Here is a 230,686-nt window from a genome sequence, read left to right on the forward strand (position 1 = left end):
GGGTTCAGCAGGTTGTGGTATAGCCGAAGCTATCGTCGCTCAAATGCAAGCAGAAGGCTTACCTGAAGACGAGGCTCGCTCTCGCATTTATATGGTGGACCGCTGGGGTCTACTCCAAGATGGTATGCACAACCTTCTCGATTTCCAAAAGCCATTAGCCCAAAAGTCTGAAAACCTTAAACAGTGGCAGGCAGAAGGACAAGACTACTCCTTGTTAGATGTAGTAGAGAACGCTAAACCGACGGTATTGATCGGTGTTTCAGGAGCGCCAGGCATCTTCAGCCAGCAGGTGATTCAAACCATGCATAAGCATTGCCCTCGCCCAATCGTTTTCCCGCTATCGAACCCAACCAGCCGAGTAGAAGCGGTGCCAAAAGACGTCCTTGATTGGACCGATGGCCAAGCCTTAGTCGCTACTGGCAGCCCATTTGAGCCTGTGCTGGTTAATGGTAAACGCCTTGAGATCGCTCAGTGTAACAACAGCTATATCTTCCCGGGTATCGGCCTTGGGGTACTTTCTGTCTCGGCTTCTCGTATTACCGATGAAATGTTAATGGAATCCAGCCGAGCCCTTGCTGAGTGTTCACCACTGGCTATCAAAGGCCACGGCGCATTGCTACCACCTCTGGAAGAGATTCATTCAGTATCGAAGAAAATCGCTTTTGCTGTTGCAAAACAAGCGATTAAGCAAGGCGTGGCACTAGAGATCACCGATCAAGCAATCAAAGAGTCCATAGACAATCACTTCTGGCAACCGGTTTACCGTCGTTACAAGCGTACTGCCTTCTAGTGAGTAAACTGAGTTGGATTGATATAAAGGACTATTGGCGCGAAACTTCGATTTGGCACTTAGCCCTTAGAGCTTTGAAAATATTGATACTGCTGGGTAGCGGGATCACGCTGTGCGTTATCCTGCTATTAAGCTCAGTAGACTTTTGGATGAGCTATCAAGCCCAAGGCCGAATCCATAAAGAAGTGGAATCAGCACCCTCGAGAGACATCGCCCTGATCTTAGGTACGAGTAAATATATAGGTAGAACCTTAAACCCTTATTACACCTATCGTATTGACGCCGCCATTGAGTTATATAAACAGCAAAAAGTGCGCGGTTTCTTACTCAGTGGCGACAATGCCCATCGCTCATACAATGAGCCTTGGACTATGAAACGAGACCTTTTAAGGGCGGGTATACCTGAAGAGCTTATCTTCCTAGATTATGCGGGATTTAGAACGCTCGACTCTATTGTTCGCGCCAAACAGATCTTCAACCTCAATGACTTCACTATCGTTACCCAAACCTTCCACTGCGACAGGGCTCTGTTCATTGCCAATTACTACAAAGCGGATGCCATCTGCCTAGGGGTTCCCTCCCCTAAACCAAGATCTTGGTTCAATGTCAGGGTTCGGGAAGTCTTTGCCCGCATTAAAGCCATGCTCGATGTCTACATCATGAACACACAACCCAAGTTCTTAGGTCCTCAAGAGCCGATATTGGATATGCTGCCGAAATACGAATACGGGCCAATCATGCCACGCTTCGTTCCCAAACCGACGGCTGAAAGCGAATAGCTATAAGCAATCCGCTGTGGTTAGGTCCTCATTTCGTGCCCTATCCTTGATTTCTCCGCTTTCACACCAATATACCTTTAATCATCATCTTCAATTCGTGGCTTGAATTACTTACAATCGAGGCAGAATTAAAAAGGATCAAACAGTTATGAGTAATGTTAAGCACTGTAAACTACTTATTTTAGGGTCAGGCCCTGCTGGATATACGGCGGCAATCTATGCAGCTCGTGCAAATCTTAATCCAGTTATCGTGACAGGGATGCAACAAGGTGGTCAGCTTACCACCACTACGGAAGTAGAAAACTGGCCAGGAGATGCCAGTGACTTAACCGGTCCAGCTTTGATGGAGCGTATGCAAGCTCACGCTGAAAAGTTCGAAACCGAGATTATCTTCGACCACATCAACAAGGTTGACCTGAGCCAAAAGCCATACCGTTTATTTGGTGACAGCACAGAATTTACCTGTGATGCATTGATCATCGCAACGGGAGCGTCTGCGAAATACATCGGCTTAGACTCTGAAGAAGCCTTTAAGGGTCGCGGCGTATCTGCTTGTGCCACTTGTGATGGCTTCTTCTACCGCAATCAAGAAGTCGCCGTTGTCGGTGGCGGCAATACTGCGGTTGAGGAAGCTTTGTATCTTTCAAATATCGCTTCAAAGGTGCACTTGGTCCATCGCCGCGACTCATTCCGCGCAGAGAAGATCTTGGTAAAACGTCTGATGGACAAGGTTGAGTCAGGCAATATTGTTCTGCACACCGACCGCACTCTCGATGAGGTCGTTGGCGACGATATGGGTGTCACTGGCGTTCGCGTTAAGGATACTAAATCGGATGCAACAGAGCTGATTAATGTCATGGGTGCGTTTATCGCTATCGGTCACCAACCTAATACCGGCATTTTCAAAGAACAGTTGAAGATGAATCACGATTACATAGTGGTGAATTCCGGCCTAGAAGGCAATGCAACACAAACCAGCATACCGGGTGTGTTTGCCGCCGGTGATGTTATGGATAATCAGTATCGTCAAGCTATCACATCAGCAGGTACTGGCTGTATGGCTGCGCTAGATGCTGAGCGTTATCTCGACGAAATTGATGCGTAAACAAAAATAATTGCCTCTCATATTGAAATCTTAGCGTCCACAGAGTACATCTGTGGACCTTTTTCGATATACTCCCCCAAATCAAAATTATTCGCATTTAAATCATATTCATGGATAAGAAAACCCAAGGCGAGTTGAGCCGCTGGCTTAAACAGCAAAGTAAGCTAGCAAAGCGATGGTTGACCCTGACAGTTGTCGCAGGGGTTGCTTCTGCCGTTGTGCTCATCATTCAAGCCTCACTCATCGCTCAAATCCTACATAGCCTCATCATTGAACATGCCGACAAGTATGATTTAGTCCCTCACTTCGTTGGCCTTGGTGCGACAGTGATTCTGCGCAGTGCCCTCGCATGGGGCAGAGAGATTGCAGGATACAGAAGTGGCGAACAGGTTCGCATCTATATTAGAGGCTTAGTGGTCGATAAGATGCGTCGTTTGGGGCCTGGCCACATCAAAGGTAAAACTGCAGGCGCATGGGGTACTATGCTGATCGAGCAGGTAGAAGAGATGCAAGATTTCTTCGCAAAATACCTACCGCAAATGGCACTCTCAGCGCTAGTCCCTTTTATGATCTTGGTGGTGGTATTCCCACTCAACTGGGTCAGCGGGCTGATATTTTTGATCACCGCGCCGCTCATTCCGTTTTTCATGGCACTGGTTGGCAAAAAAGCCGCCGATGCAAACCGTAAAAACTTCAAAGCATTGCAACGCTTGTCTGGTCATTTTTATGACCGCCTGCAAGCGATGACCACGATTCGCTTATTCGACCGTGCAAGAGATGAAAAAGAACAGCTGCACGCTGCGTCAGAGGTGTTTCGCGAGCGCACTATGAGCGTATTGAAGATCGCTTTTCTGTCTTCTGCGGTATTAGAGTTCTTCACTTCAATCTCCATTGCCCTCACCGCGGTTTATTTTGGTTTCACCTTTATTGGTGAGCTTAACTTTGGACACTATGGCACCAGCGTTACCCTATTTACAGGCTTGTTCATCTTGATACTCGCACCAGAGTTCTACCAACCTCTTCGCGATCTTGGCACCTTTTATCACGCCAAGCAGCAAGCGATTGGCGCGGCAGAAAGCATTGTAGATTTCTTGAATATTGAAGAGCCTAAACAAGAGAGCAACAAGCAGGTTATCAATAGTGAGAAAAGCTGCGTGATAACAGCCTCTGATTTAATCGTTACTAGCACAGAAGGCAAGGTATTGGTTGGCCCTGTCAGCTTCACTCTAGAAACGGGCAAGAAAACGGCTTTGGTTGGCCCAAGCGGAGCAGGTAAAACCTCAATAATGAACGCCCTTCTTGGATTTCTTCCTTACCAAGGCAGTCTCACCATTAATGGCACAGAATTATCTGAGGTTGATCTCAACAGCTACCGTTCAATGGTGAGTTGGGTAGGTCAAAACCCATTACTGGTTCATGGCACGATTGCCGAGAACCTTAACCTTGCTGAAAAAACGTTTAGCTCGCAACAGTTACAAGACAAAATCAAACAGGCTCACGCCGATGAATTTATCGATAAGCTGGGTCTAGATCATGCCATTGCGGATCGCTCTGGAGGCCTGTCTGTAGGCCAAGCTCAGCGTATCGCTCTAGCCCGCGCCTTATTACAAGATGGCCAATTCTGGCTACTTGATGAGCCGACCGCTAGCTTGGATGCCCGCAGCGAATCGTTAATCAATGAGAGCCTGCAATCAGCTCTAGTGAGTAAAACCGCGCTTATGGTCACTCACCAATTAAGTAATCTGCAGCAAATGGATCAAATATTAGTGTTGGAAAATGGCGCGCTCACTCAGCAAGGTAGCTACAGTGAACTGCAACATCAAGGTACCTTCAAAGCGATGCTGAATCAGCAGCAAACACTAGGAGGCGGTATCGATGCGTGAGTTACTTCCCTACCTAAAACTGTATAAAAAGCATTGGTTTGGTCTATCCCTAGGGATGATTTTGGGCTTTCTCACCCTATTTGCCTCTATCGGTCTACTAACTTTATCTGGCTGGTTCCTTTCCGCTGCCGCTGTGGCTGGACTCACCATAGCCCGAGAAACCTTCAACTACATGCTTCCTGGAGGTGGTGTTCGTGGCCTTGCAATGGGCCGTACAGCCGGTCGTTGGGGTGAACGTGTGGTGTCACACAACGCAACCTTTAAGCTGCTTACTGATTTGCGTGTTTATTTCTATGAGAAGCTCACCCCACTGATCCCAGGTCGTGTGGGTGGGTTGCGTGATGCCGACCTGCTCAACCGCTTAGTTGCGGATGTATCAGCCATGGATCACGTTTACCTACGTCTTGTGAGCCCAGTAATACTGAGCATTCTAGGTATCACCTGCCTAACGGGTTTCTTGGTGTGGTTTGATAGTGATATCGGTCTAACACTTGGCGCTATATTGATGGCTCTGGTTCTTATCTGGCCTGTACTCTTTTATAAATTGGGTAAAGGTAATGGGCATAGACTGACGCAAAACCGGGCAGACCTTCGTATCCGCGCTCTGGATTGGATTGAAGGCCATAGTGAGCTTCTATTATTTGGCGCCGAAAAACGCTACAGAGAGAAGATCGATCAAGCGCAAATGGCACTGATGAGCAATCAGGCGATCAACGCTCATATTACAGGTCTTGCCAACGCTTTGCTGTTATTGGCAAATGGCATGACGTTACTGCTGATCTTATGGATGTCTGCAGACGGGATTGGCGGATCTGCACCTAGCCCACTTATCGCTCTGGTGGTATTTGCAACTCTAGCCAGTGTTGAGCTGCTAATGCCTATTGCTGGAGCGTTCCAATACCTAGGCCAAACACTGGCATCCGCACGACGACTTAATGAGGTTATTGGTGCAGAGCCTGATGTGCAATTCCCTAGCTATACCCACAACAAAGTCATCGGCAGAGACAGTAAAGTTGCCGTTGAGTTTAGCGATGTTTCATTTGCCTACGAAAGCAATGCTCCCCTTGCTGTAGATAACCTATCACTTAGCGTACCGGCGGGCAGTAAGCTTGCCATTCTAGGTAAAACAGGCAGTGGCAAATCAACGCTGCTTCAATTGCTGACCCGCTACTGGGATGTTCAGCAAGGTGATATCAAGATTGGCGAACAGGCACTGACCGAGCTCTCTGAATCGGAGCTACGCAGTCTTATTTCGGTAGTAAGTCAACGTGTTGATGTGCTAAATGGCACCTTGCGCGACAACCTATTAATTGCAAAACCTGATGCAGACGACAGTGAATTAGCAGGAACCCTATCAAAAGTTGGCCTTGAGTACTTGATGGATGCACCTGGGCTTGATCAATGGCTAGGCGATGGCGGAAGACAACTCTCTGGCGGTGAGAAACGCCGTATCGGTATCGCTCGCGCCGTATTACACGATGCCCCTATCCTTCTACTCGACGAACCTACAGAAGGCCTGGACCGCTCTACTGAATCACAAATCATGTCGCTACTAGAGCAGCACTATCAAGACAAAACTGTGGTCTTTGTAACCCATCGTCTGGTGGGCCTAAGTAAGATGGATAATGTTGTGGTACTTGAGCAAGGTAAGCTAGTAGAACAAGGCGAGCACAGCGAGCTTCTTAAGCAAAATGGGCGTTATTTCCAACTGCATCAAGCAATCTAGAAAATTATACCAATCACAGTAAGTGGTCAGAAATAGCGTAGGAAAAACTCTGGATAACAAGGCAGAACTTTTTGATAAGTCGTTATTCTACAATCAAAAATTCTAACGCCGTTATCGAGTGTTTTAACCAGCTAGGATGAGCAGTTATTTACTACGATTGGTATATCTTTGGACTCACCAACAAAAAGCCCCGTAACGTCAAAACGCCACGGGGCTTTTTATTGATCACTATTTAGTCGTTAAAGCCTTCCAAAACTATCTTTCCGCGTGCTTTTTGAGATTCTAAAAGCGCATGTGCTCGTTTCAGATTTGTCGCGTTGATCGCGCCAAAATGTTCTCCTAGAGTGGTTTTCACCTCTCCCAAGTCGATCATTGTTGCCACCCTTCCTAAGATCTCATGCTGTTTTTGCATGTCGTCGGTTTCAAACATCGAACGGGTATACATAAACTCCCAATGGAGGGACACACTTTTCGGTTTAAGCGCTCGAATGTCAAAAGATGAAGGGTCATCAATCAAACCAAATTGACCTTGCGGTTTAATGACCTTTATTACTTCAGCCATGTGTTGTTCGGTATTATTTAGACTCACCACATAATCGACACAATCATTCATCCCAAGTTGCTCACTCATGGATTGGTTGTGGTCAATAACTTGATCTGCACCCAGCTGTTTCAGCCACTCAACAGAGGCTGGACGAGATGCGGTTGCAATCACCTTCAAGTTAGTGAGCTTTTTCGCGAGCTGCACCATAATTGAACCAACCCCACCCGCAGCGCCAATGATAAGGATGCTTTGATTTGCTTCTGTATCAACTTTGAGGCGATCAAACAACATCTCCCATGCGGTTAAGGTAGTCAAAGGCAACGCTGCAGCCTGAGAAACGCTCACGGAAGTTGGAGCAAGACTGACAATGCGTTCATCCACTAATTGAAACTCAGCATTGGTACCTGAGCGCGTGAGATCTCCTGCATACCAAACAAGATCACCAACGTTAAACAAAGAAACTTGATCGCCTACCTCTTCGACAATACCTACGGCATCCCAACCGATCACTTTGTAGCCGGACTCTGGAGCCACATTAGCGCGTATTTTGGTGTCTACCGGATTGACCGAAATAGCCTGCACCTTAACCAGTAGATCCCTTCCTGCTGCATTGGGTTTATCCAGCATGATGTCCTGTAGTGACTCTTGATTGTCGATAGGTAGGTTTACTTGATATCCAACTGCCTTCATTGTCTGCTCTCCAGATTAATTCCGTTATATACAACCAGTTTAATTGACACGTTTAGTTTGAAAAACTAAGCTTCGCTCAAAACACTTTTTACAAAAAGTTAAAAATGAAATCACTGCATGATATTAAAGTCTTCCTTGAAACCGCTAAGCTCGGTAGCCTTTCCGCCGCTGCTCGAAGTTTAGACCAAACTCCAGCTGCCATTAGTCGCACCATTCAAAGATTAGAGACAGAATTACAGGTTCCCTTGTTTATCAGGTCGACTCGAAAACTAAGACTCTCACCTCAAGGCGAATTGTTCCTTCCTAGATGTCAGCAAGCCATGCTTATCTTTGAGCAAGGTGTCGATGAACTAACAGAGAAAAACCAAGAACTGGCGGGCAATATCAATCTGTCAATGCCCTCCGATACTGGCAGAGGCGTAATCATGCCACTCGTGGATGAATTTATTAACCGTCATCCTAAGGTATCTATTCACGTTCACCTATCGGATAGTTACGCCGATCTCTACGAGCAAAATGTCGATGTTGCCCTTAGAATTGGCGAGCCAGAAGAATCCAACATGATTGCCATCCCTTTGTATAAAGACAACTACAGGATACTTTGTGCCTCCCCTGAATACATCAAATCTCACCCAGAGATTCTGTATCCGGAAGATCTCACTGAGCATAACTGCCTATGCTTCGCTCTAAATCAAAAATTGCACAATCGTTGGCACTTTATTCATAGCAAGTCAGGACAACAGCAGGTAGTCAGAGTCAACGGCAATAGAAAAAGCAGTGATGGGAGCCTAGTTCGTCAATGGGCATTAAAGGGAAATGGTGTCGCCTACAAATCCAGATTGGATGTCTTGGAGGATATTCAGCAGGGTCGTCTTGTCAGCTTGGCCAACGAATGGCGCGGTGAGCATGCGCCTCTGTACATGATATTTACTGACCGAAGCCAATACAGCAATTTAGTGAAAGCATTGAAGCTCTTCTTACAAGAGCGCCTTGCCCAAACCGCGATGGATTTGAGCTTAGAGAACACATCCGGCTAGCACGATGTTTCATCGATTTAGTTGACACTCATGCTTTGACAACCTCCTCAACCTAAAAGCCCAGTGACATCAATCACTGGGCTCTCTACTAAATTTTCATGATACTGTTGTTGATGAGTTTAGAATTGGTAGCTCACACCTAAGCCTGCGCCAAATTTAAACTTCGTCTTGTGGTGAACCTGAAGCTCAGGACTAAACTGAGCCGTGAGGTTCCAGTTTGAGGCAAAACTCCAATCTAGACCAACAGGGAGGCGCATACCAAAATTGTCATTCCACTCATAGTAACCACCAACACCGACATACCAACCTAAAGGCGCACTGCTGGATAAACTTCCTCTAGCAAAATGATAATCAAGAGCCATACCGTCGTTGCCGGCAAATAGGTTGACCGTATTATCAAACTTAAGATTCATACCTAAGCCTTGGTCAATCCCCATACCTAATTTAACGGAAGCATTGGCTGACGAAGCAGCAAATCCCGCACTCAAAATCGTGGCAATAAATGTCAATGAAAGTCTGTTGGTCATATAGAAACCTTATAAAATCGTTTACACAAAACGCTGACAGTCTTTCACTTCTCGATATTCCGCGTATGACGCAGGTAAGTAATTAACTCTCAACAGGGATAACCGCTTTCAACCCAATCTCACAAGTGCTGAATTCGGTCGTTAACCAAGCGAGTTCCCTGTACTTTAAGTCAACGCAGAGGACTTTATAGAAGTCATTTAGTTAAGTAAATTTACGAATTTTTAATCACGAGTTAAGTATTGATTAACCATAGGCTGACAGAGATGATACGAAATGATGATTTCTTCACTATGAACCTGAGAGGTGAACTCAAAGATATAACCATTAATATTCAATAATTTAAATATCAAAGGAGGTGCCTAGTAGCCAAAACTGTTGACTAAATGAGGGGGAATTGAATTGTCCAGGATGAGAGTTGGAGCTGTGTACTCAGTTTCTGTCTGCTGACTCAATGGAAGCGCTTTATGGTAGCCAAACAGGTGTAACTAATTGCCAAAATAATCTGGCTACAAAAAAAAACCCACCTAACACGTTCGCCTAGATATAGGTTCGGTTAGCTGGGGTTTCTTGAAACAAGGGCGCAGTTAGCCTTTGTTTTGTGCTTCAAATTCACGCATGAATTCTACCAAGGCATCAACACCTTCTTCCGACATCGCATTGTAGATCGATGCTCGCATACCACCTACAGCCCTATGACCTTTTAGGGCAACCAAGCCTTTCGCTTCAGCTTGCTCCAAGAAAAGTCCGTCAAGCTCTGGCTTTGCTAGCTGGAAAGGTACATTCATCAATGAACGGTTATCGGGATGAACATTGTTGTTGTAGAAATCAGAGTCATCTATCGCCTTGTAAAGGGCTGAAGCTTTGTTGCGGTTACGTTTTTCCATTTCAGCGATACCGCCGATGGATTTCAGCCACTTAAATACTAAGCCTGAAAGATACCAAGCGTATGTTGGCGGTGTGTTGTACATAGACTCTTTCTCATCGAGCAGCTTGTAGCTCAACGTGCTCGGCAAGATGTCACTGGCTAGACCCAATAAATCATCTCTAACAATCACCAGTGTAATGCCCGCAGGACCGATGTTCTTCTGCGCTCCGGCATAGATAACACCAAACTTGCTCACATCAATCTGGCGAGACAAGATGGTCGATGACATATCCGCAACGATAGGTTTGTCAGTCATCGGTAGGTCATTGATCTCAATGCCATCAATGGTTTCATTTGGACAGTAGTGCACGTATGCGGCGTCATCATCGATAGGCCAAGATGCTGCAGGAGCAATCGCGGCCTTGCCATCACGTTCAGTTTTAGCGTCAACAACCTGAACCTCACAATACTTATTGGCTTCTGCAATAGCACTGTTTGCCCAGTAACCACCATCAACGTAACACGCCTTAGTAGACTGACCGAGAAGGTTCATCGGCACTGCAGAGAACTGAGCACGAGCCCCGCCCTGACAGAACAAGATCTTATAATTGCTTGGCACTTGAAGTAATTCGCGTAGGTCGCGCTCGGCAGCCTCCGCTACTGCAATAAACTCTTTACTGCGATGGCTAATTTCCATCACTGAGCGGCCCATACCGTTCCAGTCAACAAACTCTTTCTGAGCTAATTCCATCACGGCTTTTGGTAGGCCAGCAGGTCCGGCACTAAAGTTATAAATGGCGTCCATTTCGTTTACTTACTCCAAGTGATTCAATCAATGTTTTCAATGACTATACCCCAGCTTAAAACAAGATTTAAGTCTCATTTTGATATAAAAAAGCCATAGTTGGTATAAAGCACCAAACTATGGCTGTTTTTTCTGTAGGTATTTGGTTTTACTGCGCTTGTGGCATGAGCATTGGCAACAATAACGACATTACCGGTACTTCTTTGCCATTAGTGAACAGTATCTTTCCGTCTTTCAACTGCAATGCCATGCTGTAACCATCATCAGTCTGCGATGCGACTTCCATGATTAATAGTTCATCTAGGTTTTCTTGAATGAACGGGTAAGCCATCACCAAATCACTAGAAACAAACGCATTCATATCCCCTTGAAGCAGTTCGATAAGCTGTAGGAAATCTTTCGATGTGTTTGCCTCACCCGAAGGCAGGTTCATATTCCAGTTCGATTCAAAGCGACCTTCGTCCACATCAACGCTGAATTTATTCAAAGACATGAAGAAGCCCTTAGCCAGCAACTCATCCACTTTAGGCAGTGCTTTAGCGGTATCTTGCTCTGTCCAAACTGGGCTATTTTGGTACATTTCAGACAAATCCAAGAACGCAGACTTATCAAAGCCACCAGCAGTAAAGCTTAAGCTTAGGTTTTTAGCCTCACCATCATGGTTTTTAAACTCCTGCAGAGTCAGTTGATAATCCCCTTGCAGAGTTTGTGCTGTTTCGTCTTGACTGGTTTGGAATTGATAGCTCAAACCATCCATTTCAACTAGGTTAACACCCTCATTGTCGTTAACCATAAAGCTATCTAGAGAAAGGGTTTGCTCGCCCATCCAAAGCCCTTGTTCTACTTTACCGTCACCACTGCTTGCTAGACCGTCAAAGCGAATCATCGCGCCGTTTTGATAGTCAAACTCAAGAGAAGGCATAGTCAATTGATATTCAAGCTCGCCCAATACTGTCACAGAGCCTTCGATATCCAGTGCGCCCAACAGTGCTGTCATTGGCTCACTACCGGCAATGTCAAACTGCTGCGCTTTCAGGTTGGTAGAAAACTCAGTATTACCATTGAGTTGAGTCGTTGTGAGAAGCTTAAGCTCAGGCATTTGAGAATAGAAAGTCTCGCCGCTTAGGCTCAACATTCCATGATTAATATTGTGTACGAGCTCATACTGCGTCGGCCAGCCGTAGGCGTTGAGCTGAGCAACAGCTTGTGGGTCAACTACGGTGACTAGTGTCTTGGCGACAGAGCTAAGATAGCCTCTATCGTACTCTTCTAGTTCCACCTTGATGTCTTGGTTGTCAAAATTTTGAATACCGTCCGTCACTATGGTTTGTCCAATGTGACCTACGGCCAAAGGCCAGATACCGATAAGGGCTACTGCTCCGCCTACCGCGGCTATAGATTTTAATTGTCGCATATTCTTATAATTTCTGTGTTTGCACGTCTACTTTCTTTTATACAGATAAAATTGAGATAAATCAGTATTTTCTAGGATATTTTCGCTTTACTAGCATAAGTTTAACTGGCTCTCATTCGAGTGAGTGTAAAATTGTTACAGTGCAATAAAAAGATGGGTTGATTATGACTCAATATTGCGTTCTTTGTATCGAAGACGATCCAAACTCTCTATCAATACTGGAGCTTGCTCTCAAACCCTATGAGCGCAAGTTTAGACCTCTGTTCGCGAAAAACGTTCGTGAAGCGTATGCATGCCTTGAAGAAATGCGTGTTGAACGCCAAGAACTCGCAATGGTTATCGCGACGGAATCGCTGAACACTAGCGCTTCTCAGTTATTGGTTGAGCTTGAACCCCACTACCCAAACTGTCGCAAGATATTGACCTGTGATGCCAATCAATTAGAGAGTGTGATTACGGCAGTCAACGAAGGACGACTCGATCACTGCTTTACCCATCCGCTGCAGCTGGAAAATACTACTCAAATTATAAAGAAGGAGCTCACTGAATTTATCATTAATCAGCCTAAAATAGACTGGTTACCCTTTGGGTCGGTATTGGATAGTCAAAAAATCATCCGAGCCCATATAGATAAGCGTATCCACGCCTATCGCAGTGATTTTATCCGTGATTACCATTCTATAAGTGATGATGAGTTGTCGGAAAAGGTGTGTAACGCTCTAGAAGCCTTCTTTGCTAAAAGCGATGAGTCACGTGCTATTCGTCGATACTCTCCTTCTCACCTACTGACCAAAGAGGGAGAACCAAACCAATTTCTATGGTTTATTACCCAGGGAGAGGTAGCACTGTACAAGCAAGACGAACATGGCAAGCGACGTGAAGTGGTTCGACATGGCAAGGGGGGCATTATTGGCGGCATGTCATTTGTTACCGGAGAAAAGTCTTTTTCTACCGCACTGACCCTGAGCCAAACCCATGTAATCAAACTCAGCAAAACCACCTTTACAGAGGTCATGCATTCAAACAGTGCCCTGCTTCCCTTATTCACCAACTTGCTCTTGCGTCACTTCAATCGTCGATTGCAGCGTAGCATTCACACTAAACTGCGGTTGCAGCACACCTTCGAGTCCCTTGAAGCTGCACAAACCCAGCTGGTTGAAAATGAAAAGATGGTCGTCCTAGGGCAATTGGTGGCCGGTGTCGCCCATGAGCTCAACAACCCTATCGCTGCCATTTTGCGAAGCTCCGATACCTTAATTCACGAAATTAGCCAAGACACTGAAGACTTTGAACAGACCAGCAAGTTCCTCGGCAAGCAAGTGCTTGAGCGAGCATTGCGCTCTAACCCCATCTCGACCGCACAGCTTAGACAAAAATCCAAAGCTATCGTCAATAGAATGCAGACCAAACAGCAAGCTAAGATGGTGGTCAACATGGGTCTTGAAGAACAAGTCGATAGCATCTTAGCCCATCAAGACATCGATAAAATCTTGGCGCAACTCGAGCACTATTACACCGCTGGCACCACTTTGCGGTCGATAAACGTTTGCTCACAACGCATTGCCGACATGGTGAAAAGCCTAAAGAGCTATGCGCGCTCAGATGAAGAATCAACACAAAAAGTCGATATACACGAAGGTATTGAAGATACGTTGGTCATCTTTGAAAACCGATTGAAAAACATCAACGTGGAGCGAGATTACCACTCAATCGCCCCCACATTTTGCCGGCCCATTGCACTGCAACAAGTATGGACGAACCTAATTTCCAACGCCCTAGATGCAATGGATAATAATGGGAAACTGAGTATTCACACTGTATTAGATGCAGACAAACAAGAAATAGAGATCGTATTTCAAGACAATGGGTCTGGCATTGAACCAGAACAGCTCGAGAGCATTTTTGAGCTTAACTTTACCACCAAGAAACAAGGTGACTTTGGCTTAGGCATAGGGTTGTCCGTGTGCCAGCAAATAGTCCACCAGCACCAAGGCAGCATCTCCGTAGCATCAACCATCGGGGAAGGAACGCAGATGATTGTTCGTCTGCCGTTTATACCGCAATCAACGTGAACAATGAGGAAATGGATGAACAAGCTATTAATTTTGTGTGTCGATGATGAGAGAGACGTCTTAGAAAGTGTGGTTCGTGACCTTAAATCGTTTGCAGAGTTCTGCGAGATCGAAGCGGCCGAATCTGTCTCGGAGGCACGTGAAGTCATTGCTGAGTATCAAGTAGAAGGTACCCCTTTAGCGATGATCTTGTGCGATCACATCATGCCAGAAGAAACGGGGGTCGATTTTCTTATTGAGCTGCATCAAAACGTTGCCACCAAAGCCTGTAAAAAGTTACTTCTCACTGGGCAGGCCGACCTCAATGACACCGTTAATGCCGTCAACCACCACTGTCTAGATTTCTATATTGCTAAGCCCTGGAAAAAAGAAGAGCTTATTGACATCGTTACTGAGCACCTAACGCGCTATGTAATAGAGACTGCGGAAGAGCCGATGCAATGGGCTCGTTTCTTAGATACCGTCAAAATATTACAGTCGGTTTCGGAAAAACGCACCCAATTTGGTGAATAAACGTGCGAATGCGCTAGCTTTGTGAAAATTGACAGAAATTTAGCGTATATAACCCTCTGTTTTAGTGGAGGTAATAGTCTGGTTCCATTAATATGGTCAGCATTATAAAAGGCCAATCATTCACATAGTGCATGATGACTATGAGAGTTTACTCTCTTAGAGCCAAGGACTAACAATTTCCACTAAGTAGGTTATCAATAATTATGCGTAAATTAGCCTGTGCTGCACTTGCTGTAGCAGCGACTTTTTCTGGCGCCACCTTTGCAAACAGCCCTGCTGTTATGAGCAACTTTAATTACGACTACTTTGAAGCGCGCATCGGTATGGCTCCTCTGACTTTCGGTGCCGGCTTTAGTAAAGCTATTCACCCTAACGCGCACTTTGTAGCAACCATCGACTCTGAGTTTGAGAGTGATTACAACCTTCGTACCGGCCTGGGGTTCCATGCTCCTGTGACGAACTGGGCTGACATCACTGGCCAAATGTTATTGCGCGTTGTCGATGATAAGAAAACATTCGACAATGACCTAGGCATGGAAGTGAACCTAGGTTGGCGTCAATGGTTAGGTCCACAATTTGAGCTAGGTGGTAACGTAGGTTACGTGACTATCGACAGCAACGACGACTGGATTGGTAGCGTTTATGGTCGTTTCCACGCCACTGAGCTTTTCTCTCTAGGCTTGGAAGGCAAGATCAATGACTTCTACGGTGATCAGTTTATGCTGACCACACGCTTTGTATTCTAAAGCGCTCTAATACAAAAAATGGCTACCCTAGGGTAGCCATTTTTATAGGTATTGTTTTATACCAATCACAGTAAGTAAGAGGTCAGAAATAGCGTAGGAAAAACGCTGGATAACAAGGCAGAACTTTTTGATAAGTAGTTATTCTACAATCAAAAATTCTAACGCCGTTATCGAATGTTTTAACAAGCTAGGATGACCAGTTATTTACTACGATTGGTATTAGTTTCTAGAACTCGTGAGATTTAAACTGATTAGTCAGTGGGTCATATTGATAGCCCACACCGCTTAGCTTGTCTGCCAAGCTGTTTGCGTCAATTTCGTACATACTCGCTAACTCTTCAATGCTATCGCACTCTAAGCGCAGCTTCTCGTTAACGATACTCAGCAGGATATTACTGTCCCAGCGTTTGATGTTACTTAGATCCATGTGTCACCTCTCAGACGAACTGCTCCCAAAAACCTCTCCTACAAGATTAGTTGCAAACCGGCCGTTTGACAGTGATCAATGGCAAAATTTCGTCAAAACAAAGGAAGTAGCAGATAGCTACCACTAATCCCCAATGCACTCGCCACCAAGACTTGATACTGATTGACGGTCGATGAGCGAAATAGATGCCAACTCCACACAAGAATAGCAGTGAGTAATAGCGGGAAGGCAAAACTAATCACCGATATCACAACCTCGCTTTGCTCACTCCAAGCCCAGTGCGCCTGAACCAATACCGAAAGTACGAGCAGCATGGCCGAAGCAATACCCGTAACAGGTAACAGAGTATGAAAAGCTTGAAGGCGGGTTTTCGCTTTGATCATAAGAAGATGACCTAAAGCTGCGCCTAAGAAGATCACCTCACCCATTGCAATACTCAATGAGCCAAGGACAAATCTAGGCTCACTATTCACGATGGATAATATCCAGAATAGGCACGCTGATACAGCAGCCAGTATCAATAGAAATAACGGACCACTGTCTCGCGTTTTACCTGTTTTAGTTTGAACGGAGAAGTACACAACAAGCGCTGCTGGGACAATAAACGCTGGCATAGCGCCGCCGCCAACAAAGAATAAACAGGCAATAATAGGCAGTTGCTTGTGTAAGCGACCTCTTTGTCCCGGGCAAATCTCACCCTTAGTTAAGGCCAGAATCAAAATCGCTAAGGCGCCAATGGCCATAGGCAAGAAGATATGTATCGATAGCTGAGCGTAGGTGTCCATAGTGTCATCAATCAAAAACAATGAGGAGAAGTAGTGTAACCTCCCCTAGCGTGATTACAATCCCGTGCCAACATTAAAATAGAACGCACTGTCTTCTTCACTAAAGCCAAAATCCATTCCCATATGAACGCCATAGCGTCTGGCAATCAGATAGCGAAAGCCCGTGCCGTAAGCCCACTTCATGTCGTCAAACATAGCCGATGCCCCTTCATTAGAACGGCCAACGCCACTGTTGCCCCCAACGCCGCCAAACACAGATACACTCCAGCGTGGAGTAAACTGCCACATGACCTGTGTTTGATAAGAGCTGGTGTAGTTACCTTGATAGCGGTTCACGGGGATACCTCTGAGGGAAATATCAGGATACGCAAGGGGTGGCAAGGTAGTCTCATCCGTTGTCAGTGAGTTGTATTCCACGGCAAACGCCAGAGTCCAATTGTTCGCTATTGGTACATACGCGGTACTTGAGGCTAAAAAGGTCTCGTAGTCATTATCACTGCCGATACCTTCTCTATACCAAAGATATTCTGCAATAAAGTCCCAGCCTTCAGTGGGATAAAAGAAGCTATTTTTTGCGTCGTATTCAAGGTTAAACCCTAAGCCAGAAGAGCGTGTTTCTGCCAGCGTATAACTATCTGAGCCAATTCCTGAATTATTCTTGAGCCTTACCTCACTATCGGCGTAGAACTGCTGTATACCCAAAAACAATTTAGTGTCTGCCACCCTAAACTGCAGTTTTTGCATTCCGCCATAACCTTCCGTTTCAAGCTCAACCCCGACATCTTGCAATGGACCCCCACTATTAGAGAAAGGATAGAACTCCATAATTGCCGTACCAAAGCCGACTCCCCCCATGTAGCGAATAGAGTCCTGTTTCCACACTCGTCTATGACCTAACAGTGCAAACCAAGTTCCATTTTCGGTAGCTGCTCCACCTGCAACAGTGACAGCAGGAGGAATAAGTTGCGCGCCACCATCGATGGACTCCATCGCGAGTTTGCGACGTTTTTCTTTTTGCTCTTCCGTTTCGTGCAAAAACATACCTATCACGCCGAAGCCATAGCCCACCGCAGGTTCGGTTATAATTACTGGGATAGGCAGAAATCCGTAGGCGTTCTCAGCAAGATATTCGCCCATATCAAACATACCGTCGACCGGATCCGTGAAACTGACTGCATGAGCAGTATTGAAAACAGAGCCAGTGAGCGCCAATAGATAAGAGAGTTGACGAATAGGCTTACACATAAAAGGGACTCTTATATATATGAAATTTAAAGACTATTTACTGAGTATATATAAAATTCTGGCTTCTGCTAGCTAACCTTAAAACTAATCGCTATAATGCACCGCTTGCTCAAAAGAGGTCAAAAAATGCACAACACTATTACTCCAATCCACCAATACAAAAAATATTGGGCTGAGTGTTTCGGAACCGCACCATTCTTGCCAACCAGTCGCAAAGAAATGGACGCTCTAGGTTGGGACAGTTGTGACATTATTATCGTCACTGGCGATGCCTATGTGGACCATCCAAGCTTTGGTATGGCTATCATTGGGCGACTTCTAGAAGCTCAAGGCTTTCGTGTTGGTATCATCGCGCAGCCACGATGGAACAACAAAGACGACTTCATGACGCTGGGTAAACCAAACCTATTCTTTGGCATTACCGCTGGTAATATGGACTCAATGATCAACCGCTACACTGCGGATAGAAAATTGCGTCACGATGATGCCTATACCCCGAATAATGAAGGCGGTAAACGCCCTGATCGTGCGACCTTAGTGTATTCTCAGCGCTGTCGTGAAGCCTTCAAAGGCACACCTATTGTTCTTGGTGGTATTGAGGCGAGTCTTCGTCGTATCGCGCACTATGACTACTGGTCAGATAAAGTACGTCGCTCAGTCATCTTCGATGCAAAGGCAGATTTACTTCTTTTTGGAAACGCTGAACGTGCGCTTATCGAGGTGGCACATCGCCTTTCTGACGGTGAAGACATTGCACAAATGACCAACATTCGTGGCACAGCGGTAAACTTAGCGCAGGCGCCAGAGCAGTTTAAGATCATCGATTCATCACGCATAGAAAAACCAGGCAAAGCCTTCGTACCGACTAACCCTTACGAAGTCGAAACCAACTGCAGTGATAAAACCTCAGAGCAAACCGAAGTTAAGGCTGAACCTGTAGTGGTTCGCCCTAGCCGCCATGACTCGGAAACCACCGCCATTCGCATACCTGCGTATGAAAAGCTGCATAACGACAGAATCTTATATGCCCACGCAAGTCGTGTGATGCATCTCGAAACCAACCCTCACTCTGGCCGAGCGCTAATACAGCGTCATGGCGATCGTGAGCTATGGGTAAACCAACCGCCAATTCCTCTGACAACAGCAGAGATGGACTATGTGTTCGGTCTACCGTTTGCGCGTGTACCCCACCCTATGTATGGCAAGGCAAAGATCCCTGCTTACGACATGATCAAAACCTCGGTTAACATCATGCGTGGCTGTTTTGGTGGTTGTTCGTTCTGTTCTATTACAGAGCATGAAGGGCGCATTATTCAAAACCGCTCTCAAGAGTCGATCCTTAACGAACTCGAAGAGATCAGAGACAAGGTGCCTGGATTTACTGGCACTATATCCGATCTTGGTGGCCCAACGGCTAATATGTACCGCCTTGGCTGTAGCATTCCTAAGGCCGAAGCGACGTGTCGTCGTCCATCTTGTGTATTCCCAGGCATTTGTAACAAGCTAAACACAGACCATAAGCATACTATTGATCTCTACCGCGCTGCCCGTAAGGTGCCAGGTGTGAAAAAGGTGATGATAGCTTCTGGTGTGCGTTACGATCTCGCCATTGAGTCTCCAGAATACGTCAAAGAGTTGGTGACTCACCACGTTGGCGGATACCTGAAGATCGCTCCAGAGCACACAGAAAAAGGTCCTCTAGACAAAATGATGAAGCCGGGCATGGGCACCTATGACCGCTTCAAAGAAATGTTTGAGAAGTACAGCAAAGAAGCAGGTAAAAAACAGTATCTGATCCCTTATTTCATCTCTGCCCACCCTGGTACAGAAGATGAGGATATGGTGAACCTTGCGCAATGGCTAAAATCAAACAGCTACGAATGCGATCAGGTTCAGAACTTTTATCCTTCACCTATGTGTAACGCCACAGCAATGTACTACTCAGAGACCAACCCTCTGAAACGCGTTAAATATAAACAGCGTGAAGATGTACCGGTTGCTAAGGGTGAGCGTCAGCGCCGCCTGCACAAAGCATTGCTTCGTTATCACGATCCAGCCAACTGGCCAATGATCCGGGAAGCGCTGATCAGCATGGGCAAAAAACACCTCATTGGTGACAAGCCAAACTGCTTGGTTCCAGAAGAAGATCTCGATAAACAAACGCCAGCACAGCGCCGTAAGTCCGGACGCCACGGCGCACACCGCTTTGCAACCAAGCACACCGACAGCCAGCCAGACATTCGCAAGCCAAATCAAAGAGGCAAAGCGAAGCCAGGACAAAGCCGAAACGGGAATAGTACGCAGGGTAATGCAGGCCAAGGTAACAATGCTAAGGGAAGTAATACCCAAGGCAAGGCCGGTGCAAACAATAAGGGCGGTCAACAAAACCGACCACATGCAGGTAAACCGAAGGCAGGTAAGAAACCTAGCCGTCAGAGGTAAATCCCACCCCTATAGCTGTCAGATTCAAGCTTCAAGACTATAGCTTTCACTCTGATATGACCCCGTGTCTACTTTTACGGGGTCATATCACTGCTGTCAGCTTGAAGCTTGTGGCTGATAGCTTGTACCTACCCCCTAGACTCAAACCTATGTAAGAACGCAGGCAGAATCAGCAGACTAAAGCAGAGTATTGCACTTAGCGCTATAGTCAGCAAAAACCCAATCGAGTACATCCCCTGATGTTCAGCCAAGGTCAATGCGCCAAAGGTGGCGATGGTGGTCAAGCAGCTGATCAAGGTTGCTTTCGGCGTTGATGACGAGAAGAATCGTGTAATCGTCTGCTCGTGCCTAAACCGCTTCACAATATGAATACCATTATCCACACCAAGACCAAAGATCAGCGGTATAACAATGATGTTGGCCATATTCAGCGACTGACCAAACCAATGCGCTAACGCAAGTGTGGTCGTCGTGGTTAGCAGTAACGGAATAAAGATAAACAAGATATCCAGCTTATAACGTACGCTGAATATCAAGATAAGCGTAATGGCAACAATCGATATCGCGATTGCGGTGTAAAACGCCTTCACAATAATCTGCCCCACTTGTTGCTCGGCAACAGCGCGACCGGTCGCTAACGGCGCCACTCGCTGCACTGTCTCAATAAACACATTCACCTGCGCCACATCTCGCATATCACCCGACGGAGTCACTGACACCAGCCATTGCCCATCATCGGCAATATACTTATGGGCAATTTCAGCCGGTAACATATCAACCTTAGGATCGACAATTGCTGAGTCTTGAGACGCTAACGCCTGCATTAAAGGCTGAATCTTGGCCGTTAAATGCTGCTGCAAGGCTTGCTCATCGCTATTCGTTTCTGACGCTTGACTCAAATTCAGTAGTTGCTGGTACTTTTTCGAAAACTCTGACCAGGTCATCATCGTCGGACGTTTCGCTTCAGGAGTCGCCGATTCCTGTAACTCATTCACTCGCTGCGAAAAATCCTGAGGTAAAAATGAGTTGGCACTGATGGTAGCCGCAACCTCTGGGCTATCTTGCAGCTGACTCTCCCAGTCCATTGCTTGCTGGCGATCTTTAGCCACTGCGAATAACTGATAACTAGAGCCAAGCTTATTGTCTTGCAGCCATTGTAGCGCCTCTACTGACTCAGAGTTTTTGTTCTTTAACACTAAGGTAGAGAAATCAAACTGAAACTGCATTGCCCCGTAACCCGTCGCAACCGCGCCAACCAAGGTCATTAAGATGATCTTTCTATGTTGAGCAACAATAAACTCGCTGAGTTTTAATGCCACCTTTGAACGCTTGGCATTGCTTCTCTTCACCTTTGGATAGCCAAAGAACTGAAAGAAAAGAGGGATAACTAGGAAGGTGGCAACAAGCGCTAATATCATGCCTGCTGCTGAAATGACTCCAAGCTCACCAAGTCCGTTATAAGCCGTCGGATAGAAGCTCAAAAAACCGATGGCGGATGATAAGGCACATAGACCTAGTGGTGAGATACAGTGCTGAACAGAGAGCGCTAAACTTTCGCGGTTATCGTGACCCTTTAATCTTTGTTCATATACATGCAAGCTAAGGTGAACGGCAAAATCCACGCCCAAGCCAATAAAAATAACCATAAACACAATGGAGATGGTATTAAACGAGCCCACCAGCAATAGACCAGCTGCAAAGGTCCAAACCAAGCCAACGATTACTGCAAGGTAGCTCGCAACGATAATCCTTAAAGAGCGAATACCCACCGCAAGAATGAGTATTAAACTGATTAGTGATACCGTCCCCGCAAGCGCAACGCTATCGTTCGCATCTTGAATCTCATCATAATCTAACGCCGTTTGCCCGGTCACTCGCACCATCACATCCGCAGGCATACCCACACTGGCAATCACTTCACGAACCGTATTCATGATGAGTTTATTCGGTTCAGTTTCAGAATAATCAGGAACGGCAGTTAAGCTGATCACATAGCCATTGGGTACAGAGACATCTGAAAATAATAGGCTTTGCCAATCAACATCTTTATCTTGCATCGCCTCGAGTAGCGGCTGAATCAAGGTGTTAATTTCTTCGGGAGAGCGCTCGCTTGCAGAGAGTTTCTCATCCAACGCACCAAGATAAGGCTGTAAGCTATTCATTTGAGTGGAGAGCATGACCTCAGGCAACAGCAGTGCAACCTTGTCCCTAAGGGATTGGTATTCGTTGTCACTTAGAAAGCCTATAGCGTATTGCTCAAACCACTGCAAGGTAGAAGGCGCGAACACATCAGCAAACAGCTGACGCTTTTTGAATGCCTGTGCCAATTTCTCGGTTGCTATCTTAGCTTGCTCGCCATCTTTTGAAGATACGGCGATGATGATGTTCCCAGAGTCAGGGAATACCGCCTCTACCGCATCAAGATTGTCACGCCACTCCCCTTTTTGTTCCACTAGGTCACTGAGATCCGCATTCATTGAAAAATGAGTCGACCCATAATAGCCAGCAACCATAGTAACCATCACAAGAAATAGAAGAAGGGTCTTTGGGAAACGAATAATAGTGTCAGTGAAACGTTGCACAGTAGGTGCCTCAACAAAGCGACGGTCGAAAAAAGTAGGCAAATTATTGAACAAGAGTCTGTTATAAGCAATCTATACAGCGAGTTATCGGTAATTCATCGCTCAGACGGTCACATAATCGTCATTTTTCCGCGACACAATAGGCTTTTGATCCAAAGATTGTTCGGTTTAGTCATTGAAAAGCCTCAAACGATATCAATACGAACGCTACGCTGTGCTCTGTCGGTTAGCCTATCCTCGTGTATTCAAACAAACCGCCTTTGGATTCGACCCCAATGGTCAACGCATTATTCGCAATGCCCAAGGCAATATCATGATGCGGGTCCTTTGGAACAAGCAACGTGAAGAAGTGGTACTGGTGATTAAGGGCTCTCACAGTGTCAAAGACTGGCTGCTAAATCTCGGTTTCTGGCACAAGAGCTGCAAAAATTTTGGGCTTGATTACTCCATCCACGCTGGCTTTCACTATCTGCTGTCTCAAGAAAGCCCTCCTTCTCACAGAGATGACCAGCTTGGATTGTCAGTATTTGAGCGTGTTTTGGCCATCATTGAGCCACGTCTTAAACATGGATATCGTCTCGTTATCACAGGTCACTCCTCAGGAGGTGCAATCGGGAGTGTCATTGGGGATTATGTTGAACATCATTACCCAAAAGCGATCAAGCGCATCGTTACCTTTGGTCAGCCTGCGGTGGGTTGCTGGCGCTTTAAAAAGCATTACCGACTCGCACACAAAACCTATCGCGTCTGCTGCGACCTAGACATAGTGACCTTTATGCCCTTAATTCCCCTTGCTTATTGGCATGTGGGAAAACTCCTTTGGCTGTACAACGGGCGCATCTATGAAAATACGCCTACCTTCATTCGCTTAGGGCGCTCTCTAATAAGTTGGCTCATTCGTCCTTTCTCTTATCACTTAATGAGCAAATACATCCGTAACAAGGATTTCTTTGACGAGCATTAGATCGCTCTCACCCACATCTACGTAATAACATTCACTAGGAAAGCAGTGGGTGAGAGCAGAATGAATGATAAAAAACGAGGGTTAATATGGTTTGGCAACGATTGCCGAATCAGCGACAACAATCTCCTCATTAGAGCCCATCATGAGGTAGATGAGTTGATTTTCGTTTATCTACCCTACTCTAAACTTACCAACTCGGAAGATGTTCACCGTCCTTTTGTTAAGTCAGAACACCTCGAGAATTTTGAACTCGAATCATTGAGTAACTTAGCTACATCTCTCGGTAGGCACGGTCACAGACTATATACACCACATGATTTCTCCCACCTGTGCCAGATCATCGATACACTGCAAGTCAACACTCTATATCGAGCGTTTCACCCTGGCATGTACGAACAAGAAGCGGAAAAAGCCATTGCTCAGACATTTCCACAGCTGACTGTTTGCAGTGCCTATACAGGGTCTTTATTTCACCATAGCCAACTTCCATTTACGCCTGAGGCGTACCCTGCAACCTTCACCCAATTTAGAAAGCGCGTAGAACATCTCACTATTGTCAAACCTCTTCAGGAACCTGCAAGGTTACCAGAACCCATTGTTATTGATTGCAATGCCATAGAGCCTATCCTCACGACAGAAGAAGCATATGGCAGCTTTGTTGGCGGTGAGAAGGCTGGACACAATCACCTATCTCAATACTTTTCGTCACAGCTCCCGCACAGTTATAAGCTGGTCAGGAACCAACTAGATGGTTGGGACAACTCGACAAAATTCTCCCCATGGCTGGCTTCAGGCAATCTTTCAGCACGACAAGTTTGGCATAACGTGATTCAATTTGAGCGCGAGCACGGCGCTAATGATTCAAGTTACTGGATTAAATTTGAACTGCTTTGGAGAGAGTTTTTCCATTGGTACAGTGCATGGCATCAAGAGAAGCTGTTTCACTCTGGAGGCATACGCAAAGAGCCTCAGCTTTGGGATGATGATGCGGCGACACTGGAGGCGTGGGTCAATGGCGAGACCGGCTTCGATATCGTTGATGCCTGCATGAGGCAGCTGAAGAACACTGGGTTTATGTCAAATAGAGGCAGGCAGTTGGTCGCCAGCTGTTTGATACACGAGCTTGGTTTGGACTGGAGGCTCGGTGCACTGTATTTCGAACACAACTTAATTGACTATGACGTTGGCTCAAACTGGGGAAATTGGCAGTACATCGCAGGTGTGGGGGCCGATTCCAAACCAGTCAGGCGCTTCGACCTTGATAAGCAAACCCAGATGTATGACCCTTCAAGAGCCTTCATCAATCGTTGGCTAAATAAAGAGTGGCAAAAATGCGGATAATGATTGTGGGTGCAGGCGGCGGTATCGGTTCGGCCCTCCTTGAAAAATGCATGGAGGCCTACCCCTTCGCCACCTTTGAGGCGACATATCTGAGTAATAAGCCTGAGTTCGAGGCTGAACGGGTCTCATGGCATCGCCTTGATGTCACAGACGAAAGGCAGGTTGAAGAGCTGAGCCATCAGTTTTCCCAGATGGACTGGATCGTCAACTGCGTTGGGTTACTTCATTGCCAGCACCACGGTCCTGAAAAAAGCATCAAACATCTCGATGCAGACTTTTTTATTGAAAATTTTCGCCGCAACACCTTACCAACGCTACTTCTTGCCAAGTACTTTCAAGACAAGCTTATCTCTAGCAACCAAACTGACGTCGCAAAATTTGTCACTTTGTCCGCTCGCGTGGGCAGTATAGAAGACAACCGACTGGGTGGGTGGTACAGCTACCGCGCTTCAAAGAGTGCCCTGAATATGGCACTTAAGAACCTGCGCAACGAATGGCAGCGCTGTCATAAGCCTATCGCAGTATTGGCACTGCACCCCGGTACCACAGATACTCAATTGTCCGAACCTTTTCAAAGAAACCTACCTGAGGGTCAACTAATGACCCCAATGCAAACTGCACATTTTCTACTTGAGCAGATAGATGCTTTAGATGCTGAATCTTCAGGGACGTTTAAGGATTATGCGGGAGAGACTATTCCGTGGTAATTCAGGCAACGAGCTTCGGTAACCCCTGATTCGTTCAGTGCCATTCCGGTCGTCTTCTAACAAGGCGTTCTCTACACCGTTTTATAAGAGCAGGGATAATTCCCTTTCGATCATGTCGATTTCAAGTTGCTCTTCTTCGATCTTTCTTTGGTATTTATGTACTTTATCTTCTTCTTGATACGTCATAGCCTCATTAAGTTCAGACTGGTACTCATCGATTTCAATTTTCGATTCTTCAAGTTTTTCGAGTAATTCGTTTTTTAAATCTTCATTTGTACAATAATCACTTACCTGATTGAGAGCGCTATTCAAACCAGCTAGCTTTTCGCTATGTCCATTAAGTTTTGCAGTTTCCATTTTAGCTTCAATGATGCAGGCTTTTTTCTCGCAACCGACTTTGTGTGAGCATTCAGAAGCAGAGGCACTCAAAGAGGAAAGGATAAGAGTGATGGGTAGTAAAATTTTCCAGTAATTGCTATACACGGTCATCGCCTATTTTAGATTGAAAGTATGTTTGAGGCAGGACTGTACAGGGAAGATATGGGACGAACTATATTGTTTCATAGCAATAATTTTACAGATGATATACGGTTCGGCTCACGGTTCGTTAGAGTACAAACTCGATACTTTTCTTCTTCATTTTTTGACTGAAATACCGAAAGTACTTGAATGACTGATCACCCGTTTCTGATAAGTTTTGATAAAAAGGGTTACTGGCAAGAATGGCGGGCTCTACGGTAAAAAGAAACAGACCAAACATAGAGCGCTTAGGGTCTAAATATAAGTCATACAGAAATTGCGCCATTGCTGGGTCGTGAGCAGGAATAATGAGAGATTTTTTAGTCATACGTTCAGCCATATGCTGAAGAACTTGGTGTCTAATCGACAGGCTAATAGATCCCACACTTAAAAGCATATTGGTTCTGTCATCATAAAGGATATGCCCAACCATCAGCCCTTTGCTGTAAAAAACTAAAATCACGATATCATCAGTAGACAAATGATCAGCATTATAAAACCTCATAAAATCCAAAGAGTATAATTTTGAATGGATCGAAAGAATGTCTTCCCATGAGTCATTAAGAATCGTTTTAATTGTATGAATTTCGACATTATCAATGACGTAACGGTATGAGATATCTTGATTGACAGGAATGTCGCTAAGCTTAAATGATGGTGATATGACTTCGATCTCTTTTTCATCGTACTCATATTGTTGAGACAAATAATTAGCGATGCCTAATCGTCGAATTAGGCTAGTTGTTGTGTCGCCTCTTTCCCATTTGCTGATCATCACTTGGTTTACACCATCGAACGCTCGATGAGAATTCGCGAGTAAAGCGGCAAAATCCTCTTGAGAGAGATTACGCGCTTCTCGCAGTCGTTTTAACTCTTTGGGAAAGTTTCGGCGATTCATTTAAGTTGTATATATCCATTTAATGATTAGCACATCAATACCTCATCGTAATATCTAGATGTAACCTGACACATTCAGAGTTGGAGAGGCACACATCACTCATTCGAGCTGTTATTCCTCACCTTATTCCTGCGACACCGCTCCGAGCAATACAACACCTCATCCCAGCAGCGCTCCCATTTCTTGCGCCAAACAAACGGTAAGCCGCAGGTACGGCATACCTTAGAAGGGAGATCTCGCTTGTCGACGCGTTTACTCACAGCTTCTTAATGTAAAGGTCTTTAGAATAAATACGTCCTTCAGCATTGGACTTGGGCACACCGCCTACACTTGGTCGTACCAAACGAGCTTGCATGAAATAGTAGATCGGGGCGATAGGCATATCCATCGCTAGGATAGATTCCGCTTGGTCATACAGTGCACTTCGCTTTGTTTCATCCGTTTCGGTTTGCGCTTTATCCAGCACCGCATCGTATTCTGGGTTCGCATAGAAGGCAAAGTTTCTGTCATTGTCAGAGGTAAATAGGCTTAAGAAGGTCGATGCCTCGTTGTAATCTCCACACCATGACGCCCTTAACACATCAAATTCACCTGCCTTTCTAGAGTCTAGATAAGACTTCCATTCTTGGTTCTCTAAAGCCACATTAACGCCAAGGGTTTTGTTCCACATAGAGGCGATACCCACAGCAATACTCTTGTGACTCTCAGAGGTGTTGTACAACAAATTAAGATTCAATGGATTGTCTTGGTTGTATCCCGCGTCCGCTAACAGTTGTTGTGCCTTTTGATCCCGCTGTTGTTGGGTCATATTTGCATAATCAGGTTGTGAGGCATGAAAGCCCGCCACATCTTTATGCGCAAAGGTATAAGCTGGCAGGTGGCCACTATTGGTTATGCCATTAGTCACTACGTCACGCATAATGCTATATGACAACGCCTGTCTCACCCTAGCATCTTTAAGCGCTTCATGTTGAGTGTTAAACGCGTAATAGTAGGTGCACAATAAGGGGGAGACTTGATACGCGTATGGCAGATCTTTTTCTAGTTTACCGGCCATTTGTGCGGGTACATCCGAGGTAATATCTACCTCTCCGCTGCGATAACGATTGTAAGACGCCATTTGGCTTTCAAAGGGGATATAGGTGACTTTATCTAATCGAGTATCCTTGCTGTCCCAATAATTCAGGTTGCGCTTCAGAGTGATTTTTTCATTCACCACCCACCCATCTAAGACAAACGCCCCATTAGATACCAAATTTCCTGGTCTCGCCCATCCATCTGGGTTTGCCTCTACACTCGCTTTATGAATTGGCATCATAACGGTGTGACCGGTCATCGCTAAGAAGTATGGTACTGGCTTAGATAGGGTGAACTTAAGTGTGTGGTCATCTAGCGCTTCGACACCTAGGGTATCAGGAGATTTTTTGCCCTCAATAATATCTTCAGCATTGAGCATTTCTGTCAGCTTTAGATACCACGCATTCGGTGAGGCTGTATTGGGGTCTACTGCCCTGCGCAGGCTATAGACGAAATCATCTGCTTTGACAGGGTCACCATTAGACCATTTGGCATTTTTGCGTAAATAGAAGGTAAAAACCTGATTATTGTCATTGTCCCATCGCTCTGCTGTACCGGGAATCACGTTGCCATCGGCATCTTGGATGACCAAGCCCTCAAAAAGATCGCGAACTACGTGCATCTCTGGTAACCCTTCCGCTTTTATGGGATTTAGGGTGGCTACCTCTGCATCATTGGCGCGCACTAATTCTTGGCTAGACGCTAGTGTTACGTTTTGAGGCAGTGGATTTGCCAACACTTGAGATGAAAATTGGCTAGCGATGAGTACTGAGGTCGCGAGTACGCTAAGTGAAGGCAGGGTCATGAAATATCCTTATCTGCGAAATAATCTACCGTGACTTCAATTGTTGCATAACTCTTTGAAATTACGATACGAATAATTCTTTTGATATCACACTATTTACACCTGGTGGCCATTTCCCTTTAAAAACAGATCCACACAACTTTCAATGTAGGCTGCGCGCTGCTCGGGGGTTTCACCGCTATCCTCTCCCAAATTTGCCCAATACACGGCTTTACCATGAAACAATAACAACAGTTGCATAGCGCCGTCTTCTGCTGTCCCTTGAAGAGACAACTCACCTGCGTCCACTTTTTTAGACAGATAATCGCTCAACACGCGATTGGTCATTTTGGGGCCGGATTCAAGATAAAGCGCCGCTAGATCTGGATGCAATTCCAGTTGGCTAATGGCATTGCGAAAGGTTTGCTGCACCCCTTTATCCAACAACATATTTTGAAAGCGAACACCGAACTCAAGTAGCACGTCCCGCAGCGGCGCGTCGGTATTAAACGCGTTTTCATCAATACGGTTACTCACACACTTAGACTGTATGCAGGTTTCAAACAACACATCTTTGGTTTTGAAATGGGCATACACCGTTTGCTTTGAGACGTTAGCAGCCTTAGATATGGCATCCATACTCGCCCCATAACCGTGCTCCGCAAATAACTTACCCGCCGCTTGAAGAATTTGATCTCTTTTACGCTCGCTTCTGCTAACCATGCCTTTCCTCAAACATTCAACATTTTTTACAAATATAACCCAATCAAACTAGACAGTCTAGTTTGATTGGGTTTTAATAGAATCATAAACGTTGCATCAAGGATGTCAGTCATGTTGTACACATCAAAATTCAAAGTCGTTGCACTACTGTCTTTATCAGTAGTGATCAGTGGTTGTTTTGATTCAAAGGCTCAACAAGAAGAGTACGTACAAACCGTCTCTGTCCAAACCTATACCCTTCAGCAAAGCGAGCAATATCAAGTAGAGCGCGAGTATGTAGGTACCGTTCAGGCTGGGCAAAAAGCACGCCTTGGATTTGAGTTTGCAGGGAAAGTGTCCAGCATATTGGTCGATGTAGGGGATAAGGTCGACAAAGGCACTCCTCTAATCACCCTTGATACTCAGTTGCTAGAGACCGAGGCTAGGCAGTTAAGAGCACAGCGAAATGAAATACGCGCTCAATTACAACTGGTGGATGCCAACCTCAAGCGACAGCAATCACTCAAATCTAAAGGGTTTAGTGCTGAAGCAGAAATTGATGCGCTCAACAGTCAAAAAGGCGTACTGCAAGCCAATACTGTCAGGCTCGACGCTGTCATTCAGGCAAACAGTCTTAAACAAACCAAATCGACGATTAAGGCGCCCTACTCCGGTACGGTCAGCAGACGCCATGTTTCTCTCGGTGATGTTGTCAACGCGGGTTCACCCACTCTGACTCTGCTATCAGAAAATGACAAAGAAGCCTTCATCGGCATCCCCACCATACAATTGCCGAAAGTCAGCCAGATATCCGACCCGAAGATTCGCATTGGCAAGAATCAATATGACGCCAAATTGATCAACCCTGGGGGCACTGTCGACCTTAATTCTCGCAGTATCGGGCTGCGCTACCTTCTGCCAGACACTGCTCGAGTGTTGGATGGGCAACTAGCTTATCTGACGTATACCGAGAACATCCCTGAAACTGGCTATTGGATTCCTAATACCGCCTTAACCGATGGGATTCGCGGCGTATGGAACGTGTTTGTCCTAACGGAGGACAACGTTATTGAGCGACGCAGTATTCAGGTGTTATTTGCCGACAATGAGCAAGCGTATGTAGCGGGCGCTATCTCTGAGGGTGAGCGCATTGTTGAAAATGGGCTTCACCGCGTCGTACCGGGTCAAGTCGTCTCAGCTAAACAGGGCTAAGGATAGAATATGAAACTTATCAATATCATATCCAACACCCGGTTACTTGTGCTGATCACCGCATTTTTGTTAGTCAGTGGCTTCTCTGCGCTGAATACATTACCAAGAGCGGAAGACCCAATCATCAGCAATCGCTTTGCCAACGTCACCACCACCTTCCCTGGAGCCAGTGCAGAGCGAGTTGAGGCGCTAGTGACCGAAGTGGTTGAGAATAAACTGCGCGAACTCAGTGAAGTAAAGCTGCTTTCGTCTACCTCTCGCCCCGGCGTTTCTATCATTAACATTGAACTTAATGATGACATTATTCAGCCCGATGCCACATGGTCCAAGGCTCGCGACAAACTTTCTGACGTCACCCCTTTTCTTCCTGACGGCACTTTAGCGCCAGAACTTGATAGCGACCATACCTACGCATTTACTCTTATCGCTTCACTTACCTGGCAAGGCGAAGGGGAAAGCGACCTACTGACTTTAGGTCGATATTCAAAAGAACTGGCCTCACGTTTACGCTCTCTCTCTGGTACAGAGTTCGTTGACGAATACGGCATGCCACAAGAAGAGGTACTAGTAAGCCTTGATACCAACAGCGTGGTGGCCATGGGTGGCTCTAGCGCCAGCATCGCCGATAGCCTTGATGGAGCAGATGCAAAGAACTCAGCCGGTGAATTGGTGAATGGTAATTCACGCTTTGGTCTAGAAATCGCCTCTGATCTCGACTCCCTTGAACGCATCCGCCAAGTGCCAATCTCCATTGACGAGCAAGGACACATGGTCCGCCTTGGTGATATCGCTACGGTCGAGCGAACTCAAAAGACCCCTGCCGATGAAATTGCCGTCATAGATGGTGCACCAGGCGTTGTGGTCGCTGCACGCATGCAATCGCACCTTCGCGTGGACAAGTGGACGCCTCGGGCCGAGGCGCTTATTGAACAGTATCAAGCAGAGCTACCGAGCAACATTAAGGTCGATATCCTGTTTAATCAGCAAGGGTATACCGAATCGCGATTATCGGAACTGAGCGATAGCTTGCTTCTCGGTTTTAGCATTATCTTGGTAGTGTTGCTGCTCACACTCGGCTTTAGAGCCGCAATTATGGTGGCAATCGCTCTCCCTCTTACTTCTATGCTCACCTTGGTACTCATGAAGTTTACAGGGATCCCAATCAATCAGATGTCCGTCACAGGGCTGATTGTAGCATTGGGTATCATGGTCGATAACGCCGTAGTGATGGTGGATACCATTCAGAACTACCGACTGCAAGGTAAGGCAAAACTCGAATCAGCAGTTAAAGCGATTGAACATCTTTGGGTGCCATTATTGGGCTCAACCCTAACCACAGTTTTGGCCTTTGCACCTATCTTCTTAATGCCGGGAGCGAGTGGCGAATTCGTTGGCGCTATCGCCATTACGGTATCCTTCTCTCTTGTGGGTTCATACCTTATTTCTCACACTATCATTGCCGGTTTCGCCGCACAGATATTACCCAGCCATACGTCGTCGAATCGCTGGTACCAAACTGGGGTACATTTTCCTGCGCTCACTCGAAGCTTCGCTAAAACCGTGGCATTTGCCATTCGCCGACCGCTAATCGCCATTGCTTTGGTAGTTACCGTTCCCATTGGCGGATACCTGAGCATGTCGCAATTGACAGAGCAGTTCTTCCCGCCTTCAGATAGAGACATGTTTGAGGTACAAGTGTATCTTTCGCCTCAAGCGAGCATCTACGCTACCGAACAGGCGACAAACAAAGTGGACGCCATCATTCGAGAATATGAGGGTGTCGAACAAGTCAATTGGCTACTCGGGGCTAACTTCCCTTCCTTTTATTACAACCTGCAAGCCTCGCAAAGCAAGGCTCCCTACTTTGGCCAGGCGATGGTGAAGATGGACACGTTCCAATCGGCGAACGATGTAATTCCAAAGCTACAACGTCAACTCAGCCAAAGCATACCCAATGCGCAGATATTAGTACGCAAACTAGAGCAAGGCCCTCCTTTCAAGGCGCCTATTGAGCTAAGAATTTACGGTGAAAACCTAGATAGACTAAAAATGATTGGCGAAGATATCAGATTGATACTTGCTAATACCAATCACGTCACCCACACCAGAGAAACGTTACAACCTGGCACGCCAAAGGTTTGGCTCGATGTTGATGAAGACACCGCAAAGCTAAACAACCTAGCCCTAAGTGACTTTGCCAACCTTCTGCAAGCAACCTTAGTGGGCAGAGAAAGTGGCAGCATCATTGAGGCGAGCGAGTCTATCCCAGTACGCGTGCGCGTGGGTGATTCAAATAGAGAGAATATTACTCATTTGAGTAATTTAAGACTGCCTGTTGTTTCGGAGATGTACACCACAGGCATCAGTATCTCGACTATCGCTGAGCTAAAGCTCACGCCAAGCCGTGGCGCAATCCCTAGGCGTGATGGACAACGAGTGAATACCATTGAAGGTTATCTCGAATCTGGAGTCTTGCCACAAACCGTACTCAATGACTTTCAAAAAGCACTAGAGAGTTATTCTTTACCCACTGGCTACCGTATGGAGTTTGGCGGCGAATCAGCAGAGCGTAATGAGTCCGTCAACAGTTTGATTGCCAACCTGTCGATGGTGTTCACCTTGATGATCTTGGTGGTCGTCATTTCCTTTAACTCCTTTAGGTTAAGCGGAATTATCTTCGCTGTTGCCGGCCTTGCAGCAGGTCTTGGGATACTTTCCGTATTCCTCTTCGACTACCCGTTTGGCTTTACCGTTATTATTGCTATGCTCGGCATTGTCGGTTTAGCGATTAACGCCGCCATCGTCATACTCGCGGAGCTAAAAGCAAGCCCTGAAGCCTGCGCAGGTGACAAAGAGGCAATACTGACGGCAGTGATGAGCTGTACCCGGCACATAACATCAACCACCATCACTACCGTGGGAGGTTTCACCCCCCTCATTATTGGCGGCGGAGGCTTCTGGCCCCCATTTGCGGTCGCCATCGCTGGAGGCACAACTCTGACCACGCTTATTTCGTTCTACTTCGTGCCGGCAATGTTTAAGTTGATGGTGAAGAAGCCAAAACAACAGGTCGCGCTTGCGTCGAACGCTTAATGTTATATATCGCTTCAGAAGCCATGCTGTTAACTTACATCATTAGCTGAACCGTCACCCCCGAGGTCTTTATCGGGGCCTCTGACTCTGCATCTTTCAAGATGCCCGATTAAAGCGTTCGAGCATGACACGAGCGAACATCGGTATCACCTAAGCAGGCTATGCGATTAACTTCCATCATTGCCTGAACCGTCACCCCCGAGGTCTTTATCGGGGGTCTCTGACTCTGCATCTTTCAAGATGCCCGATTAAAGCGTTCGAGCATCACTATCGCCTAAGCAGACTATGCGATTAACTTCCATCATTGGCTAAACCGTCACCCCCGAGGTCTTTATCGGGGGTCTCTGACTCTGCACCTTTCAAGATGCCCGATTAAAGCGCTCGGGCATGACACGAGCGAACATCGCTATCACTTAAACAAACAGGCCATGCGATTAACCTGCCTCATTGGCTAAACCGTCACCCCGAGGTCTTTATCGGGGGTCTCTGGCTCTGCATCTTTCAAGATGCCCGATTAAAGCGCTCGGGCATGACGCGAGCGAACATCACTATCACTTAAACAAACAGGCCATTCGATTAACCTGCCTCATTGGCTAAACCGTCACCCCCGAGGTCTTTATCGTGGGTCTCGCTCTATCTACACCCTATTAATAACCTACCGACAAACCCAAATGTTACAAATAAATCTAAATTGTTAACGATGATCACTACAGAAAGCTAAAAAACCACCAATGCAAACGATTATCCACTAGACATTGAGATTTATCCTTTTATGCTATGTGCTGCTTACCTTTAATTACAATTACTCACAAGAGGTCAGCAAACCCAAGAAAAACGTTTAAGCCAGCGTCTTATAACTTATAAAAAACCTGGGAGCGGCTTTCTCATCCCAGTTATATGGATATATTATGCAAAACACATTCATCGCCCGTATGGCCAAGGGTAACCTTGTCCTGCAAATCTTAGTCGGTATCGTTGCCGGCGCCCTTCTAGCCGTTGCTTCTCCTTCTGCCGCCACCAGCGCAGGACTACTAGGTAGTCTGTTTGTTGGTGCTCTAAAGGCCGTTGCTCCTATTTTGGTATTTATCTTGGTGGCAGCCTCTATTGCTAACCAAAAGAAAAACCAACATACCTACATGCGTCCGATCGTCATTCTGTATTTAATCGGTACCTTTTTAGCTGCGATCACCGCTGTTCTACTTAGCTTCGCATTCCCAACGACGCTAACCCTAGTTGAAAGCGCTACAGGTGCGACACCCCCTCAAGGGATTGCAGAGGTTCTACACACGCTTCTATTTAAGATCGTCGACAACCCAGTACATGCTCTAATGGATGCTAACTACATTGGTATTCTTGCTTGGGGTATCGGTCTTGGTCTTGCGCTTCACCACGCTTCTGACACCACTAAAGCGGTTTTTGAAGACCTTAGCCACGGCGTATCACAAATTGTTCGCTTTATTATCCGCCTAGCGCCATTTGGTATCTTCGGTTTGGTTGCTGCAACGTTTGCAACAACAGGCTTTAGTGCACTTCTTGGCTATGCAAACCTACTGTTTGTTTTGCTGAGTGCAATGGCCATCATCGCGCTAGTGGTTAACCCAATCATCGTTTGGGTTAAAACAAAACAAAACCCATACCCATTAGTACTTCAGTGTCTACGTGAGAGTGGTGTTACTGCGTTCTTCACTCGTTCAAGTGCAGCGAATATTCCAGTCAACATGGCATTGTGTGAGAAGCTAAAACTAGACGAAGATACTTACTCTGTATCTATCCCGCTAGGCGCAACCATCAACATGGGCGGCGCGGCAATCACTATCACTGTACTGACGCTTGCAGCAGTGCATACGCTAGGTATTCAAGTAGATATCCTATCGGCTATCCTACTTAGCCTTATCGCGGCAGTTTCTGCATGTGGTGCATCGGGTGTAGCAGGCGGTTCACTACTGCTTATCCCTCTAGCATGTAGCCTATTTGGTATTCCAAACGAGGTGGCAATGCAGGTTGTAGCGGTAGGCTTCATCATCGGCGTAATCCAAGATTCTGCTGAAACAGCCCTAAACAGCTCAACAGACGTAGTATTCACTGCTGCAGTTTGTCGCGCTGAACACGCTAAAGAACAAGCTTAACCAATCACAGCGCCAATGCTGAGTTAACACGTCTTTATTGGATTAAGTAACTGAAAGCCTGATTTTGATACTCTATCGAAGTCAGGCTTTTTACTTTTATAGGTAGTACGTCAATCATAAAAGTAAATGATTGTTAGGAGCGAGGGTGCCCTCTCGAAGCTACCTTAGAAAGAAGGCTATTTTTTAAGTTGTGCTCTAGCAATGAAAAGTGAATCCCTCGGATCGCCCCTTCCAGTTTCCAAAGCAAGTTGATATTCAGGTCTAAGCCGTAGATTTGTTGTAGCTTTTTAAAAGACTCACTGGATCCTGCCTGCTTTAACTCTGCGATATCAATAATGCCTACTCTTGCCAGCATTCTCTCAATACTAAGTTGAAGATTAGGTAAGTCTCTAATTCGGTCATGACAATTACAATTGATCTTATCTTGCTTCGCAATCTCAATAGACCGAAAAAACAGCAATTGAACCCGAGTTCTCTCCTGTGCATGCATATCAGTAATGTTATAATACTGCACCTTGGCACAGCCTATTCGTTTCTGATATTGGTACTGCTCGCATCCCCACTCAACAAGCTCCTCAGTCAGCGTTTGACCTCCTCTTAAGAACGCCTTGTTGTCATCGACCAGTAAAAACATGGCATCATTAACAAAATAACCCGTTCCCCCAAACATAGGACGTGTACAAAGTCCTTCAAAGCGTTCAATATCACCAATTACAGCCTTAATTCCATTTATAGCCACAATACAATTCTCCCTAAGTTCCCTCTCACTACCGTACGTAAATGCACAAATAATGCTTATGCAAACGGTACCTTATAATCTTTGCGGGCAGGCATACGGTTGTCTAGAAACCGCTAGTATTATTACGATGAAGAAAAGTCCTACTTGATGCGAGCTAGATCGCACCCAATATTCACACAAGAAATTGTATTATTTGAAAAAAATCATGGCTAAAGAGAGCAATAGTTATTCGTCTGTTGAATAAGCTTGGTGTAAGCTAGTCCATCTTCGAAGGGATTCATGCAAGGCCAGATAATTCACTTGCATATAAACATTAAGAGCCTCAGCAACATATGTTTTCAGGATTATTATTCATTTTTATACCCCTTATTGTTGGGTATCTGATTTCAGTAAAAAACTCGCGTATTCTCGATAAGATTAATCAGTTCTGCTCGCACACTGTGTTATTCATCTTATTCCTTATGGGTCTGAGTATTGCGGGAATGGATAACCTTGGTGGCAACATCAAGCAGATTCTGACGGTCACCGCATGCTTTTTTGTCAGCATGAGTGTATTCAATTTAATCGCTCTACCCTTCATCGATGCAAAGTTGCCGCTGGCGGTTGATGGAAAGCAAAATAAATTGCCATTGCTACAGATGGCATCAGAGTCACTTAAGTTGGTTGTAGTGGTTGCTCTTGGGGTCATTATCGGTCTGGTTTTTCCTGGCTACTGGTCGTGGGTACATACTGCGAGTGAGTGGACCTTGTTTGTGCTGCTGTTCTTAATTGGTATCCAGCTTAGAAACAGTGGCCTGACTCTTCGTGAAATCATCATCAACAAACACGGACTGATCATCGCAAGCGCGATTGTCATTACATCATGGCTAGGGGGGATTGTTTCTGCCCTGTTGTTAGATTTACCCCTAAGTCAGGGGTTAGCTATGGCGTCTGGCTTTGGTTGGTACTCATTAACTGGCATCCTGATCACCGATAATTACGGGCCTTTGTATGGCAGTGCCTCTCTAATCGTTGAGTTATTAAGAGAGTTAGTAGCGCTAATCTTCATTCCCATGCTAATAAAAACTCGCCCTTGTACTGCCATTGGTTACGCAGGTGCTACTGCTATGGATTTTACCTTACCAGTAATACAACAAACCGGTGGAATTCGCTGTGTACCTGTTGCTATCGTGAGCGGTTTTATCCTTAGTCTGCTTGTTCCTATCTTGATCCTGACCTTTTCGGGATTAGGAATGTAAAGATTAGGCGCTATTGCTCACATTCAATCATTGAACGCTTTGGTAATTGAAATGAGATTTGCTAGATTAGCCACACTACACTCGTAGGGTCTATCAACCTAGGGAATAATAAGATGAACAAAACGCTGGTTTTACTGTTGTCAGCTTTGCCAACTTTTGCATTTGCAGCAAACACGGAATGTCAGATCGAAAAATACGATACCTACATCGATGCCTCTATCAACTGGTATCAAGATCTTGCGACTATGACGAGCCAAGATTCACCAGAACTTAAAGAAGTCAGTGAGTGGTTCCTTGAGGGCCGTAAAAAGCACTTTGAATTAAATCGCACTGCTGTACATACCTTTTTAGAGTCGCAACCGAATAAAGTCTCTACAGAATTAGACGTTGAGTCCTGGTTACAACTCTCCCAGAGTGATATTAAAGAGCTAGCCACACGTGATGATGAACTAGGCAACATCGCTAAACAAAGCTTCGAATATCGTCAAGCGAAGCCACATCCGCAGAACTATGAATTCCGCTCTGCCCTTGCTGATCTGCTTAGTCATCCAAACAAGATTCAAGGCGCTCTCGACTCATACAATCAGTCAATTCAAGACGTTGTCGCTATGGACTGTAAATCTTAGTCATACGTTGACGCTGTTTATAAAAGCAACACATAAAAAATAATGCGAGACTTTGCTTCATTTATTTATTACATTGTCTCGCAATTTCAGCAACACAAACGCATTCAATATGGTTTCACAGGATAAAACAGCGAAAGTTGATTTCGAAAGCTTACTCAGAATATTTACTGTTCCGGAAGGGCCAGAATCTACACTGACTCAAATCGAAGACAGGCTTTCACTAAACCTGAATGAATTCCTAAAAGAACATATCGTTGCTGAGGAAAAGCCCCTTCGAGAAATCGAAAAAGACTTCAACGATTCTCTGTTGCCTGAGTCACCGACTTTCGTCTCAGAGCACACTCAGCACCTGCTAGACACACTAGTGTCTCATTCTGTACATACCTCATCGCCAAGCTTTATTGGTCACATGACCTCAGCACTGCCTTATTTCTTGATGCCACTATCAAAGATCATGATTGCGCTGAATCAAAACTTGGTGAAGATCGAAACCTCCAAAGCCTTTACGCCATTGGAGCGTCAAGTCTTGGGTATGCTACATAGCCTAATTTATGCACAGAGCGATGACTTCTACGCCAAATGGATGCATAGCGCGCAGCACTCTCTAGGTGCATTTTGCTCCGGGGGCACTATAGCGAACATCACCGCTTTGTGGGTGGCAAGAAACAATGCGTTTCCTGCTAACGGGGAGTTCAAAGGCATTGAGCAGCAAGGTATTTTCAAGGCGCTTAAGCATTACGACTATGAAGGGATCGCGATCCTTGTGTCCGAGCGTGGCCATTATTCACTGAAGAAAGCAGCTGACGTCTTGGGTATCGGTAGAGAGAGCCTGATCGCCGTCAAGACTGACGAGAACAACAAGATTTGCCTCGATGATTTAGAGACGAAACTGGTTGAGCTTGAATCAAACCGAATTAAAACCATCGCAGTCGTCGGAATAGCCGGTACCACAGAAACCGGTAACATTGACCCGTTAGAAGAGATCGCAAAGCAATGCCAAAAGCACCAATGCCACTTCCACGTTGATGCAGCATGGGGCGGCGCGACGCTAATGTCGAATAAACACCGTCACCTGCTTGCGGGCATTGAGCTTGCGGATTCTGTCACCATTGATGCACACAAACAGCTCTATATCCCAATGGGTGCGGGAATGGTTTTATTTAAAGACCCTCACGCCATGGCAAGTGTTGAACATCACGCGGCCTACATTCTGCGAAAAGGCTCTAAAGACCTTGGTAGTCACTCTCTAGAAGGCTCTCGCTCGGGTATGGCGATGCTGGTGTACTCAAGCATGCACATTATCAGCCGACCAGGGTATGAGTTGTTAATCAATGAAGGTCTGGACAAGGCTCGATTCTTTGCAGACTTAGTTAGCAAGCAAGACGATTTTGAACTCATTACTGACCCGGAATTGTGTTTACTGACTTATCGATATATTCCTGCGCGCGTTCGCACCGCATTAGAAAAAGCGACGGGCAAGAACAAACACAAACTGAATGAATTATTGAATGGTTTGACGCAATTTATCCAGAAGCGTCAACGTGAGAATGGTTTGTCATTTGTATCGCGTACTACACTCACGCCAAAGCAATGGGACGGCATGACCACTATCGTCTTTAGGGTGGTATTAGCAAACCCATTGACCACTCACGACATACTCAAAAATGTTCTGAATGAACAGCGTGAGATCGCTAAGATGGCGCCTTCGCTAAACAAACAGATAGATGCCCTCGTCAGCACTATCGAATCTGAGTTGTAATTTTTTTACTCACAAATTAATTAGCCGCTAAATATTGCACAATTTGGTCGCTAAATACGGGTAATTTACGCCTTCAAGTTTGAAGTTTGTCATATTCTAACGCATTACTTGTCATTAAATTTCGGTTTTGTTACACCGCTAGAACATAACGGTATATACTGATTTCATTCGTTTTTTCGCGCCCGTCGGCCTCATTATTGAGTTCACGCGTTCAAATTATTCAATAAGCCAACGTCATGAATACTTTAGAAAAAGTACAAAAAAATTTAGAGAACTTCAGTAAGTCTGAAAGAAAGGTTGCTGAAGTAATAATGGCTAACCCCCAAACGGCAATTCACTCTAGTATCGCCACTTTAGCCAAGCTGGCTGATGTCAGTGAGCCAACAGTGAACCGTTTTTGCCGTCGTTTAGACACCAAAGGGTTTCCAGATTTTAAATTACACTTGGCGCAAAGCCTAGCGAATGGCACTCCATACGTTAGCCGAAACGTTGAAGAAACCGATGGCCCTGACGCTTACACGCATAAGATCTTTGAATCAACAATGGCCTGCCTGGATGTAGCAAAAAACAGTTTAGATGCGCAACAAGTAAATCGAGCTGTCGACCTGCTAACTCAAGCAAAACGCATCTCTTTTTATGGCCAAGGCGCCTCTTCTGCCGTAGCCAAAGACGCTCAGAATAAGTTTATTCGCTTTAATATCCCAATTACCTGCTTTGACGATCCGGTTATGCAGCGTATGAGTTGTATCAACAGCACGGATAATGATGTAGTGGTGTTGATTTCGCATACAGGTAGAACCAAAAGCCTAATTGAAATAGCTCATCTCGCTCGTGACAATGGTGCAACGGTTATTGCTATAACCTCAAAGAACTCTCCATTGGATAAAGCAGCATCACTGACCATCACTCTCGATATATCAGAAGATACCGATGTGTATATGCCAATGGCGAGCCGTGTCGTTCAAATGACGATCATCGATGTGTTGGCTACTGGCTTTACATTGCGACGTGGTAGTAGCTTCAGAGACAACCTAAAACGCGTAAAAGAAGCGCTGCGTGAATCTCGCTTTGGCAAAGACGAACAGCTCTAATAATAAAAAACCCGCTAATTAAGCGGGTTTTTTATTATTAGCTTCTAGCAGAATGACTAATCCATTCACTTTGAGCTTACTCAACGAAATGAATTTCCACCTTATGCCCTTCATCCGTATCGATATTCTCATAATACCAACCGTATTGTTGCACTAACCTTTCGGTTAATTCTAGCCCTAGCCCAAACCCAAGATCGCTACTCTCTTCTGCCTTAGAGTCATCTCTATTAACAATAACCAGATTGTTTTGGGTTTGTTGAATCCTCACTTCTCCAGCAAAGGTATGTTGGAATGCATTTCGAATAAGATTAGTGATCACAATTCGCGACAAAGCCACAGGAAGTGTAACCTTGGTTTCATCTGTCGCGATTAACACTTTTACCTCTTTCCCTCGAAGTAGGTACTCAAGATCTGAGCTGATTTCTTCAACTAGGCTACTCAGTAGGACCGCATGTTTTGGAAGAGATTTACCTTGCTGGCGGTTAAGCCACAATAGTGTTTCCGTCAGGTCCGTCATAGTAAAGCCAGCACGTTCGATGCGTTCTAGCACCTGTTGCTGTTTCTCTTGCGCAACCCCCTTCTCAATCATCTTGTTCAACAGTTCGGTATTCGAACGCATTACCGCAATCGGTGTTCTTAATTCATGACTGGCATAACCTAAAAATCGTTGCTCGCGTTCCAAGCTTTCTTGAACGGATGCTAAACTCGACTGAATGATATTTGCCAGCGCATTTAACTCACCATATCGAAAATCTGGTGCGGGCTTAGTTAGGTCTTCCTTGTCTAGCGCCTTGGCCCAGTTTCGCAGTCCTCGAACTGGGGTTGAGACCTTACGAACCAACACCAACAATGCAACTGCCAGTAGCCCTATCGTTACCAGAGCAAACAATAAAATATAGAAAAACCTGGGTACCTTGCGCTTCTCAAAGTGAGCTATTTTTTCTTTATCGTTCAGCTCCATGGAAACGAAACGAGTTTCCCCATTTCTCTCTAGTTTTAAAGCAAAGTATCCCCCCTTGGGCGCTTCGATAAGTGGGATACCCTCAATGTGTTTTTCTAGTATGCCAAACTCCATATCCTCGGCGGTTAAGTGCGCTTGTATCGATGGGGGCAAGTCTTCCCAATGACTGGCAACCGTTAATTCATTGCGCTGCACCGGACGCCCATCGCTCACTTCTATTCCGAATGCCTGTGAGCGCATAAAATTGCCCATCGCCACGTCCATTCCTGAGAAAAAATAGCTAACCGCAACGGCAGACATTGCCAAAATGGCCAAGGTACCCGCAATGAACATAGCGCCAACGACATAGAGCCTTAGGCTGGTTTTGATCTTCACTGAGTTTCCTCTTGCTTAAGCACAAAGCCTTGACCGGAAACCGTATGAATAAGCTTCACCTCACTATTCGCGTCAACGACTTTCCTAAGATTGAACATGTGTACCTTTAGGCTATTACTATCGGGTTGCTCATCGCCCCAGACGCTTTGCATCAGCTTATCGCGAGTGACTAGACTGGGCGAGGCTCGCAATAAAGCAGAAAGGAGCTTAAATCCAATCGGAGAAATCTTTAACACTTGGCCGCCTCGCGTAGCGGTTTGTCCTTTAGTATCCAACTCTAGGTCAGCAACCATAAGCTTGCTAACCTCACCACTGCGGCGGCGAGACAGTACTTGCGCTCGAACAATCAACTCCTCCATAGCGAAGGGCTTAACTAAATAGTCATCCGCACCGTTAGAAAACCCCATGAGTTTATCATCCAAGGTATCACGAGCAGTGAGCATTAAGATTGGTACATCGACCCCCTGCTCTCGAAGTCGCTCACACACCTCAAGCCCATTCATTTTTGGAAGGTTCAAATCAAGGATCACCACATCAAAACGGTTCTCCTTAACCAGGTTGAAACCAGCCAATCCATTAGAGGCATGGTCACAAGCAATGTCTTCTAGCTCTAGGTAATCAATAATGGCGGTAGCCAGATCTAGATCATCCTCTACCAATAGAAATTGCAAGCTGCCTTTATTCATAATCTTCCTTAACTAATCACTGGATTTGGCTGTGGCCCAAGCATGGCCTTTAATTTAGCAATCCCTTGTTTTGCGTCATCTTGTATCAAAAGCATGGATGGCGTCAGAACCAGAGTAATAACTGTAGCAAACAAGATGCCATACCCTAGTGCCGCAGCTGCAGGGATAAGAAACTGAGCCTGCATGGATGTCTCACTCAATAACGGGGCAAGGCCTGCAAATGTAGTGATCGAGGTTAAAAGAACGGCTCTTAGTCGCCCGCTACACGCTTGTTTAATCGCTTCACGTACCGATAAGCCTTCTTCTTCCACCAATTCATTGAAGCGAGATACCAACAGCAGGCTATCATTCACTACAACACCACTTAATGCCAGTATACCATTTAACGATAAGATACTGATTGTTAAGTCATTCCACCAATGCCCTAAGATGGCACCCACAATACCAAATGGGATAGCCACCATGATAATCAGGGGCTGAACATAGGATTTTAACGGGATAGCCAGCAGAGCAAAGATGGCAATCAACGCCAGCACAAACGTACTCTCCATGGACTCCGTTGACTCTTGCTGCTGCTCGGCCTCACCGGCAAAATCTATCTTCAAGGTCGGGTAATCCGCTTTCAGTTGCTTAACTAAGGTCTGCTGAAGGTTACTCACCAACTCGTTAGAAGAAATGACATCTTTATCAACGACCGCTGTAAGATAAACTGCGCGTAAATTATCGATTCGCGTAATTTCTGATTGTTGGTAATCAGAGTACACATTAGCGACTGTCATCAATGGCACAACGGTACCATCTGCTGTGCGCACACTTGACTGCTTAATATCCGCTAAGGTTTGACGTTCCTCTTCTGGATAACGTACACGTACCTTGACTTCATCTTTACCACGCTGAAAGCGTTGCACTATGTCGCCACCAAATGATTGCAACACTTGCTGAGACAAACTTGCCGTATCCATGCCCAACGCACGACCTTGAGAGTTCAACTCAAAACGATACTGTGGCTCACCAAGATCTAGGTTGTCATCAATGCCACTAACGCCTTCTATCTTGGTCAAGGCCTCTTTAAACTCGTTGCCAGCGGCGGTCAAAGTCACCTCATCGCTTGCTTTAATTTCTACTTTGAAGTTATCGACCATCTCTTTCGCAGACAATACCTTGAGTTTTTTAGCACCCTCAAGCTGACCCGCTGTTTCTAACCACATATCCGCAAACTGATTAGAGTCGTAAGGAGCGTCGCCATCGAGCTCTACCGTCACCTTGCCCGACTTATCTTCATCCGCTAGCACTTGAAGGCTCGAAATATAAGATGTCTCGTTACCACTAAGCACCTCATCGACTTGAATGGCTTTTTCTTCAAGAACCAATAGGTTGGTTTGGGTTTGACCAAAGCTCGCATCGTTGTACATGCTGACCTCTGCAGTGACAGTGTCACCCGCAATGTCAGGAAAAAAGGCAACTCGAACGGCGCCTGTCATCGGCATACCAATCACCAGAATAAACAGTGAGATAAAACCCAGCACTACGGCATAACGAAACTTTAAGGCTTGTCGAATAACCGGCTTGTAGATTCGATGGTTGAACCACTCTAAAGAATAATCAGCGCCGCCTTGGATTTTTGCCCACCAGCCCTTTCTCTCACTATCTTGAGTTTTCACATGCGCAAGATGACAAGGCAATATGAGCTTCGACTCCACCAAAGAAAGAAGCAAACAAATCGTCACTACGGTGGCGAACTGGGCATAGATTTGCCCCATTTTGCCATCGATCATCGCTATGGATAAAAAGGCAACTACGGTTGTCAGTACCCCAAAAATAGTCGGTGCTGCGACCTTCTTTGTGCCAAGGATGGTATTGGACACAGTATCGCCATATTTACGCCTGGTGGTATAGATACTCTCTCCCACCACTACGGCATCATCCACCACTATCCCCAGCGCCATGATAAAGCCAAAGGTGGTCATCTCGTTGATGGTGAGGCCAACAAAAGAGTCCGTCATGAAGAACATGGTGCCAAAGAAAACAAATGGCAGGCTCGCTGCAACCCAAAATGCGACGCGTAAATTTAAGAAAAGTGCCAGTACCACAAACACCATTGCAATACCCGTTAGCGCATTGCTTCCTAGCAAAGACAAACGCTCTTTGATCATGGTGCTTTTGTCATACCAGGTATCGATTTCAACGTTATCCGGCAGAATATTACTCGCGCGCCATTGCTCTACCACCTGCTCGGCTTGCTCAACAATATCAACAACATCACTGTTGTCATCCATTACGACCTGTATGCCCATTGAGCTTTGCTCATCGTAGCGCGATAAACTCAGGCTATCTTCTTCAAAGGTATCGGTAACGGTGGCGATATCACCTAGAGTGATTTGGCTTCCGTTAGCAGTGGTTAGGACTGGAATTGCCTTAAAGTCTTGAAGCTCATAGGCTTGTTCAGAGACACTGAGTCGTACCGATTTATCACCATTACGCAAACTCGTCGATATAGCACTCGAGGACTCCTTGTTAATGGCGTCTGATACATCACTCAGCGTTAGTCCATAGGCCTGTAGCTTAGCTTCATTAACCTCAACCGATAACATAGGGTCGAGCTTTGCATTGATCGATAGATCACTGATCGCACTTTGACTAAGAAGGTCGGTTTTTAGGCTTTCCGCCAGGTCCTGCAACGTGGCACGGTCTGCATCACCATAGAGCTGGATCCATAGTGCATGATCTTGTTTGCGAGCCTTATCTATAACCGGGTTATCGGCCTCAGCAGGCAGGTTATTGATGGCATCTACCTTGGTTTTTACATCAGAGAGCAAGGTATCTAGGTCATAGGTACTTTCCTTTTCAATCGAAACATGACTTCCCGTCGCGTCCGATGTCGAGGTAATGCGTTTAATGCCAGAAACCGTTTCTAGGGCTTCTTCTATCTTTATCGCTATGCCCTCTTCTGCCTGAGCAGGATCGCCACTATCGTAGGTGACGGACACAGTTACCACATCGGGTTCAAGGCTTGGGAACGCTTCTTTACGAAGGGAGCTCATAGAAAAAAGACCGACAAGGATCACGCCAACCATCAACAGATTAGCGGCAACAGAGTTTCTGGCAAACCAAGCGATAATGCCATTTTGCTGAGTATTCATAGTCTTGCCCTTAACTGTTTTCTGATGCCGACACTTTCATGCCAACGTTGAATGTACTTAACGGTCTAAGGACAACCTGAGCTTCACTGTCCGTCACAACTGGCGTTACATACACCTTGTCTTGACGTTCAAAGGCCTTATCAGCGGAAGCCTTGTGCAGCAATCCATCGTCATCCACCAGCCATAATTCACCTTGTTGAGAGATAGCCGATGCTGGTAACTCCCAAAGTTGTTCCATCGTTGCGCCATTCAGTCTTGCTTGAACAAAGGTGCCAGAGAACAATGGGTGTTCTTTCTCAAGGGGATTATCCACCGTCACAATCAATGAGCGCTGACGGGTTCCAGAATCAAGGTGTTGATAAGCACGCTCCACCTCACCAGTCCAGCTTTGTAGACCGTTGCTGTCAGTAAGCTCAACACTCCATTGCGTAAAATCTTGGCTTTGTGGCAAATTAGCCCATTGAGCCTCAGATAAAGGGATCTCAACCTCGATACGATCCACACTGTAGAATGTCGCGATCATGCCTCCAGAGGCAAGATAAGTACCGGGTTGTACATCGCGCGTGACCACTAAGGCATCAAATGGGGCCTTGATCTCTGTATCGCTAAGGTCTTTTTGAGCCTTTTCCAATGCTTGCTGAGCGTTGACGAGTTTTGCTTTGGCGCTGGCTAACTGAGGCTCCCTAAGTACCAAAGGAGAGGCTGGCTCACCAGACAACCCCGAGCGTTGCCACTCAGATTTTGCTTGCTCGCCCTGGCGCTCTTCTTCAAGCAATTCCAGCCTTGTATCGGCAACATCAGCCTTAGCCTGAGACAATGCCTGTTGGTAGGCCGTATCATCTAACCTTGCCAATACTGTGCCTTGCTCTATGACCTTGCCGGTCTCAAACTCATCCGCCAACCATTCCACTCGCCCGCTTACTTCACTGGCAAATTGCAACTCGAAGCGTGGTCTTGTTTCCCCATAACCAATCACTTCGGCCTCATAAGCACTTGCTGTAGTGGTTTGAACCGAAACGCTTGGCAGCACAACATTATTCTGCTGAACATGTTGAGTTGAGGCTTCTTTCGCCATGGCCATTTGCATGCCGTTATAGCCCACTACACCAGCAATTGAACCTGCTGCAGCTAGGGTGATAACTAGAGTGATTACGTTCTTTTTCATGCTGAAACTCCCAAGCCTAGAGCCAGGCCTAAATCAATTCGGTTTAATAATCTTTGGTAGGTGGCGTTAACCAGTTGTGCTTCGGTGTCGTAGGCTTGTTGCTGAACAGATAGCAGGTCTAGAATATCCACTAAGCCCTCGCGATATTTCTGCTCGTAACTATCGACACTGCGCTTCGCACTGGTCAATGCCGTAGACAAGTGTTGTTGCTGCAGCGACAAGGCATACTCTTGCCCCGTAGCGTTCTCCACTTCATTGACCGCATTAAGTAGGATCTCTTGATAAGCCCAGTAGCTCTGCTCCATGGTCAATTCAGCCACTTCTGCCTCTGACTTTAACTTTCCACCTTGAAACAGTGGTGCTGATACCTGACCTAAGATTGCCCAAAGTGGATCAGAGAAGAGTGCATCACTAGGGTTGTCAGCCAGATCACTCAGGCTTGCAGAGATACTAAAAGACGGCAGCATCGCCTTATAGGCCGCATCGCTACGATAGGTATCGGCTTCGATGTTGTAGAAGGCCTGTCTTAGGTCAGGTCGACCTGACATATCCTGCATCGACAGGTTGTCTAGGGGGTTAATGACTTCAGGGAAGTCACTTGATACCTCTGGAGCAGCAGTGTCTTTACTCCACTGTCCGGTAAGCAGTAACAAACCCCGTTTACTTTGTTGTAAGTTTTCTTGGTACTGAGCGACGGTAGCTCGAGTCGATGCAGCACTAGTTTTGGCATTATCTAGCTCTTCTAAACTGCCCAATCCAACCTGATAACGGTCTAGCACCAAGGATTCGTTGTTATCCAAGATTTCGAGACGACGTTGCTCTATCTCGAGCAACTGCTGATTAACACTGATCTCAAGCCACGCGCGCATAATACTGGCGGATAAAAGATCGCGCGCGGAATCGAGATTTGCTTGGGTGGCAGCGATGTCTTTTAATGCTGCGCTGTTGCTATCTGCAACCTTTTGCCATAAGTCCAACTCCCAAGAGGCGGTCAAATCGGCATTATATTGCTCTCCATTCGCTTCGCTGTTCTCTCCAGAAAATGAAGCCGTAACCGAAGGCAGTCTATCCGCCCCCGTGACTCCTTGCTCGGCACCGGCGATCTTTAATGCCAATACACTCTGCTGAAGGCTGGGATTATTTTCAAAAGCTACCTTAAGGTATTGCTCTAGTTCTGGAATATTGACTAAATCAGTCAGGTAGTTTGGCTCTGTTTGCTCGGTAATTGTCAGGTTGCGCTCAACGCTCACCTTTTGTATTACCTGCTCTATCGTCGAGCTCTGTGTCTCTGATGCTTGTGAGGCGTAATTGGTATCGCTATGAGATGCACAACCTAGCAAGCCGCTTAGCATTAAAGTAAGAATGGAATATCGAAACATGGTGTTGTCCCCTGCGAAGTTGCGAGCAAGGTAACAAAGTCAGGGTTAAGGAGGGGTTAAGACGGGGGTTAATAGCAGAAAAAATCCAGCTGTAGTGCGGGTTGGGTATAGCAAGTACACGTTGAATGTCGGAGTACAGCCGCAGTAAACACAAAGGCCTAGCTAATCAGCTAAGCCTTTGTACTGTGTAGTGCCGTCATTAACTGGATTGTTATGCCATCTCAGACAGGTCGCCCTGCTCTCTTCGATTTTGCTTATTTTCACAGGTGCAAACCTGATTCAATACTTCGACCAACCTATCATGAGTGAGAGGTAAAGGATTTCCCTTGATTGCCACCGATTTCAACGCATCATCGGCAATGGCATCAAAAGATGCATCACAAATACCGTAATGAGATAATGTAGGCAACTCCAGTTTATCCAACATACTGTTTACCCAGTGAATGCTGTCATCCATGTGTGCATCATCATTCTCTGTGACAAATTGAGCTATCTTGCGATAACGTGTCAACAGGTCATTTCGTCCACTCTGTTTGGCAGCGCGCATGTTTTCGTTCATCACAAACGGAGCAAGCCTAGCGGTAATTACACTGTGTGGTGCTCTAATCTTGCCACCCAGAGCCGAAGCTAAGCCATGTGCGGCTCCCAGTTTTGCGTTGGTAATCGCCATCCCACCTAGCATAGCGGCAAATGAAAGATCTGAACGCGCTCTTGGGTTATCTTGACGGCATCCTGGGATAATAGAACGCGCTAAGCGTCTGAGGCCTTCTTCGCAAATCATATCCGTTAAAGGGTTTGGTTCACCACACACGTACGCCTCCATAAGATGCGTAAATGCATCCATGGCGCCTCGCCCTGAGGTTTGAGGATCAGTGCCGTAGGTTAATGTAGGGTCGACAATGGCGACATTAGGTAGCATCTCCGGACTGCGAAGGCTTACTTTTACCTTATCTTGGCCTGACTTTAGTACGGCATTTTTAGTGACTTCCGCCCCTGTACTGGCCGTTGTTGGAATCGCAATCATAGGCAGAGGCGCAGCTTTAATCGGCACATTTCTTCCGACCACTTCTACATAGTCGTACAAATCCCCATTATTGGTCACCATCGCCGCTAGCGCTTTACCCATATCTATCACACTCCCCCCACCAATCGCCACCACCATATCTGGCTTGAAGCGACGCGCTACAACAGCGGATTCCTCAACCATAGTAATATTGGGTTCGTTACTGACGGAAATATGTTGATAACGCATTGACTGGCTTTTTAGGTAACGGGTAATCATCTGCGAGCGAGAAAGGTCCTTTCCTGTCACTAGCAAAACACTATAGCCAAATTGATTAAGGATTGAGAGCGATGATTGAAGAGCTCCCTCGCCGAATATAATCCTTGATGTAGTCATGAACTGAAACATAGAAACATCCTCTGTTAGTCTCTAGGGTAAACATTAGCATGCACCCTAATGGGTACTAATTTATTGATTTACTTCAATCAAATTTTTCATAAAGACCTACAAACAGTTTACATTACATATCAGATCACACTCCGTTTGATATCTTAGTTTTGCTGAAACCGTTACCGCTTAGTTTTGATAGGTGCTTCCTATCACAGTAACAGGTAATTTATTCTTTATTTCAGTGAAGGGTTGAGGCATAGTTTCAGCATCGGAAAAGGAGAATTTTATGTTTGTAGTTATTTTTGGTCGTCCAGGCTGCCCATTCTGCGTTCGCGCAAAAGACATTGCTGAAGAGCTTAAAGAGAAGCGTGAAGATTTTAACTATCGTTACGTTGATATCCATGCAGAAGGCATTTCAAAAGCAGATCTGGAGAAGACGGTTGGTAAACCTGTAGAAACAGTACCTCAGATCTTTATCGACCAAGACCACGTTGGCGGCTGTACAGAATTTGAAGCTTACGCGAAAGAGAACCTAGAGCTTTACGCTTAAGTCGATTGGCTCAACTCAAGAGCCGGTCTCATAGGCTTTTTAAAAGTCCTGAAAATATGAATTAATCCCCAATAATCAGAAAACAGTTATTGGGGATTTTTTTGTGGACAAACAACAGCCTAACCGCCTGCAATACAAGCAAATTCAGCGCAATAATTGCTCTGGGTGAATTTTGACAGGCAAAAATGGAAAGTTACTTTCCAGCACATGATTCGCGTGCTATTTATTCCAATTAATCTCTATATAACAATAACTTAATCACTAAATATGCATTTTTAATGCATTTTACGGTGATTGATGTGATGCCTTCATCCCTGTATACCTAACTGCGTTCATACTAAAAACGACTATATACAGACACAACTATGACTATTCAAAAAAACATTCTAGGCCATCCGCGCGGCCTATTTCTCCTATTTAGCACTGAGCTATGGGAACGATTCTCTTATTACGCAATGCGTGCCATCCTTGTTCTTTATCTTACAGATACCACACTTAATGGCGGTCTTGGTTGGAGCACCAAGGAAGCGCTAGATCTTTATGGTATCTATACCGGCCTAGTTTATATCACCCCTCTTATAGGTGGCTGGATTGCAGATAACTTCTTAGGACAACGTAAATCCGTTCTTATTGGTGGTGTATTAATGGCCTTGGGCCAATTTTCATTGGCACTACCTAACCATGCCTTTGGACTCGATATCCATACCACATTCTATTTCGGTCTAACCCTACTTATTCTGGGCAACGGTCTGTTTAAGCCAAACATCTCAACGATGGTTGGCGACCTTTATGAAGAAGGTGATAACCGTCGTGATGGTGCATTTACTATCTTCTACATGGGCATCAACCTTGGCGCGCTTATCGCAGGTGTTGTTGCCGGTAGTGTGGCTAACTCTTACGGTTGGAACGCAGGCTTTCTTGTGGCGGGCATCGGTATGGTACTGAGCGTGGTACTTCAGGTAAGCCTTGGCCATTCTTGGTTGGGTAAAATCGGCACTGTTCCTGCAGCTAAACTTGCTCTACAGAAAAACAAAAACAAACAGAAAGCTCCATTGACCAAACAAGAAACTGATCGACTAAAAGTGATCATGGTACTGGGTCTGTTCGTTATCGTATTCTGGGCAGGTTTCGAGCAAGCTGGTGGCCTGATGAACATCTATACCCAACAATACACTGACCGCATGTTAGGTAACTTTGAAGTCCCTGCAGCTTGGTTCCAATCGCTAAACCCGTTCTTCATTATGCTTCTAGCACCACTATTGGCAGCGGTATGGGTTAAGCTTGGTAAGCGTGAACCAAGTTCACCAGTGAAATTTGCTATGGCATTATTCTTCCTGGCAGTAGGCTTCTTGTTCATGGTAGGCGCTGTATTACAACAAGGTGGCGATGAGACCGTTAAGACTTCAATGTTTTGGTTGGTTGGTGCGTTCTTCTTCCACACCTTAGGCGAGCTGTGTATCTCCCCAATCGGTCTCTCTATGGTGACAAAACTTGCTCCGCTTCGCCTAGCATCACTGTTAATGGGCGCATGGTTTGGTTTCAATGCCATTGCCAACTACGTAGCGGGCTTCATTGGTTCTCACGTAGGTGATTACGGCGCTATGTCCATCTTTGGTGGCATTGCAGTAGCAGCAACCGTCTCTGGTATTATTCTACTGTTTATGTCGAATACGCTAGTTAAGTGGATGCACGGTGCCGAAAGCAAGCCGGATACTATCCAAGATAAAGTGCAAGATGCGCAAACTCTTCCTGCTTAATAGATATGTTCTAAGGGTCGCATTTAGCGACCCTTTTTTATCTAAAGACCCAACGGGCGCTGAGCAGATAATTACTCACTAGACCAGCTGCAACACCGCACACGAACGCAATGACATGGGTAATAGGATTTTCTCCAAGGAAAAGCAGTATGCCCTTAAAGACCATCAGATTTGGCAACATTGAGATGCAGGCAGAGAGAAAAAAACGCTTCCATTGACCAAAGCGGTCTGAGGTACTTTTAAAGGTATACAAGCGATTACCAAGCCAAGTTGTGTTAGCAACGACGATAAATGAAAGCACTCTCGATAGCATGGTGGGTAAACCAAACCAGTAAACCAATATCGAAAATACTAAAATATCCACCACAAAACCTGCGGCCCCTACTTTAGCAAAACGCAAAAAGCGTCCGTTTTTCATTCCATACCTTTATATAAATTCGTTTTAATGTGAACAAATCATCTTGGTTTACGCGTCAAATAACACTAAGATGACCGACTTTTGCTGATTCGACTCGCCATATAATGATCGCTAAGCACACCTATGAAACTTGATACTAGTCCAGTTACACAACATATCTTTCGCGACCACTGCTTTTATTTAAAGCGCGATGACCAACTACATCAACATTTTTCTGGCAATAAAGCTAGAAAATTCATGCGGTTGTTACAAGATGATTATGCTGGCATTGATACCCTTATCGGTTACGGTTCCATACAAGCCAACTCTCTCTACTCTTTGGCGGCGCTGTGTAAAATCAGAAAGTGGAAGCTGGAATTCTACGTTCAGCGTATTCCGCAGTGGCTTAAAGACAATCCTCGAGGCAACTACCGAGGTGCTCTCGAACTTGGCGCAAGTATCATAGAATGTGACAGTGCCTTTTCAGAAGGTATTCACCCTGCTGATTACATTCGAGACGTTAGACAACCAGAGGTAAATTGCCTGGTGATCCCCGAAGGTGGGCGCTCTTACCTCTCAGAAGAAGGCATTAAAGGGTTAGCGAGCGAATTACTCACCTGGACTCGCTACCGCCCAAATCAAAAGTTTGCTATCGCCCTTCCCTCTGGCACTGGCACCACAGCGTTCTATCTACACAAACACCTCAAGCAACACGATATCCCTGTACTCACCTGCGCCTGTGTGGGCGGCAGCGAGTATCTTCAGACTCAGTGGCAAGAGCTAGGTGGCAAGCACTTTCCTACCGTCTTGTCTGCGAACTACAAGCATCACTTTGGCAAGCTGTATGAAAGTGAATTTCGAATTTGGCAAAAACTAGAGAAAATCACCAACGTTGAGTTTGACCTTTTGTATGACCCTTACATGTGGAATTGCCTACTACCATGGATGGATGAGAATCCAGACATCAATGTACTGTATGTTCACCAAGGTGGCATTTTAGGCAATGAAACTATGCTGCCTAGATACTTACGCAAGTTCGACGTCCAACCCGCTTAAAGAGTCGTGAGATAGGTCGCATATTCGCAATAATATCGCGACCTATTCACACTAATCCCGCGACCTTTCCTCGCAATTTGTTACATTTAGCGCGTTTATCACTCTTTTGGCGTGGAGCGCACAATGAGAACCTCAATCAAACCAATTTCACTGGCCGTTTTAGGTGGCATGCTAGCAATGGCAGGCCCTGTTATGGCAGACACAATCAAGCTTCGTATTATCGAAACGACCGACATTCATACCAATGTAATGGACTATGACTACTACAAAGATTCTCCATCACAAAAAATCGGTCTAACACGTGCAGCGACTCTAGTAAAAGAAGCGCGCGCCGAAGTAAGCAACAGTGTGTTGGTTGATAATGGTGACCTGATCCAAGGCAGCCCAATGGGCGACTACATGGCTTCAAAAGGCATTAAAATGGGTGAAGTACACCCTGTCTACAAAGCCATGAACCAGCTTGATTACGATGTCGGTAACATCGGCAACCACGAATTCAACTACGGCCTTGAGTTTCTATTCGAAACTATCAACGATGCTGAATTCCCTTACATCAGTGCCAACGTGTTTGACAAAAAAACCGGCGAGCATCTGTTTAAGCCATACATCATCAAAGAGCATACCTTTACTGACGTAGACGGCGAGTCTCACAAGGTAAAAGTGGGCTACATCGGCTTCGTACCACCTCAAATCATGGTATGGGACAAGAAGAACCTAGAAGGTCGTGTTTACGCTGAAGACATCAAAGAAACCGCTGAGAAGATGGTTCCACAGATGAAGAAAGAAGGCGCTGATATCATTGTCGCGATCCCTCACTCTGGTGTATCACAAGACCCGTACAAACAAGGGGCAGAAAACTCCACATACTACCTATCAGAAGTGGAAGGTATTGATGCCATCGCCTTTGGTCACTCTCACGCGGTATTCCCAGGTAAAGGCTTTGATAACATCCAAGGCATCGATAACGAAAAAGGCACAATCAATGGCGTAACCGCTGTAATGCCAGGTCGTTGGGGCAGCCACGTGGGTGTTATGGACCTGACTTTGGCACAAGAAGATGGTAAATGGGTAGTAGCTGACGGCCAATCTGAAGCGCGTCCAATCTTTGATACCGCGAACAACAAGTCTTTGGCAGAACCTGATGCTGGCATTGTTAAAGCACTAGAAGAAGATCATAAAGGCACACGTGAGTTTGTTAACCAACCTATTGGTAAAGCCAACGATGTAATGTACAGCTTCCTTGCACTTGTGCAGGACGATCCCACTATTCAGATCGTTAACCTTGCACAAAAGGATTACGTTGAGCGTTTCATCCAAGGTGACCCAGACCTAGATGGTATCCCTGTACTTGCTGCCGCCGCGCCGTTTAAAGTTGGCGGACGTAAGAATGATCCGGCTAACTTCACCGAGGTGGAATCCGGTCAGCTGACATTCCGTAACGCGGCTGATCTATACCTGTATCCAAATACCCTAGTGGCACTTAAGGTCACCGGTAACGAAGTAAAAGAATGGCTAGAATGTAGTGCTGGTCAGTTCAACCAAATTGATGTGAACAGCACCGAGCCTCAAGGTCTTATCGACTGGGACAACTTCAGAACCTACAACTTTGATGTGATTGATGGTGTTGAGTACCAAATCGATGTGACTCAACCGCCTAAATACGATGCTGGCTGTAAGGTAATCAACCCTGAGTCTGAGCGTATTGTTGGCCTTACCTACCAAGGTAAAGCAATCGATATGAAGCAAGACTTCATCATCGCCACCAACAACTACCGTGCCTACAGCAACAGCTTCCCAGGTACCGGCCCTGACTTCATCGCATTCGACTCACCTGATGAAAACCGCACTATCGTTGCGAACTACATCTCACAAGTAAGTGCAGACAAAGGTGAAGTCACCCCAAGCGCAGACAACAACTGGCGCTTTGCTCCAGTGAAGACCGACACCAAACTGGATGTACGCTTTGAAACCTCACCAAGTGAGAAAGCAGCGCAGTTTATTAAAGACAAGGGTCAATACCCAATGAAGCAAGTCGCGACAGACGAAAGCGGCTTTGCTCTGTATCAGATTGATTTGACCAAGTAACTTACCGCAAAGAAAAACCCCGGACAGCGCAGCTATCCGGGGTTTTATTGTTTCTATAAATCACAATCGACGATCCTCGTCATTACCCCGAACACACGCACCATTGGCCCACACACACTCGTCAAGCCATGCCGCACGGGTAAGGGTACCATTGTCCCCCACACTCGTCATTGCCGAGTGCTCTTATCGGCAATCTCTTACTACGCACACTAACTCCCTTTGGGACAGATTTCGCTGGACCAGATTCCGGCTAAGAGACCGCCGGAATGACGAGGGCGGCGCATGAGGTATATGCATTATGCGGATTTCGAATTACGGATTACGCCTTCCGTCTAAAACATTGCTCGAATGACAACTACTTTAACCAACACACGCGTCATTACCCCCCACACTCGTCATTGCCGAGTGCTCCTATCGGCAATCTTTTGGCTAAACGAACCTAGATTTCACAGAGCCAGATTCCGCTTGGCCAGATTCCGGCTAAAACACTGCCGGAATGACGAGTCTGTATGTACGGCTATTGTTGAACATACATCCTTCATTGCCATCTATTCACATGCCATTGCCATGCACATACGCACCATTGTCCCCCACTCTCGTCATTGCCGAGTGCTCTTATCGGCAATCTCTTACTACGCACACTAACTCCCTTTGAGCTACCCTCCCTAATCGTCATGCCGGAATGACGGTTGTGTCGAACATAGTCAATGGCATACCCGCGTTTACCTCTCCAACACCCTCTCAATCTCAGTCAAACTACTTGGATCATCAATCGTTGATGGCACCACGTACTGCTCGCCATCGGCAATTTGGCGAATCACGCGACGCAAGATTTTACCGGAACGGGTTTTAGGTAACCTATCCACCACCAGCGCTTGGTCAAAGCACGCTACAGCGCCGATCTCTGCTCTAACCTTGCCCACTAACTCAGAAGCAAGGGTGGCGTCTTCCATAGATACACCGTCTTTAAGCACAACTAAGCCCAGCGGTTTCTGACCCTTAAGGTCATCATGGATACCCACAACAGCACATTCCGCTATGGCTGGATGGCCACCAACCACCTCTTCCATCTCACCAGTCGACAATCTGTGTCCAGCGACGTTAATCACATCATCAATACGACCCATGATGAACAGGTAGCCATCTTCATCCATGTAGCCGCCATCACCTGACAGGTAATACCCATCAAAATGACTCAGATACCCAGATTGGAACCTATCGTGATTCCGCCATACCGTTGGCAAGCAACCTGGAGGTAGCGGGCGTTTTAGGGTTACGTAGCCTTGCTGATTAGCGCTCGCTTTATCTCCCGATTCATCCAAAATTTCCACTTGATAACCCGGAACAGGTACGGTTGCCGACCCTGGCTTTACTGGCATCATTTCAATGCCCGTTAAATTGGCGGCGATTGCCCAGCCGGTTTCTGTTTGCCACCAGTGGTCGATAACCGGCTTACTGGTCATCTGCGTCACCCACTCCAGCGTTGGTGGATCTAGCCTTTCACCCGCCATGAAGATAGTATCAAGCTTGCTAAGGTCATATTTTGCTAGCTCAACCCCTTGCGGGTCTTCTTTCTTGATGGCCCTAAATGCCGTTGGAGCCGAGAATATCGCCTGCACCTCATACTCCTCGCACACTCGCCAAAATGCACCGGGATCTGGTGTTCTTACTGGCTTGCCCTCAAATAACAAAGTGGTGCAGCCATGGATTAAGGGCGCATACACAATATACGAGTGACCTACTACCCAGCCCACATCAGATGCGGCCCAAAAAACTCTGTCTTGGTCAATATTGTAGATACTGCTCATCGAATACTTCATCGCAACCGCATGTCCGCCATTATCGCGAACCACACCCTTAGGTTTACCTGTGGTGCCTGAGGTATACAAAATGTATAACGGGTCAGTCGCTTTAACAGGAACACACTCATGAGGCTTTGCAGCAAATACCGCTGTTTGCCAATCAACATCGCGCTCGTGACCAAGCTCTGCCAACGCTTGCGGGCGCTGGAATACCACTACATTTGAAGGCTTCCAGCGACTATCCATGATCGCCTTGTCCACCAAGGGCTTATACTCCAGTACCTTGTTCACTTCGATGCCACACGAAGCGGTCAAAACCACCTTTGGCTCAGCATCCTCGATACGCACGGCTAACTCATTAGGCGCAAACCCGCCGAACACCACAGAATGAATAGCGCCCAATCTGGCACAAGCGAGCATTGCCATCGCAGCCTCAGGGATCATTGGCATGTAAATCACCACGCGATCCCCCTTTTCCACACCAAGATTGCTGAGCATCCCTGCCACTTTCGCAACCTCATCGCGCAGCTCAACATAGGAATAACGCTTTTTGGTGCCCGTGACTGGCGAATCATAAATCAGCGCCGTGTTGTTGGCTCGGCCATTGGCAACGTGGTAATCCAGCGCAAGCCAACAGGTATTCAGCTCGCCGTCAGCAAACCAGCGCTCAATGCCATTTTCATCATCAGATAAGATCTGAGTAGGAAACGTAAACCAATCTATCTGCTGAGCCTGTTCTTTCCAAAACTGCTGAGGATTAGTCGCAGCATTGTTATATTCATCCTGATAGTTCGACATAGCCTGTCTCCAATTAGTTGATGACCAACAGATTCATGAACTCTTGAACTGGGGTTTGCTCTAAGCGGTTGGCATCCTTACATAGCGCAAAGACTTTCTGACAGCTTGCTTCTGGGTAACGTGTACGTAGGTTGCTCAAATACTTCTGTTCTAGAACAGGAATGCCCTCTTCTCTGCGGCGACGGTGACCAATTGGGTATTCAACCTCAACTTTTTGAGTTGAACTTCCATCTTTAAAGAACACCTGAATGGCGTTGGCAATAGAACGCTTCTCAGGATCGAGATACTCATGGGTATATCGAGTATCTTCGACAATACTCATCTTATTACGAAGATCATCGATGCGTTTATCGCCTTTGTGGAAGCCGTCTTCATAATGTTCAGCAATCAGGTCGCCGTGAATCAAGGGGACAGCAATCATGTATTGCAGGCAGTGGTCTCGGTCTGCCGGGTTTGCCAGTTCACCCACCTTAGAGATAATGCGAATCGCCGATTCATGAGTGGTCACCTCAATACGCTCAATCTCATCAAGGCGCTCTTTTACCTCGCTGTGCAAGGTCACCGCGGCCTCTACAGCCGTTTGTGAGTGGAACTCAGCAGGGAAAGAGATCTTAAATAGAACGTTTTCCATCACGTAGCTGTTAAACGGTTGGTTCACCTTAAACTGCTCACCCTTAAACAGAACATCGAAGTAACCCCACCCCGGCGCAGATAACACGGTGGGAATGCCCATCTCACCCTTCATGGTGATCATCGCAAGACGCACTGCACGCGAGGTGGCGTCACCCGCAGCCCAAGACTTACGCGAGCCTGCATTAGGCGCGTGACGATAGGTACGCAATGCTCCGCCATCCGCCCAAGCATGGGACAATGCATCAATCACTTGGTCGCGATTACCGCCCAGCATTTTAGTTACCACTGCCGTTGAAGCAACACGCACCAAAAGGACGTGGTCTAGCCCCACTCGGTTAAAGCTATTCTCTAGCGCCAGAACGCCCTGGATCTCGTGGGCTTTGATCATTGCCGTTAGCACATCGCGCATGGTCAAAGGCGCTTTGCCCTCAGATACCGCTACTTGGCTTAAATAATCCGCCACCGCCAATATTGCACCCAGGTTATCCGATGGATGGCCCCATTCAGCCGCGAGCCATGTATCGTTAAAATCAAGCCAGCGCACAATACAGCCAATATTAAAGGCGGCGGTAATTGGGTCTAGCACATGAGAAGTACCCGGTACGCGCGCACCATTGGCAACCTGCATACCTGGCACCACTGCGCCTAAATGCTTGGTACACTCAGGGAAGCGAAGCGCAAGCAAGCCACAACCAATGGTATCCATTAAGCAGTTTCGCGCAGTATCGTAGGCTTCGCTGGATTCAATTTCAGTGTTCATTACATAGTCGGCAATGGTGACTAACAGTTCATCAGGGGCTTGGCGTTCATTAATATCTACATTGTTGCTCATAATAAATTCCTTTTATTTACGCTTCTCAATAGGTAACCAGTCTTGATGCTCAGGGCCGGTGTAATCTGCACTTGGTCTAATGATTCGGTTATTCTCTCGCTGCTCGTAAACGTGCGCCGCCCAACCCGTCAATCGACTGATCACAAAGATTGGCGTGAATAGCTTGGTAGGAATATCCATAAAGTGATAGGCCGAGGCATGGAAGAAATCGGCATTGCAGAACAAGCCTTTCTCTCGCTTCATGACCGATTCAACGCGCTCTGAAACAGCATAAAGGCGGGTATCACCCACTGATTCAGACAATACCTTTGACCAGTGCTTAATCAGTGCATTTCGTGGGTCTGACTCGCGATAAACCGCATGACCAAAGCCCATGATCTTGTCTTTTGCTTCTAGCATTTTCAGGATCTTCTGTTCTGCTTCTTCAGCACTTTTCCAATCTTGAATCATCTCCATCGCCGCTTCATTTGCCCCGCCATGCAGAGGACCACGCAAAGTACCAATGGCAGCCGTAATACAAGAGTGAATATCTGAAAGGGTTGAAGCGCAGACGCGAGCGGCAAACGTTGAGGCATTGAATTCATGCTCTGCATACAAAATTAACGAGCAGTGCATTACTTGCTTATGAAGCTCTGAGGGGGATGTATCTGTGAGCAATTTTAAGAAGTAACCACCAATACAAGACTCAGACTGATCTTCGGTATCCACTCGCACGCCATCATGGCTAAAGCGATACCAATAACAAATCATGGCCGGAAACAGTGCTAACATTCTTTCTGTAGCTTGCTGTTGCTGTGAGAAATCTTGCTCTTGTTCAAGGTTACCCAATACCGAACAACCGGTTCGCATTACGTCCATTGGGTGCGCCGTTGCCGGAATAAGCTCAAGGGCTTTCTTTAACGCATCCGGCAGACCGCGCTGCGCCACTAAGGCTGTTTTGTACTGATCAAGCTCGGTTTGGTTAGGCAGATGTCCGCGCAATAGTAGATGCGCTACCTCTTCAAATTCCGCATGCTTGGCTAGATCTGAAATATCGTACCCTCGATAGGTAAGCCCCGTACCCGATTTACCCACGGTACATAATGAGGTAACACCGGCCGATTGGCCTCGCAGTCCTGCGCCTCCAATTGGCGCGGTAGTTGTTAATGGCATAATCACTCCTTGTATCCCGTCTGCGCAGTTACTGCTGTTCTATCTATACGCGTTTCAGGCTTTTCATTAATCCGATATCACGATTGGCGAAATAGCTTATCCAGTTTGTCTTCAAAGTCGTGATAATTTAGGTAGTCATACAGCTCCGCTCGTGTCTGCATATCCCCAAGCAGGGCTTCTTGATTGCGTTGTTCTAATAAGTGCATATAGGTCATTTCTGCGGCTTTATTCATAGCGCGGAACGCCGACAATGGATAAAGCACCACGTCCACACCCACCTGTGCTAATTCGTCGCAGTTATACAGCGGCGTTTGGCCAAACTCAGTGATGTTGGCCAAGATAGGCACTGCCTTTCCCGTTGCTGACTGCAGAGCCTTAGAGAAGGCTTGATACTGACCCAGTTCATTCATGGCCTCAGGGAAGATCATGTCTGCCCCCGCTTCAACACAGGCAATGGCACGCTCAATGGCTTTATCCATGCCCTCTACCGCCAATGCATCGGTGCGCGCCATAATCACAAAGTCAGGATCGATTCGCGCATCAACGCAGGCTTTAACCCTATCCACCATCTCTTGCTGAGTAACGATTTCCTTGTTTGGACGATGCCCACAACGCTTCTGTGCCACCTGATCTTCAATGTGCACCGCGCCTGCACCGGCTTTTTCTATGGACTTAATGCAGCGGGCAATATTAAACGCACCACCAAACCCCGTATCTATGTCCACCAGCAAGGGTAAGTCACAGGCATTGGTCACACGCTCCACATCCACCAGCACATCATTAAGGTCGGTAATGCCCAAATCCGGTAAACCGTAAGACGCGTTAGCAATACCGCCACCCGACAGATAAATCGCTTGATGCCCTACCTGCTTTGCCATCAACGCACAATAAGCATTAATGGTGCCGACGATTTGTAATGGGTGGTTGTCCGCCACCGCCTGTCTAAACTTCTTTCCTTGGCTCATTATTTTGTCCTCAATGGATCAATCAATTTCAGATTCGAGTAGACGACGGCTACCTGAGATATGACGACGCATCAGTATCTCAGCCAGTTCCTCATCGCGGTTTCGAATCGCTTCTAAGATAAATTGGTGTTCTAGTAGAGCTTTGTGCGGATCGTTGTGTCTTCTCGGAGACTGATAACGATACATTCGAATTAAGTGATACAGCTCGCCGCACAACAGCTTTATCAAATGCGAGTTACGGCTGGCGTGAATGATCTGATGATGGAAATCGAAATCTCCTTGCTGCAGGGCATAGGACTCTCCATCTCGGTTGGCAAGATGATCGCCGTGGGCTTCAAGCAGCAGCGTTAATCTCTCTAACTCTGGCTCGGTAATGTGCTTGGCTGCCAACCTTGCAGCCATACCTTCTAAAGACTCGCGAACACAATACAGTTCCACCAAGTGCTGTTTAGACACGCTAATGACTCGAGCGCCAACATGCGGGATGCGCTCAATCAGCCCCACCCCCTCTAAACGCATCAAGGCTTCACGCAATGGTCCGCGGCTCACTTCAAAGCGTTTCGCAAGCTCTGGTTCTGAGATCTTACTGCCCTCAGCTAAATCACCACTGACCACGGCTTCGATAAGAAACTCGGTAAGATTCTCGGATTTGGTTGAGTCTTTTACTAACTGGGGAATATTCATTTCCACTTCACATTGTCGACAATCTGTAATTTATGGTTAAAAAATAGGCTCATTAATCACTAAATACAATCAAATTGTTTACAATTTAGACTAAAGGCTAATACGAAGCGCTTAGCAATACGGGTTAGATCACGCTTTTTTGAGAGAAGGAAGAGGTTGTTGAACTGAATGTGGGATTTGACTAAAAAATGGACACAGGCAGACGCATAATACCAATCACACTAAGTAAGTGATCAGAAATAGCGTAGGAAAAATTCTCGATTGAGTTCGCTCTTTTTCCAAAGCCTTGTGTTAATGCCTTTATATTTTGTTGTCCGAGTTACACAGATCGCCAAAGACATCTTCATCACAATGACAAGATGGTTATAAACTGGGGAGCAGCTATCCACCAAACGAATGTACTCATTCTTAGATGAATACTTTTATGAGGATATAATTTGTGTGTTAATTAATTGTTCGAATATTATCACTAGGCATTACAAGTGAATAAATAGATCTATCTAAAAGATGAAGAAATCCATTCAAACTTGCCTTTACTCTCAATATATAGCTTTTGCTGACGCTGATTCTTATATTTGTTAGGCATAATATTGCACACATGCCTATTTTTATATCCATCGGCACTGTAAGGATTTGTTGTATATATCTCCCCTTCTGAACCTTGCCATAGATCGAACCCTGCAAAATCCTTGCGGTGCAGTTTGATTAAGGCATTCTGTGCGAGCTTGACTTCAGATTTACTATTATTAAATCTAGGGACATCGGGTATATACATATTTTTCTTTATCTAAAACTTTCAGGCATAACGACATCATTCCATACAACGTAAATAGCAACTAATGACATAGGTCTCTATCTGTTATGTCGAATTTGCTATATCACTCTTATGGGGCAACAGCAAAGGGATTCAGAGCAAGCCCTAAATCCCTATTTTCATCTCTTAGGTTCAGCTTAAAGGCTTACCACCAAGCCTCAAACATTGCACCTACAGTCAAGGTATCTTCGTCACGAGTGGCCAACGTGCCATCGTCGTTACGTACAGTGTACTCATTGTCTGAGTTACCGTAAGTTGCGTAGAAACGTAGCATTGGACGTGCTGTACCCATATCACCGAACGAGATGTTCTGAGAAATAGTTGTCTTCCAAGACGTGTTCTTAGCGTCGATGTCATCGAAATCAACTACGTTGTAGCCACCCTCTAACCATGTTGAGTGAGTGTTGTTCCACGCGTACGTTGGACGAACAATAACGTTATAGTTCACACGATCGTCGATGTCCTTGCCTTCAAGAGACTGGTATGCCGTCTGGTACTCTAAACCAATTTGGTTAGTTACAGAGTAAGTACCATCCAAACTCACTAGCATTGCTTCTTGATCTTTCGCCAAATCGAACACGCTGTCTTTTGCGTTATCTGAGTAACGAACGACTAGGTTCTGGCCAAACATGCTCAACTGAGTTGCAAGTTGGTATGCCGTGTTAGCTGTATCGCCTGTATCGTTATCTTCAACAGAGTCTGATGAGAAACCGTAGTTAGCGAAGAAGCTAAGATCAGCAGGCCCAAAGTTTATGCTGTGCAATTTAGAGGTAACGGCGTAGCGACCGTTGTCACCCGGGCTGCCGTTGCCATCAGCTTGTGCAACAACCGATAAATCAAAGCCAACATTGCCACCTAGGCCAAGGTTATAGAAACCAGCACCTTGACCATCGTGATTCATCCAGAAGTAGTCATTTAGGCCAATTTGAGGACGCTGGTTGAAGTCGCGACCTGCCCAAAGGTAAAGATCTGGCTGAGCATCAAACAGGTTTGAAACACCGGCATAGAACTTCTTCAGGCCCACGTCATCGCCCCAATGCTCAAGCATTACTGCCACATTCCAGATAGCGCCTTCATCATTCTCAAATATTTTAGCAAACTGGAATTCACCGCCATTGCCTTCGTTGCCTAAGCGACCAGTAGCGTTGCCGTTTAGGGCACCGTCAGAATTCACGTATTTAGCGTCGTCTGTTTCAAACGCCGAGCCGTAGCGAGCGTAACCAGAGAACACAACACCTAGCGGTACGTCTAGTTCTGCTGGCAAAATTGCAGGCTGTTGATCATCAAAGTAATCAAGAGTAACCGCTTTCTCTTCCAGAGCTGATAAGCGTTGTTGTAGTTCTTCAATTTCAGAGTTTGCCAATGCTGGCGCTGCACCTAAAACGGCAGCAACCGATAAAGACAATGGTAAAAACTTAAACTGTTTCATGTATATTCCTCAGACCAAAAATAAAGTTAGAATTATGATTTGTTTTCGTTGGAGGAGATTACAGCCAATTTAAAAACCTGAATATGAATAACAGAAATTCACCTAGCGTTTATCAGAAAATAATAAGCAATGAGTAAGTAATAGTTGAACTCAATTAAGTAACGGCATAAATAAACCGCACAGCATGAACATAAACAACTGATATTAATGTAAAAAATTATTTGTATTTAGATATAAGTTTCCAGTTTTTAACATATAAAACCGGCGTGCGCCGTAATTATTTAAAACACCATGAATTACAGTTATTCTTTTTTGATTAATCTGAAATAACAATCAACACTTGAACCATTAATTCTTAACCTTATTTTAACCAACTACTAGAATATCAATAACGCAATATGGAAAATCGTCAATATTTGCATTTCTTCAAGCATAGATTTCAGCATGTGAATCACACTTTAAAATGATTTATCACAAGTCATTGAACGTCAGTTAAGAGGATACTGATTAACTAAAGCACATAAGAGGTGAATGAAAGAATGTTATGTGTCCTCAGAAGTGTAACACCTATCTAAGTGGTTAATATTCATGTATTTAAAGGTGAACTAAACTAAAGTTCAATTCTTCTAGAGTTAGTGCTTTCTGTTATGAATGCAATCTAGCAGGAGTGATGTTGCCAAACTCATTTATGCCCCTTTCCGTAGTTGCGTCGCTATTCATCTCAATTCATCACTAAATAATGAATTCATCATTTGATGATGAAAAATGATGAAAATTGGTCATGTTTTTCTCAGAACACGCAGATATTCAGAAATAGTTGAAGGACGGGTTAACTCAGAATTGTCCAAACGTTTTACGACACTTGTAATCAGGCTCGCTCGGGGACAATAGCGCCTTAGATTGATTGCTCTAAAACGTTTATGCCCCATTGTGGTTCAGAGTAAATACTCATTCAAATCATGTTAAAGTGAATTTGCACTACAACAAGTAATGCGAAATCTACTCATTTAGGGCTTATACATCTCTTAGTAACCTAAATACCTTGTTTTTCTGATAAGGTATTGATTAGTAATTGAGTCAACCTGTGAAAGACGGCATGATGTGAGAGTGAAAAGCGACTGCTTGCCGTCTAATTAGCGTTATGTGAATTAGGAGTTCAATTTGAGTGAATTAGGTTTTGATACGGTATACAGGTATAGATCTGTATCAGTAGATACTTTAATGGAAATCTCAACTGCATCTTTTTTTGCATCAAAACCTGAGTTTTTTAACGACCCTTTCGACTGTGGCCTCCAATGGTTAGAGAGCAGTGATGAAGAACTCCGTGAGCATTTACTTTACTTAGATAAAGATGTAAATGAAGAACAACTTAATGAACTGCGTGACGTGAGTTTGTCTTTTCAAAAAACAGTTTCAGACGAAATTTCTAATCTGGGTGTGACTTGCTTTACTACTGACCCTTTACAACCATTAATGTGGGCACATTATGCAGACTGCCATAGAGGGCTTTGCATCGGTTATGCTCGTGAGGGTATCCTAGCGAATGAGAAGCATTTTAAATCAGTAAAGTATGATAGGCCGAAAAAAGTTACTTTGAACGCAATACAACTATTTAGAGATAGCTTGGAATCTTTAAGCCAAGCTCTAGACAATATTGTATTTCGAAAACTCCCCGAGTGGTCGTATGAAAACGAATGGCGCCTCATGGTGATGCGTCCAGAAGATCGTGTAATATCGCTAAATTCCACCGTTGAATCTGTTACTTTTGGTCTTAAGTGCCCATTAAAGGATATTAACCAAGTATTAAACATACTCCGTCTGCACTACTTCACCGGCATTACTAAATTCTACAAAGTGGTGATCGACGAAAACGGTGATTTAACTCGTAAGAGTATAGAGATCCCTAAAAAAGAATTCACATAACAAGCAATTTAAGCAGACTGCCAACGCATGGCATTTTCAACTCAGTTTAGCCTTAGTGATTACGGCGGTAAGTTTGAGTATATTTGTTGCGTTGTCAGCTACTTAATCGGGCGTTATACCTATTGGAGATACAGTGGAAAATTTTATTAAAGCGAACTTAATTCGTTCGGACCTAGTCGAGATAGATCGTCAGCTATCCGAGGGCTTCCGTCATGATATGTCTACGATGTTATTGGTCAAACAAGCATTTTTAACGATAACGAACTTGGTAGACTTTGAGCTTACGATTAGACGTCTTTATAAAAAACACCCGCAACTTTCTGCAAAATACAAAAATAATGCTAAAAACTATGACTTCTCAAAGTATTTAAGAAATAAGTTTGTTGGTCATATTAAACCTGAGTTAATTACGAAAGCCATAGAGTGGAAGCCTGAGTTGCGCTATTCACTTAACTCTGTTGACGACCAAAAAATGATGTACGTGTTTAATTTGTTCGTTCTAGAAACAGCAATCAATTCTTATGTCGCACAAGATGGTAAGCATAAAGTTTTCGAAAGCGAGACAGACCTAGTTTACCCACCAGATTTTAAACGATTTCTGATGTATCTAGAGACAACAATACGTTCAGCAATGCAATTTTTAGATGAGCTTTGCGCAGCTCTTGGTGAAGCTATTGAAAAACCAATACCTCAGGAGCAGAAGCTGGAGTATTGGCAAAAAGCTGGTGAAACAAAATTTGATTTTATAAAAAAATAGGTATAACAAACGACTACGGCACGGTTTGCCTTACTCGAAGTAATCTGTAAATACCTAAATTAGCAGATTCACTAACACGGAAATGTCCAGAAACGTTTTACGACACTTGTAATCAGGCTTGTGATCAGGCTCGTTCGGGAACAAAGCACCTCAAACTCTTCTCGCACCTCCTTTAAAGCAAGCATTCAAGTTTACGTTGAACAACTGCGCAGCTTTTCTCAAAAGTGTGACAAAGCCATTGATATAAGGTGATCTGTTTTCCAAAAGGCGTTATATAGCAATAGTTGTGATGAGCCATTAGCCATACTCCTATTCATGAAGGAGGGTTCGTCATGGATATAAAAATTCGCTGTCGGGTATGTGGAAATCAAGATGAATGGTTCATTGGAGAAAGTATTTATATTTGTATATGCGGAAATATTATATTTTTGGCTTAAATTTTTTGATCATTTTGTAATGTAGGGTTGAAATCAAACCACCTCTGTATCGAGGATATTATGAAGGTGTTTGAGTGCATCGGCTCTAGGTTAAAGCAACCGGCTTTGGCATGTTATCGAACAACACGATGTAGTATCCGTCATTTTTGTATGCACCAACTATGTAATGTTCAGGCGGCATATCGTACCAAAGCCCAGTCTCACCATCGGTTGGCGACCACCCCTTTATATGTACAAGCTTGACTCTTTGGAGACCATCGCACTCTTTGATGTCAATAGAGCCTTTGTAAGGCGCGAATTTCTGATCACCATTTTTCAGCAGAGCAGGGATCGTATTTCCTGAAATAAGATTACCGAGCCTGTCAGGCGTAATGCTTGGATAAAGCGTCACGAATCTGTAATTGTGCTTGTATCTGATCGATGACATAAAATATTATTCCGAAATAACTCTGCTACACTGTATGTAAACACAGTGTAGCAGGTAGGGGGGATGGTAAATGCATACAGATACAGCTAACGTCGTAGCGTTCGACTGGGATTGTGTAAAAATGCGGAATGTTGAGTGGCTACATGAGAACGAAAATGTCTATCTAGTGTCTGTATCGAATGACGTTCTCAAGCTACCTGTGATCGAGAACCGTAGGGTTGGTACTGTTGTCCCGTTATTCGGTCAATCGGCCGATTTTTTCATCATTAGTGAACTTTCTCGCATCATTACTGACTGCAAGCTAACAAATAGCCTTCTTCCTGTTTTTCACGTTGTTACACAAGATAAATCGCTCTCATTGGGCGCAAAATATCTATGTAGCAACAACAAAGCCCAATGTCATATTCATACAGATCTGAGGGGACTGGCGCTCCATCTTTAGATGTGTGAAGGAGAATTGACATGCAAGATTTTGAGTATCTTCTTGTTGCTAAAGCAGCATCACTTGATGTGAAAGTTGAAGCAATAAAAGCGGCAATAGCTACGAAGATTGTTGAGAATGCTGAGTTTGATTACGACGATGCGTTTTCAATCATGATGAGTCTGAAAGCGGAGGACTTACAATAACTATGATTTTTCATCACGCAATTTCACGCAAGTTGCGTGATGATTAACTGTAATCATTAACATGTTGGCTTTACTCTATCTGCATGCCACACAGCAGCCCCAAACCCATCGCCTTCCTTGAAAGCTCTATCATTCAGGGTAAACGCTTTAAGCACCTTATCACACCTGTCAAACTCAGAGTCATTAAGCTTTATGTACCTCAGTCGAGCGAGAGTAAAACGAAGTTGAGCGAATGGAATTGGGTCATATGTGTAGCTAGCCTGATTGTAGTAGTAACCCTGTGAATTTCTTACCCCGTCCTCCGCAGTTGCGACTTTTAAATACCTAGCATCAATTTTGAAATTATCACCATGTCGAGTGAATTCTGGAGATTCACTGCTTTTGTGAGAGTGCTTGTATTTATTGTGCTCAAGTCTAGATTCAATTGATTTAGTTATCTCCTTGCTTTCTTTGCTATCGTATATATTCATGGCGTTTTCTCTGGAAATGTGACTGTTTAAGTATAGCGAAACATACGTTTATCATCTTCAAGAATCAGATAGTTACATCAACTAGATTTGATGTGGGACGGGGGCCGTACATAGGAAGAAATTGCAACAACTGCTCAAATGATCTATACACCAAAGAACTATTAAATCTTTGAGAGCCTCATGGTTTCAAACACCCCTCATCGCAAACACGGGTCTAAGAAAGACTTTTGGCTTAAACTTGGCATTGAAGATGCTATAGCTGATGCAGTACACAAAGGCTTCGAACCCAGTGTGTACCAGAACATCATTGAAAGAACACGATTGTCACAAATTGAATTTCATAATGTAACCCTCATACCTCCGAGCACCATTAAGCGCAGGTTGAAAAATAATGAACGCTTCACAACGCAAGAAAGTGATGCCATCTATCGTTTAGCTATGATCATAAAGCTCACTACGGAACTATTTGATGATGAAAATCAAGCTCTTGAGTGGATACGCGAGGGAGTTTACTTCTTGGGTGGGAAAAGACCTCTGGATATGGTCTCAACCTCGGTCGATTTTGAAGTGGTTAAGAGCTTAATTGGGCGAATTGAGCATGGCGATTTCTCATTGTGATACTGTATCGATTAACACAGAAAGTTTGCAGAATTGCCATACAGATAAACAGCCTCTAGCTGTACTAACTTATACCCAATCTGATACTTTACAATGTAACTTTCGACCTTAACTGACACTTGATATCAAGTCTATCTGACTCGTTTCCGTCCAGTAACGTGTTGCATATCACGGTGCGCATAAAAAATTCCAATTCTCATAGCGAAGCATAGAATCGCCTCTTATACTGTTTTTATATACAGTAATCAAAGGTTGCTATGCTCTGTATCAAATCCACTTCTGACTTTGAGATAGAAAGTGTCAAATATCCTAACTTCCCTTTATTAACGTGGGAGACTGATAATCCAGAGTTAGGGATTGAATCTGGAAACCTTTGTGTAGAGGCAATGCAGTTCTTGATCTATGAGTGCTTAAAACGAGGTCGAGTGAATAGCGAGAACACTTGGTGGACGTATGGCAATCATCTAGCTCAGTTCCTGACATTCTGTGAGCAGAACAGTTTGGATTGGCGAGACATTTCCGAAAGCAGTGAAGACGAAATGTTAGTCAGTGCCTATCGTGACCTTTGTGTTGGCGAGTTTGGTATTTCAGTCAATTCAACCAATCAGCATTTAAGGACGATAGTGCGTTTCTACTCCTATGGTGTTGGCAAGTGGTTTAAATCATTGCCTTACTCTCTAGAATCCGTTTCAGTGAATAAAGGACAGCAGTTTTTAGCTCATACCGAAAGAAACGGTGGTAAGAAGTACAGCTCTGATTTGATGATGAAAACCTTTGAGAAGAAAGCTCAGTTTTTATCTGCAATTGAAGTTCAAGAACTGTTGTCTGCGATTGAAAATCCAACCTTGAAGCTCATGGTTCGTTTATGCCTACAGACAGGCATTAGACGTAAAGAGCTGTTGCTGTTCCCATTGCATGCAATACGAAAACCAATTGGAAATCGAGCTTATTACGAGGTTAACATCTCACGAACTAAAGGTGAGAAAGAGCGCAAGGTACACATCCCGACACGATTAATGGAAGACTTGTGGCGTTATGTTAATGAGGCTCGTTTTCAGAAACAACAAGAGTCAGAAGTGGTATCTGATTGCTTGTTTTTAACGTCTGATGGTCAAGAGTGGACTTCTCAAGGTTCTGCTTTTGGAAAGGCTCTCAAGTCGCTCAATTTACCCTTTCACGTATCACCACACATGCTAAGACATACTTACGCTACGCACATACTGAAAGGAATGTTGGAGCATAAAAGCAGTAAGTTTGAACCCTTGATGTACCTACAAGCTCGGCTTGGGCATTCAAGTATCACAACCACAATGAAGTATTTACACTTGGTTAATGATTTAGTCGATGACTTTTCGATTGAGTATCAGCAACAAATTGATGCGATTGCGTAGGTAATGTATGGCTAGACAACGAAAAAACCTGACAGTAAACAAAGACAAACTCAAGAAAACCTCTGTCGTTGAACCAACAATTGACGCTACTCAAAGCCAAGAAATTGTCCGACCAATTAACCCTGTAGTGAACTATCCAAACCTCGGCTCAAAAGGTGGGAATGGTTCTAATTTCGATTTCAGCCCGCACTATGGCAAGGGCTATGACGACATTACCAACCGAGCGTTCTACACAGCAAAAGCATTGCTGAAAAATACCGATGCTTTTACTGAGGAAACTCAACGAGGTTATTTTACACACGGTTTTGCCAGTTTTGCTGAATATCTTGAGCTGTTTGGGCATTCAGCTAGTGCGGACTTAATACAAGCGGATATTACGCCAGAGTTAATTGAGCAGTATTTGCTGCACCTTAAAGGCAGTGAGTCAGGGTATACCTCCCAAAAAACTCAATACTCGAAGCTCAAATCATTACTGACTCGCATGAAAGAAAAGGGCTATTGGTCGGCTGTAGGTGATATTGGCTTAAATGCTAAATTCTTTCCTAAGAACCCTTTTCCTCACTCAAACAAGCGTTTCAAGGGTGAGAAACCACTGACTGCCCATGAGAAAAGACAGGTAGTGGTTGCGCTCAAGCAAGCGATTAAGCCGATTTATCAAAAGACTGAACCACTTACAAGCTATGAGTTAACACTGTGCCTATTGGCTGTGGCAATTCAAACAGGCATCAATACCTCACCGCTTCTCAATATGACCACAGAGGCATTGAGTGACCATCCACTTAAAGATAACCGCAAGTTGTTAACCGTATTCAAAAAGCGAGGCAACGCAACGCAGTTACACAATTTGCGTAAATCAGAAGAACTTGAGGTTGTGCAAGGGATAAAGCTCGATGTGGCTTACTTAATTGAGGTCATCATTGAGCGCAATGCCCAAGTGCGAGGGTCTACGGATAGCAACTTGGTGTTTGTCTATGGAATTACAGGAGGGGGCAAAGGTACAAAAAGAGGTACTGCCACTTCTATTTCAAAAGATATTTTGTTGTATAACATCGGTAAATTCATCAAAGAATACGACTTAAAAGATGAAGATGGGCGGACCATGAAACTCAATGTAAGTCGTTTTCGTAAGACTTTCATCAATGGCATTTATGAACTAAGTGGTGAAAGCTTGTTGGTTGCTGCGCAGCAAGCCAAACATAGCGGAACAGGAACGCTTGACCATTACTTGCAGGCTCCTGAGCAATCAAAGCGTAACTTAGGTTTGATGGGCGAGATACGGGTTAAAGAGCTAACGTGCGCAGAGCCAAGCGTTCCTGTAGGGCATTGTAAAGACCCTAAGAATGGCGATAGAGCGCCTAAAAATGGCACGTTCTGTAATGACTTCTTAGCCTGTTTCCGTTGCAAGAGCTTCGTTATTACTGGTGATGATTTGTATAAGCTCTATAGCTTTTATTGGGCGATTATTCGAAATCGTGACGAGTTTGGTCGAAAGGACTGGAAGCGTCATTTGAGAAATGTTTTAAGAATCGTGGATGAAGAAGTTGTTCCTGCATTTACAAAGCTTGGTCAGTTACAGCGTGTTGAGGCTGAAAAAGAACGAGCAAAAACCAACCCTCACCCATACTGGCAAAATCTTAATATGTTAAAGGTGACGCAATGAGTTCAATTGAGTTGATACTAACGGAGGCTGAGTTCTTAGCTCAGCAATGCCCAAAACCAAATGACACTGTGCTTGAACAGGCCATTGTTGGCTCTTTAACGGGTATCGTGACCTACATTAAACTTGCCAATGGTGAATACCAAACGCTTTCCAGATATGAGGAGGATGAGTGGATATTCCCTGCCAGTAAAGGCACGAAAGCTACAACAGCAAATCACTTGAAACTTAACTTTGCCACTATTTCCGATGCCCAAATGAAACGCATGGCGAAGTGGGTAACATGGAGCAAAATGAAAGAGGGTTTGGCGGTTAGCTCTCAGAGCAGTTACTTGGGCAGTTTGAAAAGTTATTTTCAGTGGGTCTTAAATTCAGATACCACAGTGACACACGGACTCACGGCTTTTACGTCCAGTGCCTACGTGAAGCATGTAAACGCACTCACCTCAAAGATAAAGGGTGAAGTGAAGCCACTTGCGCCAATGACTAAAACGCATAAATTTATAGCTTTAGAATACCTGTATCTCTATTGTGAAGCGTTTGATTTTGTAAAAGAACACCCTTGGACTGAGTCAAGTGCCAGTGAGCAAGCAGGAATGGTTAGTGAGGCTTCAAAAGAAGCAAGAACTAAACCCAAAACGCCCATCATTCCAGATGATGTCTTAATCCCGTTGTGTCAGTTCACGAAATCATACTTAGACAAGGCTGACGAGATTTTGGCAGTGAGAGATAAACTTGAAGTGTTTGTGCCTACAGCAAAGTTAGCTTCAAGCCGATCAGCCCAAAAACGTAACTATCTGCAAACCATTTCTACTGAATATCAAAAACTAGACGACCTAAACGATGATTTATTCGTGTTGCGAGATAGCGGCATCTTTTGGCTACTGCTTACCACAGGTATGCGTATCCATGAAGTGTTAGGTATTAAACGTGGTGCGTATCGCTCTGAAACAAAAGACGACACCACTTTTTACTACATAGAAACGGTATCGGAGAAAACACATACAGGGTTAGCTGAATGGATTGCACCAGAGATTGCGACAAAAGCAATTGATATTCTTGGTCGGTTAAGTGCGCCACTTCAAGCACAAGTTGAGCGTGATTTGCAAAAAGCGCAAGCAAGCAATGACCATGTGGAAGTGCATCGACTTGAAGAAATCTCAGATCATATTTGCCTGTCGAAAAACCCAACTAAAGGAAATCAAATCAATCTGTTGTCAGGCATAGCTATTACAGGATTCCGATTGCCAAACCTATGCAAGCAAATAGACAGTGATTGGAATCTAGCAGCACACCAGTTTAGGCGCACTTTTGCTAATTATGCGGTGCATTCCGAGCTAGGTGATTTGAGAGCATTGAAAGACCACTTTAAGCACTGGTCTATCACCATGACAGCTTTGTATGCCTTTAATGATGAGTTGGATGCGGAATTGTTTGAAGAACTGCTCCGAGAAAAGTATCTGATTGAGGAAGAAATTAAACAAGATTGGTTTGAGTTGGATACACCGATTACTGGTGGTGATACGGCTCAGAAAATCATGCAAATTCGTGAAGATGGTGAACTGATAAAGGCTTTTGGTTCCCATGCTGCGATGGTAAAGGCTTTCACTGCCTCAATACCGATTCGGTCTGTTGGGATTGGTTGGTGTACCAATGATGATGAATGTAAGTGTGGCAAGCCTGATAGTTGTGAAAGCGGTATTGTCGATAAGCGTCATGCTCCTTACTGGACAGGGATGCTCGTTCAACAAATGAAACTATTGCAGTTGAGTGTTAGTGATATTGGAGAGGCGGGCATAGAGAATGTCCGAAAAGGCATGGAACGCTGTGAAAAGGTGCTAACAGCGTTGGGGTTCGATGTTGAAACTATGAAGCAAGAAATTAACGAGAGAGAGCAAATCGAGGTGGCAAATGTCTAGCCAAAAAGAGAAAGCAACCCACAAAGCGGTTCGACTTGCCATTGTGCGCATCGAAAAAGGTCGTCCAACTATTGTTTCTGATAAGCGAAAAATTAGTGTCGCAGCCGTTGCCGAAGAAGCTGGCGTAAGCCGAGCGTTGATTCATCGTGATTGCCCCGACCTGTTAGAGCGCATCAAAGGCGGTGTAAATAAGGGCATCCGACAGCAGCGTGATGCCAAGCAGACAGAGCTAAATGAGTATAAAGAGCGCAATCGAGAACTGCGTTCTGAGGTGGCAGAGCTGAAAGCGATGTTAGCTAAAGTTCAATCGCAAAATGCTACGTTGATACGTAAGAATACGGCTCTCAGTAATACTCATGCGGAAAATAGCAATGTAACGCAACTTATTTACAGCTAATCATCTGAATTTAAAGAAATAATTTTATATTAAGATTGCTTTTGAAGTAGTGAATAATCTTCAAAAGTGTAACTACTAACAAAGCCATGCAAAACAGTGAGTTAGCATTGGTTACATGTAACGAGGTATTTATAAAGTATGGACAACTTAGTTGAGCGCTTCCTGCGCTATGTCAGTGTTGATACTCAATCTAACGGTGCAAATGCACAGTGCCCGAGTACAGAGGGGCAAGCTGTATTGGCAAAACAGATTGAAGCTGAACTGCTTGAACTAGGCTTCAGCGATGTCATCTTAGATAGTAATGGCTACGTTTCTGCACGCCTGCCCTCAAATGTTGACTATGATGTGCCAGCAATCGGATTCATCGCACATATGGACACGGCACCAGATGCCTCAGGTAAAGATATCAAACCCCAAATCATCACTGATTATCAAGGTGGGGAGATTGTATTAGGTGACTCAGGAGAAGTTCTGACACCCGCACAATACCCCGACCTGAACCACCTGCACGGTCAAAGCCTGATCACCACAGATGGCACAACGCTTTTAGGTGCCGATAATAAAGCAGGTATTGCTGAGATTATTACCGCAGTAGTGTACCTAAAAGACAATCCGCACATTCCACACGGCGACATCTGTATTGGTTTCACACCAGACGAAGAGATTGGTCGTGGTGCGAATCTATTTGATGTTGAGAGATTCGGCGCAAAGTGGGCTTACACCATTGATGGTGGTCCAGTTGGCGAACTGGAATACGAAAACTTTAATGCGGCATCCGCAACCGTGATCTGCCATGGTGTGAATGTTCACCCTGGCACGGCAAAAGACAAGATGGTGAACGCCATCAATATGGCTGCTCAATTCCAACTTGTGATGCCAAGCGAAGAGACGCCCGAGTGTACGTCGGGTTATGAAGGCTTCTACCACCTCAATTCTATATCGGGTAGCGTAGCCAAAGCCGAGCTCTCGTATATTATTCGCGACTTTGATAAAGACGGGTTGGCAAGCCGTAAAGCCTTTATGCAATCTGCGGTGGCAGAGCTCAATAATCAGTTAGATAAAGGTCAGATAGAGCTTCAAATTACTGATAGCTATAACAACATGCGCGAGATGGTAGAGCCTCATCCACACATTATCGAACTGGCGAAACAAGCCATGATAGATTGTGATGTTGAGCCCAACATCAAACCCATCCGCGGAGGCACTGATGGCGCACGCTTGTCTTTCATGGGCCTGCCTTGCCCTAATATTTTCACCGGTGGCTACAACTTCCATGGCATTCATGAGTTCGTTAGCATCGATGGCATGCAGCAAGCGGTTAAGGTGATCGTTAAGATTGCAGAAAACGCGGCACAAAACGCCAAATAACCTTATCGCTACAATAACAGGCCTAGCGAACGCTGGGCCTGTTAATCTTCCGTTTCTTCTGCTAAAACGACACTCTTTGTCGCTTTTATGTCTATCCTATCTAGATTAATTGCTAACATGATCTGAAGAAATGAGCTCTCACTCCACACTTTATAACAAGCTAATCGATTGGCATTGCATAAAGCACCCTACCTATGCGCTAGATAACCAACCTAATGATGACTCCAAGCCCTATCTCGATGCATTGGTTGAAAATATCCTGCTTCCCATTGAGAAGCAGTTTGGCGAGGTCACTATCACTTATGGATTTAACAGCAGTCGTCTTAATCGTTTCGTTCAGCGCACGAATTCAAGAGATACCGGCCCAAAAGAAGACCAACACGCAGCACTAGAATACAACCTAGCAAATAGACGCATCTGTGCCAGAGACGGCGCGTCTTGCGACATAGCGGTAAAGGGCTATGAGAACAGAATGCACCTGGTTGCTCTATTTATTTCAGAGCACCTGCCCTTTGATAGACTGTACTTCTATGGCTCTCAAAGCCCACTTCACATCAGTTTTGGACCCAATCACAGCAAATACATTCAGTATCGCCGCACTCGTGAAGACGGCAGACGAGTTCTAGGTAAAGTGATTAAACAGCAAGACGCACTGAGCTACTTTTCAGATCCAGACTGAGCGCTTTTTATACTGCAGTGGCGCTTAATGATAAGCAATAAAACATCATCTTGAGTAAGATATGAATCAAATTGACATCACCTGTGAACCTACATGTCATTGCCATCCAGATTTATAGAGAGAATGATTATGTTTTCAGTAACCTTATTGCCAAGCGACTACAAGCATCAACTTTGCTCAGAACTAAAGCACACTCTATCTCAAAAACTTCACGACTATTTTGACGCATCAGCCATCAGGTTTTGGGAAGCAAACGAAGAGCAAATCATCTTCACTAACGCCACCCAAAATGAATCAACTTGGGGCATCACCATCAACGCCAACAACCGCGTTGTGCTTGAAGAGTTTTTAGACAACATGGATAGCTCAGTACCCTTTGAGGTGCTGGAGGCTTAAAACCTCATCGAATGTTGATTAAGCCAAGGTTTGACTAGATATTAAAGTCTGGCCTTGGCTTTTTTGTTTCTGATAAATAATCTTCTAAATAACATAGAGTTATCTCCCCCCTCGTCCCCAGTATTTTGCTACCATTAGAGCACTAAATAAAGGAATGCCAATGAACAGCACCACCCAATACTACAACCAAAATGCCAAACAGTTTTTCGACTCTACTATCGACGTTGAAATGCAGTCTCTTTACGAGAGATTTTTACCACTAATCCCAAAAGGTGGTCGAATCTTAGACGCAGGTTGTGGTTCAGGTCGCGACAGCAAGGCATTTCTGGATAAGGGTTTTCAAGTTGATGCATTCGATGCCAGCGCTGAACTAAAAAAGCTCGCCAGTGAACTCACTGGGCTCGAAGTCACACAGACTACCTTTCTCGAGTTTCAATCTAAGCCCGCGACTTATGACGGTATTTGGGCTTGTGCTTCATTGTTGCATGTACGGGAAGAAGAGCTTGCACCCACATTTCTCCACCTTAGCAACTACCTCAAGCCTAGCAGTGTTATGTATTGCTCTTTCAAGCTTGGAGATTCTGAGCTAGATCGCAATGGGCGTTTTTTCCGTGACCTTAATTTAGGGCAATTAGAACTTATTCTAGAAACGACTAGGGTACTAAAGGTCAAGGAATGGTGGGAAACCTCGGATCTCAGACCTGGTCGTGAAAACGAAAAGTGGTTGAATGCGGTATTGGAGAAGTACTAACAAATGTCAAAGCAAAAGTTAATACTCAAAGAGGATCTTCTCACCACAGGTGGAGATGACCCATTACTACAACAACTTCTTCACGCTATTAACCACGCCAACGAAATAGATATTGCTGTTTCATTTATTCGAGATTCAGGATTACGATTGTTACTTCCTGCACTCCAAGAAGCGATAGAGCGTTCAAATAATAATGATAGCTTTCTCAAGATTCGTGTTCTCACGTCCGACTACTTAGGTATTACTGATCCTATTGCCCTCCGCTCTCTCATGGCGCTAGTTTCTCCCAAAATAGAAGTTAAGATCTTTGAAGCAAAGAACCATAGCTTCCATATGAAGTCCTATATTTTTGTTCGTTCAGATTCCGAGTCTACTTTTTACCGTGGTTCAGCTTTTATTGGCTCAAATAATATAAGTAAAGCCGCGTTAACCAATGCTCATGAGTGGTGTTTAAGGTTTGATTACAAAGACCCTGAAACATCATTCGAGGCTAAACAGTTCAGAAAGATTCGAAGTGAATACAATAATATATTCAATCACTCAAGTGGCGTTGTCTTAAGTGATGTATGGATTGATCACTACATCACCCGTAGATTAAATGCTCCAACACTGAGCTTAATCAGCCCTTTTGATAACGAACCTGAAGAAACTCACTCTCCAAACTCAGTGCAACTCGAGGCTCTAGATGCCCTGTCCCATACAAGAAAAATTGGTAACCCTAAAGGTTTGGTTGTGCTTGGTACGGGGATGGGGAAAACATGGTTATCTGCATTTGATGCCATGCAATGTAAAGCTCAAAGAGTTCTATTTGTCGCTCACAGAGAAGAAATACTCACTCAAGCACTCAACACCTACACCAAGCTATGGCCTCAAAAATCCTCTGGCTATTTCAATAGCATTGAAAAATCTGTTGATAAACAAATGGTCTTTGCTTCCGTGCAAACTCTAGGAAAAGAGACACACCTAAGCTCGTTCGCTCGTGACCATTTTGACTATATTGTTGTTGATGAATTTCATCACGCTAGTGCAAGTACCTACCTCAATGTTTTAAATTACTTCGAGCCGAAGTTTCTACTTGGTCTCACTGCTACTCCAGATAGAACCGATCAGGCTGATATTCTCTCTTTATGTAACAATAATTTGGTCTTTGAGAGAAACTTAGTGCATGGTATTGATACGGGTATACTAGTGCCTTTTCACTACTTTGGGGTATGGGATGATACTCTTGATTATCAAGAAATCCCTTGGAGAAATGGCAAGTTTGACCCAAGGTCACTAGATGCTGCTTTTGCAACGCAAAAGCGCGCCCAACATATTTTCAAACACTGGGAAAAACACCAACAAAGAAGAACATTAGCATTCTGTGTCTCTGTTTCCCATGCCGATTACATGGCTGAGCAGTTTAATGCCAAATTTTCAGAAAAAGGTTACAAAGCTCTGGCTGTACATAGTCAATCTCATGTCAGACGTAATGAAGCTCTTCAACAGTTATCAAGCGGAGATATACAGGTTTTATTTTCTGTCGACCTGTTCAATGAAGGCACAGATTTACCCTCTATCGATACTATATTAATGATTAGGCCAACTCAGTCCAACATCATTTTCTTGCAGCAATTAGGCCGAGGTCTAAGGCTTGCTCCAAACAAGTCTCATGTAGTCGTGCTTGATTTCCTTGGTAACCACCAGTCGTTCTTATCCCGCACCGATCTATTCCATCTACCTGAAGATAATGCGGATAACCAAGTTAGAGAGAACGAAGGCAAATATAGCAACAACATGGTGTCATTGGCAAAAGGTTGCTATATCAATTTTGACCCCGAAATTATTAGCTTCTGGAAGGAACTCAAAAGTCGATTCAAGCATACCTCTGATGAAGAGTTTCAGTTACTTGAGTTGCGACAAGGGCACAGACCAACGGCGACCGAGTTCTTTCATGAGGGGTATGATCACACGAAAGTAAGAAAACAACATGGAAGCTGGTTCCAACTCGTTGGATTGCATATTAAAGAGCAAGAGATATTAGATGTCATCAGCAAATATGATGCATTTCTTCTAAATACAATACAAATGACAAGCATGACCAAATGCTTCAAACCAATTTTACTCGAAGCATTCATTGAGTTAGATGGATTCAATAAGCCACCAACTTTAGCTGCGTTGGCTGAGCGAAGCTGGCACATATTGAAGTCCTACCCTGCACTGTTTACTAACGAACTCTCCGATAAGAACAAACAGCTGTCGCCCACTGATGTTGACTGGCTTAATTATTGGAAAGGAAACCCGATTAAAGCCTTCACCACCGCAGGAAAGAAAGAAACATCAGCCTCGTTTAATGTCGAGAAAAACCTATTCAAAGCAAATATAAAAGTTTCAGAGTCTGAAGTGAGGGTTTTGCATAGTTTAGTGAAAGAACTTCTGGATTATCGTCTAGCTAAGTACATCAAATCTAAGTACCCTAGCCACACATGAACCTAAAGGCTGAAACATGCTCCATATCTCCAACACCGTAATCCTGGCCGACTGGGAAATTGAAATGACTGCTATCCGTGCTCAAGGTGCGGGTGGTCAGAATGTAAATAAAACATCCTCGGCAATTCACTTAAGGTTCGATATCAACCGCTCTACCCTGCCGTCGATCTACAAAGATAGGTTATTGGCACTGTCTGATAGTCGAATCAGCAGTGATGGCGTCATTGTCATCAAGGCCCAAAGCTACAGAACACAAGAACAAAACCGACAAGATGCACTTGATCGGCTTGTTGAGCTCATCAAGAAAGCGATGGTAGTACAGAAGAAGCGTCGCCCCACTAAACCAACAAAAGGCTCTCAAAGACGACGTGTTGAATCCAAGAAGAAAAAGGGACAGACAAAGTCCTTACGTGGTCGCATAGTTTAAAGCCTACATCTTATCCCAAGGAAAATTGAAATATGTTTGCTTTCAGCTAGTTGAGTGTTGTTAACCCAGAACTCATACAACTATAAAATTTTATATTTGGGGTTCGAGTGCTTCTTTCTATGTATCCATTTTGATAGGAAACTGCGTAAATTCTGCTGGAGTACATAAGGCATCAAGAACACCATAAACTCCATCTGGAAGCATTTTGATAAAAGCAATTCTATAGATGACTTCTGAGAATATTTTCTTAGGCTTATAACTTTCGTCATCAAAGAAGCAGTACCCATAAGTTCCTCCTTTGATCATTTCGATATGTTGTAATCTCTCTCTGTGACCTAGATTTACCGAACCATTTTTATTGGTACGCAACCAGTCTGTACCAGATAATTTAACTAACGATTGACCATCTAAACTCAGCCTATCTGCCATATGTACCTGCAGCACAGGAGTACCTTTGATAATCTTTCCCCATTGCCATTGAACTGGCACGGAATCACAACCAAGATATTTGAATAGCTCATTTCGCTTCATACTACACTCTCTTGCTAACACCCTAAAACTTAATCCACCAATTAAAACATACTAGATACCAATTAATCAAATGCATTACCGCTTACATTCTCTTTGAAAAACAAAATCATTATTGCGTACCAAGTATTTATAAATGTATACTACTCCGATAAGCTACATTTTGTTCCTGCTGAAATATTTATAATTCTAGAGAGTTAATGAATCATGAAACTACAAAGCCTTAGCGACATCTGCGAAAGACGAGTTTTACGTATCCCTGACTATCAACGCGGTTACGCATGGTCACTGCAGCAGATTGCTGACTTCTGGGAGGACATAGTTCAACTCGACATTGAAAGAGTTCATTATACTGGCGTAATTACCCTAGAACCGGTTCCAGCCAAGCTTTGGAGAAAATGGGAACAAGATGAATGGATAATTGAGGGGATGGGCTATCGCCCATTCTATGTTGTAGATGGGCAACAAAGACTAACAACATCAATGATCCTAATTCAGGCCATTATCGAATCAGTCGATGCTAAATCCCAACTTAATTATCAGTCGATACCCACTGTTCGCCAGCGATATGTACTCTGCAAAGCAGACGATGGTCAACGTGAAAGCTTCATCTTCGGCTATGAAACCGATAACCCAAGCGATGAATACCTGAAGACAAGTATCTTTGGCGAACATTCCCACAGCAACCTATTTCAAGAAACCTTGTATACACAGAATTTGTCGGGTGCTAAAGAGTACTTCAAAAAAAAACTCGCCACTCTAGATCATAATCAAATCGCTTCGATATTTAAAAAGCTTACACAGCGTCTTAAGTTTAACTTGTATGAAATTGATGATGAAATCGATGTGTTTGTGACTTTTGAAACCATGAACAACCGCGGTAAACCACTAACAAGTCTAGAACTGCTGAAAAACCGACTGATTTATCTATCCACATTATTTCATGGTCATGATGGTCGAGATGTTCTAAGAAATAAGATCAACAGTGCTTGGAAAACCATGTATGAATACCTTGGAAAAAATGCAGATAGTCCACTAGATGAGAATATTTTCCTAAGAAACCATTGGACCATGTACTTTAAGTACACTAGGAACAAGGGTGATGACTACATCAACTATCTTCTCAACGACAAATTCACAGCGAAAAACGTCACTCACCCCTCGAACAGGGAAGATAAAGTTACTATCGAAGAAATAAGTAACTATGTCGAAAGCTTGCAAGGATCGATTCGACATTGGTTCTATATTCATAACCCATACTTTTATCTCCCCCATTATGATAATGAAGAGAATAAATTATTGCTCGATAGACTACAGCGTTTGAGCTTTCGTGCATTTAGGCCACTATTACTAGCTGCCTACGTATCAAAGCAATCAACTGATAAAATTAACTCTCTCCTGATAGCGGCAGAACGATACAACTTCATTTTGTTTTCTCTCTGCCATCGTCGATCGAATACCGGCGATTCTGAGTTTTTTAGTATGGCTAGAGAGCTACTTAAGGGTAAAAGAGACGTGGTGTCCGTGGTTAAAACTATTAATGATTGGATTGACTACTACTTTGATGCAGGTCGATTCCATAGTTACATTGCTGAAAAGTATGAGTTAGGACAACAAGGGTTCTTCCGTTGGGATGGACTAAGGTATTTCTTGTTTGAGTATGATCAGTGGCTAACAACAAGAGGGAAACAATCTACGAACAAGCTTCATTGGTCTAACTTAAAATCTGTAAAACGGGATGCTGTAACTATTGAGCACATCTTTCCTCAAACAGCAACAAATGAGTACTGGAAGGAACGTTTTGGAGGCTTGAATGCCCAACAAACTACGACCATTACCAATTCGCTAGGTAATCTCGTACCATTAAGCAGATCGAAAAATTCTAGTTTGCAAAATGATGGTTTTGACTTAAAGAAGAACAATAAAAATGGTGTGGGTTATTACAATGGCTCTGCTGCAGAGAATGAATTGGCACAAATCGTTGAGTGGGATCAGGAATCAATTCTAAATAGAGGCTTTGAACTGTTAGAGTTTATGGAGCTCAGATGGAACATTAAGTTAGGTGACGATGCCTTCAAAACGAACTTACTCCATCTCGACTTCGTAGTAACACAAGAAGTATTGTAACTGATAACGCTTGCGATCGAGCAAGTGTATTATAAGGGGAGGTAGATGCTCGTGCATCTACCTCTTTTTCGAAAGGAATAAGGCTAATTCAATCACGTAATCAACGTAATTACACCTCAGTCTTTAGCAACTTCTCGGCATAGTAGTAAAGCTCTTTCGGTCTAGTCCAGATACCTACTGGAACTCTGTCTAGGTAAGATAAATAACATGCGGAAGCAATTGACCTTCAAAGTTTTCACTGGTTTCTTTTGGCGGTGTCAACGGCCTATGACAAAGCGAACTGGAAACGAGGTGTTTTTGGGGATGCTCTGGATTTATCTTAGACAAAGACAACTGTAAGAATACAGAAACGCTCACCATGAACTGATGTTGAAGTATCTCTATACCCTAGATTTCACTAATCCCTACTGAGCACAGCTAGGATCATCAAAGCACAACTCATTGCCATTGGCGGGAATATTGCCTTGTTTATCACGCATGCCATCTAGCTTGATGTTTAGGTACGTCGGCTTTTCACCGGATAACCCGACCCAAGTGATGTGGTCCATATTAATGAGTTGGTCTTCAAAGATTTTTCCGCCTGATGTTGCCAGTTGAATGTAATCTTGCCCTAGCCTCTGGGTGTGTTGATAGCTATGCACATGACCATTAAATACGGTGTAGTTTCGGCCCATTAAATGGGTTTCGATGCGCTTAAAGTTTTGCTCCTCAGCGTTTTGCCACACGGGCTTATGCATAAAGAAAAACGTCCAACGTACATCTGGATTTTCATCTAATGCTTTGATGACATAGTCACGCTGTTTGTCACTGATTTCGCCGTAATAGCGCTGACTTAGGTTCGCATATTCTGTTTGTTCAAACTGAGTGGGATCGGCTTTATATACCTCAATCGCTTGGTCACGCTTAACCTTCAACTCTGAGAAAAAGTCGTTGGTAAAGTCTTCACTGTCCATCACAACAAAAAGCGCATCTTGATAAACAAAGTGGTAGTAACGAGGGCCCACATTCTTCTCATACCATTCACGCATTTTACTGTTTGAGATATCGTGATTACCCACCGCAGGGTAAAAAGGGACGCCTTGGTTGCCTAGGTTCTTCTGAAATACCGCCCACTCTTGATTCATCTGTATCTCATCTTCAGTACCACCCTCGATAAGATCGCCAATACTCATGATGAAATCTGGCTGTAGTTGCTCGATCCCTTCAGCCGCGACATTGAAAACACCCTCACGCTCGCCTCCGGTAAGATCTCCTATGATGGCAAACCGTATCGTATTCTCGGGTGGCTCAGGTGCACTGAAAGCAAAGGAAAGAGTACTTTGAGTAATTAAAACCAACATTAACCAATGGCGAGTCATGTAATGTCCTTGAATATTATGAGTACTGAAATGATACGGCTTAACGTCTTTAATTCTAAGCCATTTAGTGACAGCGCGTAGCATTGTGGTCAGGTTTGAAAAAGGATACCTAACCAACACAGCCAGCAAACGAAAAAGGCAGGTACCCGAGTACCCGCCTTTTATAGTTTTTAAAGATAGAGCAAGTTTAGCTCTAAATGTCTGACTCTAGCTCAATACAGATTGCTCTGCGGTGTAATAAAAGTCTTCTGCTCTACCCCAAATACCTTGTGGATCTTGATCTTGTGTCAGGTCTAATAGATGCGGAAGCAACTGCCCTGCAAAGTCTTCACTGCTTTCTTTTGGCAGTACTGTAGGCAGGTGGTCAACCGCCTGTACACGCACGCCATCAACAATAGAATCAATGATAGGTTGAGTCAGTTTAGTGCAGCGATCATAGATTCTGATTGGGTTGTCAGGGTTATTTGGATCGCAGCTTACGTCACTGATCATGCTAAGGCGTGGTGCATTACCTAAACTCTCTTTGGTAATGAACGGAGGTGTGCCTTCTGCAAGATACGCACAGTTAACCAAGATGTCGTAGTCATTGATTGCTGTGAACGGGCCACCGGCTTTGGTCTCTTCGATGTCCCAACCTTGAGCTTGCAGACCGAGATCGGTGAATAGATCCATCGCGCCTTTGCCACAGCGACCGTATTGGCCGATAACCAATACCTTAGGCGTTTCTTGCGCACCCTTTAACTGCGCACTCAGTACGGCTAGATATTCTGAGCGATCGGCATAGCTTTGAACTGCTGGGTAGATATCATTGCTTTGTGTGTAGTGCACGAAACCGGAAAGACCGATCGCAGCACCCACATAGCCTGCCCAGTAGCCAAATGCACAGACACGGCGACCTTGCTCATCACGTAAGAATTCAAGGTCTAGAACCTGACCACTGCCCTCTTTAAAGCGAGACAGAATCTGTACAGCTTCGTCCTGGCCTTTGAAGGCGTGTGCAAAGTAAATGTGCTTGTGCTTTAGCGCAAAGCTTTCTTCTGCTAGCTCTTTTAGGCCAAGAATGTAGGCGTGCTCTGGCGCATCAACCCAAGAGTGTGTTTCCACCAGCTGACAGCCTACATCGGCGTAAGCTTGATCTGGAAAAATACGTGTTTCACTGTGTTCAACCGCAATCTCGGCACCCGCATCAATTAATGCTTTTGCGCCAGAGGGAGTCAGTGCAGTGCGACGTTCTCCTGGTTTTACTTCATCGCGAAGCCAAAATAATGTTTTCATTTCTTAAAATTCCTTCTTATACAGCAGGCACGACGCGCTGGATTCTACCTTGTCGACGTACCATAAAGGTAATGAGTGCAACCTGAATAATTGCAATAGCTAGGATCGTGTATGGGCTACGAGTTATCTCTGCTAGCATAAAGCCAACTGAGGCAGTAACACCAGTCAAAATTGCATACGGGAACTGAGTTCGTACGTGAGAGACGTGATCACAACCAGTCGACATCGAGCTAAGAATGGTCGTATCAGAGATAGGCGACGTATGGTCACCCAGCATACCACCACTTAGAGCCGCGCCAATACAGATGATTGGGTCAGCGCCTAGTGCGGAAGCCACTGGTACCGCAATTGGGATCAAGATAGCAAACGTGCCCCACGATGAGCCTGTCGCTACCGAGATAAAGCTACCGATAATGAAGATGATCGCAGGTAACAAGAATACCGGCAGGCGGTCGTTCATCACTTGGCTGATGTAATCACCAGTACCCAATGTTTTACAGATATCGCCTAATGTCCAAGCCAGTAGCAAGATCATCAGGATCAACATGATGCGTTGCATGCCCGCAACAAAGGTATTGAACGCCGTAGAAGCGGTCATTGTTTTGGTGTACGCGTAGTAGCCAATCGCGGTAATCGAAGCAATCAGGTAACTCGTACCTAAGCTCGCACGAATCACTGGGCCATTAATGGTGCCATGCAGATGGTAATTGTAAGTGAACAGCGCAATCAAAGAGCCAAATAGCACCCCTAATGGAAGAATAATCAACGTCATTGATGCTGACTTACCTTCTGTGCTTTGCGGTTGAACCTCTTCTACATCAGCAGACAAACGTGCTTTGGCTTCCGCCTCAGCCATTGGACCCCAGTCTTTTTTCAGCATCGCATATACAGGCACACTGAACAGTGCCAGTAACGCATAAAGCTGGTAAGGGATCACTTGTAAGAAGGTGGTAAAGCCATCTACTTGCTGACCCATGTTGCTGTATGCATTCTCAATCAAACCTTGTGAGTATACGCCCCAACTAATGATAGGGATTAATACACACACTGGAGAGGATGTTGAGTCAATAATGAAGGCCAGTTTTTCTCGGCTTAGCTTTAGCTTGCTAAAGATTGGTGAGAACATTGGGCCTAAGATAAGAGAGTTACCAGAGTCAGTAAAGAACACACCGATACCCGTTGCCCAAGTCGCCACCTGCGCTTTTAAAGGAGATGAGATATAGCGTGTCGCCATGGTGGAGAATGCCGTCATACCCCCGCTTTGCTCTACAAGGTAGATAAAGCCCGAGATGATGGTAATCACAATAATGATTTGCGCATTGGTGGTTTGAGCGAGTTGGGTAAACGGACCGTCCGTCAAAAACATTAATGCGGTGTCTACAGGGTTTCCCTGAGTGATGATCAACATGCCACTTATCACAGCAACGCCGAGGGCTAAAACTACATGACGCGTAGTGAACGCCAGAATCAATGCCAATATAGCGGGAACGATGGATAGCAATCCATAATCAGCCATTCGTAAAATACTCCAAAAATGAAACAAGAATCGATTTAGAGGAAGGCTGTATTAGTGAGCACTGATAGACAATAGACTGGCGTCAAAGCAATAGAAAAGATGCAAGCGCATGACTGTTGTAGCTCCCCATCCCCGACAAAGTCGAAGATGACAGTGTTATTCTTATTAAGAACAACCCCAGCAATGCGAGTGACCATCTACACTGCTTCGGCATCGGCTCCTTTCGTTAAGCTTCGAAGGGTGTCAACCTCCACTTAACTACTGTTAGGCGATGCGCCTCTACGTATCATCGAAGAACAATATTCTTCTAGACCGCAGAATAAAAACATATTTTATGGGGCTGCAAATATTAAAAACTGGCAAACGTGCGATGGATCACACAATTATTCCGCATTCGCATATGGATCAACCAATGTAGGCAAACGATTGCTTTAGTTGGAGAGGTAAGAAAAGTTAGCAAGGCGAACTACAGATATAAAAATAGCACCCTAATGAGTGCTATTTTTGGTTACTCTCGGACATCTCTATTGAGTGCTTGTAACACTACATCGCTTATCTGCGAGAGCGATTTCTGCGCTCTTGTGCTTTTTTCTCTTTGAACGCTGAAGCCGCTTTAGCTTGTGATGCCAAGATAGAATCGACAGTCAGTTCCATTGGCTCTCTAGGCTCAATACCGTTTGCGAAGGTACGCATTCTTGGCGGCATTTCTTTCTCTTCTTCAGTTGGACGCGGCATACGCTTAAAACGAGACAGATAAAATGCCTCAAGCTTCTCTCTCGCCCAGTCACTCTTGCGAAGATACTTAACGCTACTGGCGACAGAGGGGTTGGTATGAAAGCAGTTAAAGCGCATCGCAGTATCAAGAATGTTCCAACCGTAATGGTCAACCAGCTCTTTAACCATATCTTCCAGTTTAAGACCGTGTAATGGATTGTTTTGTAGTTCTTCTCTGTTAATGCTCATGTGCTGCTTACTCTGTTTGGTTTGGCTGGATTATAGCAATGAGTGGGGGTTGTTGTTAGAGAAATATACGTGAGAATTGGGTTATTGAACTTACTGCGATGTTCACTCAGGAGTATGGGTTTGAGCCTAGAATGAAATCACCACCTATTAGCTTGAATCATTGGGTTTGTCATCGCGAATTGTGTGTGCGCTAAGTTAACACTGTGCGCACTAAGATCCCAAATAAGCTAACGCTTTCTGGGATGACGGAATTGGGGAAAGCTTGTGCGTGTTAAATGCAGGGAAAGCCTTAGGTGTCAGTTCAAATCGCTGGGTATCATTTCGAACTCTTGAGGGGCAATTCCCCCCAAAACGTCATTCCGGAAACCCGGTAGGGTTATCCGGAATCTTGGGTGCCTCTTAGCTAACCTTGTATGTGCAAAGGGCCTTGTGCACCCCAAGCACCTATATCCATAAAACTCACAATAAGCCAATGCCGTTATCAGCCACCACCCCTTTAAACGAATCATTCAAGTACTTCACATTGGTATAGCCTTTTTTACTTAACAATGTATAGCCGAGAGCGGCTCGTGCTCCAGCCTCACAGTGCAGTATTACTAGGCCCTCTTTTGGTACTTTGGCGAGTTGTTCATCAAGCTCGGATAATGGGATATTAATTGAGCCTTTAATGTGACCGCTAGCCACCTCATCAGGGTTACGTACATCTATGATGGTGGCATCGCCTTGTTTTGCTGCAGTGACAAAGACAGATTCCTCCACCGCTCCAGGCGCCATTTTTTTCTCGTAGACCAATTCAGTAGAGAAGTCTTCATCTTGGGTTGGACGCTTCGCTAAAGTCCACTCTTGCATTCCACCTTTCAAGATCACCGCATTTTTATATTTCCAGAACGTGAGTATTTCAAACGCTTCTATCGCTTCATCGCTATTATCCATATCAGCCACTATGATCACAGGCGCTTTTTTATCTCTAAGCCCCATAACCATGCGCTTTCCTACTGCAAATTTTTCAGCATTCCATTGTTCGTGCATAGTCACTAATTGACTTGCTGGTACGTGCACGGCGCCTTTCACACTTGAAGTTGGGTTTTCTCGCACATCTAGAATAACGTGGTGAATATCTAGATTTTTCTCCATCCATTCTGGATTTACATGTGAAGGATAGACATCCGCTTTCCATGCAGGGAAACCTTCAACATACGCTTTAACATTGGTGTATCCCGCCGCAACGGCAATCTTGAGCGCTGCTGGGCTTAGTGGGCAGGTCACACCGCCACAGTAAAACACCAACAACATCTCTTTATCACTAGGTAGCCAATCTAAATTCTCTTTTAGTTGATTGGAAGGCGTTGCCTTAGCGGTGGGTAAATGACCTGCGTTATACACGGATAACGGACGCGCATCACCGATAAATATCGGCTTACCCTCATCCATTAGATCAGCCAAGGTATCGGTATCGATAACTTGTTCCGGTGGCAGTTTCACCAGCACTCTTTTAATTTGGGTAGCCACGTTGTCGTCATTAACTACCGCTTTAAACTTGGTGTTTACTGTAAGGTCTTTAAAAGAATCGGCTTCCAACAATGTAGTCTCATCGGTGTATTTCAACACCTTCACCTCTTTGGTTTTAGGGTTTAGATACTGGATCACCTTGGATGAGTGAATAATGGATTGGATCTTGCCCGTTACTTCGGCCGCGCTGGTTGCTATGGATACAGTCAGCAAAGTCACAGCCAATAGCAGCGAGGCAATCATTCGATTTGTAGTTAACATAGTCAATTCCCTCTTGTGCGTTAATCGCAGGCAGCAAGTTCACCGCTGTCTGCTGCATATTTCTTGGCAAAGTCTGCTACATCGGGTGCAATCTCTTGGAACTTGGTGCTGTTTAAGAACTCAGTAGCCTCTGGGTGTTTGCTACTGTATTTCTTGATAAACCGCGCTGCGTCTTTTTTAAAGTAACGCTTCCATTCCACCTTTAAGTGCTGGCTTGCAAAATCTTGACCGTTATATCCAAACAGCGGCCGAAGGTATTCAAGATAGGCCTCCTGCCCCTTTGCTGCGTCCGCGTGCACGCCACACGAGAGCAAGCCAATCATTAGACCTAATATGAGCTTTTTCATTGTCATTACCTCTATCACTGTATCTATCATCTTTGGCTTACTCTTTCCCTGTGATCATGGCTTTTAGGTGACTTGTTAGTTTCTCACCTAGTGTGATCAGGTAAAGATGCACAATTAGGAACGCCATAACGCTATAGGCACAAAATGTATGGACTATCGCGACCAGTTCTATGCTATTTAAAACCCCTGCGGCTCTTAGCTCAGGGTAAAAAAAGAACATAATGCCCGTTAAGATCTGCAAAGGAACAAGGACAAAAAGCACCAACAAATACGCCACTCGTTGCAAGGGATTAAACTTATCTTTGGCCGACATATGATGTGGGTGCTTATCTCCTTTAAATATTCCGAATAAATAAAAACGCACTACGCCTTCGATGCCTTTATGCTCTGGCATAAACTGACGCCACTCTCCTGTAGTAAAGATCCAGGTAAAAATGAGTACCACGAGTGCGCCCCAAATAAACCCGGTCCAATGATGATATTCAGACGCATTGCCCCAGCCAAAGACTGACACTAAACCGTGCAACTCTAAACCTGAGACGATGAGTGTGAGAACCAGCAAGGCCTGTGCCCAATGCCAAAAACGCTCGAACCGTTTAAATATGACTAAGGAATTACTCATAATTACTCTCCGAACTCTTTATCAGCCTGCGCTTTGCGTCGGCGTATGCTTATTAATCGAATCATTAGGTGCAAGCCCACTCCCGCAAGACCGCCCCAAATAGCGATAGCGCCAAACCACTCCACGAATGCGTTTCTATCGCGGCCAACTAGGTAGAAGTCGTTTAGCCCATTTAAGCGGCTATCTGTACTGTGACATTCTGAGCAGCGAACGGATTGCTCTGCCGGTGCAACCATATGTTTAATCGGCCAGTAGCCCAGTGTCTCGATAAAGGCATAATCACCGCTGAAATCCAGCTGGTTTAATTTAGCTCCCGCTACCAAGGCTTTGTCCCAATCAAACTCTGTCCAGAAGGCTCCAGAACCTTTACGGCCGTAGAGTTTAATGGGCAACATTTTATTGTTCTGGGTATCAAAGGGTTGTTTGCCTTGATGAATTTTAAATGGCCAGATACGCGCTTCAGGGTCATCGTAAGTGCCGGTTGGCGGGTTAATATCTATGGGAGCCATTGACGGGTCAAAGGTATCTTGGAAGGTCATTTGTTCCAGTTCACCTTTATACCAACGGTATTCAGGAACCACGTTTTTACCCCATGTAAAGGTTCCTTTTTTGCTCATATAAGCATGGTGTTCGACACCGTCAAATTCAGCATCAATCACATAAGGTTTGCCCTCTTTCAGATCCCCTGCAGTTGACCAATCCCAAGACAATTTAGTGAGATAAGGCCCACGAGCCATTTCGGGAATATGGCATGAGGTGCAAGCAACTTTAGCGGTATGGTTATCAATTTCTCGATTATCATGCGGGGTGGCGCTATGACAGCTTTCACACGAAACATTGTTGCCCATGCGATCTTCTCGGCCCATGTTTAATTCATGGTCAATAAAGGCTTTGCGATCATTGTAGCGACCAGAGATTTTATGGTCATTGGTGGTGTGGCAATCTTGGCAGGCGAAGTCCAATTTTTCACTGCTCATATGCACATCTAGCCCAAAGCTAGGGTCAATTAACGAAAGATCTGTGTCGCCGTGTTTTACGCCGTTACCTCCTCCCCCTAGAGCATGGCACGCTAGGCAGTTGTCACGATCTGGCTTACCTACATTTTGCGCGACAAAAGCTAAATCTACGGCTTTTTGTAACTTTCCACTGAGCATCTGATCTTCATAGTAAGGATGTCCAGATGAGGCAGCCGATTTCTTATAGGTTCCGGTAGTGTCATGACAGACTAAGCAATCCACATTTTCAGGGGCATCAAGTTCAAAGTCGTCATTGCGCCAACCGTAACCTGTGTGACACTGAGTGCAGCTTTGGTTTCCACGCGCGGAAACACAGTAGTTATTGAAGGCATTTTTTGCCTTACCCACCATAATACCATCCACTTTTTTCGCCCAATTCCAATGGAAGGTCTCCTGCATCTGCTTAGACGCTTCAGTGTGACACTCTAAACAGGCTTCTGTGACATCTGGCGCATAGTCGAATTCTTGATGAAGGCTTTCGAAGGTTGAATGGTCAGCGGTGCTGGTCGTAGCTAGGTTTGTTTTAGGGGGGGCTTGCTGTGTTTCAGAGGAGGCACTGAAGGCAGGAAGAGAGAAAACGATAAGAAGCAAAAACCATAACTTGTTCATAGGCCACAATACCTTTTGTGGGCGAACTTCATGGGCAATTAATCTCAGTTGTGTTGCATCATTCTTTATCTGCTAGAGGAGATTAGATTGAGTATGAATAAGCCCGACTTACTTGCTACACCAAACACTAAATTAACTAATGCTAATGTAATAAATATAATACCGGATACTTATGTACGTACACACATTGGTGGGGTTATGAACAGTTCATTGATCTGAGTCAAATAGGGCAATAATTACACAATATCGAGGTCTCAAATCTCGTAACTAGCTTTGTTGCCAATATCAAAGTGCAATGGCATCTTCCATTTTTCTATCGCTAATACGGCGTAGATAAAACCACCAAGACCCGACAACGCTGCGAGTATCGCGGGCTCTTTCATCCACATCACCAACACCGATAAGATCAACAGCAGAGGCACAAGATTAAGCCCTTTAACCTTAAAGCAGTAGGATTCTTTTAAGGCGATTCCAGAAAAGGTAATGAACATGAAGCCGATGTACAGCCATTCTTTGGTGGGCAGAACAATGAACAAAGCCAGCCCTAGCCAACTCGACCATGCAATGATTGCACGCACTTTCTTGTTATAGACATGAATATTAGCGGCGCTGAGAGCAGCCGAAATCGCGATAAGGTTAAGACTCCACTCCCTTAATACTGGGGAAATGTCTACCTCAAGCACACACAACAACTCTGCGCTAAACAAAACAAGAAGCGACAAAGCAAATAACGTAATGCCCGATCTATAAGACACTACGCTGATCTTATCTAACCCATCCAGGTGTTCTTTGTGTTCAGGATTTGCCATCAGTTTTTCTGTGTAATTCATTCCTTACTAAAAAAGATATCACTTGTTAACGTATTTACATTAACTACAAACACACTATCGGGATCGGATTCACGCTTAAACTGAAACCTGAACTGTTCTATAGGGGTAAAAATGGGAAGGTCGGTACGTTCTGTGAGCTCGTAGCCACCGTCAAGATAGAGATCGCTTTGTATTGCAAGGTCATGTGCCCTTCTCTTTCTAGCATCACGATTAAAAATAGGCTGAGTAGAGGCGTTGCTTGGATATGACTCACCATCGTGCTTCAATAAGCGCAGAGCTCCATCGCTCCAAACCGTTATGCTCTTCCAGCCGTTAGTATCTGTATGTGAAATCAATACTGGCTTTTTGACCACGGTAAAGGTGTTCATTTTTTCAAACGAAGAATTAAACAAGTATGCAGAGCAACCGCCTGTACCGCAAAAGTATGGGTCTTGCATCAATACAAACACTTCATCTTCAGTGTCTCCATTGAGGTCGGCATAACCGTAGTCAAACGGATAGCTTCTATCCGTCAGTCCCTCTGGCTTCAGTATCTGCTCAAATACCATTTTTTGTATGGGGTCGCTGGGTGCTTCCATAGCCGTTAGCTGTTCCGGATCGGACTGACAGCCTGCCAACAAAGCAATAATGGAAAGCGCTGTAAACGCTGATATGGTGTTGATAGCTTTAGGCATAGTGTTTCCCCCTGTTTAAAAACTAGGATAAAACACTATATTGATCAATAAGGTATGAGTTTTAAACCGGCTGAACGTAGAAGTAAATAGCTAAGAAGTGACACACCGCACCACCCAACACAAAACAGTGCCAAATCGCATGATTGAAAGGGATGCGTTTATTGACATAAAAGATAATACCCAGAGAGTAGATCAACCCACCCGCAGCCAGCAGTGCCACCCCACCAGAATGTAGCGTTATAGCCAGTTGATACACCACTATTAGCGAAAGCCAGCCCATGACTATGTAGCTGATCAAGGAAAAGCGCTTGAAACGATAAACAAAGGCTAGCTTCATTACAATGCCAAGAATCGCAATGCTCCAAATGACAACCATTAATCCAATGGCCAAAGGCGTTCGCAGACCCACCAATAAGAAAGGGGTGTAACTCCCTGCAATCAGCAAATAAATGGCACTGTGATCAAAGGTTTTAAGCCATCGCTTAGCGCGTGGATAAGGCACCGCATGGTATAGCGTAGAGGCGAGAAACAGCACGATCATACTCGAGCCGTAGATAGCCATGCTCGCTATAGTCATAGTGTCTGCATGATGAGATAGTGCTTTTTGCAGCAGCAAGACTAGCGCGACAATGCCAAAGATCATCCCCACGCCATGAGTGACGGAATTAGCGATCTCTTCATTCTTACTGTACTGATTGCTGATTACAATTGACATAACACAACACTGGTTAACTTCTCGGTTAATGAGTATGCCACTTTTAGCGTACACGTGTAAGCTTAAATGTTAGTTATCGGAAAATGAGGTGTCTGTGGGTAATGTGCCCATAGTTAGATGCCCGATAGGAGCACTCGGGCATGACACGGTTCCGAGAGTTCAAGTGGCGGCCCTCGTCACCTTCGAGTGGTCTTATCGAAGGTCTAGAAGCGCACATCACTCAGATTGCCGATAAGACACTTCGGCAATGACGTGTTTTAAGTTACTGCCGTGCGCAAAGCGTTCCGCATCTCGTCACCTTCGAGTGCTCTTATCGAAGGTCTAGCAACCCACATCACTCAGATTGCCGATAAAACACTTCGGCAATGACGCGTTTTACGTTACTGCCGTGCGCAAAGCGTCCCCTTCTCGTCACCTTCGAGTGCTCTTATCGAAGGTCTAGAAACGCACATCAGTCAGGTTGCCGATAAGACGCTTCAGCAATGACGTGTTTGTTTAAGTCACTGGTGCACGCAAAGCGCAACCCTCGTCGACATCGAATGAACTAATCTAGTCATCCTGACGAAAGTCAGGATCTTGGAGGCTTCGATCTCGACATTACACACACGCCTATGCAACATACTCAATAAACCTCAGATCCTAAACCTTTGTTTTCATATGAGGTTATTAGAAAAAGTTTGCGCTATCCTTAAAACAGATTTCATATAAAGACGGAATAACTACATGAAAAAACTCATCATTGTCGCAGCGGTAATCATTGTTGGCGGGCTATTCATTTGGAATAACGATACTGCATTGGCAAAAGTGTGCTCATCCATTGATGCGGTACAAAACCAGTTCCCTGCAGATTGTACCAAGGCTCGTGCGCTATCGGTGTTTGAGTAAAGCTATTCAAATTAAAGCTGAAGCTCAATTTAGCCCGAAAATAATCCTATTTATTTTCTAACGTTCGTTGACGAATAAGCTATTTAACCTGAGACAAAAAAGCCCTTCCATTTATTCAAAGAAGGGCCTCTATTGCAATTCTGGCTTAAAGTCGTTACTAACTACAATTGAGAGTTAGGGCTGTTGTATCAGTTACTTCTGTTCCATTTTTATAGTAAGGCCTATATTTTCCTAAGCTTTCAGCAGGCAATGTTGTTTGGAATGCGTCCAAATTAGATAGGGTTCCAAATAAGGAACTAAGTGTAGAGAAAGTATAAGTAAAGCCTGTAATTTCAGCTTTAACATACCTAATACTTCCGAAGTTGGCGTCACTAGATGGATTGCTTATAACCGTTCCATTGTCATTGAGATACTCAATAGATAAAGTCAAAGTATCCAAATCTATAGGCACATCGTAAGTAGAACCGAAGGAACCAGCGTTTAATGTTGTATTGTCAATAACATAACAGACAGTAGCTAAACGAGCCGCTCTCCTTGTAAGTTCATTGAGAACCTGCAATGAAAACATAAATCGGCCAATCTCTATTATTGCAAAGAGTAGCAACAACAAAACAGTAGACACGATGGTAAACTCGAGTATTGCGACACCATCATTACGAGATTTCCTGCGAATAAAACTCATAGGCCACTCCTTCGCATTGATGCTGAAGCTGTGAGGTTTAGCGCCAAGGACTTAGTAGTAAACGGGATTTTAGAAAAGACAGGAGTGTAAGCATATTGAACTGATACCGTTACATGATTTGAGCTTGATGTATCAACTGAAACGTCGCTCACTGCTATTCCTTTCAAAACTCGCTGAGACTCACTCCCTGTCGTTTTCTGACCGTATACGACTACATTCTGTATTTGGGACACTGGCGAAATCGCGCCTTGCGATTGCGCTCCATAAATATCAACGAGGGCGTATCTTGCCCCAGACTGAACGGCCTTATTTAATGTTGTGTATTGAATAAAGATGCGACTAATTTCAAATATGCCCACAAACAAAATGAGCATAACTGGCAGTACTAATAACATCTCTATTGCAGCGATCCCTTGTTGCTTTTGATGTGAGCTATCCATGTTACGAATCTCCGGCATATGGGTCTCGATACAATTGAATTTTGTATGGTCCTGTAGCCGTAGGGTCATTACCTACACCGCCATTGCTTAGAGAACAGCCATCATAGAACTTTCCGTATAGTGTCTGCTTATCATATTTTTGACTAAGGAAAATACAAGCAAAAGCCAAGATTTCCATTGAGCTTGAACTACCAGAAGTACTTGGATCACAATTAATTATTGGCATAACCACCAAGCGACGCCCGTTGCCTACATTATTAAGCGTTGACTGATAGTCAGTAAGATTGTCAGACGTCACATCGTCATCGGGCGCAGGAAAACTGGAGTTCTTGCTCGCTTCAAACCGAGAGTTAATACCAGATTTTGCCTTACCCTCCGACACACCAGTTTTAGGTAATACAAAGTCCCCCACCGCATAGTCTTTAATACCGCCCAACTCTGTGTCATCAAGAGGCGCACCTGCTAATGCTTTTTCGAGATCTGACGCACCACCGCCTTTATCACTCTCATCGGAGTACGCACCTAGATCTAGATAGTTATAGTTGCCGGGCCCTACGTCACCAGACCCATCAGTGGAATCGTCGCAGTTGTTACCGTTACAATTTGAATTGTCAGAGGTTTTACCTGATAGCTGATATTCTTGACCAAAATTGTACCCCCAAAAATCACCTCCAGGCGTACCACCACTGTCTCCACACAAACCTATCGGAGCAATATTACCTGTATTTTCAATACCAGAGCTACGCCCTGACACCGCACTTGCATTTACCGATTTACTTATACCAAAGGCTTGGATCAAATAGCTGTCAAGATTATGACCGGATACTGCTACTCGCGTATAGATATCGCGAGTGGTTTGAAAAGGTTCTGACGCATTGAACGAGGTAGGATCATTACTGAACTGAATCTTAATATTCGTTCCATCCGCGAACGTATAAACATGTTCTCGGTTTGAGGATGTATTGGAAGATGAAGCGCTTACGCCGAAGTTTAGTTCGTTGTTACCATTAGCACTAGCCATCTCTTTTATTGTTTCCATGGCCGCGGCAGATGCTTGATTTATGGTAGCGCCATTATCAATGGCGACTGATGCTGAAAGTGCAGCCGAATCTACACCATTTTGCACTCTAGATTTGTTCAAAATCATATGGTTGATATCTATCGCCAGTGCAGCGAAGCCTATTAACACTAACAGGCTTATTGTGAACAATATTACCACCAACCCGTGTTGCTTCCGTGCACCTTGGTGTTTGCTTGTGACAACTCTCATAGCTCCCTCTCTTAAATAGCTATCAGCTAATCTGGCTACAGCTCTACAGAAAGTATAGCAACTCACAAACTTGCTAACACTTATTTACGCAAAAGAGTTGAACTAAATCTAACCAACATCTTAAATTGTATGCATTGTTACAGCGTTTACAGCTTATATTGGAAATTAAGGAAAATTTCGACAGAAATTTAGAAACTGGATTCATGCGGCATTAAGAATATATTTCGCGAGCTCATTTTTCAGTATACGGCGCAATATTGACTACTATCAGCATTTAATATTCGGCGAGTATATCTGTAGATTTCTATCTTTCGATTGTCCGTGGTAATAGCAAGCCTGTTACCACTAATGGTCACTCCCCTATCTATAGATCGATAAAATATCACACAGTTATCTTCTGCGTTTCTTGTTTTTCAAATCCTATCGTCCTATTAAGTTTAACTATGAAAATCACACTGAATTGATCAGTTCACTCGCCGATTCGCACAATAAAGACTCAAAAGCCACTGATACACTCAGTGGCTTTTTATTAGATCAAAGCATGTCTCGCCTTTGCTGAGATCCACTCCGATACAATTACCGTAACCAAGATAGCGCAGAAGATGACGGTTACCTGTGGCCAGGCTAATACTGCCATTGACTCTTGAAGCTTTAGACCAATGCCACCTGCGCCCACGAGTCCTAGTACTGTCGATTCTCGAATATTAATGTCCCAGCGAAACAGACTTGTGCCGATAAAGCTTGGCATCACCTGAGGTAACACTCCGTAATCAAGCACTTGCAGTGACGATGCACCCGTTGCTCGAATGGCTGACACTTGGGTGTCACTCACCTCTTCTATTGCCTCGTACATCAACTTAGACACAAAGCCAATGGAGCGAAGCGCGATGGCGATAATACCTGCCAGTAAACCTGGCCCAAGAATCGCCACTAGTAATAACGCCCATATTAGCGAGTTGATTGAGCGACTAGCGGCAATGATAAACAGCGCAATAGGTCTGACAAAAACCACGCTTGGCGTTGTATTTCGTGCGGCCATAAAGGCAACCGGGAATGCGAGCACTATCCCTAGTAAGGTACCAAGGGTTGCTATGTTAAGGGTGTCCCATAGCGGCAACCAAAGCTGCTCTAAGTAGCTCCATCTTGGTGGCCACATGCGAGAGCCTATGTCTGCGATTTGATTTGGTGAGTCAGTGACAAAGTACCAAATGGTATCTTGATTCATTACCTGCCAAGCAAATACCACTAAGGCAACAAATGCCAGCCAACACACCCATTGGGTGATGGTTTGTTTCTGATCGTATTTTTGCCACACCGTAGGCATCGATTGTAAATTGTTCATCGTATTATCCCCTACTGAACGTGCTGACGAATGATGGTTGAGACGTATTCACACACCATCACGATACCTATGATGATCAACAAAATGGCGGCGGCGGCGCTGTATTCATAGCGATCCATTGCCGTATTCAGCGTTGCGCCAATACCACCAGCGCCTACGATACCTATCACAGCTGATTCTCTAAAATTGATATCCAAACGATACATGGATAAACCAATAAAGCGCGGCATCACTTGCGCCTGAACTGCATAGTTGACCTGTTGTAGCCAGCTAGCGCCGGTTGCACGCATAGCAGTCAAAGGAGCAGGATCTATGGCTTCGATTTCATCGGCAAACAGCTTGGCTAGAAAGCCGATGGTGGCAAACGTTAGGGTGACAAAGCCGGCAAAAGTGCCAAAGCCAAATAGGGCTACACACAAGATAGCAACGATGATTTCTTGAAAGCTTCGTGCAATTGCCACAAATCCGCGACAAAAGAAATACACCGGCTTTGGTGCTAAGTTCTTTGCCGCGCCCAGCCCAAATGGAATCGATAAAATCACACCCGCTACCGTTGACGTTAGAGTCATGGTTAAGCTTTCTACCAAGCCCTGCCAAATATTGTCCCAACGCCCTGCAAAGTCAGGGTTCATGAATGCAACGATAAAGCGCCAACCTCTCTCGCTTCCTTCATAAATACGCATCCAGTTAATGCTGATGGATTGGGTGGCAAGATAAAGGTAAATCACCACCATGGCCGTAATGCCATAGCGAACCCAAGCACTTGAAATCAGGGGTGGCTTCTGCCACTGATTAGGGTAACTGCCACTCATGCTATCGCCTCGGTAAACTGGGCTGTCGTCAGAGAAGGCTCAGATTCATCTTCCGTTGTGGCATTCCAGTCTTCTTGACCATAGATACTGGTTAATACCTTTTCATCAAGCTCACTTGGCTTGCCATCAAATACTACCTCACCTGCATTAAGACCCACGATGCGCTGAACAAAGCGCTTGGCGAGTTCAACATCGTGAATATTAATGATGGCTGGAAGCTGCTGTTCTTCACATATTTCGCTGATCAAACGCATGATCTGACGCGCGGTTCTCGGGTCAAGCGCTGCGGTGGGTTCATCAATCAACAATAATTTGGGCTTTTGAGCTAACGCTCTTGCAATCCCTACCCTTTGGCGCTGACCACCAGAGAGCGCATCGGCTCTTTTATTGGCGTGTTCCAACAAGCCTACACGATCCAGCAATGCGTAAGCCGCTTGTATATCTTCGCTTGGGTAGCGACGAGTAAAGCTGCGCCAAAAACTCACATAACCTAAGCGGCCTGATAGCACATTCTCCATAACCGTAAGACGCTCAATTAATGCGTACTCTTGGAATATCATCCCAATTTCTCGGCGAGCTTGCCTTAGGTTTGATGTTGAGAGTTTGACCAAATCTCTATCCGAAAACAGCACTTGCCCATCTGTGGGTTCAGTAAGGCGGTTAATACAACGAATCAGCGTAGATTTACCTGCGCCTGATGGGCCGATTAGACCCACTACCTCACCAGGTTCAACGGTAAGATTGACATCGGTAAGCGCCTTATCCGATGAAGAATAATGCTTGGTTAAGCCTTTCAGAGTTAATGTAGACATGACCTTCCTTTGGGGAGGTGATATCAATCGTACTAAATAACCGATCATGCTCGCTGATCACTGACTTAGTGTGATTGGTATTAAATAATGATGATATGAAGCAAGGCCCAGACTCTATTCCGGGCCTTTTAGTTAGTGGTTTTGCTGGTTAGCTACAGGTATAAGAAACCTGATTTGCTGTATCTATGGTGCGAATCACTTCCCAGTGCTCTTGGTATGTGATTGGCACAAATTGCGCCTCACCATTGCGCTCAAACTCTTCTTGCAATTTAGTCCCTTGCCAATCAAAAGAGAAAAACGCTTGTTGAATCTTTTCTTGAAGCTCTGGCGCTAGGTTATGCGCTGTTCCGTACGCTGTGGTAGGAAACGTCTGTGACTTATAAATAGATTTTATTTGCTGCTCATTCACCACATCGCGCGATAACATACGATTTAGTACAGAGTTAGCAATCGCTGCTGCATCATAGTCTTTATGAGCCACACCTAGGATAGAGTTGTCATGCGCCCCAGAGAACGCAGGCTTAAAGTCCGCATCCGGCTTCAATCCATACTCTGCATCCAAGATAGCGGATGGCGCTTTGAAGCCAGAGTTAGATGTTTGGGCGGTGAATGCTAGGTTCTTACCTTTAAGGTCTTCAACTTTCTCAATACCTGATTCAGGGTGAGTAATGATTTCCATCTCATAACCAAAGGAACCGTCTTCTGCAGCCATCATGGTGAAGGGTGCGAAGCCTGCACAGTTAACCGCTAACGGCGTTGAACCTGTGTTAAAGCCAGCAATATGCAAGCGACCAGAGCGCATTGCCTCAATTTGGGCGGCATTGTTCTGTACCGGGAAGAAGCGAACATTCTTGCCCGTCTCTTTTTCTAGATGATCAAGAAACTCACTCCATACATCAGCATAAACAGCTGGGTCTTCAACCGGGGTATAAGCAAAGATAAGAGTAGAAGGGTTCACCCATTCGGCTTCATTTTGTGGAGCGTCCGCAACTAGGTTACCAGTGCGGTCTTGGTAGCGTGAGTCCATTGCTGAAACCGCTGCAGAGAACATTAATGCAGTAGCTACTGCAGTCTTAACTAGTTTCATTGTACTTTCCTGTTGGCTAATAAACTGCGAAGAAAGTTAATCAATTTAGATGACAGTTAAGTGGAAACTAGATGAAAGATTTATTTATTAAATGAATCTTTCATGACTGATTAATCCATTTATTTTCAGAAGGTTACATTGAAACATTTTATTACAAACAGTTTGTAGTTAGATACGTTTTAAAATATCAGGGCAGAAAATTGCATCTCATTTTGCATATTTCATTGCTTTTTAAGAGAAATTACTCAAAAAAACAGACTGTACATTTTTATGTAATAGCCTCAATTATCTGCATATCATTCCAATTGCGAACAGCCAATACACATCTCTAGTCACGCTCTGTAATACAAGGCTACTCTCTCCTATCGTAGGTTTATCATTGAATCTCAGCAGGCCATTTACTGGCAATTTGCAGGGTTTCATCAGAGCAGAACTATTTATAGAGTGTCATACGATATTAATTCACATCGCCACAATAGTGGCGAATAGAGAAAGTTGTATACTATTTAACACCCAAGATGAAACTGATTTCATAGTAGTTAAATAACTTTTTGTAAATAGTTATTATTGAACTGCCTTATGAATAGATATTCTAATCTACAAGGTTTAGCATTGAGGCAATTCATTTATTTTGCGCTACGCTCTAAGTAGCTATTTTACATGGTAGTTTTAGTCAACAATGAAGACTGTTTGTCAGTTCATGCTCGGGTTGCAATCCGATCATAAGGGAAGAAGAATTGAGCAAGTCTGGGCATTGGACTCATTCTGGTTGGAGTACGACCATGAGTATATTCAGTGGTTATTTCCTATTGATACCCCAAGCCGGTTTCACTCCCACAGTCCTATCGCCTGTCAATCAACTCAGGATTACTTCTGTGCCTGTGAAGTACTACGTGAGGCGCAGCTTCATTCACTAGGCATGATGTTAGACTTTTTTGGAATGCGATTTTTTGGTAACTCTATTGTGCCCAAAGAAGATCTCAATATGCAAGACCACCCATGGTTAAAACCCATGGACCACAATCACTTGAGAATCACTCGTATCATTCGTAGTCTTGCGCTGTTAGGTCAAACTGAACTCAGTCAAACCTTCCAAATGGCGATGCTGAAAACCGCTCGTGAGCAAGGTGAAGTCAATGAAGAGACGCTCGGCTTTTGGCTCCAAGCGAACCTCATAAAAGAACGGGTTAGTGAATAAGGCGTACAATAAGGGCGCCGGTTGCTCTCATTGGTTCAACATTAAAGCTCAACACGACGCCTGCTCTTGGGGCATAGTACCGTTTAAGCTCTTTGCCGAACGAATCTGTTTGCACGGATAAGAGATCCCCTTCTCTCACAGGTTGAAGTAGCTCCACCTGAGGCTGATAGAATCCGCCAGTTTCTGCGCGAATGCTCGTCAGCTCTTTACCTTCAACAAACGGTGGTTCCGCTTCTAAAGCTTCACCTTCTATTAATACCCCATAATCGCTCAACACATTGAATATTCCTTTTGTAGAGCGATCCACCAAGGGGTAGTCACTGTAACGCCCGACCCCTACCTCTACGGTGATCGAAGGGATGTTATGTTGATTCCAAACTGTCTCCAAAATACCGGGATCACCGGGATCGTCAAAAATGACATCTGGGTTCATTAGTCGGGCCATGTTGAGCGCATCGTCAAGGCGGTAGTCGGCAAACACATACAATGGATAGAGGGTGCCACTGGTTTGTGTGTGAAGATCTATGGCGAGATCGGCATTAGGCTTGAGTAGATTTTCCCAGAGCTGATAGACATAGCGCTGTGCCTCATTGCCATTTTTGTTTCCAGGGAAGAAACGATTGAGGTTGGCTGTAGAATGATCAGGATCGTTTGAGCTGTAATCTCGGCTATGGCTAAGCATGCCGGAAAGGTTCACAGTAGGAACAATCACCACTGAGCCTGAGATATCGGCAGTTGCCAATTGAGAGGCGACCTTTTGTGCCACCAGCACCCCGTTATATTCATCACCGTGCACCCCGGCCGTTATCACGAAGCGCTTACCTGGCTTACTGCCCTTGTAGACCATTACAGGTAAATGCAGCCATTGACCTAAGGCATTGCTACAGATCCGAAACCAAAAGGTGTGCTCTCCTGCGCTGAGATCAGAGACGTCTAAGCTCTGAATAACCTTTTTTCCATCAATAACATCTGCTAAGTATTCTGTTGCCATAACCTTCTTCTTTATTCCTTCTTGTTTGCTATTAATCTTCTAACCAAGTTTGCTGAATGTCAGGTCAGCCCCAAGGTGCCATATCAACGCCATGAAACAGTTCCACAAAACTCAAAAACTGCATGTGATGAAATTGCAGCTTTAGCCTTAGATAAAATCTAAGACAATTTGACGGCGCACATCGGCTTCTGAATAAAATTTTTTAACATTGAACGCTGATTTCTTCCGGTTTCATAACGCTCCATTTTATTCCTTATTTAAACTAAAAATAGTCTAATCAAAATTGAAATGAAGTGATAAGCACAATATAAGGAGCATTTGTGTAATTTCTAGCCTATTTTATCATTCCGCAAAACAACGATACTAAATGTATTTACTAACGAGGCAACTCAATTGAGACACAGCTTATGACGACTCAACAAGACATCGACACTTTGAGCATCAATAACTTAAGAATTGTCAAAATCAGCAATACTAGCGAAGCCGTACAGAACAAATAACCCGTTTAAAGTAGTATTTAATTTACCTATATTTTTATGCTTCATACCCACCTCATAAGAGGTAAACAGATTAATTAATGCCGTCCTTTCCAAAGCCTGACATTGTTCATGGGTTGAAGATTACTGGCTCTCCTCTAATTGAAAATGACAAATCCATTCTCATCTATATGTAACTACAAGAATATTAAAAGCAGAGAGTTAGTTTTCATTAATACGTTTTGAGTAATGGCGTTGAAAGCGTTAATTTGCGTTGAATAAAAAGATAATATTTAGATTTGAAGGGTAATCACATGTTCAGTAACTTTTTCGCCAGCCTTTCCAAGGTAGGTAAGGCACTTATGTTGCCTATAGCATCCATGCCAGCCGCCGGTATATTACTTGGTATTGGCTCTGCTAACTTTGCAATCATTCCACCCATTGTGTCACAGCTTATGGCTGAAGCAGGCGGAGCCGTATTTAGTAACCTGCCACTCATTTTTGCCTTAGGTGTCGCGATCTCCTTTACCGATAACGACGGTGTAGGCGCCGTTGCTGCTGGTATTGGCTACTACGTTCTGGTCGCAACCTTGAAGGTTATGGCTGGCGTATTGGGGGTCGATCACATCGACATGGGCGTATTGGGCGGTATCATTTCCGGTGCTGTTGGTGCGTACATGTTTAATCGCTTCTATACCATTAAGATGCCAGCTTATCTGGGCTTCTTTGCGGGTAAACGATTCGTTCCTATCATCACTTCCTTTGCGATGTTATTACTTGGTATTGTTCTTGCCTTTATTTGGCATCCAATCGGCTTGGGTATTGACGCCTTTGGTCATTGGGCAACAGAGCAAAACCCAGTAATGGCATTTTGGGCTTATGGCACCGCAGAGCGTGCATTGATCCCATTTGGTTTACACCACGTTATTAACGTTATCATTCAACTGCAAGCAGGTGATTTCACCAATGCGGCAGGTCAAGTATTCCACGGCGAGATCCCTCGATTCTTCGCTGGCGACCCAAATTCCGGTAACCTTGCAGGCGGTTATTTGTTTAAGATGTTTGGCCTTCCTGCTGCTGCTATTGCTATTGGCCGTGCATCTAAACCTGAGAACCGCGTCAAGGTTATGGGAATCATGGTATCGGCCGCCCTCACCTCATTCCTAACAGGGATTACTGAGCCAATTGAGTTTGCATTCTTGTTTATTTCACCTGCTCTGTATGCAATACACGCTATCTTGGCAGGGCTGGCTTACCCGCTTTGCATCATTCTTGGTGTTAAGCACGGTTATAGCTTTAGTGCGGGTCTTATTGACTACGTCACCTTCTACGGTATCTCAACTAAAGGCTGGATGATCATTCCTCTTGGCCTAGGTTATGCTGCGGTTTACTACGCTCTATTTACTTGGTTCATCAAGCACTTCAACCTTAAAACACCGGGTCGTGAAGATGTTGCCGAAGAAGCACAAGACGCTTTAGAAGGCGATGAGTTCACAAAAGAATTGGTGGCAGCCTTTGGCGGTAAAGGAAATATTGTTTCTGCTGATGCGTGTATCACTCGCTTGCGAATGCAGGTGAAAGATCAAGACCAAGTAGATGATGCCAGACTAAAAGCATTGGGCGCAGCTGGCGTGGTGCGTGTCGGTACGGGCGTACAAGCCATCTTTGGTGGCAACAGTGATGTCTTTAAAACACAAATGCTCGACTATATGAAAAATAACTAAATCAAGTTGATCAACTGAGTAAACAGTTTGTCCGTTTGGAGTGGAAGCTTGTAGGTGACCACTCCTTTTTTATGGCTAGATACCTGTACTCACCGAAAATGCTTCTCTATCAATTTGCAATCAATTCAGCTTGTTACACATCAATTGTGATGCCAATCTGATGTAGCACAATAAAATAACCACACTATTGATACGGTTAACATTTCAGCAATATCTTCATTTCAAATCCCCACAAAACATGTGACCATTTATTAACCCAAAAGTGGTAGTCCCTACTCTTCGTTCTACAACCAATTCTTGATCATAAATACAACAAGAATGAGCTATTGAGGAATAATAATATGCACAGAAATGATAGTGTCCCTCTCCCCACTAACACCAGAGAGTGGTTTTTTAACCGTAACAGTCTGATTATCCTTGCCGATATTGCACTCTTCTTTGCCCTATACAAGTCTTTACCCTTTGAGCCTCAAGTGGTGCTCGGTATTAGCATTTTGGTATTTATTGCCGTACTTTGGCTAACCGAAGCCTTGCACGTCACCATTACCGCCATTCTTGTGCCTATACTTGCCGTCGTTTTCGATATCTTCGATACACAAACCGCGCTGAGTAACTTCTCCAACCCCATTATATTTCTATTCCTTGGGGGCTTTGCTCTCGCCGCAGCCATGCATGTGCAAGGCCTAGATAAGGTGATCGCCGATAAGGTTCTGATCTTGGCAAAAGGCAAGATGAGCGCAGCTGTGTTCATGCTATTTGGTGTCACCGCTGGCTTATCGATGTGGATCAGTAATACCGCCACTGCAGCCATGATGCTCCCCCTAGTATTGGGCGTTCTTAGTAAGGTTGACGCAGATAAAGAGCGTAAAACCTATGTATTTGTCCTACTTGGTGTGGCTTACAGTGCCAGTATTGGTGGCATTGCCACGATCGTCGGTTCGCCTCCTAATGCTATTGCCGCTGCTGAAGTAGGACTGACTTTTACTGAATGGATGGCATTTGGTATTCCAGCTGCGGTGATCATGCTGCCATTAGCTGTTGCTACCCTGTACTTTGTCTTAAAGCCTAATCTGGAAGGCACCTTTGAGCTTAATAAAGAACCGGTAAACTGGGACAAAGGCAAGATCGTGACACTGGCTATCTTCTCTTTAACCGTGTTCTGCTGGATCTTCAGTAAGCCTATCAACTCTATGCTTGGCGGTATTTCTAAGTTCGATACCATAGTGGCACTCGCTGCGATTGTTTTGGTGAGCTTTGCACGAGTCGTTCATTGGAAGGATATTGAAAAAACCGCGGACTGGGGCGTACTTATCTTATTTGGCGGTGGTATCTGCCTAAGTAACATACTTAAGGCTACCGGAACCAGTGTGTTCTTAGCCAACTCACTAAGTAGTTTGATATCAGATTTTGGTATCTTGTTCATTATCGCCATCATAGCGCTGTTTGTGGTGTTCTTAACCGAGTTCGCCAGCAATACCGCCAGTGCCGCGCTTCTGATCCCCATCTTTGCCACGGTAGCGGAAGTGTTTGGTATGTCACCGGTCGTTCTTTCGGTGCTTATCGCTGTCGCGGCATCTTGTGCATTTATGCTGCCAGTTGCGACACCGCCAAATGCCATCGTGTTTGGTTCAGGTCACATCAAACAGCAAGAAATGATGCGGGTGGGCATTGTTCTTAACATTGCCTGTATTGGTGCACTCACCTTAATTGCCTCATTGTTCTGGCTATAGACCTTAGTCCATTGAGAAGCGATCCCTAAGATCGCTTCTCTTTTACTAGAAAACGCGCAAAAACTCTTCGTTTAACCACACTCTGTAGATACATTTCTTTAACGTTTAGCGAATTCTTTGTAAGCTAGCGTCAATACGATAATTTCTATTCAGAGCAGGATGCTCGGTCAATTGATGTCAAAGCCTTTCTTAAAACGCATACCTAATATTGCAACTCAATCACTGCTTGCGCTTGGTGTTTTTTCTAGCTGTGCCTACTCCGCTACGCCGGTGGGTATGAAATACACTATCCATCGAGCAGAAAACGCTGATAATACTAAGAATGCCATGGTTCTTCCCTACGCTTTCTCCACTGAGTCTATGGGGCTCAATGTCGGTATCGGCGGCGTTGTACAAGGCGTTGGACAAGAGCAGATGGTCATTGGTGGCACCGGTTGGACGGGTGCGGATAGCTATGGGGTCTCAGGCGGACTATGGAACTATCGACCTTGGTTTGCAAAGCGAGCCTTTATTTCTGTAGCAGGCATGTATGCCTACTTTCCTGAACAAAGAGCCTATACCAATGGCAACATCCCGTTTGAAGGCGATAGGTGGGGCAGTTCTGGTTCAAGCCAGGATGACTACATTCAAGGTGATGGTTATTCCAACTGGTTAGATATTAAGGTGGAATACGTGTTGCCTCTAGGCTCCGCGAAAGAAAGCGCCACTACCGATTACTTCTTGAGAAATGGCATCTTGGTGGATGGCCCTACGAGGACGTATTGGAACCCGTTAGAAACAGGCACCACTACCTTATTGATTCGTCAATTCAATCGTTATCAGTCTTATGAAGATGATGCAGGAATTGAGCGAGAAGGTGACATGAGTGCATTCGAATTTGGTATTCAGTATGACAATACCGATTTCTCACCAAACCCTTCCATGGGTAGCCGCCAATACCTAGGTTATTCTTATGAAGGAAGCCTTGTGTCTCCCGACAACACCTGGAATTTTGTAGAACTTGATGTCAGCAAATACCTTTCTATTGGTGAGAGTGACTGGGCCAGACAACGTATCTTCGCCTTCAACTTTTGGACAGGATACTCTCCTTCTTGGACCCTTATAGAGGATGGTCAAAACAAGCTTGTCGAAGATGCGCCTCCCTATAACGAAGGCGCTACATTAGGTGGGCACGATAGAATGCGCGGATACGATGCTAATCGCTTCCATGACAAGGCAAGCCTATACGCAACCGCTGAATACCGTTACACCCTTCGCTATAACCCTATCAAGGATGTCACTTGGCTGAGGTTTTTGAATATTGATTGGTTCCAATTGGTGGCATTTGCCGAGGCAGGTCAAGTTGCGCCAGAATATGATCTAGGTGATTTGACCAAAGACATGAAACTCGATGCGGGTGTCGCGGTTAGGGCATTGGCAGCAGGTCTAGTGGTACGATTTGACTACGCTGTGTCAGAAGAAGGCAGTTACATGTGGTTTATGGTTAATCAACCCTTCTAGAGGCCTCTTTTGCGCTGGTTGCAAAGTGTAACCAGCTGACCCAAAACAGAGGCAGTAAATAGATAACCGTTGATACCATATCTAGATAGGTATGGTATTGCTGATGATTCATCAGTTGCAGATAGGCCAGTAGAGAACCCACGGCGACTAACCTGCCCCATAATCCAACCTTTATGACTATGTGTACCACTAGGGCGAGCGCCACTGCGGTATGCGTGCTGTAATCAGACTTAAACGCTGGCCAAATTCCTAGCCATTCATCCATAAATCTCGAACCGTACACAATGCAGATGGTCACCATCAAAGCGGTGAAGCTTATCTTGCGCAGTGGTGTAGCCTCTTGAAGCAATAAACGTACACTCCATAGCGCAAGCAATGGAGTGTAGATATCCGCAATAAGCGCCCACTGTTGAAAGGTCAGGTTTAGCATAAGTAGTTGGTTACTGCAGAGGTTCTAACTTGATGATCTTGGTACGATCAAAAGTGACACGGTAACGTGCTGTTCTTTCCTTAACACCACCTGGCTCAGTCTTCTTCTCATGGATCTTCACTTCAATGCGACCACGACGAGAAATACTCACCTTCCGAGATTTATTACCCGTTGAATACACATACATATCTCTGTTTTCACTAGGGAAACATCGCATGATGGGACCAAGGTCAATACTGGTATTGGTCTTGATCTTCTTAAAGCCGTTGTACTCAAAGTTCTTCAGGCTCACTATCTCTCTAAAGAACAGCGATATATTTTCGCGGTTAGCAATAGCGACCTTAGAGTTGGGCTGAGAGTTAAACCATGTTTCGCCTGCTCCAATGCCGGTTTTCTTGTCTGGCATGCTAAACGAGGAAACCACTCGAGGTTTCTTACGAATGATCTTCTCAAACACCCAAGACTTGATGCTCTCCTTAAACACATCTCGCACCACGTATAAGGCAGCAAAAGCCAGCACAAACTGAAGATCCGTGTCCAATCCCATTAGACGGAATTGGAAGAGCACAATACTGAAGCCTAACATGATCAAGCCCGTCGCAATGGCCAGAGAAAGGTAGCGCTCCTTCTCTCCTACCCGCTTGCTACTGCTGTGTACCCTTAGCGGTAACTCAAGGAGCTTCTTCTGAAGGTCGGTTTGGTTGAATACTCGGGTCAGTTTTTCTTGGTCCTCTGCCTCCAAGCTCTTAACCGAGTAAATACCCTCATACATCTGAGTGACTCGGTATTCATCTTCAGCCATCGACAGTTGCGCCAGGTAATCCCTAGCAACCGTTGCACCTTTGATGTTTTGCAAGAAAGCCGTTTGGCGCAGTAAATACTGTTCAAACTCGTAAGAGAGGATCGCATCGACCTTTCGAAATCGCTCAAATTTCTGATCATCTTCTAGGGAGAAACGGCGAAACGAAGTCAATATATTAGAGTGCCCTTTGGCCTTCTCAATGATTTCCTCAATTGCCTGCTCTTCTTTTTGCTGATTAGTCTTAAATGAGCGAATCTCATTAATAAACAAGTAGGCGAAAAGGCTAATGGAGGTCTTGTAGGACTCGTACGGGAGTTGCTCTTTTTCAAGGATCTTGATGTAGAGCAGCATTAAGCTGATGCTTTTTCCTTTGTGGAAGCGTCGGATTTGGGTAAACGACTTATCGAAGAAATCCCCTGCAGAAAAGGTGTCGCCCAGGTCAATACTGCTCGGTATGACAAATTCCACCTTGGTTTCTGACTGTGAATCGGCAGAGAGCGTTTGCTGCAATTCTATGCTCTTTTTAGCCGTAATCTTCAGATCTAACATTAATTCAAACCATCCTTTTCAAATCAGCCGTCTTATTCTCTGATCACCTAAGTCATGCGGCTACAAATGTGACACTTTTATTACAGTGCATTGTATCACTTTTCTATAATCAAAGCGTATGCCAATTTTAACTAATAGGCACTTGAATTGGTTGAAAAAAAAGGAAGTTAACCCAGTTAACTTCCTTTAATCTGTTTAGATTAAGTTACTTGATCCAAAACCACCACACAATAAACACGATGAGAAGTACACCAATAATATTAACCATGCTGATGCTCCCCTGTTGTACTCGGTGTAAATAATCTCAATCGGTTCGCATTGCTGACAACCGTAATGGAAGACAAAGACATAGCCACGCCCGCCACAATCGGACTCAGTAACAAACCAAAGACCGGATAAAGAACACCTGCCGCAATCGGGATCCCGAGCGAATTGTAGATAAAGGCACCCCATAGGTTTTGCTTGATATTTTTCATGGTCGCTTTGCTCACTTCTATCACCTGAGATACACCAAATAACGACCCTCTCATTAGCGTGATATCGGCACTCTCTATGGCAACATCAGTGCCATGACCGATTGCAAAGCCTACGTCAGATTGCGCTAGTGCTGGCGCGTCATTGATACCATCACCCACCATGGCCACAACCAAGCCTTGCTGTTGCAGCTTAGTCACCCACTCTAGTTTATCCTGAGGTAAAAGCTGCGCATGCATCTCATCCACACCCGTCTCAGTAGCTACCGCTTGCGCAGTGTGTTCATTATCACCCGTTAGCATTACCACCTTAATGCCTAAAGATTTAAGGGCTGCGATTGCTGGTTTAGACTCGTCCTTTATCGGATCACTAATCGCTAACACAGTGGTAAGCTGATTATCGATGGCAAAATACACTACAGTCTGCGCCTGACGCTCCCATTCATCGGCAATAGATTGTGCATGATCGATAGCAATACTGTGCTCGGCCATCAACCTTTCATTGCCAAGTAGCACGGTATGCCCATCAATTTCCGCTCGCACACCTAGGCCATTCAATGATTGGAATCCCACTACATTGTGGCTGTCCAGCTGTTGTGCATTTTCGCGACAATAGTTAACAATAGCCGACGCCAACGGATGCGTAGAGCCTTGCTCAATGGCGTTTAAGTACCCCAATGTCGTCGTGCTTTCTTGAACCGCTCTAACCTTAACTACACTCGGCTTACCTTGTGTGATGGTGCCCGTTTTATCCAGTACCACAACATCGATAGCACTGGCTTTTTGCAAGGCGTCACCGTTGCGAATAAGACCGCCAAATTCTGCCGATTTCCCAATACCTATCATGGTAGAGATAGGTGTCGCCAAGCCTAGGGCGCAAGGACAAGCAATGATCAGCACAGAGGTTGCGGTGACTAGCATATTAATCACGGTTGGCGCTGGCCCAAAGTTGTACCACATCAAGGCTGTTACGATGGACAGTATCATTACTGTAGGCACAAATATGCTGGAAACCCGGTCCGCTAAATGACTGATTGATGGCTTAGAGTTTTGAGCGTTAGACACCATCTCGATGATCTGAGCGAGCATGGTATCGCTGCCAATCTTAGTCGCTACTATGGTGAGGTTTTGATCGCCATTGATCGTGCCCGCAGACACTGTGTCGTCTATTGATTTGATTACCGGAATAGGCTCACCAGTTAGCATGGATTCATCGATAGACGATTCGCCATCGATTACCTTGCCATCGACCGGTACTTTTTCCCCTGCACGAATCAGCAATGTATCTCCAATGATCACCTCTTCCACTGGCAAGGTCAGGGTTTTGCCATCTCGAATCACCACTGCAGTTTTGGTTCTCAAATCCAAAAGGCGCTTGATTGCTTGAGACGTTCTGCCCCTTGCCTTTAATTCCAAGGCTTGTCCTAGGTTAATCAAGCCTATGATCATCGCAGAGGCTTCAAAATAGAGGTGACGAGCACTCTCGGGAAGCAAAGAGGGCATGGCAACAACCACAATAGAATACAGCCACGCTGAACCTGTGCCCAATGCAATGAGCGTATCCATATTCGCGCTGCGATTAACAAAGGCTTTGCTAGCGCCAACAAAGTAGTGTCTACCGCTAAAATAGAGCACAGCTAGGGTCAATAGACCCACAATTAACCAAATGAACTGCTCACTGGTGGTATTAACCGTCATTGACCCGCCAAGCAGGCCATACAACATTAGGGGAACACCTAAGCCAAGACCCACAATGGTATGGCGAATCTTATCGCGATATTCTTGCTGTTCGGCCTGTTCACGCTCTTGCTCTGCTTGGGTTTCATCTAAGATGAGTGATGCACCGTAGCCTGCTCCTTCGACTGTGTGAATCAGCTTATCCGCGGGCAATCTCGAATAGATACTGGCGGTTCGATTGGCAAAGTTAATATTCACCGAATCCACGCCTTGCTTACTTATTAGTGCTTTTTCTATGGTCGCAACACAACTGGCACAGGTGACACCAGATAGGTTAAGTCGAGTCAAGCTAGCCTCATCAGCATCAATAACCTTCGCATCGGCTTTTTCAGCCACTGGGTTTTCGGCGATTGATTCCGAGCTCACTGGGTTATTTTCTTGTGTTTGTGCATCAGCTAAAGGGGCGTAACCTAAGGCCTGTAATGAAGATTGCACCTGCTCACTGGACAAAAGGCTTTTCACTTCAATAGTTTGAGCTTCAATATCGACAGCAACGACCGCGTCTTTATCCAGCTCGACAAGTGCGTTGGTGCTCTTCTTCACACAGCCTTGGCAAGATACGTTCGCTACCTTGCTGTTAATCTGCGGCAAAGGTTTCTCGCTCGCTTTGTAACCTAGGTCTGCTATCACAGCTAAGATGCCTGCAATATCAAGGCTTGTGCCCACACGCGCCCATTTTTTATCTTCACTGCTGTCAATAGTAAATTGGCTGTCTAGTTCAAGGGCAGCGCGCTTTATCTTATTGACACAGCCGCCGCAAGAGACACCTTCGAGATGAAGGTTAAACTGGTTCATTACTTCTTCTCCTCAGTCCAAGACTCTATCAAACAACAAATGGAGTCGCCGGTTGGCAAGCTATCCGGTAGCTCACCCCATTGTTCAAAGGTCTCTTTTAGCATGCTGACATGTTGCTGCAGTCTGAGGATCTGCGCCTCTGTCTCTACAATCTTATCCGCCATCATTGTTCGCACCTTAGGGCACGGTGAGCTGCCGTCTTCCGTGGAAGCCAATATGTCCTCAATTTCCTTCAGCCCAAAACCTAGATCCCTTGCTTGATGGATAAACTTCAGCCTCTGCAGTGCGTTTAAATCGTACTCTTTGTACCCATTGTCAGGATTTCGAGTCGCCGTGATCAATCCACGTTTAGTGTAATAACGCACAGTATCGGGTGAGACATTGGCTGATTTAGCAAGTTTTGAGGTAATCATTGGCCGTTTCCTAGTGTTCGATTTTCTAACTATAACCTTAGTGTAAAACCTAGGAGCAACACACAGGTCAAGAATTTAGTTTGCAAATAGTGCAAGAATAAAAATAACCGCGAATAACAGCCCTACTAATTTAAGCAATAGCCCTAGTGATCTCGTGCCTCCCTGTGGTGCTCTGTTACAACATCCCATGTGGTATTTCCCGGTTAAAGTAAGTTCCGCACCAGTCTAAAACCGGTGAGCAGGTCACAGGTCAAACTATTTAACGCGTTGATTTATGGTTGTTTAGGTTTCATCACTGAAACGAACATTGGTATTGACGAGAAAATTTAATATGAGCTATAACCAATAGGAACTATACGGATACTGACAATGCTTAAACGATTTCACTCACACAGCATAATCGCAATAACACTGATACTGGCTCTGCTAGTGGCAGGTGTTTTGCCGTCAATATCTCAAGCCAACCCTATCGGGCATCACAGCGCAGCAGCGCAAACATCAACGGATGCCGATTGCTGTGAAGAGCAACACCAACAAGTCACAACTGGGTGTACTACTAGCAGCACTCATCAGTGTTGTGAGCAGGTTTGCGGCAGTTTAATTAGCCTGCCATCATCCGCCCTATTATTATCCAGAACTAGCCTAGATGAGACCCGTTACTCTCTAGCTTCTTCAGATATTCTGCCGCCCTATAAACAAGCCGTATTACGGCCTCCTATTGTTTAGTTCGCTGTTCATCAAAATCGAATCATCAGAGTGTCTTACACTTATCTAAACAATATTTAATTGCCCAGCAAGTCGCTTGGCAATGGAGCAATACAATGAAAACAGTTAACAAAGCAATCCTTACCGCATCCCTTCTATTTAGCGGCCTAAGCTACGCAAGTAACAACATTGAGATGTACAAGTCCCCAAGTTGTGGATGCTGTACCGAGTGGGCAGAAATCATGGAGCAGAAAGGGTATCAAGTAGATATTCAACAGCAAAAGGATTGGACTAACGTCAAGCGTGAGTTTGGCATGCCAGCCAAGCTGCAATCTTGCCATACGGCAATTATTGATGGTTATTTAATTGAAGGGCACGTGCCAGAAAAAGAGATAGCCCGCCTTCTTAAAGAACGCCCACAAGGCATCAAAGGACTAGCAGCACCAGGCATGCCAATGCACTCCCCAGGCATGGCAAAGCCGGGGGACGCGTACAGGGATTTTGATGTCATTGCCTTTCATTCTGATGGCACCACAAGTGTTTATGCGGAGTATTGATGTGGTAGGTGTCAGACACAATTAGCGCATTTAAACCAACGTCATGGCCGAAAGTCTTTATCAGCCATCTTTCCATGCAGCCAAAGATTCCGGCTAAAAGACTGCCGGAATGACGGTAGTTAAGGTTCGGGTCTTGAGGCTCGTGAGTATCCTCATGGTCGAGTGCTCTTATCGACCATCTTTCCATGAAGCCAAAGATTCCGGCTAAAAGACTGCCGGAATGACGGTGGTTAAGGTTCGGGGCTTGAGGCTTGAGTCTTGAGTCTTGAGGCTCGTGAGTATCGTCATGGTCGAGTGCTCTTATCGACCATCTTTCCATGCAACCAAAGATTCCGGCTAAAACACTGCCGGAATGACGGTGGTTAAGGTGCGGGTCTTGAGGTTCGAAGCTTGAGGCCTGAGTCTTGAGGCTCGTGAGTATCGTCATGGTCGAGTGCTCTTATCGACCATCTTTCCATGAAGCTAAAGATTCCGGCTAAAAGACTACCGGAATGACGGTAGTTAAGGTTCGGGGCTTGAGTCTTGAATTCTGAGGCTTGAGGCTCGAAGCTCGTGAGTATCGTCATGGTCGAGTGCTCTTATCGGCCATCTTTCCATGAAGCCAAAGATTCCGGCTAAAACACTGCCAGAATGACGGTGGTTAAGGTGCGGGTCTTGAGGCTTGAGGCTCGAAGCTCGAAGCTCGTGAGTATCGTCATGGTCGAGTGCTCTTATCGACCATCTTCCCATAGTTCCACTGGCCCCATAACCACCACAACCCAGAGCCCAGCACCTACAATCCCTGCTTATACCCCAACATATAATTAAGCTTGCTCGTCTTACGGGTCATCTTCTGAAAACCTTTCTCATCAAAGCTATCAAACTGCCCCATAGCCTTAGCTGACAAACCGGAGCCGCCTAGGTTTTCGGTATCTAAGGACAAAATAACCTCACCCGCATCCTTCACCGCTTTCATGTAGCCTTGCTCAGTTGTTAGGTCATATTGGTTTAGGTCAAACACAGGCTTTAGCTCTTTAGCCCAGTAGAACTCAAGAAATGGCACAGGTTGCTTTGGCTTATTCCAGCTTACGTCACGTGAGTAGTACATCAATGCGCGGTATGGGTCATTGGCAAAATTGGTGATGCCCATTTGCTGTGGCAGTTCATCGTGGGTAATGGCTTTATTGTTTAGGTCGTACAACCAGGCATTTTTATCGTTCTCAAGCTCTGCCCAAAACGCCCGCATGTTTTCTAGGTGGCGATAGTCTTTATCAACAATCACCTGCACCTTGAAGTCACTGCCGCCACCAGACATATGCCAGAAGGTATTGAAGGTGTGGTGGCCATCGGTGAGGTAAATTTCGTTGTTAGGCGCAAGCACAATGGTTTTCATGTCTTTGCGCTTTTCACCTATGCCTTGCTCACAAACAAAGGACTCCGGCTTGGAAGGTACTGAGTTTTCATCAAATGACGTTAAACCCTTTTGACCATTGGCCTCACAGATTTCATCAAACTGCTTTTTCACATCATGTTGATAGCGACCTAGCTTGTAGTAAATCTGATCGTAACCTACCGAAGGCTGTGTCGGCTTAAGCTCAGACAGACTGACTTGGTAGACATCCCCCTCTTTTACTGAGGCTAGATCTTGAGCCCATACTGACGTTGCGCCTATCATCGTTGCCAGTGCAACAAGAGACTTGTTCAGACAATTCATTGTGTACCTTTGTGTTTGTGCCGATGTTGTTATGCAAATACCCTAGAATCAAAGCATTACGAAGTTATGACAGGCAAGTTGCATTTAGATTATGCCAGTAAGCACACCGGCTATTAACTGATAAGCATTTGTATTTCATTGCTTGCCTAGAGTGTGTTAAGTTACGTTTAAAGGACTCAATCAAGACTCTATAACGATATCGTGAAGCCCAAGCAGAAAAGGCATTTAACCGCAAAATACTCCCTACTATTGGTATGGTGGGTAATAGTGGTGTGTCTGGCAAAAAATGTTGGTTTTATCAGTCTTTGTAGCGTTTCTTCCGAACACATTGCCTCAACAGAGATCAGTCAACAAAGCAGTTCCTCATTAACTGAAACGCCCTGCTCGCTATCGGAAAAACTGTTAAGCTTTCATCAAGTCAGCATGGAAGACCTTGCTGTTGCATTACTGCTGATTGCTCTGATTGGCATCTTCACCGTCACTAGTTCTTTTAAACCTGTGCGTTTCTTTACCGAGCCAACAGGACCTCCGCCGCGACTCTATCTCAGGCTTTGTGTATTTCGTGAATAAAAAAAGATGGTTACTCACAACTATCACTTTGTTATTTATGGAAAAACTATGCTTAAAACTAAATTTATAACTAGCGCTCTACTCAAGCCTTTCTTGAGCGGGTTGCTATTTCTGTGGGCAATAAGCTCAACGCAGATAGTCTCAGCTTCCGAGGTCAGTTCCGGTTGGATTACCTCTCCCGATCATCCTCCCGTTCAGGTACGTTTTGATCTCACTGGCCAAACTAACAGCGACACTCACACTGTTGAAGCCTTGCTAGAGGTTAAGCTCGATGATGGCTGGAAAACCTATTGGCGCACGGCAGGTGAAGCCGGTGTCGCACCAAGTATCGACTATGCCACTTCAACTAATATTGAATCCCTTGAATGGCACTGGCCATTTCCAGAGCGCTTTTCGCTACTGGGAATAGAAACCTTGGGCTATCAGTCCGATGTGATCTTTCCTATCACTTTGCATTTGAATGAGCTCTCACAAGCTACAACATTGAATGCGACACTGACGCTTCCGTCATGCACGACTATTTGTGTGCTCACCGACTATCCCATCACGCTTTCATTTGTAGCTGATGACCTCAAGACAAACGATCGGGCAATGCTGAGTTACGCCAAGGCCATTAGCTCTGTGCCAAAGGATTCTCCCTTACTGAGCAACCTAGAAGCAAAATGGGACAAAGCAAGCTCTAAGTTAGAAGTTAGCGTAACCAAGACAACACCTTGGCACTCCCCAGATGTTCTCGTTGATGGTACAGCCGAGAATGTAGAAGATGCTAGCTTTAAGAAACCGAGCATTACGCTAGAAGGCAATACACTGCATGCGGTGTTTGAAGTAACTAGCTGGCTAGGAGCACCATCGCTTGAGAACGAAACCGTTTCGGTCTCCTTCTCAGATTCAGACTTTCTAGCCGAAGAACAAATTGCTGTCAGCACTGGAGCGGTAAATTCTATTACTCCAAGTCTATTGCAGATGTTTATTTTCGCCGTTATTGGTGGTCTTATTCTTAATATTATGCCGTGTGTATTGCCTGTTTTAGGTATGAAGCTTGGCTCAATTGTGAGTATGCAAGGCCAAGAAAAGCGCCAGATTCGATGGCAATTTATCGCTTCAGCCCTTGGCATTCTGGTCTCGTTCTGGCTGATCGCGCTGTTTTTGGCAATAATCAAACTTTCGGGCGGCGCCTTAGGCTGGGGCATTCAGTTCCAAAGCCCATGGTTTTTAGGCTTCTTGTTTGTGGTCACCGCGCTGTTTGCCATGAATATGCTAGGTTTGATGGAGGTACGCTTGCCTTCCGGTATTTCTACTTGGCTTGCAGGCAAGGGAGACAACTCATACTCAGGGCACTTTGTTCAGGGCATGTTTGCCACCCTACTCGCCACCCCCTGCACTGCGCCCTTTTTGGGAACCGCTGTAGCCTTTGCCCTAGGTGCTGATATAAGCACACTGTTTGTGATTTTTTCAGCCCTTGCTTTAGGTATGGCCCTTCCGTGGCTACTCGTCGCGACTTTCCCGTCAATAGCAAGCACATTGCCTAAGCCTGGTGCGTGGATGAACAAGGTGAAAATGGTGTTTGGTTTGATGATGCTTGCGACCAGTATCTGGCTGCTTTCTTTATTAGGCAATCATTTATCACTGCTTTGGCTTATCGTCATAGGATTTAGCCTGTTTTGCATGCTTATCGTTAAGTCTAAATCGGCCTATGGAAAAAACGTAGCGGCAATCGTTGGTGTTGTTGGCATCATTAGTGTAGGCGGAGGCTTAATTACGGCGAGTGTGACTGCCGATAGCTGGGCAACTCCCCTACCTAAAGAGCGCCAATGGCAACAACTCTCCACTCAAAACATAGAGCAATACGTCGCTGACAATAAAGTCGTTTTTGTGGATGTGACCGCTGATTGGTGCATTACCTGTAAAGCCAACAAGATAGGGGTTCTGCTACAAGAACCGGTTTATTCGACTCTCGATAACAGCAATGTAATTCGAATGAAGGGAGACTGGACGCGACCTAGTGACAGAGTGACTGGGTTCTTAAGAAGTTACAACCGCTATGGCGTGCCATTTAATATCGTATATGGCCCAAATGCCCCACAAGGTATTGCGTTGCCGACGGTTCTGAGCAGTGAAGCTGTGCTCAAGGCTATAGAACAAGCAGGAGGAAAGCGGTAATGAAGAAATGGCTAAACTTCTTTAAAAATTCACTGCTGTATATCTTGCTGTTTACTGTGGTATCCGTTGCGGTGGATCTGTGGCGCACTCGAGATTTTACCTCTAGCGAGACCCCAACCACACAAGCAACCGCGCTTTCCGGAAACAACATAGACTTAGACGTTCTTAGTCAAGACAAGCCCGTAGTCGTGTACTTTTGGGCAACCTGGTGCGGGGCGTGTAAATTTGTGACGCCCACCATCAATTGGCTAAGCCAATACTATGACGTTGTGGCCATCAGCGCCTCATCCGGTGAAGCACGTCGCGTACAGGCTTATCTCAATAGTCATGATTATCAGTTTGAGAACATTAATGACCCTAGAAGTCAGATTAGTTCAGGCTGGAATCTCAAAGTGACCCCAACCATTGCCATTATTGAAAATGGCGAGATTAAGAACATTACTACTGGAATTACAACGCCTATCGGTCTGCTTGCTAGACTGTGGCTTCTTTAAGGCATCTCATGAACATTAAAAATCTATTTATTAGCCTATTCGCTTCACTGCTTGTTTTCGTCGCACCAGTGAATGCCAATCAAGATACAAGGTCGCAAAAAATACAAGACATTGCCGACATGTTGCAATCACACCCAGAGTTGGTTGATAGCCTGCATAGCAACCTGCAGGCGTACATAGAGCAACAAGGTCAACTAAAAGAGGTTCTAACCCACAATCACGATTATCTCTACAATAACGACCTTCAGCCTTCCATAGGGAATGAAGAAGCGCCCGTAACACTGGTCGTATTTACTGACTACAGTTGCCCTTGGTGTAAGAAGTTTGACCCAGAGTTATACAAACTTGTCGAGAACAACCCAGATACGGTTCGAGTGATTAATCTCTATGTTCCCCTGAAGGAGCAAAGTAGCGTGAACTCCGCCTCTTACGCTTTAAACGTATGGCGTGAGAAGCGCAGCAGTTATGAAGAGGTTCACCAGTTGATGGTGGCAAAACCCGGCGCTCACAACCTCAACTCCATCAGCAAGGTAGCAAAGAACACCAACACCACGGCATTGATGAATGCGTCTATGAAAAGCGATGAACTCATCAATAAAAACCTAGAGCTTTTTCGTGCTCTAGGCATGCGAGGCACACCCGCAATGCTCATCGGCGATGAGATGGTAAGCGGTTATCTTGACTACGACAAACTGCAAGCCATAGTTGACGACAAACTGTCGAAGCTTAACTAAGGTTACTGATATTAAGGGCTCGTTGAGCCCTTCTTGTTATTACGCGAGACATAAGGGTAAGGAATACAAAGTGCGAATACTCTTTTTGACTGGACTTGCGATGATGGCGTTTGCTGCCAACTCTTTGCTTTCCCGCTTAGCACTGGTTGATGGAGCGATTTCCGCAGAGGCCTTTACATTAGTTCGCATCGTCTCCGGGGCACTGACTCTCAGTGCAATCTTGTTACTATCACAGGGAGTAAAAGGCTTCTATCATCAATGGCGCATCGGCCTCTATTCAGGCATATGCCTGTTCCTCTACGCTTTGCTTTTCTCGCTGGCCTATACCGAGCTCACAACTGGCTTTGGCGCTCTCATTTTGTTCGGATCTGTACAGTTTTCTTTACTGGGTATGCACCTCTTTCAAGGACACCGCTTTAGCGCTCTAGAATGGCTAGGGATCTTAGTCTCTTTTACAGGCTTTGTTTGGCTGGTAAGTCCGTCGTCTTCTACACTTGTTGCCTGGCCAATGTTAGCCATGTTGTTATCGGGAATCAGTTGGGCTGGGTTCACTCTTCTAGGCAAGCAAACGGGAGCGGCACTGCCAGCAACCACCAAGGGCTTCATTATTGCTTCGGTGATTTCTATAGGCCTTATTCCTTGGGCGTTTGATACCCATGCTATAAGCGCCCAAGGCCTTATGTATGCTGTAATCTCCGGCGCTATCACCTCAGGGCTGGGCTATGTACTTTGGTATGCAGTGGTACCCAAGATATCATTACTGAATGCGTCACTGTCACAACTCTTAGTCCCAGCCATCGCTATGATCATGGGCGTCTTATTCCTTCGCGAATCCATAACCACTGAAAACCTATTGAGCATGGGGCTTATTTTAGGTGGGATCGCACTCACCCTCTATCAGCAGCATCGCCATTCAGCTGTTTAACTCTCAGCTAACTGTCACTCTATTTCTGCAACGATTGTACATTTAAAGAGCGCTTAATCCGCTAAAGTGCACATATCTCATTAATGGTGTATCTAATTATTGACACCTTAAGGCTATATGATATTTATAGTCGGTATTGACAAAGAAAAATAACAACACGGACGTAGTAATGGAAAACGCAATACCCTCACAATCCTCACCCTCTAAATTAGGAACCTTGGTTCGTTCATTAGGCCCTGGCATCATGGCGGCAGCCGCTGCTGTTGGTGGCTCTCATTTGGTTGCTTCAACTAAAGCTGGCGCAATCTATGGGTGGCAACTTGCCATATTGATCCTGCTTGTAAACCTATTTAAGTACCCATTCTTTAAAGCGGGTGTTCAATACACGGTAGGAACCAAAACAAGCCTTGTTGAGGGATATTCAAAACTGGGCAAGCCATACCTGATCTCTTTCGCTTTACTGAGCGTCATCTCAGCCATTGTAAATACGGCTGCCTTGCTGATGTTCAGCGCCAGTTTATTGGCCTACTTCATCCCAGTCGATCTTTCCATGCCAACCCTGTGCGTCATCGTTCTAGTAACCTGCTTATCAATATTGTTTGTCGGGCACTACAAGGCATTAGATACCTTATCTAAAACCATTATGGCGGTTCTAACGGTGACCACTCTCGTGGCGGTAGCCATCGCTTTTGGCAACCCTGTAGAACCACAACCAGACTTTGTTTCTCCATCGCCTTGGACACTGGCTGCCATTGGATTCATTGTTGTGACCATGGGTTGGATGCCGGCACCTATTGAGATCTCAAGCCTTACCTCAATGTGGCTGAAGAGTCAGTGTCGCGAACAGGATGTCACGGCAAAATCGGCTCTGTTTGATTTTAATGTGGGCTATATCGGTACTGCGGTTTTGGCTTTGGTCTTTGTCGCCTTGGGTACACTCATGCTGCACGGTACAGGTGTGCAACTTCAGGCATCTGGCGTAGGCTTTTCTCATCAGTTAATCAGTTTATATGCTGCCACTATTGGTGAATGGTCACGTTATCTTGTAGCTATCATTGCCTTCTTCTGTATTTTTGGCAGCACCATTACTGTTATTGATGGTTACTCTCGCGTTATTACTGAATCTCAACGTCTTTTGCGTAGCAAACAGACTATCCATCCTGCAATGAATCAAGCCTGGATGCTAATCGTATCAATATCAGCGCTGTGCATCGTGGTCTTCTTGGCAAAGGCACTATTACCTATGCTTGATTTTGCGATGGTACTGGCCTTCATCACCACGCCGTTCTTCGCTTTGCTAAACTACATCCTAGTGACGCGCACACCACTGCCTGCTGAATTGGCGGTTGGCCCTAAACTTAAGGCACTGTCTATCATAGGTTTAGTTTACTTATTCGGATTTTTAGCGCTGTTTGTGTGGTGGAAATGGTTCATGTAACTGCACACTGATGCCAATAAAAAGGGAACTCGCAATGAGTTCCCTTTTTGGTTTAATCCTTGGTACCAAGATTAAGAGCGACCGGTTCGCCAAGCCACCCTGCTCTTTGGGTGTGATCGATAAGAAACTCACCCGCCTCTGGGTGAAGCAGTACCGTCAACCCGTCCCTGTGCGAATCGAGCCAAGCAATCAACTCTTCAAACACTTCCTGAGTGAACAGAACCTGATAGCTCCAACATGGGTGCGGCCCTACAGGCTTGTTGTGTACTCTGCCAAGGACAAGATCAAATTTATCAGCGATGCGCTGGCGTAATTGAGTCGCCTTCTCTAGCGTTGACTGATCAAAATAAACATGTGCGTGGTAATGCTCAAACCCTTTACTGGGTAACGTCATAAGTCTCTACTTCCCTGTATATTAAATTCACTTTACACAAAGGCATCGGTGATAGTTCCAATAACCAATATGTACATCTTACCTAAGATTATACGCCCTTGTGATACTGTTTATTCGTTGTTTGAAGCAGCTGTCTCTGAATGTTTTGCACAGCATCTGCATCACGCATATTGCTTTGTAATCCCTGCAAAAACAGTTCTATGAGTTCTTGTTTTCCAACACCAACTTGAGTCTCAGTTTGAATGTCTCGAAGATCAATTAGGACATCAGTAAATAGCTCAGAAAAATCCTTGAGTAGCTCTAGGTTCAGTACATTGTGCTCGCTATACATACTGTTATGACTCCCCTTGTGCTTTTGCACGACATACGAGGTGTCTTTTAGGTTAATGATAGAGGTACGCTTTTCACATCGTCTCAAGCATCCTTTATTGACCTTAATCTTCTTACAACCCTCGGTTTGCTGGAACAGACATTGACGACTGGTTAGCAGCGTATTGGGGTGATAGATACTGTAGAAGGTTTTAAAGTTATCCGGTCTCTTGAGCTGGAAAATCTGTTTCTTGCTCAGTTCATTTGAGATAAATGCGCCGCTGGCAGAAAACTCTTGCTGTTGACAGTGCATGGTAAATGAATTGGTCGTGTTCATTTCCGGTCCCGCAATCCAGCCTAGACCTAGGGCTTTCGCTTGATAAGCGACACCTGAATTATTAGTGATGGACAGTTGTGGCCTCACAGTATCCAAGAACTCAACAGCAGCCGCAAAATCGTCGCCAATCAATATTGATGGAAAGAATGGCTTCAAATGTGTATTAGCACTAAACAGCTCAATCAAACCTGCAAGCTCAGCCTTCATTCCCATAGGCAACTGATAATAAAGGTCGATATCATTGCTATCCAACAGGTCTACATCCTTTGCAGAGGAGATCAATACCGATAGCTTAGCGACAGGGTTGCTCGGACGATGATGATTCAGCTTTTCGGTTTGAGGAGTGCCAACGCCTCCTTTCAGGCTTGAGCCCTTGTTCTGTGCGGAAGAAAGGTCGAAATCGGCGATCTCTTTCGCGACTCTGTCGATGATCTGAGTTTTATCGTCATACAGCTTGGTCTTGATCGTGTTGAGCTCATCTTCTGATGTGACACCATACACCTTTGAAAAATGCGTAACGGCATTGTCTCTAGGGTTATCGATGTACATGTTTTTGCCAAAGTCACCCTGCAAGAAGGCATTCGAGAAGTCGCGGTTAAACACCGTGTACAATTCAGTGGTATCGCTAGACAAGTCTTCACCATCGCACAGACGGTCAATTTGTTTGCGCCAGTTATCAACGACGGTAAACACGTAATGAGACTTTTTAATTCGCCCTTCTACTTTCAGAGAATACACGCCAGCATCCACCAGTGCTTCTAGGTCACCAAACGCAGAGTTGTCTTTAAGATTCAGAGGGTAGTCATTGCCGGTTTGAGTCGTTTGATATTGTTCACGGCAAGGTTGGCTGCATCGTCCACGGTTTCCAGAGGCGCCATTGCGGGCAGAGCTGATGTAACAAATACCTGAGAAGCCAATGCAATACGAACCGTGCACAAAGACTTCCATCAAGACATCATGGGCTAAGCCAAACTGGGCAAGGTGCTTGATTTCCTTGATGTTTAGCTCTCGAGATAGATTCACTCGACTTACACCCAACTGGTTTAGGAACAAGATTTGTCCCTCGTTGTGTGTATTCAGCTGAGTAGAGGCATGCACATCCAGCATTGGGAAATGATGTTTTAAGATGTAGGCCAGCCCCAAGTCTTGCACTATAACGCCATCAATCTCTGTGGTAGTGAGCTGATTGATGAGACGGACTATGGCTGGGATTTCACTTTCTAGAATAAGAACATTAAGCGTTAGAAAGACCTTACAGTCATGCTGATGTGCGAGTGCCAAAACCCCATTGAGGTTATCCAGAGTCAAGTTACTCGCACGATTACGTGCGTTAAAACGGTCTAACCCGCAATAAATAGCATCTGCACCAGCAGCAATCGCCGCCTTGATTGAATCGAGATCGCCACCTGGGGCCAATAGCTCAAACTGTTCTCTTTTCACAATGTCATCTCTAGAAAAAATAGGCGCACATCTTACGTGATTAATTGGCAAAAGTAACGTCAACTGATGAAATAGTAATCAAATGTTATTGCGCTTTTCCATCCATTTCCCCAGAATTCACTTTGCCAAGCATGTGAAAAACATGGCATTATACTCGCTATCGCTAATTTGTATGACAAATTGGCGATATACTCTCGCTCTCTTAAAATTTTAACTCTGTAGGCTGTTATGGGACTTTTTGACCAACTCGCTTTCTCTGTTTCTGTTACCGGACCTATCTGTCTGATCTTGGTGATGGGAGTTGTTCTTAAGAAAATCGGCATCATTAATGACGCCTTCATCGAAAGTGCCTCTAACCTAGTATTCAAGGTTACCCTGCCGACAATGCTGTTCTTAAGCTTAGTTGAAGCAGACCACGACTTTGCCACCAGCGCTTCACTGGTTGGGTTTAGCGTGGGAAGCAATGTGCTGTTCTTTGCGTTCTGCACCGCTTTAGTAGGCGTACTACTTAAGGGTAACGAAGACAATGGTGTAGTGGTACAAGGAGCATTTCGTGCCAACACAGGCATTATTGCCTTAGCCTATGTTGCCAATATGTACGGCACAGAAGGGCTTGCAACAGCAGCTATCTATGTTGCCGCTACCACCCTACTTTATAATGTTCTTGCCGTGATCTCCCTGACACCTAAGGGCGCGCAAACGGGTGCTAGTGCACTGAAAACCATGACCAAGAGCATTACTAGCAATCCATTGATCATTTCAATTATGGCTGGGTTTGCCTATTCATTTATTGGCCTTCCCGTTCCTAAAGTCGCCTCTGATGCAGGCCACTATTTTGCCAGCATGACACTCCCGCTAGCACTCTTGTGCACCGGCGGTTCGCTAAATCTTAACTCCCTAAAGCATGAAACCATGCCAACCTGGATTGCCACGACATTAAAGCTGATTGCAGCGCCTATCGTCAGCTGTCTATTAGCTTATATGCTTGGCTTTCGCGGCGAAGCGCTTGGTATCATCTTCTTCATGACTGCCTCTCCTACTGCAGCTGCAAGCTATGTAATGGCACGCTCAATGGGCGGGAACTCGACCCTAGCGGCTAATATCATTGCTCTTACTACGATACTTTCGGTAGTGACTACGACCATTGGCTTGGTGATTCTGAATAGCTTGAATTTGTTGTATTGAGATTTGGTGGGTGCGTTCTAAATTCCTAAATATTTACTTGGTAAATTTCAGGGAGGCGAACACTCGATCCTGCGATGATATGATCCGTCAAATGAGATTCATACGATTACTTTTACCATCATAAACTACTCCATATTCAGACATTGGAGTAAAGAACATGAAAAAAATACTATTCGGTGTAATCGGTAACATGGGTCCAGAGGCAGATGCACTGTTTCAAGACATCGTCGCGAAAAAAGAGATGGATCATGGCGCTCTTAAAGATCAGGATCATATGGGTATGCTTGTGGTGAAAAACCCTGACATCCCAGATAGATCTGAAGCGATCAACGAAGGTGGCCAAGACCCTGTACGCGAGCTGCTTAAATCTGCACAACTGCTTGAGCGTAACAACGTTCGTTTTGCGGTAATGACTTGCAACACTGCACACTACTTTAGAGAGCGTGTTCAGCAGTGCACAGGCGTGTACATGGTTGATATGCTGAAAACCACCGTTGATCTGATTAAAGAGCAAAACCCAGAGGCTATCGTCGGTATCTTGTGCACCAATGGTACCTACAATTCAGGTATCTACGACCAATATCTTAACGATGCCCATCTCGTCTATGTTAAACCTGACAGTTATGCGCAAGAGCATTATGTTCACAGCGCTATCTATGGTGAAGTGACTGGTGAAAAGACGCCGTGCGGGCAAGATATTCGAATTAAGAATGGCATCAAATCAGGCGAATTTGAACGCAATGCTGTGTTACTTGGCAAGGCACTTCAACCTTTGGTTGATAAAGGTGTTACTAGCGTCATCCTAGGTTGTACTGAACTGCCATTGGTGCGTAAGTTTTTGCAAACGCAATTTCCGGACGTTCATTTCATTGACCCAATGGAAGCGGTGGCCAATCGCGTGGTGCGAATCTATAAAAAAGCAGAACAACTCATGGAAGAAAACTACATTCCTAAGGTAGGAATGAAGCCGGAAACCATGACCACTGATGAAGAAATCATCAACTATATCTTGAGTCATATTTCTTACTAACCGTAGCAGTCAGGTTTATTGAGAGCTGAATTAGCCTAAGGGTAATGCTGTATCCTTAGGCTGACTTTACCTGTCATCGTCGCAAACTTTAAAACTGCCTAATCTTCAGCAATATGGTTCGCTCACCAATACCCTTTACCCGCCATCAAGCCTCTCTTGAGAGAGACGATAAACCTCTATGTCAAAGTCGCTGTAGATAATGGCTTTGTAGCAAGGTTCATTCACTTCACAGATCCAGTCGATACTGTAGGGCACAGTTGCTACAGATTTGTCATCATCCGAATTCGATATATACAACACAGCTACAATGGCCGCAGCTGTCGCTAGAATTGGCATAGTAGGCCTCATTTATGAACAACTCAGCCACATCAATTCATTTGGCTTTGTATGCACCATATCGAATCAGACTTAATGAATCTAGAAAGCCGACTTATGTTCTAACCTCAGTGTTGCTGATGTATTTATCCGCGAGTTATCGATACTCTTCACCCTAGATATTGATGTTCTGAATACACCGGCATAGGTTATTTTTCTGGGTATATAAATGCCCCTCTTCAACCAAGGCAGTTGAGCTTCTGAATACCATTTATCATGAGTCCAGCCATATAGAAACGTCTTTACCGCAAGCCATGAAGGGTACTGACGATTTCCTATATCGGTCTGGTCTTATCCACGTCACTGAGTATAAATATGGAAATACTTTGTAGAATGCTAAGGGTGACGAGCTAAGGTGATTTCACCTTTATATACTCAATGATAAAAACTACGCCTACTTCAATATAGGAAAGATGAATGGCCTCTTCTTCACCCACGCTTTGGTATAAACAAACACCTCACTTTGTGAGCCTGTTTGTGTTGCTTTTAATCTCTTATTTCACTTGGTTTAGATTGGGGCAACCTGCACCTATTGCATTTTGGACAGCATTTTCAATACCCGCTCTACACCAAATCTTTGTCTGGCTGGCTTGGCGCCTAGAATTGCAATCGTCCCTGGTGAGCAAGACTCTCGGCTTTCGCGCTTATCTGGTGATATTTTTTGTCTTATTTGTCGGTCGATTTTTATCTCTTTTCCTACTCGCCTACTTAGATAGAGGCACCTTAGGTTTAAATAGCAGTGTTCAAATTGCAGTGACTGTCATTTGCCTATGTTTAAGCCTGTATGCCATATATAGCGTGAGACGGTATTTTGGGATGGCACGCGCAGCGGGAGCGGATCACTTTGAGCTAAGTTATCGGTCATTACCTATGGTCAATCAGGGGATATTTAAATACTCGAGCAATTCGATGTACGTGTATGCGTTTTTGCTCGTTTGGGCAATCGCTATTGGCTTAAACTCTTCTGCGGCCTTGATCATTGCCGCATACAGCCATATTTATATTTGGGTTCATTATTACTGCACTGAGAAGCCTGATATGGACTTTATCTACAGTCCCAAAGAACCATAAGAACAAAAGACCCACAGCATAAGGAAATACTTGGTGATCAGAGAAATAACACGTACGGATTTTGAGTCATTTTGGAATACATTTGAGCAGGTGGTTAAAGCCCAAGAAACCTATGCCTTTGACCCTCAAATGAGCTTAGACGAGGCCTATCGTGTCTGGTGTAAAACACCACAAAAGGCGTTTGTGTATGTAGATGGAAATGACATATTGGGTACCTACTACATCAAGCCAAACGCTATGGGTCCTAGCAATCATATCTGTAATTGTGGGTATATGGTGTCCAATAAAGCGCGGGGAAAAGGTATTGCGCGCCAACTTTGTGAACATTCACAACAGACTGCAAAAGCCTTGGGTTATGAAGCTATGCAGTTTAACTGCGTGGTTTCTACCAATGATGTTGCCGTAAAGCTGTGGCAAAGGTTAGAGTTTAAGATCGTTGGCACTCTTCCTAAAGCCTACCGTCATGCCCAACTAGGCTATGTGGATTGCTATGTTATGTATAAATGGTTGGCTAAGGCATAAGTAGTAAACTCTGCCTTGATTTTCTGTGGCCACACCAATTTACTTTTTCCATTAGACGTTTGCCCTACTCACAGCATTGTTGTCTATCCCGTTCGAATCTTATCTTCATGTGACGTTGGAAAAGCCTAGAATCTTTATTTGACAATGAGTTGAAAAGAAGGGGTCTGCGGAATGAGCTTAATCGCCGCAGACACTAAATACCTATCAAAGCTATGAGTTGTCACAACCGCACTGAGTACACACACAGGGACGCTTCATCAAGCCTCTCCATAACCAGATAATGCCCCAGAGACCACCCGTAAAAATAGTCATGATCAGGTGGATCCAATGCATAGGGTGTGATGTTTCATGAGTCGTGCCCTCGTTACATGCAGGACAAAACTTGGTTACTAGCGCCACTAATACTCTCCCAAAGTGTCAATTTTTCTGACTAAGCGTGTCAAATCATTATATATACCGCAAGTAGTGGGTATGTCGCCATATTAAACTCGTTTACGAGGGCAATTTTGTCGTATTAATAACCTACAAGAGCTCGATTTTGTTATCTAGACTCTTTCAATGCATTGAAATAATCAGTCCAACTAATATGAGGTCTACCTGCAGCTTGTTCATAATGGCTTGGATTGTCCGCCTTACCCTCGCTGATCCCTTGGTAAATACCTGCAATAACTGTCCCAATAAACTCACCAAGCTCCGCTATTCTGTCTTCACGATACTCTTCTACTGACATAGGTTGGTACTCTAGCTGGGTATCAAACGCCATGTTGATGAAATCTGCCAGTTGGTATTGAGATAGGGGTTCACCGTTAAGGTTGTAGGTCTGTGCGTTGTGTTTATCTTCTGTCAGCATCTTAGCGTAGGCATGGGCTAGCTCATCTCGTGTGGTGTAGCCGCACTTGCCGTTGCCCGCACAATTGACAATGACGCCGAGTTTTTTATAACTCTCTACATACTCAATGTCCGGCTCAATATAGATACCGTTGCGACCAATTACCCAATCTAGACCCGACTCTCTGACATCTTGCTCTGTCTGACGATTACTTTGGATAACAGGTGAAAAAGCGGTGCCCTGTTCTGCACCTTGCACACTGGTATAGACAATCTTCTTTACACCAACCTCTTTAGCTGCTGAGATAACATTACGATGCTGGTCTATACGCTTATCGGGGGCATCCATCCCCGAGACGATAAGCAGTGTATCGATAGAGTGTAGTGAGTCTTGTAGCTCGGCTCGGTTTTCATAATCACCACGACGAACCTCAACGCCTAGATATTTGGCTTTTTCTGGAGTGCGCGCCAAAGCGACGACATTCTCTTTTGAGATAAGGGGGACAAGTGCATTAACAATCGCACCACCGAGTTGTCCGCTTGCTGCTGTTACCGCTATTTTCATCTTAGTTACCCACCCGTCGATAGTAATTTTAATCCTAGTAGAAAATGACAAGGCACTGCTAGGGTCTGTTGACCCTAGCAGTGCCTTGTCTTTTGGTTTTTATGCGTTAACCGAAGCCTTGATGGTGCTTTTCAGGTTCTGCATAAAGTTTTTGAAATGTGGCATAAAGTCCGCAAACAGAGGATGCTTTCTGTTTTGCATCATCACTGGACCTAGCAAGCGAAGCGCTACTGCCACTCTGGTCGCTTCTTCATTCGGTAACTCACTGCCTTTATTTATCATTTCAACAACTTTGAACATATCCTCTCGGTCTTGAAACTCAAATTGCAGTGTTTTACTTTCATCTTGCGTTACTTCTTCAATGGTAATGCGATAGTTGTGATCTTGTCTGGTGATACGAGTCATAGGGTTACCTCATTGTTTTAATTAATATTTCTAGCTTTTCAAAAAGCGTTCAACTTTTGGTTTGAGCGTGACAGATACCACGGCCATTAACAGCAACGCTAAAGGAAGCGCTCTTACTAAGGTCTCTAGCCAAGTACTCATCAGCATCGATGTATCGGCAATACCCACACTATTAACCGCGGTGCTAAATGCCATTCCCGATTCCATAACCATTGCCATAATCAAGCCAATGGATATGTTGCGTACTTTCTCACTAGAGTTAGGAAAGAGGCGCTCAGCGAGCTTGGTCAGTAGCGCCATTAACGCAAAACCCAAAGGCATCACTGTCACCGCTGCGGTAAGAAAAGCTCGTATCCATTGAGCATAAAACAGTTCGCTATAGCCTTGATTTAGGTAAGTCATCAATCCGGTTATTGAACCGCCCATTAATGTCATCATCCCCATCATTGCGAGCACCTTCAAAAACAAAGGTGTGCGCTTTTCTTCTGAGCTTGCTATTGGCATTACAGCAATTGCATTCATGGATAATTCGCCCTCTCATTTAGTTGATATATGCAACTATAATCAGTTAAGTTGACAGTGTCAACTAATTTTTATGGCGACAATAAAAAGCCCCGACTCTAAGAGCCGGGGCTAGGTACTGTTTCTTTGGTCGCTATTAGGTGCTAGCTAGCGTTTACCGCCTTGTGGGAACGCCACTGAACCACGGCAATCCCAACAATGATCACTGCGCCCAGCACCCCTACATTAAACGGGTTAAGAAGCAGTAATGGAATAGCAATAGCAGATGCAAGACGCTCGACCTTGTTGAGCGTTCCTAGTAAGTACCCCTCAATGGTAATGGCGATAGCCACGATAATGGCCAACGTCTGCCCTACTGAAAGCATAAGCGCGACTATGCCTTCGTTAGGATTTACCAAGTTAGTATATGCCATCATGATCGGGATAATGAACAAGCCTCCCGCCAACTTAAAGGCTTCGACTGAAGACTTCATAGGGTTGGCATTGGCCACGCCGGCCCCAGCAAACGCTGCTAGTGCGATTGGCGGAGTAACATTTGAGGTTTGCGATAGCCAGAATACGATTAAGTGAGCGGTCAATATCGGCAATCCAAAGTCAGTCAGCATAGGCACCGCCATAACGGCCAATACGATATACGCTGCCGTTACAGGTAAACCCATACCTAAGATCAGCGCCACAATACTGATAAGTCCAAGGGCGATGATCATGTAACCGCCAGAAAAATCCATCACAAATTGAGTAAACTGAAGTCCAATACCGGTTTGCCCCACAACCCCAACAATAATACCTGCCGCACCACACGCAGCAGAAATTGGCAGAGCTAGTAACGCACCGTTCTTCATGCCTTCAAAAAACTTCTTGAAACCGATTCGGCTATGCTTACGCATGCTTGCCACAACTAAGATAGCAGCACAACCCGCTACACCTACCAACAGTGGTGAATACGCCATCATGAGTAGCGTAGTGATCAATACCAGCGGGATAAGGTGGTGAGCACCATGCTTCATTACCGCGATCACTGCCTCTGTTTTACTCACGGCCTGCAAATTCAGTTTACACGCCATAAGGTGCACATAAAGCAAGGTACAGAAGAAGTACAAAATCGCTGGTGCAATTGAGGCGAACATGATCTCGCTATAAGGCACACCGGTAAATTGCGCCATAACAAACGCACCCGCCCCCATAATCGGTGGCATGATTTGCCCACCTGTTGAGGCAGCGGCTTCAATTCCTGCCGCTTGCTCCGATTTATAGCCAAGCTTCTTCATCATCGGAATAGTGATTGAGCCAGTGGTTACCGTGTTAGCGATCGCGGAACCTGAGATTGAACCCAACCCCGCCGACGCCAATACTGCGGCTTTTGCAGGACCACCTCGATACTTACCGGCAATGGCAAACGCAAGGTCGATAAAGAACTTACCTGCGCCTGTCACCTCTAAAAAAGCGCCAAATAGAACAAAGATAAATACGGTAGTTGCCGCGATGCCCAGTGCAGAACCAAACACACCATTAGCCGAGAATATTTGGAACTGTATCAGCTCTTGTAAGGAATAAGTTTTAATTGATATGGCACTTGGCAGCATGTCACCAAACATACTGTAGCTAAGAAATAGCACAGCGATGAGCACCATCACCCAACCCACAGTGCGGCGACAGCCTTCCATTAGCAAAGCAATTAACGCCCCGCCCGCAAACATATCGGCCGGCTGTAACCCATAGAACAGGTAATTGATATCGTTGTAATCAAAAATTGACATGCGGTAGCCCGCGAACACAACAACCGCACACAAAACCAGGTCAATACAACGACCCACCAAGTAAAACTTGCTTCGGCGATTGCTGATTAACGGGAAGTGCAAAAAGATAAGCACCAATACCCAGCACAGGTGTATCGGTCTAAAATAAGTGGCTGAAATAGTTGAGCTTATTCCCTGCCAGATTTGAAACACTGATAACGCAACGGCAATCAGCAATATTGAATAGCCAAAGAATGTTGTCACTCTTTCATAGGGCAAGTTAGCACTAAGATCTTGGTTATTTTCGTTATTAGTTACATCCATAACGGCGCCTGAAAGAAAAAATAGATAAGAATTAGAAGCACAAAAAAGCAAGCATCACGCTTGCTTTTTTGTTAGGTGGTTTACTTAGAAACAGAGTCTAGGTACTTCTTCGCACCAGGGTGTAGAGGTACACCTTGCAGGCGAGAAGCGTTCTGTGGGGTAGTCATTTCAGCCATCTTAACCACCTTACGAATGTCGCCCATATTCTCATAAGCAGCCTTCGTTAGGTTGTAAGCCATGTCATCGTCCATATTCGCGTTAACCACCAATACGTTCCAAACACTTAGCGTAGAGACTTCGCCAACGTTATTGTAAACATCCGCTGGAATATCATATGAGCTGTATGCTGGGTTAGCGGTTACAAACGCTTGGCTCTCTGCATCAGAGATAGAAAGGACTTTGATTTTATGCGTTAGTGCAACTTGTGTTACCGCACCAACACCCTGACCACCAACAATGAAACCCGCATCTACTTGGCCATTGGCCAATGCGTTTGTGGTTTCTGAGTAGTTCAGGTATACCGCCTTGATGTCTTTTTCAACATCAATACCGATAGACTCAAGCAGTGCTGCTGAGGTTACCGCGGTACCGCTGCCCGGTGCACCTAAAGACACACGCTTACCTTTTAAATCAGCTAGCGAGTTGATGCCCGACTTCTCTAGAGTAAGGGTATGAACTAGGTTTGGGTAAAGAGCAAAAAGCGTCTTCACTGGCATTTTTGACGGGAATTTACCCTGACCATTGTAGGCATCTAACACAACGTTACCCATTGCAATCCCTGCAATCATGTCGCCACGTACAACCTTAATAGTATTTTCTACAGAAGCAGCCGTTACCTCTGCTTTTGCATTTACTTCTGGCACATGCTCAGACCAGACTTTCGCCAGTGCGCCGCCGAATGGATAGTAGATACCGCTTTGACCACCGGTACCAATTGAATAGTTTGCAGCACTTACTGATAGGGGCAGTAAACACGCTAAAGCCAACATTAAGTTTCGTTTAAACACAACCATCTCCTTGATTATTAGTCCAAAACGATTGGGTTATTGTTATTCAAATTTACCCATATCGTCGCATATACCTTACTAGTGGACTAACACAAGTCAAAATATTGATTGGCTGAATGTGACGCTAGTTTTACTAAATGTGGCTTTAGACAGTTTATGCCGAAGATTTCAGTTCAGGCTAAGCTGCATAGTTTGATGTTCTATGCCCACCTCTTCATAGCGCTCACCAATGGGTTCAAATCCCAGTTTTTGATAAAAATCTAGCGCATGTACCTGAGCGCCTAGGTAGACTCTCGCAAAGTTTCTAAGGCGGGCTTCATCCACCAAAGCCTTCATTATGCTAGCGCCTAATCCCTTGCCTCTATGGCTGATAAGGACGGCAATGCGGCCAATATGACCATCTTCTAGCATACGCCCCGTTGCGATAGGTTCATCCTTTTCATAAACAAGCGCATGTACAGCCCCGTCATCTTGACCGTCAAAATCTAGGTTAGTATCTATGCCCTGCTCTGCGGTAAACACGGTATTTCGAACAAGAAAAATCTCATCTTTTGATTGCCAATCTACAATCTCTACTCGCATTATTTAGTTACCTCTTTAACGTCGATTGCTCATTACAAGTTATTAGTATTTTTTCCACGATAACTAGGGTCTGTTGACCTTTTGCGATTAAATTTTGCTCGACCAGAAGCCATTTAATCAAGGCGAGGGACTTGCCGCCTAGTCATCTAAGCAAAAGTCGCTCAACGAAGAGTAAATGGCTTCTGGACGAGCCCTTCGGGTAGCGCTTTGTTGGGCATTTCTACCGCGTTAGTCACTTTTTATGTGGAACCACCACACCTAAAAGCGACTGCCTTGTATTAATACCCAACAAAGCGCTACAAAAATAACCTCAAAAGGTCAACAGACCCTAGAATCACAAACTAATATTTATATTCATTCATTTGTCTGTGTTATGGTGCACGCCATTTGCACCCTTCACTTAACTCCATTAGGAAATATTTTGACTAATAACGATATTTTGCGCCGTATCCGCTACACCTTCGATTTCAACGATAATGATATGATCGAGGTGTTTAATGCCGCAGATCTTACTGTGTCGCGTGAACAGGTTATTAACTGGCTAAAGAAAGAAGAAGATGACTCTTTTTGCAAAATCATCGACAAAGAATTAGCTCAATTTCTTAATGGCCTGATCAATCAAAAACGCGGTAAACGCGAAGGTGCTCAACCTGAGCCAGAGTCACGCCTTACCAACAACATGATCTTCATGAAGCTTCGTATCGCTATGAATATGAAGGCTGAAGACATTCTTGATACATTGAAGCTTGTCGACTTTAGACTGAGCAAACACGAATTAAGTGCCTTTTTCAGAAAGCCTGACAACAAGCATTACCGTGAGTGCCAAGATCAGATCCTTCGTAATTTCTTAATGGGTCTTCAACTTCAACTGCGCCCGAACAGCACTACCCAAGATTGATTATGCCGTTTTCACAGTTATCCCTATGTCCTGAACTAAGCGATACCCTACAGGCCAATTTTACAGAGCCTACCGAGGTTCAAAGCCAAGCTATTCCTGCAATCCTTGGACGCAAAGATGTGCTCGCTATTGCTCAAACAGGCAGTGGTAAAACACTGGCTTATGGCCTTGCGATACTCGAACAAGTCAGGCTGCAGCCTTGTAGCACTCAAGCCATCATTCTTGTTCCAACCAGAGAACTCGCTACTCAGGTGTGCGACACCCTAGAACCGTATGCCAACACCGTCGATATCACCGCGTTATCGTTGTGTGGTGGGATCGATAAAGAGTGGCAAAAACAGCAGCTGCTCTTAACCCCTGAAATACTGGTTGCGACTCCGGGAAGACTGCTGGATCTGTTAAAAGATCAGTCAATAGACGTCAGCAGACTTAGCTCGTTCGTGCTTGATGAAGCAGACAGATTACTAGATATGGGCTTTTGGCCTGATATTCAAGAGATTGTTTCTCTTCTTCCGCCAAAGCGTCAAACCTTGATGTTCTCAGCTACCTTCTCAGAAAAGCTGGAGATTCAAGCTAAGGGGTTACTGCATTCGCCAAAGCGCATTCAAACCAACGTCGCCAATAGTGTGGTCGAGGGCATTGAAGAAACATTGTACTTGGTGAACAAGGGCAGCAAAACCAACGCATTGATTGCCCAGCTAAAACAGCATAACTGCTCGCAAGTCCTGGTGTTTATTGGCGCTAAGGATAACGCGGATGCTTTGTGCAAAAAGCTGACTAAAGCGGGTGTTTCAGTCGCAGCTCTGCATGGTAATAAGTCTCAGCAAGAACGTGAAGAAACACTAGAGTGGTTTAAACAGCGTAAGGTGAATGTCCTCATTGCGACAGACCTTCTGGCTCGAGGCATCCATGTGCAGAGTCTGCCTGTTGTGATTAACTTTGAGCTGCCGTCAAACGCTGAGGTTTATGTGCACCGTGTCGGACGCACGGCGCGCGCAGGTGAACAAGGCGTAGCCATCTCTTTCGTGTGTCATGGTGAGACAGAGTACTTAAGTGCTATTCGTCAGCTGACGCTCCGCGAGCTTCCTCTTGAAGAGCTTGAAGGGTTTCCTGTTACAGATAAGCCATCTTCTGGGCAAAGTAAGCGCGCCCCAAGAGATAAAAAGGCGAATCGTCGCACGAATAGCAAGAAGAGTGTAAAGCAGTTTCAGGGGAAGGCTAAGAGATAATCGCGCCAGTTATTTCGAACTAAAGCTGCATGATTAGTTTAGTCGACATTGTGCGCACTAAGATCCCAGATAAGCTCCGCTTTCTGGGATGACGTTTATTACTTCTCGTGCCTCCAGTTCATGAGATACACTCCTACCGTCATTCCAGCAGTCTTTTAGCTGGAATCTGGAAGCTACATAGCTAAACCCTAGATCCTAGAGTTTTACTGCGTAATTTATAGGATGCGGCTGTTGTTTCGGGCTACCACAGTTCAAAAAGGCACAAACCTTACGTCATTCGCACACTCCCATAAACATAAAAAAACACCAGTGCATCACACTGGTGTTTTTGTTTTTAAGCGTTATACGTTTAGCATCAAGTCTGAGAAAACTGGTGCAGCGATTTTGCTTGAACTACAGGCTTGTTTTCTTTCAATAAACGCATGCCTCTGAACATACGAACAAACCACACAACAATGGCTATGGCTGATATGACGCCACCCGCAATAGGGATAAAGTGTGCAATCTCAACCAATGCACTATTTCGTGCCCAATAATCGTTAATCCCAATAAGCACACCGTTTGAGGTAGCGACCGTCACAATCAGCACCACAAAGAAGGTTAAAAACAGAAAGAAGCTTCTGATCAGGCTATAGTAATGAGAAATCACTACATCGCTGTCTTCATCCTTATCTAATCGGTACCCTGCATACACAATTGCGATGACACCCGACAATAACAAGGTAAGCGGGGTTAGAATACTGCCTATATAGGCATACCAAATGCCTTTGTGATGATCATTCATTGCTCACCCCATCCTTTTTGTTTGCTCCCTTAACTGGAGCATCTTCTAATTGTTCTTTTACCTCTTCATACCAAAGGTCATGGTGCTCTTTCGCCCAGGTTTCGTCTACCTTACCGGTGACCATGCCTTCTAGCGCACCTTCCATACCAAACAAGCCGATATAAATATGGAACACAAAGCCACAGATTAAGATGAGTGCTGAGATCATGTGTACTAGGTTCGCTATCTCCATATCTCGCCTAGTTTGATCGAATATTGGGAAATCTAGGATTACGCCACTGGTTGCGGCTACCGCACCTACTACGATAAGAAGCCAGTAAATGATCTTCTCGCCACCGTTTGAGAAACCAGCCGATGGATGTGTGCCCTTGTGCTTGCCCATCATGCCACCCATCTTCATAAACCATTGCATATCAGTCTTATTGAAGATGGATTTGCGCCACCATTTAAGCAGCATAAAGATAAGCAGAATATAAAAGATTGGGCCTATGTAGTTGTGGTATTGCTTAGCGGTATAAATCACTAGCCCCCACAAGTCACTTGGGATAAACGGCTTCAAGAAATGCTTACCGTAAACCAACATCAAACCGCTAAAGGCTAGAGTCAAAAAGGTAAAGGCCATGCTCCAGTGAAGCGCCCTATCCATTCGAGACCAGCGATTAAGCCTACGTCCAGTGCGTGGTTTACTCAGCATAAGCGGACCGACAAAGAAATAGGCCAGTACCACCATCATCAAACTACCAAAGATGGCAACAGCCGCGGCTGGAGACATCCATTTTTCTTTCAAAATAAACCAAGTTTGGCCCGGTACACTGATTAACACGCCATGCTCTGGTGATTTTGAGGTTGTTGTACCCTCAACGCCGCCTTTCACATCTCGCCAATAGTCTGCACCAGCCAATTGCACCATTTCTTTTTCTGCTGCGGTATTCGCCTTTTGCTCTTCTGCGTAGCTTGAAGTGCTCACTAGCATCAAAACACTGGCGAAAACCGTTAACAGCAACAAAGTCCATTGTTTCGCTAACTGCATCTGATTGCTCCCTCTAGCTAGCTTTTGGTCGCATCAAACGCTATATCTTCACCATCGCTCCATCCAGCGCCTTTTGCTCCGCGCTCAACGACGCGCTGGCGGAAGATGTCGGAGACCACCTCAGCATCACCTGCAAGCAGAGCCTTGGTAGAACACAGCTCAGCACACATAGGTAGCTTACCCTCTGCAATACGGTTAGCGCCGTATTTTGCGCGCTCTTCTTCAGAGCCGTTCTCTGTTTCTGGCCCACCAGCACAGAAGGTACATTTGTCCATCTTACCGCGCTCACCAAAGGCCGAGGTATGTGGGAATTGCGGTGCGCCAAATGGGCACGCAAATAGACAGTAGCCACAACCAATACAAAGGTCTTTATTGTGCAGCACAATGCCATCTTCAGTGTACTCAAAGCAGTCTGCAGGACATACCGCCATACACGGCGCATCGGTACAGTGCATACACGCTACAGAGATTGAGCTTTCACCCGGTTCACCGTCGTTCAGTGTTACTACGCGGCGACGTTGAATACCCCATTCCAAGGCATCATCGTTTTCGTTCTTACATGCAGTGACACAACCGTTACATTCGATACAACGCTTGGTATCACATAGAAATTTCATTCTAGCCATAATTTAGGTTTCCTTACGCTTTTCGAATATTACACAGAGTTACTTTGGTTTCTTGCATCTGAGTAACTGGGTCATAACCATAGGTGATTGCAGTGTTTGCTGCTTCACCTATCACATAAGGAACTGTGCCTTCTGGGTAACGTTCGGTAAGGTCTTCACCTTGGAACTTACCACCGAAGTGGAATGGCATAAACGCAAGCCCTGGAGTGACTCGTCTGGTCACCATAGCTTTCACATGCACTTTACCTTTCTCGGCACCCTCTACCCACACCATGTCACCATCTCTGATGCCGAGGTCATTCGCGTCTTTAGGGTTCACCTCAACAAACATTTCTTGTTGAAGCTCAGCTAGCCAAGGGCTAGAACGTGTTTCTTCACCACCACCTTCGTACTCAACCAAACGGCCTGAAGTAAGAACAATGGGGTACTCTTTCGATTTGTCGACATCCTGAATACTCTTATACAGCGTCGGTAGTCGATAGATAGACTCACTGTCATCCCAAGTAGGATAATCCTTCACAAGATCTCGGCGTGCTGTGTATAACGGCTCTCTATGCAATGGCACTCTGTCAGGGAATGTCCATACAATGGCACGAGCTTTAGCGTTACCAAACGGGATACAGCCGTGCTTGATGGCGACACGCTGAATACCACCTGACAAATCTGTTTTCCAGTTTTTACCCTCTGCAGCTGCTTTTTCTTCTGCGGTCAGGTCATCCCACCAGCCTAAGCTTTTTAGTAGCTTATCGCTAAACTCAGGGAAGCCATCTTGCAGCTCACAATCTTTCGAGTAGCTGTCTTCTGCCAGAAGGTTTTCACCCTCAAACTCAACGCCGAAGCGCGCACGGAAGTTACCTCCGCCTTCAGCAACAGGCTTAGATGTGTCATAAAGAATATGAGTACCTGGGTGCTTCATGTCTGCGGTGCCCCAACAAGGCCAAGGCAGTCCATAGGTTTCTCCGTTTGCAGGCCCACCTTCGGCGGCCAGCGTGGTTTTATGGAAGGTATGCCAGTTTTGTTGGTGCTCTTTAAGGCGCTCAGGGCTTTGACCTGTATAACCAATCGTCCACATACCCTTGTTAAATTCGCGAGTAATGTCTTCAATGGACGGCTCGTTACCCTCAACTGCAATATTTTTGAACAGCTGTTCTGAATAACCTAGCTTCTTCGTCAACAAGTACATGATTTCGTGGTCAGGCTTCGACTCAAACAAAGGCTCAACGACTTTATCACGCCATTGCAGTGAACGGTTTGATGCGGTCACAGAACCATGAGTTTCAAACTGAGTAGTGGCAGGTAACAGATACACGCCGTCAGTGCGGTCATTCATAACACCAGCAACAGTTGGGTATGGGTCAACAATCACCATCATATCCAGCTTTTTCATTGCTGTGCGCATTTCAGGGCCACGAGTCTGCGAGTTAACCGCATGCCCCCAGTAGAACATGGCGCGAATATTATCGTTCTGCTCAATGTTCTCTTTGTTTTCCAATACACCATCTATCCAACGAGAAACAGGGATACCCATGTTGTTCATTGGTAGCTTGCCACGGTATTTATTCTGGTCGAAACGCTCTTGTACCCAGGTGTAGTCGAGATCCCACACCTTAGCCCAATGCTTCCACGAGCCAGGTGCCAAACCGTAGTAGCCTGGAAGTGTGTGTGATAGCACGCCAAGGTCGGTTGCGCCTTGCACGTTATCGTGACCACGGAAGATGTTTGCACCGCCGCCTGATTTACCCATGTTACCTAATGCAAGCTCTAGAACGCAGTAAGCACGAGTGTTGTTGTTACCTGTGGTGTGCTGAGTCCCCCCCATACACCAAACAATACAGCCTGGGCGGTTGTCCGCTAAGATCTTCGCGGTTTTGTACATTTGCTCTTCAGAAGCACCAGTCACACGCTCAACGTTGTCAGGGGTCCAGTTCGCCACTTCTTTGCGAATTTCCTCCATGCCAAACACACGTTGGCGGATGAATTCTTGGTCTTCCCATTTGTTTTGGAAGATATGCCACAGCAAGCCCCAAATAAAGGCAACGTCAGTACCCGGGCGAAGTGAGATATAGTGATTAGCTTTCGCGGCAGTACGTGTACGCCTTGGGTCGGCAACCACGATCTGGCAGTTGTTTTTCTCTTTTGCTATCAAGATATGCTGCATGGCAACAGGGTGCGCCTCTGCAGGGTTTGAGCCTATAAATAGCATCGACTTACAGTTGTGCATATCGTTGAAAGAGTTGGTCATTGCACCATAACCCCAGGTATTGGCTACCCCAGATACTGTGGTGGAGTGACAGATACGTGCTTGGTGATCAACGTTGTTGGTTCCCCACAGCGACGCCATCTTTCTAAACATGTAGGCTTGTTCGTTGTTGTGTTTCGCACTACCTAGCCAATACACCGAATCTGGGCCTGATTCTTTGCGAATCTGTAGCGCTTTGTCGCCAATCTCGTTGATGGCTTCGTCCCAGCTCATTTTTTTCCATTTACCACCCTCAAGTTTCATTGGGTACTTGAGGCGTTTTTCACCGCGACCGTGCTCGCGGAGCGCAGCCCCTTTGGCGCAGTGCCCACCAAGGTTAAATGGATGATCGAACGCAGGTTCTTGTCCTGTCCATACACCATTTTTCACTTCGGCATAGATACCACAGCCAACAGAGCAGTGAGAACAGATGGTACGCTTGATTTCGACGTTAACGTCTTTATTTTCGGTGTTGGCTTGTGCTTTTTTCATCATACCGGGAGCAAAGATCCCCGCTCCCACCACTGCACCACTAGCGGCCAGAGATGAGTTTTTCATGAAGGTACGGCGGCTAACACCGAACTTTTGATTAGGATTTGAGGTGCTGTCAGAGCGCTTAGTTAGTTTCATAGTCTTAGGCTCCTAGAGTGAATCATAATAGTCGCGAATGTGCTGGGTTTCTTTGTACCCCTGCTCATCTTTCGATTGTTCGTTATTCACATCAATCGGCTTCGCCTGAGCTGTTGTTGTCGCTGTGCTAAGTACTGCCCCTGCAACAACGCCGCCTCCCAAAGCCTTTAACGCTTTACGACGATGACTATCAATTTCTTTGTTGTTTTTCATGACTCCATCCTCAACCTAATCCAGTTCACTTGAACGAACAGCAATGCTCTGCTCACTCAATGCTACGGCTTCCAGCTCCAAAAAGGAGGCAAGAAGACTTGCTACAACCACGTAAAACCCAGCCGCGTTCGCGTTCTGGATTTGCTTAACTAAATCTTTATACCAAGTGCCAATGTGGCGATTAAAAAACACCCCTTGTTGCGGAGAGTTCTCTTCTACCAGCATGGCCATCACCTCGCATATGGCTGCAATGTGATCCTCTGGCTCTTTCACGCTGTCATTTCTCTCAAAACCCAGCGCGGTAAGATCTTGCCTTAGGGCTATTAAGGGTTTTTCCATCAAGGCGCCACTGAGATGCCAAGAAGCGAAGGGCATGACCTCTCCTCTTCCAACCCCTATAAATAAATCTTGGTATTCTTCTTCTAATTCTTGTTGCGTCGCTTGGCTTGCAGCTTGCTTCAGTGCCTGCCAATCGGCGCTCATTTGACTGTTGCTGTCTTCCGTTTCTATATCAGCTAACCACTTAAGCAAATCGCTGTTTGGGGGCTGTCTGAACAAGGTAGCAAGTAACAAATAAATATCGGCGCGCGGTGCCTGTAGTGCTTCTTGATTCATGCTTACCCCTAATATTTTAGCTGTTTTGTAGGATCTTTCGCCATTTCTTCAAAAACATCCGCAACTCGGCAGTCTTCACACATGGCAATTCGGCGGATCGCATTGTCATCCGAGAAGTGAGAATGCCCCTTTAATTTCCCTTGAAGCATGGTAATCATTGACTTTGGAGCGAATGGTTTTTGACAACGCAAGCAGAGCGCAGGCTCATCCTTGTGTAATACGGTGACATTGGTGCGTTGCTCCTGATCCCAGTTCATTCTAGGAGTCAAGGCAAGTGCATCCTCAGGACATGCTCCCTCACACAAACCGCACTGAACACAATCTTGCTCGATAAAATTGAGTAAAGGCAGCTTGCCTTCGTTATGGATAGCCGTGGTTGGGCAAACCGCAACACACGCCATACACAAGGTGCACTTATCTGTATCGCACTCAACTGTGCCATAAGGCGCTCCTGCTGGAAGTGCGACTTGCTGCTGAAGTGGCGAGAAAGATTTCGCCAATCCATCTAATGCTTGAAAAAGTCTTGAGCGCTTATCGCCCTCAAGCTCGCCAACAGAAATACCTAAAGGTTGTTCAATCAAGGTAGGTGCCTGACGTCTCAAATCTTCTAGGTACAAGATATCAACGCAACCGGCGTTAATACCCAGTTGTCTAAGCAGAGTTTGAGCCACTGTCACTTCTTCACCTAGCACTCGAATAATAGTGGCTGGCATTCGGCGACTGGCCGCGAACAATACCTGAGTGGCGCCATTAGAAAGAGCTGCGAACCACGTATCTATACCGACAGAAGGGAGCTCATTCACCACAATAGGGATGACGTTGTCAGGCAGTGCTCTAAGCGCCATTAGGTTATAAGTTTCATGTTCTTCACTGCAGAACAGGATAATAGGCGACTTGCCACCTTGCTGATGATAGTTCTGTAACGTTCGCTCTATGTAGCCCTGAGTTTCCTGAGGATACGGAAGTGCGTATTCAATCGCGCCGGTGGGACAAGAGGTAGCACAGGTTCCAACCCCTTGGCAGAGGTATGGGTTGATCTCTATTCTATGCCCAATCTCATCGCTTCCCTCGCTGGTCAAAGCACCAGCAGGACAGGACAAGATACAGCGTTCGCACCCTTTAACACCGCGTGAGCTGTGCGCACACTTATCGGTATCTAAACGGAAAAATTTAGGCTTATCAAAGGTGCCAACCAAAGCATTGATTTCTTCTATGGCATCTTCAAGTTTGGGATAGCCTCTTCCCACAGGGAAATAACCCACAGGAGGCACTTCATTATCAATCAGTGCTTGCGGACTCAAATCTAAAATCAGGTCAAAGTACTGCTGCCCAATAGCAACGGGGGCGAGATCTATTTCAGATAGTGAATCGGGTTGTGATAGGTAAATTGAAAAGCGCCCCATATACCCGCTAAGAGAAGCTGACGAGAAGTAATAAGGGGTTATGCCACCTTGCACAGGTGAGTTTGCTGGGGTGGCGAAGGTCACCGAACTTAACCCAGAAAATTGCAGCTGAAGTGATTCAAGATCTTCAACTGCCGCAATAACCAATAAGGCACCGTGACTTTCATAACTAACGGTGGGTGGAATAAGGTTTGAGAGCTCTAACGTGTTGTTAAAGGCGTAGTTTCGCGCTTGGCCATTGCTTGAGGTCGATTGAGCCAAAAATTCCTTTAGCATTCGCATCCTGTGAGTTAGTGAATAAGCTCAGCTTACTGTTGTGAATAGTTTGCTTAAGGATTGCAGATAATTTGTAGAATCATATTAAACCCATAGAAATTTTGAGGCATTACGCAGGAAAATTTATTAACTATGTGATTTTCTTGGCAATTTTATTTTCATCTTCTCTAATTAGTGTCGATTCACCCTCATCGGAGTTGTTATCGAGACCTGAATATGTTTGCTTTTTGTTAACAGACTGAGTCTCTACAGGCTCAATTTCAGCATCACTTTCTTCAAGCTTGCCCTGCTGATTTTGCTCCTCATTCACAAGCAGTTGCGACTCATCGGTAGGCTCAAGATCTTCAGCCAACTCCTCTAGTTGCTCCACTTTCTCGCGCGTCCAATTACGAAGCTTACTGGCTACATCGGCAGATAGCGGTTTTATCTGACTAAAGTCTTGGTTGTAGTCATTGAGCTCATCGACCTCACTAAATTGCCCGCTGAAAAAGAGGCTACGCAACGCTCGTTTCTTTAACTCAGGGGCAACATCTGAAGCCAACAGCGCAGACATGGCATTGCCCTTTTTTTGCTCCTCTGAGACTTCTATTTCATCGTCTGATGTCGGTTCTTGCTCTGCAAGCTCGCTCGAATCTATGGGCTCCAAATTGGCTTCGTCGAGTTCTAGCTGCTCTTCAACTATCGCTTCAGGTTCCACCTCAAGCTGAGGATTCTCTATTTCTTCCTCAAGCTCGGCAGGTGCTGAATGCTTATGCAGCAATCTTTCAAACAATCCACGGCTCATAATGACACTCCTGATCTTCCACTATCGACTGGCACGACCCGCACCTTTACGTTTTTTACGTTTGTGCTCAATCAATTCTCCATGCCGAGCAAGATAGGCCTCCATCCATGCCTGCACTGCCAATGGTAAATCCACCGATAGCACCAGATAGTCGCCATCCAGAAAACTGCCTGCTACGCTTTGTGACACAGTAACCGAAACAAGGCTTAGCGATTCGGTATCGTTTTCCAACACCACGAACAATTTAGGGGTTTGCGAATTCAGGTTAAAACGGTAATCGGTTCTCTCATCTCTAAACAGTTGGATTTCAGCATCGATGCCCGTCTCACTCTTCGAAGGGTCTAAAAATATCTCTTCGATGTTCCAATTGCTGGTTTGCCACTTAGAGTTTTGTGTTTGATGTAGAATAATCTGACATCTAATGGGCCAATTATCTTCCGTTTTCATTGGTACCTCGTTAAGCTAAGTCATTATTATTTAAATAGTTCTACCCGAGCCAGCTCGAGTAACTGAAAGATGGGCTTTGCCCCCTCACCTTTCTACACAACACTGTTCTAGTATAGAAAAAGGAATTCTGGATGCCTAAAGCGCCCCATTTTGTTGCCGTTGGCCAACCCCCGTCTCAAACCCAGAGTGTGACTGTCTTTGATGAATATGGAGAGCCACTGAGCAAAGATATTGCTTGCGAGTGTCCCTTAACCGTTCTGCTCAACTGGCGAGAGATCGTGACTCTGATGACGCTTGGGTCTCACCCTGGTGCTCTAGTATTAGGTTATCTTAAAAATCAAAGCTTTATATCAGACCCTACCCAACTTGATTCCGTGTTGATAGATTGGGAAACAAACAGTGTGGCAGTGGTCACCAAAGAAAATACAGACTTCCTCGAAAAAGCCTTAAAAAAGAAAACTGTCACCTCGGGCTGTGGACAAGGCACCATGTACGGCAACGTAATGAAAAGCCTAGAAAATTATCAAGTGCCACAAACAAAGATCAAACAAAGTGCCCTGTATTCCACACTGATGGCGCTGACCCACTACAACGATACCTACAAAAAGGCCGGTGCCGTTCATGGCTGTGCCGTTTGCAGAGAAGGGGAAGTGGTTTCCTTTGTGGAAGATGTAGGCCGTCACAATGCTGTGGATACGCTAGCGGGTGAGATGTGGCTTAGCCAAGACACGGGGGACGATAAGATTTTCTACACCACAGGTCGACTCACCTCAGAAATGGTGATCAAAGTAGCCCAGATGGGTATCCCTACCCTGCTTTCCCGCTCTGGTGTTACCCAGATGGGTCTCGAGTTGGCAGAGCGATTTGGCATCACTATCATCGCCAGAGCCAAGGGGCTGCGTTTTCAGGTCTACCACGGGGTAGAAAAAATCGAATTTGACGGCAAGCACGCCGATAATGAAGACATCAAAAAGGATCGATAAATCTCATGTTTCTCAAACCTTTATTTCAACGCATTAAACAGTTCCAACCCACTCAAAAGCGTGCAGTATTACTGGCTGCGCTATCTTCATTAATCCTTGTTACTGCTCCAGCACATGCAGACTCAAAATCACTGCGCATGGCAACCACCACCAGCACCTATCACTCAGGCCTGCTGGATTATCTGTTGCCTACCTTCACCAAGGACACAGGGTACGAGGTTCAGTTATTGGTTACGGGATCGGGCAAAGCCTTAAAAATGGGAGAGATGGGTGATGTCGATATCGTTCTTACTCACTCGCCTAAGGCCGAAAAAGCCTTCCTTGATGCGGAATTTGGTGTCGATGCTCGCTCGGTAATGTACAACGATTTTATTTTAGTCGGCCCTAAAGATAACCCAGCTAAGCTTAGCCAAACAGATAGCGCTGCAAGCGGCTTAACTAAGATTGCCGACAGCAAGTCTGTATTTATTTCTCGCGGCGATGACTCAGGCACGCACAAAAAAGAGCTGTCATTATGGGAAGTGGGCAGCGGCACTCATGATTGGAATAACTACCGCTCTATCGGTCAAGGCATGGGGCCGACATTGAACATGAGTTCGGAATTACAAGGCTATACTTTGACTGACAGAGGCACCTGGCTTGCTTATCAAGAGGCTCTCGATCTTGCTATTTGGGTGCAAGGCGATCCTGCCCTATTCAATCAATACCAAATTATTCGTGTTAACCCGAAGCGCTACCCTGACCTAAACATTGATGGCGCTAAAGCGCTCAGTGATTGGATAGTGAGCGACAAGGCTCAACACTTGATTGACCAATTTCAGGTCAAGGGGGAGAAACTGTTTACTGCTGATGCGAAAACGTCCAACTAATGAATATTGGTGACACTACAATAGAAGCCATTAAGTTGCTTCTTAGCCTCGACCCCGCGCTGTGGAAGGTAGTCTCTATCTCCTTCAGCGTGTCGTTGTTCGCCCTCAGTTTATCCTTACTGCCTGCCATCGCCATTGCACTGCTACTGGCCTATGCGCCATTTCCTGGGCGAAATATTGTCACTTCAATAGTCAACACACTGCAGGCGGTACCGACCGTGGTCATCGGCTTATTGCTGTATATGACACTGTCGCGCTCCGGCCCCATGGGCGACTGGCAATGGTTGTTCACACAAAAGGCAATGATACTTGGACAGATACTCATCGCAATGCCTATTCTTATCTCTATGCTCCAAGCTGGGTTTCAAAGCGTCGATATGCGCAACGTCGAAACCTCCATTACCTTAGGGAAGTCTTATCCTCAGGTATTTAGAGCACTGTTATGGGAAACACGGTTTGCGTTAATTGCGGCTATTGTGACCGCATTTTCACGAATAGTCACAGAGGTCGGATGTTCCATGATGGTCGGGGGTAATATCCTAGGCCATACACGAAACATCCCAACCGCAATTGCCTTAGAGAGTTCAAGAGGCGCATTTTCACAGGGTGTGGCGTTGGGTATTGTGTTGCTGCTACTAGCACTGATACTCAATTTTGTCTTAACGTCTTTGCGTGGGCAAAGTCATCTTCGAGTCTAGAGGCGAGAATCAATGTCAATACAACTAAGAGCCCAAGATTTGTCTAAGCGCTATGATGATCGGGTTCTGTTTCACATCCCTAGCCTAACTCTGGGCCCTAGCGATGCCATCTATTTAAAAGGCCACAATGGCGTTGGTAAAACAACCTTGCTGAAGATACTTGCCGGTTTGACAACCCCGAGCAGTGGCACCATAAATGGCAATGAGATTTCAACATTCCACCGACTATTCAAACGAAAACTATTCAGAGATGTGGTGTATCTTCATCAGTCGCCTTATATGTTTGATGCAAGTTTGGTGGATAACATTCGCTATGCCTTACCCCTTACCTCTCAACAAGGTTTAAATAGTCGTACTCGAGCTATTCACGCCCTAAGACAAGTAGGACTAGAGTCCTTGGCAGACGAACACTGCTCTGTGCTTTCTGGAGGGGAAAAACAACGCCTTGCCATGGCAAGAGCTTGGATTGTTAACCCATCCATATTATTGATGGACGAACCCAGTGCATCATTGGATATGGAGTCTACACAAGGCATAGTCTCTCTCGCCAAAGACCTGCTAGACCGAGGCTCAAGTATTGTTATCACCAGTCATCAACAAAACGGGCTAACCAATCTCTGTGATACTCAGTGGAGCATAGAGAATCAGGGTCTAACCGTAACTCCTCATCTTCGAATCATCGATGAAGAAATCAAACACATCGAACCCATTACCCACAATATTTTAGGGAACTAATATGAATTCAATAAGCTGGGTCGTCCTAGCCGGAGGCCAAGCCACGCGTATGCAAGGTCAAGACAAAGGGTTAGTGGAACTCAATGAGAAACCGCTGATCGAATACGTTCTTGAGGTTCTCAAATCCCATACCGACTCTGTTTACATCAATGCCAATCGCAGCCAAGAGCGTTATCAAGAATATGCGCCGGTTTTTGCCGATCAATACCAAGGGTTTGTTGGCCCAATGGGCGGGATTCACGCTGGATTAACCCATGTCGACAGTGAATGGGTGGGTTTTGTGCCATGCGATTGCCCGCAAATTTCTCCCACTCTGATTCAACGTATGCAGCAAGAAATAAACGATGAAGATGAGATATTAGTGGCCCATGACGGTGACTTTATACAGCCCGTGTTCACTGTATTTCGTCACAGCGTACTAGAGCGATTGCAGCAGTTCCTTGATGATGGTGAACGCAAGATCATCCTCTTCTACGATCGCTGTAACACAAGACAGATCGACTTTAGCGACATCAAAGAAAGCTTTGTGAATCTTAACTCGAAGCAAGAATTACTTAAATTTAAGCAGTAACCCATGAAAATGATTCGTAACACACCAATTCTTGGCTTTGCCGCGTTTAGCGGTACGGGAAAAACGACCCTACTTGAGCAGCTTATTCCTTTGCTCACTAGCGCAGGTCTTAAGCTTGGCGTTCTTAAGCATGCTCATCACAACTTCGATATCGATCAAGAGGGTAAAGACAGCTATCGCTTGCGAAAGGCTGGCGCGACGCAAATGCACATCAGCTCACGCTATCGCAATGCCATGATTACTGAAACCCCAGACGAAGAAGCGACCTTCGAGCACCTTCTAATGCAGTTTAAGCACGATGAACTCGACTTAATTCTCATTGAAGGATTTAAGAGTCAATCGTTCCCAAAGATTGAATTGCGCCGTGAGGCTCTGCAAAACTCGTGGATGTATCCAAGTGATGACAACATCATCGCGGTTGCCACCGATATCGTTTTAGATTGCCCACTGCCAAAGTTTGACATCAACGACCTTGACGCTATCGCTGAGTTTATCGTCGCTAGAGTGAAGCCTGGCGACACCGTAGACAAGAAGCAAAGCGAAGAGAGCGTTGCTGCGTGTTGCGATACCCTCTCCCCCGCTTTTCTTTCTGTTGAGCAAGGAATAGAGCGTATATTGGATGCCGTCTCAGAGATTGAGGGACATACCCACGTAGAGGTGGATAACGCCCTGCAGCATATCTTGGCTGAAGATGTAGTATCGAACATCAACGTTCCGCAACACACCAATTCAGCAATGGATGGCTTTGCTATTCGCGATGAAGATGTGTCTGTTGAGCGCTTTGAGCTCGTTGCCGAAGTAATGGCAGGTCAAAACTATCCGCACCCTTTGCAAGCAGGCGAAGCGGTTAAGATCATGACTGGCGCACCAGTGCCTTGCAATGGCACCACCGTTGTTATGCGTGAGCAATCCGACACCTTCACGGAAGAAGGTACTCGTTTTGTCACCTTCAATGGCGCTACAGTCAAACCTGGGCAAAATGTTCGCTGTGCAGGAGAGGATCTTGCCGACGGACAAAGTGTCTTTGAGAAGGGCTGCAAAATAGGCGCCGCCGAAATGGGCATGATTGCCTCGCTAGGCATCAACCAATGCTTGGTCAAACGTAAGCTCAAGGTGGCTATATTCTCCACCGGTGATGAGGTGCAACACCCAAGTCAGTCTCAAAGAGAAAATTGCATCTACGATTCAAACCGTTATGCCCTGATTGGCCTGCTGACACAACTCAATTGTCAAATATTGGACCTTGGGATCCTTGAAGATGACCATCATCAGATCGAGAAGGCCGTCTCAGAAGCGGCGCAGAATGCGGATCTAGTCCTGACCACAGGCGGTGTCTCTGTGGGCGATGCTGATTACATCAAGGACGTACTGGAGCAAAACGGTAATATCGATTTTTGGCGTATCAATATGCGACCAGGCAGACCGCTGGCCTTTGGTAAGATTGGCGAGACACCTTTCTTTGGCCTTCCGGGTAATCCTGTTGCGACTATGGTCTCGTTCATTAACTTTGTGGAGCCGGCTATCCGCAAGATGCAAGGCGACCAGAAATGGGCTCCCAATAAACTTCGCGCATTAGCGAGTGAATCATTACGCTCTCGTCATGGACGCACTGAGTTTACGCGAGGTGTCTACAGCCTAAATGAGCAAGGCCAACTGGTTGTTCGCTCCACCGGCAAGCAAGGATCAGGCATACTGCGCTCGATGAGTGAAGCTAACTGCTTGATTGAGATTGAGCCTTTGTATGCCAAGGTTGAACAAGGTGAATTGGTTACCATCATCCCCCTGACAATCTAATTTTTCCCTCTAACGCTATTGCCAAGGGTTTCGATTTATCGAAACCCTTTTTATTATAAATTTTCATTATAATTTGGATAAGCAATGATAATTTCTTATCTTCAATATCCTTAGGTATAGTGAGCTTAATCGAATTCCACTCATACCACGCATTGGTCTGATACCAATGCCAGCGAGGATACGCCATGAAATTTCTACACACTATGCTTCGAGTTGCCGACCTGGATAAATCCATCGAGTTCTACACTAAGGTTCTGGGCATGAAGGAACTTGAGCGTCACGAAAACACTGAGTATCGCTACACGCTAGTGTTTGTTGGCTTTGCTGACAAATCAAGCTCAACCACTATTGAACTGACCTATAACTGGGATACTGATGCGTACGACCACGGTAATGCATTCGGTCATATCGCTCTTGGTGCTGACGATATCTACGCAGCGTGCGATAAAATCAAAGCGCTGGGTGGCAATGTCTCTCGTGAACCAGGTCCAGTAAAAGGCGGCGAGACTCACATCGCTTTCGTTAAAGACCCTGATGGCTACGCAATCGAACTGATCCAACTAGGCTAATTTGAGAGGAAAATAATAATGACTAACGCACTATTTCAACCGATTCAACTGGGTCCACTTTCTCTCAAGAACCGCATTGTAATGCCACCAATGACTCGCTCTCGCGCAAGTCAGCCAGGTAACATTGCTAACGATATAATGGCTCAATACTACGCACAACGCGCAGAAGCAGGCCTTATCGTTGCTGAAGGCACGCAAATCTCAGCATTGGGACAAGGCTATGCTTGGACTCCAGGTATCTACACTGAAACACAAATTGCTGGCTGGAAAAAAGTCACTGACGCTGTGCATGCGAAAGATGGCAAAATCTTCGCTCAGTTGTGGCACGTAGGTCGCGTAACGCACCCTGACAACATTGGTGGCGAGCAGCCTATCTCATCCTCTGCACTTAAAGCGGAAAATGTGAAGGTGTTCATCGACAATGGTACTGATGCACCAGGTTTTGTTGACGTTGTTGAACCGCGTGAGATGACAAAAGCGGATATCGAAATGGTGGTTGAGCAATACCGTCAAGCTGCTCTAAACGCTATCGAAGCGGGCTTTGATGGTATCGAACTGCACGCAGCAAACGGCTATTTGATTAACCAGTTTATTGACTCAGAAGCCAATAGCCGCACTGATGAATACGGTGGCTCAATTGAAAACCGTCTGCGCTTCCTTGGTGAAGTGATTACGGCAATGTCAGAAGCTATTGGTTGTGATCGCGTTGGTGTACGTCTAGCTCCATTTACTTCATTAAATGGCACTGTTGATGCAACACCGGTTGAGACTTACGTTGCCGCGGCTGCACTTCTGGACAAGCTAAACGTAGTTTACGTGCACATTGCCGAAGTCGATTGGGAAGACGCACCAGAAACACCAAAAGAGTTCAAGACTGCGGTTCGTGAAGCGTATAAAGGCGTGCTTATTTATGCGGGTCGCTACGACGCAGAAAAAGGGGCTGCAGCTATCAAAGAAAACACCACTGATATGGTTGGTTTTGGTCGTCCGTTTATTTCAAACCCAGACCTTCCTAACCGCATCAAGAAGGGGTATCCTCTAGCTTCTCATAACCCAGAAACGTTATTTGGTGGTGCAGAGCAAGGCTTAACAGACTACCCTGTCTACCAAGCTTAATCATCGCTCAACACAATCAAAACCCTGCGCTCTCGCAGGGTTTTATCGTTTTTAAGCCTACATTTGGATAACCATGAATCTTAAGGCCATCAAAGGCGAGCTGTTTCTTGTATTGGCAACCATTCTAGCTGCGATAGGTTGGATTGCCTCCAAGCTCGTTATACTCGAAGTTCCCGGCGAAGTCTTCATCACTAGTCGTTTCCTGCTCGCGAGCTTAGTTCTCTTCCCCTTCTGTTATAAAAAAGTTCTCGCACTCAAGCTAAAACAGATCATCTCTTTGCTTGGTGTAGGCTTCGTCCTAGCCCTGTCTATTCAAGTTTGGGTTTATGCGGTCTCAATCTCGACCACGTTAGCTGAGGGTGCCTTTATCATGAGTCTTGCCATGATAATTGCGCCCTTTGTATCATTGATATTGTTTCGAGTTAAACCCAACCGAGCCTTTTGGGTTGCCTTGCCTATTGCTATCTTAGGCATGGCTCTGCTGACCCTTGCCAATGGTTGGCAAGTGGATAGAAGCCAATGGTATTTCTTGTTGGCTTCGGGCCTACTGTCACTGCACTTTGTTTTAAACAAGCGTGTGATCACCAATCTCAACCCATTAACCTCTATCTGCGTGCAACTGTTTGCGGTTGGATTAATTGGTGCCATCTCGGTGGGCATTACCCAGCCGGAGGCTTTCGAATTGAATCAGCATGTCTTATTTTGGTTTGCAGTATCAACACTTATTGCCACCTCGATTCGTTATCTAGCACAAACGGTCGGTCAGTTCTCAGTCAAGATGGAAACCGCATCACTGATCATGATTTTAGAGCCCGTTTGGACACTGATGCTGAGCATCAGCATGCTAGGAGAAGTCGTCGGTGCGCAAAAGATGATGGGTGGAGGCGTTATCTTCTTGTCACTTCTGGTGTATATCAAGCTTTCGAAGAAGGGATGAGGAATTAGCTGCAAGCTATCAGCATGTCTCTTGATCACAACTCGGACTTTAGGGTATCCGTCATGTCCAAGTGCTTTTCTGGGCCGGCACTCCCGCAAGTTGTTAACAGGAATCTAGAGATGTACTCCTTCAAGATTGCCGATAAGAGACCTCGGCAATGACACGCCTTAATCTGATGGCTTATACCAATCACAGTAAGTCAGTGGTCAGAAATAGCGTAGGAAAAACGCCGGATAACAAGGCAGAACTTTTTGATAAGTCGTTATTCTACAATCAAAAATTCTAACGCCGTTATCGAGTGTTTTAACAAGCTAGGATGAGCCGTTATTTACTACGATTGGTATTAAAGTTATCGGCTTTTCACTGCCTTACTTGAACTTCCTCGGCAGATAATTTGGCTTCTCATCAGGATTACGCTCACGCTTAGCCGCAATGACTCTGTTCTTCCCAATACCGACCTTAATCTGATACCAAGTCTCAAGCAGTAGCGCCTTACCTTGGCTGGACCACCAGGTGTTATGATAGAGCTTCTTATTCGCGGCCAATACATCTGGAGAGCGATCAATGCACTCTAGAGCTAACTGATAGGCACATGCATAGGGATCGTCAGCGATCTTAGTGACTAACCCGTACTCTTTAGCCGTTTGGCTGTCGATCTCTTTGGCGGTCATCGCCATCTCTAGGGTATGGTCTTTACGCATTAACTCACGAAAGGCGATAGCTCCTCCCATATCAGGAATAAGTCCCCACTTGGCTTCCATGATAGAAAAGGTAGCGTCAGGACTCGCTATACGAAAATCACCTCCGCTAGCCAATTGCAATCCTCCCCCCCAGCAACGACCATGGATGGAGAATATCACCGGACACGGGATATCGCGCCAACCCAAGGAAAAGCGCTGAGCATCATTGGCACGGGTTGGCCACCACTTGAAGAGCAAAGAGAGCGCGCCACTTTTACTGGTTAATAAAGACTTCACATCAAGCCCAGAGCAAAAATCACTACCTGCGCCTCGCACAATCACTGCCCTCACCCGTTTATCGTTTTTCAACTCACGCGTTACGGCATTCACCGCTTTGAACATTTCCATATCAATGGCGTTGAGTTTCTCAGGACGATTAAGGCTGACTATTGCAATCTGATTATCATCAATAGTGCAGGTCACTCGAGACATATTGCTTTACCTTGCATAGTGGTCAAACCACTAAGTTATACAACTTATTAACATTTTAAAAGGTATGTATATTAATTTTCATACATAAGGCATTAGTTTTATATGCTTTATTCTTTCAAGAGCACCGTCTCTACAACCCGACTCACTCTCAAACAATACACAGAATTTACAATACGATTACTTCTTCAGCATGCAGTGTGATCAACTCGATAGATAAAGAATTCCCTCCTTTTCATCATGATGTTATGTGATGAGAAAAACACATAATCCCGATGAATAAGGGGATAATCCTTACAGGCATTTTCCAAATAACCACACAACACTATGGTCCTTTTGATTGTGCTCTAGATTGGCAGAGGTAATTAAAATGAAGATTTTCTACGAAACAAAACGAGGCAAACACAAAGGGCTTATTCAACAGCCCCATCGACATAAAAATGGTAAGTTTGCTGTAAGCAAGGCAAGGTTTGATGAAGGTTACACCTATGTCGAAAGCACTGAAGATATCTATAAATACTTGCGACAAGGCTACAAGGTAAAAGTGAGTAGTGTTGAGCCCCTCACCGCGCCAAGTCTGGTTGGCTTAGCCTCTCTTACTATCGAATAGATCATCCTCTTTATCGCTCCATAAACAAAGCCGCCCCTAGGAGTCATTCGCTCTAGGGGCGTTAGGGTGCCTACTGCCGATCAATCCGGTTCTATTAACTTGTGGTCAATCTGGCTTTGATACTCTTGTGGCTTAAATTGATTAAACCTCGGCAAGAACTTGTCCCAATCAATGATGTGACTGTCGATTTCAGGGCCATCAATACACGCATGCTTACGCACTAATTTCCCATCGAGCATCACCGGCACCATACAAGCGCCGCACATGCCAGTAGCATCAACCATAATTGAATTAAGACTCGCTACACAGGGCACCGAGAAGCCCTTAGTCAGGTCACTCACCGCGCGCATCATCATAGGCGGGCCAATGGTAATCACCTCTGAAACCTCAGCTTCCTTGGTGCTTTTATGGGCAATCATCATCTGCTCAAGCGGTGTGGTGACAAAGCCTTTGATGCCAAGACTGCCATCATTGCTGGCATAGATAATTTTTAGGTGCTCAGGATAGTGCTCACGCACGCTCTCTAATCGACCACCTAGCTCTGTCCAAAAGCTGTGCGACTTGCCCCGAAATCCAGAAATAAGCGTCACCTGATTACCTATCTCTAGATGCGCTCTCAAGATAGGAAATACCGCAGGTAAGCCTACGCCACCCGCGGTGAAAACCACTCTTCCGCGATGCTCTGTGACCTGACTGGCTTGGCCTAGAGGACCCGCCACAGCGCAGAAACTATCACCAACCTGCATTTTATTGATCAGTTTAGAGCTGCTTCCTAGCCCCTGAATAACAAGATCAATAGTCCCTTCAGTCGCATTCCAGTCAGCTAGCGTTAGCGGTATCAACTCCCCCTTCTCATCACTCAATACCCGTACAAACTGCCCCGCCCTAGCGGACTGTGCAATTAACGGCGCTTTAATGGTGAACTCGACAATCTCATCGGTTAACTGTTTACGCTTAACGATCTTGGCTGGCGTCTGACCCAGTTCGGTATAACGGCTGGCACTCTCCACGAGACCTTGCAGCTCTTGGGTATTGAAGTCCAAGTTTGCCATTATCTCGCGTGCAGCGGCCTGCCCATCACCTGCCGCCTTGATGGCCGTTGAGCCACCTCTTGTAGCATCACCACCACTATATACCCCCTCTATTGAGGTTTGCTGCGAGTCTTTGTCCAGCAGCAAGGTTCCCCATTTTGAGGTGTTGAGATCGGGGTTGGCATCTTTCACGATAGGGTTAGAGCTATTGCCTAAAGCCATAATGGCAAAGTCCACTTTGATGAACTCTTGCTTACCTGTTACTTGAGGGCGACGACGACCTGATGCATCAGGCTTACCTAACTCCATCACATCTAGCGTGGCACTGCTGAGTAGATGATTTTTGTCACCATGAAACTCACACGGTGCACGCAATTCCTTAAGCTGAATACCCTCTTCTAGTGCATGATGAAGCTCTTCAACTCTTGCGGGCATCTCTTGCTCAGTTCGTCGATAGACTATGGTGACATTGGCGCCTAATCGACATGCCGTGCGCGCGGCATCCATTGCGGTATTGCCGCCACCTAGGATCATCACCTCTTTATCTTGCATTTGGGGTAGAGGTGTTTCGTAGTCCGCTAGGTTGGCATGCATAAGATTTACACGGGTAAGAAACTCATTGGCTGACATAATATTGAGTAAGTGTTCGCCGGGGACATTCATAAACCTAGGCAATCCTGCTCCGGTTCCCACAAAGATCCGCACAAATCCCGCTTTCTTAAGATCGCTCAAAGCCGCGGTTTTACCCACGATATAGTTAGTGACAAATCGCCCACCAAGGGCCTTGATTTTATCAACCACATCGTCAATCAATTGGTTGGGTAATCGAAACTCTGGAATGCCATAACGTAGCACTCCGCCCAGGGCATGAAAGGCCTCAAACACGGTAACAGGGTGACCTTCCTTAGCCAGCAAGTAGGCGTTAATAAGACCCGATGGCCCAGAACCCACAATAGCGATTGGTGGCTTGGTGGCCAAGACCCAAGGGTTGTGGGTTATTTCCGCTGCGGAGCCTGCATTTTTGAGCTCGCGCTCACGCTGAGGCAAAAACCACTCTAGCTGACCGATTTCAATGGGTTTATCGTTGTGCGTACACACCCCTTGGCACTGCAACTCTTGCGGGCACACTCGGCCTGTAACGTTAGGTAGAGGGTTCGCATCTCGAATCATCTCAAAGGCTTCTTTCAATCGGCCCTCTCCCATCAGATTGAGTACCTGCGGAATATGGATCTTAACAGGACAACCGCCTTCGACTTCCGCTTTTGAGGAGCCTTGTCTGTCGCACTGAGGCACGCCGATTTCACATGGGCGGTCTTCACATTGCTTGTCTCTTAGTACCTCAAGCCAAACAAACAACTCAACCTCACGCAGGTTATACCCCAATCCCATATAGCCAAGGTACCCCTGGCTAACTAAATCAAAATCCTTACGTCTCTCTTCTGCAGGACGCACATAAGGGGGAATATTATTACTGCCCGGCCATCCCTTTGATAAGCCCTCAAACATGGGATATCGAGCACTAAGATGTCGGTCGATACCTCGTACAAAAGCACGCTTCTGCTTAAGAGGCACGCGCCATAAATAGCGCTGCAGCGTAATACTGAGTTCGTCATCTACGAGCAGCAGATCCCATAGCTTTTCTACAAACGAAGCCGAGAGTTCTCCATACTTCAACGCCGCTTGAATCGCCTGCATGCTCTCATCAATCACCATTTGCTGAAAGCGCTTGGGGTCTTTGCGCATTCGCTGCTCTAGCAGCGTTTGTTGAGCCTTACTGATTGTCGAAACCATGCTACACCTCCGAAGTCTGCGAGACACTGACGTGAATAATCTCAGCGTCACACTCATCAGCGATGCGAGAGGCTCGCTCAATAAGCTCATCGGTAATCACCAGGCTATCAAAGACGTTGGGAATCACTCGGCTGACTATCTTTGCCTTACCCTCTTCGATGATGGTGGTCTTTTCAAACAATTCCGGAAGCTGTTGATAGCAGGTTTTACAGTCGGTACAACTTGCCATATCGGATTCGGCAATACTCACTAATCTATCAACTGCCGCTCTTACAGCTGGCGTTGTATCAGTTGACTCGATTTGCGTCACCGGAATTTGCACCTCGCTATCTACGGTAAGCGCCAGCTCTGCCAATCCGTTAGCAATGGTGTCTATGGTTTGCTCATTGCGCTCAACCGCTTGCTCATAGCGTGCTTTCCACTGGACAATCTCTGCTTGATGCTCCGTCTTCGTCTTAGCTATATGCTGTCCGCTCAGATACTGCAACATGTGCCAGTTGTTTAACCGCTCTTCGGTGAGTGCGACAATGGAGCTTGATACTGTTAGTTGGATTAGGTGTTGCGAGCTATCTACTGACCAGATAAATGGCGTTTTATCTGCTCGCTCACTCACATTCATGCCAACGTAATCGGCCAGTTCAATAAGGTTGCGCTCACTGGTTGCAAGAGAGAAATGCTTCTTAAAGCGCCCCTCAAACAAGGCAAAATCAGCTGGGGTGAGCGCCGTTTCTAGAAGCTGAGTCATTCCATCATCATCCAGATAGGTGATCATCTGCTGAGTCCAGTCTTGCTGGATATCAGGATTACCCTCGAGTGAGAGCCGCTCAGCCAATGTTTCTCCCTTGCGCGGATCGTGCACAAATATTGGGTTCATTCGGCTCTCAACAGCAAAGCGTGAATGCCTAGTGCTGGCGTCATCCGCTATTCCGTGCTCACCCATGCAAGGGGTATACACATCAAACAAAGCAGGGGCATCTTGATAATTGAGATACTCCACTAAGTTAGACATAAAGTGCCCTTGAATGGCTGTTGAGGTTTGCACCACCAAGACCTCAGGATGGAACATCGCGATGATCCCGAGCTCTTTTCGCGCCTCTTGCTTACCACTATGTGCGCTACCCACTCGGCTCAAGTCAGAGTCTTGAGCAGTAAAGCTTGCGGTTGAGGCTTGCCCTCCTGTATTAGAGTAACTCCCCGTATTGAGCACCAATACCTTAATTGGCGTAGAGGTTGTCAGCAGTCGAGATAACGCGCCAAAACCAATGTCATAGGTGGCACCATCCCCGCCGATGCTGAACACTGTGGGTAGTAGATTCAGTTCATCACTAGAGAGTTGTTGCCACTCTAGATAGTTAAGCTGCTTATCGTGGATACTAGGATCATACAGATCCTCCACTTCCAGCTTGGCACAGCGTAGCGCCTTAATCTGCTGCAGCTGATTAGCAACCTCACCCTCAAACAACCCCTTAGCCAGTGCTGGCGTATCTTGGAACAAACTATTTACCCATGGCACTTTATAAGGGTTGGATGGGAAGGTGGAGGCATACACACTGCTACAGCCTGTGGCATTGGCAATCAGCGCATCCGCAGGCCCGTCACCTGTTGGTCCATGTTCAAACTCATACAGGCGTCGCTCTAATACCTTAACTGTATCTTCAATACGCTGGGCACGCTCAGGCTGCTGCTCGGTTTCAAACAACTGACGATGTTTACTCTCTAACCTATCCAATAAGCTTTCTAGCTGTGCACGATGTGCCTTATTGCGGCGCTCTGCCATGGCACGGTTAATTGAAGTCACCAAGCGAAGCGCAGTCACCTCCCCACAGCCGCGACATGCACCATGGCCGGCACTCATCGCATAGTAATTATCTCTATCCAGTAATAAGCGTTTGGCCTCTTGGCCATCGATAAATCGAATCGGCGTGTTTGGAAGCGCAGCGAGCGTTTCGAAGCTGTGATGCAATTGCTCATTGAGCTCAGTGGTTTGACGCACCTTTTGCAGCGCGTTGGGGCCGCAGACATCCACACACTCCATACAACCACTGCACTTATTCGAATCTATAGCGACCGAATACAATCCTCCGCTGCCAGGCATGGCTTTTTCCATAGCATCAAAGAAGGGCTTAGTACGAGCCACTGGCATAGATTCTAATGCGATACACACACTCGCAAATTGCTGCTGAACCTTACCATCATTGAAGACCATGCTATCAAGCTTTGATGCAATGGCTTGATGCAGAGGAAGAGAATCCTCTTTAGAGTGAGTGCGATAGTAATGTCTTACCGCGTCACTCAGTTTCGGCACCTCAGCTTTCAGGGCTGAGATTTGTGCTGGAGGAACCGCAAGGGTATCTATCGCATTATTGATAAGGTCATGCACCTCATGCACCGCATTAGGTATCGCACTATCTGGACAGGCGATGGTGCACTCCATACAGCCAGTACACTTATCAGGATCAAACAAAGGCACATTTAAGCGAAACAATCCCTTGTTCTTGGTTTTTGCGCTAGAAGGCGGCATAAACATACCCGAACCCGGGATAACCGGCGCTTCGGCAATACTGCCATCGGCATAATGTTTGCCGGCAATGCTATCAAAGTAATCTTGATCAAATAGGCAGCTGCTGGCACGAGTTGCTTTGTCATCTAGGGTGACTTGTGAACTGCTTACCCTAGTAGGAACGACATCCTCGTAATCTTGATAGCGGACCTGTTTAGTGGCGTGCATCCCCTCGCGAATGACGGCCATGTTACTGTTAACCACTGCCCGTCCTTTGCTGGCAAATTTCTTAGCTATCTGCTGCTCAATTCGGTTTAGCATTGCCTCTTCATCAGCACTGCCTATCACTTGGCGAGCATGCCCACACAGCGCGCCAATGAAGGCAATCCCCATCATACGGATTTCAAGATCTCGGCTAGGGGCTTGCTCTTTGGCTACCTTAAAGGCATCCACAATGAAGAAGTCGATATTGTGCTCGCGAATGTACTGCCTAGCGGCTTCTGGGATCTCTTTCCATACTTGCTCTGGAGTATGGTGTGTTTGCAGAATAAAGGTACCGTTTTGGGTCAAACCCGCTAACGGATTGGTATGCATAAAGACCTTGTGATCAGGCGATAGAACAACCTCCACCTCTTGCAGTTCTGCATTGGTGATCTTTATCGGCTCTGGTGACAAGGTAATGAAGAAATTGGTGGGCGCCCCACTCTTTTCTGAGCCGTATTTAGGCATGGACTTAGAGTGCAGCTCTAACGTGCCGGCAAGGATATCGGTTAATAACTTACCTGTCGCTATGGTGCCGTAGCCACCCACTGAGTGAAAGCGCGTACGTATCGCCTCGTTTGGAAGCAATTGAGGATTCTCATCGGTGGACAGTGCCATCAACTCGGTCTCTGGATAGGCGTCTCTTAGTCTTCTTTGTATGACCTGTAATTGCTCAGAGGCTTGGTTATCAAAGAACTGACTACCAAGGTAGAAGAAAGGCTTACTTTGCGCCGCTTGCATATTTGCAAATGCCGCAACGAGGTGACGAGGCTGCAGATCGTGGCCACCTAGCCCGAACACACCAGTGCAGATTTGCGGAAGCTCACGAAGAAGGGGAATGTTCTCATGACGATGACTGTCAGCGTTTTCTCTTGCTTTAAATAAGGCTCGAGTGACGCGCTCAGTCAATTTGGTTTCATCACAACGCTCTAATATGGTCACGGCTTTCTTGCCGGTTAATACCTTGATGAGCAGCGCTTCAGGGAAAGGCTGCAGCTGCTTAATACTGACCACCCCTACTTTTTCGCCCTTACCTCGCAGATACTCGGCCACGGCTTCAGCATCGTCTGTGACTGAGCCCAGACCAAGAATGACATAATCTGCATCCTCACATTCATATTGCATGACGGGGGAGTATTGTCTGCCAGTAAGCTGAGCAAACTCGCGCATCGCTTGCTTGATAAACTTAGGCACATCCGATTGAAAGTGGACCCTATGGTCAACAATCCCTGCTTGATAATCTGGCTGATTTTGCACCCCACCAGTCAGCCCTGGATTATGGGTGTCCATTAGCGCCGGCACTCGTTGACGACTGCCCTTTTCATAGCTATTAACCCAGACTCGTCGCCATTTTTTAAGTAGCTCTGGGGGAATAAAGTCCAATGTATGGGCGATCAATCGACCTTCTTTATCTTGCTCTAGCTGCGCTTCATTGGCCTTTAGGTAATCTTTTATATCCCGTAATTTATCGGGCCAAAAATCATCTTGATGCTTGTCTAAAAAGACATTGAGTTGCCAAATTCGCCCCTTAGCACCATACAGCATCTGCTGTGCTACGGTTGGCGCTTGAATGCGCTCTGAAGGATCACCTAGGTAGGTTTTTAAAAGCTCAGGCTCCGGTAACTGTACTTCGCTTTGAATATGACTGGTGGCAAACCCGTCCATACAGTTGGCAACCGGTATTAGCGAGAGCGCACTGACTCGATAAGAGATAGAGGCAAGATCGGCCGCTTCTTGAGCATTACTGGCAAATAAGGTGGTGTAGCCCGCAGACAACAGCGCATATACATCATCGTGTCCCGCCATCACATTCAAAGAGTGCCTGGAGACAGAGCGCGCTGCTACATGCAGTACAAAGCCTGCAGCCTTTTTACCTACCGTCACATAGTGGGATTCCAAGCCATACAAGATACCTTGGCTTGAAGAGGCATTAGAGATGTACTTGCCCCCCGTGAGCGCAGCGCCCAATGCGCCACTTTGCGCAGAGTGCTCACCCTCAGGCTCGAAGAAGAACGGATGCTGTCCCCATACATTCATTCCGCCTTGAGCACGAAACGCCTCATACAGCTCTGAGATTTCGGTCGACGGGGTGATGGGATAGCCAATAACACCGCCGCATACATAATCCATAACATGAGCAACCGCTCCGTTGCCATGAATGACGGCAGGTGTACCAGGATAAGTCGGGTATTCGGTGGTCTTTGATAACGAGGACATGCGCTGTTTCTCCTAAACAGGTGGACAAACAGACCGCACAGAATTGCAGTGTTATTTACCCACAAACTAAGTCAAGATCACGCATTTCGCCTCAGATTTTCTTCCATATACGACAAAGGCACATTTGCGTGCTGTCTAAATTCTACACCGCAAATATGCCTTATGTTGTCTATTCACTCACAAAATGTAGGGTTTTATTTGATGCTCAACAAAAACCCTCTATTTACTGATTGAATACTCTGCTTTCTCTATAGAGCGCTAAGGTAAGCCTTCAATGATTTCAGCCTAACTGTTGCCCCGCCAATGATATCCATAAACCCTAGGATTGGGTGCGGTTTAGTGGCAGAAATCCACGCTGAACCCGTTGCACCAATTGGGATGTTGTAGCCTTCGGGCTCTTCAAATTCAATGATGACGGTACGACCATGAGCACCTGCGTTATTTCCTACGTGTTGCTTTACATTCTGCGCGCCGTTTTTCACTGACACTGTCGCCTCGCCAGTACCGCTGGTAATACTGTGTACCTTACCTCGGAATACTTCACCAGGGTGGGAGTTAACATAAAACTCGGCAAACTGACCCTCTTTGATATAGCGATAGGTTTGGTCGCTGACACGCATCTCCATAAACTTCTTGCTGGTGTCATAGATGTGCATGTTACCAGTGCGAGTACCCTTCGAGATATTAACAACACCAATCTGACCATCAAATGGCGCAACCACTTGGTTCATTTCATTAAGCCATTGGTTCTCTTTGATCTGAGCGTTAATAGTTGCAATCTCAGCGCGCAACTCTGACAGGCGTGAGTATCCTTGCAAGATAGCGTTTCTTACATCATCACGCTCTGCTTGGCTGCTGTACTCTTCAAGCTTCATCAGACGTGCCATTGTGGTTTCGTCTGTTTTGATCTGGGTTTCGGTTGCCGATATTTGATGATTGATCGCCTGAATCTGAGCCTCAAGACCTTTGATCTCTTCAACAGAATCTGTGGCTTCAAGGGTATAAAGCAATTCACCCTTCTCAACCACTTGGTTATGGTTAACCATAACGTTTTCAACTTTCTGCCCCACTAGAGGACTCAAAACCGCGTGTGGTGCTTTAACGGTACTGCTGTCTGTCAAATCAACAGGAGCCCAAAAACGACTCACGGTAAATAGTGTCATTGCTAAGAAGGCACCAAATGCGGTGATCATGGTTGCATTGCGCAGATTCCACTGAATAACTCCAGCTTTAACCAGAATCCACATAATGAATACATAAGGAAGCATGATCTCTTTCATTACTTGGACTCCTCAGCTGACAGGGTGTCTTTTTCTACACCACGACGAATAACGCCACTTAATGAGTTGCCAATGATGTCCCAGCGCGTAAACGCAACCACAATCGCTAATACCCACCAAGTCTTACTAATAAACAGGCCACACAGAGATAAAGCAAATACCACATTGGTATGTGCGCTATTGCGGTGCTCACTCTCGTGAACCGCAACTTCGTGTAATTGCCATAGCAAATAAGCAACGTAAGCAAAGATAGAAATGGTCACAACGAAGATGAGACCCATGAAGATTTCAGAATTGAGCAGTTTAATGATCGAAGGATTACCATCGACGAACTCGCTGGCCGGCATAGATTTGCCGTGAATGTTGGATAAGGTAGAGAAAAATAGGGAAGTTGCAGCAGCGGCACTGAGTACTCCAATGGCCTTCATTAGCCACTTTAAAACACCGAACAATCTTTTCATTACTCACTCTCACTTTAGTTGGGCTTTGGTACCAGTCACTGAGTACGATTGGTACAATACAAATACGTATGGTAGTGACTACGTATGGCGCCCCAACTTCAAAGAGTGCTGGCCATCTCCCTATTCCGTAATCCCCACAACACAGTGACAATAAATAACTTTGATGATTACCTCCAATTATTCATTGCTATACCTGATATGCATGAGGGGTATATTGAATAGAAAAACGCGCTATGCTGGTAGATGAGGCGAGTATTCAATACAATCTGCCCATCGGCTCTATATCCAGCCACCGTTTCCCATTAAAGGTACCGTTAATCCATGAGCATCGACCCGCTTTTCACCCAATTTAAGCAACCCATCTCACTGCCGATGCCGGAGCGATTCACCTTTCCTTTTTATTATGATCCGAACCCACTGACAATCATCGCCTGCGAACTATTACAAAAGCGCCTGAGTTCAAATGATCGATTTAATGAGCTTTTTTGCCTGCAAGACGATCAGAGCCTAAATACAGAAATAACCCCTTCTGCTAGAGGCAAAATGTTTGGTGTGTTGGTGGTAAAAAATAGTGCAGGAGAGCTGGGGTTTCTTAGCGCTTTCTCTGGCAAAATCGATGATACAAACCATCATCAAGGGTTCGTACCACCGGTGTACGATATGCTGGATGATGACGGATTTTTTAGGGATGAACTAGAAAAGGTCAACGAGGTTTCATCTGAGCTAAAAGCCTTTGTAGGCACCTCAAACATCGAGCAGTTAAAACAGCAGCTTTCATCGCTTATTGAAGAAGAATCCTCTCAAATAAAGCGTCTGAAAACTGACATCGCAGACAGTCGAAAGCGTCGCAAAATTGAACGCACCCAAGCACAAATCACCCTATCAGAGCAGGAATATCAAGAGCTTGAGAAAAACTTAGCTAAGCAGAGTGTGGCGCAAAAGAATCAGTTAAAGAGGCTCAAGCAAGAATGGGCAGATAAGCGGACGGCACTGACTGAGACAATCACTCAGATTGAGCAAGCCATCACCGATTTAAAAGCCCAACGCGCGGCGTTATCCAATCAGCTGCAACACAAAATCTTCGCCCATTATTCCTTCTTGAATGCGAAAGGACAGCGTCAAGATTTGAACCAGATATTTGCCCAAACCGCCTATAAAGTGCCACCAGCGGGGGCAGGAGAATGCGCCGCACCCAAGCTAATGCAATACGCCTACCTTAATGGCTATACGCCGGTCGCTATGTCAGAATTTTGGTGGGGCCACTCACCCAAGTCTGAGATTCGTCAGCACAAACAGTTCTATCCTTCGTGCATGAGTAAGTGCCACCCTATTCTCTCGCACATGTTACAAGGCTTAGAGGTCGATCCTAACCCGCTGCTAGAAAACCCTGCACAAGATAAGCCTTTTCCTATCCTCTATGAAGATGAACACATTGTGGTGGTGAATAAGCCTGAAGGGTTTCTTTCTGTCCCTGGTCGACACATTCAAGACTCAGCGTTTTACCGCATACAGCAAATGTATCCCGATGTCGAAGGCCCCTTTGCCCTGCACCGCTTAGACATGGCAACCTCAGGTTTACTGGTGTTTGCCCTCACTAAGCGTGCCAACAAATCCCTGCAAAAACAGTTCATCTCTCGTGAAGTAAAAAAGCGCTACGCGGCCTTAATTGATGGCGAGTTACAGCAAAAACAAGGGGATATTACGCTGCCTTTATGTGGTGACCCTTATGACAGGCCAAGGCAAATGGTGTCGTATGATGAGGGTAAGCCAGCACACACTCGCTATCAACTTCTAGAAACCAATGATGGACACAGCAAGGTCATGCTGTATCCAGAAACAGGCCGTACCCACCAACTACGCGTTCATTGCGCTCACGCCGAGGGGCTTAACATGCCCATCATTGGCGATACCTTATATGGCCGCAAAGACAAAAGGTTATATCTGCATGCACAGCAGCTCAGCTTCACCCACCCCATTACTAAAGAGTGGGTCACCTTTGAGGCTGATATACCGTTCTAGTGCTAACTTGCCAGCGTAGCCAGCTGTTGTTGGTATGCAAAGTGGCCGACGACACAGCGCAAAGTGCCGTAATCGTATTTGGCATCAAAGCGCTCAAACAGTGGCTTTAGCTTTGCCTCAGTTAGAGTGTTGAGCTGCTTAATAGCAGCATCAAACTCTTCGAGTTCGACAAGCTCAATATCAATCACTTGTTGCAGTTGGCATGCTCCAAGCTCTATGGCTGATGCTAGATGACTCATCACGGTGTTGAGTGCAATTGCGCGCTCTTTTGCCACCAATTCTGCATCTCCCAAAGATTGAAATAACTCAAGGGTGGTTTGCTCTGTGGCGCTTAATGTAGGGAGCGGCTTAGGCTGCAGTTGCATCAGTGTGATGATCGGCTCGCCATACTTAGCGACCTTGGCTTCACCAAAGCCTGATATCTCACCTAACGCGTCCAATGTGGTGGGTCTCTTTAGAGCAATATCAGCCAAGCTAGTATCGTGACAAATCACATAGGCAGGGACATTTTGTTCCTTGGCTAGGCTTGCACGAAGCTCTCTTAGCTTCTCAAACACTTCTGCATCTTGAGCTGAAAGCGCGTTGCTTTTTTTCGCAGCGCTGGATTTTTTCTTCTTAGCCTTACGAAGTTCACGCAACTCTATGCTTTGCTCACCCTTCAGCACAGCGCGGCACTGCTCGGTCAGCCTTAGATTGTTATACATACCCTCCACGGTCAGGTAATTCATTGCAATGAGCTGTCTAAATACCCCTTTCCACTGCTCAGCAGTAAGCTCTGTGCCAATGCCAAAGGTCGATAAGGTATCGTGACCAAAGCGCTGGATCTTGTCATCACTCTTGCCGAGTAGCACATTCACTAGGTGCGTCACACCAAAGCGCTGGCCTGAGCGATACACAGTAGAGAGCGCCTTTTGCGCCGCCTGAGTGCCATCCCATGTTTTGGGCGGGTTTAAACAGTTGTCGCAGTTGCCACACGCCTGCTCTAGTGACTCACCAAAGTAGCCTAACAAGGTCTGACGGCGACAAGCACTCAGCTCGCAGTATCCAAGCAATGAATTAAGCTTGCCCACCTGCACTTGCTTGTATTCTTGATTGCCATCTGAGTTTTCTACCATCTGTTTTTGCATAACAAGGTCTTGCAAACCATAAGCCATCCACGCATTTGCCGGCATTCCATCACGCCCTGCACGCCCAGTTTCTTGGTAGTAAGACTCGATACTTTTTGGCAGGCTAAGGTGCGCGACGAATCGGACATCAGGCTTATCTATACCCATACCAAATGCAATCGTCGCCACAATGATAACGCCGTCTTCTCGCAAGAAACGCTGTTGGTTTTGATTCTTTTGCTCGACAGACATACCCGCATGATAAGGCAAGGCCACTCGCCCCTGCTCTGCAAGCCAGGTTGCGGTTTCCTCGACCTTCTTGCGTGATAGGCAGTAAATGACCCCCGCATCTTGGGCATGGTTGTTCTCAATAAAGTCCCATAGCTCATGCTTTGCATTGGCTTTTTCACTGACATGATAACGAATGTTCGGACGGTCAAAACTATGCACGAATACCTTGGCATCAGAGAGATGCAGCTGTGCAATAATTTCTTGTTTTGTGCGCTCATCGGCCGTTGCTGTTAAGGCGATGCGAGGTACATTGGGAAACCGCTGAGGTAAGATGGACAGTTTTTGGTATTCAGGTCGAAAATCGTGTCCCCACTGACTTACACAGTGCGCTTCATCAATGGCAAATAACGACAGGCTCGATTGTTCAAGAAGGTTAAGAGTGCGCTCCATAAGCAGACGCTCTGGAGAAACATAAAGCAGTTGTATCTCACCGCGCATTACCGAGGCTTCTACTTCCAGCTGTTCATATTGATCTTGAGTGGAGTTTAGAAAGGCGCACGCCACGCCCACTTGTCTTAGGGCGTCCACCTGATCTTTCATCAAGGCAATTAGTGGCGATACCACCACACCCACACCCGAACGCACCATTGCCGGGATCTGGTAACAGATAGATTTACCACCCCCCGTGGGCATCAGGGTCAGAACATCTTGCCCCTGCACCACACTCTCGACTATGGCTTGTTGTTGGTGACGAAAGCTGTCGTAACCAAATACAGAATTAAGTACATCTATAGGCTGTGGTTTAGTGGCGTGCTCGAACTGACTCAATGCTAAAGATCCTGAGGGTTAAATGAATAGTACCAATCGTAGTAAATAGCTGGTCATCCTAGCTTGTTAAAACACTCGATAACGGCGTTAGAATTTTTGATTGTAGAATCACTACTTATCAAAAAGTTCTGCCTTGTTATCCAGCGTTTTTCCTACGCTATTTCTGACCACTTACTTACTGTGATTGGTATAAAAAGGATAGCGAAGAGTCAGCCACAAAGCTGTGGGTAATAGTATTAAATCACTTCCTATTCAGAAGGTGATTCTTGTTTTTCTGACAACATCATTTGCAATCCGCCGCCATTATGCACGTGTTTATACCCTTTCGTCAGTAGTATTTGTTTGGCATTGCCCGAACGATTGCCACTGCGACAGTACACTACGATGTGATCATCCCTATCCACAAAGGAGAGATCGGCTCTTGATAGATCAGCTACGGGGATATTCACGGCATTGTCGAGATGCCCGCCATTGAACTCTTGCGGCGTTCTCACATCAATCACGACTGCACCAGAGTCAATCCACTCCCACGCCTGCTCTGCACGCTCTGTGGCAAAAGCCCCTGTAGCAAAGGCCATGCTAGGGATAAGTAGTGCCAGCGCCATTACTCTTTTAATCATAAAGCTCTCCTGCTTCGTTTGAGGAAAACAAGCTCCAGTCTGCTCTAGACTCCACCCATTTCGAAGAACTCTAGTAGATCTCCATCACCCAAGAGCCCAGTTTTTTCTCCTGCCAAAGCTCAATAATCATAGGTTCTAGTGCCGCAATCACGCGCTGCAGGTCTTCTGCGGTTTTGCTGTCGTTAAACCACCCATTGATTGAGTCTAAATTGAAGGCAAGCTGCTTCAAATTACCCGAATTGGTAAGTAGTTCTTCACCATTAGTGACTTGTTCTTGCTCCGATAACTGTACACGAGATTCAAAATACTGATCCGCTGCCCGGTACAGGTTCCAACCGTCTTCTCGTGAGGCTAAAAGTCGCATATTTGATTCCCTATCTTTTGCTTATAATAAGCATAATCACAACACACCTATCTTGCTAATCAAAGGATGTACTTCACACACTGATGGTTTGAGAAGTGAAAATTTTCGATGTCTTTACCGAGCTCAAGTTTATGAGGTAAAACAACAAAAACGATCAAGAAGTTAGGTAAAATAGACGCTTATCAACATCAGTAAATCGCACTATGACAACATCGAATAAACCTTGGTTACAAACCTATCCTCAAGACGTACCAGAATTCATCAATATCGACCAATATGCCAATATCAACGAAATGTTCAAAAAACCATTTGAACAATTTGCTGACAACACCGCATTCGTCAACATGGGACACTCTCTTACCTACCAACAGATCAATGAAAAAAGTGATGCATTTGCGGCCTACCTTCAATCAGAACTGAAGGCAAAGAAAGGCGATAGAATCGCACTAATGATGCCCAACCTACTGCAATACCCTATTTGTATTCTAGGTGCGCTCAAAGCAGGGCTGGTCGTGGTGAACGTCAATCCCCTCTACACTCCTCGTGAGCTTGAACATCAACTCCGAGATTCTGGCGCCACCATCATAGTGGCAGTCACAAACTTTGGTGACAGCTTGCAGCAAGTCATTAGTCGCACTAGCTTAAAGCATGTAATCCTCACCAGTATTGGCGATGAATTGGCGCCGCATAAGCGAACACTAGTTAATTTTGTGGTGAAGTACGTAAAGAAAATGGTGCCTAAGTACCACCTCCCGAGCGCTATCTCTCTTAGACGAGTCCTGACCGATGGCAAACGCCTAGACTTTAATCCGCCAAAGATTGAGCAAAGCGACCTTGCTTATTTGCAGTATACCGGCGGGACCACAGGCCTTGCCAAAGGCGCAATGCTCACACACAAGAACGTGATGGCTAATGTGCTGCAGGTCTTTGGGCACTTCGGCCCGCGTACAGCAAAAGATAAAGAACATGCCGTCACACCTCTGCCGCTTTACCATATCTTCGCAAACTCAGTCAGTATGATGCTGATGATGTATATGGGGGGCACCAATCTGTTGATCACTAACCCTAGGGATTTAAACACCTTTGTAAATGATCTCAGCAAGTACCCATTTACTATGATTTTTGGCCTGAACACCCTATTCGCTGCCCTAATTAATCATGCAAAATTCAAGCAACTGGACTTCTCTAACGCAGAGTTCACTATTGCCGGCGGGATGGCGACGCAAAAACACGTCGCCGATGAGTGGCAAGCCATTACAGGGATGCCAATCATTGAGGGTTACGGCCTGACCGAGTGTTCGCCGGTAGTTGCCGGTGGCGTCCACACTCAGCAGCAATTTGTGCCGGCTATCGGAGTACCTCTACCAAGTACGGAAATGAGGATCGTAGATGATGGCGGACAACCATTAGACGCAAATCAAGTGGGTGAGATTCAAATCCGCGGTGACCAAGTCATGGTTGGGTATTGGAAACAAGACGCGGAAACCAAGGCTGTGCTCACAGAGGATGGCTGGCTAAACTCTGGTGATATCGGCCGCATGGATGAAGACGGCGTTTTCTATATCGAGGATCGTAAGAAAGATATGATTCTAGTGTCGGGCTTCAACGTATTCCCAACAGAGATTGAAGAAGTCGCCACGCTGCACCCGAAAATCATTGAGGCGGCTGCTGTTGGTGTGCCTGATGACGTTGCTGGAGAGCGCGTCAAGCTTATCCTGGTCACTAACGGCTCGGTTTCTGTAGACGATATTAAAAAGCACTGTCGCCAACACCTCACTGGTTACAAGATCCCGAAGGTCATCGAGTTTAGGGAAGAGTTACCAAAAACGAACGTAGGCAAGATTTTGCGCCGAGAACTGCGCGACTGAGTGCCAAAGAAAGGTAATTAAGCAGGCCTAGCTTTCTAGGCCTGCATTTGGCTGTTTACAGACCCACGAAGAAGCTGATCACTAGCGCGTTCACAATATCGATAAAGAAACCACATACCAATGGCACCACGATAAAGGCCTGCGGACTCGCACCATAACGACTTGTTACTGCAGTCATATTCACAATCGCAGTCGCAGTCGAGCCAAGGGTTATGCCTCCGAAGCCTGAACAGATAACCACTGAGTCGTAGTTTCTGCCCATCAAGTAGTAAACCACTAGGACAGTGAACAGTAGAGATAGCAGGATTTGAGCGGACATGATCACTGAGATATAGCCAAACATGCCATCTAGATCCCAGATATGAAGCCCCATCAACGCCATGGTCAAGAACATACCCAGACAGATATCAGAAATCATCGCTAAGCCTTTACGACCCTGCTCAATCTTCTGTTTAGTTCGACGTTTCTTAAATAAGGCACGACCGATGTTGCCAATCAAGATACCTGCGATTAAGCAGCTCACAAATAAAGGCAGCTTAAAGCCAGCAGCTTCAATAGATTCACCGATACTGTAGCCTAACATTAGAGTAATATTTAAGACCAACCACGCCCACAAAACACCATAATGGCTAAGCTCTACAGTTGTTTCATGGTCTTGAAACGCACCCACAGCAACGTCTTCTTGATTAGAGGGGCTCACCTTGTGTTTATTCAAAAGGTAATTAGCGATTGGGCCGCCAATAACACAGGCTGCGATTAAACCAACCGTATTGGACGCCACACCCAATTCCATTGCATTGCTAATGCCGTACTCTTCAACAAAAGTCGGAGCCCAAGCCAAGGTTGTGCCAACACCACCAATCAAACTGACCGAGCCAGATAACAAACCGGCCTTAGGATCTAAGCCAAACGCTGTGGCTACCGACATGCCAACAACGTTCTGTAGTACGATAAAGGTGCCAGCAAGCAACAACAAGATGAACAGCGGGCGTCCACCTTTGATAAGTGTTTTCAGGTCCGCTTGAAGACCAATCCCTGCAAAGAAGTACAACAACAAAAAGTCTCGAACTTCCAAGGTAAACGTGACTTGAATGTTAAAGACATAATAAAGAACAGCGACAGTTGCTGCGCACACAAACCCACCGATAACAGGTTCAGGTAAGGAATATTTCTTCAATACCTCTGAGCGCTCAATTATGGCTTTACCAATAAACAGCAATGCAATGGCGATGGTAAAGGAAACGAGCGGTGGTACTAATACTTCTGACATAAATTAATCTGTTCCTCGGCAATGAGTGCAATGACGTATGAAATACAACGATAAGCTACAAGTGTAATGGAAACCTCAAGAAAATCCTTAACTTATCTATATCAATTGCTCAAAAGAGAAACTAAAGAAGAATATATAATGGAGATTGCTCTAGGATTAGTCGGCGCGCAGTTTAAGCAAATATTAATGCTTCATATATAAAAGAAAATTTCGTTGTCATATAAACGTGGATGATGTGTTTGCCGAGTGAGGGTAAAGTTAAAAAGCCCTGACCGAATTCGGTCAGGGCTTGGCATTATCAATTGTTTAGTAGATTAAACCATCGTTGGATCTGGTTCTAAGCCCATTAACTGGCGTCCTAGGATCTGTGCACACACATCATAATCGGTATAGGCATGCGCGCCTGTCATATGTGAATCTCTGAACAATCTCTGGGCTTCATTGTCGCTAAACCACGCCATGCCACCAGATGCCTCAAACAAACGATCGACACTCGCAATACAACTCTTAACCGCGTAAGCCTGATTCGTGCGCCAGTAAGCTAAGGTATCGGCTGTAGGAAACTCGCGACGCTCTCCATGTACTTTATGGTCTTCCCATGTTTTTTCTAGCAAGGCTCTGGCCGCTGAAACCTGATGGGTAGATTCAGCGAGTCGAAGTAGCGCTGGAGTCGCAACGCCTACATTCGCACCAGTGTAGGCACGTACTCGATTCTTTTGTTTTTCCTTGTACACCTCAAGCATGCGTTCAGCAATACCTAGACTAATCGCGGCAAAACCACAGGCGAAATATGGGCGATATGGCGTTGTATAGATATCACTTTCTGGATACAGCCCCGCTCCCGCCGAGCGCCCCTCCATCATTCCCTTTGCCGTTTCGATTCTATGCTCTGGAATAAAAACGTCTTTCAACACTAAGGTCTTGGTACCACTTGATTTCATGCCAGCTGCGTACCAATCATCGATGATCTTGTATTGATGACGAGGAACGACACCGAAGCAATAAACCTTATTCCCATCTTGATCAAATCGATTAAAGCCCAAGATAGCCCAGTCAGCATGGTCACACCCGCTGCTCCAGCGCATATCACCATTGAATATTACACCACCCTCGGTTTCTTCCGTTTTACCGAAGGGTGCAATACTACTGCTGGCTGTGGCTTCAGGGTCTGCTCCCCAGAATTCAGTTTGAGCCTCTTGAGAAAACAGAGCCATTTGATGACTGTGCGTGGCGAGCAAGCTGGCACCCCATGCCGTGCCACCACAGGCACCCGCTAGTGCCGCCACACAGTCCGCGAACTCAGGCAATGAAATTTCTAGTCCACCGTATATCTTTGGTTGAAAAGCCCTAAAAAAACCAATTTCTCTCAACAAGCGAATGTTCTCTTCAGGTGGCGTACGATCCTGTTCAGCTTGCATCGCGTTTTCTGCAATCTTTGGCAGGATAGTTTGAAGTTTTTCTAGTAGTGGATTAGGTGTTTTCATCATCGATTCCTTTTCAACGTTTAGCCCTTTAATATTTATGAGTCTGGGCAATTGCTGAACAGTATGTCTGTTGAAACGTCAGTGTTAAATGGATGTTACAAATGTTAGCTTGTACTTTTCGTAGAACTCTCTAACATATTAACTAGTTGAAGGGATTTCATAGAGTGATGACATGGAAGCATTGAAAATACCTAACCTCAATATCGGTAACGTGTACGACTCGAGATATCAAAACAACGAGTTTCATGTAGAGAAATTAGATAGCTTAGCGCTGTTTTTTGGTCGAAGTATGCCGACACACTATCACGACCGGTATTATCAGATACATTGCATACTAGAGGGCAATACCCACGTCCTTCTCGACGAGTCTCACTACTCAAAGCATGGTATCACGCTGTTTTTTACCCCTCCCACGGTTCCCCATTCCTTCGTTACCGATGATCATGCCAGTGGCTTTGTCATCACCGCGAGTCAAACCTTAGTATGGCGCTTATTGGACATCGAGATTGGACGAAATGATGTTGCTTCCACCGCTATGCAGCCCTTTTGTGTGGAGATAGATGCAGACAATCGACTGATAAGACTTTTTAAAGCTCTGTTACAAGAACAAGAATCCAATGATTTTATGAGTGACGTGGCCGGTCAATCCATCATGCAATTGATCCTGATTGACGTGATCCGGCTTGCGAGTGATCAACCTACCAACACCAGTTACCGTAGCGCGGATGTGCAAGTATTTAACCAGTTCAGTCAATTAATCGAGGTGCAATATAAAGCCCATTGGGCCCTGCCTCAATATGCGAACGAACTGAACCTCACCACGGCTCGACTCAATGATATCTGTCGCCGAGTTAGCGGGCTTTCATCCAAAAGATTGGTCGCAGATCGAGTGATGCAGGAAGCCAGAAGATTGTTACTGCTGACAGCAATATCAGTGCAAGAGGTTGCGTTTGAATTGGGTTATCAGGACCCTGCTTATTTTGCTCGATTCTTTAAGAAGAATGCAGGGGAAACAGCCTCAGGATTTAGGGAAAGAGAGCAACAGTAATTGCTCTCTTGTATTGGATTAGTAGACGTCTAGGTCCTGAGCTAGAGTGTAGGTTCTGTTATAGAACTCGGAAAATTCATTATCAACAGATTCAGCGCTAGTACCAAAATAGAGTACATGATTAAGCACCATTAATTGAGGCTGTATTTTATCCCCAATCTTAGCTAACTCCTCTGTCGAGGTATGCGCTTTTTGATGGTAGTTTTGCCAATCTTCAGTGCGTTTAGACAGGCCCTCCATGCTATACACCTCATGGATTAAGATATCCGCGCCCTCATAATTTTTTACCACAGACTCGTCAAACGTCGTATCGCCTGACACCACGATCACGCGATCTGGTGTGGTAAATCGATAACCTAGAGCATAGCCATCTGGCCAATCACCATGGCGAGCATTAAATGCCTCAACCGTGACATTCTCATCTTTATAAACCTGCCCAGGTTGCTTAATGATCTGAGTGTTCACTTTGTAGCCATTAGGGTTGGCAGGTTGAGCGCCCTTCATTCGGTGTTGAATATCCGTATCAAAGGCCTTCAACGTTTGGTCCACTAAGAAATTAGTGTTTGGCGGTCCATAAATAGAAATAGGCTCTTTACGGCCCAGCACCCAAGGGGTTAACACTAGGTCGGCGATCCCCATGGTGTGATCCGAATCTAAATGGGTTAAGAAGGCATACTTGATAAAGGTAGGACGCATGGTATTGCCCGGGAATCCTGCATAGCCTTGACGACGTGCTGCATCAATTTGTCTAGCAACACCTGGCCCAAAGTCCACTAAATACACCGCACTGTTAACCACAATGGCAACAGATTGTCCTGAGTGGTTTGCATCATTGAAAGGCGTTCCTGTCCCTAACATAACCACCTGAGTAATATCCGACGGCTCGATGAGATCAGCAATGGCCTGAGTCGACAATAAACTCGCTAATCCAAGTATCATACCCGCTACTGTGTTCTTTACTGTTCGATTCATTTATTCAGTCCACCCATAAACATGTATTTCATCTCCATATACTCTTCCATACCATGCCTAGAACCTTCACGGCCCAAGCCCGACTCTTTAACGCCACCAAAGGGGGCCGCAGCCGTAGAAATTAAACCCTCATTAATTCCCACCATACCTGCCTCTAATGCCTCGCCCACTCGCCAAGCCCTGCTCAGTGACTGGGTGTAAAAATAAGCAGCTAAGCCCGAATCTGTATCATTGGCACGCTCGATAACCTCGTCTTCATCAGAGAACCTAAACAGCGCGGCTAGGGGACCAAATGTTTCCTCACTCGCCACTATCATCTCGTCAGTCACTTCGGTAATCACAAAGGGTGTTACAAGTTGACCACCCTGACTTGGAAGCTCTCCACAACGAATTCTTGCTCCCTTCAAGCTGGCATCTTCAACGTGGGATTGCACTTTTGCTATCGCTTGTGAATTGATCAAGGGACCAATTTCAACGCCTTGCCCAAATCCATCACCCACCTCAAGCGCACTCACTCGTGCGACTAATTTGTCAGCAAATTCTTCATAAACGGCATCATGGACAAAGATACGATTCGCACAAACACAGGTTTGGCCTGCATTTCTAAATTTGGCGATCATTACCCCTTCAATCGCTGAATCAATATCGGCATCATCAAACACAATAAAGGGGGCATTGCCGCCTAATTCCAGCGCCATTTTTTTGATGGAAGAAGACGACTGGTTCATCAAGATCTTGCCTACGTTAGTAGAGCCGGTGAAGGAAACCTTACGCACCTTCTTATTTGAGGTCAGCACACTGCCTATCTCTAGCGCATCCCCGGTGATCACATTGAATAATCCTCTTGGTAGGCCTGCCTGCTCCCCAAGCTCCGCTAAAGCAAGCGCAGTAAAGGGGGTTTCCGGTGCCGGCTTTAATACCACAGAACAACCGGCGGCAAAGGCTGGAGCACACTTTCGAGTGATCATAGCTGCTGGGAAGTTCCACGGTGTAATGGCCGCCACCACCCCTATTGGTTCTTTTGTGACGAGTATTTTCCCATCCGTTTTATGGCTTGGGATTATTTCGCCATAGGCACGCTTTGCCTCCTCGCTATACCAAAGGACAAAGCTTGCCGCATAGGCAATCTCTCCCTTAGCCTCAGCAAAGGGCTTGCCTTGTTCGGTGACTAAAATAGTGGCGAGATCGTCCGTGTTCTCAACCATTAAGTCGTACCATTTTCTAAGGATGGTCGAGCGATGCTCCGCCGTTGTGTCTTTCCAATCAAGATAGGCGGCGTGGGCCAGTTCAATACAAAGCTCGGCTTCATTTCGCCCCAAGCGTGGCACTGTGCCAATGGGTTGCATTGAAGATGGATTGATCACGACATCATTGTTGTCGCAAGTTGAAGTAAACCACTCTCCGCCGATATAACTGCGTTGATTAAACAAACTTGGATTATCGAGTTTCATTACGCTACCTACTCTGTCACTTCAAACACAACATTGATCTGGCCTGTCCCTGAGCTTGGGAAGTATTCAGTAATAACCTCGCTTTTCCCTTGGTAGTCATCCCAACCTAAGGCACCAAACAGCATGGCGGTATCATGCATTCCCCCTTCACCCGAACATAGGTTTGCGTAATCCGGAAGCATTTTTATAAAGGTTGAATAATCACGCTTAGCCCATAAATCCAACACTCTAAGGTCTACTTGGCGATTAAACTCCTTGGAGATAGTGAAGGTGCCGTTGTTGGCCTCATAGTCTTCATTGTTCCAGATACGATGTGATAATGAGCCTGATGCAAGAAGCATAACTCGGCTGTTGCTGGCCTCGACTGCCTCTCTGATTGCTTCCCCTAGCTTGCGTGAAGATTCGAGGTCGTGCACCGTGCACCAGGCAGCAATAGACACCACCTTGAACTGAGCGTCTTCATTCATATAACGCATCGGGACCAAGGTGCCGTATTCGAGTTCGAGCGATTCAACCTTATGAGAAAGTGTAAACCCCCCCTTCTCGGTGGCACGATCAGCAATCAGATCGCCGAGCTCCGTATTGCCATAATATTGATACTCTAGATTTTGAATAAAATGTGGGAATTCATTACTGGTGTAATTCCCGACGAACTTATCCTTAGAGTTGATGTGAAACCCAGCATTAACCAACCAGTGTGTGTCCAATACCACGACGGTATCCACATCAAGGTCTTTCGCCATTTGTGCAATCTGCTTATGTCCATCGATAGCGGCCTCACGACAACCATGTAAACGACCTGGCTGCTCTGACATGATCATCGTCGGTACGTGTGTGATTTTTGCTGCAACACAGAGTTTTCCCATCATTTCCCTTCCTTTTCTAAGCTCGCTTCGAGACCTCTCACATTCAGAAATCTCGCAATCAGTAAATTAATTAAGACTAAATATTGCCAAGGCTATTGTTGTCATTACACTCACACTAACCATTGCCAACAAGGTGGTGGGAAGAAGCACCGCAGAACAGAGCCCTTCCATTTTGTACTTTTGACCAATGACGGAGTAGATCCCAAACATTGGCATACTAGCGAGAATGACCGCGACCGCACCCATGGTGGGCTCTAACTCAAACCAGATTAAAATCATTCCCAGTAAGATCAGTGGGTGAAGAATCAATTTTCCCAACACAACCGTACTTATCTCTTTCTTCATCCCATTAACGCGAACCCCTATCAAGCCTCCGCCTATCGTAAAAAGTGCGACCCCAGTGACTGTGCTCGCCAGCATATCTATCATCTTCGATGCGGTTTCTGGGGTGGGTATGGAGAGCGCCGATACACTCATTCCTAACACTATCGACAACACGATTGGATTCTTAGCCAAGTTCTTTAAGGTGCTTGTAAACCTAAGCCGAACACTCGAATCAGATTGAACACTAAAAAAGTCTGCCAGCATCAGTAGCAAGGGGAGCATGATCAAATTCTCTACGATTAAGGTCAGAGAAAATGGCACTAAGGCTGCCGAACCAAACAGAAAATAGATGATAGGAAAACCGATCAACAGGCTGTTTGAGAAACTACCACCAAGGCCCAGAATCACGCTCTGTGTCAGATTTCGCTTTAGTAATGCAACACTCACTCCCATCACTACCGCGAAGGCCAACATGGAGCCAAGCGCGTAAACCAGCAGATACTGGGTGTCCCAAATCTCAACCAAGGACTTGGTGCTCAAGGCGCTAAAGATCGCGGCCGGCAGTCCAAAATTAAACACAAATGCAGCCAGAACCTTGTGTCCATTCTCCGGCATGATTCGTGTCTTTGCGGCCAAAAAGCCCAAACCAATCAACAGAAAGACAGGCAAAATGGTAAACACGACATGTAGGAGTTGGGCAACAGACACTGGGCTTTCCTCTATTACTAGGCTTTGCTTTGGGCTGCCAATTTCTGGTGAATGTTATTTTTCTTAAAGTTGAGTTGTGGATGAAGCTCAATCATCTCAAACCCTATGCTCAAAAATTGCTCCTCAAAGACAGGCTGAAGAAAATCGGAAAACACCGTGAATATGCGCTGTGCAGCCTCTTTTCTTGTCGCAATATCCCGACCTGTTCCTATCTTCGCTGTCAGATGAATGAATCGATTGCTAGGGTCTTCATCGGCAATAAGGTAGTAGTCACTCTTGATTGCACGAGTGCGAATACCGCCTTTTGGAAATACGCCAGTGTTGATAGCCTCTCGATGAATAACCTTCATCAATTGTGGAACGTCGATATCCGACTCCAGGTTTGGAGAAAATTCCATAATAAAATGTGGCATGTTGTATTCCTTGCTTAGAAGACTCACTGCAAAGCTCAGTGAGTCTTTCCTCTATTGATTATCCGATTAGTGCTTACCAAGACTTGGAACATTATGAGTATCATGTGCAATACAGATATTCTTAGTCTCCATATAGAAATCAAAACTCCAGTCTCCTCCGTCTCGGCCTACACCGGACATCTTCACTCCGCCAAATGGGGATGGAAGGTTACGATTATTTTCTGAGTTCACCCAGATCATGCCCGCTTCGACCTTGCTTGCCATTCTCATTGCACGCCCTGTATTGGCTGTCCAGATGTAGCCTGACAATCCATACTCGGTATCATTGGCGATCTGTAAGGCTTCTTCTTCAGAATCAAACTCAATACAGGTAAGAACCGGGCCAAAGATCTCTTCTTTAGCGACTCTCATGCTGTTGTTTGCTTCGGTGAACAAGGTCGGAGTTAGGTAATTTCCAGCCCCCAACTCATCAAGCGCCCTGCCACCTACCGCAATGGTTGCTCCATCTTGGGTAGCTGCATCCATATAGCTGAGCACTTTGTTGTAATGGGTTTTATGCACTAACGGGCCGACCTCTGTTTCAGGGTCTAGAGGGTGCCCAACCTTCAAGCTCTCAACGCGTTGTTTAAGCGCCTCAATAAACCTTGGTTTAATGCCGTTTTGAATCAATAGACGACTGGAGCTGGTGCATCGCTGACCGTTTAGGCTGTAAATCATGAAAACAACGGCATCTAAGGCCCTATCAAAATCGGCGTCATCGAAGACAATAACTGGGTTCTTGCCCCCTAACTCAAAGTGCACACGCTTAAGGGTTGGGGCTCCTTGGGCTTGAATCATAGAGCCTGTTGTCGTCTCTCCAACAAAGGCAATCGCCTTGATGGCTTTATGCTCAGTAATGGCTTTACCTGCCACTTCCCCAAACCCATTCACCATGTTCCACACACCCGCAGGCAAGCCCGCGGCTTCTGCACACTCAGCCAAGATCCCGGCGGTTAATGGGCTAAATTCGGCAGGTTTGTGCACTACGGTACATCCAGCGGCTAAAGCAGGAGCAATCTTCCAAGTAGACAGCATAAATGGGGTATTCCAAGGCGTGATCACGCCCACAGGACCAATGGCATTGCGTAGGGTGTAATTCGTATGATCGTCTTGATGGAGCGATAAGCCGTTCTTTGCTTCAGGTGATTTATCGGCAAAGAAACGGAAATTTGCTGCACCGCGGATCGCTGCCTGCTTCATAAAGCGCAACGGCTGCCCGCAATCCATAGATTCAACTAGAGCGATTTCTTCAGCGCGCTCCTCTATCTTATCGGCTAGGCGATGCAGGATTTTCTTGCGCTCCGTTCCAGAGAGTTCAGCCCAAGCAGCAAACGCGGTTTGCGCAGCTAAACACGCCTGATTCACATCTTCTTGCGTTCCCTTCACCACTTTTCCCAAAGATTCATTGGTCGTTGGGGTCAGGTTGTCAAAGGTCTTACCCTCAGACCCAAGGGTCCACTCACCCGCAATATAGTGGCCTAACGTATTGTCTCTATATTTGGATAGAAATTGTTCGGCCTTGGTCAGGTTTGTATCGAGTTGTTGTGTCATGATTTCGTTCCTTTTCTAGATGCGTTTAACGCTGAGCGTAAAATTCTTGTTCAGAGAGAACCGGATTTTCTAGCGTTCCTATTTGCTCAATAGAACAGCTCACCACATCTCCTGGCAGGATATCCTTGAGTCCCTTAGGTGTGCCTGTGGCGATGAGATCACCAGGCTTCAATGTCATGAATTGACTCAGGTATTCAACAAGAAAAGGCACGTCAAAAATCATGTCAGCGGTTGTACCCGATTGTGTTAACTCGCCATTCACTCGGGTTTCTATCTTGAGGTCGCTGAGATCTTTTATGTCGCCGGTATCGACAATCCAAGGCCCCATCGGACAGAGTGAATCTCGGCTTTTTACACGCAGGTTGGGACGATAATAGTTTTCTAGGTAATCTCGAATCGCGTAGTCATTACAGATGGTAAAGCCACTAATGTAGTCAAGCGCGTCTTCACGCCTTACGTTTCTAGCCTCTTTGCCAACAACCGCCACCAGCTCACACTCATAGTGCATAAATTCAATGCCATCAGGGCGGTATGAAGGCTGCTGATGAGCCGTCAAGGTATTCTGTCCCTTTAGAAATACTAACGGCTCTTTTGGTGGTTCAAAGGCAAGCTCTGAGGCATGGTCAGCGTAATTTAACCCTAACGCGAAGATAGTGCCGGGATTCTCTAAAGGCGATAACCAACGAACATCATCAGATGCAATCACCTCTCCCTCTAGCGTGGTAATGACGTCCTGTTCGTCCACTAGAACATCCAGTACCTGACCGTGATGACTGATTCTTGCGCGCTTCATGCTTCCACTCCTTCAATATTATTCTCTAGGCTAAGTACATTCCCTAGGCATGAGCTGACCTGGTCGCCAGGTTGCAACTCCACTCGCTCACCAGCAAAACCTACAGCGATGACATCTCCCTTTTCTAGAGTCATGATGTGAGAGATCTTATTGATAAGCTGTTCAATGGTTCGAGATTGTTGACTCAATGGGAAGGTACGCTGCAGTGCGCCATTTACCGAGGTTTGGACCTCTAGAGCAGCTAAATCAGCGACATCAGACTTTAAGATTGGGGCTGATATCGAGGCCGAATTGTCTATACACTTTCCTTTGATATCTGGACGGTAGTAGCTGGTTTCTGGCAAAGAAAAATCATGGAAAAGAGCAAAACCCTCAACATAATTCATTGCCTCGCTTTCCGACACGCGACAGCATTGTTTTGCCATAATCACAGCGACGCTTGCTCCCACCACTAGGCTGTCGGCATGGGTAGGCCACTCAATTGAATTGTCGCCCTGCTGCCAGGTATTGTGAGGTTTAAAGTATAAAACCGGTTCAGTGGGCAGTGCTTTGTATGGCTGTTGCTTGAAGGTGTCTGCCATATGCTCTAGTTGCTGCTTGTCATTGAGAGCAACACAAATCACCTTTCCTTGTAGTTTCGTTTTCATCGTTGTTCCTACGTTTTAGGCTGTAAGGGTTAATAAACATTGTCGACTATGGTGGGTTCGATATCGTTAACGTGTTTCAATTGATTGGCGAGGTTTTCTGCGCTCAATCTCAGCAAGAGTGTATCCACTCCCGCCCCAATGAACTTGACGCCTCGGGATGCGTACTCTTGAGCTTGTTTGGGGTTTAAAGACAAGATCCCAGACGCTTTACCGGACTGATTAATGACTCGAATAGCGTGGTCAATCGCTGCAACGACCTCCGGATGATCAGGGTTACCTATGTGCCCCATAGAACCAGATAGATCGGAAGGCCCAATAAAAATGCCATCAATGCCTTCAATGGCCGCTATCTCTTCGATATTGTCTATGGCTTGCTTGGTTTCCACTTGAACCAAGATACAAGTTTGGTCATTCGCTCTATGCAGATATTGTGGGATTCGATTCCATTGCGATGCTCGCGCCAAAGCACTTCCGATACCACGTGTACCAAGGGGGGGATACATCGCTGACTTAACCACCTCTTGTGCTTGTTCTGCGGTGTTCACCATTGGAACCAAAAGAGTTTGCGCGCCAATATCCAGCAAGCGCTTAATCAATGTTGGATTTGAGTCTTCAGCCCTAACAATACTGGATGCGCTATGAGGCTCTAATGCCTGAAGGTGATACTTGATATCGGAGAGGTCAAATGAGGCGTGTTCACCATCAATCAACACCCAATCAAACCCAGCGCTACCACATATTTCAGCGCAGCTGGTATCGGGTAATCCAAGCCACAAGCCCCACAATGGGTCACTTTGCTTTAATGCCTGTTTAAAATGATTCTCGAACATAACGCGACCCTCCTATACAAATCTGACCGAGATGCCACCCAAAGCACCAAAGTCTGCATGCACCGTATCACCTTGTTTAACGGGCACCGGACGAGTAAACGAGCCCGCTAAGATCACCTGGCCTGGCTCAAGTGAGACTCCATGAGGTGCAAATCGCTTGCAGACCCAGCAAATACCATTTGCCGGGTGCCCTAACACCCCCCCCGCTAGGCCTGTTTCTTCTATCTGACCGTTGAGATACAACATAGAGCCAGCCCAACGCAGATCCAGTTCTGTGGGTTTGATTGGTCGGCCGCCCAAGATGATTCCAGCATTGGCCGCATTATCCGCAATCGTGTCGTAAACCTTACGCGTATAACCTGATTCAGGGTCTGTGCGGTGGCAACGTGCCGCGATTAACTCTAAGGCTGGTACGACATAGTCCGTGGCATTCAACACATCAAATATTGTGACATTGTCACCTTCTAACTTTTCTTTGAGCACAAAAGCAAGCTCTACCTCAATGCGCGGATCTAGAAATTCAGACACATCAATCTGCGCACCATCACTAAAGAACATGTCATCTAACAGAACACCATAATCAGGCTGGTCGATGTTTACGGCCATCTGCATAGCGCGGGAAGTGAGACCAATCTTGTACCCCTTGACCTTCGCTCCCTCTAATTTCTTTCTATCAACCCAGCGCTTTTGGATGCCATAGGCATCGTCCATCGTCATTTCGGGATAATCCAAGGTCAGTGCTGGAATTTGCTGTTTTGATTTTTCCGCTTTATAGAGGCGTTCAGCAGCCACTTGCATTTGATCTTCCGTTAACATTTTGTTCCCTTTTGTTTCAGTGTTGGCATCTATATAGGCTTCTTGGTGTTAATGAATGGCCGTAAGATAGTGTTCTACAGACTTGAATGTAGTTAACATGTTAAATACTTTACTTAATATATTAACTAATGTCCAAAAATTACACTTCAATACCTAAGTTATTGATAAATAATTACTTATTTGCATTTAACTCAATTACAAGCAAGCACACTGTAAACCTATTGCAGTCGATATGTGATTAGAGTCACTGTATCTGGCATTATTTGAGAGGGTAGAAAGGCTTGATTTCTTGCGAAGTGACGAACAAGTGCTGATTAATTTTTGATTCATTGATCTGGTTAACACATCAAGCAAAATCAATACAACTTTTTAACATTATCGATTTGAATCTGTAGATAATTAGTTAATATGTTAAGTATCAAAGCAAAACAACGACCCATATAAATGGGCAAGGCTCTGCAGTAATAGAGCACCCTACACACCGTGAAACGAAAGGAAATATGCTATGCGAGCAAACAAGATCGCCGCTGTTACTACGACGGCTTTACTACTTATAGGTTCTTTTTCGGCTCAGGCTGCACCGGAAAAAATCATTAAGATCAGTACATGGGGTTCACCAAACCATGGTATTAACAAAGTGGTTTGGCCTACATGGGGCGCTTGGATAGAAGAAGCAACCGACGGTCGAGTGGGTATCAAGATCGAATATGATTTAGCTCCACCCCACACACAAATTGACGTTGTGACCGATGGTATTGGCGATGCGACTTGGATTTTTCATGGGCATAAGGCCGGTCGTTTCCAACTCACCCAGTTGCCTGAAATCCCTACCTTTTCTGAGGGCTCAAGTTCTGAACTTATGTCTCAGGCTTATTGGAGAACCTACAGCAAATACCTAAAAGATGGACGCGAGCACAGAGGCGTTGAGGTGTTGGCTTTGAGCGTTCATGGTCCAGGCCAACTTATTACCAAAAATCCGGTTGAGTCATTAGACGCCTTGCAAGGTAAGAAGATCCGTGTTGGTGGTGGCGTCATATCATCCGTCGCTAAAGATATGAAGGTAACCCCTGTCTTCATTCCAACGACCAAGGTCTATGAATCCATCTCCCAAGGCGTTGTTGAGGGTGCCTATCAACCTGTGGAGGCATTAAGCTCTTTTCGCCTAGCTGAGGTGGCAGACAATACTTTGGTTATTCCTGGTGGTTTGTATCGTGGTAGCTTCGCTATCGTCATGAACCAAGACACACTACGCAGTCTCTCAAAAGAAGACCAACAAAGCATTAAAGACGTCTCTGGGGAACAACTATCACGCCTGTTCGGCAAGATGTGGGATGACGTGGATAACGCAGCTTACGAGACGGCTTTAGAGGGAGGCCATACCTTTACTCCTGCAACTGAAGAAATGATCACTGAGCTCAAAAAATCGAGCGAGCCATTAGTGACGACTTGGCACAAGGCAGCGCAAAAACGCAAGGTTGACGGACCTGCAGCCTATGCCTACTTCCACCAGCAACTAGAACAAGGACTGTAATTTCTATGAATGGTTTTAGTCTATCTAAGGCCATACAGCGAGGGCTTGAGGCCCTTGCTGCCATCAGCCTACTACTCATGATGTTGATTACGTTTGTTGATGTGACTGGTCGCTACTTCTTTAACGTCCCAGTGATGGGTTCTACTGAGCTTATTGAAGTACTGCTCGCAGTTATGGTGTTTATGGCGTTTCCTCTCGTTTCTTGGAACGAAGAAAACATCTGTGTTGATCTCATGGACAATTACTTCCCCACCAAATGGATTGGTGTGAGGCAAATTGCTATCAACCTTATTTGCTCAGCTTCATTGATCTTGGTAGCCATGATGAACTGGAAATTGGCAGGTCGTTCAATGGAGTATGAAGAAGTGACCGAAATCTTAGAGATGCCATTGGGGTATGTGACTTACCTCATTTCAATCACAGGCTTTGTGGGCGGTAGCTTGACCCTATTTAATGCGCTTGTGTATGGCAAGAAACTATTTTCTCGAACTCCCCCTTCCGCCGATTTAACCGCTAAAAGCAAGGAGGCTTAAATGATTGAGTCCATTATTGGCTTTGCAGCCCTAATCATAATGGTATTCCTACGCTTACCCTTAGCATTTGCTATGGGGGTTGTCGGTTTTATTGGGTTTTGGTACATCAATGACTACAACTGGAATGCGGCTATGTCTATGGCGGCAAGACGAATCATAGATACCGGTCAAGACTACAGCCTGTCCGTCATTCCACTCTTCATTCTAATGGGTAACTTTGTTACCAAAGCTGGATTATCCAATGAGCTTTATCGCGCATGTAACGCATTTGTAGGGCACCGTAAAGGAGGCTTGTCTATGTCGACAATCCTTGCTTGCGGCGGATTCTCAGCGATTTGCGGTTCTAGCTTAGCCACTTCGGCAACCATGTCTAAGGTGGCCATGCCACCGATGAGAAAATACGGTTACTCCGATGGTTTAGCAGCCGCCTCGATTGCAGCCGGAGGAACACTCGGGATCCTTATTCCACCCAGCGTCATGTTAGTGATCTATGGGTTATTGACTGAAAGTAGTATCAGAGAATTATTTGCTGCTGGCTTTCTTCCTGGATTGCTAGGCATCGGCCTTTATTTAGCGGCAGTGCAATGGGTGGTATTTAGATCACCAGAATCCGCTCCTCCTGCCGAGCGAGTAACGTGGGCAGGTCGCTTTGTCGCACTCAAAGGGATTTTATCGACATTACTGCTATTTGTATTGGTCATGGGTGGAATCTATATCGGCGCCTTCACTCCCACCGAGGCAGCAGGCATAGGTGCGACGGGTGCATTTGCGCTTGCCGCATATCGCAAAAAACTGAACTACCAAGTAATGCGTGAAATCCTGGTTGATACAGCAAAAACATCTGCGTCTTTATTTGCCGTTGTGATCTGTGCGCTAATCCTGTCAAACTTTATCAACCGAGCTGGTTTACCAACCGCATTGGTAGAGATGATCCAAGAAGCGAACGTGACACCAATGATGGCGCTAGGCATTATTCTGCTTATCTACATCATTCTAGGGTGCGTGTTTGAAAGCATGTCCATGATGTTACTCACCATCCCTATTTTCTTCCCTGTTGTGGTGGAGTTGGGTTTTGACCCTATTTGGTTTGGTATTGTGGTGGTCGTGGTGACAGAGATAAGTCTGATTACTCCCCCCGTAGGACTCAATGTCTTTGTATTATCCGGCATCATTAAAGACATCAATACCGGTACCATTTTTAAAGGCGTGTTCCCATTTTGGGTGGCCGATATGGTCAGACTCGCCATTATTGTACTCGTCCCTGCCATCGTTCTATTTCTACCTAACATGTTGTACTAACTGCAAAAGGGCTTCCTATTGAGGAAGCTCTTTTTCTTGTTTTATGTCGGCTCCCTTTGTGTCCTAAGGAAAACTAAAACTACCTATATCACCTGATGACTTCAGCGCTCATCTGATATATGTTGTATTGGTAACAAGATATTATGAAGATTTGTCTAATGACTAAATACGAAGATTCACTCCCTTTGCAGCTCATCCGCGCTAGGGAAATAACCATGGAATACTTCCGCCCTATTCTTGCGAGCAATGACATCACAGAGCAGCAGTGGCGAGTAATGAGGATATTAGATGTAAAGGGGGAAATAGACTTCACCACGCTATCTCAAGAAAGCAGTATCTTAAGTCCCAGCCTCACCGGCATCATCAATCGTTTAGAGAAATTAGAGTACGTAGAGAAACGTAAATGCGCTCATGATGGACGCAAGACCTATATTCACTTAACCGATAAAGCAGAGCATTTGGTGGAGCAATTAAGACCACAGATAGAAAATCAATATGTGGCGCTAAAACAAAGAGTGGGGGCAGATAAGTATGCTCAACTGTCACAGTTGCTCAATGACTTGATCGATAGTTAATACCACCTCGCACTAACGAGGGCGTTTCTGCTTGTTAAAGTTCTCGATAGTGTGGTTGAAATGGTGCATGTAGGAATCATTGCTTCACAAATAGTTTGCCTTGTTCTCAAGCCTCTTTCTTGTACACCTTCTGATGCAAACAATTATTGTGATTGGCATAAAACAAAACACCCGCTTTACGCGGGTGACTTGTTTCGGTAATGCTAAATTATTACTGATTAAGCGGCTTCGCTCACCTTCACGTTTGCCTTAAGTTCCATAAACTGTCGATCAAAGTACATCAATGCATCTTTGTCTTGAGTAGCAATGGCTTCAACCTCCAAGAAGAACACTGTGTGGGTACCTACTTCCGTGGTATCACTGATTTTTCCTTCAAGAGTGGTCAATGCACCTCGCAGTACTGGCACTTGATGTTCATTGAGGTGCCACCCAGGAAGCTTAAATCGCTCTGACATCTCTAACCCCGTCATACCCGCAAAGTGCTTGGACATTTCTTGTTGTTCGCTCGCACACACGTTGATGCACAGACGACCATTTTTCTTGAATATCTCATTCGAAGCGCTGTTTCGATTCACACAGACTAACAATGTTGCAGGACTGTCTGTTACCGAACATACCGCAGTTGCTGTGATACCCACCGTTCCCGCATCACCTCCCGTGGTCACAATGTTTACAGCCGCGGCCAACTTAGACATAGCATTACGAAATTCTTGTTGTAGAGACATGTTTTATTCCTCGTTAGATGACAATAATTGGGCGTTTTTATAAACGCTCCTTGTTATGTGTCTCTATTGTGGTTCAAAACCCAGATCTCGAACATAGACAGAAACCGCAATCGCTTGCACTTTTCATAGTCTCTCAATCGGGTGCGTTTGACATCATGCAAGTGATGCCTAAAACAGCATTAGATTGGTACGTTGAATCAATTCTGTCGGTCTAATTTTTTTTAATAGCTCGCCTGTCTTGAACCCCACCATCATAGTGCCAGACACTATAAAGTCCTGATAAATATGGACTTTATAGTAGTCATACTTTTAGTTGGAATTAAACATCAATGAGTACCAGTGAGTCTAATATCCCTTGCCCACTATGAATGCCACCTTCATTTTCACTCGCGGGCTTGCTCCGAATAAGGTAACCCGCATAGCCATTTTGTTCTGTTACCGGTTCACCTTGGTAATGAGCGGTAAACAAACCAATCTCGCTGACAAGGTCCGTTACCAGAGACTGCTTGCCGTCACGAACAGCAATGGTTGGCATATCGCGCTCATGAGGGTACAGGCGTTGCATCAGTGCCCAGGCATCGTACTCTTCTGGTTTTAACTGGGCTAGAGTCTGGCTAATATCCTCACCAAATACGCAGTGTCCACCACCCTCGCCTTGGTTCTTGAGTACCCATTGTTCCTTATCAGCAGAGGCATTGAACCACTCGATGTTCTGTGTTGATACCGGCTTCATATCCGCAAGCACACTCTTAACCAGTGCCGCCTCTTCAAGGGACAAACCCCAACGAGCATATTCTTCTGATGGCATCATGGTGAGCAACATCTGCATCGACTTGCTGGTTGCCAGCTGCTGACTGATGGTGGCATTCATAGCAACAAAATGCTGTTCTATGAACAGGCGAGTTTGGCTTAATGTTTGACAGCAGATGTCTTCGTTAAGATCCGGAGCCCAATAATCTGTGTACTGATAGCCAGCGCGCAGATAAACCGTATCGATAGCGCCCACGCCTTGTAAGATCAGGCGCTGGTTATCACCGGTTGAAAGCTGTGCACTCAGCTGCTCAAAGGTGCGACGCACAGTTTTAATCCCGAGATTTTGCAGTGCAATCTCTAGCAGATGCTGATCATAAACGTTGTCTTCATCTTTTTGTACGATCATCAAAAAGGTTGGCTTTTGTTCGAGCGCGCAGTCTCCTAACTCGGCAAAATGCGCTTTCACTTTCTTCGCTGAGGTGGCAATACCCAGTGCAAGCTGTTCCATACCCTGATTATCCGCTGGCACCGCGGTCTCATCTTCTAGCCAATTACGATAAACCTCGCCCCATTGATTCTCGACATAGCGGTGTAGCTCAGCTGCTCGTTGACCAAATGGCCCCATTCCTGCTGCAATGCCATTGAATTCGATGACTTTTGCGCCATGCTGACGATCATCCATGAAGTCGGTGCGCATGAGTAACAAAGGTTGTCTGGCAGGTTGTTGGCGATGACTCGCATCCCCATGTGGCTGCTGATGTAACTCCATTAAACGACCAAAGAAGGGATCCGCTTTTGCCATATCGCTCAGCGATGCCTGTAAAAAGTCATGGTCTTCAGACACATTACTCACGAGCTTTGCGATCAATGGTGTCACAGATAACAAATGCTGGTATGCAGAACGCTGCATTGTCATTGGTGCAATGCTAAAAGGCACGTGCCTGGCTGTATTGTCTTCTTGACGAAAGGCAACGCCGTGCATGATTTCCCATTCAGTGACATCTTCAATAACCTGTTGAGATACTAATTGCTTGTTATTCATACTCTTAAATTCTTCCTAATACGTTTAATCATGCAACGCTAACAGGCGTTAAACCCAGCGTACTGTTCTGATGTTCGTCTTCTTCTTGCGCTTTTTGCGCAAGGTATAAATCTCGATAGTCACCTGGCTGTTCAATCAACTGGTGATGGGTACCACTTTGAACCAATTCACCCTTGTTCATCACCAAGATCTGATCGGCGCTTTTGATCGTCGATAGACGATGTGCCACAGTGATGACAGTGCGACCATCTTGGATACTTTCGAGTGCTTGTTTCACCGTTTCTTCTGATTCACTGTCAATATTTGCTGTCGCCTCATCCAGCAGGAATACCTTAGGGTCGTGTGAAATAGCGCGCGCCAAGGCCAACAATTGCCTTTCCCCCACGGACAGTGATGCTCCACCGTTGCGCGGCTGGTGATCGAATCCATCGGAGAGACGATGAACAAAGCGATCCGCTTTCACCGTCTCCGCTGCTCGTATAGCTTTATCTCGTCTAGCTTCTTGGCTTTGTAACGGAGTTGAGGACTCGTCATCACTAAGAGCTATATTGTCAACGATACTGCCGCTAAATATGGTGGGGTCTTGAGACACCAAGCCAAACAGTTTTCTTAGTTGCGATTCAGGCAAGCTCTGAATAGGCTGCCCGCCAACAAGAATCTCTCCGTGTTGTTGCTGGTAAAAACGCATCAACAAGTTGATCACCGAGCTTTTACCACTGCCGGTATGCCCCACTACTGCCGTAAATTGGCCGCCTTTAGCGGTAAAGCTAACGTCTTTAAGTACAGGTTTATCTGCCTCGTATCCCATGGTGACATTACGAAACTCAATGTCATGAGCCGCATCGATTTTCACGTCTGGCTTGGCGTGATGGTGTGCTTCTGATTCATCATCCAATAATTCAAAAACACGTTTGGATGCCACCGTGGCAACTTGCAGTTTATGCAGCTCCATCGATAGCTGACGGAATGGGTCAAAGAAGCGTTCGATGTAATTCAAGAACGCATACAGGGTACCAATCTCGACAATGGTTGACATGGATGCACCAGCAAACCATGCCACAATACCGGCGGCGGTTAAGGTTGAGATAAGGCGCGTTAACGGCAACAACATCAGGCTATCAATAGCTATCGACTTAGTCCTAAACTTGAACCAGCTGTCGTTATCTTTCTCAAACTTCGCTTGGAAGGCCTTCTCTTGGCGAAACGCTTGGATTAACGCCATCCCTTGTAAAGACTCGTTGATCTGCCCGTTAATGTTGCTGACTTGAACTCGGATGCCATCAAACACCGACATAGAGATCTTACGATACAAGTGCATCGTCAATAAAAGGACAGGAATCAAAACCAGGCTCAGTAGCATCAAGTGCCAATCCAACAAAGCGATGGCAATGAAGATGGCGGTAATGCGCAGTGCACCTTGGATCACGGTTGGGATCGTCGATACATACATGTTACGCAGTGCTTCGGTATCATTGGTAATGTAAGAAACCAATTTCCCAGTGGCCAATCGATCAAAGGTCGCAATGGGGAAATTCAATACGTGACGAAATAACTGCTCTCGTACGTCCTTAACCACCAGCAATGCACTGTGTTTAAAGGTCACCGCTTGCAGGTAACCAAACACGGCAGCGAGTATGTAAAAAAGAAATACTAACCCGGTAAACATCAACAGTTGTTGCCACTCAAACTGTTGTGGCACGATCACCTCATCGAGTATGATCTTCGCGAGCCACGGAATGGTCATCTCTGCGGCAACCGCTAGAGCCAGCATCAAGAAGGCAAAAGCGAAACGCGCCTTGTGAGGGAGTGAAAAAGCAAACAAGCGACGATACAGCGCATCATTTTTCATTGGTTCAGGCTTCTGTGACTCTTTGTTCAATTGACTTTCTGCTTGAGACTTACTCATGATCAGTCCCCTTAGCACTGGTTTCATTTTCAGTGCTTTTTTCGCCCGTTACTGACTTCCCTAATTGGCTTTGGCGCTGATACACAGTGGAATACCAACCTTGATGGGCAACCAATTGATGATGTGAGCCTCGTTCTTCCACCTGCCCTTCGTTTAATACCAAGATATGGTCTGCCTCGATTAAGTTGGTCAAACGCTGCGTCACTAGCAGTATGGTTTTGTGTGAATAGTGAGCTCTTATATTTTGGCGAACACGCACCTCAGTTTTCATGTCCAATGCACTGAAGGGGTCATCTAAAAGAAGGATATCTGCGCCAGAAAGCAGCGCTCTTGCCAGAGTGACGCGCTGTCTTTGGCCTCCAGATAGATTCGTTCCTCCCTCGCGAAGCTCGGTATCAAACCCGTCAGGCATAGCAAGGATCTCATCTTTGATTCCCGCCATTTCAGCGACATGCTCAATCTCTTGATCTGTGGCTTCTGGCTTGGCCAAGGCGATGTTCTCTGTAATGGTGCCTGAAAACAGATGCGGTTTTTGAGGAACCCAGGCCATCTTGCGTCTGAGTGATTCAAAGGTCAGGCTATCGGTAGAAAACCCAGCTAAGTGAATACTGGATGATGGTTCAAGCTCAAACTGCCTAAGTGCTAAGTGCAACAAGGTACTCTTACCGCTACCCGTTGGCCCTGTGATACCAACCAAGCCACCGGCAGGCAGATCAAACTTCACCTTATCTACCGCCTTGCGGTTGCTGTTTTGATAAGTGAATGACTCAACATTAAATTGCATACTTGAGTCTGCATTGCGGGGTAAGGCCTTGTCACCCTCAACAACCTCAATGTTTTCAGCAAACAACCCTTCTAGACGACGCCATGAGGTGCTGCCACGTTGAAACACATTAAACTGCCAACCAAACTGCAAGAATGGGCCAAGCAATTGCCCAAGATAAAGAGTGAAGGTCGTAAACAAGCCCACAGTTATGCTGCCTTGCTCTATCAACCAGGCACCATATCCAAGGGAAATGACAAACGAAAGCCCATAAACCAATTGAATGGTAGGACTGAATGCCGCATCCACTTTAGCAACGGATAGGTTTGCATCGACCGTTTTTTCGAGGCTGTCTGTAAATAATTTCTGCTGGCGATCGGCTATACCGTGAGAGCGTACCGCGCGAATGCCCGATACCGTTTCTCGAGTCTCTTCGGTTAAATCTGAAAACGCCGATTGCGCCTGACCAAATGCCTTGTGCAGTTTTATACCATATCGACGGGTAATCAGAACCAACAACGGGAACGGCAGTAATGCCACTGCCGTCAACTGCCCACTCACCACAAAGATCATGCCCAAAATTACCGTAAAACCCGCAATCAAAGAATCCACCAAGGTCATGATGCCCATGCCCATTGTCTCTTCCACTGCATTAAGGTCATTGGTGGCATGCGCCATAAGATCACCAGTACTACGGCGAGCATAAAATGCCGGTGATAACTGTGAAAACTTCTGAAATAGTTCACTACGAAGCACACGTGTAATCGCGATAGACGCGCCATACAGCTTGCTTTGCCATACAAAACGTAAGCCGTACATTGCCACGCCAGCGACTATGATTCCGCTAACATGAAGAATTAGCGCTTGAGAATCTAGAGTCCCCTCGCTGATGCCATCTACGATACGACCAATTAACCATGAAGGCACAAGGTTGATCAGCGCAACAACCTGCAACGCCACGAAGGCTATCAAGTATTGGCGACCAAACCTTTTGAGGTAGTCCTTTAGTTTCCAAAGAATGTTCATAAATACACAGTTCGCTCTTGAGCTTGTTTTTCTAAAAATTAGGCGGAATCATAGCGCAAAGACTAGGGTTTCGCTCCTTGAGATTCAGTGGTTTAAACCACAATAAGACGAGTCACCTATATAAGACGTACAAGCTGGGAAAAAGACGAAAGTTTTTTGAAAAAAATCATAGAAAGATAATTGCACTACCCTTGTGCGCCTTCGTAGTGCTAGTACTGAACGCCTCTATCTTTTGGGTATATGCCATCACAGTGTTTGAACAGATACTTAAAATCATACCTATGCGTTATCAAGCTCGAAAATTCCTAAGAAAGTTTGATAGCAAGAAGGCCAAAGAATTGATGTATGACTGATGGAATCACTATAAATGGTTGGTGGTGCCCATTTTAGCGAACTGAAGCCTCTTCATGATTAGACTACTCAATGTCTAACAATGAAATAACCCACTTTTGTAGTAAGTCGTCATTGTATCTTGGGTGCCAAGCGGCAATCACATCAAAACCATCCGGTGATTGTTCAAGGGGTATATTCACCAAGTTTAGGCTTTCTACAGCCCTGGAAGGCAAGAAAGCGATGGAATCTGTGGTATCCAGGTACATAGGGACGATGGAAAAACACGGCGCAGACACCACGACGTTACGTTTCAATCCAAACTGTGCAAACCATTCATCAATCGAGCCCTTAAAATTTGGCCTAGAGGGAGAGGCAATAATCGTAGGGTAATGGGCAACCTCAGCCAAAGATGGTGCTTTATTTGCTATCGAAGAGTTGGGGGAAGTCACACACAAATGATGCTCTTCAAACAGCTTTAGCGTGCGGTAGCTGCTTGGGATATAGTCAGGAAAAGCGATAGCTAGGTTAACCCTGCCGCTCTCCATCAATTCATGAAGCGTATCAATCTCAAAGTCCCTCACTATCAGCTTGAGTTCAGGGGCTAGCTCTCTAATTTTGGAGATCAATTTAGGCAAAATGATCTGCTGAGCATAGTCCGTCGCCGAAATCACAAACGTGCCTTTCACTTTATTTGGCACAAAGCTAGAAGCCGAGATCAGGGAGTTAAAATCTATCAGCAGTTTATCCACCCCAATGGATAAGTTTTCGGCAAATGGAGTGGGCACAAAGCCATTGGTCTTGCGCACAAATAATCGGTCATCAAATACATCCCTGAGTTTCTTTAAATGCTCACTCACGGCTTGCTGGGTCAAACCGAGCTGACTGGCGGCTCGCGATGCGTTTTCCTCACGTATCAAGGCTTGGAATACTCTAAGCTGCTTGATATCCAATCGATCTAATTTATTCACTCGCACATCTACTTGTCATCCAAAACCATCAGCCACCCTAACATATAACCAAAATTTCTTGTATCACGTACAGAATTACTTTGTTTCCTCTGGTTTTGACTATCTCGTAAAGTACCACCATCAAATCAGAGAGTAGAGAATAGAAGAAATGAAAACAGTAATTTTAATTGGTGCAAACGGCAAGATGGGTCAAGCTGCATTAACAGGCCTAGGTAATCACAAAGTCATCACTGCAGGACGCTCTGGCAATGTTGACCACTTGGTGGATATTACCAGCGAGGAATCCATCGAAGCGCTCTATCAATCCGTCGGCCACTTTGACGCTGTGGTAAATACCGTAGGGCTTTGTGAATATGCAACATTCGAGGATATGACCGAGGCACAGTGGATGACAACCGTCATGAGTAAGATGATGGGGCAGATCAACCTAGTCCGTATTGGTCAAAAATACATTGCTGACGGAGGTTCATTCACCCTTATCAGTGGCATACTCAATGTGAAACCTATCCCTTTTGCTATTGCCGATGCAACCACTAGCGGTGCCATCGATACCTTTGTAAAATGCGTGGCTTTTGAGATGCCAAGAAACACCAGAATCAATGTCATTAACCCAACCGTGCTTGCAGAGGCATGGGAGGTATACGGTGAAATGATGCCAGGCTTTGAACCGGTATCGAGCAAACTGGTCGGCAAGGCATTTGAGCGTTCGGTTGATGGCTTCATCACTGGAGAGGTTATTTTCGTAGACGCTTAACTCGCTTGTTGAAATCAACGCAGAGATGCTTGGATAGGCCGTCACCCTAAATGCAAAAAGCCCTGACCAATTTCAGTCAGGGCTTACCCAGTAGATTAACTCAAGGCTAAGCCATAGATACTAATCGCTCCTTTATGACCTATATCTCTGATGGTTACTTTTCATTCAACCCTAGAGAGATTGATTTTGTGACGGTTTAACTGGGACTCATGACAATCTATTTTAATTCGTAAATCCGGTGTCAAAATGTTTCAAGATATTTCAGGGCTTTAGGGCGCTCTACCCTAACTTTATGATTTAATAAGATAAAACCTATAACCCCCAATGATTAATCTCTCGTTAACTGTTCATTAATTCATTCCAATTTATCACCATTCTTCACGCCGATAGACTCCGGCTCCCTTCTGGTTCAGCTGTGTTTTAAATGCTTTTCTTCGCCCAGCTTGTGATCACGAAGGTGACAAAGATTGCGGACCAACAAATAGGAAAATTATGAATATCAAAATTAAACTCGCGCTACTCATAGCATCATCTCTCGCCTTAAGTGGTTGTGTGGGTAGTAACGCGGTGACAGAAAAGCTGATGGGTTTCAACGTTAAGGTGGTAGACAATCGCTACGCTCGAGCGGGTGTGAACTTTCTGTTATCTCCCGTGTACGGTTTCACATGGTTAGCCGATGTATTTGTGGTGAACTCCATCGAATTTTGGTCTGGTACCAACCCGATCAACGGGAAAAATCATATTTTTGATACCAAGCTTAAAACTTATATTGAGATTAATGACAAAATCGACTCTAGCCTCCACGACGCACCGATCGATCCCTTAACCAAGGTCGAACCAAATCATGGCACCATTCGCTATCTGGACGAGAACACTATTGAAATGGAAGTGGTATTAAGCGATGGGGGAACGTCAAAGGTGACAGCGGTTCAAGACGGCGATTCGATTCTGTATTACATCGAGGACCAATTAGTTTCTGAGACAACACTGAACGCATTGGAAAAAGAATTTTCTGCTTCGTAGAAATGAATACCTATAGTTAATAATATAACCAAGGAAGGTTATCAGCTAATTTACTAAAGATGACCACATTATGTCGCGCGATCACAATATTGATTTAAATCTGTTTCGAATTTTTGTTGCTGTATATCAACACCGCTCCGTCAGTCGCGCTTCTGAAGCCCTAGGTGTAACACCTGCCTCTGTGAGCCAATCAATTAAAAAACTATCAACTGAACTTTGCTTACCGCTTTTTATACGCCAAGGCAGAGGGATTACACCCACTATTCACGCTCAGCAACTCATTGAACAGGTATCGCCGCTGGTATCTCAGTTTGATACGATCATTGAAGAGTGCATCTACAGTGGTCATCGAGCCAATGAGAAAACGCTTATCGTACACGCACCTGAAACGCTGATTTATGACCATATAGCGGATTCAGAAAAGATTAATAATGACCTCACGCGATACAACATCGAATGGGTGGATATATTTTATCGAAGTAGCGATAGTTATGAGACGCTAAAGCTTCACAATGCGGATGCACTCATCGATATATTCCAGATCACTGATGTAAACGTATGTAATGATTTCTTATTCGAAGATGAAATGGTTGTTGTCTTAGCTAAAGACCATCCCCGAATAAACGATAGCATTACTAAAGAGCAGTACTCGAATGAGTCTCATATCATTCTGAACTACCAGTTTCGAAATGCATCGCTGTTTGAGATGTTCTACAACCAAGAACCAATTAAACGCAAAATTTTATCAACGCAAAGCTCGTTAACATCCATGTTGTCATTGGTGGCTCGTTCAGAAGCCCTGTGTCTATGCCCCAAACGATTTGCCATGCAACAAGCAAACATACTTCCTATTAAAACCTTACCCTTCCCTGGGCCCGTTGAGTCTATTAGTTATTGGTTAATCTATCCCTCAGAGCAACGGGGATCTGATTCCATCAAGTGGCTTTATCACACGTTAACTGACTGGAAGAAAAATTCCGTCACCTGACCAACATCCATTCTAAATCTCAAAGCCGGTAATTGTATTGCTATGAAGCCTTCATAGCAGAGTACTTTGCGCCCGCTTTTTATCTCACCTTGCCGCGCTTTGTTTATGACAAAGGCCAAGCATTAACGATCGTTAAACAACAGAGGTACTTTGTACGTGTCTAACCCATTTAAATTACTGGTATTTTTGAGTATGAATGCACTCGTGTTGTGTATTACATCATTCGCGTATGCGCTTGAACTCCCAACCTCGAGAGCAAACACTTACGTCGGTGATTTTGATGCATTACACAGCAAGGGAGTAATCCGAATATTGGTCTCGCCCGATCTGGGTTTCTATCATATGGAAAATGGACGACCCAAAGGGATTGCTGCGGAACACATCCAACACTTTGAGGATGCCCTCAAAGAAAGTCATCCCTTGCTACGGGTTATTGTTTTTCCAGTAGATCGCTCAGACATCATCGAAAAAGTCGAACAAGGGTTTGGCGATATTGGCATCGCAAACTTAACGATCACGGAAAAACGTCTCCAAAAAATCGATTTCACCCAGCCTCTTCGTCAAGATATTGTCGAGTATTTGGTTACTTCCGCATCGGCTCCTGCCTTAACAGAAATTGAACAACTCGCAGGAAAAAAAGTATGGGTCAAAGTTGCATCAAGTCATTTAGATAGCGTACTTCAATTAAATGAAGAATTAACGAGTACTGGCCATAAACCAATAGAGATTCAATTAGTTGGTGATGATTTGCAAGATTTAGACCTATTAGCTTTGCTCGAGTCGAATGAAATCTCCGCGACAATAGTAGATAGTCATAAACTCAAACTATGGACTCAATTAAGCGATAAAATACAAATCCACGAGGACATAACCCTCCGTAATAAGGGAGAAGTAGCCTGGGCGATCAGAAAAAATAGCCCTCTCTTGAACAAGGAAATCAACGATTACTTAGCATCATCAAAACAAGGTACTCTGCTTGGTAATATCATTGATAATCGCTACTTAAAACGCACTAAGTGGATGAGCCGAGCATCTGACGCAGCGAAAAACGAAGAGCGCGCACAACTAAAAGTGATCTTTGGTCTATATGGTGACATGTATGATATTGATTGGATGATTTTACTGGCCCAAGCCTTCCAAGAGTCCACTCTCGATCATTCCAGAGTCTCTCATCGAGGTGCGGTGGGCATCATGCAAGTGATGCCTAAAACAGCATTAGATTGGTACGTTGATATCAACAACGTTTATGACTTAGAAAATAACATCCATGCTGGAGCTAAGTATCTTAGGTTTATACATGACCGTTACTTCGATAAGCCAGAGATATCAAAGGAAAATAAGGTGTACTTTAGCCTAGCGGCTTATAATGCAGGCCCCGCTAAAATCCGTCGCATGAGGGCCATTGCAAAGGAGCTAGGCTACAACCACAATAAATGGTTCAACAACGTAGAGATTGTCGCGAAAGCCAATATCAGTAATGAACCCGTCACCTACGTCGCAAACATCAAGCGCTACTTTACTATTTACAAACGACTAGACGCTTTTCAACATGAAAGAGAAGCGCAATACAGTGAAAGTACCATGGCATTAAACATAAAAGCACTTTCACCTTATTTTGCTTACTAGCGAAACAAACACAACCGCGTTTCCGCATTCGATTGCACCCCGCTACTGTATAGAAACAATGAATACAAAGAGAGTGATCTAATTTTATACAAACCGTCACTCTAAAGCGCTGAAATAACGGGTTTTCTTACTTCAAGGGAACTAGACAAAACAGGAAGTACATTGATGATAGATAATTAAAAATTACTTGAAACTGTATATCGTTGCCGAACGGAATGATTAAGCTAAACAGTTATCTATACATTCAATTCCAAACTCTACCGACTTATGTAGGCGTGATTGAAGAATAAGATATTGATTAGAAACGAAAAAAGACGCCCTAGGACGTCTTTTTTCTATAATGTGGCGGTGAGTGAGAGATTCGAACTCTCGAAGGGTTGCCCCTTACACACTTTCCAGGCGTGCTCCTTCAGCCACTCGGACAACTCACCGAATTTGATTGCGTTAACTGTGTCAGTCAACGAGGCGCTAATTTAATGATTTGTCGGCAATTGGTCAAGTAGAAATCAGGGCTTTTTGCCTAGTTTGCGGTTGTTTGGACAATTATTGTGTAGTTCGATGAAAATTGAGGCATTTAGGGTAATTTAGCAGTGCAGTTGGATTTAAAGGCTTGCTACACTAGGCAAAACCTTTTTTACGGATAGCCATTTTGGATTTAGCACAAATTATTGCTCAACCTGAGCTGGAAGATCGTCTTCTTCCTTATCATCAAACCCTTGGATTTATTACTGCAATGGCGGCTGCACCGAACGTGCTTGATCCAGCAGAATGGATTGCGTACCTGTGGGGTGGTGAAGAGAGCGCTCCGTTCACGGATGGAGAACAATTAGAGTCTTATTTAGAGGCTGTCATCAACGCGTGGAATGCGGCGCGCCCTGCCTTGTTTGAAGGCAGCTGGCAATGGCCTATCGAATGTGACCTAAGTGACTCTGAGATTGTTACCGAAGCCACGAAAGAGTTCTGCGAGGGTCTATTGCAGGGTTGGCAGCTTGCGCAAGACGACTGGCAGACTCTAATGCCTCAAGATAGTCAAGACAACGCACTTCTGGGCGGTGTTCTTCTGTCTATCAGCATGCTTTATGATCCTGAGACCTCATTGGCGACGCTTTCTGAGGAAGGCGTGAATGGTCTTGATCAGTTCGTTGAGATCTTTAATGCTATGCCTGCAATGCTGTGCGGATTGACTCAGCGCGGTGCTAGTTTGGCGGAAGCGCAGTAAAGATTAGCGGCAAGCTATTAGCTGTCAGAAATAAAAAAGCTCGGCATTTGCCGAGCTTTTTTGTAGGTGCCACATTGTGGTTAGGCGTTGCCTTTGACCTTGATGTTTAACTGCTCTGCGAAATCTAGCATACGATTTAACGGAATAAGAGATTTCACACGCACGGCTTCGTCTACGAATATCTCGTGCTCTGCACCACCCTCTTTTAGTGCTGATTCAACCGCTTTAAGACCATTCATTGCCATCCAAGGACAATGGGCACAGCTGCGGCATGTTGCGCCTGCACCTGCTGTTGGTGCTTCGATAAGCTCTTTCTCTGGCACCAGCTGTTGCATCTTAAAGAAGATACCTTTGTCTGTGGCCACAATCAGCTGCTTGTTAGGTAGCTCTTTTGCGGCTTTGATCAGCTGGCTAGTTGAACCAACGGCATCGGCTAACTCTACAACGCTTGCTGGAGACTCTGGGTGCACCAAAATAGCAGCCTCTGAATAGACTGCCTTCATGTCTCTTAGTGCTTTTGCTGAGAACTCATCGTGGACAACACATTCACCATTCCACAGCAGCATCTCTGCGCCGGTTTGGTTGGCAATGTAAGAACCAAGGTGACGGTCTGGGCCCCAAATAATTGGCGTGCCTTCAGCGTCTAGGTGCTCAACGATCTCTAATGCAATACTTGATGTTACCACCCAGTCAGCGCGCGCTTTAACCGCCGCAGAAGTGTTAGCGTACACAACTACTGTATGATCAGGGTGCTCATCACAGAACTTAGAGAATGCGTCTTCTGGGCAACCTAAGTCTAGAGAACATTCTGCTTCTAGTGTTGGCATTAAGATGGTCTTTTCTGGGGTCAGGATCTTCGCTGACTCACCCATAAAGCGCACGCCTGCAATGATCAATGTTTTTGCTGAATGACGGTTACCAAACTTGGCCATCTCTAGAGAATCGCCGACAAAGCCGCCGGTTTCTTCTGCCAGGGCTTGGATCTCAGGATCGGTGTAGTAATGGGCAATCAATACCGCATCTTTCTGTCGAAGAAGGGTCTTAATGCTCTCCTTGTACGCCTGCTTCTGATCTTCGTTCAGAGGTACTGGCTTAGGAGGAAATGGATAAATTGTTGGTGCTGTTTCTAATATTTGGCTCATTGCAATGCTCGGGCAACTTCCTTTAACTTCGGGCATTGTACACTGCTTTGAGTGTGCTTGCCAAAAGCAAAAAAGCTCAGCAAATAAATGCTGAGCTTAAAGATTATTAATTGAGGTTATTTCAAGTTAGACAGTTTCTTCTTAGCCGAATTAGCCGAGGAGGTATTCGGGTATTCATCAACCGCTTGCTGATAGTATTTTTTCGCTGCACTAGTGCTGTTATTTCTGGTAGCAATATCCCCTAACTTAACCAATGCATCGGCACGTTTGTTAGAGTCTTTATAGGCAACGACAGCAGCAAATGCTTTCGCTGAATCTACGTCTTTCTTCTTCGAAAAGTAGAGTTGTCCTAACCAGTAGTTCGCGTTAGGCGAATACACTGATTCAGGGAAATCTTTCTTAAACTGCTCCAATGCAACGGTCGCTGCGTCATAGTCTTTATTCTTCAAGATCAGGTCAACGGCGCTTTGATACGCTTTTTGTTCGTCTTGGTTTGAAGAGTATTTACCGGCTGGGGCTGACTCGGCAGATTGTGCTGGGGCTTGTTTGGTTTTGGCAAGTTCAGAACGAACTTTGTCTAACTCTATAAACAACTCTCGCTGTCTATCGATAAGCTGGCGCATTTCGTGGTTGTTACGTTCTAATTCACCACGCAACTCACTCATATCAAGTGACATCTCGTCTACTTGCTGCTGTAAGTTGGCTTGTACTCGGTTGCTGTTTCGTAGCAGACGCTCCAAACGCTCTGTCTCGGTTTCTTTAGCGCTAGATGACGACTTAGATGTCGACGCACTGCTAGAGTTGAGATCAGAAACGGGAGCCGGTGCGGCGAATGAAACACTCGCCGCACTTGCTAGTAACGTAAGCGCAACTGCTCGCTTGTAGTTACTGATCATGTTTACTTCCTAAGATTAGTAAACTAGAACCGCACGACGGTTTTTCGCGTACGCTTCTTCAGATTGACCAAGCTCTAGAGGCTTCTCTTCACCGTAGCTTACGATAGAAAGTTGGTCTGCTTGAACGCCTGATGCTTGAAGGTAATTAGAAACTGCGTTAGCACGACGCTCGCCTAGTGCGATGTTGTACTCAGGAGTACCGCGCTCATCAGCGTGACCTTCGATAGTTACTTTAACGTCTGGGTTTTCGCTTAGGAAAAGAGCGTGTGCAGATAGCATCTCTTCGTACTCAGAGCTGATAGTAGAGTTATCGTATGGGAAGTAAAGTGTAGTGTTTTCGCGTAGTGCTTTCTCAGCCATTTCACGCTCTTCAGCTAGCTTCTCTTCTTCAGTCATTGGAGAAACAACAGTTGTGTCTGTAGTTTCAGTTGCGTTCGCTTGAGCTTCTTGGTTAGTAGTTTGTGCATCAGAAGCGTCAGTTGCTTCATCAGTAGAACTACAAGCTGTAACAGCTAGAACAGGTAGTGCGATTAGCAGCCCTTTAAAAACCTTGTTAAGTTGCATGTTAAGTTTTCCTTATTGTATAAAAAGTAACGTCGTTACAAAAACGGTGACCAGGCGGGTGCTCTTACACGCCCATTGGTTGCTGGTAGTCTGGCTTTAAACCGTCCATCAATTGAAACCATCGATAGCACATTGTTTTTATTATACATTGAGCTGTATATCACCATTCCTCCATTTGGAGCTATGCTCGGAGACTCGTCGAGTAGTGTTTTTGTTAACACTTGAACGGCTCCGGTCTCCAAATCCTGTTTTGCCAAATTGAAACCTGAAGAAGACTGATTCACCATAATCATGAAACGTCCATCAGGAGTAATCTGGCCTCCCAAATTTTGGCTACCCTGCCAAGTCAATCTCTTCGATGCCCCGTTATCTAAATTTACTTGATAAATCTGAGGCTTACCACCTCTATCAGAGGTGAATATAAGAGATTGACCATCTGGATGCCAAAATGGTTCTGTATTATTTGATCTACCACGAGTTATCTGCTTCAACTTACGTGATTTCAAGTCCATGGTGTAAACCTGAAGTGCACCGGTCTTTGACAATACCAGTGCGATTGACTTCCCATCAGGAGAGAATCGAGGTGCACCATTGTGACGAGGGAACGAGGTAAGTTTCTCGCGCTTGCCCGTGTAGATGTTCATTAAGAAAATTTCAGCTTGGCCATTTTGGAAGCTTACATAAGCAAGCTCTCTTCCGTCTGGTGACCATGCTGGAGACATTAGTGGTTGCTTAGAACGCAATACTAGGCGCTCGTTGTAGCCGTCATAGTCAGCAATACGCAATTGGTACGGGTAGTTGTCTTTATCGTTAACCACAACATAAGCAATACGCGTCAGGAATGCACCGCGATCGCCAGTTAACTGCTCGTACACTAGGTCAGAGATACGGTGAGCGTATTCGCGTAAGCGAGGGCCAGGAACAGTCGCTTGTTTGTTGAACAGGATATGGTCTTTAGACAGTACCAAGGTACCGTCTTGTAGCGATTTAGCCTGACCATCTGTTAATGCGCCGCGCACTACATCAATAAGCTTGTACTGTACCTTGTACTTGCCATCACCCGCGTCAGTAATAGTACCGGTTAACAGCGCATCGACACCCATTGATGTCCATGCCGAATAATTTACATCCTTATCTTCATAAGGCGTCTGTGGCATTTGATTGGTCGCAACAGGGCTGAACTTGCCACTGCGCTGCAGATCCGAGGCAATAACCGCAGACACATCGTGTGGCAGTTTACCCGGGCCGTCCCATTTAAATGGCACAATACCAATTGGACGTGCAGAGTTGACGCCCTCTGTAATAACTAACTCAAGTGAGGCATGGGCAACAGATAGCCCCATACTGCACATCATCAATAGACTTACAAATAATCGTTTAATCACCAGGTTTTCCTTCTTAAGGTGCAACGGTTAAGTTAATGCTCTTCAATTTATCTATAGCAGCCTTGTCGCTTGGCAGTGGGAAACTCCCTACTTTTGAAACTGCTACTTGTGCTGCGCGACAAAGTCCTGAATCTCCAGACAGAGTTCTTAGGTCGCTTACAATGAAGTTAGAGCCTGTGTTGAGCAATCGCAAATTCACTCGACACTCTTTTCCTCTAAAGGAGTCATCTAGCAATAATTCTCGTTGAATCATTTGCTTATAGATCTCACCCATTCGGGTGACTTCATCGGTTATGGCTCTACTGCGAGCGGTTGAATTCGTTTGCTGTTCCGCCTCAAGACCAGAGAATATATCGCTCAGTGCCGCTTCTTGTTCTTTACGTTCACGCTCAAGTTGCGCCAGGCGAGCTTGTTCTTTCTTGGCTTTCTCAGCGGCTTCTTTAGCGGCTTTCTCTTGAGCCAGCTTTTCTTGTTCCGCTTTGCGTGCTTTTTCAGTAGCTTCTTTGGCTGCCTTCTCTTTAGCTACCCTGTCCGCCTCTGCCTTCGCCGCTTTCTTGCTCGCTTCTTCAGCGGCTTTCAGCTTAGCTAAACGCTCTGCTTCTGCCTTTTTGGTGGCTTGTTCTTTTTTCTTACGCTCAGCTTCGGCAACCTTAGTGCGCTGCTCTTCTTCCTTGCGTTGTTTCTCTTTTAACTGACGCTGCTTTTCAGCTTCACGTGTTTTTTTCTCTGATTCTGCTTTCTCTTGGGCTAGACGACGAATGCGCTCTTCTTCAGCCTTTCGATTCTTCTCAAGTTGCTTGCTTTGCTCTTTCAGTTTGCGAATACGCTCTTGCTCAGCCTTTGAGGCAGCCTCACGCTGTTGGCGAATCTGCTGAGCCTGCTTTTGAATAGCATTGGGGTCAATAACCACCGCCTCCACCATATTGGGTGTAGGTTCTGGCTTCGACATATTGAAGTTAGTTCCCCAGATCAAAGCTATCACCAGAAGCAAGTGTACTGCTGCTGAAATGATGAGCGATCTGGTGAACTTTTTATCTTGTTTCATCGTTTACTGGAATCTATCCCTTGATGTCTGTCAGCAAGCCAACCTTGGCTATACCTGCTTGTCCCAATTCATCGAGAACCAGAACTACTTCAGCGTATGGCGTTGAAGCGTCACCCCCCACCGCTACGGGTGCGTCAGGTGAAATGGCGCGCTCTGCTTTGACTCGAACAATCACCTCGTCAAGGCTCATGCCACGTTGTACTTCTTCGTCATTGACACTAAGGCCTAATTCACCGTCAGCTGTGATCTCAATAATGATAAAGCTAGCTTCGCTGTCTCCAGCAAGTTCTGATGCAGGTGTTGCGCTGTGCGTTTTAGGCAGCTCAACATCCACGCCCTGTGTGACAAACGGCGAGGTCACCATAAAGATAATCAGCAACACCAGCATGACATCAATGTAGGGAACTACGTTGATTTCTGCGGTGAGTTTGCGTTTTTTAGGTTGATAACCCGCCATTGATTAGTTCCTTTCGCTCATCGCTTGACGGTGTAAGATAGCGTGAAACTCTTCAGAGAAGGTGGCGTATGAGTGCTCAAGCTTACCAACGCGGTTGCTAAGGCGGTTGTAGAACATCACCGCTGGAATCGCAGCAAATAGGCCCATAGCCGTTGCAATCAAGGCCTCTGCAATACCAGGGGCTACCATAGCTAGCGTAGCTTGCTTTACCTGACCTAGTGCGATAAACGCATGCATGATGCCCCATACCGTACCAAACAGGCCAATGTATGGGCTGATAGAACCTACCGTTGCCAAAAATGGCAGGTTGGTTTCTAGATTGTCGACTTCTCTTGCCACTGATACACGCATCGCTCTTCCAGTACCTTCCATAATGAAGTCTGGTGAGCCAGCGTTAGTGCGGCGAAGACGAGCAAACTCGGTAAAGCCTGAGTAAAAGATTTCTTCTATACCTGATAAGCGGTCTTTACGCGCTTTCACTTCTTGGTATAGCTTGCCAAGATCTTTGCCTGACCAAAATTTATCTTCGAAACGATCTGTATGAGCATAAGCCTCGGAGATAACCTTACTGCGACTGATAATCATTGCCCATGAGGCTACCGACATGCCAACCAAAGTGAGCATCACCAGCTGAACTAATAGGCTTGCTTCTAGGATAAGATCAATAAAATTGATTTCTGCGGACACTTTACGATAACTCCGTGATCATGAAACTGGGTATGGCCTGAGGCCTCATATTGGCGGTATTAATACATGCTACCTTAACCATAGCTTTGCACAATACTCTGCCTTCTAGATTGACTATCTCCTGACAAAAATCGAGAGATACGCGCTTTAATTGAGCAGTATGTGTTTGGACCGTCAATTCTTGGTCGAGTTTCGCACCTTGCAAAAAATCGATATCCATATGTCGGACCACAAAACCTAAATTCTCTTGCAACAACACTTCTTGCGATACGCCAATGCTTCTTAGCATTTCAGTTCGTGCGCGCTCGAAGTACTTCAAATAATTGGAGTGATAAACAATACCACCCGCATCCGTATCTTCGTAGTAGATTCGTATCGGCCAAGTGAACGGCGCTTTATCGATAGACGACATGCCCTAGGTCCCTGATTTCTTTGCCTGTAATATACACAATGTAACTTTTTATTTTTTAGGCAACACGTTTTTTTTGATGGATGCACGGCTTTCGTGAGCTAAGTGGCCAAAATTTGACTAATGTCGCAATATTTCGAAACATTCTTGGGGGGTAAGATTGGTGATCGGCTGGGCTGCGTGCGAGCTAAGGTCCTAACTTTTGTCAGGATGACGTTTGTTTACTTCAACATCCGAAATCGAAAATCTATATAAAAAGGCCAGAGCTGAATATCAACTCTGGCCTTTTTGGATATCAGTTAAGCTTAGTCTTGCTTATCTTTATCCATCATTTCTGTGTGCTCTAGCCACAGAGCATTGATGATGCCGAAAGCACAAGCTAGCAACACACCCAAAATCCAAGCGAAATACCACATATCTTGTCCCTTCTTAATAAAGTGAATTCTTGTTTTCTTCGATGAACTTGTCATCTAGACGACCAAACATCTTGTAGTAGGTCCAACTGGTGTAAGCTAGGATTACTGGAACCATAACAAAGGCTACTGCCGTCATAAGATTAAGAGTCAGTTCACTAGAGGTTGAATCCCACATCGTTAAGCTGTGTGCCGGGTTAAGGCTTGATGGCATAACGAACGGGAACATCGCAAGACCTGCAGTAAAGATTACGCCAGCATTGCCCAAGCTTGAGAACAAGAATGCAAAACCACCCTTCTCAGCGCGTGACGCAAGTAGTGCAAGCAATGGCATCGCCACGCCTAGTGCGGGCGCTAACCAAAACGCAGGGTACTCAGCAAAGTTCTTCATCCAAGCACCTGCTTCTACTACGACATCTTTCGCAAGAGGATTCGATGCGCCATTGTGATCCATTTGACTTGTAATCACATAGCCGTCCATGCCTTGAACCCAGAAACCACCAAGAACAAACAGCACTGCTGTAGCAATACCCGCAATTTGAGCGAGATTACGAGCACGGGCATGAATGTCCGATGTGGTTTTCATCTGCAGCCAGGTTGCGCCTTGTAGCAGTATCATCGACAGACTTACTAGACCACATAGCAGTGCAAATGGATTCAGTAGCCCGAAGAAGCTGCCGTGGTAGCTAGACATCATGAACTCGTTCAGCTGGAACGGTACACCCTGTAACAGGTTACCGAAGGCGACACCGAAGATAACCGGTGGCACAAAGCCACTGATAGAGATACAGATATCCCAAGTCTTACGCCATTTTGGCTCTTCTATTTTAGAACGGTAATCCAAACCAATTGGACGAAGCCACAATGCAGCTAGGGTTACGATCATCGCGAAATAAAAACCAGAGAATGACGTTGCGTACACTAGAGGCCATGCAGCAAATAGAGCACCACCTGCTGTAATTAACCAAACTTGGTTGCCATCCCAGTGGGGAGCAATAGAGTTAATCATTACACGACGTTCTGTGTCAGTTTTACCAAGGATAGGTACAACCGCACATACGCCCATATCAAAGCCGTCAGTGACCGCAAACCCGACGAATAACACGCCGATCAGCACCCACCATATAAATCTTAAAACTTCGTAATCAAACATAATGACACTCCCTTATTATGCTTCAACTTGACGACCGATCTTCGCTTTCGCTTCATCGTCGTTGTCTTGTTCAAAATGGTAGCGACCTGTTTTCAGGCTACTCGGTCCCTTACGCGCAAACTTCACCATTAGATAAACTTCTGCAATCAAGAACACAGTGTAAAGTGCCAGAATAGCGGCTAGTGATGCCCATAGCTGACCAAGGGTCAGTGCCGATGCAGCGACGTGTACTGGCAGGATCTCACCCACCGCCCATGGCTGACGACCAAACTCGGCTACAAACCAACCTGCTTCAATCGCAATCCACGGAAGTGGCATGCTGAACAATGCAGCTTTAAGTAACCAAGGTTTTTGTTCAATCTTCTGACGACAGGTCTGGTAGAACGCCATACCAAAGACAAATAGCATGATGAAACCACACGCAACCATGATGCGGAAAGACCAGAATAGAGGCCAAACCGTAGGGATTGAATCATCAGCTGCCGCTTGGATTTGTGTCTCTGTAGCGTCTACTACGTTGTCGGTGTAACGCTTAAGCAGCAAGCCATAACCAAGGTCGTCTTTCACCTCATCAAAGGCTGCCACATTGGCGTCAGACTTGTCGCCTGCGCGCAGCTTTTCAAGAAGGTCATAAGCGTACATACCGTTACGGATACGATCGACGTGCTCTTCACGAAGGTCGCGAAGGCCTGTCACTTGCTTATCAACTGAACGTGTTGCGATGATGCCCATGACATAAGGGATCTTAATCGCGTAGTCAGTTTCCATTGTCTCTTGATTTGGAATACCAAATGCAGTGAAGGCTGCTGGTGCTGGCTCGGTATGCCATTCAGCTTCAATAGCCGCAAGCTTTACTTTCTGTACGTCACCAAGCTCATAGCCTGACTCATCGCCAAGAACGATTACAGATAGAATCGCTGCCATACCGAAAGAAGCGGCAATAGCAAATGAACGGCGAGCAAAAGCAACATCTCGTCCCTTCAGTAGGTAGTAGGAACTGATACCAAGAACGAACATTGCGCCAGTGGTATAACCTGATGCTACGGTGTGAACGAATTTCACCTGAGCAACTGGGTTAAACACCACTTCAGAGAAGCTGACCATCTCCATTCGCATGGTTTCAAAGTTGAACTCAGCGCCCACAGGGTGTTGCATCCAGCCGTTTGCGATAAGGATCCACAGTGCAGAGAAGTTTGAGCCCAATGCAACTAGCCAAGTTACCGCCAAGTGTTGACGCTTAGACAGTCTGTCCCAACCAAAGAAGAATAAACCAACAAACGTGGATTCTAAGAAGAAGGCTACCAAGGCTTCAATGGCAAGAGGAGCACCAAAGATATCGCCTACATAGTGAGAATAGTAAGACCAGTTTGTTCCGAACTGGAACTCCATGGTAAGGCCTGTAGCTACACCTAGAGCAAAGTTAATACCGAATAACTTACCCCAGAACTTGGTCATATCTTTATAAATCTGCTTGCCTGTCATCACGTAAACGGATTCCATAATCGCAAGCAAGAAAGCAAGACCTAAAGTTAATGGTACAAACAGGAAGTGGTACATTGCTGTCAACGCGAATTGTAATCGCGACAGATCAACGACATCTATCATAAGAACTCCTTGGGTGTCTTCCTAGACACTGGTTCAACCTAAAGCGCAAAGTTAAAAATTAACAGGAGCTGTTAAATAACTGTATCAAACATTAATTCCCTGAAAACTAACAGTTAAACAGTTGTTAAGCATCCTCTAATATATCTGTGGGCTATATTATCGGTTTAGTTTGTTGGTTTCAAAGGCTTTATTTCAGAAAGTTTCCTTGATTTGAATCAAGAATAATGAATTGAGATGGGTTATTTATTAGGCGGAAAGAGGTTGATATGTGACCAAGGTTAATAATTTGGAAGGGTTATTGTCTGACAAATAAAAGGGGCATTACACCCCTGTAACTATTCATCAATCTTTTATATCAAATCCAAAATGTAAGTAGGCACGGTCTGTAACAATTCGACCTCGAGGGGTTCTTTGCAGATAGCCCTGCTGAATTAAATACGGCTCTAGTACATCTTCAATGGTATCTTTTTCTTCACCGATGGCAGCGGCCATATTATCGAGGCCAACCGGGCCACCGTTAAATTTCTCAATAATAGCCAGCAATAATTTGCGGTCCATGTAATCAAAACCAAGGCTATCAACATCTAACATGTCCAAGGCTTTGTCTGCGATACCCGAATCGATATGTCCATCACCCTTCACTTCGGCATAATCGCGCACACGCCTTAGTAAACGGTTAGCAATACGCGGAGTACCTCGAGCACGTCTTGCGACTTCAAGAGCGCCCTCCTCTTCCATCGACAAATTCAAGCAATCTGCACTGCGCTGAACAATGTGTTGCAGATCTTCAATCTTGTAATATTCAAGACGCTGAGTAATGCCGAATCGATCGCGCAGTGGCGAGGTTAAAGAACCCGCTCGTGTGGTGGCGCCAATCAATGTGAAGGGTGGTAGGTCAATCTTGATAGAACGAGCAGCAGGCCCCTCGCCTATCATGATGTCTAATTGATAATCTTCCATCGCAGGATAAAGGACCTCTTCAACCATAGGGCTCAAGCGGTGTATTTCATCAATAAACAACACATCGTTTTCTTCTAAGTTGGTTAGAAGCGCCGCCAAGTCACCAGCTTTTTCTAGCACAGGACCTGAAGTGGTGCGGATGTTAACACCCATCTCATTGGCAACAATGTTAGCAAGTGTGGTTTTACCCAAACCAGGAGGCCCGAAGATAAGCAGGTGATCCAAAGCTTCATTGCGCATTTGAGCCGCTTTGATGAAAATCTCCATCTGACCACGCACGTGGTCTTGGCCTCGATAATCTTCAAGCTTTTTAGGACGAATCGCGCGATCAATCGCTTCTTCGTCTCTAAAGGTAGGGTTTTCAGGTGCAATGAGTCGGTCAGCTTCAATCATCTATTATACCATCGCTCGTAGAGCTTCTTTGATCAGGGATTCGCTGGTCATATCAGGCTTGGCAATCTGCGAGATAGCTTTTGAAGCCAATTGCGGTTTGTAACCCAATGCCAGTAATGCACTCACCGCTTCGTCAATGGCACTTTCGTCGCTAGACAGACCTTTATCCATTGGCGCTGCGTCAGTGGCAGGCGTAAAGAGATCACCTGCACCCCAGCCTTTAAGTCGGTCTTTCATCTCGACTACCAAACGCTCGGCGGTTTTCTTACCCACGCCTGGCAGTTTAACCAGAGTAGAGATATCTTCGTTCTCAACACAGCTAACAAACTGACCCGCCGTCATGCCCGACAAAATACCCAAGCCCAGTTTAGGACCCACGCCATTAGCTTTAATCACTTCACGGAATAGAGCTCGCTCATTCACACTGTTGAAACCATACAAAAGCTGCGCGTCTTCTCGCACCACGAAGTGAGTATAAATAATCGCTTCTTGGCCAATTTCTGGCAGCTCATAAAAACAGCTCATCGGCATCTGAACTTCATAGCCAATCCCACCCACTTCAATTAAAAGTTCTGGGGGCTGTTTTTCGATAAGGGTTCCACGTAAGCGTCCAATCACTGTCTATTTCCAATCGCTGTTTACAATGTTATTGATGATAATAAATAACTGGACGGATAGCCAGTACTCCGAGTAAATAGCGGGGACTGAGCTGGCAGCTTTAAGCTGTCAGCTGACAGATAACAGCCGTGAAAACATCATTCTTGCGGTGATTATCGGGGAACCCTATAAGCTTTAGGTCCCCGATAGAAGCACTCGGGGACGACGGGGGTTGGCTTGAAAGCTAATAGCTGCAAAAATGTCATTCCCGCATGCTGTTAGCGGGAATCTGGGAACGTACTCATTTATAGATTGCCGATTGGAGACTTCGGCAATGACGGGCTTGGGCTTCGAGCCTCAATCTGTCAGCTGACCGATATTAGCTAAAAACTGTAAAACATCATTCCCGCATGCTGTTAGCGGGAATCTTAGAACGCACTCTCTGAAGATTGCCGATAAGGGACCTCGGCAATGACTGGGGGTTGGATCGAAGCCTCAAGCTGCCAGCCGTCAGCTAATAGATAACAGCTGTAAAATCGTCATATATGGACCCACCCAGTTTGCAAGTCATTTTACATTCTTGGTTATTGAGTCATTGTCGTTCATATATTCGGCCTGTTTACTGAGCTCTATCGTGCTCATGGCCTTGATGTAATCTGCACCCAATGCTCTTTATCATTCCCACGGCTTCTGATGAGCCAATGACGGTGTCAGAGTTTCACTGGGGCGGGATGACCGCTAACCATCGATGTAAAATGTATCGCAACTGACGATGAGTGTTGTTTAACTGGTTAATTCCCTACTGTTTAGAGCGTTAGCATTATCAAGTTATGCTTCTTTAAGTTGGTACGGTTTGTTGTGTGTAATCACAGCCCAGACAATGCGTGCCAACTTATTCGCTAACGCTACACAGGCTTTGTTAAAGCTTTTCTCATGCTTCAGCTTAGTTGCCCAGACGCTCACCTTGTCTTCTTTCCTATCTGCATATTGGAGTACACTCCTCGCTCCGTGTATCAGAAGCGCTCTGAGTACGACGTTACCTTTCTTGGTGATGCCATACAGTTGAGATTTCCCTCCAGTTGAGAACTGTCTCGGAACCAGACCACACCAAGCAGAGAAGTGTCGACCACTCTTAAACTGTGTCCCTTTCCCAATGGCTGCATACAACGCTAGCGCGGTGATAGGTCCGATACCCACGACACTTTGCGCTATCTGACAGACATAATTTTCTTTAGCAAAAGCCTTTAGCTTGCTCTCGACCTGTTCAATACGGTCGTTTAAGGACAAGAACTCCTGGTACAGTTCATTGAACAAATCTCTAGCGACCCAGGTCAGTTCGTTACCTGGGTCTTCTAAGAACTCTGGAACGGACCTACGCAAGGCTGAGATACCTCGATTCATACAGAGCCCATACTCAAGCAGTAATCCTCGTATCTGGTTCATTAGTTGAGTGCGTTGCTTAATCAAGCGTTGCCTAATACGCAGGTACATTTGAGCGTCTTGTTGGTCAATGGTTTTTATCGGTACAAACGTCATATTGTCACGTTGTGCGGCTTCCGCTATCGCTTCTGCGTCGTTGTAGTCATTCTTATTTTTACGACGATATGAAGTGACATGTTGCGGAGGGACGAGTTTAACCTCATGCCCAAGCTTGATGAGCTCCCGAGCCAAGTGATTAGAGGCACCACAGGCTTCAATGGCAATTGTTTGAGGAGCTAACTTAGCAAAGTATGAGAGTGTAGCCGCGCGCTTAAGCTGCTTCTTATATGTGATTTTTCCGCGTGATGTGACGAACACTGCATGAAAAACATTCTTGGCAATATCTAATCCGACCGTTACATTTGTCATGTGGACCTACCCTTATTTAGATGCTTGTTTGTTCAACTTCATCTTGGCGCATTGTGACGCCGTGTAAAGGGTGGGTCCATTTCATTATTCCCGCGTGCTGTTAGCGGGAATCTGGGAGCGCACTCTTTGAAGATTGCCGATAAGAGACCTCGGCAATGACGGGAGTTGGACTGATAGCTTCAAGCTGCCAACTGTCAGCTAACAGCTATTAACTAACGGCTCAAAAGTTAGCGATATCGGCCGCGTCTTGCAGAGGTTGCCTTGCCTGCTAGGGCCACCAGCGTTTTGTTGGTGTTGGCGTGGCATATTGCGACACCTAGTGCATCGGCGGCATCGGCCTGCGGTTTTGCGGGCAGCTTCAGCATTTGTTGAACCATATGTTGTACTTGGGCTTTGTCTGCACCACCAGTACCTACTACCGCTTGTTTGATAAGCCTCGCCGCATACTCATGAACCTCTAGGTCAGCATTTACCGCAGCGACAATGGCACTGCCCCTCGCCTGCCCTAGCTTTAACGCAGAGTCGGCATTTTTCGACATGAAGACTTGCTCGATAGCAAATACATCAGGCTGAAACTGAGTGATGATTTCGCTCACGCCTGCATAAATTTGCTTTAGCCTACCCGGCAGTTCCTTCTCTGACATGCGGATACAGCCACTACCTAGGTAATACAAGTGCCTACCGTTTTGACGAATAACCCCATACCCGGTAATTCTAGAGCCAGGATCTATTCCTAAAATAATCGTCATTGATGTTTTCTATCCCTCAAACAAAAACTCCCGCGATATAAGCGGGAGTTTAGACTAGTTAAACGCGAGTGTTATTCGCCTTCTTTCTTCGCAATTTTCACTGCAATAGAAAGCTCTTCTAGTGCGGCTGGGTTTGCAAGGCTAGGTGCGTTTGTTAGTAGACAAGATGCATTGGTCGTTTTAGGGAATGCAATCACGTCACGGATGTTCTCTGTACCACATAGCAACATCACTAGGCGGTCAAGACCGAATGCTAAGCCTGCGTGTGGAGGCGTGCCGTACTTAAGGGCTTCTAGTAAGAAACCAAACTTAAGTTGCTGTTCTTCTGCATCAATGCCTAGGATGTCAAACACTGCTGCTTGCATCTCTGCGTTGTGAATACGTACGGAACCGCCGCCCACTTCGTAGCCGTTGATAACCATGTCGTATGCATTAGAGTTTGCAGCCGCAGGGTTCGCTTTTAGCTCTTCTGCTGTTACGCCAAGAGGAGAAGTGAATGGGTGGTGCATCGCGTGCAGGTTGCCTTCACCGTCTTCTTCAAACATTGGGAAATCAACAACCCAAAGTGGTTTCCATGCTGCTAGGTCTGTTAGTTCTAGATCAGTACCTACTTTAAGACGCAGTGCGCCCATCGCTTCTGAAACAACGTTCGCTTTATCAGCACCAAATAGGATGATATCGCCAGATTCTGCGCCAGTGCGCTCAAGAATACCGTTGATCACTTCCTCATTTAGGAATTTAGCTACTGGAGATTGGATACCTTCCATGCCAGCTGCACGGTCGTTCACCTTCATCCAAGCCAAACCTTTCGCACCGTAGATACCAACGAACTCAGCGTAGCCATCGATTTGCTTACGAGTCAGCTTAGCGCCACCTGGTACACGAAGTACTGCTACACGACCTTTCTCGTCGTTTGCAGGGCCAGCGAATACTTTGAATTCAACATCTTTAAGAATGTCAGCAACATCAACAAGCTCAAGAGGGTTACGTAGATCTGGCTTATCAGAACCAAAGCGACGAATAGCTTCTGCAAATGGCATTACAGGGAACTCACCAAGGTCAACGTTCAGTAGTTCTTGCCACATGTCGTGAACCATTTTCTCTGTGGTTGCACGCACTTGGTCTGCTGACATGAATGAGGTCTCAATATCAATCTGAGTAAATTCAGGTTGACGGTCCGCACGCAAGTCTTCATCACGGAAACACTTCACAATTTGGTAGTAACGATCAAAGCCAGACATCATCAACAGCTGTTTGAACAACTGAGGAGATTGTGGAAGCGCGTAGAAGTTGCCTTTGTGAACACGGCTTGGCACCAAGTAATCACGTGCGCCTTCTGGCGTTGCTTTAGTCAGAACAGGGGTTTCGATATCTAGGAAATCGTTGTCATCTAGGAAACGACGCACAAAGCTTGACGCTTTAGCACGCAGCTTAATACGGTCACTCATTTCAGGGCGGCGTAGGTCGATGTAACGATACTTAAGACGCTGCTCTTCAGAGTTGTTTTGGTTGAAATCCAGTGGCAACACATCTGAACGGTTGATGATTTCTAGGCCTTTAGCGATGATTTCAACTTCACCAGTCGCCATGTCTTTGTTTACTTGGCTGTCAGGACGAACGCGAACTTCACCCGTTAGCTTAATGCAGAATTCGTTACGTAATTGGCTTGCTACAGCAGTAGCTTCTGCCATATCTGGGTCAACAACTACTTGAACGATACCTTCACGATCTCGCATATCGATAAAAATAAGGCCGCCTAGATCACGACGACGGTTTACCCAACCGCAAAGTTCTACAGTTTGTCCTGCTAGGGACTTGTTCAGTTGACCACAATAATGGCTACGCATATTGAATTTCCCGACTCTTTTCTAATAACTAATAAGGTTCTATCGAGACAATAAGATCTCGACGCAATTAACCGATATTTATACTCGGAAATAGCCTTAAAATCGACAGGCAAAGCAACTTTTTCTGCATGAAAGGTGGGCTTTGCTCTGTTTTTGAGCAAACAAAGGGAAAAACAACAAGCTTTAACGCAATTGAGCTAGATTAATGACAGCTCGGTGCCTTTTCTCTAAACTTACGCTTGTTATTACTTACACACCAAGATCCCGATGAGCACAGATAAGATTTTTTCCGCTCCAATCGAAAAGATTGGCGACTTTACCTTCGATGAACGCGTAGCAGAAGTGTTCCCAGATATGATTCAGCGTTCTGTACCCGGATACAGCAATATCATATCGGCGATTGGCATGTTAGCTGAGCGTTTTGCAACAGAAGGGTCAAATCTCTATGACCTTGGCTGCTCTCTTGGCGCTGCTACCTTATCTATGCGTCGTAACATCACCACAGATAACTGCAATATCATCGCGATAGATAACTCTTCGGCAATGGTGGAGCGCTGTAAGCTGCACATCAATGCTTATAAAGCTAAAACTCCTGTTGATGTTCGCGAAGCTGATATCCGCGAAATCGTAATTGAAAACGCCTCTGTTGTGGTCTTGAACTTCACGCTGCAGTTTTTATCTCCAGATGACCGTCAGGCGCTGCTTGAAAAGATCTACAAAGGACTGCTGCCGGGCGGCATCTTAATCCTTTCTGAAAAGTTCATCTTTGAGGATCAAACCTCCCATGAGCTGCTTATCGATTTACATCACGATTTTAAACGCGCCAATGGATACAGCGAGCTGGAAATTAGCCAGAAACGCAGTGCTATTGAGAACGTAATGCTTCCTGACAAGATTGAGACTCACAAACAGAGATTTGCTGACATTGGCTTTAGCAGCAGTGAGGTTTGGTTCCAGTGCTTTAACTTCGGATCCATGTTCGCTATCAAGTAAATCCGACGTTACACGGTAATCGCTCTATAATTTGAAGATCAAGTTGATGGAGCGACTGCCGATGCGAACAATTGGTATTTTTATATTAGCGCTATTTTGTATAGTTCCTACTACCCTCGCCTCAAAGGGCCTACCGCCCGGTGATCTGCCCCTAAGAATAAACACTGCGCTATTTGTTGCTGACGTAGATGGTATTGACACCTCGTCACAAAGTTTTGATATTCGTCTTTTTTATCGCATAAGTTGGCTGGACAGTCGCGAAGCTCACCCCGGTCCAGAGCCTATTACAAAAGACTTGGATGAGGTTTGGCACCCTCAGTTCCAGATCGTCAGTCAGCAAAAGATCTTCTTTCACAATAAAGACAGCGTCACTATTACCCCTGAAGGTCAGGTATCCTTCTTGGTGGCCAGCTGGGGCAGTTACTCGCAAGCCATGCGCCTAAACCGTTTCCCTTTTGATATACAGGATTTCAATTTCCATCTGGTTGCTCCTGGGTATAATCCAGCTGAAATTGAGATGATTGATATTGAAGAGTTCTCTGGGATCGCCAGCAGCTTGTCCCTTGCGGACTGGCGCATTCTAGACTGGTTTGCCGAAACAAAAGCCTATCGCCCTTATCAAAATGACACCATCAATGTCGCGGGTATCAATTACGGCTTTGTTGCAGAGCGGCTCAGCAGTTATTACATCCTGAAGATGATCTTGCCGTTAGCCTTGATTGTTGCCATGTCTTGGGCTGTGTTTTGGATGGACCCACTCAATGTCGCCAGTAACGTAGGTATTGCGATAACCTCAATGTTAACCTTGATTGCTTATCGTTTTTCGGCTGACACCATCTTGCCTCGCCTGCCTTATTTAACCAGCTTAGATTATTTTATCTTGGCATCGACTATTTTGGTGTTCGCCAGCCTACTGCAATGTATTGCAACGTCAGCCTTAGCCAAGGAAGGCAAGCTGGGGCTAGCCCACAGGTTGGATATCATTTCTAGAATCACCTTCCCTGCCCTGTTCGGGATTGTCGCACTTGAAACCTTGGTATTTAGGTTCTTTGTTTAATTTCTGTAGATGATTGCGGATGCATCCGAACCATATGCCTAAAATATGCACAAGCACACATATGCAAAAATCTAAAATGCATTGCATTATGAAAATGCAATTTGCTAAACAAGTTAATTTTTAAAGTTTAATCCTTATATAACAAAGGTTTAATAAATAATTTTAAAAGTTGGCACGTATAGTGCATTAGAGAAAGTGATCCTTTTAAGCCAAGGATCACCTAGCCAACTGACGTTGTTAGTGAACGTAGTTATTGTTCACAAGAATACAAGCCGATCGCACGTTTTTTCGTGGTCGGCTTTTTTTTGCTTGTCATTTAACTTCAAGAGTAGCAGAGACAAAAAAGCCACCAAACTTAAGTTGGTGGCCTTAGAATTAAGACTATTTTATTAAAGGAGCCTTTGGCTCAAAGCACTAGCTCGCTGGTAACTCTTCTATTTCATCGTGGTCTGCCAACTCTGCTTCCTCATATTCAGCCAATTTTGCCTCTAGCTGTTTAATTCGGACTTCAGCTTCCAGCTCAGCAAGTCTCTTCTCTGCATCGCTACGGTTGTCCTGACTGATGCCATCAGCAAGCACTTCATTTCGATCTGCTGAGCGAGAGTCTTCTAAGTCTTTCATAGAACCGGCAACACCACCGGTCACGCCACCAGCAACAGCCCCCATGACTGCCAATTCTGGTTCGCCAGTCAGCGCTCCTAATGTTGCACCAACAAGGGCACCGCCTGCCGCACCTCGGTTACGGGCAGCATTTTCATTCTCAGCATCAAAAGCAGGTGATGAGCACCCTACTAACATCGCGATACTTAATACACTGCTCATTTTCATTAGGCTTGATTTCATTTTCTGGTCTCATCAACAATTAAATTGCACGTAAGATACAGCTAGCCAAAGCTATAGAAAAATTAGCTCTAATTATTGCAACCATAAGTAAAACAAATCACACGAACAGACCCTAGTAATTAGACATAAAAAAACCACCGAATTTAATCGGTGGTTTTAGTTTCAATAATTAAAAGGTTAAGAAACCTCTAGTGGTCCACCAAAGGCAGTCACTGGAGGTACCTCGCCTTTGAACTTCTCGATATTCACCAAGCAGGTATTGGCAGATGTTGCCTGTGCCAACTCTGATGATGGAATGTCTTGAGTTAGGGTGTTGGGATCGCCATAGGTATCTATTGCGCCAATTTTCTCATTGAGTGGTCCGTACCATGCACCCTCTTCAATTCGAATCACACCCTCTGGGTAATGGTCACTCACTACGGCCCCGGCTAAAAGCTGTCCGCGATCATTAAACACGCGAATCAAATCCCCATCTTTAATCCCTTTGGCTTTCGCATCTTTAGGGTTTAGGTAGCAAGGCTCACGTCCCTGAACCGCATAAGTTGCGCGGAATTCTTCTGATTCACACATTTGTGAGTGGAGGCGCTTGTCTGGGTGACAAGACTGGAGCCAGTACGGGTGTTTATCCGAGCCTGGACCGCCGTGGGAGCGCTCTGACTTTTCAAACCACATTGGGTGCTCTTGGCAATGCTCGTAACCGTAGCGCCCGATAGTACGACTGGTGATCTCGATAAAGCCTGATGGTGTTCCTAAGGCACTGATCTCGGGATCTTCACGGAAATCTGCGTGACGCGTCCAAGGTTGACCCTTACCAAAGTCTAGGAAGCCTTTCTCCCAGAACTCTTCAAACTCTGGCAGATTAAACTTAGGGTTAGATGCCTTACAGCCATCGTATAGACTCTTCACCCACTCCATTTCAGACATGCCACGAGTGTAGTCTTTGTCACGGCCCCAGCGAGCGGTAAGCTCAGTCATGATGTCAAAGTCAGTTTTAGATTGGAACAGCGGGTCGACAAGCTTATGCATCGCAACGAGACCACGACCTGAGTATGCGCCATAGCCATCAATATCGTTACGCTCAAACTGAGTACACGCTGGCAAAACGATATCTGAGAAACGACACGTAGCAGTCCAAGCAAAATCGATAGTCACCATGGTTTGAAGGTTTTTGAACGCCTTCTTCATGTTGTTGCGATCTTGGTGATGGTGCCAAGGGTTGTTGCCACTAATCACCATCATTTTGTAGGCAGGAAGTGTTACTTCACTGCCATTCGCTTGAATTTTCTTACCGGGCTCTAGAAGACAGTCAATCCAACGAGCCACAGGAATAACGCTGCTGTAGCCGTTGTAGTCCTTGTTGGTGTACTTAGGCTCTTGACCTGTATCGATATTCAGAGGATATGAACCCGGCGCACCGAAGCCTGTAGAGGAGACGCCGATACCAGAGTAATGGTGACCATAAGATACACCACCGCCCGGCAAGCCAATTTGACCAATCATTGAAGCCAGTACAGCACCCATCCAGTATGGCTGTTCACCGTGCTCTTGACGTTGTATACACCAACCAAACATGATCTGAGTGCGACCGCTCACTAGCATGCGAGCAAATTCACGAATCTTATCCGCTGGAACGCCACAGATTTCCGCAGCCCATTCTGGCGTTTTTTCTACCTTATCTTTGGTTTCACCCATCATATAAGGAACAAACTCTTTGAAGCCAAGACAGTACAGCTCGATAAATTTCTTATCGTACAGATCTTCTGTATACAGCGTATGTGCCATACCTAGCATGAAGGCTACGTCAGTTTGTGGATTCACATACAAGTGTTCGTTGCCAAGGTATTGCTGAGTCTTGTTCTTAACTGGATCCACCGAGATCACATTGATCTCTTTCTTAGCGACTTTCTCTTTCAGTTGCTCAAGATACTCAAACGACTCATGGGTTTCACACGTCCAACCTACCTGAAGGTTCTTAACCGGATCGTTTGCCCAGATAATGATGTTGTCACTGTTCTCTAGGATAAGCTCCCAAGACGTGCCTTGCGCGTACACCTCGGTAGAGCCAAGTACATACGGCAATATGGTTTGACCTGCACCGGTAGAGTAATCCCCTACCTTCTTCACCGAGTAACCGTGCAAGCCGATAGCGCGCTGCATATGGTTATTACAGCTGTGCATTTGGCCTGTTTGACGCCAGCCTGTTTGACCCGCATGCAGTGCCCAAGGACCGTAGTCTTTTTGAACACGCTCAAGCTCTCGATAGAAGAGATCAAGCGCCTCATCCCAAGTGACACGAACAAAGCGATTGTTACCACGTGTATCTGTGGCGTACTTGTGCTTCTTCAACCAATCCAAACGAACCATAGGGTAGCGGATACGTGAGGGGCTATAGATAATACCCTTGATACCGTTTAGCATCTCGGTTGGGTATTTATCCACTTCTAGCGGTTTTATCTCTTGAACCTTACCGGCCCACACTCGAGCGCGAAAAGCGCCCCAGTGGGATCCTGAAGTCTTCCACACACCTTCTGTTTCTGAAGCGGCGTTAGCAGAGCTTGATACTAATAAGCTTGGACCAATCACGGATGCTGCAGCACCTGTTGCGCCTAAACCTTTCAGAAAGCTTCTTCTTGATAATGACATTATTTCTCTCCGTCCAGAATTAGTGATGCTCATCTGAGAAATCAGATGAATGTTTCTGTAGGTATTTCAATACCAAGGCTTCACTATCAGTATCTAGGTTTACGAATGCTGACATACCGTTGAACATGCCCGGCCATGCATTAGCACTGAAGTGTGCAGGTGCTGGCTGTGTATGACAGGTTGAGCAGTTTACGGTGTATGACTCACCCGCACGCTCCCAAATTGGATCGTAACTTTCTACTAGTGCTTCTGGTTTCATCCAAACTGTTGCGATAACTCGGCTCCAAGGCAAACCGGTTAGCTCATCTTCTTTCTCTTCAAAGCTTTGCACGATAGCATCGCTTTGTGCCGCTTCTTTAAGTAGAGAGCCCACCGCGATATTCATACCAAAGTCTTCTTGAATTACTCGCCCAAAGCCTTTGTCTTTACGCCAGCCACTAATTTCAACTTGTAGAGCTTTGTCTGTGACCTGAAGAACCTTAATTTGAGACGCTGGGTTCAATAGACCAGCTTCAACAGAAAGGTCTTTGTCTTCGTATAGAGGAAGGTGACGAACAGACACATAAGAGGAGTCTTTAGAGTAAGAGGTTGAGTGTGCAATCTGTTCTAGCTCACCGACCATACCACCTGAGGTATCCATATTTTCAGGCAGTTTATGAGCAATACCTTTGTGACAATCCAAACAGCTTTGATCTCGCTCTGCCGCTTGCTTCATTTGAATTCGAGCCGTTGGAGACATTAACTCATAATCCATTGATTCGTAGTTGTGACAGTTTTTACATTCCAGAGACTTGTTGGCTGAAAAACGGTCCCACTCATGACGAGCCAGCTCAAAGCGACGCGCTTCAAATTTTTCTGGGGTATCTAAGTCTCCAAAGATCTGAGCATACACTTCTTTAGAAGCTTGTATCTTACGCGCTATCTTAGCGGTCCACTCATGAGGAACGTGACAATCTGGGCAGGTTGCACGAACACCCGAATGGTTTTTCCAGTGAACCGTTGTTTGAAGCTCTTCGTATACGTTATCACGCATGGTGTGACAGCTTATACAAAACTCCTCAGTGTTGGTGGCTTCTAGTGCAGTATTAAATCCGCCCCAAAAGATAACCCCGGCCAAAAAGCCGCCTAGGGTGAGAACGCCTAAACTTATATGTTTAGCTGGGCGCCCCATCGTTTTCCATAGTTTCACGATTAGTGACTTCATCTTACTCTCGCTCTTAAATCAGTTTTCTTAGTTGCATCTTGCTTAACCATGAATGCCGGGTGGGCCCCATACAAAAACTTGAAGCATCCAGACCACAAAACCATACCCGCCTACTAACACCACACTTAGAACCGGGAATAGAACGACTGCGATAAAAAGAAAGGCTTTCCACTCAAGTGAGCTTTTCTCTTCTTCTTGGATATTATTCATATCACTCATACACGTTGCCTTGATTGTTGTTATTCATTCACCACGGTAATACCGCGGCGAGCCAATACTAAAAATTTAGACCATATCCCTGATCTATCCAGTTGTTGCGATTGATATTTCCTATCAACAAGAGTTATTCACAGCTTGAATAAGCAACAGGATCAATAATGAAATTTTTAAAGCGCGCAATTTGACGCAACTTAAATTGAAAGTAAATGTAAATGGCTAATTTAATTTACTTTACTCTGCTGTTTGATGGTTTTTTGAACATCGGTCTTTTTGGATTTCTAGAGCGGTTATCCACAATAATTGTGGATAAAAAGTGTAAAGTCTTGTCCAGTCTGGGCTGACAGAGAGTCAATGTTAAATTTGACTTTTTTTACGCTACAATGACAAATCTTTTAAATTTCCTTCAGAAGCCCCTTTAGTGATGAACAATTGAGCGGGCGTAGGATATAGATAACGTTTTTTACTGTTTGTTG

General features: G+C 45.4%; 203 protein-coding genes, 1 tRNA gene and 1 riboswitch (1 of these 205 only partly in view). Of the genes, 83 read left to right on the plus strand and 121 right to left on the minus strand.

The genetic code is table 11. From position 1 onward, the window contains the following. From D5I41_RS15825 to cydC, 5 genes are all read left to right on the plus strand, one after another. Positions 1 to 790 carry the final stretch of an NAD-dependent malic enzyme gene (locus D5I41_RS15825; RefSeq protein ID WP_119010616.1) on the plus strand. The gene continues 899 nt to the left of window position 1, outside the view, so only the last 790 of its 1,689 coding nucleotides appear in the window; the start codon falls outside the window, past its left edge; the stop codon is at positions 788 to 790. Positions 791 to 813: 23 nt separating this feature from the next. After that, positions 814 to 1,569, plus strand: coding sequence for a SanA/YdcF family protein (locus tag D5I41_RS15830; protein WP_371860102.1), 756 nt, complete (start codon positions 814 to 816; stop codon positions 1,567 to 1,569). A gap of 148 nt (positions 1,570 to 1,717) precedes the next feature. Beyond that, positions 1,718 to 2,674, plus strand: coding sequence for a thioredoxin-disulfide reductase (gene trxB, locus D5I41_RS15835; RefSeq protein ID WP_017030081.1), 957 nt, complete (start codon positions 1,718 to 1,720; stop codon positions 2,672 to 2,674). A gap of 110 nt (positions 2,675 to 2,784) precedes the next feature. Continuing rightward, positions 2,785 to 4,557 carry a heme ABC transporter permease/ATP-binding protein CydD gene (gene cydD, locus D5I41_RS15840; RefSeq protein WP_119010618.1) on the plus strand — a complete coding sequence of 591 codons (1,773 nt, stop codon included), beginning with the start codon at positions 2,785 to 2,787 and terminating at the stop codon, positions 4,555 to 4,557. Further along, entirely contained in the window at positions 4,550 to 6,283 is a 1,734-nt protein-coding gene (gene cydC / locus D5I41_RS15845) for a heme ABC transporter ATP-binding protein/permease CydC (RefSeq protein ID WP_119010619.1), read from the plus strand. The genes cydD and cydC overlap by 8 nt, the downstream gene beginning before the upstream one ends. Before the next feature lie 232 nt (positions 6,284 to 6,515). Here cydC and D5I41_RS15850 read toward each other — a convergent pair whose 3' ends face one another. Beyond that, positions 6,516 to 7,517, minus strand: a complete 1,002-nt coding sequence (locus D5I41_RS15850) for a zinc-binding alcohol dehydrogenase family protein (RefSeq protein ID WP_119010620.1) — start codon at positions 7,515 to 7,517, stop codon at positions 6,516 to 6,518. Between the two features lie 104 nt (positions 7,518 to 7,621). Between D5I41_RS15850 and D5I41_RS15855 the strand changes: the two genes are divergently transcribed. Continuing rightward, the gene (locus D5I41_RS15855; protein WP_119010621.1) at positions 7,622 to 8,554 is read left to right on the plus strand and encodes a LysR family transcriptional regulator; all 933 of its coding nucleotides are present in this window, start codon (positions 7,622 to 7,624) and stop codon (positions 8,552 to 8,554) included. Positions 8,555 to 8,673: 119 nt separating this feature from the next. Here D5I41_RS15855 and D5I41_RS15860 read toward each other — a convergent pair whose 3' ends face one another. The 3 genes from D5I41_RS15860 to D5I41_RS15870 form a co-directional block, all read right to left on the minus strand. Next, complete coding sequence (locus D5I41_RS15860) at positions 8,674 to 9,081, minus strand: hypothetical protein (RefSeq protein WP_119010622.1); 408 nt, start codon at positions 9,079 to 9,081, stop codon at positions 8,674 to 8,676. Between the two features lie 585 nt (positions 9,082 to 9,666). After that, the gene (gene serC, locus D5I41_RS15865; protein WP_119010623.1) at positions 9,667 to 10,752 is read right to left on the minus strand and encodes a 3-phosphoserine/phosphohydroxythreonine transaminase; all 1,086 of its coding nucleotides are present in this window, start codon (positions 10,750 to 10,752) and stop codon (positions 9,667 to 9,669) included. Between the two features lie 148 nt (positions 10,753 to 10,900). Next, a complete protein-coding gene (locus tag D5I41_RS15870; protein WP_119010624.1) occupies positions 10,901 to 12,166 on the minus strand; it encodes a DUF945 family protein in 1,266 nt (421 codons plus the stop codon). A gap of 164 nt (positions 12,167 to 12,330) precedes the next feature. Here D5I41_RS15870 and D5I41_RS15875 point away from each other — a divergent pair, with 164 nt between their 5' ends. The 3 genes from D5I41_RS15875 to D5I41_RS15885 all read left to right on the plus strand — a co-directional run bounded on the left by D5I41_RS15875 (position 12,331) and on the right by D5I41_RS15885 (position 15,497). After that, positions 12,331 to 14,238 (plus strand): ATP-binding protein, encoded by a 1,908-nt coding sequence (locus tag D5I41_RS15875; protein WP_119010625.1) that lies wholly within the window; start codon positions 12,331 to 12,333, stop codon positions 14,236 to 14,238. A 15-nt stretch (positions 14,239 to 14,253) separates the two neighbouring features. Continuing rightward, positions 14,254 to 14,751 carry a response regulator gene (locus D5I41_RS15880; RefSeq protein ID WP_119010626.1) on the plus strand — a complete coding sequence of 166 codons (498 nt, stop codon included), beginning with the start codon at positions 14,254 to 14,256 and terminating at the stop codon, positions 14,749 to 14,751. A gap of 203 nt (positions 14,752 to 14,954) precedes the next feature. Then, on the plus strand, positions 14,955 to 15,497 hold the full coding sequence (locus D5I41_RS15885; RefSeq protein WP_119010627.1) for a hypothetical protein: 543 nt from the start codon (positions 14,955 to 14,957) through the stop codon (positions 15,495 to 15,497). A 226-nt stretch (positions 15,498 to 15,723) separates the two neighbouring features. Here D5I41_RS15885 and D5I41_RS15890 read toward each other — a convergent pair whose 3' ends face one another. The 3 genes from D5I41_RS15890 to D5I41_RS15900 form a co-directional block, all read right to left on the minus strand. Beyond that, positions 15,724 to 15,924: a DUF4250 domain-containing protein gene (locus tag D5I41_RS15890; protein WP_017028485.1), complete on the minus strand. Its 201-nt coding sequence runs from the start codon at positions 15,922 to 15,924 to the stop codon at positions 15,724 to 15,726. 92 nt (positions 15,925 to 16,016) lie between these two features. Next, the gene (locus tag D5I41_RS15895) at positions 16,017 to 16,709 is read right to left on the minus strand and encodes an HI_1241 family integral membrane domain (RefSeq protein WP_119010628.1); all 693 of its coding nucleotides are present in this window, start codon (positions 16,707 to 16,709) and stop codon (positions 16,017 to 16,019) included. Between the two features lie 54 nt (positions 16,710 to 16,763). Then, the gene (locus tag D5I41_RS15900; protein WP_119010629.1) at positions 16,764 to 17,954 is read right to left on the minus strand and encodes a BamA/TamA family outer membrane protein; all 1,191 of its coding nucleotides are present in this window, start codon (positions 17,952 to 17,954) and stop codon (positions 16,764 to 16,766) included. Between the two features lie 126 nt (positions 17,955 to 18,080). Between D5I41_RS15900 and D5I41_RS15905 the strand changes: the two genes are divergently transcribed. Then, positions 18,081 to 20,396 (plus strand): YgiQ family radical SAM protein, encoded by a 2,316-nt coding sequence (locus D5I41_RS15905; protein WP_119010630.1) that lies wholly within the window; start codon positions 18,081 to 18,083, stop codon positions 20,394 to 20,396. Positions 20,397 to 20,524: 128 nt separating this feature from the next. Here D5I41_RS15905 and D5I41_RS15910 read toward each other — a convergent pair whose 3' ends face one another. After that, complete coding sequence (locus tag D5I41_RS15910) at positions 20,525 to 22,978, minus strand: MMPL family transporter (RefSeq protein ID WP_235868933.1); 2,454 nt, start codon at positions 22,976 to 22,978, stop codon at positions 20,525 to 20,527. A 175-nt stretch (positions 22,979 to 23,153) separates the two neighbouring features. On the opposite strand from D5I41_RS15910, the gene D5I41_RS15915 reads away from it, so the two are divergent. The 3 genes from D5I41_RS15915 to D5I41_RS15925 are packed head-to-tail and all read left to right on the plus strand — an operon-like array spanning position 23,154 to position 25,990. After that, entirely contained in the window at positions 23,154 to 23,942 is a 789-nt protein-coding gene (locus D5I41_RS15915; RefSeq protein WP_162892849.1) for a lipase family protein, read from the plus strand. Positions 23,943 to 24,002: 60 nt separating this feature from the next. Next, complete coding sequence (locus D5I41_RS15920; protein WP_119010633.1) at positions 24,003 to 25,283, plus strand: DASH family cryptochrome; 1,281 nt, start codon at positions 24,003 to 24,005, stop codon at positions 25,281 to 25,283. Continuing rightward, positions 25,274 to 25,990 carry an SDR family NAD(P)-dependent oxidoreductase gene (locus D5I41_RS15925; RefSeq protein ID WP_119010634.1) on the plus strand — a complete coding sequence of 239 codons (717 nt, stop codon included), beginning with the start codon at positions 25,274 to 25,276 and terminating at the stop codon, positions 25,988 to 25,990. Before D5I41_RS15920 ends, D5I41_RS15925 begins: the two co-directional genes overlap by 10 nt. A gap of 81 nt (positions 25,991 to 26,071) precedes the next feature. Here the strand turns inward: D5I41_RS15925 and D5I41_RS15930 are convergent, their stop codons facing one another. The 5 genes from D5I41_RS15930 to D5I41_RS15950 all read right to left on the minus strand — a co-directional run bounded on the left by D5I41_RS15930 (position 26,072) and on the right by D5I41_RS15950 (position 29,991). After that, positions 26,072 to 26,473 carry a DUF1090 domain-containing protein gene (locus D5I41_RS15930; protein WP_235868934.1) on the minus strand — a complete coding sequence of 134 codons (402 nt, stop codon included), beginning with the start codon at positions 26,471 to 26,473 and terminating at the stop codon, positions 26,072 to 26,074. Positions 26,474 to 26,597: 124 nt separating this feature from the next. Next, positions 26,598 to 27,407 carry a helix-turn-helix domain-containing protein gene (locus D5I41_RS15935; protein ID WP_119010636.1) on the minus strand — a complete coding sequence of 270 codons (810 nt, stop codon included), beginning with the start codon at positions 27,405 to 27,407 and terminating at the stop codon, positions 26,598 to 26,600. A 95-nt stretch (positions 27,408 to 27,502) separates the two neighbouring features. Continuing rightward, positions 27,503 to 27,667, minus strand: coding sequence for a DUF2256 domain-containing protein (locus D5I41_RS15940; RefSeq protein ID WP_119010637.1), 165 nt, complete (start codon positions 27,665 to 27,667; stop codon positions 27,503 to 27,505). After that, positions 27,664 to 29,289 carry an ABC transporter substrate-binding protein gene (locus D5I41_RS15945; protein WP_119010638.1) on the minus strand — a complete coding sequence of 542 codons (1,626 nt, stop codon included), beginning with the start codon at positions 29,287 to 29,289 and terminating at the stop codon, positions 27,664 to 27,666. Before D5I41_RS15945 ends, D5I41_RS15940 begins: the two co-directional genes overlap by 4 nt. A 96-nt stretch (positions 29,290 to 29,385) precedes the next feature. Beyond that, a complete protein-coding gene (locus tag D5I41_RS15950; RefSeq protein ID WP_119010639.1) occupies positions 29,386 to 29,991 on the minus strand; it encodes a TetR/AcrR family transcriptional regulator in 606 nt (201 codons plus the stop codon). Between the two features lie 111 nt (positions 29,992 to 30,102). Between D5I41_RS15950 and D5I41_RS15955 the strand changes: the two genes are divergently transcribed. From D5I41_RS15955 to sstT, 3 genes are all read left to right on the plus strand, one after another. Further along, entirely contained in the window at positions 30,103 to 31,182 is a 1,080-nt protein-coding gene (locus tag D5I41_RS15955) for an efflux RND transporter periplasmic adaptor subunit (RefSeq protein ID WP_119010640.1), read from the plus strand. Between the two features lie 9 nt (positions 31,183 to 31,191). Next, positions 31,192 to 34,275 (plus strand): efflux RND transporter permease subunit, encoded by a 3,084-nt coding sequence (locus tag D5I41_RS15960; protein ID WP_119010641.1) that lies wholly within the window; start codon positions 31,192 to 31,194, stop codon positions 34,273 to 34,275. Between the two features lie 908 nt (positions 34,276 to 35,183). Further along, the gene (gene sstT / locus D5I41_RS15965) at positions 35,184 to 36,401 is read left to right on the plus strand and encodes a serine/threonine transporter SstT (RefSeq protein ID WP_119010642.1); all 1,218 of its coding nucleotides are present in this window, start codon (positions 35,184 to 35,186) and stop codon (positions 36,399 to 36,401) included. Between the two features lie 133 nt (positions 36,402 to 36,534). On the opposite strand, the gene D5I41_RS15970 is transcribed toward sstT, so the two are convergent. After that, complete coding sequence (locus D5I41_RS15970) at positions 36,535 to 37,140, minus strand: TfoX/Sxy family DNA transformation protein (protein WP_186811096.1); 606 nt, start codon at positions 37,138 to 37,140, stop codon at positions 36,535 to 36,537. Positions 37,141 to 37,472: 332 nt separating this feature from the next. On the opposite strand from D5I41_RS15970, the gene D5I41_RS15975 reads away from it, so the two are divergent. From D5I41_RS15975 to D5I41_RS15990, 4 genes are all read left to right on the plus strand, one after another. Further along, the gene (locus D5I41_RS15975) at positions 37,473 to 38,378 is read left to right on the plus strand and encodes a LysO family transporter (RefSeq protein ID WP_119010644.1); all 906 of its coding nucleotides are present in this window, start codon (positions 37,473 to 37,475) and stop codon (positions 38,376 to 38,378) included. A gap of 113 nt (positions 38,379 to 38,491) precedes the next feature. Next, a complete protein-coding gene (locus tag D5I41_RS15980) occupies positions 38,492 to 39,004 on the plus strand; it encodes a hypothetical protein (RefSeq protein ID WP_119010645.1) in 513 nt (170 codons plus the stop codon). 109 nt (positions 39,005 to 39,113) lie between these two features. After that, a complete protein-coding gene (gene panP, locus D5I41_RS15985; RefSeq protein WP_119010646.1) occupies positions 39,114 to 40,763 on the plus strand; it encodes a pyridoxal-dependent aspartate 1-decarboxylase PanP in 1,650 nt (549 codons plus the stop codon). Between the two features lie 236 nt (positions 40,764 to 40,999). Next, positions 41,000 to 41,854: a MurR/RpiR family transcriptional regulator gene (locus tag D5I41_RS15990; protein WP_119010647.1), complete on the plus strand. Its 855-nt coding sequence runs from the start codon at positions 41,000 to 41,002 to the stop codon at positions 41,852 to 41,854. Between the two features lie 76 nt (positions 41,855 to 41,930). Here D5I41_RS15990 and D5I41_RS15995 read toward each other — a convergent pair whose 3' ends face one another. The 6 genes from D5I41_RS15995 to D5I41_RS16020 all read right to left on the minus strand — a co-directional run bounded on the left by D5I41_RS15995 (position 41,931) and on the right by D5I41_RS16020 (position 50,971). Further along, the gene (locus D5I41_RS15995) at positions 41,931 to 43,190 is read right to left on the minus strand and encodes a sensor histidine kinase (RefSeq protein ID WP_119010648.1); all 1,260 of its coding nucleotides are present in this window, start codon (positions 43,188 to 43,190) and stop codon (positions 41,931 to 41,933) included. Beyond that, complete coding sequence (locus D5I41_RS16000; protein ID WP_119010649.1) at positions 43,187 to 43,876, minus strand: response regulator transcription factor; 690 nt, start codon at positions 43,874 to 43,876, stop codon at positions 43,187 to 43,189. Before D5I41_RS16000 ends, D5I41_RS15995 begins: the two co-directional genes overlap by 4 nt. An 8-nt stretch (positions 43,877 to 43,884) precedes the next feature. Next, the gene (locus tag D5I41_RS16005) at positions 43,885 to 47,016 is read right to left on the minus strand and encodes an efflux RND transporter permease subunit (protein WP_119010650.1); all 3,132 of its coding nucleotides are present in this window, start codon (positions 47,014 to 47,016) and stop codon (positions 43,885 to 43,887) included. Between the two features lie 10 nt (positions 47,017 to 47,026). Beyond that, complete coding sequence (locus tag D5I41_RS16010; protein WP_119010651.1) at positions 47,027 to 48,181, minus strand: efflux RND transporter periplasmic adaptor subunit; 1,155 nt, start codon at positions 48,179 to 48,181, stop codon at positions 47,027 to 47,029. Then, positions 48,178 to 49,560: a TolC family protein gene (locus tag D5I41_RS16015; RefSeq protein WP_119010652.1), complete on the minus strand. Its 1,383-nt coding sequence runs from the start codon at positions 49,558 to 49,560 to the stop codon at positions 48,178 to 48,180. The genes D5I41_RS16010 and D5I41_RS16015 overlap by 4 nt, the downstream gene beginning before the upstream one ends. A gap of 211 nt (positions 49,561 to 49,771) precedes the next feature. Next, the gene (locus D5I41_RS16020) at positions 49,772 to 50,971 is read right to left on the minus strand and encodes an iron-containing alcohol dehydrogenase (RefSeq protein ID WP_119010653.1); all 1,200 of its coding nucleotides are present in this window, start codon (positions 50,969 to 50,971) and stop codon (positions 49,772 to 49,774) included. A 268-nt stretch (positions 50,972 to 51,239) separates the two neighbouring features. Between D5I41_RS16020 and D5I41_RS16025 the strand changes: the two genes are divergently transcribed. Together D5I41_RS16025 and D5I41_RS16030 are read left to right on the plus strand one after the other, a co-directional pair. Further along, positions 51,240 to 51,503, plus strand: a complete 264-nt coding sequence (locus D5I41_RS16025) for a GrxA family glutaredoxin (protein WP_017028800.1) — start codon at positions 51,240 to 51,242, stop codon at positions 51,501 to 51,503. A 365-nt stretch (positions 51,504 to 51,868) separates the two neighbouring features. Next, on the plus strand, positions 51,869 to 53,260 hold the full coding sequence (locus D5I41_RS16030; protein WP_119010654.1) for a peptide MFS transporter: 1,392 nt from the start codon (positions 51,869 to 51,871) through the stop codon (positions 53,258 to 53,260). A gap of 37 nt (positions 53,261 to 53,297) precedes the next feature. On the opposite strand, the gene D5I41_RS16035 is transcribed toward D5I41_RS16030, so the two are convergent. Next, positions 53,298 to 53,678, minus strand: a complete 381-nt coding sequence (locus D5I41_RS16035; RefSeq protein ID WP_119010655.1) for a GtrA family protein — start codon at positions 53,676 to 53,678, stop codon at positions 53,298 to 53,300. A 123-nt stretch (positions 53,679 to 53,801) separates the two neighbouring features. On the opposite strand from D5I41_RS16035, the gene D5I41_RS16040 reads away from it, so the two are divergent. Both D5I41_RS16040 and cpdB read left to right on the plus strand, forming a co-directional pair. Further along, positions 53,802 to 54,713 (plus strand): 1-aminocyclopropane-1-carboxylate deaminase/D-cysteine desulfhydrase, encoded by a 912-nt coding sequence (locus tag D5I41_RS16040; protein ID WP_119010656.1) that lies wholly within the window; start codon positions 53,802 to 53,804, stop codon positions 54,711 to 54,713. Between the two features lie 123 nt (positions 54,714 to 54,836). Further along, a complete protein-coding gene (gene cpdB / locus D5I41_RS16045; protein WP_119010657.1) occupies positions 54,837 to 56,798 on the plus strand; it encodes a 2',3'-cyclic-nucleotide 2'-phosphodiesterase in 1,962 nt (653 codons plus the stop codon). 722 nt (positions 56,799 to 57,520) lie between these two features. On the opposite strand, the gene D5I41_RS16050 is transcribed toward cpdB, so the two are convergent. The 7 genes from D5I41_RS16050 to D5I41_RS16080 form a co-directional block, all read right to left on the minus strand. Continuing rightward, a complete protein-coding gene (locus D5I41_RS16050; protein ID WP_119010658.1) occupies positions 57,521 to 59,398 on the minus strand; it encodes a propionyl-CoA synthetase in 1,878 nt (625 codons plus the stop codon). Positions 59,399 to 59,411: 13 nt separating this feature from the next. Then, positions 59,412 to 60,863 carry a bifunctional 2-methylcitrate dehydratase/aconitate hydratase gene (locus D5I41_RS16055; protein ID WP_119010659.1) on the minus strand — a complete coding sequence of 484 codons (1,452 nt, stop codon included), beginning with the start codon at positions 60,861 to 60,863 and terminating at the stop codon, positions 59,412 to 59,414. A 12-nt stretch (positions 60,864 to 60,875) separates the two neighbouring features. Further along, positions 60,876 to 62,015, minus strand: a complete 1,140-nt coding sequence (gene prpC / locus D5I41_RS16060) for a bifunctional 2-methylcitrate synthase/citrate synthase (RefSeq protein WP_119010660.1) — start codon at positions 62,013 to 62,015, stop codon at positions 60,876 to 60,878. 77 nt (positions 62,016 to 62,092) lie between these two features. After that, complete coding sequence (gene prpB, locus D5I41_RS16065; protein ID WP_119010661.1) at positions 62,093 to 62,980, minus strand: methylisocitrate lyase; 888 nt, start codon at positions 62,978 to 62,980, stop codon at positions 62,093 to 62,095. 18 nt (positions 62,981 to 62,998) lie between these two features. Further along, entirely contained in the window at positions 62,999 to 63,664 is a 666-nt protein-coding gene (locus D5I41_RS16070; protein ID WP_017030498.1) for a GntR family transcriptional regulator, read from the minus strand. 496 nt (positions 63,665 to 64,160) lie between these two features. After that, a complete protein-coding gene (locus D5I41_RS16075) occupies positions 64,161 to 64,439 on the minus strand; it encodes a hypothetical protein (protein WP_119010662.1) in 279 nt (92 codons plus the stop codon). A gap of 184 nt (positions 64,440 to 64,623) precedes the next feature. Continuing rightward, positions 64,624 to 65,907, minus strand: a complete 1,284-nt coding sequence (locus D5I41_RS16080; protein WP_119010663.1) for a carbohydrate porin — start codon at positions 65,905 to 65,907, stop codon at positions 64,624 to 64,626. 1,161 nt (positions 65,908 to 67,068) lie between these two features. On the opposite strand from D5I41_RS16080, the gene D5I41_RS16085 reads away from it, so the two are divergent. Both D5I41_RS16085 and D5I41_RS16090 read left to right on the plus strand, forming a co-directional pair. Then, positions 67,069 to 67,830: a DUF2971 domain-containing protein gene (locus D5I41_RS16085; protein ID WP_147094839.1), complete on the plus strand. Its 762-nt coding sequence runs from the start codon at positions 67,069 to 67,071 to the stop codon at positions 67,828 to 67,830. Positions 67,831 to 67,963: 133 nt separating this feature from the next. Continuing rightward, the gene (locus D5I41_RS16090; protein ID WP_119010665.1) at positions 67,964 to 68,587 is read left to right on the plus strand and encodes a hypothetical protein; all 624 of its coding nucleotides are present in this window, start codon (positions 67,964 to 67,966) and stop codon (positions 68,585 to 68,587) included. Positions 68,588 to 69,109: 522 nt separating this feature from the next. On the opposite strand, the gene D5I41_RS16095 is transcribed toward D5I41_RS16090, so the two are convergent. Further along, complete coding sequence (locus tag D5I41_RS16095; protein ID WP_119010666.1) at positions 69,110 to 69,451, minus strand: hypothetical protein; 342 nt, start codon at positions 69,449 to 69,451, stop codon at positions 69,110 to 69,112. A 70-nt stretch (positions 69,452 to 69,521) separates the two neighbouring features. Here D5I41_RS16095 and D5I41_RS16100 point away from each other — a divergent pair, with 70 nt between their 5' ends. Both D5I41_RS16100 and D5I41_RS21260 read left to right on the plus strand, forming a co-directional pair. Further along, positions 69,522 to 69,893, plus strand: coding sequence for a hypothetical protein (locus tag D5I41_RS16100; RefSeq protein ID WP_119010667.1), 372 nt, complete (start codon positions 69,522 to 69,524; stop codon positions 69,891 to 69,893). 20 nt (positions 69,894 to 69,913) lie between these two features. Beyond that, entirely contained in the window at positions 69,914 to 70,078 is a 165-nt protein-coding gene (locus D5I41_RS21260; protein ID WP_162892850.1) for a hypothetical protein, read from the plus strand. Between the two features lie 56 nt (positions 70,079 to 70,134). Here the strand turns inward: D5I41_RS21260 and D5I41_RS16105 are convergent, their stop codons facing one another. Further along, positions 70,135 to 70,548 carry a hypothetical protein gene (locus D5I41_RS16105; protein WP_119010668.1) on the minus strand — a complete coding sequence of 138 codons (414 nt, stop codon included), beginning with the start codon at positions 70,546 to 70,548 and terminating at the stop codon, positions 70,135 to 70,137. A 180-nt stretch (positions 70,549 to 70,728) separates the two neighbouring features. Between D5I41_RS16105 and D5I41_RS16110 the strand changes: the two genes are divergently transcribed. The 11 genes from D5I41_RS16110 (at position 70,729) to arfB (ending at position 82,620) form a co-directional block, all read left to right on the plus strand. Then, positions 70,729 to 71,166 (plus strand): Xre family toxin-antitoxin system antitoxin, encoded by a 438-nt coding sequence (locus tag D5I41_RS16110; protein WP_119010669.1) that lies wholly within the window; start codon positions 70,729 to 70,731, stop codon positions 71,164 to 71,166. A gap of 257 nt (positions 71,167 to 71,423) precedes the next feature. Next, complete coding sequence (locus tag D5I41_RS16115; RefSeq protein ID WP_119010670.1) at positions 71,424 to 72,557, plus strand: tyrosine-type recombinase/integrase; 1,134 nt, start codon at positions 71,424 to 71,426, stop codon at positions 72,555 to 72,557. Between the two features lie 7 nt (positions 72,558 to 72,564). Beyond that, positions 72,565 to 74,217 carry a site-specific integrase gene (locus D5I41_RS16120; protein ID WP_119010671.1) on the plus strand — a complete coding sequence of 551 codons (1,653 nt, stop codon included), beginning with the start codon at positions 72,565 to 72,567 and terminating at the stop codon, positions 74,215 to 74,217. Continuing rightward, positions 74,214 to 76,133 carry a site-specific integrase gene (locus D5I41_RS16125; protein WP_119010672.1) on the plus strand — a complete coding sequence of 640 codons (1,920 nt, stop codon included), beginning with the start codon at positions 74,214 to 74,216 and terminating at the stop codon, positions 76,131 to 76,133. Before D5I41_RS16120 ends, D5I41_RS16125 begins: the two co-directional genes overlap by 4 nt. Beyond that, positions 76,126 to 76,530: a TetR family transcriptional regulator gene (locus D5I41_RS16130; protein WP_119010673.1), complete on the plus strand. Its 405-nt coding sequence runs from the start codon at positions 76,126 to 76,128 to the stop codon at positions 76,528 to 76,530. Before D5I41_RS16125 ends, D5I41_RS16130 begins: the two co-directional genes overlap by 8 nt. Before the next feature lie 138 nt (positions 76,531 to 76,668). Continuing rightward, positions 76,669 to 77,898 carry a peptidase T gene (gene pepT, locus D5I41_RS16135; RefSeq protein WP_119010674.1) on the plus strand — a complete coding sequence of 410 codons (1,230 nt, stop codon included), beginning with the start codon at positions 76,669 to 76,671 and terminating at the stop codon, positions 77,896 to 77,898. A 130-nt stretch (positions 77,899 to 78,028) separates the two neighbouring features. After that, positions 78,029 to 78,577 (plus strand): hypothetical protein, encoded by a 549-nt coding sequence (locus D5I41_RS16140; RefSeq protein WP_119010675.1) that lies wholly within the window; start codon positions 78,029 to 78,031, stop codon positions 78,575 to 78,577. Positions 78,578 to 78,706: 129 nt separating this feature from the next. Further along, positions 78,707 to 78,973, plus strand: coding sequence for a hypothetical protein (locus D5I41_RS16145; RefSeq protein WP_119010676.1), 267 nt, complete (start codon positions 78,707 to 78,709; stop codon positions 78,971 to 78,973). Between the two features lie 160 nt (positions 78,974 to 79,133). Then, positions 79,134 to 79,724, plus strand: coding sequence for a class I SAM-dependent methyltransferase (locus D5I41_RS16150; protein WP_119010677.1), 591 nt, complete (start codon positions 79,134 to 79,136; stop codon positions 79,722 to 79,724). Positions 79,725 to 79,727: 3 nt separating this feature from the next. Further along, positions 79,728 to 82,193 (plus strand): DEAD/DEAH box helicase family protein, encoded by a 2,466-nt coding sequence (locus D5I41_RS16155; RefSeq protein WP_119010678.1) that lies wholly within the window; start codon positions 79,728 to 79,730, stop codon positions 82,191 to 82,193. Between the two features lie 16 nt (positions 82,194 to 82,209). Then, entirely contained in the window at positions 82,210 to 82,620 is a 411-nt protein-coding gene (gene arfB, locus D5I41_RS16160) for an alternative ribosome rescue aminoacyl-tRNA hydrolase ArfB (protein WP_119010679.1), read from the plus strand. Between the two features lie 117 nt (positions 82,621 to 82,737). Here the strand turns inward: arfB and D5I41_RS16165 are convergent, their stop codons facing one another. After that, positions 82,738 to 83,151: a hypothetical protein gene (locus D5I41_RS16165; RefSeq protein WP_119010680.1), complete on the minus strand. Its 414-nt coding sequence runs from the start codon at positions 83,149 to 83,151 to the stop codon at positions 82,738 to 82,740. Positions 83,152 to 83,355: 204 nt separating this feature from the next. On the opposite strand from D5I41_RS16165, the gene D5I41_RS16170 reads away from it, so the two are divergent. Then, on the plus strand, positions 83,356 to 85,275 hold the full coding sequence (locus D5I41_RS16170) for a DUF262 domain-containing protein (protein WP_119010681.1): 1,920 nt from the start codon (positions 83,356 to 83,358) through the stop codon (positions 85,273 to 85,275). 404 nt (positions 85,276 to 85,679) lie between these two features. On the opposite strand, the gene D5I41_RS16175 is transcribed toward D5I41_RS16170, so the two are convergent. The 11 genes from D5I41_RS16175 to trhA all read right to left on the minus strand — a co-directional run bounded on the left by D5I41_RS16175 (position 85,680) and on the right by trhA (position 96,970). Then, a complete protein-coding gene (locus D5I41_RS16175) occupies positions 85,680 to 86,633 on the minus strand; it encodes a metallophosphoesterase family protein (RefSeq protein ID WP_162892851.1) in 954 nt (317 codons plus the stop codon). Positions 86,634 to 86,840: 207 nt separating this feature from the next. Beyond that, positions 86,841 to 87,908, minus strand: a complete 1,068-nt coding sequence (locus D5I41_RS16180) for a saccharopine dehydrogenase (protein ID WP_119010683.1) — start codon at positions 87,906 to 87,908, stop codon at positions 86,841 to 86,843. 16 nt (positions 87,909 to 87,924) lie between these two features. Continuing rightward, a complete protein-coding gene (locus tag D5I41_RS16185) occupies positions 87,925 to 89,424 on the minus strand; it encodes a Na+/H+ antiporter NhaC family protein (protein ID WP_119010684.1) in 1,500 nt (499 codons plus the stop codon). Positions 89,425 to 89,535: 111 nt separating this feature from the next. Then, positions 89,536 to 89,714, minus strand: a riboswitch (Lysine riboswitch). A gap of 262 nt (positions 89,715 to 89,976) precedes the next feature. Continuing rightward, entirely contained in the window at positions 89,977 to 90,387 is a 411-nt protein-coding gene (locus D5I41_RS16190) for a VF530 family protein (protein WP_119010685.1), read from the minus strand. Between the two features lie 459 nt (positions 90,388 to 90,846). Next, positions 90,847 to 92,157 carry a rhodanese-like domain-containing protein gene (locus D5I41_RS16195; protein WP_119010686.1) on the minus strand — a complete coding sequence of 437 codons (1,311 nt, stop codon included), beginning with the start codon at positions 92,155 to 92,157 and terminating at the stop codon, positions 90,847 to 90,849. Positions 92,158 to 92,177: 20 nt separating this feature from the next. Beyond that, positions 92,178 to 92,504 (minus strand): hypothetical protein, encoded by a 327-nt coding sequence (locus D5I41_RS16200; RefSeq protein WP_119011532.1) that lies wholly within the window; start codon positions 92,502 to 92,504, stop codon positions 92,178 to 92,180. A 37-nt stretch (positions 92,505 to 92,541) separates the two neighbouring features. Beyond that, positions 92,542 to 93,126 carry a cytochrome b/b6 domain-containing protein gene (locus D5I41_RS16205; RefSeq protein WP_119010687.1) on the minus strand — a complete coding sequence of 195 codons (585 nt, stop codon included), beginning with the start codon at positions 93,124 to 93,126 and terminating at the stop codon, positions 92,542 to 92,544. Positions 93,127 to 93,128: 2 nt separating this feature from the next. Further along, positions 93,129 to 94,751, minus strand: a complete 1,623-nt coding sequence (locus D5I41_RS16210) for a tetrathionate reductase family octaheme c-type cytochrome (RefSeq protein ID WP_119010688.1) — start codon at positions 94,749 to 94,751, stop codon at positions 93,129 to 93,131. 254 nt (positions 94,752 to 95,005) lie between these two features. After that, positions 95,006 to 95,560, minus strand: a complete 555-nt coding sequence (locus D5I41_RS16215) for a DUF2301 domain-containing membrane protein (RefSeq protein ID WP_162892880.1) — start codon at positions 95,558 to 95,560, stop codon at positions 95,006 to 95,008. A 17-nt stretch (positions 95,561 to 95,577) separates the two neighbouring features. Then, positions 95,578 to 96,255, minus strand: a complete 678-nt coding sequence (locus D5I41_RS16220; RefSeq protein ID WP_119010690.1) for a hypothetical protein — start codon at positions 96,253 to 96,255, stop codon at positions 95,578 to 95,580. Between the two features lie 61 nt (positions 96,256 to 96,316). Next, on the minus strand, positions 96,317 to 96,970 hold the full coding sequence (gene trhA, locus D5I41_RS16225) for a PAQR family membrane homeostasis protein TrhA (protein WP_119010691.1): 654 nt from the start codon (positions 96,968 to 96,970) through the stop codon (positions 96,317 to 96,319). A 723-nt stretch (positions 96,971 to 97,693) separates the two neighbouring features. On the opposite strand from trhA, the gene D5I41_RS21265 reads away from it, so the two are divergent. Beyond that, on the plus strand, positions 97,694 to 97,855 hold the full coding sequence (locus D5I41_RS21265) for a hypothetical protein (protein ID WP_017026944.1): 162 nt from the start codon (positions 97,694 to 97,696) through the stop codon (positions 97,853 to 97,855). 157 nt (positions 97,856 to 98,012) lie between these two features. Here D5I41_RS21265 and D5I41_RS16230 read toward each other — a convergent pair whose 3' ends face one another. The 7 genes from D5I41_RS16230 to phnD form a co-directional block, all read right to left on the minus strand. Next, positions 98,013 to 98,537, minus strand: a complete 525-nt coding sequence (locus tag D5I41_RS16230) for a TadE/TadG family type IV pilus assembly protein (protein ID WP_119010692.1) — start codon at positions 98,535 to 98,537, stop codon at positions 98,013 to 98,015. Further along, positions 98,534 to 98,977 (minus strand): TadE/TadG family type IV pilus assembly protein, encoded by a 444-nt coding sequence (locus D5I41_RS16235; protein WP_162892852.1) that lies wholly within the window; start codon positions 98,975 to 98,977, stop codon positions 98,534 to 98,536. Before D5I41_RS16235 ends, D5I41_RS16230 begins: the two co-directional genes overlap by 4 nt. A gap of 1 nt (position 98,978) precedes the next feature. Further along, positions 98,979 to 100,247, minus strand: coding sequence for a pilus assembly protein TadG-related protein (locus D5I41_RS16240; protein ID WP_119010694.1), 1,269 nt, complete (start codon positions 100,245 to 100,247; stop codon positions 98,979 to 98,981). A gap of 529 nt (positions 100,248 to 100,776) precedes the next feature. Continuing rightward, positions 100,777 to 101,589 (minus strand): phosphonate ABC transporter, permease protein PhnE, encoded by an 813-nt coding sequence (gene phnE / locus D5I41_RS16245; RefSeq protein WP_119010695.1) that lies wholly within the window; start codon positions 101,587 to 101,589, stop codon positions 100,777 to 100,779. An 11-nt stretch (positions 101,590 to 101,600) separates the two neighbouring features. Continuing rightward, positions 101,601 to 102,401, minus strand: coding sequence for a phosphonate ABC transporter, permease protein PhnE (phnE, locus tag D5I41_RS16250; protein WP_119010696.1), 801 nt, complete (start codon positions 102,399 to 102,401; stop codon positions 101,601 to 101,603). Beyond that, a complete protein-coding gene (gene phnC / locus D5I41_RS16255; protein WP_119010697.1) occupies positions 102,398 to 103,213 on the minus strand; it encodes a phosphonate ABC transporter ATP-binding protein in 816 nt (271 codons plus the stop codon). The genes phnE (D5I41_RS16250) and phnC overlap by 4 nt, the downstream gene beginning before the upstream one ends. Positions 103,214 to 103,361: 148 nt before the next feature. Then, positions 103,362 to 104,300, minus strand: a complete 939-nt coding sequence (gene phnD / locus D5I41_RS16260) for a phosphate/phosphite/phosphonate ABC transporter substrate-binding protein (protein WP_119010698.1) — start codon at positions 104,298 to 104,300, stop codon at positions 103,362 to 103,364. A gap of 679 nt (positions 104,301 to 104,979) precedes the next feature. On the opposite strand from phnD, the gene D5I41_RS16265 reads away from it, so the two are divergent. Then, positions 104,980 to 105,498, plus strand: a complete 519-nt coding sequence (locus D5I41_RS16265; RefSeq protein WP_119010699.1) for an opioid growth factor receptor-related protein — start codon at positions 104,980 to 104,982, stop codon at positions 105,496 to 105,498. On the opposite strand, the gene D5I41_RS16270 is transcribed toward D5I41_RS16265, so the two are convergent. Continuing rightward, positions 105,488 to 106,489, minus strand: coding sequence for a succinylglutamate desuccinylase/aspartoacylase family protein (locus D5I41_RS16270; protein WP_119010700.1), 1,002 nt, complete (start codon positions 106,487 to 106,489; stop codon positions 105,488 to 105,490). The two genes, D5I41_RS16265 and D5I41_RS16270, sit on opposite strands and share 11 nt — an antisense overlap. A gap of 790 nt (positions 106,490 to 107,279) precedes the next feature. On the opposite strand from D5I41_RS16270, the gene ptsG reads away from it, so the two are divergent. The 3 genes from ptsG to D5I41_RS16285 all read left to right on the plus strand — a co-directional run bounded on the left by ptsG (position 107,280) and on the right by D5I41_RS16285 (position 111,919). Continuing rightward, positions 107,280 to 108,689, plus strand: coding sequence for a PTS glucose transporter subunit IIBC (gene ptsG / locus D5I41_RS16275; RefSeq protein WP_119010701.1), 1,410 nt, complete (start codon positions 107,280 to 107,282; stop codon positions 108,687 to 108,689). A 341-nt stretch (positions 108,690 to 109,030) separates the two neighbouring features. Continuing rightward, a complete protein-coding gene (locus D5I41_RS16280; RefSeq protein WP_119010702.1) occupies positions 109,031 to 110,419 on the plus strand; it encodes an SLC13 family permease in 1,389 nt (462 codons plus the stop codon). 174 nt (positions 110,420 to 110,593) lie between these two features. Next, positions 110,594 to 111,919, plus strand: a complete 1,326-nt coding sequence (locus tag D5I41_RS16285) for a BamA/TamA family outer membrane protein (protein ID WP_235868935.1) — start codon at positions 110,594 to 110,596, stop codon at positions 111,917 to 111,919. Here D5I41_RS16285 and D5I41_RS16290 read toward each other — a convergent pair. The 4 genes from D5I41_RS16290 to D5I41_RS16305 all read right to left on the minus strand — a co-directional run bounded on the left by D5I41_RS16290 (position 111,903) and on the right by D5I41_RS16305 (position 117,118). Next, entirely contained in the window at positions 111,903 to 112,349 is a 447-nt protein-coding gene (locus tag D5I41_RS16290; RefSeq protein ID WP_119010704.1) for a hypothetical protein, read from the minus strand. The genes D5I41_RS16285 and D5I41_RS16290 overlap by 17 nt on opposite strands. A 10-nt stretch (positions 112,350 to 112,359) precedes the next feature. Further along, complete coding sequence (locus D5I41_RS16295; RefSeq protein WP_119010705.1) at positions 112,360 to 113,700, minus strand: hypothetical protein; 1,341 nt, start codon at positions 113,698 to 113,700, stop codon at positions 112,360 to 112,362. A 260-nt stretch (positions 113,701 to 113,960) separates the two neighbouring features. After that, positions 113,961 to 116,705 (minus strand): heavy metal translocating P-type ATPase, encoded by a 2,745-nt coding sequence (locus tag D5I41_RS16300; RefSeq protein ID WP_119010706.1) that lies wholly within the window; start codon positions 116,703 to 116,705, stop codon positions 113,961 to 113,963. Next, the gene (locus D5I41_RS16305; RefSeq protein WP_119010707.1) at positions 116,705 to 117,118 is read right to left on the minus strand and encodes a MerR family transcriptional regulator; all 414 of its coding nucleotides are present in this window, start codon (positions 117,116 to 117,118) and stop codon (positions 116,705 to 116,707) included. The genes D5I41_RS16300 and D5I41_RS16305 overlap by 1 nt, the downstream gene beginning before the upstream one ends. Positions 117,119 to 117,487: 369 nt before the next feature. Between D5I41_RS16305 and D5I41_RS21270 the strand changes: the two genes are divergently transcribed. After that, a complete protein-coding gene (locus D5I41_RS21270; protein WP_147094840.1) occupies positions 117,488 to 117,844 on the plus strand; it encodes a hypothetical protein in 357 nt (118 codons plus the stop codon). A 95-nt stretch (positions 117,845 to 117,939) separates the two neighbouring features. Beyond that, complete coding sequence (locus D5I41_RS16310) at positions 117,940 to 118,380, plus strand: DUF411 domain-containing protein (RefSeq protein ID WP_119010708.1); 441 nt, start codon at positions 117,940 to 117,942, stop codon at positions 118,378 to 118,380. Here the strand turns inward: D5I41_RS16310 and D5I41_RS21275 are convergent. The 3 genes from D5I41_RS21275 to D5I41_RS16320 form a co-directional block, all read right to left on the minus strand. Beyond that, positions 118,331 to 118,807, minus strand: a complete 477-nt coding sequence (locus tag D5I41_RS21275) for a hypothetical protein (protein WP_147094841.1) — start codon at positions 118,805 to 118,807, stop codon at positions 118,331 to 118,333. The genes D5I41_RS16310 and D5I41_RS21275 overlap by 50 nt on opposite strands. A gap of 74 nt (positions 118,808 to 118,881) precedes the next feature. Beyond that, entirely contained in the window at positions 118,882 to 119,109 is a 228-nt protein-coding gene (locus D5I41_RS21280) for a hypothetical protein (protein ID WP_147094842.1), read from the minus strand. A 43-nt stretch (positions 119,110 to 119,152) separates the two neighbouring features. Then, positions 119,153 to 120,073, minus strand: coding sequence for a ParB/Srx family N-terminal domain-containing protein (locus tag D5I41_RS16320; protein ID WP_119010710.1), 921 nt, complete (start codon positions 120,071 to 120,073; stop codon positions 119,153 to 119,155). A 270-nt stretch (positions 120,074 to 120,343) separates the two neighbouring features. Here D5I41_RS16320 and D5I41_RS16325 point away from each other — a divergent pair, with 270 nt between their 5' ends. The 6 genes from D5I41_RS16325 to D5I41_RS16350 all read left to right on the plus strand — a co-directional run bounded on the left by D5I41_RS16325 (position 120,344) and on the right by D5I41_RS16350 (position 126,394). After that, a complete protein-coding gene (locus D5I41_RS16325) occupies positions 120,344 to 120,643 on the plus strand; it encodes a hypothetical protein (RefSeq protein WP_235868936.1) in 300 nt (99 codons plus the stop codon). 48 nt (positions 120,644 to 120,691) lie between these two features. Continuing rightward, complete coding sequence (locus tag D5I41_RS16330; RefSeq protein WP_119010712.1) at positions 120,692 to 122,803, plus strand: protein-disulfide reductase DsbD family protein; 2,112 nt, start codon at positions 120,692 to 120,694, stop codon at positions 122,801 to 122,803. Then, positions 122,803 to 123,297, plus strand: coding sequence for a protein disulfide oxidoreductase (locus D5I41_RS16335; protein WP_119010713.1), 495 nt, complete (start codon positions 122,803 to 122,805; stop codon positions 123,295 to 123,297). The genes D5I41_RS16330 and D5I41_RS16335 overlap by 1 nt, the downstream gene beginning before the upstream one ends. 8 nt (positions 123,298 to 123,305) lie before the next feature. Beyond that, positions 123,306 to 124,031 (plus strand): DsbA family protein, encoded by a 726-nt coding sequence (locus D5I41_RS16340; RefSeq protein ID WP_119010714.1) that lies wholly within the window; start codon positions 123,306 to 123,308, stop codon positions 124,029 to 124,031. 70 nt (positions 124,032 to 124,101) lie between these two features. After that, positions 124,102 to 124,956: a DMT family transporter gene (locus D5I41_RS16345; RefSeq protein WP_119010715.1), complete on the plus strand. Its 855-nt coding sequence runs from the start codon at positions 124,102 to 124,104 to the stop codon at positions 124,954 to 124,956. 169 nt (positions 124,957 to 125,125) lie between these two features. After that, on the plus strand, positions 125,126 to 126,394 hold the full coding sequence (locus tag D5I41_RS16350; RefSeq protein ID WP_119010716.1) for an NRAMP family divalent metal transporter: 1,269 nt from the start codon (positions 125,126 to 125,128) through the stop codon (positions 126,392 to 126,394). Positions 126,395 to 126,446: 52 nt separating this feature from the next. Here the strand turns inward: D5I41_RS16350 and D5I41_RS16355 are convergent, their stop codons facing one another. Together D5I41_RS16355 and D5I41_RS16360 are read right to left on the minus strand one after the other, a co-directional pair. Continuing rightward, positions 126,447 to 126,788, minus strand: a complete 342-nt coding sequence (locus D5I41_RS16355; protein ID WP_119010717.1) for a DOPA 4,5-dioxygenase family protein — start codon at positions 126,786 to 126,788, stop codon at positions 126,447 to 126,449. An 88-nt stretch (positions 126,789 to 126,876) separates the two neighbouring features. Next, a complete protein-coding gene (locus tag D5I41_RS16360; RefSeq protein ID WP_119010718.1) occupies positions 126,877 to 128,874 on the minus strand; it encodes a peptidase U32 family protein in 1,998 nt (665 codons plus the stop codon). Positions 128,875 to 129,102: 228 nt separating this feature from the next. Between D5I41_RS16360 and D5I41_RS16365 the strand changes: the two genes are divergently transcribed. Both D5I41_RS16365 and D5I41_RS16370 read left to right on the plus strand, forming a co-directional pair. Further along, a complete protein-coding gene (locus D5I41_RS16365; protein WP_119010719.1) occupies positions 129,103 to 130,059 on the plus strand; it encodes an AEC family transporter in 957 nt (318 codons plus the stop codon). Between the two features lie 157 nt (positions 130,060 to 130,216). After that, positions 130,217 to 131,089, plus strand: a complete 873-nt coding sequence (locus D5I41_RS16370) for an aspartate/glutamate racemase family protein (protein WP_119010720.1) — start codon at positions 130,217 to 130,219, stop codon at positions 131,087 to 131,089. Positions 131,090 to 131,224: 135 nt separating this feature from the next. Here D5I41_RS16370 and D5I41_RS16375 read toward each other — a convergent pair whose 3' ends face one another. Further along, on the minus strand, positions 131,225 to 131,425 hold the full coding sequence (locus tag D5I41_RS16375; RefSeq protein ID WP_119010721.1) for a hypothetical protein: 201 nt from the start codon (positions 131,423 to 131,425) through the stop codon (positions 131,225 to 131,227). 456 nt (positions 131,426 to 131,881) lie between these two features. Here D5I41_RS16375 and D5I41_RS16380 point away from each other — a divergent pair, with 456 nt between their 5' ends. Next, positions 131,882 to 132,535 carry a methyltransferase gene (locus D5I41_RS16380; RefSeq protein ID WP_119010722.1) on the plus strand — a complete coding sequence of 218 codons (654 nt, stop codon included), beginning with the start codon at positions 131,882 to 131,884 and terminating at the stop codon, positions 132,533 to 132,535. Between the two features lie 33 nt (positions 132,536 to 132,568). Next, a complete protein-coding gene (locus D5I41_RS16385) occupies positions 132,569 to 133,057 on the plus strand; it encodes a GNAT family N-acetyltransferase (RefSeq protein WP_119010723.1) in 489 nt (162 codons plus the stop codon). Positions 133,058 to 133,598: 541 nt separating this feature from the next. Here D5I41_RS16385 and D5I41_RS16390 read toward each other — a convergent pair. The 6 genes from D5I41_RS16390 to D5I41_RS16415 all read right to left on the minus strand — a co-directional run bounded on the left by D5I41_RS16390 (position 133,599) and on the right by D5I41_RS16415 (position 139,026). Then, entirely contained in the window at positions 133,599 to 134,450 is an 852-nt protein-coding gene (locus tag D5I41_RS16390) for an SDR family oxidoreductase (protein ID WP_119010724.1), read from the minus strand. Positions 134,451 to 134,549: 99 nt separating this feature from the next. Continuing rightward, on the minus strand, positions 134,550 to 134,855 hold the full coding sequence (locus tag D5I41_RS16395) for a DUF3861 domain-containing protein (RefSeq protein ID WP_119010725.1): 306 nt from the start codon (positions 134,853 to 134,855) through the stop codon (positions 134,550 to 134,552). A gap of 30 nt (positions 134,856 to 134,885) precedes the next feature. Next, positions 134,886 to 135,377 (minus strand): DUF2798 domain-containing protein, encoded by a 492-nt coding sequence (locus tag D5I41_RS16400; RefSeq protein ID WP_119010726.1) that lies wholly within the window; start codon positions 135,375 to 135,377, stop codon positions 134,886 to 134,888. A gap of 143 nt (positions 135,378 to 135,520) precedes the next feature. Beyond that, positions 135,521 to 137,437 carry a TRAP transporter permease gene (locus D5I41_RS16405; protein WP_119010727.1) on the minus strand — a complete coding sequence of 639 codons (1,917 nt, stop codon included), beginning with the start codon at positions 137,435 to 137,437 and terminating at the stop codon, positions 135,521 to 135,523. A gap of 80 nt (positions 137,438 to 137,517) precedes the next feature. After that, positions 137,518 to 138,450, minus strand: a complete 933-nt coding sequence (locus D5I41_RS16410; protein ID WP_119010728.1) for a TAXI family TRAP transporter solute-binding subunit — start codon at positions 138,448 to 138,450, stop codon at positions 137,518 to 137,520. A 162-nt stretch (positions 138,451 to 138,612) separates the two neighbouring features. After that, complete coding sequence (locus tag D5I41_RS16415; RefSeq protein ID WP_119010729.1) at positions 138,613 to 139,026, minus strand: GNAT family N-acetyltransferase; 414 nt, start codon at positions 139,024 to 139,026, stop codon at positions 138,613 to 138,615. A 421-nt stretch (positions 139,027 to 139,447) separates the two neighbouring features. On the opposite strand from D5I41_RS16415, the gene D5I41_RS16420 reads away from it, so the two are divergent. Next, positions 139,448 to 139,924, plus strand: coding sequence for a YehS family protein (locus D5I41_RS16420; protein ID WP_119010730.1), 477 nt, complete (start codon positions 139,448 to 139,450; stop codon positions 139,922 to 139,924). Positions 139,925 to 139,926: 2 nt separating this feature from the next. Continuing rightward, a complete protein-coding gene (locus tag D5I41_RS16425) occupies positions 139,927 to 141,153 on the plus strand; it encodes a DEAD/DEAH box helicase (protein WP_119010731.1) in 1,227 nt (408 codons plus the stop codon). Between the two features lie 355 nt (positions 141,154 to 141,508). On the opposite strand, the gene D5I41_RS16430 is transcribed toward D5I41_RS16425, so the two are convergent. From D5I41_RS16430 to D5I41_RS16470, 9 genes are all read right to left on the minus strand, one after another. Next, a complete protein-coding gene (locus D5I41_RS16430) occupies positions 141,509 to 141,937 on the minus strand; it encodes a hypothetical protein (protein ID WP_119010732.1) in 429 nt (142 codons plus the stop codon). Then, positions 141,930 to 142,967 carry a formate dehydrogenase subunit gamma gene (locus tag D5I41_RS16435; RefSeq protein ID WP_119010733.1) on the minus strand — a complete coding sequence of 346 codons (1,038 nt, stop codon included), beginning with the start codon at positions 142,965 to 142,967 and terminating at the stop codon, positions 141,930 to 141,932. Before D5I41_RS16435 ends, D5I41_RS16430 begins: the two co-directional genes overlap by 8 nt. Before the next feature lie 17 nt (positions 142,968 to 142,984). Next, entirely contained in the window at positions 142,985 to 143,593 is a 609-nt protein-coding gene (gene fdh3B / locus D5I41_RS16440; RefSeq protein WP_017027593.1) for a formate dehydrogenase FDH3 subunit beta, read from the minus strand. Between the two features lie 13 nt (positions 143,594 to 143,606). Continuing rightward, positions 143,607 to 146,462 (minus strand): formate dehydrogenase subunit alpha, encoded by a 2,856-nt coding sequence (locus tag D5I41_RS16445; protein ID WP_119010734.1) that lies wholly within the window; start codon positions 146,460 to 146,462, stop codon positions 143,607 to 143,609. 12 nt (positions 146,463 to 146,474) lie between these two features. Beyond that, on the minus strand, positions 146,475 to 146,675 hold the full coding sequence (locus D5I41_RS16450; protein WP_119010735.1) for a hypothetical protein: 201 nt from the start codon (positions 146,673 to 146,675) through the stop codon (positions 146,475 to 146,477). 15 nt (positions 146,676 to 146,690) lie between these two features. Further along, on the minus strand, positions 146,691 to 147,290 hold the full coding sequence (locus D5I41_RS16455; RefSeq protein ID WP_119010736.1) for a TorD/DmsD family molecular chaperone: 600 nt from the start codon (positions 147,288 to 147,290) through the stop codon (positions 146,691 to 146,693). An 8-nt stretch (positions 147,291 to 147,298) separates the two neighbouring features. Further along, positions 147,299 to 148,969: a 4Fe-4S dicluster domain-containing protein gene (locus tag D5I41_RS16460; RefSeq protein WP_119010737.1), complete on the minus strand. Its 1,671-nt coding sequence runs from the start codon at positions 148,967 to 148,969 to the stop codon at positions 147,299 to 147,301. 130 nt (positions 148,970 to 149,099) lie between these two features. Then, the gene (locus D5I41_RS16465) at positions 149,100 to 149,753 is read right to left on the minus strand and encodes a DUF3306 domain-containing protein (RefSeq protein ID WP_119010738.1); all 654 of its coding nucleotides are present in this window, start codon (positions 149,751 to 149,753) and stop codon (positions 149,100 to 149,102) included. Positions 149,754 to 149,774: 21 nt separating this feature from the next. Next, on the minus strand, positions 149,775 to 150,200 hold the full coding sequence (locus D5I41_RS16470) for a DUF3305 domain-containing protein (protein ID WP_119010739.1): 426 nt from the start codon (positions 150,198 to 150,200) through the stop codon (positions 149,775 to 149,777). Positions 150,201 to 150,331: 131 nt separating this feature from the next. Here D5I41_RS16470 and D5I41_RS16475 point away from each other — a divergent pair, with 131 nt between their 5' ends. From D5I41_RS16475 to D5I41_RS16520, 9 genes are all read left to right on the plus strand, one after another. After that, positions 150,332 to 151,183 carry a formate dehydrogenase accessory sulfurtransferase FdhD gene (locus D5I41_RS16475; protein ID WP_119010740.1) on the plus strand — a complete coding sequence of 284 codons (852 nt, stop codon included), beginning with the start codon at positions 150,332 to 150,334 and terminating at the stop codon, positions 151,181 to 151,183. Between the two features lie 5 nt (positions 151,184 to 151,188). Continuing rightward, the gene (locus tag D5I41_RS16480) at positions 151,189 to 152,052 is read left to right on the plus strand and encodes an ABC transporter substrate-binding protein (RefSeq protein ID WP_119010741.1); all 864 of its coding nucleotides are present in this window, start codon (positions 151,189 to 151,191) and stop codon (positions 152,050 to 152,052) included. Further along, on the plus strand, positions 152,052 to 152,750 hold the full coding sequence (locus D5I41_RS16485) for an ABC transporter permease (protein ID WP_017027602.1): 699 nt from the start codon (positions 152,052 to 152,054) through the stop codon (positions 152,748 to 152,750). Before D5I41_RS16480 ends, D5I41_RS16485 begins: the two co-directional genes overlap by 1 nt. Before the next feature lie 12 nt (positions 152,751 to 152,762). Next, positions 152,763 to 153,485, plus strand: coding sequence for an ABC transporter ATP-binding protein (locus D5I41_RS16490; protein WP_119010742.1), 723 nt, complete (start codon positions 152,763 to 152,765; stop codon positions 153,483 to 153,485). A 1-nt stretch (position 153,486) separates the two neighbouring features. Beyond that, the gene (mobA, locus tag D5I41_RS16495) at positions 153,487 to 154,056 is read left to right on the plus strand and encodes a molybdenum cofactor guanylyltransferase MobA (protein ID WP_119010743.1); all 570 of its coding nucleotides are present in this window, start codon (positions 153,487 to 153,489) and stop codon (positions 154,054 to 154,056) included. Positions 154,057 to 154,059: 3 nt separating this feature from the next. Continuing rightward, entirely contained in the window at positions 154,060 to 155,850 is a 1,791-nt protein-coding gene (locus D5I41_RS16500) for a bifunctional molybdopterin-guanine dinucleotide biosynthesis adaptor protein MobB/molybdopterin molybdotransferase MoeA (RefSeq protein ID WP_119010744.1), read from the plus strand. Positions 155,851 to 156,035: 185 nt separating this feature from the next. Next, complete coding sequence (gloA, locus tag D5I41_RS16510) at positions 156,036 to 156,419, plus strand: lactoylglutathione lyase (RefSeq protein ID WP_119010746.1); 384 nt, start codon at positions 156,036 to 156,038, stop codon at positions 156,417 to 156,419. A gap of 18 nt (positions 156,420 to 156,437) precedes the next feature. Continuing rightward, positions 156,438 to 157,535 (plus strand): alkene reductase, encoded by a 1,098-nt coding sequence (locus D5I41_RS16515; RefSeq protein WP_119010747.1) that lies wholly within the window; start codon positions 156,438 to 156,440, stop codon positions 157,533 to 157,535. Positions 157,536 to 157,608: 73 nt separating this feature from the next. Continuing rightward, entirely contained in the window at positions 157,609 to 158,472 is an 864-nt protein-coding gene (locus D5I41_RS16520; protein WP_119010748.1) for a DMT family transporter, read from the plus strand. A gap of 368 nt (positions 158,473 to 158,840) precedes the next feature. Here the strand turns inward: D5I41_RS16520 and D5I41_RS16525 are convergent, their stop codons facing one another. After that, the gene (locus D5I41_RS16525) at positions 158,841 to 159,644 is read right to left on the minus strand and encodes a crotonase/enoyl-CoA hydratase family protein (RefSeq protein WP_119010749.1); all 804 of its coding nucleotides are present in this window, start codon (positions 159,642 to 159,644) and stop codon (positions 158,841 to 158,843) included. Positions 159,645 to 160,011: 367 nt separating this feature from the next. Here D5I41_RS16525 and D5I41_RS16530 point away from each other — a divergent pair, with 367 nt between their 5' ends. After that, positions 160,012 to 160,251 (plus strand): hypothetical protein, encoded by a 240-nt coding sequence (locus tag D5I41_RS16530; protein WP_017027611.1) that lies wholly within the window; start codon positions 160,012 to 160,014, stop codon positions 160,249 to 160,251. Between the two features lie 80 nt (positions 160,252 to 160,331). On the opposite strand, the gene D5I41_RS16535 is transcribed toward D5I41_RS16530, so the two are convergent. From D5I41_RS16535 to D5I41_RS16550, 4 genes are all read right to left on the minus strand, one after another. Then, entirely contained in the window at positions 160,332 to 163,073 is a 2,742-nt protein-coding gene (locus D5I41_RS16535) for a sulfide/dihydroorotate dehydrogenase-like FAD/NAD-binding protein (protein WP_119010750.1), read from the minus strand. A 1-nt stretch (position 163,074) separates the two neighbouring features. Then, a complete protein-coding gene (locus D5I41_RS16540) occupies positions 163,075 to 168,051 on the minus strand; it encodes a 2-oxoacid:acceptor oxidoreductase family protein (protein WP_119010751.1) in 4,977 nt (1,658 codons plus the stop codon). Between the two features lie 248 nt (positions 168,052 to 168,299). Next, positions 168,300 to 169,331, minus strand: a complete 1,032-nt coding sequence (locus tag D5I41_RS16545) for an HlyD family secretion protein (protein ID WP_119010752.1) — start codon at positions 169,329 to 169,331, stop codon at positions 168,300 to 168,302. Further along, positions 169,331 to 169,792 carry a magnesium transporter gene (locus tag D5I41_RS16550; RefSeq protein ID WP_119010753.1) on the minus strand — a complete coding sequence of 154 codons (462 nt, stop codon included), beginning with the start codon at positions 169,790 to 169,792 and terminating at the stop codon, positions 169,331 to 169,333. The genes D5I41_RS16545 and D5I41_RS16550 overlap by 1 nt, the downstream gene beginning before the upstream one ends. Before the next feature lie 321 nt (positions 169,793 to 170,113). On the opposite strand from D5I41_RS16550, the gene D5I41_RS16555 reads away from it, so the two are divergent. After that, entirely contained in the window at positions 170,114 to 171,811 is a 1,698-nt protein-coding gene (locus D5I41_RS16555) for an RluA family pseudouridine synthase (protein WP_119010754.1), read from the plus strand. A 2-nt stretch (positions 171,812 to 171,813) separates the two neighbouring features. Here D5I41_RS16555 and recQ read toward each other — a convergent pair whose 3' ends face one another. The 3 genes from recQ to D5I41_RS16570 all read right to left on the minus strand — a co-directional run bounded on the left by recQ (position 171,814) and on the right by D5I41_RS16570 (position 174,960). Then, positions 171,814 to 173,976: a DNA helicase RecQ gene (gene recQ / locus D5I41_RS16560; protein ID WP_119010755.1), complete on the minus strand. Its 2,163-nt coding sequence runs from the start codon at positions 173,974 to 173,976 to the stop codon at positions 171,814 to 171,816. A 248-nt stretch (positions 173,977 to 174,224) separates the two neighbouring features. Continuing rightward, positions 174,225 to 174,596: a rhodanese-like domain-containing protein gene (locus tag D5I41_RS16565; protein ID WP_119010756.1), complete on the minus strand. Its 372-nt coding sequence runs from the start codon at positions 174,594 to 174,596 to the stop codon at positions 174,225 to 174,227. 70 nt (positions 174,597 to 174,666) lie between these two features. Next, entirely contained in the window at positions 174,667 to 174,960 is a 294-nt protein-coding gene (locus D5I41_RS16570; protein ID WP_119010757.1) for a hypothetical protein, read from the minus strand. Between the two features lie 203 nt (positions 174,961 to 175,163). Here D5I41_RS16570 and D5I41_RS16575 point away from each other — a divergent pair, with 203 nt between their 5' ends. Beyond that, a complete protein-coding gene (locus tag D5I41_RS16575; protein WP_119010758.1) occupies positions 175,164 to 176,828 on the plus strand; it encodes an AMP-binding protein in 1,665 nt (554 codons plus the stop codon). Positions 176,829 to 176,883: 55 nt separating this feature from the next. Here D5I41_RS16575 and gltS read toward each other — a convergent pair whose 3' ends face one another. Together gltS and D5I41_RS16585 are read right to left on the minus strand one after the other, a co-directional pair. Next, complete coding sequence (gene gltS, locus D5I41_RS16580; protein WP_119010759.1) at positions 176,884 to 178,098, minus strand: sodium/glutamate symporter; 1,215 nt, start codon at positions 178,096 to 178,098, stop codon at positions 176,884 to 176,886. Positions 178,099 to 178,412: 314 nt separating this feature from the next. After that, a complete protein-coding gene (locus D5I41_RS16585; protein WP_208639145.1) occupies positions 178,413 to 179,585 on the minus strand; it encodes a p-hydroxyphenylacetate 3-hydroxylase oxygenase component in 1,173 nt (390 codons plus the stop codon). A gap of 169 nt (positions 179,586 to 179,754) precedes the next feature. On the opposite strand from D5I41_RS16585, the gene hpaA reads away from it, so the two are divergent. Beyond that, positions 179,755 to 180,630 carry a 4-hydroxyphenylacetate catabolism regulatory protein HpaA gene (gene hpaA, locus D5I41_RS16590; protein ID WP_119010761.1) on the plus strand — a complete coding sequence of 292 codons (876 nt, stop codon included), beginning with the start codon at positions 179,755 to 179,757 and terminating at the stop codon, positions 180,628 to 180,630. An 18-nt stretch (positions 180,631 to 180,648) separates the two neighbouring features. Here hpaA and D5I41_RS16595 read toward each other — a convergent pair whose 3' ends face one another. The 10 genes from D5I41_RS16595 to hpaH form a co-directional block, all read right to left on the minus strand. After that, on the minus strand, positions 180,649 to 181,602 hold the full coding sequence (locus D5I41_RS16595) for an MBL fold metallo-hydrolase (RefSeq protein ID WP_119010762.1): 954 nt from the start codon (positions 181,600 to 181,602) through the stop codon (positions 180,649 to 180,651). Next, positions 181,599 to 183,053, minus strand: a complete 1,455-nt coding sequence (locus D5I41_RS16600) for an NAD-dependent succinate-semialdehyde dehydrogenase (RefSeq protein WP_119010763.1) — start codon at positions 183,051 to 183,053, stop codon at positions 181,599 to 181,601. The genes D5I41_RS16595 and D5I41_RS16600 overlap by 4 nt, the downstream gene beginning before the upstream one ends. Positions 183,054 to 183,061: 8 nt before the next feature. Continuing rightward, positions 183,062 to 183,919, minus strand: coding sequence for a 3,4-dihydroxyphenylacetate 2,3-dioxygenase (hpaD, locus tag D5I41_RS16605; RefSeq protein ID WP_119011533.1), 858 nt, complete (start codon positions 183,917 to 183,919; stop codon positions 183,062 to 183,064). A 66-nt stretch (positions 183,920 to 183,985) separates the two neighbouring features. Continuing rightward, positions 183,986 to 184,951 carry an AEC family transporter gene (locus D5I41_RS16610; RefSeq protein WP_119010764.1) on the minus strand — a complete coding sequence of 322 codons (966 nt, stop codon included), beginning with the start codon at positions 184,949 to 184,951 and terminating at the stop codon, positions 183,986 to 183,988. A gap of 17 nt (positions 184,952 to 184,968) precedes the next feature. Beyond that, positions 184,969 to 185,364 carry a 5-carboxymethyl-2-hydroxymuconate Delta-isomerase gene (locus tag D5I41_RS16615; protein ID WP_119010765.1) on the minus strand — a complete coding sequence of 132 codons (396 nt, stop codon included), beginning with the start codon at positions 185,362 to 185,364 and terminating at the stop codon, positions 184,969 to 184,971. A 66-nt stretch (positions 185,365 to 185,430) separates the two neighbouring features. Then, on the minus strand, positions 185,431 to 186,954 hold the full coding sequence (hpaE, locus tag D5I41_RS16620; protein WP_119010766.1) for a 5-carboxymethyl-2-hydroxymuconate semialdehyde dehydrogenase: 1,524 nt from the start codon (positions 186,952 to 186,954) through the stop codon (positions 185,431 to 185,433). A gap of 25 nt (positions 186,955 to 186,979) precedes the next feature. Next, on the minus strand, positions 186,980 to 187,747 hold the full coding sequence (locus D5I41_RS16625; RefSeq protein ID WP_119010767.1) for a fumarylacetoacetate hydrolase family protein: 768 nt from the start codon (positions 187,745 to 187,747) through the stop codon (positions 186,980 to 186,982). Beyond that, positions 187,744 to 188,394, minus strand: coding sequence for a fumarylacetoacetate hydrolase family protein (locus tag D5I41_RS16630; protein WP_119010768.1), 651 nt, complete (start codon positions 188,392 to 188,394; stop codon positions 187,744 to 187,746). The genes D5I41_RS16625 and D5I41_RS16630 overlap by 4 nt, the downstream gene beginning before the upstream one ends. A 29-nt stretch (positions 188,395 to 188,423) precedes the next feature. After that, on the minus strand, positions 188,424 to 189,224 hold the full coding sequence (gene hpaI, locus D5I41_RS16635) for a 4-hydroxy-2-oxoheptanedioate aldolase (protein WP_119010769.1): 801 nt from the start codon (positions 189,222 to 189,224) through the stop codon (positions 188,424 to 188,426). A 12-nt stretch (positions 189,225 to 189,236) separates the two neighbouring features. Further along, positions 189,237 to 190,040 carry a 2-oxo-hept-4-ene-1,7-dioate hydratase gene (hpaH, locus tag D5I41_RS16640; protein WP_119010770.1) on the minus strand — a complete coding sequence of 268 codons (804 nt, stop codon included), beginning with the start codon at positions 190,038 to 190,040 and terminating at the stop codon, positions 189,237 to 189,239. 505 nt (positions 190,041 to 190,545) lie between these two features. Between hpaH and D5I41_RS16645 the strand changes: the two genes are divergently transcribed. The 4 genes from D5I41_RS16645 (at position 190,546) to hpaR (ending at position 193,978) form a co-directional block, all read left to right on the plus strand. After that, positions 190,546 to 191,571 (plus strand): TRAP transporter substrate-binding protein, encoded by a 1,026-nt coding sequence (locus D5I41_RS16645; RefSeq protein WP_119010771.1) that lies wholly within the window; start codon positions 190,546 to 190,548, stop codon positions 191,569 to 191,571. A 5-nt stretch (positions 191,572 to 191,576) separates the two neighbouring features. Beyond that, entirely contained in the window at positions 191,577 to 192,104 is a 528-nt protein-coding gene (locus D5I41_RS16650; protein WP_119010772.1) for a TRAP transporter small permease, read from the plus strand. Next, the gene (locus D5I41_RS16655) at positions 192,105 to 193,403 is read left to right on the plus strand and encodes a TRAP transporter large permease (RefSeq protein WP_119010773.1); all 1,299 of its coding nucleotides are present in this window, start codon (positions 192,105 to 192,107) and stop codon (positions 193,401 to 193,403) included. Between the two features lie 158 nt (positions 193,404 to 193,561). Beyond that, positions 193,562 to 193,978 carry a homoprotocatechuate degradation operon regulator HpaR gene (gene hpaR, locus D5I41_RS16660; RefSeq protein WP_119011534.1) on the plus strand — a complete coding sequence of 139 codons (417 nt, stop codon included), beginning with the start codon at positions 193,562 to 193,564 and terminating at the stop codon, positions 193,976 to 193,978. A gap of 218 nt (positions 193,979 to 194,196) precedes the next feature. On the opposite strand, the gene hpaC is transcribed toward hpaR, so the two are convergent. From hpaC to D5I41_RS16690, 5 genes are all read right to left on the minus strand, one after another. Continuing rightward, positions 194,197 to 194,703, minus strand: a complete 507-nt coding sequence (gene hpaC, locus D5I41_RS16665) for a 4-hydroxyphenylacetate 3-monooxygenase, reductase component (protein WP_119010774.1) — start codon at positions 194,701 to 194,703, stop codon at positions 194,197 to 194,199. Positions 194,704 to 195,022: 319 nt separating this feature from the next. Next, the gene (locus D5I41_RS16670) at positions 195,023 to 196,498 is read right to left on the minus strand and encodes a glutathione synthase (RefSeq protein ID WP_119010775.1); all 1,476 of its coding nucleotides are present in this window, start codon (positions 196,496 to 196,498) and stop codon (positions 195,023 to 195,025) included. A 28-nt stretch (positions 196,499 to 196,526) separates the two neighbouring features. Then, the gene (locus D5I41_RS16675; RefSeq protein WP_235868937.1) at positions 196,527 to 198,404 is read right to left on the minus strand and encodes an ABC transporter ATP-binding protein; all 1,878 of its coding nucleotides are present in this window, start codon (positions 198,402 to 198,404) and stop codon (positions 196,527 to 196,529) included. Continuing rightward, positions 198,397 to 200,193 (minus strand): ABC transporter ATP-binding protein, encoded by a 1,797-nt coding sequence (locus D5I41_RS16680; protein ID WP_119010776.1) that lies wholly within the window; start codon positions 200,191 to 200,193, stop codon positions 198,397 to 198,399. The genes D5I41_RS16675 and D5I41_RS16680 overlap by 8 nt, the downstream gene beginning before the upstream one ends. Positions 200,194 to 200,609: 416 nt before the next feature. Continuing rightward, positions 200,610 to 201,494 (minus strand): LysR family transcriptional regulator, encoded by an 885-nt coding sequence (locus D5I41_RS16690; RefSeq protein ID WP_119011536.1) that lies wholly within the window; start codon positions 201,492 to 201,494, stop codon positions 200,610 to 200,612. A gap of 148 nt (positions 201,495 to 201,642) precedes the next feature. Here D5I41_RS16690 and D5I41_RS16695 point away from each other — a divergent pair, with 148 nt between their 5' ends. From D5I41_RS16695 to D5I41_RS16710, 4 genes are all read left to right on the plus strand, one after another. Further along, positions 201,643 to 202,248, plus strand: coding sequence for a short chain dehydrogenase (locus D5I41_RS16695; protein ID WP_119010777.1), 606 nt, complete (start codon positions 201,643 to 201,645; stop codon positions 202,246 to 202,248). A gap of 492 nt (positions 202,249 to 202,740) precedes the next feature. Further along, positions 202,741 to 203,271, plus strand: coding sequence for a DUF3332 family protein (locus D5I41_RS16700; RefSeq protein WP_119010778.1), 531 nt, complete (start codon positions 202,741 to 202,743; stop codon positions 203,269 to 203,271). A 70-nt stretch (positions 203,272 to 203,341) separates the two neighbouring features. Further along, positions 203,342 to 204,259 carry a LysR family transcriptional regulator gene (locus D5I41_RS16705; protein ID WP_119010779.1) on the plus strand — a complete coding sequence of 306 codons (918 nt, stop codon included), beginning with the start codon at positions 203,342 to 203,344 and terminating at the stop codon, positions 204,257 to 204,259. 192 nt (positions 204,260 to 204,451) lie between these two features. Further along, positions 204,452 to 205,885, plus strand: a complete 1,434-nt coding sequence (locus D5I41_RS16710; RefSeq protein WP_119010780.1) for an MltF family protein — start codon at positions 204,452 to 204,454, stop codon at positions 205,883 to 205,885. Between the two features lie 343 nt (positions 205,886 to 206,228). Here the strand turns inward: D5I41_RS16710 and D5I41_RS16715 are convergent. Then, positions 206,229 to 206,316: transfer RNA gene (locus D5I41_RS16715), tRNA-Ser, on the minus strand. Positions 206,317 to 206,534: 218 nt separating this feature from the next. Between D5I41_RS16715 and D5I41_RS16720 the strand changes: the two genes are divergently transcribed. Then, positions 206,535 to 207,104 carry a UPF0149 family protein gene (locus D5I41_RS16720; RefSeq protein ID WP_119010781.1) on the plus strand — a complete coding sequence of 190 codons (570 nt, stop codon included), beginning with the start codon at positions 206,535 to 206,537 and terminating at the stop codon, positions 207,102 to 207,104. An 80-nt stretch (positions 207,105 to 207,184) separates the two neighbouring features. Here D5I41_RS16720 and nadA read toward each other — a convergent pair whose 3' ends face one another. The 16 genes from nadA to aspS all read right to left on the minus strand — a co-directional run bounded on the left by nadA (position 207,185) and on the right by aspS (position 223,254). Continuing rightward, on the minus strand, positions 207,185 to 208,246 hold the full coding sequence (gene nadA, locus D5I41_RS16725; protein WP_119010782.1) for a quinolinate synthase NadA: 1,062 nt from the start codon (positions 208,244 to 208,246) through the stop codon (positions 207,185 to 207,187). 116 nt (positions 208,247 to 208,362) lie between these two features. Beyond that, entirely contained in the window at positions 208,363 to 209,142 is a 780-nt protein-coding gene (gene ybgF, locus D5I41_RS16730) for a tol-pal system protein YbgF (RefSeq protein ID WP_119010783.1), read from the minus strand. 15 nt (positions 209,143 to 209,157) lie between these two features. Then, the gene (gene pal / locus D5I41_RS16735; RefSeq protein ID WP_017027635.1) at positions 209,158 to 209,706 is read right to left on the minus strand and encodes a peptidoglycan-associated lipoprotein Pal; all 549 of its coding nucleotides are present in this window, start codon (positions 209,704 to 209,706) and stop codon (positions 209,158 to 209,160) included. A 35-nt stretch (positions 209,707 to 209,741) separates the two neighbouring features. Then, the gene (gene tolB / locus D5I41_RS16740; RefSeq protein ID WP_119010784.1) at positions 209,742 to 211,091 is read right to left on the minus strand and encodes a Tol-Pal system beta propeller repeat protein TolB; all 1,350 of its coding nucleotides are present in this window, start codon (positions 211,089 to 211,091) and stop codon (positions 209,742 to 209,744) included. A 13-nt stretch (positions 211,092 to 211,104) separates the two neighbouring features. Beyond that, positions 211,105 to 212,136, minus strand: coding sequence for a cell envelope integrity protein TolA (gene tolA / locus D5I41_RS16745; RefSeq protein ID WP_119010785.1), 1,032 nt, complete (start codon positions 212,134 to 212,136; stop codon positions 211,105 to 211,107). A 13-nt stretch (positions 212,137 to 212,149) separates the two neighbouring features. Beyond that, positions 212,150 to 212,593 carry an ExbD/TolR family protein gene (locus D5I41_RS16750; RefSeq protein ID WP_017243395.1) on the minus strand — a complete coding sequence of 148 codons (444 nt, stop codon included), beginning with the start codon at positions 212,591 to 212,593 and terminating at the stop codon, positions 212,150 to 212,152. A gap of 3 nt (positions 212,594 to 212,596) precedes the next feature. Then, complete coding sequence (gene tolQ / locus D5I41_RS16755) at positions 212,597 to 213,280, minus strand: protein TolQ (RefSeq protein ID WP_119010786.1); 684 nt, start codon at positions 213,278 to 213,280, stop codon at positions 212,597 to 212,599. A 1-nt stretch (position 213,281) separates the two neighbouring features. Then, positions 213,282 to 213,692, minus strand: coding sequence for a tol-pal system-associated acyl-CoA thioesterase (gene ybgC / locus D5I41_RS16760; protein ID WP_119010787.1), 411 nt, complete (start codon positions 213,690 to 213,692; stop codon positions 213,282 to 213,284). 302 nt (positions 213,693 to 213,994) lie between these two features. Next, positions 213,995 to 214,105 carry a cytochrome bd-I oxidase subunit CydX gene (gene cydX, locus D5I41_RS16765; protein WP_017032438.1) on the minus strand — a complete coding sequence of 37 codons (111 nt, stop codon included), beginning with the start codon at positions 214,103 to 214,105 and terminating at the stop codon, positions 213,995 to 213,997. A 13-nt stretch (positions 214,106 to 214,118) separates the two neighbouring features. Further along, positions 214,119 to 215,255, minus strand: a complete 1,137-nt coding sequence (cydB, locus tag D5I41_RS16770) for a cytochrome d ubiquinol oxidase subunit II (protein WP_119010788.1) — start codon at positions 215,253 to 215,255, stop codon at positions 214,119 to 214,121. Positions 215,256 to 215,270: 15 nt separating this feature from the next. Beyond that, positions 215,271 to 216,860, minus strand: coding sequence for a cytochrome ubiquinol oxidase subunit I (gene cydA, locus D5I41_RS16775; protein ID WP_119010789.1), 1,590 nt, complete (start codon positions 216,858 to 216,860; stop codon positions 215,271 to 215,273). A 342-nt stretch (positions 216,861 to 217,202) separates the two neighbouring features. Next, on the minus strand, positions 217,203 to 218,213 hold the full coding sequence (gene ruvB / locus D5I41_RS16780) for a Holliday junction branch migration DNA helicase RuvB (RefSeq protein ID WP_119010790.1): 1,011 nt from the start codon (positions 218,211 to 218,213) through the stop codon (positions 217,203 to 217,205). Between the two features lie 3 nt (positions 218,214 to 218,216). Then, complete coding sequence (ruvA, locus tag D5I41_RS16785) at positions 218,217 to 218,831, minus strand: Holliday junction branch migration protein RuvA (protein WP_017027645.1); 615 nt, start codon at positions 218,829 to 218,831, stop codon at positions 218,217 to 218,219. An 807-nt stretch (positions 218,832 to 219,638) separates the two neighbouring features. After that, complete coding sequence (locus D5I41_RS16790) at positions 219,639 to 220,658, minus strand: IS110 family RNA-guided transposase (protein ID WP_119008151.1); 1,020 nt, start codon at positions 220,656 to 220,658, stop codon at positions 219,639 to 219,641. A 227-nt stretch (positions 220,659 to 220,885) separates the two neighbouring features. After that, positions 220,886 to 221,407: a crossover junction endodeoxyribonuclease RuvC gene (gene ruvC, locus D5I41_RS16795; protein WP_119010791.1), complete on the minus strand. Its 522-nt coding sequence runs from the start codon at positions 221,405 to 221,407 to the stop codon at positions 220,886 to 220,888. Positions 221,408 to 221,478: 71 nt separating this feature from the next. After that, complete coding sequence (gene aspS / locus D5I41_RS16800) at positions 221,479 to 223,254, minus strand: aspartate--tRNA ligase (protein ID WP_119010792.1); 1,776 nt, start codon at positions 223,252 to 223,254, stop codon at positions 221,479 to 221,481. Positions 223,255 to 223,521: 267 nt separating this feature from the next. Here aspS and cmoA point away from each other — a divergent pair, with 267 nt between their 5' ends. Both cmoA and D5I41_RS16810 read left to right on the plus strand, forming a co-directional pair. Beyond that, positions 223,522 to 224,247 (plus strand): carboxy-S-adenosyl-L-methionine synthase CmoA, encoded by a 726-nt coding sequence (cmoA, locus tag D5I41_RS16805; protein ID WP_119010793.1) that lies wholly within the window; start codon positions 223,522 to 223,524, stop codon positions 224,245 to 224,247. A 61-nt stretch (positions 224,248 to 224,308) separates the two neighbouring features. After that, positions 224,309 to 225,304: a ligand-gated ion channel gene (locus tag D5I41_RS16810; RefSeq protein ID WP_119010794.1), complete on the plus strand. Its 996-nt coding sequence runs from the start codon at positions 224,309 to 224,311 to the stop codon at positions 225,302 to 225,304. Positions 225,305 to 225,718: 414 nt separating this feature from the next. Here the strand turns inward: D5I41_RS16810 and D5I41_RS16815 are convergent, their stop codons facing one another. The 4 genes from D5I41_RS16815 to torE all read right to left on the minus strand — a co-directional run bounded on the left by D5I41_RS16815 (position 225,719) and on the right by torE (position 230,213). Next, positions 225,719 to 226,147 (minus strand): YMGG-like glycine zipper-containing protein, encoded by a 429-nt coding sequence (locus D5I41_RS16815; RefSeq protein WP_371860129.1) that lies wholly within the window; start codon positions 226,145 to 226,147, stop codon positions 225,719 to 225,721. A 177-nt stretch (positions 226,148 to 226,324) separates the two neighbouring features. Continuing rightward, positions 226,325 to 228,790 (minus strand): trimethylamine-N-oxide reductase TorA, encoded by a 2,466-nt coding sequence (torA, locus tag D5I41_RS16820; RefSeq protein ID WP_119010796.1) that lies wholly within the window; start codon positions 228,788 to 228,790, stop codon positions 226,325 to 226,327. A gap of 19 nt (positions 228,791 to 228,809) precedes the next feature. Further along, on the minus strand, positions 228,810 to 229,994 hold the full coding sequence (torC, locus tag D5I41_RS16825) for a pentaheme c-type cytochrome TorC (protein ID WP_102539118.1): 1,185 nt from the start codon (positions 229,992 to 229,994) through the stop codon (positions 228,810 to 228,812). A 42-nt stretch (positions 229,995 to 230,036) separates the two neighbouring features. Next, positions 230,037 to 230,213 (minus strand): trimethylamine N-oxide reductase system protein TorE, encoded by a 177-nt coding sequence (torE, locus tag D5I41_RS16830; protein ID WP_017027652.1) that lies wholly within the window; start codon positions 230,211 to 230,213, stop codon positions 230,037 to 230,039. Positions 230,214 to 230,686 lie beyond the last annotated feature (473 nt).

This window comes from Vibrio superstes, assembly GCF_003569005.1.
In the GTDB taxonomy this organism is placed as follows: Bacteria; Pseudomonadota; Gammaproteobacteria; order Enterobacterales; family Vibrionaceae; genus Vibrio; species Vibrio superstes.

Excerpts from the sequence above, each read along its gene's own strand:
- trxB (WP_017030081.1), top strand. The coding sequence starts at position 1,718 with ATGAGTAATGTTAAGCACTGTAAACTACTTATTTTAGGGTCAGGCCCT.
- cydD (WP_119010618.1), top strand. The coding sequence starts at position 2,785 with ATGGATAAGAAAACCCAAGGCGAGTTGAGCCGCTGGCTTAAACAGCAA.
- cydC (WP_119010619.1), top strand. The coding sequence starts at position 4,550 with ATGCGTGAGTTACTTCCCTACCTAAAACTGTATAAAAAGCATTGGTTT.
- D5I41_RS15850 (WP_119010620.1), bottom strand. The coding sequence starts at position 7,517 with ATGAAGGCAGTTGGATATCAAGTAAACCTACCTATCGACAATCAAGAG.
- D5I41_RS15855 (WP_119010621.1), top strand. The coding sequence starts at position 7,622 with ATGAAATCACTGCATGATATTAAAGTCTTCCTTGAAACCGCTAAGCTC.
- D5I41_RS15860 (WP_119010622.1), bottom strand. The coding sequence starts at position 9,081 with ATGACCAACAGACTTTCATTGACATTTATTGCCACGATTTTGAGTGCG.
- serC (WP_119010623.1), bottom strand. The coding sequence starts at position 10,752 with ATGGACGCCATTTATAACTTTAGTGCCGGACCTGCTGGCCTACCAAAA.
- D5I41_RS15870 (WP_119010624.1), bottom strand. The coding sequence starts at position 12,166 with ATGCGACAATTAAAATCTATAGCCGCGGTAGGCGGAGCAGTAGCCCTT.
- D5I41_RS15875 (WP_119010625.1), top strand. The coding sequence starts at position 12,331 with ATGACTCAATATTGCGTTCTTTGTATCGAAGACGATCCAAACTCTCTA.
- D5I41_RS15880 (WP_119010626.1), top strand. The coding sequence starts at position 14,254 with ATGAACAAGCTATTAATTTTGTGTGTCGATGATGAGAGAGACGTCTTA.
- D5I41_RS15885 (WP_119010627.1), top strand. The coding sequence starts at position 14,955 with ATGCGTAAATTAGCCTGTGCTGCACTTGCTGTAGCAGCGACTTTTTCT.
- D5I41_RS15890 (WP_017028485.1), bottom strand. The coding sequence starts at position 15,924 with ATGGATCTAAGTAACATCAAACGCTGGGACAGTAATATCCTGCTGAGT.
- D5I41_RS15895 (WP_119010628.1), bottom strand. The coding sequence starts at position 16,709 with ATGGACACCTACGCTCAGCTATCGATACATATCTTCTTGCCTATGGCC.
- D5I41_RS15900 (WP_119010629.1), bottom strand. The coding sequence starts at position 17,954 with ATGTGTAAGCCTATTCGTCAACTCTCTTATCTATTGGCGCTCACTGGC.
- D5I41_RS15905 (WP_119010630.1), top strand. The coding sequence starts at position 18,081 with ATGCACAACACTATTACTCCAATCCACCAATACAAAAAATATTGGGCT.
- D5I41_RS15920 (WP_119010633.1), top strand. The coding sequence starts at position 24,003 with ATGAATGATAAAAAACGAGGGTTAATATGGTTTGGCAACGATTGCCGA.
- D5I41_RS15925 (WP_119010634.1), top strand. The coding sequence starts at position 25,274 with ATGCGGATAATGATTGTGGGTGCAGGCGGCGGTATCGGTTCGGCCCTC.
- D5I41_RS15935 (WP_119010636.1), bottom strand. The coding sequence starts at position 27,407 with ATGAATCGCCGAAACTTTCCCAAAGAGTTAAAACGACTGCGAGAAGCG.
- D5I41_RS15945 (WP_119010638.1), bottom strand. The coding sequence starts at position 29,289 with ATGACCCTGCCTTCACTTAGCGTACTCGCGACCTCAGTACTCATCGCT.
- D5I41_RS15950 (WP_119010639.1), bottom strand. The coding sequence starts at position 29,991 with ATGGTTAGCAGAAGCGAGCGTAAAAGAGATCAAATTCTTCAAGCGGCG.
- D5I41_RS15955 (WP_119010640.1), top strand. The coding sequence starts at position 30,103 with ATGTTGTACACATCAAAATTCAAAGTCGTTGCACTACTGTCTTTATCA.
- D5I41_RS15960 (WP_119010641.1), top strand. The coding sequence starts at position 31,192 with ATGAAACTTATCAATATCATATCCAACACCCGGTTACTTGTGCTGATC.
- sstT (WP_119010642.1), top strand. The coding sequence starts at position 35,184 with ATGCAAAACACATTCATCGCCCGTATGGCCAAGGGTAACCTTGTCCTG.
- D5I41_RS15975 (WP_119010644.1), top strand. The coding sequence starts at position 37,473 with ATGTTTTCAGGATTATTATTCATTTTTATACCCCTTATTGTTGGGTAT.
- D5I41_RS15980 (WP_119010645.1), top strand. The coding sequence starts at position 38,492 with ATGAACAAAACGCTGGTTTTACTGTTGTCAGCTTTGCCAACTTTTGCA.
- panP (WP_119010646.1), top strand. The coding sequence starts at position 39,114 with ATGGTTTCACAGGATAAAACAGCGAAAGTTGATTTCGAAAGCTTACTC.
- D5I41_RS15990 (WP_119010647.1), top strand. The coding sequence starts at position 41,000 with ATGAATACTTTAGAAAAAGTACAAAAAAATTTAGAGAACTTCAGTAAG.
- D5I41_RS16000 (WP_119010649.1), bottom strand. The coding sequence starts at position 43,876 with ATGAATAAAGGCAGCTTGCAATTTCTATTGGTAGAGGATGATCTAGAT.
- D5I41_RS16005 (WP_119010650.1), bottom strand. The coding sequence starts at position 47,016 with ATGAATACTCAGCAAAATGGCATTATCGCTTGGTTTGCCAGAAACTCT.
- D5I41_RS16010 (WP_119010651.1), bottom strand. The coding sequence starts at position 48,181 with ATGAAAAAGAACGTAATCACTCTAGTTATCACCCTAGCTGCAGCAGGT.
- D5I41_RS16015 (WP_119010652.1), bottom strand. The coding sequence starts at position 49,560 with ATGTTTCGATATTCCATTCTTACTTTAATGCTAAGCGGCTTGCTAGGT.
- D5I41_RS16020 (WP_119010653.1), bottom strand. The coding sequence starts at position 50,971 with ATGTTTCAGTTCATGACTACATCAAGGATTATATTCGGCGAGGGAGCT.
- D5I41_RS16025 (WP_017028800.1), top strand. The coding sequence starts at position 51,240 with ATGTTTGTAGTTATTTTTGGTCGTCCAGGCTGCCCATTCTGCGTTCGC.
- D5I41_RS16030 (WP_119010654.1), top strand. The coding sequence starts at position 51,869 with ATGACTATTCAAAAAAACATTCTAGGCCATCCGCGCGGCCTATTTCTC.
- D5I41_RS16035 (WP_119010655.1), bottom strand. The coding sequence starts at position 53,678 with ATGAAAAACGGACGCTTTTTGCGTTTTGCTAAAGTAGGGGCCGCAGGT.
- D5I41_RS16040 (WP_119010656.1), top strand. The coding sequence starts at position 53,802 with ATGAAACTTGATACTAGTCCAGTTACACAACATATCTTTCGCGACCAC.
- cpdB (WP_119010657.1), top strand. The coding sequence starts at position 54,837 with ATGAGAACCTCAATCAAACCAATTTCACTGGCCGTTTTAGGTGGCATG.
- D5I41_RS16050 (WP_119010658.1), bottom strand. The coding sequence starts at position 59,398 with ATGTCGAACTATCAGGATGAATATAACAATGCTGCGACTAATCCTCAG.
- D5I41_RS16055 (WP_119010659.1), bottom strand. The coding sequence starts at position 60,863 with ATGAGCAACAATGTAGATATTAATGAACGCCAAGCCCCTGATGAACTG.
- prpC (WP_119010660.1), bottom strand. The coding sequence starts at position 62,015 with ATGCCATTAACAACTACCGCGCCAATTGGAGGCGCAGGACTGCGAGGC.
- prpB (WP_119010661.1), bottom strand. The coding sequence starts at position 62,980 with ATGAGCCAAGGAAAGAAGTTTAGACAGGCGGTGGCGGACAACCACCCA.
- D5I41_RS16070 (WP_017030498.1), bottom strand. The coding sequence starts at position 63,664 with ATGAATATTCCCCAGTTAGTAAAAGACTCAACCAAATCCGAGAATCTT.
- D5I41_RS16075 (WP_119010662.1), bottom strand. The coding sequence starts at position 64,439 with ATGTATATACCCGATGTCCCTAGATTTAATAATAGTAAATCTGAAGTC.
- D5I41_RS16080 (WP_119010663.1), bottom strand. The coding sequence starts at position 65,907 with ATGAAACAGTTTAAGTTTTTACCATTGTCTTTATCGGTTGCTGCCGTT.
- D5I41_RS16095 (WP_119010666.1), bottom strand. The coding sequence starts at position 69,451 with ATGTCATCGATCAGATACAAGCACAATTACAGATTCGTGACGCTTTAT.
- D5I41_RS16100 (WP_119010667.1), top strand. The coding sequence starts at position 69,522 with ATGCATACAGATACAGCTAACGTCGTAGCGTTCGACTGGGATTGTGTA.
- D5I41_RS21260 (WP_162892850.1), top strand. The coding sequence starts at position 69,914 with ATGCAAGATTTTGAGTATCTTCTTGTTGCTAAAGCAGCATCACTTGAT.
- D5I41_RS16105 (WP_119010668.1), bottom strand. The coding sequence starts at position 70,548 with ATGAATATATACGATAGCAAAGAAAGCAAGGAGATAACTAAATCAATT.
- D5I41_RS16110 (WP_119010669.1), top strand. The coding sequence starts at position 70,729 with ATGGTTTCAAACACCCCTCATCGCAAACACGGGTCTAAGAAAGACTTT.
- D5I41_RS16115 (WP_119010670.1), top strand. The coding sequence starts at position 71,424 with ATGCTCTGTATCAAATCCACTTCTGACTTTGAGATAGAAAGTGTCAAA.
- D5I41_RS16120 (WP_119010671.1), top strand. The coding sequence starts at position 72,565 with ATGGCTAGACAACGAAAAAACCTGACAGTAAACAAAGACAAACTCAAG.
- D5I41_RS16125 (WP_119010672.1), top strand. The coding sequence starts at position 74,214 with ATGAGTTCAATTGAGTTGATACTAACGGAGGCTGAGTTCTTAGCTCAG.
- D5I41_RS16130 (WP_119010673.1), top strand. The coding sequence starts at position 76,126 with ATGTCTAGCCAAAAAGAGAAAGCAACCCACAAAGCGGTTCGACTTGCC.
- pepT (WP_119010674.1), top strand. The coding sequence starts at position 76,669 with ATGGACAACTTAGTTGAGCGCTTCCTGCGCTATGTCAGTGTTGATACT.
- D5I41_RS16140 (WP_119010675.1), top strand. The coding sequence starts at position 78,029 with ATGAGCTCTCACTCCACACTTTATAACAAGCTAATCGATTGGCATTGC.
- D5I41_RS16145 (WP_119010676.1), top strand. The coding sequence starts at position 78,707 with ATGTTTTCAGTAACCTTATTGCCAAGCGACTACAAGCATCAACTTTGC.
- D5I41_RS16150 (WP_119010677.1), top strand. The coding sequence starts at position 79,134 with ATGAACAGCACCACCCAATACTACAACCAAAATGCCAAACAGTTTTTC.
- D5I41_RS16155 (WP_119010678.1), top strand. The coding sequence starts at position 79,728 with ATGTCAAAGCAAAAGTTAATACTCAAAGAGGATCTTCTCACCACAGGT.
- arfB (WP_119010679.1), top strand. The coding sequence starts at position 82,210 with ATGCTCCATATCTCCAACACCGTAATCCTGGCCGACTGGGAAATTGAA.
- D5I41_RS16165 (WP_119010680.1), bottom strand. The coding sequence starts at position 83,151 with ATGAAGCGAAATGAGCTATTCAAATATCTTGGTTGTGATTCCGTGCCA.
- D5I41_RS16170 (WP_119010681.1), top strand. The coding sequence starts at position 83,356 with ATGAAACTACAAAGCCTTAGCGACATCTGCGAAAGACGAGTTTTACGT.
- D5I41_RS16175 (WP_162892851.1), bottom strand. The coding sequence starts at position 86,633 with ATGACTCGCCATTGGTTAATGTTGGTTTTAATTACTCAAAGTACTCTT.
- D5I41_RS16180 (WP_119010683.1), bottom strand. The coding sequence starts at position 87,908 with ATGAAAACATTATTTTGGCTTCGCGATGAAGTAAAACCAGGAGAACGT.
- D5I41_RS16185 (WP_119010684.1), bottom strand. The coding sequence starts at position 89,424 with ATGGCTGATTATGGATTGCTATCCATCGTTCCCGCTATATTGGCATTG.
- D5I41_RS16190 (WP_119010685.1), bottom strand. The coding sequence starts at position 90,387 with ATGAGCATTAACAGAGAAGAACTACAAAACAATCCATTACACGGTCTT.
- D5I41_RS16195 (WP_119010686.1), bottom strand. The coding sequence starts at position 92,157 with ATGTTAACTACAAATCGAATGATTGCCTCGCTGCTATTGGCTGTGACT.
- D5I41_RS16200 (WP_119011532.1), bottom strand. The coding sequence starts at position 92,504 with ATGAAAAAGCTCATATTAGGTCTAATGATTGGCTTGCTCTCGTGTGGC.
- D5I41_RS16205 (WP_119010687.1), bottom strand. The coding sequence starts at position 93,126 with ATGAGTAATTCCTTAGTCATATTTAAACGGTTCGAGCGTTTTTGGCAT.
- D5I41_RS16210 (WP_119010688.1), bottom strand. The coding sequence starts at position 94,751 with ATGAACAAGTTATGGTTTTTGCTTCTTATCGTTTTCTCTCTTCCTGCC.
- D5I41_RS16215 (WP_162892880.1), bottom strand. The coding sequence starts at position 95,560 with ATGGCAAATCCTGAACACAAAGAACACCTGGATGGGTTAGATAAGATC.
- D5I41_RS16220 (WP_119010690.1), bottom strand. The coding sequence starts at position 96,255 with ATGCCTAAAGCTATCAACACCATATCAGCGTTTACAGCGCTTTCCATT.
- trhA (WP_119010691.1), bottom strand. The coding sequence starts at position 96,970 with ATGTCAATTGTAATCAGCAATCAGTACAGTAAGAATGAAGAGATCGCT.
- D5I41_RS21265 (WP_017026944.1), top strand. The coding sequence starts at position 97,694 with ATGAAAAAACTCATCATTGTCGCAGCGGTAATCATTGTTGGCGGGCTA.
- D5I41_RS16230 (WP_119010692.1), bottom strand. The coding sequence starts at position 98,537 with ATGAGTTTTATTCGCAGGAAATCTCGTAATGATGGTGTCGCAATACTC.
- D5I41_RS16235 (WP_162892852.1), bottom strand. The coding sequence starts at position 98,977 with ATGGATAGCTCACATCAAAAGCAACAAGGGATCGCTGCAATAGAGATG.
- D5I41_RS16240 (WP_119010694.1), bottom strand. The coding sequence starts at position 100,247 with ATGAGAGTTGTCACAAGCAAACACCAAGGTGCACGGAAGCAACACGGG.
- phnE (WP_119010695.1), bottom strand. The coding sequence starts at position 101,589 with ATGAACAATTTACAATCGATGCCTACGGTGTGGCAAAAATACGATCAG.
- phnE (WP_119010696.1), bottom strand. The coding sequence starts at position 102,401 with ATGAGTGGCAGTTACCCTAATCAGTGGCAGAAGCCACCCCTGATTTCA.
- phnC (WP_119010697.1), bottom strand. The coding sequence starts at position 103,213 with ATGTCTACATTAACTCTGAAAGGCTTAACCAAGCATTATTCTTCATCG.
- phnD (WP_119010698.1), bottom strand. The coding sequence starts at position 104,300 with ATGAAACTAGTTAAGACTGCAGTAGCTACTGCATTAATGTTCTCTGCA.
- D5I41_RS16265 (WP_119010699.1), top strand. The coding sequence starts at position 104,980 with ATGAAGACTGTTTGTCAGTTCATGCTCGGGTTGCAATCCGATCATAAG.
- D5I41_RS16270 (WP_119010700.1), bottom strand. The coding sequence starts at position 106,489 with ATGGCAACAGAATACTTAGCAGATGTTATTGATGGAAAAAAGGTTATT.
- ptsG (WP_119010701.1), top strand. The coding sequence starts at position 107,280 with ATGTTCAGTAACTTTTTCGCCAGCCTTTCCAAGGTAGGTAAGGCACTT.
- D5I41_RS16280 (WP_119010702.1), top strand. The coding sequence starts at position 109,031 with ATGCACAGAAATGATAGTGTCCCTCTCCCCACTAACACCAGAGAGTGG.
- D5I41_RS16285 (WP_235868935.1), top strand. The coding sequence starts at position 110,594 with ATGTCAAAGCCTTTCTTAAAACGCATACCTAATATTGCAACTCAATCA.
- D5I41_RS16290 (WP_119010704.1), bottom strand. The coding sequence starts at position 112,349 with ATGCTAAACCTGACCTTTCAACAGTGGGCGCTTATTGCGGATATCTAC.
- D5I41_RS16295 (WP_119010705.1), bottom strand. The coding sequence starts at position 113,700 with ATGTTAGATCTGAAGATTACGGCTAAAAAGAGCATAGAATTGCAGCAA.
- D5I41_RS16300 (WP_119010706.1), bottom strand. The coding sequence starts at position 116,705 with ATGAACCAGTTTAACCTTCATCTCGAAGGTGTCTCTTGCGGCGGCTGT.
- D5I41_RS16305 (WP_119010707.1), bottom strand. The coding sequence starts at position 117,118 with ATGATTACCTCAAAACTTGCTAAATCAGCCAATGTCTCACCCGATACT.
- D5I41_RS21270 (WP_147094840.1), top strand. The coding sequence starts at position 117,488 with ATGCTTAAACGATTTCACTCACACAGCATAATCGCAATAACACTGATA.
- D5I41_RS16310 (WP_119010708.1), top strand. The coding sequence starts at position 117,940 with ATGAAAACAGTTAACAAAGCAATCCTTACCGCATCCCTTCTATTTAGC.
- D5I41_RS21275 (WP_147094841.1), bottom strand. The coding sequence starts at position 118,807 with ATGACGATACTCACGAGCCTCAAGACTCAGGCCTCAAGCTTCGAACCT.
- D5I41_RS21280 (WP_147094842.1), bottom strand. The coding sequence starts at position 119,109 with ATGGGAAGATGGTCGATAAGAGCACTCGACCATGACGATACTCACGAG.
- D5I41_RS16320 (WP_119010710.1), bottom strand. The coding sequence starts at position 120,073 with ATGAATTGTCTGAACAAGTCTCTTGTTGCACTGGCAACGATGATAGGC.
- D5I41_RS16330 (WP_119010712.1), top strand. The coding sequence starts at position 120,692 with ATGCTTAAAACTAAATTTATAACTAGCGCTCTACTCAAGCCTTTCTTG.
- D5I41_RS16335 (WP_119010713.1), top strand. The coding sequence starts at position 122,803 with ATGAAGAAATGGCTAAACTTCTTTAAAAATTCACTGCTGTATATCTTG.
- D5I41_RS16340 (WP_119010714.1), top strand. The coding sequence starts at position 123,306 with ATGAACATTAAAAATCTATTTATTAGCCTATTCGCTTCACTGCTTGTT.
- D5I41_RS16350 (WP_119010716.1), top strand. The coding sequence starts at position 125,126 with ATGGAAAACGCAATACCCTCACAATCCTCACCCTCTAAATTAGGAACC.
- D5I41_RS16355 (WP_119010717.1), bottom strand. The coding sequence starts at position 126,788 with ATGACGTTACCCAGTAAAGGGTTTGAGCATTACCACGCACATGTTTAT.
- D5I41_RS16365 (WP_119010719.1), top strand. The coding sequence starts at position 129,103 with ATGGGACTTTTTGACCAACTCGCTTTCTCTGTTTCTGTTACCGGACCT.
- D5I41_RS16370 (WP_119010720.1), top strand. The coding sequence starts at position 130,217 with ATGAAAAAAATACTATTCGGTGTAATCGGTAACATGGGTCCAGAGGCA.
- D5I41_RS16375 (WP_119010721.1), bottom strand. The coding sequence starts at position 131,425 with ATGCCAATTCTAGCGACAGCTGCGGCCATTGTAGCTGTGTTGTATATA.
- D5I41_RS16380 (WP_119010722.1), top strand. The coding sequence starts at position 131,882 with ATGGCCTCTTCTTCACCCACGCTTTGGTATAAACAAACACCTCACTTT.
- D5I41_RS16390 (WP_119010724.1), bottom strand. The coding sequence starts at position 134,450 with ATGAAAATAGCGGTAACAGCAGCAAGCGGACAACTCGGTGGTGCGATT.
- D5I41_RS16395 (WP_119010725.1), bottom strand. The coding sequence starts at position 134,855 with ATGACTCGTATCACCAGACAAGATCACAACTATCGCATTACCATTGAA.
- D5I41_RS16400 (WP_119010726.1), bottom strand. The coding sequence starts at position 135,377 with ATGAATGCAATTGCTGTAATGCCAATAGCAAGCTCAGAAGAAAAGCGC.
- D5I41_RS16405 (WP_119010727.1), bottom strand. The coding sequence starts at position 137,437 with ATGGATGTAACTAATAACGAAAATAACCAAGATCTTAGTGCTAACTTG.
- D5I41_RS16410 (WP_119010728.1), bottom strand. The coding sequence starts at position 138,450 with ATGGTTGTGTTTAAACGAAACTTAATGTTGGCTTTAGCGTGTTTACTG.
- D5I41_RS16415 (WP_119010729.1), bottom strand. The coding sequence starts at position 139,026 with ATGCGAGTAGAGATTGTAGATTGGCAATCAAAAGATGAGATTTTTCTT.
- D5I41_RS16425 (WP_119010731.1), top strand. The coding sequence starts at position 139,927 with ATGCCGTTTTCACAGTTATCCCTATGTCCTGAACTAAGCGATACCCTA.
- D5I41_RS16430 (WP_119010732.1), bottom strand. The coding sequence starts at position 141,937 with ATGAATGATCATCACAAAGGCATTTGGTATGCCTATATAGGCAGTATT.
- D5I41_RS16435 (WP_119010733.1), bottom strand. The coding sequence starts at position 142,967 with ATGCAGTTAGCGAAACAATGGACTTTGTTGCTGTTAACGGTTTTCGCC.
- fdh3B (WP_017027593.1), bottom strand. The coding sequence starts at position 143,593 with ATGGCTAGAATGAAATTTCTATGTGATACCAAGCGTTGTATCGAATGT.
- D5I41_RS16445 (WP_119010734.1), bottom strand. The coding sequence starts at position 146,462 with ATGAAACTAACTAAGCGCTCTGACAGCACCTCAAATCCTAATCAAAAG.
- D5I41_RS16450 (WP_119010735.1), bottom strand. The coding sequence starts at position 146,675 with ATGAAAAACAACAAAGAAATTGATAGTCATCGTCGTAAAGCGTTAAAG.
- D5I41_RS16455 (WP_119010736.1), bottom strand. The coding sequence starts at position 147,290 with ATGAATCAAGAAGCACTACAGGCACCGCGCGCCGATATTTATTTGTTA.
- D5I41_RS16460 (WP_119010737.1), bottom strand. The coding sequence starts at position 148,969 with ATGCTAAAGGAATTTTTGGCTCAATCGACCTCAAGCAATGGCCAAGCG.
- D5I41_RS16465 (WP_119010738.1), bottom strand. The coding sequence starts at position 149,753 with ATGAGCCGTGGATTGTTTGAAAGATTGCTGCATAAGCATTCAGCACCT.
- D5I41_RS16470 (WP_119010739.1), bottom strand. The coding sequence starts at position 150,200 with ATGAAAACGGAAGATAATTGGCCCATTAGATGTCAGATTATTCTACAT.
- D5I41_RS16475 (WP_119010740.1), top strand. The coding sequence starts at position 150,332 with ATGCCTAAAGCGCCCCATTTTGTTGCCGTTGGCCAACCCCCGTCTCAA.
- D5I41_RS16480 (WP_119010741.1), top strand. The coding sequence starts at position 151,189 with ATGTTTCTCAAACCTTTATTTCAACGCATTAAACAGTTCCAACCCACT.
- D5I41_RS16485 (WP_017027602.1), top strand. The coding sequence starts at position 152,052 with ATGAATATTGGTGACACTACAATAGAAGCCATTAAGTTGCTTCTTAGC.
- D5I41_RS16490 (WP_119010742.1), top strand. The coding sequence starts at position 152,763 with ATGTCAATACAACTAAGAGCCCAAGATTTGTCTAAGCGCTATGATGAT.
- mobA (WP_119010743.1), top strand. The coding sequence starts at position 153,487 with ATGAATTCAATAAGCTGGGTCGTCCTAGCCGGAGGCCAAGCCACGCGT.
- D5I41_RS16500 (WP_119010744.1), top strand. The coding sequence starts at position 154,060 with ATGAAAATGATTCGTAACACACCAATTCTTGGCTTTGCCGCGTTTAGC.
- gloA (WP_119010746.1), top strand. The coding sequence starts at position 156,036 with ATGAAATTTCTACACACTATGCTTCGAGTTGCCGACCTGGATAAATCC.
- D5I41_RS16515 (WP_119010747.1), top strand. The coding sequence starts at position 156,438 with ATGACTAACGCACTATTTCAACCGATTCAACTGGGTCCACTTTCTCTC.
- D5I41_RS16520 (WP_119010748.1), top strand. The coding sequence starts at position 157,609 with ATGAATCTTAAGGCCATCAAAGGCGAGCTGTTTCTTGTATTGGCAACC.
- D5I41_RS16525 (WP_119010749.1), bottom strand. The coding sequence starts at position 159,644 with ATGTCTCGAGTGACCTGCACTATTGATGATAATCAGATTGCAATAGTC.
- D5I41_RS16530 (WP_017027611.1), top strand. The coding sequence starts at position 160,012 with ATGAAGATTTTCTACGAAACAAAACGAGGCAAACACAAAGGGCTTATT.
- D5I41_RS16535 (WP_119010750.1), bottom strand. The coding sequence starts at position 163,073 with ATGGTTTCGACAATCAGTAAGGCTCAACAAACGCTGCTAGAGCAGCGA.
- D5I41_RS16540 (WP_119010751.1), bottom strand. The coding sequence starts at position 168,051 with ATGTCCTCGTTATCAAAGACCACCGAATACCCGACTTATCCTGGTACA.
- D5I41_RS16545 (WP_119010752.1), bottom strand. The coding sequence starts at position 169,331 with ATGAAAGAGATCATGCTTCCTTATGTATTCATTATGTGGATTCTGGTT.
- D5I41_RS16550 (WP_119010753.1), bottom strand. The coding sequence starts at position 169,792 with ATGAAAAGATTGTTCGGTGTTTTAAAGTGGCTAATGAAGGCCATTGGA.
- D5I41_RS16555 (WP_119010754.1), top strand. The coding sequence starts at position 170,114 with ATGAGCATCGACCCGCTTTTCACCCAATTTAAGCAACCCATCTCACTG.
- D5I41_RS16565 (WP_119010756.1), bottom strand. The coding sequence starts at position 174,596 with ATGATTAAAAGAGTAATGGCGCTGGCACTACTTATCCCTAGCATGGCC.
- D5I41_RS16570 (WP_119010757.1), bottom strand. The coding sequence starts at position 174,960 with ATGCGACTTTTAGCCTCACGAGAAGACGGTTGGAACCTGTACCGGGCA.
- D5I41_RS16575 (WP_119010758.1), top strand. The coding sequence starts at position 175,164 with ATGACAACATCGAATAAACCTTGGTTACAAACCTATCCTCAAGACGTA.
- gltS (WP_119010759.1), bottom strand. The coding sequence starts at position 178,098 with ATGTCAGAAGTATTAGTACCACCGCTCGTTTCCTTTACCATCGCCATT.
- D5I41_RS16585 (WP_208639145.1), bottom strand. The coding sequence starts at position 179,585 with ATGATGAAAACACCTAATCCACTACTAGAAAAACTTCAAACTATCCTG.
- hpaA (WP_119010761.1), top strand. The coding sequence starts at position 179,755 with ATGGAAGCATTGAAAATACCTAACCTCAATATCGGTAACGTGTACGAC.
- D5I41_RS16595 (WP_119010762.1), bottom strand. The coding sequence starts at position 181,602 with ATGAATCGAACAGTAAAGAACACAGTAGCGGGTATGATACTTGGATTA.
- D5I41_RS16600 (WP_119010763.1), bottom strand. The coding sequence starts at position 183,053 with ATGAAACTCGATAATCCAAGTTTGTTTAATCAACGCAGTTATATCGGC.
- hpaD (WP_119011533.1), bottom strand. The coding sequence starts at position 183,919 with ATGGGAAAACTCTGTGTTGCAGCAAAAATCACACACGTACCGACGATG.
- D5I41_RS16615 (WP_119010765.1), bottom strand. The coding sequence starts at position 185,364 with ATGCCACATTTTATTATGGAATTTTCTCCAAACCTGGAGTCGGATATC.
- hpaE (WP_119010766.1), bottom strand. The coding sequence starts at position 186,954 with ATGACACAACAACTCGATACAAACCTGACCAAGGCCGAACAATTTCTA.
- D5I41_RS16625 (WP_119010767.1), bottom strand. The coding sequence starts at position 187,747 with ATGAAGCGCGCAAGAATCAGTCATCACGGTCAGGTACTGGATGTTCTA.
- D5I41_RS16630 (WP_119010768.1), bottom strand. The coding sequence starts at position 188,394 with ATGAAAACGAAACTACAAGGAAAGGTGATTTGTGTTGCTCTCAATGAC.
- hpaI (WP_119010769.1), bottom strand. The coding sequence starts at position 189,224 with ATGTTCGAGAATCATTTTAAACAGGCATTAAAGCAAAGTGACCCATTG.
- hpaH (WP_119010770.1), bottom strand. The coding sequence starts at position 190,040 with ATGTTAACGGAAGATCAAATGCAAGTGGCTGCTGAACGCCTCTATAAA.
- D5I41_RS16645 (WP_119010771.1), top strand. The coding sequence starts at position 190,546 with ATGCGAGCAAACAAGATCGCCGCTGTTACTACGACGGCTTTACTACTT.
- D5I41_RS16650 (WP_119010772.1), top strand. The coding sequence starts at position 191,577 with ATGAATGGTTTTAGTCTATCTAAGGCCATACAGCGAGGGCTTGAGGCC.
- D5I41_RS16655 (WP_119010773.1), top strand. The coding sequence starts at position 192,105 with ATGATTGAGTCCATTATTGGCTTTGCAGCCCTAATCATAATGGTATTC.
- hpaR (WP_119011534.1), top strand. The coding sequence starts at position 193,562 with ATGACTAAATACGAAGATTCACTCCCTTTGCAGCTCATCCGCGCTAGG.
- hpaC (WP_119010774.1), bottom strand. The coding sequence starts at position 194,703 with ATGTCTCTACAACAAGAATTTCGTAATGCTATGTCTAAGTTGGCCGCG.
- D5I41_RS16670 (WP_119010775.1), bottom strand. The coding sequence starts at position 196,498 with ATGAATAACAAGCAATTAGTATCTCAACAGGTTATTGAAGATGTCACT.
- D5I41_RS16675 (WP_235868937.1), bottom strand. The coding sequence starts at position 198,404 with ATGAGTAAGTCTCAAGCAGAAAGTCAATTGAACAAAGAGTCACAGAAG.
- D5I41_RS16680 (WP_119010776.1), bottom strand. The coding sequence starts at position 200,193 with ATGAACATTCTTTGGAAACTAAAGGACTACCTCAAAAGGTTTGGTCGC.
- D5I41_RS16695 (WP_119010777.1), top strand. The coding sequence starts at position 201,643 with ATGAAAACAGTAATTTTAATTGGTGCAAACGGCAAGATGGGTCAAGCT.
- D5I41_RS16700 (WP_119010778.1), top strand. The coding sequence starts at position 202,741 with ATGAATATCAAAATTAAACTCGCGCTACTCATAGCATCATCTCTCGCC.
- D5I41_RS16705 (WP_119010779.1), top strand. The coding sequence starts at position 203,342 with ATGTCGCGCGATCACAATATTGATTTAAATCTGTTTCGAATTTTTGTT.
- D5I41_RS16710 (WP_119010780.1), top strand. The coding sequence starts at position 204,452 with ATGAATGCACTCGTGTTGTGTATTACATCATTCGCGTATGCGCTTGAA.
- nadA (WP_119010782.1), bottom strand. The coding sequence starts at position 208,246 with ATGAGCCAAATATTAGAAACAGCACCAACAATTTATCCATTTCCTCCT.
- ybgF (WP_119010783.1), bottom strand. The coding sequence starts at position 209,142 with ATGATCAGTAACTACAAGCGAGCAGTTGCGCTTACGTTACTAGCAAGT.
- pal (WP_017027635.1), bottom strand. The coding sequence starts at position 209,706 with ATGCAACTTAACAAGGTTTTTAAAGGGCTGCTAATCGCACTACCTGTT.
- tolA (WP_119010785.1), bottom strand. The coding sequence starts at position 212,136 with ATGAAACAAGATAAAAAGTTCACCAGATCGCTCATCATTTCAGCAGCA.
- D5I41_RS16750 (WP_017243395.1), bottom strand. The coding sequence starts at position 212,593 with ATGGCGGGTTATCAACCTAAAAAACGCAAACTCACCGCAGAAATCAAC.
- ybgC (WP_119010787.1), bottom strand. The coding sequence starts at position 213,692 with ATGTCGTCTATCGATAAAGCGCCGTTCACTTGGCCGATACGAATCTAC.
- cydX (WP_017032438.1), bottom strand. The coding sequence starts at position 214,105 with ATGTGGTATTTCGCTTGGATTTTGGGTGTGTTGCTAGCTTGTGCTTTC.
- cydB (WP_119010788.1), bottom strand. The coding sequence starts at position 215,255 with ATGTTTGATTACGAAGTTTTAAGATTTATATGGTGGGTGCTGATCGGC.
- cydA (WP_119010789.1), bottom strand. The coding sequence starts at position 216,860 with ATGATAGATGTCGTTGATCTGTCGCGATTACAATTCGCGTTGACAGCA.
- ruvB (WP_119010790.1), bottom strand. The coding sequence starts at position 218,213 with ATGATTGAAGCTGACCGACTCATTGCACCTGAAAACCCTACCTTTAGA.
- D5I41_RS16790 (WP_119008151.1), bottom strand. The coding sequence starts at position 220,658 with ATGACAAATGTAACGGTCGGATTAGATATTGCCAAGAATGTTTTTCAT.
- ruvC (WP_119010791.1), bottom strand. The coding sequence starts at position 221,407 with ATGACGATTATTTTAGGAATAGATCCTGGCTCTAGAATTACCGGGTAT.
- aspS (WP_119010792.1), bottom strand. The coding sequence starts at position 223,254 with ATGCGTAGCCATTATTGTGGTCAACTGAACAAGTCCCTAGCAGGACAA.
- cmoA (WP_119010793.1), top strand. The coding sequence starts at position 223,522 with ATGAGCACAGATAAGATTTTTTCCGCTCCAATCGAAAAGATTGGCGAC.
- D5I41_RS16810 (WP_119010794.1), top strand. The coding sequence starts at position 224,309 with ATGCGAACAATTGGTATTTTTATATTAGCGCTATTTTGTATAGTTCCT.
- D5I41_RS16815 (WP_371860129.1), bottom strand. The coding sequence starts at position 226,147 with ATGAAATCAAGCCTAATGAAAATGAGCAGTGTATTAAGTATCGCGATG.
- torA (WP_119010796.1), bottom strand. The coding sequence starts at position 228,790 with ATGTCATTATCAAGAAGAAGCTTTCTGAAAGGTTTAGGCGCAACAGGT.
- torC (WP_102539118.1), bottom strand. The coding sequence starts at position 229,994 with ATGAAGTCACTAATCGTGAAACTATGGAAAACGATGGGGCGCCCAGCT.
- torE (WP_017027652.1), bottom strand. The coding sequence starts at position 230,213 with ATGAGTGATATGAATAATATCCAAGAAGAAGAGAAAAGCTCACTTGAG.